Below are 230,686 nucleotides of genomic sequence, written 5' to 3' on the forward strand. Positions count from 1 at the left end.
ACAACTGGATTCATGCTGGAAGCTTGTTATCCCTTGGGGCTGCTGCCTTATGGGGAGGTTCAACCGTTATGGGACGATTGATGCTGGGACAGGCGCGTTACGAAACCGTCACCTCCCTTCGCTTTGTCGTTGCGCTCCCGCTCCTTATTTTTATGACGTGGAACGAAGGTGCGGCATGGACGTTTCCATCCGGAACGGGTGAACAGACTGCTGTTATCCTCAATATTCTTGGTCAGGCATTGTTACCAGGTTTGCTAAGTCTTCTGCTGTATTACAAAGGTCTGTCGTCAACCAAAGCTTCTGTTGCAACACTCGCAGAGCTTAGCTTCCCGATGGCAGGTGTGTTGGTGAACTGGATTGCTTTCCGTACACTGATTACATGGGAGCAGTTGCTTGGTTTCATCTTGATCTGGGTTGCCCTCTTTGCCATTTCCAAACAGCAAGAAAGATCATCCACTGTGGCCGATGCGGCACCAAAGCTGCGAACAGAGTAAGGTAATATCCACATCACATATAGATCAATAATTATCAAATATTAAAAGAAAGCCATTGTACATCGGATTAGATGAGCAATGGCTTTTTCATTTCCACTCCATTGATATGACTAGATCATTTTCTCAATGAGTAATACGAGCTACTAACCCCCTATTTTATTCGATATCGCAACTGATATCGAAACTCCTCCCCTCTTTTCCCTTCAACCTCATATCGAATATGCAAATCATTGCACTACGTCTCTTCTATGTTTTGTCTTTTGTCCAATCCGGTGGTACGATGACATATGGAATAAACAGATGAATTATATTCAGAGAGGAACGATCATCATGTCTTCATTCTCATATACCTCCTACGACGCCGTAGGTTTGGCTGAACTGATCCGATCCCGGGAAGTATCCCCGGTTGAATTGCTGGAAGCGGCGTTTGCACGCCTTGAAGAAGTGAATCCGCAACTCAATGCGGTTATTCGTACATACGAAACTCGCGCACGGGAGGAAGCAAGCTTGGTTCGCCCTGGAGAACAACCTTTTGCCGGTGTGCCCCTACTCCTGAAAGATATCTCGCAATCCTTGGAAGGTGAATTTCTGACTTCAGGCTCCCGTCTGTTCAGCGAGCATCGGGCATTACGCAATTCCAATTTTGTCACTCGACTCCGTGATGCGGGTTTTATCGTCATAGGACATACGAATACGCCCGAGTTTGGCTTGAAAAATATTACAGAGCCCCGCCTCCATGGTCCAAGTCGCAATCCCTGGAATATCAACCACTCGCCAGGTGGATCAAGCGGTGGTGCCGCTGCCGCTGTAGCTTCGGGTATTGTTCCCCTGGCTGGAGCCAGTGACGGAGGCGGTTCGATTCGTATCCCAGCTTCCTTTAGCGGATTGTTTGGATTGAAGCCAACCCGCGGGCGCACACCTGTAGGACCGGGAGTTGGTCGTCAATGGCAAGGCGCATCGATTGATTTTGCCCTCTCTCGCTCGGTTCGGGACAGTGCTGCATTGCTGGATACTTTACAAGTCATGCAGCCTGAAGCTGCGTTTCATGCGCCACTCTTTCCAGGCAGTTACTTGGCAGATATGAGCTATCCACATCAACGCAAACTGAAAATTGCATACACAACGGATTCGCCTGTAGGTACACCTGTCAGTCCAGAAGCCACGGAGTCTGTATTCAAGCTCGTTCGCTGGTTGGAAGACCAAGGTCATCATGTTGAAGAAAAGCTGAGCCCAGTCAACGGCGTCAGATTAATGGAGAACTATTACATGATGAACAGTGGAGAGATGGCCGCAATGATCTCTTCCATGGAACGCTCCATGGGCCGGGCTCTGACCTCCGATGATATGGAGATTGAATCCTGGGTTCTGGCTGAAGCTGGCAAAAAGGTGTCCGCAGCAGAATTTGTACATAGTTTAGCTGAATGGGATGTAGCCGCAGCTCAGATGTCTATCTTGTTTGAGCGTTATGACTTCTACATCACACCTGTTAATGCTTTTTCTGCGCCTAAGATTGGAGAATTAACACCTCACGACGAACAGATCCATAATCTGATGCGAATTAGTGAATTGGACAAGACCCAGCAGCAACAACTCATCTATGAAATGTTTGAGCCCAGTCTAACGTATACACCTTTCACCCAGCTTGCGAATCTGACCGGCCAACCTGCGATAAGTGTACCTCTGCATCTCACACCTGAAGGTTTGCCAATGGGTGTTCAAGTGATGGCAACCAAGGGACGTGAAGATTGGTTATTACATCTGGCTGCACAGCTTGAACAATCAGACCTCTGGATCGGGATGAAAGGTAATCCACTTTTCCCAGCATGAAAACTTCATCTGCTCCGCATACTGAAAACAAAAAGTAGCGGAGGAATGTGACGGATGAATACGAATCAACGCCATAAACAGTCTTATCGTATCCCTGCCAAAACGGGATATGCTCTGAAAGTAAGCAAAGGTTCCTTACTACGCATAACAGATCTGGAGGGACAACAAGTTATTGATTTTGTAGCGTACGATGCTACAGATGCTAATCATCGCTTGGACCCCGGTGTGACCATGGACGTATTGCGTACTTACCGAATTAAACCGGGACAGTATGTGTATTCCAATCAATATCAACCAATACTCAAGATTGTTCGTGACACCGTTGGAGTACATGATTTCTTCAACTCCGCTTGTCGTCCAGAGATGTATGAGGTGTTATACGATAAAAAGGATCACGCCAGTTGTTACCACAATCTGAACACGGCACTGGAACCCTTTGGGATCTTACCACCGGATCAACATTATCCCTTTAATTTGTTTATGAAGTCCGTTGTAGACAGTGAAGGCAAGATTGATGTTGTAGCTCCCGATTCTCGTGCGGGGGATTATATCGAGATGGAGGCGTTAATGGATCTCACGATTGGGCTCTCCGCTTGTCCTTGTGAAGAAAGCTCTTGCAACGGCTACAACTGCACCCCAATCCAATTGGATGTGGAACTTTAACAGAATAAACAATGCCTTGATACAATACGATAAAAAGCAGCTTGTTCTAATTCACTCCTTGCGGGAATACGATGACTTGTACCCATGTTCTGTGACGACTGGTACAATTCATCGAACCCGTTAAGGAGTGAACGTGTTTATGTCTGTACTGTTCAGTTATATTATTCTGGGAATATCATTGTCCGCTCCAATCGGTCCGATTAACGCCGCCCAACTCGACCGTGGAGCCCGACATGGATTCATGCATGCATGGATTTTGGGGCTCGGTGCCATGTTTGCGGATCTGGTGTATATGCTGCTGATTTACTTTGGGGTTGCCCATTTTCTGGACACGCCGTTCATGCGCTCTTTTCTCTGGTCATTTGGTAGTTTTATTCTAATTTACACGGGAGTGGAAACGCTCTCGAAGCTGAAACAGGGGATTCAAGGTACATCTACTGCAGAGGCCACTGTTCAGAAATCTTTTATATCCGGCTTTTTGATGGCCCTGTCCAATCCACTGAATATTTTGTTTTGGCTCGGGATCTACGGCTCCATTCTTGCGACGACTGTGAAGCATACCGACACGGCCCATTTGCTGCTCTACAGTTCAGGCATATTCATCGGTATCCTGGTGTGGGATGTCATTATGGCTGGCATGGCCAGCCGATTCCACAAACATAGTAGTGAGAATGTATTGCGCTGGATCTCCATCATTTCGGGAATCTGCCTGATCGGATTTGGTTTATATTTCGGGTACGAAGCCGTGCGTTCCATTTTTTTCTGACAATAAAATCAGGCTGGACAGTCACCCAACTTCCCCCACATTAATACTGTAACGGTATCATGTGGAATGGAGTTGGGTATTCATGGCGGAGCTGTATAGTGCCGACGAAATAAATAATTTATATGAGCGTCTTCCATCTTGGCAGCAGGACGCTTATTCGCAATTTGCCAAGATGATCGCCGATGAACATAATACGTATCCGTGTGTACCTGGACGAATGGGATTTCTGTCAGGACATTTGAGATACGGCTTTACGTGTGACCCTCGTTCAGAACAGGCTGCTGTAGATATGGCCGATCTGCTCAGACAGTATGGCCCTGTTTCCAGAGATACCGGTCAATACGCTTCGATGGTTGTGATCTGTGAGACGCCAAGTGATCTGAAAGAGCATACAACGGTAGAGCAATATCAGACGTTATTCTGGCAAATGCTTAATCGGGTAAGTTCACACGATACCGAGCCGTGGCCTGAACATATTTCAACTGATCCTCATGATTCATCATGGGAGTTTTGCTTTGGCGGAGAGCCATATTTTTGTTTCTGTGCGACTCCAGCACATGAACTCCGAGCTAGTCGGCACTTTCCTTATCTCATGTTTGCCTTTCAACCACGATGGGTATTCGAATCCATTAACGACAACACGCCTCTAGGCCGTAAAATGAAAACTTTGATTCGCAAACGTCTCGCTGCGTATGATGCTGTACCTGCTCACCCTTCACTGATGTGGTATGGTCAGCAGGATAATCTGGAATGGAAACAGTATTTCTTGCCTGATGATGAGCAGACACCTTCCAAATGTCCTTTCATGCGGATGAAGCAAGCTTTAGGTAAGTTCACGAAATAATCCTAAGGTCTGGATGGTGAAGATTGTGCCGATTTGGAGCCACGTACTTTGTGAACAATATATGTGATGATCCCAAGAAATACGACAAGTCCCACACTTGCCAGCAGACCCGTTCTGCTGGCTTTTTCCATCGCTGTTCCGGCCACAGCAGCCACAATGAATACCATGGCAATCCATACTTTGATGCGATTCCATTTCACAGGCTTCAATTTCTTAATGTATGTGATGCAGATAAGTAGCCATGTATACATCAAGACCAGACTGCCTGCTGTCGTCACATATTCAAAAAGACTCTTGGGCATCCATAATGCCATCAACGTAGACAGAAGCAATCCGGCCGCTGTGCAACACAATGCCTGAAGTGGCATGTCCTTTTTCCCCCAGGTCTTCGTGAACAGCTTAGGTGCATCTCCATCTTCTGCGAGTTTCACCAACATGGACGTAATGGCATATAGCGAAGCCACCATTGTCGAGAATCCGGCAATAATCAGAATTCCGTTGAGAATGTGAACTACTACGGTTAACCCAATGGTTGACATGGCTTTGACCAGAGGACTTTCATCCGGGGTCAATTGAGCAGAAGGCACAATAAATAGGATCAATGCAATGGCAATCACATAGAGTGTACTCACCGATAATAGCATTACTCGGCCTGATTTCACTGCATCTTTTGGTTCTTTCAGGTTGGCTGCCATCAAGCCCATGACCTCGATCCCGGCAAAAGCAAAGAATGCATAGATGAAACCAGTCCATACCCCTTTACCTCCATGAGGGAACCATTCATTCTTTAATTGTTCGGGCGTCACTTTTACAGGTAACCACCCCAGACAAGCTGCTCCTGCTATAGCTATAAATGCAACGGTTGCAGCAATTTTAATTACAGCAAGGATATTCTCCGTTTTGGTTAATCCCTTCGCTCCCAGTGCTGCAATGAACAGACCTATAGCGGCATAGATCGCAACAAATGCCCACAGCGGAATCTTGGGAAACCAGAATTGAGAGAATAGCCCAAGTGCAGTCAATGAGCTGCCCATGATGAGCATTTCAGAAAACCAATACATCCATCCACTACCAAAACCAGCCCAACGTCCGAATGCTTCGCCCGCATAGGTTCGAAAAGCACCTTCCTTTGGATCATCTGCGGTCATCTGTGCCAGCGCACCAAATACAAAGTAAGTCCCTGCCGCCGCCAGCACCAACAATATAAGCACGGATATGCCAGCCCAATGAATCGCGAGACTGGTTCCTAGAAAAAATCCCGTTCCCAGTGTGCAACCCGCGCCAAATAAAGACAGGCTTACCCAACTTAGTTTTTCTTCGTCGTTTTTACGGTGTTGCTGACTTTTCATGAAGCTCCTCCTTCAACCTGTTCCCCTTACGATTTACAGGTCATGGAGGTTTTATGTCCGTATTGCCAAAAGAATTATTATAAGTTTACATAATATTTAATATGTTATTTTAATCTGATGATGAATATAAGCTATATACTTTTAGACAGCATTCTGAAGAATATTTTCAATCCTATTTAAAATTCGCAAAAAATGTTGTTGACTTCTAACGCTTGGTGTGTTTCTCCTTTTAAACATGTTGGAGCGTTAACGAAACTTTATGTGATATGGTAACTAAGGTGAAAAAACGATCTTTCTATTGTGAATTTTTCATATGTTGAAATATTATAATTAAGTTGTTGTTTCATTCGTATCGAACGCAGACTTGATATTTTTCGTTTGATCTCAAAAGCTTTGTCGTTTTTTTAAAAATTTAGTCGTTTATAAAACGAAGGTTCCCATCCTGGGAATGTTCTTTTTCATTATTTTTCATTCTCTTTCATTTTTTTCTCATCCTTTTTCATCGATTTTCGGGCTAGTCTGACGTTTAGACTTGATCCCTAGAGGTTTTCGCAGCCTCTGTTTCGATTCTATTATGAATTTTTCATATGTTGAAAATATTTTATATTAGGTATAAAAAAAGCCGCCAAACTGGCGACTCCCTAAAATATATGCATTTTATTAAGTCCGGCCAGTCCAATCTGCTCCGGCGATTTCTTTCCATCGTGCTCTAATCTCATCATATAATTCCTGTGGTAGTGGCCCTTTGGCCACAAGGTCAGCATTTTGCTGCCAGCGATTGGGCTTGGCTGTTCCTACAATCGCTGTATCTACGCCTTCCGTACTTAGTGTAAAACGCAGTGCAGTTTCTACCGCTGCCCGGGCATCTTCACCCAGAAAACCATATTTAAGCTCGCTTAAACGCTTCCAATATACATAAGGATATGCTTCTTCGGAGAGCGTTTCAAACGTCCAGGCCACATTAGCTATGGGCCTTTTGGCGATTACCCCCATATTTCTCTTTCTCGCCTCGGGCAATGTCAGTTCAATCGCTTCCTGATCTGCTATATTTAATGAAGTCTCCAGGCTATCAAATACTCCGGTCTGAATTGCATATAACGCATCTGTTGTATCGCCACTATATCCGATAAATCGGGTCTTTCCTGCTTCCTTGGCACGTTGCAGTACTTCGATTACTGCTCCTTGTCGAAGAACTTCTTCAGAACAGCTATGCAAATGGATAACATCCACATAGTCTGTTTTCAACCGTTTCAAACTACGGTCAATCGTTTGCGCAAGTACTTGGGCATCCCAATCGGGGCCTTCAATCCCGGCAGCATGTCCACATTTGGTGAACAAATAGTAGTCACCGCGCCGATGTGACAACACCTCACCAATTAACTCCTCGCTATCACCATAACATTCAGCCGTATCAATCACATTTAATCCCGCATCCAAGGCACTATTCAGCAATTTTTCAACATCGCTTCTGGATGAATCCCGGATCTCCGACCCACCGAATCCAAGTGTGCTTACTTTCATACCTGTGTTTCCGTAATTACGCGTTTCCATGGTTATCTTCCTCCAAGTTCAGTGAATTGGGTACAGATAAATAGAAATATAGGTTAACATCCCTTATGTTATTACCCATGTGTTGGTGATGCCACCCACTTTTTCAGACTCTTACCAACTTAACTCATCTAAAATCCGTAGATCGACATCCCACCGTCAACCAACAACGTTTGACCCGTTATATATCCAGCTGCATCTGATGCTAGGAACACAACCGGCCCTACCACTTCTTCCAGTTCACCCACTCGCTGTAGCGGTGTGCGGCTCACAATTTCCTGTAAATACTGTGGATCATCCAGCAGTTTTTCGGTCAGCGGTGTTCGGAAATACCATGGTCCCACTGAATTGACACGGATGCCATATTTCCCCCATTCCAATGCGAGAACTTTGGTCATATGAATCAATGCAGCTTTGGTCGCACCATATACGACACCTGTTCGTAGAGCTGTGTGGCCGCCTACCGAAGAGATATTGATGATCTTCCCGCCCCCGCGCTCCTTCATATGCTGACCCGCCAATTGCGAAGCAAAAAAAGCGGATTTTAAGTTTGTCTGCATGATGGTTTCCCACTGCTCGTCCGTAACTTCAAGTGCTGGTGTCCGTATGTTCATACCTGCGTTATTCACCAGAATGTCAAGACTCCCCATCTCCGAGATCGCCTCTTGAAACGTCTCTTCCATTTGTTCTCTTGAAGTCACGTCTGCAGTTAGAGCGAGCGCTTTACGCCCTGTCTGTTCATAAATGTAAGCGGCTGTCTCCTCAATTTCTTTCATTGTTCGGGATACAAGTACAACGTCACTGCCTGACTGGGCAAGTCCAATCGCAATTGCTTTTCCGATCCCTCTCCCTGCACCTGTCACCAGTGCTGTCTGTCCATCGAGATGGAATGTGGGTACGTTCATGTGACTCACTCCTTCATTAAATTCTTCATTTAAGCAGAATGCTTTATATGTAAGTAAATCCCGATTGGGATCAGGTTACAAAATACTGGCTTGGATTACCCAGTTCCGGATGGAATTTCTCTCGAAAACGGCCTCCCGTATAATCTCCTATAATTTTTCGCCAAAACGCCTGTGCAATGACATTGTTACGAACCTGAGTCACTTTCCACCTTCCTGGAAAACGTTTAAACAACTCATAGGCTGCCCGAGTGCCCACGCCACTGCGCCGATATTTTTGCATCACAAAAAACTCAGTCAAATAGTAGTCATTATCCTTGCTTCCAGGTTCCAATTTCTCCACCAGAGCAAACCCTGCAGGTGCCCCATCACTTGTAATCAAAAAAGGAAATTTGCGGTCTTCTTCTGTCCAGAATGCCTCTAGACCGGGATATTCAGGAAAAATGCCGTTACTGTCCACATCAATATTCAGATATTTGGTAAAATCATAGAGATAAAATTGCATTAAATGCCGAATCACCTGACTGCGTTCACGGGGAACCAGCTCTATTTTCATATTCATCCGGTTCACCTCCTCTGCTCTACGTATACTGATTACTTTAAAGGTTTACGCGCCGAAGGGCAAGGAAGCATCCCATACTTACGCTACTTTGGTGAACAAGCTGTGAGCATGTAAATTATGGTACACTAGAGAATAGAATACGATTAGATTGAATATTAATTTATATGTTTTTTCACATGGAGGTGTCGAACTTGACCAACGTGCAAAAAGAGATTGATCGACGCAAGCTGGATGATAAACTACCTTCCATGCCTTGGTTCGTTCAGCAATTCATGGACTACAAGCTACCTGACCTGTCCCCCTCTACCCTGCTCGAATATCTGAGAGATTATGAAGCTTTCTTCGGTTGGTTGCGAGCAGAAGGGCTGTCCGAGGCAAGCTCTAATAAAGATGTAACGTTGAATGAACTGGAAGTCCTGCGCATGGATTCGGTTACTGCCTATCGGTTATTTCTCACAACCAAACGGGAAGGAACCAATTCTAGAATCACCGTCTCTCGCAAACTCTCTTCCCTTCGCTCTCTTTTTCATTACCTGAGCCAGATTGCGGAGGATGAAGACTTCTACCCTTTGCTGAAGCGGAACATTATGGCCAAAATCGAGATCAAACGAACCCATAAACCCAAAGACACCGCTGCCAAACTCAAAGGTAAAATTCTGGAGGAAGAGGAACTGCTGGAATTTATCGGATATATCCTTGAAGGTTATGCTGTCGATATGGAGAAGAACAAGCAGGCATTATATTCCCATGAGCTCAACAAAGAACGGGATGCCTGCATCGCCAGCCTGATTCTCAATTCAGGTTTACGGGTATCGGAAGTTGTGAACCTGAACGTCGATGACCTCGATCTGAATAACAAACTCCTGTATGTATATCGTAAAGGTAATAATGATGAGACGTACAAAACACCCGTTTATTTCAGGGAACAGGCCAAGGACGAACTCGCGAACTATATGAACTTGCGGCAATCACGTTACCGTACGCCCAAGCGGGAGAAAGGTCTGTTCATTGCTTTGCGTAACGGAGATTCAGAAGGAAGCCGAATGACCAAAAGAGCGATTCAGGCCATGATCATGAAATATGCCAAACGTTTTGGCAAACCCTACTTGACCGTGCACAAATTGCGACACTCATTCGCAACCGACTATTATTTGCAAAATGATATCTACAAAACCAAGGAGCAGCTTGGACATGCTTCTACGGAAACAACCGAGATCTATGCTCACCTTACTGACAAAACGATGTCCGAAGCCATCGAACGTCGTACGGACGACGGGATGTAACATCTTAAACAACATAAAGCAGCAAAGCGCTTCAAGGATGAGGATCCGAGAAAGGCCTGCTGCTTTTTTGATGAATTCTTTTGCTAATATAGATGTATCTTGATTCGAAGTGACCTTATAAACAATTTTAGTTTACATAATAAATATTACGTTATAATATTTCTCCTACCTTACCCACGTAACTACTCATTCGCTCTTGACCCTCTCTAACAACGATTGGGCTATCTCCTGCGTTTCATGAACGGAGTACCAAGTCATATCTCTGCTTACGATGCTCAGCTCCATAAACTTCTCTGAAGATAACCATGAGATTATACCCACTACCCCTTCAAGCTGATCAACCAAGGTCAGATGCTTCTCTTCCCGAACCATCACGAATTTGGGATAAGATGTATCCTTGAATCCTTCGATCACAATCCAATCATACCCGGACAGATGACTTAACATATCCTCCAACCTGGTTGCTTTTCTTTCCATAATTGCAGTACGTTTCTCTGACATGACAACCACAGCCGCGGCCCCTGCCTCCCCAAATTGATATGAATCCGTTCCTTGTTGATCCATCTCAAAATGATCGTGTCCATCATGCTTAATCGCCGCTACCTTAAGTCCCATGGAAGAAAAGTGCCCGATCAATGCGGCTGCCAGGGTTGTTTTGCCCGTATTTTTGTATCCGACAATCTGTATAATATGTGGTTTGGTATTACTTATTGTCGTCATCGATCAACTACCTCACATGACCTGTGGGCAGTTTGAGAATACGTACCTGCTCACCCGCAGGAATACCTTTTTTCTCAGGTGGAACAACAATCAGGCAATCACTGTCCTTAATGGTGATCATCACACTGGACTCATCTACACGGGAAGCAGCCGGTATCGCGTACACCATTCCGTTGCGGATCTCTGTACGTCCACGTACGAACCGTGTAAAATTGTTCACTTTCGTATATTCTTCTTCCAAAATTGCAGTCCATTCTTCCAAATAAGGATGAGCATCCGCCTGCATGGAACGAATGGTTGGGCGAACAAAGAGACCAAAACCCACAAAGCAAGCCCCCGGGTTACCCGAAAGTGCAAAAAGTAATTTATCTTTATATACAGCAGCTGTGGTTACACTTCCTGGTCGCATCGTCACTTTGTTAAACAACATCTCCACATGTTCTTCCAGCACAAGTTCGCCCATAATATCATAGTCCCCGACAGAGACACCACCTGTGGTCACTACGATATCATTATCTTGAATGGCTTCTTCCAGTTTGGCTCTTGCCGTATTCACATCGTCCGCAATTGAACCATACATCACAGGCTCTCCACCGGCTTCAACGACCAGAGAGCGCAGCATGTAACTGTTACTGTTGCGAATCCGACCTGGTTGTAATGGCTCATCCACATCAAGCAACTCCGTACCTGTTGCGAATATAGCCACCTTTGGACGTTGAAAGACGGGAACTTCTGCTATGCCAAAAGTAGCTAACACGGACTGTTCTCCTGCTCTGATGATTGTTCCTGCTTCCAGCAGATGCTGTCCCTCTTGGACTTCCAGTCCGATTGGTGTGATGTTAGCACCCGACAATATGTGCCGTTTCAATGCAATCCACTGTTCCCCGTTCTCAATCTTGCTCTCCGTCATCTCCATCATAACTACCGCATCTGCACCTTCCGGAACCTGTGCACCCGTCATAATGCGAGCGGTCGTACCTGACACAATGGTGTGGTCCGAGGTGTAGCCGCAAGGAATTTCATCAATTACACGAAACCAAACTTGATGATCACTCGATGCTTCTATGGTATCTGTACTTATAATTGCGAATCCATCCATGCCTGATCTCCGGAAGAATGGATACGGATGAGGTGCCTGAATGCTCTCTGCAAGAGTACGTCCATGGGCAGACTCAAGGTGAACTTTCTCTATAGAGCCTGAATTTACGTGTGCTGCTACTTTGGCTTGAGCATCCGGGACCTGTACAGCTGTACGGTTGAACTTGGCAGTTGTCATATCATGTGAATGTGAGTTCAGTTTCAAAAGTATTCTTACCTCCTAGAGACATATCATCTTTTAAGAAAGTGTAGCCCGAATGCTGTAAGATAACAAGCACATCAGTTAATTGAATCCTGTGACAAAATCTTATTTTCATACAGGTGTAACATTCGTCGACCTTATATTTAACATGAAAGGACTCTTGTCTGCCCATAATATAATTTACAAAAGGAGGTAATCATCATGGATGACCAATGTGAATTGTGCGGAAGAGAACCTGTGGACACGACCGTTCATCATCTGACACCCAAAGAAATGGGAGGAACCTTTCTGCCTACGGCCAACTTGTGCATCCCTTGTCACAAACAGATCCATTCGCTATATACCAATCGTGATATTGTAACGCTTGGTCTTACGGATCTGCAGTCCTTGAGACAAGATGAACGAATGGTTCCATTTATCCGCTGGATTCGCAAACAACCTGCTTCAACAATTCCCCGTGTACGTAAATCCAACCATGTTCGCAAATCGTAAACCAAAAAGAACAGCTCCAAGGTAAATGTGCCGGCAGAGATAAATCCGCCTTACCTTTTCACTGTTCTTATGAATTGGACTATTTGAGGGTTGGTTACCACGCTTAGGATTAGATTATTATCTACGCCTCATAATGCGGCCGCCGCCCACTCTAGTTTTCGGTTTTTTGTAGGATTTTTTGGGTGAATCAAACAACCCGCCCAGACCACCACTGCTTTTGTTGCGATCAATGGTTCCCTTGCTCTGATCCTTGTTGCGGTTGAATAATCCTCCGCCAGATCCCACACTTGAATCTTTATCACTTCCGCGCCTTGTAATCGTACCTTTCCGATCGACAGTAATAGGTGGTGCAAGCTTCTTGTCATTACTTGTCGGCGCACGGTAAGATCCTGCACTCGGTTTATACGTATCTTTATTGGTATATCCCCGATAGTTGCCATAACCTCGCCCGCCAAACGAATCAAAAAGATTACCAATTAATGTAGCGGTCAGGTAGCCTTGTAGAAAAGATGAATCGTAGTTCTGTCGAACATATTCTTTGGAGTCCACCTCAACCAAGGTATCCTCCGGCTTGTTCGGGTCTTGTTGCAGGTGATAATACTCGTCCTGATACACGAGGAACATACGCTCTGTGTTCTCTGCCGAGATCTGATCCGGTTGCCTTTGGTCAGACAATTCCTGAGCCACTTCCGGAACGGTGCGGTCCGAAGCCCGGTACACATAAGACGTTGAGTTACCACTGCCGTTAACCGATTCAAGCGGGTATGTGTCCTGAACAGAAGGTGCTCCGCACGCGGACAACAGAGACATCACAAGGCTGAGGACCAGCATTAATTTTAATCCATGTGCCAAGCGTTTTTTCATTGGAACCTCTCCTAGCTCGAACGAATCACTTTGATATCCGCAGGAAGAATGGACTCACCCTCATACAGTGTAAATCTTCTGTCTTGCCACTCCACGCGAAGAAGCATATTATCATCGGACTGATACTGCCATACCAATTGTTCCCCAGCCTGGCCATACGGTGTTCTGCCTGCTGTTGACACCATTCCTCCATACTCTTCCTCCAGATGATATGCGCGTCCATCCAGATCCAACAATGTAGGTACTTCATCAGGTGCATCAAGCCTGCCATCAATGGGTGTATATAGGGCGTAACGTGTGAGTTCCCGTTCTTCGATATGCAAATATCGAAATGCGGTACCATCCTGCAGCGTGAGCACAACTGCATTTCGAGCGCGATTTTGTACCCGACCAACGACTTCATAAGTGACGAGAGAAACCTCACAGATATCACCAGGTGCAAGCTGAAGCATGGTTTTCTCTGCCTGCGGTGGTTCAGGTTTCGTTAGTATTCCTTTAATTCGTTTCCATACACTCATGAGAATTACTCCTGTTCCTTATCTTATAAACAAGCTGCAATAATCAGTGCGCCCACGATATGTAAAGCGCCAGAGAACAACCCATATCCTGTCTTACCTTGCTGAATTCCTGTATCCAAATCGAGATTGGCCCATCTGCGAATCATAAAGTGAACGACACTCTCCAGAATCAACAAAATGATAAAGGATACCACGGACACCAACAACGCTTCTCCAAGATGACCAGCCGTAGAAATGGACGTAGCAAGTACATAGCCTTGTGCAAATAATTTCATCACCATACGAGTGGTAACCGCCATGTTGCCAGCCTTAACTTCAGCAAAATCCTTATATTTCGTGAACAGTGAATCGACGTACATCAAGACAAACAGCAAAACCGAACCAGATACCGTCCAGACCAGCATCGCCAAAATGTTCAAATCCATTTACACAGCCCCCACATCTCAACATGAACCGCATTTAAAAGCGAAGGAGAAACATTCTTCTCCTCCGCTGGTTAACCCTGCTGATGACAACCAAGGTATTAATTCTTATTATCGTACTGTTTCATCAATGCTGCGAGTTCATCTTCAACAGCCTGATCTTTACCCAACTTCTCGAACTCTTCATCAAGCGATTTGCCTTTGGAAGACATCTCGTTGCTTGCTTCTGCCTGTGCTTCCATCTGCATCATTTTCTCTTCCATGCGCTTCATACCGGCACTTGCAGTATCGGAGCCAAATCCATTCAACGCTTTGTTGATTTCCGTTTGGGCTTTTGCTGCATTGTAGCGGGCTACCAGTGTTTCCCGTTTGTTCTTCATTTGAGTCAGTTGCTTACGCATTTCGTCCAGCTTGCCACGCAGGTTATCTGCTGAAGCCTTGTTTTGATCATAACTGGTTTTGTACTCAGTCATCTTCTCTTCGGCTGCTTTTTTCTCTTCCAAAGCCCTGCGGGCCAGATCCAAGTTTTGAGCACGTGCCGCCGTATGCGCCTGCTCTTCACGTTTTTTCACTAAAGCTTCCTGCTCTTCGAATAGCTGCTTGAATTTCTTCTCAATGGCGATCTGTTGCGCTACTGCTTTCTCCGCATCTTCCAGATCCTCTTGCATGTCACGGATATATTGGTCCGTCATCTTGATTGGGTCTTCTGCCTTGTCAATAATAGCGTTGATGTTAGACATGGTTAGATCACGTAAACGTTTGAAAATGGACATTATGTTATTCCTCCTAGTCGATATTACATCGTATATAAACATACATACGTAACAATCTACAACTCGTTTCAATTTTAGCAAATAAAATTAAAACATGCGATTGCTCTTTATATTAGGAAGATCGTTTATCCTTGCTCAGATGATCCTCCATCAGCCTCTCTGCAGTCTGCACGATTTCATCGATCTGCATCCGTGTAATGGAATCAAAATGGATACCCATAATTACCGTAACGGTCATTCTTAATTGTTGGGCAGCCTTTCGGGCAAGCCGCTCACACAGTTCTTGTTCCTTATGTCCCGGAATATGGACCGTCGTGCCGCTGACCCGCTCATCTTCCACATAGAACGTGGCTACAGCGCCAATATGAGCTTTTCCTCCCGTAACGAGAAAAACCTTATCCTCTCCTGCTTCAATCACTTGTAAACGTATCGATTTCAAATCATACGTACTCATGGCTATTCCACCGCTCCTTTTCTATATGTTATATATCGTGGAATTATGGCTGTCATGAGTTAAATCAGCAATGAAACTTCTCACACTGCGCATATTTTCTCAAGCCCACGGGCATACCATAGAGAACGTCATTTTGGAAAAGGAGGCTGTTATTATGCGCGTACGCCTCATTATGCTGATGGTTATCGTTGTTTTTCTCGGAGGATATCAAGCACCACCAGCTTCATCACGGGATGCTTCAGACCCGCCAAGTGAATCGGTATCCAATACTGATTCCGTGGAAGAAGAACAATTAACATTGGGACAGTTACGTCAGAAATATGCCGATACGTTCAAAACTAATGGTCCTTCAACTAAACAGGTTGCGTTAACATTTGATGATGTGCCCGATCCACGGTTTACTCCGCAGGTGTTGGATCTGTTGAAAAAGTATAAAGTCAGAGCTACGTTTTTCATCGTTGGTAGTCGTGCTGAGAAGCACCCCGATTTGGTAAAAAGGATTGTTAAGGAAGGGCACATCGTTGGCAATCACAGCTACAATCATCCGGAGTTCAGTAAGCTGTCGATGAATGCCTTCCGCAAACAAATTTTACATACCGGGGATATCATTCGCCATTTGGCGGGATATACGCCCAAGATGATTCGACCTCCGTATGGAGACATTAATGAAGAACAGCTGCAATGGGCTGCCAGACAACATTATAGTATTGTGAACTGGAACGTTGACTCTCTGGACTGGAAAGGTCTTTCCAAGGAAAAGGTAAAAGATAACATCCTGTCTGCTGTAAAACCTGGCTCCATCGTTCTACAACATGCAGGAGGCGGAGTTGGATCGAATCTGAATGGTACGATTGAGGCTTTGCCTGAAATTATTGAGGAACTGCGTAACCGGGGATATGAACTGGTCACCTTGGACGAAATGCTGGGATTACCGAAGGCGAAAGAATAGAATAACCGTGTTAGGTAATCAAGGAAATATTAAAAGGGTGCTGTTCAATCGCAAGTTAGCGACTGGCAGACACCCTGTTTGAATTCAGTTTAAATGAAATTTACGCTCTACTTCAGAATGTACAACTCGATATCCTGAAAACCAAATGTGCTTACCGACTGTTTGCTACCAGGGATAAAGATATCAATCCGGTGACCCTTGATTGCACCGCCCACATCACGTGCTGTAGCCACAAAAGCCTGTTTTGGCAAGCCTGGATGGCTGTGACCCGTTACCAGTACTTTGGTTCCAAGTGGAATGACACTAGGATCTACTGCAATCGTACCCAGTTCAAGGTCATTTCCGAAATAATCGACGGCACCCCATCCTCCATTTTCAGACGGATCTGCAGAGTATGCTGTTGCTTTCACGTTCACAGTTTTACTGTAATCGAATGTTTTACCCCACGCTTGAACCACTTTGTTATCAGTGTTAACGTCCAAGCTTGCTGTCGTAACCGTTTTGGCTTGGGTCTTGCTCTCCGTCGCCGCGGCAGCTACATTGTTTGCCTTACCGGGAATCGTAATTTTCAAACCACCATAAATGTTGTAAGGCGAAATGTCATTGTTTGCTTTAACTAACGTGTTCATTGATACTCCGTATTGTTTCGATAAGGTGTAGAAGGTATCCCCCTCTTTGGCCACATGAACTGAATCGGCGTGAGCCGGAACGGCTTGAATGAGCATTGCTGTTGTCATTAATGCTACTGCTGTTTTGGCTATACGTTTCTTGTTAATCATGGTCTTCCTCCCTCATTGTGCCTGCGAAGTTAGTTGTCGGATTCGGATGAGGAGCCCACCCTATAGGTCCATCATTACATTTGAAACGATATGTACCCCTAATTCACCCCAAGCAGTGTGCTGTAGATCTTCCCCCTGCACTATCTGCATCGTTACATCCCCCGCACTCCCTGTCCGGAAGTTTCGGCAGAGTTCAATATATCACAATTTTGTAACCTGAACTTGTAGTAATTCTTACCAAACGGATTCAACATGTATAAGCACGTGTAAGAATATTGAATACACTAAAAGTGTTGGGCCAGATATCCGCTATATATTTGGTAACAGAATAGTTACTTTTTGAATCCCATATGTAATTATTTTCAACAAAAAAATAGCGTTACCGACTCGAAGTCAGTAACGCTATTTAATCAATTCATTTAGAGTACTTTCGCAAGGAAGTCACGTGTACGTGAATTTTTCGGTGCTCCAAACACCTCATCAGGTGTTCCCTCTTCCACAATAACCCCGCCATCCATGAACAGGATCCGGTCTCCAACTTCACGTGCAAACCCCATCTCATGCGTGACGATGACCATGGTCATCCCGCCTTCTGCAAGACGTTTCATGACATCCAGTACCTCACCGACCATCTCAGGGTCCAATGCCGATGTAGGCTCGTCAAACAGCATGACATGCGGCTGCATGGCCAGTGCTCTAGCAATGGCGATCCGCTGCTTCTGTCCACCGGACAGCTGATTCGGGAATACATCTTTTTTATCGTACAAGCCCACGGTGTTAAGCAGATCAGCAGCAATTTTTTCCGCTTCCAGCGTGGATTGTTTCTTTACTTTGATCGGAGCAATTGTGATGTTTTGTTCTACCGTTTTGTGTGGGAACAGGTTGAAATGTTGAAACACCATACCCATTTTCTCACGAGTTGCGTTAATGTTGTGCTTGGGGTCTGTGATTGACACGCCTTCAAAATCAATCTCTCCCGAGGTAGGTTGTTCCAGCAGGTTCAGACAACGCAAGAATGTACTTTTCCCCGAACCGGAAGGACCGATGACCACGACAACCTCACCTTTGCCAATCGTCACGTTAATGCCCTTAAGCACATCGTTATTTCCATAAGATTTGTGTAATTGTCTAACGTCTATCACTTGCACTCAACTTCCTTTCCAGTCGTCCCAGCAGCTTGGACAAAATGAACGTCATTACAAAGTAGATGGCTGCTGCAATCAAAAATGGACTCAAGCCTTGGTACGTAATATTTTTGACCACACTTGCCTGATACATAATGTCCACCATACCGATAACGGAGATAATGGAGGATTCTTTGATGATGGTTATGAATTCATTACCGATCGCCGGTAATACAGCTTTGAAGGCTTGCGGTAAAATAATATAACGCATTGCTGCCCCTCTACCCATTCCCAGGGAACGAGCTGCTTCCAACTGACCCCGATCCACACCTTGAATACCTGCACGGAAAATCTCTGCCAGATAAGCACCACTATTAATTGAAAGTGTAATGATACCTGCCTGAAGTGCAGTGAAGTTAATGCCAAAGCTTAGGGAAAAACCATAGTAAATGATCATTAATTGTACCAGCATTGGTGTACCACGGATCACTTCAACGTAAGCAGTACCGATCCACCGCAAAATTGCAGCGTCATGCAAACGGAACAAACAGATGATCAATCCAATAATTACCCCGAAGATAACCCCAAGTGCAGACAACAGAAGTGTGTAGCCTATACCTGTAGCATAGAAACTTTTGTACTGCCAGAATACTTGGAAAATATTTTGTGATTTGTTTGCTTTGTCCGCCATCAAGAGGCTGGCGTCCGTCACCATCTGATTGATTTTATCTTCGCTTTTCAATCGCTCCAGTGTTCCATTTACGGCTGCTAGCAGCTCGGTATTGCCTTTACGAATCCCGATTGCCGCTTCTGCTTGCTCTTCGTCCGGAACAGCAGCAGCAAGTCCAATGATATCGTCCAGATAACCTGCAGCCACGGTATCTTCTACGATTGCCGCGTCAATACGTTTGGTTTGCAGTTGAAGCACGATATCCGAGATTTTATCAAGCGCAGTAAGCTTCGCTCCTGGAATACTCTGTCCGATCGTTTCCTGAATGGAGCCTTTCTGAACGCCAATCTTCGCATTTTCAAGTTCGGTCATGGTTGGATATTTGTCTTTATCCACATTGCGAACCATGATCACTTGTTTTGATTTATAGTAGGTGTCGGAAAAATCGATACTTTTCTTCCGCTCATCCGTCGGCGTCATACCTGAAATCACCAGATCAACACGCCCGCTCTGCAATGAAGGCAGAAGACCGTCGAAGCCCATATCCTCAATCACAAGCTCAGCGCCAAGATCTTTGGCAATCTCTTTGGCGATCTCAATATCAAAACCAACGATTTCATCTTTACCATTAATCACTTTATGGAATTCATATGGTGCAAAATCGGCACTTGTACCGAGCACCAGCTTTTTACTGCTTGAATTATCTGTAGTTCCACTTGCCAATGCCACAGGAACGGCAGTCGTCAGCAGAATAACAAAGGTCAACAGCATTATGGTGTAACGACTTATCAATTTCAACCTTTTTCTCCCCTTACAGTACATTGTATGCTTCTCATGTTGATGACTGAGTCATTATAAAGTACAATGCATGATTATGCAATGCATTTTGAAATTACAAATCTTGACTTGTTTCTGAAAAAATAAAGCAAACATGATATAATCAATGAATTATTTTCATTACGTATAAGGAGTTTACCAATGACATCTAAAAAATCACAAATTCTTACGGTTATTGATCAATATGCTTCCCGTTTTAAAGCCATTTCATCATATATCGGTGCGAATCCCGAACTGGGAAATGAAGAGTATCTCGCTTCTGCCCGTTTGAAAGAAGAACTTCTCTATCATGGTTTCACTGTAGAGGCTCCCATTCTTGGACTGGAGACAGCCTTTATCGGAACGTATTCCGCCGCCAAACCCGGCCCTACCATTGCATTATTGTGCGAATATGACGCGCTGCCGGAGATCGGTCACGCTTGTGGTCACCATCTGATCTGCATGATGAGTCTTGGAGCTGCTGTTGGGCTTAAGGCCATTCTGGATGAAGCAGGTGGAACAATTAAAGTGTTTGGCACACCCGCTGAAGAGACTCGTGGTGCCAAAGTTCCGATGGCGGAAGCAGGCTTGTTCGATGACTGCGATGTTGCCCTTATGGCGCATCCATACTATGCCTACGAAAAGTCAGGCAGCTCGCTGGCGATTGATGCTGTTCAATTTGAATTTCATGGTCGATCTTCACATGCTGCCGCAAGTCCGCATGAAGGCATTAATGCTCTGGATGCCGTCATTCAAACGTTCAACGGAATCAATGCATTCCGGCAACAAGTGAAAAGTACCGTTCGGATTCACGGTGTGATCAATAACGGAGGTCAGGCAGCAAACATCATTCCTGACTACGCTTCTGCACAATTTTATGTGCGTGCTGCAACCCGTAAAGAACTGAATATCCTCACTGAACGTGTGATTCAGATCGCTGAAGGTTCTGCGCTGCAGACAGGTTGCAAGCTCGTGACATCCAACTATGAAACGTCCTATGACGAGATGGTCACCAATGAGGCATTCTCAGCGGCATTTAGTCAAAATCTGATGGAACTCGGTATCCCGCAAGAAGAGATTGTGAGTGGTAACGATCATGGCTCCATGGACATCGGTAACGTTTCCCTGAAATGTCCCGCAATCCACCCCTACATCCGTGTAGTGGATGAAGTTCATACCCTGCACTCCATTGCCTTCCGTGATCTTGCACTTCAGGACCGCGCGCTGGATGGCATGATTCTGGGAGCAAAAGCACTTGCTACAACAGCCTACGACGTACTCAGTCAGCCAGAACTGCTTCAAACCATCCGAACGGAATTCGAGCAAGCTATTCGCTAAGAATCTAATCAACATGTGATATAGGCCCCCTAAACAGACTTGAATTCCAAGCTGTTTCAGGGTGCCTTTTTCTTAATTAGCTGTACGTATATTCAGCAAGAAGCTGGAGATGCTGTGAAAGAAACCTTTGAAAACGATGAAAATAATTCATTTTATTACAGTAAATGTGGTTCATTTGCTGGCTAACTTGGTTATTTATTGATATAAGTACGTGTTCAAAAAGACCGGTTTTCATAACTTATCCTATATTGAGGAGGTGCTGTCATGCTGCTAGAAGCCATGTATCATGTTCCTCGTGACAAGTGGGCTTATGCCTATAATTCGTCAACCATACATCTGCGTGTACGAACCAAACGAAATGATGTGCAATACGTGACTGCACTGACCGGAGATAAGTACAATTGGAACGGAACGTATAAGGAAATACAACTGGAGAAGGCTGCTGCGGATAGCATATTTGATTATTGGGAGGCTGCCATCAAGCCACAATTCAAACGTCTCACCTATATATTTCGAATAACCGCCGGTTCGGAAGATGTTTTTCTTGCCGATAACGGAATTCATTATGAGCTCCCCTATCCAACCGGAGGATATTATGAGTTTTCGTATATACATGAAATCGATGTGTTTAAGGTACCTGAATGGGCCAAAGAAGCCGTCTTTTATCAGATCATGACTGAACGGTTTGCTAATGGTGATCCCAAGCTGAATCCTCCAGAAACGCATGAATGGGGTGGCAAACCGGAATTGGACAATTTTTTTGGTGGAGATCTGCAAGGTGTGCTGGATCATTTGCATGACTTGACCGAACTTGGCGTGAACGCCATTTACTTTACCCCGCTATTCCAAGCCAATTCCTATCACAAATACGACACAATAGACTATAAAAAAGTCGACCCTCATTTTGGTGACAATGCCCTGCTCAAACAATTGACAGAAGAATGCCATCGTCTGGGTATCCGAGTGATGCTTGACGCTGTGTTTAACCATTGCAGTGAAGACTTCCCTCCTTTTCAAGACGTTCTCCAGAATGGAAAAAACTCAAAGTATGCCGGCTGGTTCCACATCAATGAATATCCGGTTCAGATCAAAGACGGTATCCCTACCTACGATACATTTGGTTTCTATGGCAACATGCCCAAGTTCAATACAGCCAACCCAGAGGTTAAAGCATATCTACTTGATGTAGCAGAGTACTGGATTAAGGAAATCAAGCTAGATGGCTGGCGTCTGGATGTAGCCAATGAAGTGGACAACCATTTCTGGCGTGATTTTCGCAAGGTTGTTAAGGCGGCGAATCCGGAAGCCTATATTGTTGGTGAAGTATGGAGCGACTCCTTAACCTGGCTTATGGGTGATCAATTCGATTCCGTCATGAATTACCCATTTGCCGACAAAGTGCTTCAGTTCTTCTGTGGTTCAATGGATGGTTATAACTTTGCCAATGAGATGGGTTCACTGATTATGCGCTATCCACAACAAACCAACGAAGTCATCTTCAATATGCTGTGCAGCCATGATACCCCACGACTGCTGACCCGGTTAGGTGAAGACAAACGCCGTTTAAAGTTGTCGGTTGTATTTCTTTTCACCTATATCGGTACACCCTGTATTTTCTACGGCGATGAGGTGGGAATTAGTGGTGATGCTGATCCAGATTGTCGAAAATGTATGGAATGGGACCCCGCCAAGCAAGACAGAGAACTGTATGATTTCTATCGTCTGATGATTGATTTACGTAAAAGCAATGAAGCCCTACGCAAAGGACGCTTCCGTTTCCTTAAGGCGGATCACCATGATCCCTGTATTGTGTACGAGCGTGTGGATGACAACCTTCACTTTACCGTATGGATGAATAATACACCTCAAGATCGAACGCTTTCTCATCCCATGGAAACGAAAGACTGGAAGGATGCATTAACCGAAGAGCCTGTATTTCCAACCGATGGAATGATGAATATTAAACTTGACCCGTATGGGTACCGCATTTTGTATAGACAGCTTGATCAGACAAACATCCAACACTATTGAAGTTTATATTCAAACAGTCATATAAAAAAAGAGAAAACACTTCCACTGTCTCAGATGTTGACTTTCATTCTGAACTTTGGAAGTGTTTTTGTTTATTAGTTTAAAAAAAGCCACAGCATGATATGCTGCGACTCATTCAGGATTACATCAGTTTACAGGCTCATGTGTGATCCGGCGATATATGTCCATATATTCTTCAGCTGAGACGTTCCAGCTGTATTCCCCGCTCATTGCATTTTTCACAATCTTCTTCCAATGTTCTGGCTGTTTGTAGATTTCCTCGGCACGTCGAATGGTATTCATCATGTCATGTGCATTAAAGCTAGTGAATGAGAATCCATTCCCTTCTCCAGTATACTCATTGTATGCCTGCACAGTATCGTTCAGCCCCCCTGTTTCCCTTACCAGAGGCACACTCCCATACCGCAGAGCCAGTAACTGACTAATACCACATGGTTCGAACCTCGATGGCATCAGGAAGATATCACTCCCTGCATAGAAGCGGCGGGATAACCCATCGTTAAACGTGATCTGGGCAGACATTTTGAGCGGATAACGATTAGCGGCTTCACGGAACCAGTGTTCATACGTTGGCTCTCCTGTTCCCAGTACAGCGAATTGAATGTCATCATAGTACAACAATTCATCCAGGATACGGCAGACCAGATCAAGCCCCTTTGAGTCCACGAGCCTTGTCACCATCACCATGAGAGGTACATCGGGACGAACTGGAAGCCCAAGTTCCTTTTGCAGCTCAATTTTGTTCTCCGTTTTCTTGGCCAGACTCGTTCTGTATTTTACTGGAATTTTAGTATCCGTTGCCGGGTTGTAGCTCTTGGTATCAATCCCGTTCACAATCCCGCTGAAACGATCTCCAAGTGAGTTTAGCAGTCCGTCCAATCCGTATCCATAATAAGAGGTTTGCACCTCCTGAGCATATGTTGGGCTCACAGTTGTCACATGGTCAGCATACACAATTCCTGCTTTCAGGAAATTGACATTACCATAATATTCGGCTCCATCTACGGTGAAATATCGATCGTCCAACTCAAGGATTTCACTGAATAACTCATGCGGGAATACCCCTTGGTACAACAAGTTATGTATGGTGAATACCGTACGAATATCACTGTAGAATGAATCATGTTTGTAATGGGCTTCAAGTACCAAAGGAATCATTCCTGCATGCCAGTCATGACTGTGCAGCACGTCAGGTTTGAACTCAATCTGTGGCAACACTTCGAGAACTGCACGGTTGAAGAAGGCGAAACGCTCGCCGTCATCCATATACCCGTACACTCCATCACGACCAAAATAATACTCATTATCCACAAAATAAACTGGAATTCCATCATAAACCAGCATTTCTATTCCACAATAAGGTCTGCGCCAACCAAGAGGCACATCAGTTGTGATGACTGGTTGCAATGCCTCTTTATATTCATTAGGAATCCCTTTGTATTTAGGCATAATCACCCGCACGTCTGCCCCGTTCTTCTTTAATGCGAAAGGGAGAGCACCGATTACGTCAGCAAGGCCACCTGTTTTGATAAATGGATGTACTTCAGCAGCAGCAAATAGAATATTCATACCTTTGTCCTCCTCTTCGGCTTTAGCGTGTTGTTTTCTTTCTTATTTTTCGTTGTTGAACTGACGGAAGTAATACTCGCAGGCGATTCATCCGTTTTCCGACGCGTGTTCTTTTTTAGAATCACAATGCTCAGCGGAGGCAAAACTAATTCAAGACTATGCGGATGCCCATGAAAAGGAATCTTTTCGGTAGGCAGTTGCATATCATTAGTAATGCCTGAACCGCCGTAGACGGAATGGTCACTGTTCAGAACTTCGGTATACATACCGGGACGCATGACACCAATCCGGTAACGCTCCCGCTTGACCGGCTGAAAGTTTATGAGCACAAGGAGTGTATCCGCAGGTTTTTTTCCTTTGCGTACATATGAAATGACACTCTGGTCCTGATCATCCGGAGTGATCCATTCATAACCGTCCAAGGAATGATCAAGCTCCCACAAAGCTTTTTCGCTCAAGTACAGGTTAGACAGCTCACGCTCAAACTGATGTAAATTGCGGTGACTGTCATAATCCAGCAAGAACCAGTCCAGTTGATCCTCATCTTTCCATTCAATGAACTGGCCGAATTCTCCACCCATAAACAACAGCTTTTTCCCTGGGAAAGTCATAAAATAGCCCAGAAAAGCACGCATGCCAGCAAATTTCTGCTCATAGGTTCCTGGCATCTTGTCGAGGAGCGACTTTTTGCCATGAACAACCTCGTCATGAGACAGAGGAAGCACATAATTTTCAGCAAAGGAGTATACGACCGGGAAAGTCAGCAAATGATGTTTGGAAGGACGTTCATGAAAATCAGATTCCATGTAATCAAGTGTGTCATTCATCCAGCCCATGTTCCATTTGTAGTTAAAGCCCAGACCACCTTCATGTACTGGTAAAGTCACCATTGGCCATGCACTTGATTCTTCAGCCATCATCAATGCATAAGGGAAATACTTAAACACCGTCTCATTTAGCTGCTGTAAGAAAGCTACAGCCTCTTTGTTTTCAAGACCACCTTCATCATTGGTACGATATTGTCCTGGCTGTTTCTCAAAATCAAGCCGAAGCATACTCGTAACTGCATCAACACGGAGTCCGTCAAAATGATACATCTCCATCCAATATAATGCATTGGAGATCAGAAATGAACGAATTTCAGGTTTCGAGTAGTCAAAGCTGAGTGTACCCCAACCCGGCTTCTCCGCTAACATCGGATCTGCATACTCATACAAAGGCGTACCATCAAACATACGCAGCCCATGAGCGTCTTTGGCAAAATGTGCAGGAACCCAATCCAGCAATACGCCAATCCCAGCCTGATGTAATGTATCCACCAGGTACATCAGATCTTTCGGATGCCCATAACGACTGGTTGGCGCGTAAAATCCTGTGTTTTGGTATCCCCACGAAAGGTCGTATGGATGTTCACTGAGGGGCATCATTTCAACATGTGTATATTTCATTTCTAATAAGTAAGGAACAAGTAAATCAGCCATCTCGCGATAATTATAGAGGCTTCCGTCTTCTTTTCGCCTCCAGGTTCCCATATGCATTTCGTAAATATGTAGAGGTTTGTTATACATGGTACGTTGTTTGCGTCTCCAGGCTCCATCATTCCATTTATACCCTTCGATTGAACTGGTGACAGAAGCTGTCTGAGGTCGAACCTCTGCTTGAAACGCGTATGGGTCCGCTTTGAGCAATTCTGTGCCATCTTCCGTTAATATTCGGAACTTGTATAAAGTTCCTTCACTGATTTCCGGAAAAAAACGACTCCAAAATCCTGATTCGGGTATCTTATATAAAGGTTCCTTTTCGCCTTTCCATTCATTGCGGTCCAGAGCCAGTCCTACTTCTGCGGCATTTGGCGCCCATACGGTAAAGCGATACCCCTGAAGGCCATCGCAAGTCTCAGGCTGTGCGCCCAACATTCGATAACTGTGATGAAGGTTTCCTTCATGAAATAAATAAATATGCTCCGGCAATATATCCGGATGTGCTAACGGTTGAATGGCCAAGAGATCACCTTCTTCTCAAGAAAATAGATATAACAGTTACCATTACCCCATTCTAGCCAAGTTGAAAAGAAAAATGCGGTGCTTTAGAAAATGTTGTATTTTTTCTGAATTTTTACAGCAACAATAGTTTCAATTGTTCTACTTTGCGTTAATGATGTACTACAATGCACAATATTTTGGGAGGGAAACGATTATGTTTAATAAAGATTGCATCGCTATGCTGTTGGCGGGAGGAGAAGGGAAGCGATTAGCCCCTTTAACCTCGAGTATCGCAAAACCCGCTGTACCGTTTGGCGGGCACTACCGGATCATCGATTTTCCTCTCAGTAACTGCGTAAACTCAGGGATCGATACTGTAGGAGTATTGACGCAGTACCAAGCGGAATCGTTACATGATCATATTGGTGGAGGAGAACCATGGGGACATGGCAACTCAAATGAGGCAGGAATTTCCTTACTTCCATCTTATCATACAGGAAATGACGAATACTTGGGAACGGCGGATGCTATTTATAAAAATATTGACTATATTGATCAACAAAACCCCGAAAATGTTCTAATTTTGTCGGGTGACCATATTTATCATATGAATTATCGTGATATGTTGGAGGCTCATCAGGCCAATAATGCCGCAGCAACGATTTCAGTTATGGAAGTTCCTTGGGACGAAGCACATCGCTTTGGCATTATGGCTGCCGATGCTGATCTGCGTGTAACAGAATTTGCCGAGAAGCCGGCTGAACCAAAAAGTAATCTGGCTTCAATGGGCATTTACATGTTCAAATGGGAGTACTTGAAGCGCCATCTATTGGAAGATGCTGCTAACCCTGAGTCCAGCCATGACTTCGGTAAAGATGTTATTCCACAGATGTTGAACGAAAACAATCCCCTTTTTGTCTATAACTTTAATGGGTATTGGAAAGATGTTGGTACAGTTAAGAGTCTGTGGGATGCCCATATGGACCTGCTCTACAACGATGAGAACTGGAGTCTGCAAAAAGAAAACTGGCCGATGTTTACTCGCGGCTGGCGTTCCAAGCCAAGTGCTTACAAAGCCAGAAATGCGAAGATCGAACAGTTAGCTTCCATGATTCATGACTCTTGTGCCATCGAAGGTCGTGCAGAACGTTCCGTTATCTTCTGCGGCGCTGAAGTAGGTAAAGGCTCTGAGGTTAAAGACAGTGTCGTTATGCCTAACGCACGTATAGGCCGTGGGGTTCACATCGAACGCGCCATCATCGGTGAAGGTGCAATTATCAAAGACGGTGCAATTGTGAAGGGTACAGCGGATGAAATTGTTGTCGTTGGACCTAACGAGGTCGTCTCTGCCAAACCGGCTGTCCGTACGCAACCCGTTCGTATGTTGAAAGAAGTATATGAAAAAAGTGGGCGCTTGCGCGCTGGTGAACTTTCTTCATAATGAAATAAACGTTATACAAAAAAGGCGAGCCTTGGATGGCTCGCCTTTTTGATATTGATATGAATATTGTGAAGCAGACCTGGTCGGTGATCGCAAATGGATTCAAGCTTAAGACTTTTCCTGATCCAATTTTACATCACTTGCTGTTCGTTCTTCAGGCAATGCATGATCACCAGACTGCGTTACAGATTCTTCTGTACCCGTCTCATCAGCCACAGCCGGTAACGTCACCGTAACGATTGTACCCGATCCAAGTTCACTCTGCATCGTAATTGTTCCCTCATGCAGTTCAACCAGTTCTTGCGTAATCGCAAGTCCCAGTCCCGTTCCCCCATTTTGATGATTGACCTGGAAGAAGCGATCCCGTACTTTAATCAGGTGTTCTTCACTAATTCCGATACCGGTGTCTTGAACCGCTGCAATAATCTGACCATTCTCTTCTTTAACAGACAAGAAAATCCAGGAATTCTCATGTGAAAATTTGATCGCATTATCTACAATGTTTAAAAAGACTTGTTTCAGTCGATTCCCGTCTCCATGGACATTATAAGCTCGAGTCTCGTCTGTTTCCAGCTTCAGATGAACCTGTTTTTGTTCCGCTTTGGCCCAGACATTCAACATCGTTTCCTGCACAATTTCACGTATGTTGACCGTTCCTTTAACCAGCTTCATCTGATTCTGCTGCAATTTGGAGAAATCCAGCATCTCTTCGACCAGTCCAATCAATCGTTCGGTTTCTTTGGAAATGATACCCATGCCGATACGGGTTTCTTCCGGATCATAACCGCCTGAGTCCAGTGTCTCGCTCCAGCCCTTGATACTGGTCAGCGGTGTTCTTAATTCATGGGAGATCGACGAGATAAAATCATCCTTGATCTGATTGCTGCGCACAATCTCATGTGCCATGAAATTAAGTGTTGATGCCAATTCGCCCAGTTCGTGCTTGTAATTCCCCTTTACCCTGACATCCAGCCGTCCTCTGGCCATTTGGGCAGAGACTGCGGTGATGTTGTTGATTGGACGTACAATGGAATTCGCCATCCCAATACTAATGATCAAAACGATAGCAAGCACGCCAATACCGACCGCAATGGCAAGCATTCCCATATTCAGTAGTTTGGAGTTCACATTTTCAAGCGATGTAAGGTATCGAATAACATACGTATTTTCGCCGCCAAGATCAAACTTGTGTGAAACGGCCATGACAGATTCTCCAGTACCTGGTTGTCTTCCAATCCAGCGCCCCATATCCCCGTTCAAAGCCTGCATAATATCACTGGTTTGCAGCACCGCACGGTCGGATTCAAAAGCAGTTGAACTTGCCAATACACGCCCGTTCAGATCCAAAATTTCCAACTCAGTATTGGACAGTGCCAAATTTACAATTAATCTGGACAGATTATTGCCATCTTCCGTGTTATTCTCACGAGCGATCGGCTCGAAAAAGTCCTTTGAATTGGAAATGTGGGTACTAATCGTATTGTAGATACTTTCATAATAATACCTTTGCACTGCCAACATAAATACGAATTCGACCAACAGCAGAGCAAGAAAAACTACAAAGAAATAATGTAGTACGATCTGCCGTGTAATGCCTTTTTTAATCATTGCTCCCGGCCCTTCCATTTGTACCCGTGACCCCATACAGTCTGCAGGTATTCGGGCTCGGAAGGATTGTTCTCAATTTTTTGACGCAAACGACGAATGTTAACATCCACAATTTTGGGATCACCCATGTACTCTTTTCCCCATACATGATCTAACAATACATCGCGGCTGAGCGGTGTATTCTCTTTTTCCAGGAAAAACTGAATCAGGGAAAACTCCGTTGGAGTCAGCTCAATGGCTTCATTCTGTTTCTTAAATTGCTTCGAAATGAGGTCCAACGAAAATGGTCCGGACTGGAACGTAACCTTCGCCGCAGTTTCCCGATGCACGTTCACACGGCGTAATAACGACTGAATACGTGCAATCAACTCTGTTGGGCTGAAAGGCTTGCTTACGTGATCATCTGCACCAACGGAGAGTGCGTACACTTTATCCTGTTCCTGAACTTTCGCGGTCAAAAAGATGATGCCCAGACGTTCATTCGTTTCACGGATCCGTCGACACACCTCGAATCCATCAATACCTGGTACCATGACATCAAGCAGAGCCAGATCAATATCCGGTACTGTTTGCAGTATGCGAAGCGCTTCATGGCCGTCACCCGCTTCAAGCACTTCGAAACCGTTTCTCTTCAAATTAATCACTATAAAACTGCGGATGGATTCTTCATCCTCAAGAATAAGTACTTTACTCATTAAGTTCTCCCTTTCTATTCAGCTGAGAAATATTGCTCAGTGCATCTTTACCCGCCTCTGATTGTGCTACTCGTGAAGCAATAACCCGATCTTTGGTACGCGTAATTTCCTTCCAGCTTTTACCCTTCTCCTGTTCCCACTTGGAAAGGGTGAAATATTTGATCTCTGCCACGGTTTCATCCGTATCAATCATTTTAAATCGAATATATTTTTCCTTTTCCGATTTGGTGTCTATAGTGATCTTACCGTACCACTCTGGCTTGAGATTTAGATGAAATAAATCAGCATCATCCCGGAATTGGAACGAGACAAATTTCTTGCCTTCTTTGCCATCCCATTGATAATAGGTATAGAACCACAACCTGGAGTCAAAAACGTAATGCTCCCAACCTTTTGGAGTCTCTTTAAGTCCAAACTCAATAATACCATCATTATCGACATCACCGCTTAAAATTTTGTCATCTCTATACGTTTGATCCGGTGATTTAAAAGCATTAATTAACTTGTTATCCTTAACATACATGATTTGCGAGAAGGAACTCCGATCATCCAGCTCAATATCCAGTACAATCCCCATTTGTCCTTTGGAGATCTCTCCACCAAGAGCACTATAAACTTCTTTAACCGTATAATCGGTCTGCACCCGATCAACTTCCTTGAAGCTGCCATCTTCATACTGATATAAAGCAGTGGTTGCAAAGCCGCTGTTGTTGAGCGAAATGATAACAAAATCGCTCTTGCCGTCCCCACTCAAATCCAGCGTGTTTCCCTGCGCATCATCAATAATATACTGGTTATATGGTACTCCGCCCAGAACCTGCTCCAGCGCCCCGCCTTTATAAGAGTAGGCTGTCAAAGCTTTCTGCTCCTGTAAACTTACACCAAGAATAATATCCGGATTTCCATCATTCGTAATATCCAATACTTTAAAGGATTGCAGCTCATTTCCCGGCACATCAAATGTAAGCTTTTTAACCCATGCGCCTCCCTGCTCTTCCAAAATCATGCCATGGATTCGCACATTCTCGTTTGGTGTCTCATAAAAGACAATTGCTTCTCGAGTTCCATCCCCATTCAGGTCTTCTACCCGAATCATACTGGTGTTATTCATATCCTTGGGACGGATCAAGGTGCTCTCTGGTGGTAGTTTAAGCTGAACCACGTTGTATAGTTTTTCCTTATCTGTGGACATCATTGGTTTTCTCATCAAACCCTTGGGGTCACTTATGACTGTGCATCCGCTCAGAACAGAACCAAGCATAATTGCCATAGTTCCTGCTGCAATGAAGCGTCCCCACCGTGAATTAAACAATCTCATCACTCTTTTCAATAGTTTAAATCTGGTTTTTTTCTTGCTGCGTCAGTCTCCGTCCACGAATGTCAAAAGCAATCTTGCCTTCTGCCAATCCCCAGATCCGCGTGGCATGTTTCTCAGCAAGCTCAATAGGCAGTACTGCAATGACTGTAGCACGTTCTTCTTCACATAATTTGCGCAATGTTTCCAGCACCGAATCTGCCGTGTGAGGGTCCAGACCAATCACAGGTTCGTCGGCCAGAACCACTTTGGCACCATGAGCAAGTGCTCTTGCAATGGCAACGCGCTGCTTCTCGCCGCCACTAAGCTTTTCTGCGATTTGATGTGCCTTATCGAGTAATCCCAATCCTTCGAGATAATCCATAGCACCCATATAATCATCGGAACGTACCATACCGGTCACCATTCTCCATACGGGAGTCTGACCCGATCGCCCGATTAATACATTTTTAAGAGCTGTACGTCTGGGGAATAACTCAGGATTCTGCTCCAAGTATGCCCATTCCCGTTTGATTTTCCGTTTTCCAGACCAGCCTTCTTTCAAGATCTCGGCACCATCCACCGTGAATCGGCCAGAATCCCATTTTTCCATCATGGCCAAACATTTAAGCAACATGCTCTTACCGCTGCCGCTTGAACCAACGACAGCAATCATCTCACCTTGTTGCATATCAAATCGAATATCCCGCAGAACGGGAACGCGGTCCACGCCAACGGATTTACTCAAGTTCTCTACTCTGATCATCGCGATGTCTCCTCTTGTCCATGTTTTTCCCTACCACTAGTGTACTCGGAAATGGACATCAATTTCCATGCGAACACCAGCTTCTATTTTAACACAGATTCGAACTCAGGTTTACGACGAAATAATATACCTGCCACACCAAAAAGAAGGTACATGATTCCAAGCAGGGTGAACATACTTCCGGGTGAGATCCAGTTGATCATCTGACCACCCAGATTCGGTCCGATAATGCTTCCAATTGTGAAATGAAAGGATGCCACCACGTTGGCTGCGGGCAGCAACACTTTAGGCAAAATGTCTGCGGCATAGGCCAAGCCCAATGAGAAAAAGGAACCGACCAGACCACCTGCGATCGTTAACAATACAAGTGTCCACCAGAAGTGCGTACCTGCAACAGGAACCAGCATGAATACAATCCCCCCACTGATGCCCGCAAACATCAATATCTTCTTACGCCCATATCGGTCACTCAACATTCCGAGGGGCAATTGAAGGAACAAACCTCCAATACCGATAAATGGAAGCAACGATGAAATCTGATTGGTATCGAATCCAATCCGAAGGCCGTACACGGGGAAGTTGCTATTCATACCGGCCTCCATATATCCGTATAAGAGTGCTGGTAAAAGTGCATACCAGGCCCATGCCAGACTGCGACGGAAGCGACGTTCCGGCAGTTGGCCATGCTCTGCTTTTTCCGGTTTCGTATCCGGAAGCTTCATTAATACTAGGATAAGTACTGCTGCAATACAGATGAACAAGACCCAGAAAGGGACAGCATCACCGAAGCCAAGCAGCTTTATTCCGAGAGGACCAATACTGAATCCGAGACCGTAGGACATGCCATATAACGATATGTAACGTCCACGCTTTTCAGGTGCAGTAACAAGCAGCACCCAGAGCTGGGCCGCATAATGTAGTGCGCTATCTCCTATTCCAACGACCAGACGTAAAATGAACCATATTTTAATATCCGGTAAATAAGGAAACAGGATCAAAGGAACCATGACCAATAACAGGCCGCCTACAATCAGCTTTTTGAACCCCAATGCACCCAGTAGTCGCTCCGCAACTAACGTCATGGCAAATGAACCAACGTACAAGGCGGCAGCGTTTAATCCGTTTAAACCTGGTGAAACCCCTTTTTGCTCCAAAAAAATCGAAAGCACAGGAAGCAAAAGCCCCTGACTTATGCCCGCCACCACAATAACCGTAATCAGAATCAGATAACTGGCTGTCGAGTGTGATCGTTTGGGACGAGTAATCGATGACACGAATTCATTCCTCCTGCAAGCACACAAAGAAAAATCGCCATCGCTGACGACTTTCGTATGTTATACATATGGTTTTAAACTGCTATTCATGGACCAGGGCTTTGCCCCGGACTTGAACATTATAGTGGACAACGCCCTGCAAAACAAGCCATAATAGTAGTTAAGTCGCTGCGTACATTTAGATGTGACGGGAGGATTCTGCAACATTATGGCTTATCATGTGAAAATTGATGTTTCACCGATATATGAAATGCTTAACAGCTTTCTGGTTTATGTCACGAAAAAATGGATTCAGCATCTGGATATTGGTCCTGAATGGATTCTGGAAGTGGAAGGCAAACTAAGTTCCAATGTACGAGCTGCGCTCGCACCTGCTGCCACTTGGCCTTTTGATGATTTTGATGTTTTGTTTGCATGGGCAGCATATCAAAATGATACATCAGAGAATCGTGATTTCCTGGACATGCTTGCCGGAATGACTGCGGAAGACCTATATGCACGTGTGTCTCCTCTTCTGCCCGCACTTACAATAGAAGAATCTACACGCATTCGGAACAGTTATGTCCCATTATTGCGACTATGGGATGAACACTACTGCCAGAATATGAGCGAAGATCAGCGTGTATGGCTGGAAGAAGATGCCGAGGAAAAACGCATTTTGCTTGATAAAATGGGCTCTGAACTGCTTATTGAATATGCTACAGCGGGCGTTCTTGTTGAACCGATGCCTGGACTGAACGAAGTTATCCTGTTTCCAACGGTGCACAATCGCCCTATTAATATGTACTGCTTCTATGAGGGAATGATGATTATGCAGTATCCGGTAGATGCACCTGAAGAAAATGAAGATCAGCCGCCAACATGCCTTTTACGATTCACCCATGCACTGGCTGATCCCGAAAGACTTCGCCTGCTTCGTTACGTATCGGATGAACCCAAGTCTCTCGCTGAGATGTGTGAAGAATTGGGCAAAGACGAAGATACGGTCAAAGATCAGGTGATGGCGCTGCGCATCGCAGGTCTGCTGCGAACTCATCTGCTCGGAAGCAACCGTAAAGAGAAATACAGTATTCGCCCAGATGGCGTATCTGAATTGAATATGTTTCTGGAATCTTACATTCGCATATAATTCATTTGACCCAATGTGGAGTTGCTGGCTACAAGGAGTGAGTTAGATCATGAAATTAATGAAACAACATATTTTGTTTGACCTTGATGATACACTCGTATACTGCAATAAATATTTCAACCTGATTTTGGGAGAATTCTTTGAGAATATGCAGGAGTGGTTTGATGGACATTCTTTGACAACGCAAGAGATCCGTGAGAAACAGCTGGAGATTGATGTAACCGGAGTGGACAAGCTTGGCTTTGCAAGTCACCATTTCCCGCAATCCCTGATTGATACCTATCGTTACTTTTCTGGGAAGTTTGCCAGATCAACTTCTCCCAGAGAAGAATCTTATCTGAGCAAGTTGGGTATGAGCGTGTACGAACAGGAAGTTGAACCCTATCCTCATATGGTTGAAACGCTTGAGAACCTCAAAGGCGCAGGACATTCCCTCTACTTATATACCGGCGGCGAAACTGTGATCCAGCAGCGTAAGATTGATCAGATGAAACTCTCGGCGTATTTTGATGATCGGATCTATATCCGACAACACAAAAACATAGAGGCACTGGAAGGCATTCTGTCTAACGGTCCGTTTGATCGTCGTGCGACATGGATGATTGGCAACTCACTGCGGACAGACATTATGCCCGCGGTAAAAGCCGGAATACACAGCATATATATCAAACAACCAAATGAATGGCAATACAACATCGTAGAACTTCAACCCAATCCGGAAACATCGATGTATACCATCACTGCACTGGAAGAGGTACCCAAAGTCATACACGAAAATATACATCAGCAGCAACAAAAAAGGACCCTTGGATAAGGGTCCTTTTACTTTATCATGACTAACATCAAGCATCCTGTTTCTCACCAGATAACTTGCCTGTTACCACGTCTTGCAAAATAATACGTGCCTTCACGGTACTCCCGTCTTTTCGTTTGAACGATAGGACCTGGGTACTCCCCTTCTCAATCAGCGATTTTAACATCGTACTGGTGATTTTCTTGCCCGCATACTCTTTCCATACCACAAACGAACAGCCTTCCTTGAAACGTGAGCATCCATAACCCTTCTTGCCCTCTATAATCTGACCTGTACAGCCGGGAGAAGGACAAGGTGCCAGTAACTCTCTCACTCCGGTTGGGCTCGCAGTGGAAGATGGCGCCTTGTTGGTGGTGCTTTTCGCACTGACGGCTCTCGATGAAGATGCCGAAGTCTGACGGGACGTTTTTACAGTTGAACCGCCACTAGCTGTCTTGGCTGATGTCCTTGTATTACCTGCCTGGGTTCTGGCTCCCTTGCCTTTCCCCCTGCCTGCACGCGAATCTTCTCCAAAAGCATCTGCCGGCGCCGGGGCTTGCACACGCACCTTCTCAATGATGGACAACGTAAATTTCTTAACGTTCTCCATGAACTTGTCCTGCCCCGCCTCACCTTTGGAAATCTGATATAATCTTCTTTCCCATTGGCCTGTCATCTCGGGGGAGGTTAACAGATCTACGCCTGCTCGGCGAATCAATTCGATAGCCGTTCTTCCTTTGAGCGTTAACTGCATTTTTTTCCCCTGCATCGTAATGTAACCTACGTTTTTGAGGCGCTCAATTGTAGCAGCACGTGTAGCCGGAGTACCCAAACCACTGTCTTTCATCGCATCTCGCAGCTCTTCATTCTCGATCTGTTTGCCTGCACTTTCCATCGCTTTCAGCAATGTTCCCTCGGTATAACTTTTGGGAGGCTGGGTCGCCTTCTCCTTGAACTCACTCTTCGTACATTGAACAGGCAATTCAGGTTGTACGCTAAAAGCCTTGTCCGTCCACTCTTCAGCTTCCTCTTCTTCATTGCCGTTTTTCTTGGTCTTCTTCTTGCCTGCCCCACCCTGTTCCTGATCTCCGGAACCGAGAACCACTTTCCATCCGAGGGACAGCAGCTCTTTGACAGATGTCTTAAACTGATGTTTCTCCACTTCGGTGAGCACGGTATGTTGCTTATACTCCGCCGGAGGATAAAAGTGAGACAAGAAACGTCTTACTATCAAATCATAGATGTTCTGCTCATCCTTGGATAAGGTACCTGGTCGCTTCAAAGTAGGTAGGATCGCATGGTGATCTTCAACCCTGCTCGGATTACATACCCCTTTATTATTCTTATGAACAAGCTCTGGTTTAGCCCCTTGCGCAAGCTCACTATAGGTACCATTTTTAAGCAGGTTTAACGTTTTGTGCATACCTTCAATATTCTGTTCCGTAACATAGTTGGAGTTCGTCCGCGGATACGAAATTCCCTTGTGTTTTTCATACAAGGCCTGTGCGATATCCAGTGTTTTTTTGGCACCATATCCGAATTTGGCATTGGCTTCACGCTGTAAAAGGGTCAGGTCATACAAACGATACGGATATTCCTTCGTCTGCTTCGCTTCATATTTGGTAATCTGCCCTGTCTTGCCCTTCACACTGGCTGCAATGGCCTCTGCTGCCTCCGCATCTGTCAACTTATCTCCTTGACGCAGTCCCCGGTACTCGACACCTTCCTGCCGAAACCAGGCGGCCACTTCATAAAAGGTCTGCGACTGGAACGCTTCAATCTCTATTTCCCGATCATAGATTAGCGCGAGTACCGGCGTCTGCACACGGCCTACAGACAACAATGCATTATGACGGGTTGTAAATGCCCGTGAGGCATTCATGCCAATTAGCCAATCGGCTTCACTTCTGGCGCGAGCAGCATGGGTCAAATTTTCAAATTCAGAGGCATCCTTCAGCCCATCAAAACCACGTCTAATGCTCTCTGCTGTCAAATCCGATATCCATAAACGCTTTACAGGCTGACGCAGCTTCAATTGCTGTTGTATAAGAGCGAAGATGTACTGCCCTTCTCTCCCTGCATCGCAAGCATTAACGATCGCTGAAGCCCGTTTAGCCAGTTCTCCAATCGTTTTGAGCTGATCTTTCGTTCTCGGATTGGGTACAATCTTGAACTGATCGGGTATGATCGGCAGATCCGCTATATTCCAACGCTTGTACTTCGTATCATAGGCATCCGGTTCAGCCAGTCCAAGTAAATGCCCTATCGCCCATGTGATGATGTAATGCTCACCCTCCAGATAGGTTCGATTGTTCTTGGCCTTTGGTTCTATGACGGCGGCAATGGTTCGACCCATGTCGGGTTTTTCCGCTATAACCAGTGTCTTCATCCGTCCATCTCTCCTCCTTCACCGTCCGCATGACGGCAAAAAGGGGCCTTCCGCCGACGGAAGCCCCTTGCTTCTGATACATATTATATCAGATTTTGGATTCGGGAGCACCCTCCCAGAATGAATTAAACTGCAGCCTGTTCTTTCAGAACATGTTTTTGTCTGCACTCTTTGCATACACCTTGGAAATCCAGACGATGATCCGTGACAGCAAAGCCATACTGACGCTCTATCTGTTGTTCCAAACGAAGCAGACCATCTTCCATAATCTCTTCTACTTTCCCACATTCGGTACAGATCAAGTGATGGTGATGATGAGAACCATCTGTACTTCGCAGATCGAAGCGCGCAGCACCATCCCCAAAGTTAATCTTTTCAACGACCTGAAGATCACTCAGCAGTTCGAGAGTTCGGTATACCGTAGCCAATCCGATCTCAGGGAACTGCTCTTTAACCAAGAGGAAAACTTCCTCTGCACTAAAATGATCCTTTTCATGTTCAAGCAACACACGTACAGTAACTTCCCGTTGTTGTGTTAACTTATATCCTTTTTCAACTAATTGATTTTTAATGTGAAATATCTGTTCTGAAATGGACTTGTCCCGGTTACTTGCCATAGCAGGTCGCACCTCCGGTTTATATTCATTGAAATTTATTTTTATCGTACGGATTCGTGGTTTCATTCAATCCTTATTTATAATTATTATAATATAATAATAAATCTTTATCACGTAAAAAGCAATGCTATTGCTCACACTTATATGAAATATGTAGTCAAATTGGTTAAAATAACAGCAAACAACCCTCGCTGATCGCGAAGGTTGTCATTAATACTCGTTCTATACTTTTTACACCAGAACCGAAGCACCCATCAAGTATTTGTCCACTTCACGAGCAGCCTCACGGCCTTCATTAATTGCCCATACAACCAAGCTTTGGCCACGACGCATGTCACCTGCTGCGAATACTTTATCCACATTGGTGTTGTATTTGCCGTAACGTGCCTTAACGTTAGTACGACGATCTGTTGCAAGACCCAGTTGTTCTACCAACGTTTGTTCCGGTCCATCAAAACCAATGGCAATCATGGCCATCTGAGCCGGGAATACACGCTCTGTACCAGGAATCGGCTGATAAATCTTACGACCAGTTTCATCCACAATACGCTCGATCTGTACTGTATGCAATTCTTTGAGGTTCCCCTCATCGTCTCCAACAAATTTCGTTGTCATGATGGAGAATTCACGCGGATCTTGACCAAACAATGCTTTGGCTTCCTCTTGTGCATAATCAAGTGTGTATACGTTCGGGAATTGTGGCCAAGGGTTGTTAATGCGATCACGTTCCATAGGTGCTTGGGTATGCGTACCGAATTGAGTGATCGTACGACAACCATGACGCAGCGATGTAGCTACACAGTCAGATCCTGTATCACCGCCACCAATGACGATAATATCTTTGTCCTTGGCGGACAGATATTGACCATCTTCCAGATTGGAGTCGAGATAGCTCTTAATGCTGCCATTCAGGAAATCCATGGCGTAATGAACGCCTTTCAAGTCGCTGCCTTCAATATTGAATTCACGCGGCTTCGTTGCACCACCGCACAATACAACAGCGTCATATTCATCCACCAGTTGTTGTGCTGCAATATCTTTACCGATCTCGGTGTTTGTAATGAATTGGATCCCTTCTGCTTCAAGCAGATCAACACGACGTTGAACGACCTTTTTATCCAATTTCATCGTTGGGATACCGTACATCAGCAATCCGCCGACACGGTCCGAACGCTCATATACGGTTACCAAATGTCCCGCTTTATTCAACTGAGCCGCAGTTGCCAAGCCAGCTGGACCTGAGCCTACCACAGCTACACGTTTACCTGTACGTTTTTCAGGAGGCTCCGGAACGACCCATCCTTCTTCGAAACCTTTTTCAATAATTGCTTCTTCAATCGTTTTGATGGTTACAGGCTGACCGATTAAGCCAACTGTACAAGATCCTTCACAAGGAGCTGGACAGATGCGACCTGTAAATTCCGGGAAATTATTGGTTTTGTGAAGGCGCTCAAGTGCTTCTCTCCACAGTCCGCGATATACAAGATTATTCCATTCCGGAATCAGGTTATGCACGGGGCAACCTGACGTGCCGCCAGTCATATCTATACCTGTATGGCAATACGGGGTACCACAATCCATGCATCGTGCACCTTGTGTTCTGAGTTCTTCTTCAGCCATGTGTTTATGAAACTCTTCCCAATCCTTGATCCGCTCCGCTGGCTCACGATCCGCTGGCAGTTGACGTTTGTATTCCATAAATCCAGTAGGTGTAGACATCTTACGTTTTCCCCCATCCGTTCTTGTCTTAATCCCTTCATGTGCATGGTTCTATATGAAATGGATTACTCATTACTTGAGTTTTTGTCTATTGTATCACAAAATCTTCTCGAAGATATTTCAATTATAGTAGCATTTACTGTGGTGAATATTAAATGGATTATCCGCATAATTATTTGTATTTTATACATCATATCTTTGAAGTCTACCTATGGTCAATACCCTTATTTTGGCGTTAAATGTGGTCTTGAACTCCGAAATCTGGTGTTTGATAAAGAGTTAATAAGTCGAAACGTCATATAAATGTTAGATAATTTGTCATGAAATTCAACATATTCTGCTAGGAATCGTTCGTATTTCCGAATTCCAGACCTGTTTTAGGGCTTCACAACGTTAAATCCCCAAATCTTTTACACTTTTTTACTATTTAATGCTGAATCTTATGTATAATATACATACATTTCAATCATTCATGTTATATTAATGTAATATGGATTCCATTCTAAACAAACGGCTATGTTTTTATAAAGAAAAGACGCTGTTCACGAATATTTCGCAATCAGCGCCTCCCATCATACAACCACGACCGAAGTCAGGATTTTTATATGCCATATTTACTGTTTACGCTCATAAAATTCAAACGTATATGCGTGAACATTTTTTTCATCCTGTTCGCCTTCAATCTGGTCAATCAGTTCCCATTCAGACCAATCCACGTCGGGGAAAAACGTATCTCCCTCAAAATTCTCATGAATTTTGGTCACCACAAGACGATCTGCAAAGGGCAAGAACTCGCGATACACTTGGGAACCTCCAATTACGCACAGTTCCTCACCTTTGGTTACGCTCAACCCTTCTTCAATCGTATGTACGATCTCAGCCTGGTCCACCTTGTAGTTCAGATCTCTTGTCACTACGATATTACGGCGCTGAGGAAGCGGCTTACCGCCAAAAGATTCCCACGTGTTACGTCCCATAATAATCGTTTTGTTTAACGTACGTTGTTTGAAAAAGGCCATATCTTTGGGTAAACGCCATGGAATCGTATTATTCAATCCGATCACACCGTTCTCCCCCATTGCCCATACCAATTCAATACTCAAGGGTAATACACTCCTTCAATCCAAGTCTCTTCTAGAAGTTGTTCAAAAATCCACTTTTGATTACGAATCATGCCTAGCGGCATCATCAGCGTCGAAGTTGAAATTCAACCGAAATGTCCGTTGCTCACGTAGTTTGCCTACGCTCCGCTACTCCATTTCTAGCTTCATTCCATCTTCTTGTTACTGAAAACCAGACTTTTTGAACACGCACTTATCGAGATTGAACACATAATTAGACTGCAATTGGAGCTTTAATGCCCGGATGATGCTGATAGTTCTCAAACTCGAAATCTTCAAACTTATAATCAAAAATCGAATCGGGCTTACGCTTGATTACTAGCTTAGGTAACGCATAAGGTTCACGCTCCAGCTGAGTTTTGACCTGATCAACATGGTTGGAATAGATGTGAACATCCCCACCAGACCAGATGAAATCACCCACCTCAAGGTCACATTGCTGCGCGATCATATGAGTTAAAAGCGCATAACTCGCGATGTTAAAAGGCAGCCCGAGGAAGGTATCCACTGAACGCATTGTTAGCATACATGATAATTTACCCTCTGCAACGTAAAACTGAAACGCAAAGTGACAAGGTGGAAGCTTCATATTATTGATCTCTGCCACATTCCATGCGCTGACAAGATGACGTCGTGAATCTGGATTATTTTTAATTGAATCAATGACTGCAGAGATCTGATCGATCTTCTCCCCATTAGGTGCTTCCCAAGTACGCCATTGTGAACCATACACCGGTCCAAGATCTCCATTTTCGTCCGCCCAGTCGTCCCAGATCTTCACACCATTTTCTTTCAAATAAGATATATTGGTATCGCCACTCAAAAACCACAACAGTTCATGAATAACCGATTTGAGATGAATTCGTTTGGTTGTTACCAGCGGAAATCCTTCGGAGAGATCATAACGGAGTTGTCTGCCGAATACGGATTGTGTTCCTGTTCCCGTACGATCTCCTTTATGAACGCCATTGTTCAGAATATCCTGTAATAAATCGAGATAGTTTTTCAAGTTGATTTCCCCTCGCATCTCTATATATGTTGCCACTCAGTTCCAGATTGGTCTGAGTTACATCATGTCTGATCATCTTAACAGTTTATCACACTGTGCACGATGGAAAAAGAGTTGAAAACACATTCAATCGGACCTATGTTTTACGACACAAAGTACATGATATAACTCTACGGAAGGTTCTACACTCACAAAAAAGAGGTGAATAACGCGTTAGCGCTATTCACCTCTTGATATACGTATAATGCCGGACGGATCCGAAGCTTAGATGATCTTAACGGGAGATGATGTGGATCGGGTGACCCATAACCAATTCCGCAGCTTCCATCACGATTTCGCCCAAAGTTGGGTGAGCGTGAATTGTGAGAGCCAGATCTTCCAAAGTAGCGCCCATTTCAATTGCCAATCCAAGCTCAGCAATCAAGTTAGAAGCTTCCAGACCTACGATTTGGCAACCCAATACAAGGCCGCTTTCCTCGTCAGCTACGATTTTCACGAAGCCTTCAGCGTGGTTCAAAGATACAGCACGACCGTTACCCGCATAAGGGAATTTGCCTGCTTTAACTTTGTAACCTTTCTCTTTAGCTTCTTTCTCCGTGTAACCTACGCTGGAACACTCTGGATCTGTGAACACAACAGCCGGCATACATTTGTAGTCAACTACAGATGGTTGTCCTGCGATTGCTTCAGCAGCCACTTTACCTTCATAAGAAGCTTTGTGTGCCAGAGCCAAACCAGATACGATGTCACCGATAGCGAAGATATGAGGAATGCTAGTACGACCTTGGTGGTCAACTTTAACGAATCCACGCTCGTCAACGTCTACACCGATCAGGTCCAAACCAAGCTCACCATCTGTGTTTGGACGACGTCCAACAGTTACCAGCAGGTAATCTGCAGTTACTTCTTTGGACTCACCATTTACAGAATATTTAACAGTTACATCTTTATCCGTTTGCTCAGCACTTTCAGCTTTTGCACCCGTTACGATTTCGATGCCTGTTTTCTTCATGTTTTTAGCCACAAGGCTAGTCATGTCTTTATCGAAACCTGGCAGTACTGTATCCAATCCTTCGATGATTGTTACTTTCGCACCAAATTTGGAATACATTTGACCAAGCTCAGCACCGATATAACCGCCACCGATAACGATCATGCTTTTTGGTACTTCAGGCAAGTTCAGAGCTTCTGTTGAAGACAGAATGCGTCCGCCAAATGGGAAAGGTTTCAGTTCAATTGGACGGGAACCTGTTGCGATAATTGCATTTTTAAATTTGTAACGTGGAGACTCGTGGTCGTTGAATACACGAGCTTCGTTTTCATTGATGAACATGCACTCACCATTGAAAACTTCAACTTTGTTGCCTTTGAGCAAACCAGCTACGCCGCCAGTCATTTTCTTAACAACGCCGTTTTTGAATTCTTGAGTTTTGCTGAAGTCCACTTTCACGTTCTCAGCAGTGATACCAAAAGCTTCACCGTGAAGTGCAGACTCATATTGGTGTGCAGCAGAGATCAGGGCTTTGGATGGAATACATCCACGGTTCAAACAAACACCGCCCAGTTCGGATTTGTCTACGATCAATACGCTTTGGCCCAGTTGAGCAGCGCGGATGGCAGCTACATAGCCGCCAGGACCCGCACCAATTACTAATGTGTCGATATTGAGAGAAGCGTCGCCTACTACCATATCTTACACCTCCATAACAAGCAGCTCAGGGTTAGCGAGCAGCTGTTTAATGTAATTCATAAAGTTTTGTGCTGTTGCGCCATCGATGATACGGTGGTCAAAGCTCAGGGAAAGAGCCATTACAGGTGCTGCAACTACTTCGCCGTTTTTGATCACTGCTTTTTCGCTGATGCGTCCTGTTCCGAGAATAGCAACTTCAGGGAAGTTAATGATTGGAGTGAAGAACATACCGCCAGCAGAACCGATGTTACTGATGGAGATTGTGCTTCCTCTCATTTCATTCGCGCTCAATTTGCCGTCACGTCCACGAGCTGCCAGATCACGGATTGAATCAGCGATCATCCAGATGGATTTGCGATCAGCATCTTTGATAACAGGAACGATCAAGCCGTTGTCTGTATCTGTTGCGATACCGATGTTGTAGTATTTTTTGTAGACAATTTCGTTAGCTTCTTCATCAATCATAGCGTTCAGAGCAGGGAATTGGCGGGAAGCCGCAACCAGTGCTTTAACGATGAATGGCAGATAAGTAACTTTTGTTCCTTTTTTCTCTGCAATAGGTTTCATACGAGTACGGAAAGCAACCAGTTCAGTTACGTCCACTTCGTCCATGATTGTAACGTGAGGTGCTGTGTAAGCCGATTTAACCATTGCGTTAGAGATCGCTTTACGGATACCTTTGAATGGTACGCGCTCTTCTTCAAGGTATTGTTCACCTGCAGCCGCTGCTGGTGCTGCGGATTTTTTCTCTTCTTGAGCCGGAGCTTCGGAAGATGCCGCTGCGGAAGAACCGCCACCGTTTTTGAAGGATTCAACATCTTCTTTGGTTACTTTACCGTTGTTGCCAGTACCGTTAACCTGAGCGATGTCTACACCTTGTTCGCGAGCAAATTTGCGCACGCTTGGCGTTGCCAGAACGTCTTTGGCAGGTACTGCCGGAACGCTGTTGTTTCCGCCTTCTTTAGCTGAATCCGAGCTGGAAGCTGCTGCAGGAGAACCGCTAGTATCAGCTCCGCCTTGAGCTGCATCTTTCTCTTGCTCGCCTTGATCGCCAGCAGGAGCGTCGTCTTGCTCAGGAATTTCACCTTCTGCATCAATGATGGCAACAACTTCACCAACGTGGCAGACTTGACCGTCTTTAGCGAATACTTCAGTCACTGTTCCGTTAACCGGACAAGGTACTTCAACTACCGCTTTGTCGTTCTGTACTTCCATGATGATATCATCGTCAGTTACTTTGTCCCCGACTTTGATGTGCATCTTGATGATTTCGCCTTCGTGAAGGCCTTCGCCTAGTTCAGGGAATTTATATTCAAATTTAGCCAACTGAAAAACCTCCTTGATTATGTGCTCAATCCTGAAAACAACCCTTAACTCCAAGAACCAACTGTTACTGCTAATGCAAATAACTGTTACTCAAGGGGCTAATGGCTGTTTACAGTGCAGCCTGCGCTGCGGTGTGAATCACCATACTGCGCCTTGCGGCATGTCAGATGATTAGATTAGAAATTCACGACTTTGTTAACCGCAGCAACGATACGTGCCGGGTTAGGCAGCCATGTATCTTCGATTTGTGCAAAAGGATATACAGTATCCGGACCAGCTACACGCAGAACCGGTGCTTCCAAATGCAGGATTGCTTTTTCATTGATTTGGGCAATGACTTCAGCTGCAACACCTGCGCTCTTTTGAGCTTCCTGTACAACAATTGCACGGTTTGTTTTCTTAATAGAAGCAACGATGGTATCGATGTCGATCGGGCTAACCGTACGAAGGTCGATAACTTCAACGTTGATACCTTGTTTTTCGAGTTCCTCTGCTGCTTTCACAGAAGTATGAACCATCATACCGTAAGTGATGATCGTTACATCGGAACCTTCACGAACAACGTTCGCTTTACCCAATTCAACAACGTAATCTTCCTCAGGAACTTCTGCACGGAAAGCATGGTACAGGTTCAAGTGCTCCATGAAGAATACAGGGTCATTATCGCGAATAGAAGCGATCATCAGACCTTTTGCATCGTATGGGTTAGAAGGAACAACTACTTTGATACCTGGTGTTTGCGTGAGCAGACCTTCCAGGGAATCGGTATGCAATTCTGCCGCTTTTACACCGCCACCGAATGGTGTACGGAATACGATTGGAGAATTGTATTTTCCACCGGAGCGGAAACGCATACGAGCAGCTTGCACTACCATTTGGTCAAGGGCTTCGAAGATAAAACCAACGAATTGGATCTCAGCAACCGGACGGAAGCCTTGCACACCCAGACCTACAGCCAAACCGCCAATAGCGGATTCCGCCAGTGGTGTATCAAATACACGCTCTTCGCCAAACTCTTTTTGCAGACCTTCCGTTACACGGAAAACGCCGCCTACATTACCTACGTCTTCACCAAAAAGCAGAACGTTAGGATCACGTTTCAACTCCACGCGAAGCGCATCACGGATTGCTTCTTTCATGTTCATTTGTGCCATTTGCTTCATTTCCTCCTTAAACATTGACAGTTCACATTTGAATTCGTACATGTATACCGGGACATTAAAGTCGCGGATGTTTATGCTTTATCGGAAAAAACTTATTGGAAATCAGCTTTTTGCTCTTCCAAGTGCTTAGGCGTTTGTTCGAACATGCTGTCGATCAAGCCCGAAATCGTCATTTTCTCGGTTTTTTCCGCTTTTTTGATTTCTTCATTTACTTTAGCTTTTGCTTCTTCTTTCACACGTGCTGTATCTTCTTCAGTCCAAAGACCTTTTTTCTCCAGATATTTAGCGAAACGTGCGATCGGATCTTTAGCAGACCATTCAGCCTCTTCTTCTTTTGTACGATACTTGGAAGCATCATCCGAAAGGGAGTGAGGGCGGAAACGGTATGTTACTGCTTCGATCAATGTTGCGCCTTCTCCGTTACGTCCGCGTTCAGCAGCTTCCTGAACAGCTTTGATAACAGCGAAGATGTCCATACCGTCAACTTTAACACCTTTGATTCCTGCTGCTACCGCTTTGTGAGCGATGGACAGAGCTGCTGTTTGTTTAGCAAAAGGAGTTGTGATGGCATAACCATTGTTTTGTACGAAGAAAATCACAGGCAGTTTGTATACACCAGCGTAGTTCAGACCTTCATAGAAGTCACCTTCAGAAGAACCGCCATCACCTGTGTACGTGATAACAACTTGTTTTTGTTTCTTCAATTTGTAACCCATAGCGATACCCATTGCATGCAGAATTTGTGCACCAATGATAATTTGTGGCATCAATACATTAACGCCATCTGGAATTTGTCCACCATGTTGGTGTCCACGGGAGTACAAGAATGCTTGATAAAGAGGAAGTCCATGCCATACGAGTTGCGGAATGTCACGATAGCCAGGACATACAAAGTCTTCTTTTTCAATTGCAAATTCACTACCAACCATTGTAGCTTCTTGACCAGATACTGGAGCATAGAAACCAAGACGACCTTGACGGCCTAGGTTTACTGCACGGTCATCCCAAGTACGGGTAAATACCATGCGGTACATAATTTCTTTTAATTGATCATCGGAAAGTGTAGGCATCATGTCTTTGTTAACAATTTCGCCGTCAGGAGACAGCACGGACAGAGCTTCTACATCCTCTGTATACACTTCATAAGGAACCTTGCTCATTTTTTTCTTCACCTCAACAAAAAATTTGAATATCAAGTTCCGCTGTTATAATATTATTATACACCTGTTTCACTCCATACGTCAAAGAAATCCGTAATTTTTTTATGTTTCCTGTCGGATTGTATGTATAACAGGGGCTTAATATTGGTATAACAGCATAATACATGATTGCGTGTTTGACCTAACCCCGCACAAGGGTAATCTTACCGTATTGCGCGGTCGAATGCAAAAAATTAACCGAGAAAGGTGACGTTTTATGACGGATTCCCGCTATTTGAAACGCACGATTGTGAAGGAAGAGATTGAAAGTCGCTATCTCGGAGAGAAGCGAACGCTCCGTATTTATCTTCCTCCGGGCTATAACGAATTACTTAGCTACCCTGTCGTATATTGTCAGGATGGTGAAGAGTTTTTCAATTTCGGTCGAATTGCCACAACAGCTAACCGAATTATTTTGGACGAAGGAGCTGAACCTTTCATTATTGTAGGTGTTCAGGTCGATGTGTCTGTGAGAACGCAGGAATATGCTCCATTCGGAGATCGGTTCAAGGCATATACCGCTTGCTTCGCTGAAGAGATTATTCCCTATATAGAAGAGAAATATCCTGTGCGCCGTTCTCCGCAGGAACGTATTCTTGCCGGAGACTCACTAGGTGGCAGTGTTTCGCTTCATCTTGCTCTGTTATATCCGGATCTGTTCACACGTGTAATCAGCATGTCTGGTGCCTTCTATTCTGCTTCTCAAGAAATCTATGCTGCAGCCGAAGATCTGTCCTGGCTCTCGATCTGGATGATCGTTGGTTTGCAGGAAACTGCATTCAAGGCAGACACCGGTACATATAATTTCGTTCAATTAAACCGGGATACGCGTGATTTGCTGGAAAAACGTGGCGCTCTCGTCTCCTATCAGGAGAAAGACGGGAACCACCAATGGGGTTTTTGGCAGAATGAATTGCCAGATGCATTGTTATATTTTCTTCAGGAAAGATAAAAATTGGATCACTTCAACAGGCGGCTGAAATGCCGCTTTTGTTTTGCGCCATAATGATACCGCTTACAATTGTAATCTAAAAAAGAAGCAGGATTCCCTGCCTGGTTAAATGCCCACTCCTGCTTCTTTGTCCGATTACAAGTGAAATATCAGTTCACGTTTAGTTACTAGGCTATGGAATGTTCCTTTTTAATCTTACTCAACAGAACGTCGCAGCCTGCGTTAACCAGCTCGTACACCTCTTCAAAATTGCCAGTGTAGTACGGGTCAGGTACTTCCCTGAGTTTTTCCTCCGGAAGCATGTCCATAAACTTGATGATTTCCGCCTCAGCTCCGCCTGGAACGTTGCGTACATTATCTGCATTCGAATTATCCATACACACAATATAATCAAATTGATCAAAGTCTTCGCTGGCGAATTGTCTCGCTGCCATGTTGGCATAAGAAATCTGGTATGAATCCAGCAATTTTCGAGTCCCTTCATGCGGAGGTTTACCAACGTGCCAGTTCCCCGTACCCGCTGAGTCCACACGAATCTGGTGTTCAAGCCCATTCTCCAGGAGTTTGTGGCGAAGAACTGCTTCAGCCATAGGTGATCTACATATATTGCCCAGACATACAAATAAAACGCGAATCATATTAATCCCCCTTGCTTAACGTACCTTGAAGTACCGACGATGTTGGCTGTGTTACAATGCTTTCCGGCTGAGGACCGATGTTTCCCGTCTCGGATGGCACCAGCGAACGGCGTGGCAGTTTCCATTTATAATGTACAGAACACATTCGGAAAAACACAACAGCCGCGAAACATAACAATAATCCGGCATTCGTTGTTAACCAGCCCATACCTATGACAAAACCGGCTGTCATTGCCCATACAGCATAGATTTCATCTCGCAATACAAGCGGCTTGCGTCCTGCAAGCACATCACGAATAACGCCCCCGCCAATCCCTGTCATTACAGCCGCTACAATAACTGCGCTAATAGGATGTCCCATGTTTGCAGCGTACAGTGCCCCTTGGATTGCAAATGCTGCAAGTCCGATTGCATCAAACAACGCCTCTGTTCGCTTCCAGTGACTAATCCACTTAAGAGGTAATATAAACGCAATCGCTACAGATACTAAGGCCAACATAATTAGTGATCCCTGGCTCCAGAGTGTAGTTACAGGTATACCTATAAGTACATTCCGAATAATTCCGCCTCCGAATGCCGTGACAAGTCCCAGCACAAGTACACCCAAAATATCATACTCCTCTTCCATTGCCACGAAAGCACCGGACATTGCAAATGCGATGGTGCCTATAATACTGAATACTTCAAAAATGTGTAAGTCCAACCTGTTCAAACCTCACTTTTCAAGTCATCTCCATATCGCTCTACCCATTGTATCCGCGAGCACTGAAATTGTGCAACCACATTTTGTGGATTATACTGGTTTGGTGAATATATTTGTACAGTTTCCTACAACATATCTGAACAACGAACTATTTTTCTTTGAACTAGGAAGGATGAAATAAAATGACGGTGAAACGGATTGTTATATTTACAGGCGGAAATCTATCTCCGGAATTACTTCAGGAAATATGTGATGATGACATGATCATTGCGGCTGATCGCGGCGCATTATTTTTAATTGAACACGGCGTTCAGCCTCATATTGCAGTTGGTGATTTCGACTCTATCTCCGAAGAGCAACGTATAATTGTTAGTAACAACAGCACAAAGTTCATTACATGCGACCCTGTTCATAAAGATCTTACCGATACGGAAATGGCTTTTGAAACAGCGTTAGATCACGAACCTTCTCACATTCTGATGTTAGGCGCTACAGGTACTCGGATGGATCATACACTCGCTAATGTACATATTATGGTTCGTGCAATGCAGCATCATATCTCATGTGTAATTCAGGACAAGCATAACTATATGACTCTGACAACTTCCAAAGCTGTAGTTGAACACCGTGACTATAAATATGTTTCTTTACTCCCCTTAACTCATGAAGTTACAGGAATAACACTGGAAGGTTTCATGTATCCGCTGAATCAAGCCACTATTCGCATGGGCCAATCCCTTGGCATAAGCAACCAACTCCTAGGCGCTTCAGGTACCGTCACTATCGATAGCGGCCTACTACTAATCATTCAAAGCAAAGATTGAATGTATCCGCATGGCATTTTAATTATTACGTTTTTGTAACCAATGATTTCGATCATAAAATAGATTCATACACAACAAAGACCCTTGAGATTCAAGGGTCTTTTCTATTTCATCTTTATTTATTATTCGTCAATGATTAATTTTTTGACATTTTTAATTATATTTTAATAAACATACCCAAACCATTGTGGCGCAAGGGATTACACTTGCCCATCCAATTTCTAGGCTGTTACAAAGCTGTTATACTCGCTCTAGCAACTTAACGAAAACGAATTTTGGAGGTACTAACTAATATGAAAACAAACATCTTTGTCCAAAAGGCCGTAACCGTCGGGTTGTGCGCTACACTAGGTTTTGGAGCTGTATTAATGACTAACGCCCCTGTCGCACAGGCAGCAACTGCATCTGTGTCCACAGGTCAACAAATTGTTAACTATGGTAAAAAATTCACTGGAACTCCATATGAATTTGGTGCTTCAACAACAACAACCAGAGTTTTTGATTGCTCTTCCTTTATGAAATATATTTTCAAAAAGTATGGTGTAGACTTGCCACGCACTTCCGTTCAACAATCCAAAGAAGGTAAAGCTGTATCCAAAGCCAATCTTCAAGTCGGGGATCTTGTATTCTTCTCTAGCGGTAGCCGTTCTACTGGTTCTAACATTACCCATGTAGGCGTATATGCAGGGGACGGAAAGATTCTGCATACGTACGGATCTCCAGGTGTAACGATCTCGGATCTGAACTCCGGTACTTGGAAGAGAACGTACATTAAAGCTCGTCGTGTACTTTAGAACCGTTTATAGTTATTTAATTTTAACCAGTAAGGGCCGGATGATATGATCCGGTCTTTTCTTTTACCCTTTTTTCACCACACTTTAAACTGGAGATTCATGGAATGGTTGAAATTTCTAAATTTTATCATGAAGCATATAGCCGATCCCACGCACAGTATGAATCAGCTTCACACTTCTTCCCTTATCTACCTTAACCCTCAGATGTTTGATATACACGTCCACAACGTTCGTATCCATGGCATACTCATACCCCCACACTTCCCTTAAAATATCACTCCGGGTACATGCTTCATTCACATGCAACGCCAGAAATTCCAGCAATTCGTACTCTTTTGGCGTTAATGTTAGGTACTCACCCGCACGATTTACCCGCCTTGAACGTAAATTTACTTTAAGATCATGAACTACAATCACTTCTTCACTCTCTTGCGTTGCATTCGCAAAAACACGCAATAGATTTCGTATTCTGGCTAGCATCACGGTCAAGTGGATGGGCTCCTCCATCACGTCATTAGCTCCGTAATCCAGCCATTCCACGATGACCTGAGGAGATGCATTTGAAGTAATAACCAGCAGTGGTATCACCTGTCCGCTCTCTATCCAACGTTTCAACTCTGATTTCTGATCCTGGTTACGGTGTGCATTCCCCTCTTCCCGGTCTACCAGGATGATCAGGTTAATATGCTGCAACGAAGGCTCGACGGATCGGTTTAGTTCAGAACACTCCATTCGTTGCACCTCATACCCTTCAGCACATAAAACGTCGTAAATAAGGCTAACCTGCGCTCCTGTTCCAATCAGCAAAATGGCTGTTTTCACTGTTTTTCACCCGGCCTGTCTCTATCCCCGCTGCGCGTAGCAGTGGTTGGTACAGTTAGCATGCCGTAAAATGAAAAAGTCCATTCCCTCAAGGGAACAGACTTTGTTTCTTTCTTGCTTTAACCAAAGTAACGATGAACGAGCGTACGCGCTTCAGCTGTATCTTTTGTTCCGTGTACGAGAACACGTCCATCCTGAAATACGACCATTCTATGAGCTCCTGTTGTAAAAGAAACCAGAAACGGATTGAATTCCACTTTTCCTTCTTCAAGTCTGTTCAAGCGATCCGCCGTTTGTTGAAGATTCAGATTCATGCGCCGTGCAGGGCGGATCTGAACGGTATCCCTTCCACATAACACATCGGTTTTTTCCAGATTGGACGCAGAAAGATATGGATACGTTGCCGAAGGGCCACATGAAGGACAGTCTTGCTTTTTCGCACCATCCACATTGATGGATATGTATTCGTTCCTCCACACGTCAAATGACAACAACTTGCGTCTCAATGCATTCTCATTGCCACTAAGCAGCTTCATCGCTTCTGCTGTCTGATTCGCCGTTACCATTTGTACCGCTTGTGGAATGATGCCAGACGTATCACAAGTATCTCCACCCAGAGGGACTTCACCCAGCAAACAATTTAAACATGGCGTCTCTCCAGGCATAAATGTGTAAGTGATGCCGTAACTTCCCACACATCCACCATAAATCCAGGGAATACGATGCTTTTGTGCCATATCATTCATGAGTAGTCGGGTATCAAAATTATCCGTTGCATCCATGATCAAGTCTGCATGCTGAATGAGTTCTTCCAGTTCATCTACTCTGACATCCAATACCTTTCCTTCCACATGAACCGTGGAATTAATGGCAGATAAACGTTTTTCCGCAGCCATCGCTTTCGGCATCCGTTCAATTGCGTCCTGCTCTACATATAATTGCTGCCGCTGCAAATTACTCCACTCCACATAATCACGATCCACGATCGTTATTTGCCCGACGCCTGAACGTACTAACGTTTCGGCAATTCCTGTTCCGAGTGCGCCAGCGCCTACAATTAAAACTCTGCTGCCCTTTAATCTGTCCTGGCCTTCCTTGCCAAGTGGCGCATACCTTTCCTGTCTGGAATACCGGTCGGCCTGCTCGGAGGAAATTGATTGTTGTTGATCTATCATGTATGAACCATTCCTTCCACCGGACTACTGGCCGCTGCATAACGCTTCACAGGAATCATGCCTGCCTCATATGCCAGTCTACCTGCCTCTACACCCATTCGCATCGCTCTAGCCATATTCACCGGATTTCCTGATCCGGATACTGCTGTATTCAACAATACACCATCTGCACCAAGTTCCATCGCATAAGCAGCATCTTTTGGAGAGCGCAACCCTGCATCCACAATCACAGGCACAACGGCCTGCTCAATGATGATCTCAAGATTATAGGGATTAATGATGCCTCTACCTGCTCCGATGGGAGAAGCGCCAGGCATTACGGCATGTACGCCAAGCAATTGCAGCCTTTTGGCCAAAATGACATCATCTGAAATATAAGGCAATACGGTGAAGCCCTTTTCAAGCAAAATTTCGCAAGCCTTGTACGTTTCAATCGGATCTGGGAGCAATGTCTTTCCATCTCCGATGACTTCGACTTTTATCATATCACAAAGTCCCGAAGCCCGCGCAAGCTCGGCGATCCGCACTGCCTCTTCCGCAGTGGAAGCCCCGGCCGTATTCGGAAGAAGCGTGTATTGATCCAGATCCAATGTATCCAGGAAATGCTTCTGGTTACGTTGCTCCAGATTCAGACGACGAACAGCAAAGGTTAAAACTTCCGTTCCAGAAGCATCCACAGCCTGACTCTGCACTTCAAAATCCGAAAACTTGCCTGTTCCGAGCAATAATCTGGACTCAAACGTATATTTACCAATGTTCAACATCATCAACCGCCTCCTACAAAATGTACAATCTCGATTCGATCGCCTTCTCTTAATGCCGTTGACTTGTGATACTCACGCGTTAAGATATGCCTGTTCAGCTCAACAACTACAGTCTTGACTTGCAGGTCAAACGATTGGAGCAGTTTATCCACACGATTTAATCTGTCTTCAATCTCCATCCGTTGTCCATTAACAATGATATTCACTGCACCACTCCCTTTCTGTTCAAACGCTCTGGATTCAGCGCTTCAATTCCGAGTTCTTCTGAGCTTTTGCCAGTGATTAACTCCGCGATAAGCCTGCCTGTTATCGCACTTAGCAAAATACCATTACGGTAATGCCCAAAGGCAGCGAACAGTCCAGGTATACTCTTGCATGCACCTATATAAGGCAGCCCATCTGGCGTTGCCGGTCTTACACCTGCCCACGCTCGCTTAAATTGCGCTTCTTTCATCCCGGGTACCCAGTGGGTAGCCGCTGTTAGCAGCTTCTGAACACCCTGTACAGAAACATTCAAATCCGTTCTGCCCGGCAGACTGGTTGCCCCGAGCCAAACTTCGCCATTGGCTTTGGGAACAATATAGACATCCTCTGCATAAACCGTTCTGTCAGGTCTGTACCCTGCATGTTCATCTGAGAACTGAACGGCAGCTATTTCTCCTTTTACCGACCACACAGGTAAGCTCAGATTCACATGTCTCATCAATGCTTCACTCTGTAATCCAGCCGCTATAACGACATGTTTGCACGTTACCTCACCGATCGATGTGGTGATCCCCTGCACGCCGTGTTCGTTTGCTTGTACACGTATACCCTGTATGTCCTCTATAAACCGAGCTCCCATGGCTTGAGCAGATTCCGCATATGCCCTAGTTAGATGGACAGGAAGGATTTCACTCTCGTATGGTCTGTAGTAGGCTCCGTAAGTATCTCTGTTAAGCCACGATGCCTCCTGTTGCACAACCGAACGATCCAACCACACCTCATCAGCAGACAAACCGGAATTTCGATTGTTCTTATAGCGGTTTAATTCACTGTATGATCGAAAAGGGGTCAAGAATCCATGGCGTTGCAGCCCAACCTCTACCCCACTAAGGGTATCCATTAGCACTTGTTGCTCAATAAGTAACTGTCTACTCTGCCTGCCAAGCTTAGCCATCAAAGGATGAGCAAAATCCTCACTATCTGGCGCCAGCATTCCAGCCGCTGCGCAAGAAGTGCCTCCCGCAATTGCGGAACGCTCCAGCAACAAAACATCCTGTCCCCGGGAAGCAAGCTCATACGCAATGGCACAACCAACAACACCTCCGCCTACAATAATGGTTTCTGCATGAATCTTATCCGGATTATCAGTTACACTTTTGCTTCTTGATTCCGTTTCAGAGTTCAGTTGATGACTGAAATGATTCCTGTTCTGACCCGTTACGATCTCATTCATCCTCTCATCTCCTTTCACCGGCTTAGACTTCCTGTAGCAACGATAGCGTGCCTTAGTGATGCAGCTGCCCGATCCGGGGAATCGCTCGACCATACATTTGAGATCACGGCAACTCCCTGTGCCCCTGTAGCGCGAATCGCTTGAATATTTCCCGGCTCTATGCCTCCGATCGCGATGACAGGAATGGAGACACCTCTGCATACTTCATCAAGAGCATATAATCCTCTTGGTTCTAGATCTGGCTTGCTGTTGGTCGCGAAGACATGCCCAAAGAAAAGGTAATCAGCTCCCTGTTCTTCAGCGATTTTTGCCTCATCGATGGAATGAACAGATACACCCAGACGAAGTCGCTGCATTTTGCTTATGACAGCAGGGTTGTATTTACGTATCGCATCTTGCCCCCAATGAACACCGCCATAAAGATCAATCTGTGAAGGCAGTTCTGAACCATTGATAACGATGCGACAAGATGGAATATTAACATTACGCAGACTTTCAGCCCAGCCGATCTTGCCTTGCCATGTAAGTTGTTTCTCTCGTATGTGAATATAGTCCACCCATGGCCAAACGTCCTTGGCTGCTTTTACAAAAGATGCTCGATCTCCTGCACCCGCAGATACAACATGCAATTCAAATGATTCGTGAACATGCTCATGGAAAATTGCGGTACCCTCCCTCTCCTTCCAGGCGTGAATGCTATGAAAACACAAAAAAAGCCACTCCCGTAGGGGAGTGGCTGCGTATGAATTATAGGATCAGATCACTGACTGATGCATACAGTTCATTTCGTGCAGTACAGCTAAAGGCCTATAGCCTTAACGTTATACACGCAACTGCATGTTTCAATTCGCTTAGCAGACGGTTGAAATCTTTTCGAGTTGCCGTTTGCTCACGTCATTCACTGAAACGCGCTCGCCACTTCCCTACGCTGGTATGATCCAGATCAGGTGCAAAGGGTCCGGAATCGCATTCTTCCATCTCAGCCGCATCGTGCGGCCCCCCTAGTGTTCATATGAAGTTGTAGCCTATGTTACCATAGACGGATTTTTTTGTCACCGTCATTTCTGTTAAACATGGTCTCAAATCATCTAGTTTTTCTCAGACCATTCTTCGACATTCCATGTTTTGGTGACCCAACCCTCGTAAAAATCAGGTTCATGAGATACCAGTAACACCGTTCCCTTAAATTCTTGCAAGGCACGCTGCAACTCCGCTTTGGCAGTGACATCCAAATGGTTTGTCGGCTCATCGAATAAAATCCAGTTGCTTTCGCGCATCAGGAGTTTGCATAAACGAACCTTGGCTTGTTCTCCACCACTCAGCATGTTGAGTGGACGAGTAATGTGCTCATTCTTTAATCCGCAGCGAGCGAGATGACCCCGGACCTCATTCTGAGTCAAATGTGAGAACTCATTCCAGACATCCTCGATCGGCGTGATATTTCCAGCACGAACCTCCTGTTCAAAATAGGCCGTTTCGAGATAATCTCCCAAAAAGGTCTTTCCACTCAGTGGAGATATTTTCCCGAGGATGGTTTTCAGCAGTGTCGATTTACCCACACCATTACAGCCTACAATGGCAATTTTCTCACCACGTTCAATCGTCATCGTCATTTTGGGCAGCAAAGGATAGGTATATCCAATTTCAAAATCAATGCCCTCAAAGACCGTTTTGCTACTCGCGCGGGCATCCTTGAATTTGAACGTTGGTTTAGCCGCTTCATCCGGGCGATCAATACGTTCAATCTTGTCCAGCTGTTTCTCGCGGCTCTTCGCACGACCTGAAGTTGAAGCCCGCGCCTTATTACGCTGAATGAAATCTTCCTGTTTCTTGATGTACTCTTGCTGTTTCTCGTATGCATCAATATGCTGGGCTTTATTCATATCAGCCATCTCCAGGAACTTGTTATAGTTCGCTGCATATCTCGTTAATTTGGCAAATTCCAAATGATAAATGACATTTACGACTTCATTCATGAATTCCGTGTCATGGGAAATTAAGAGGAATGCATGCGGGTAGTCCTTTAGGTAACGTGACAGCCATTCAATGTGCTCTACATCCAGATAGTTGGTTGGCTCATCCAGTAACAGAGCTGTAGGTTTTTCGAGTAGAAGCTTGGCAAGCAGCACCTTGGTGCGCTGTCCACCACTTAGAGCTGCGACATCTCGATCAAGACCAATTGCAGACAAACCAAGACCATTGGCCATCTCTTCAACTTTTACGTCAATCAGATAAAAGTCGCCCTGTTCCAGTTGTTCCTGAATATCGCCCATATCTTCCAGCAACTGCTCCAGCTTATCTGGATCTGCATCTGCCATCTGGTCCGTAATATTCATCATTTCTTTTTCCAATTCAAGCAACGGAAGGAAAGCATCCTTAAGCACATCACGAATCGTTTTGCCTGGCGTAAGCTTTGTGTGCTGATCCAGATATCCATAACGGACCTTAGGTGTCCATTCCACTTTTCCACTGTCTTTAAGCAATTTACCGGTAAGGATGTTCATTAATGTGGATTTACCAACACCATTGGCACCAACAAGTCCTACACGCTCTCCGGCGAGTAAACGAAACGATACATTTTTAAATAACGTGCGATCTCCAAAATTGTGACTCACGTTCTCTACTGACAATAAACTCATAAGATGAGGTTGCTCCTATCTATTAGACATTACTTTTATTATGGTTCCGAACCCCTATTCTAGCACAGGTCTCGTCTTTTCTGAAAGTAATGTAAACAGTTCAGGAACTCCTTCCAAGATTTTGTCATGTACGCAAGCTAACGATTAGAGCAGTTATATTCGAAATAGCCTTGTGCAGCTGCTTGTCTTCCGTCTGTGAACACCTCTTCGGCACGGTAACCATTACCACATGTGGAGGGATAGTAGTACTTGATACCCGTTAAAGGATCTACTCCACCTACGATGGCCGTTTTCTTCACAAGTCTGCCTCCACCAATCGCATAATTGTTGATCTTCTGGTCACCAACACCTATACCTTGGATAAAGGCCATAATTCCTGTATCGTTGATGGAGTTGTACCAATCTTCCTGTGCTATCAGGGGCATCGTAAATGTATAGGATACACCGTTCTTTCTGGCAAACTCATTATGGCGATTAATCACATCAGCAAGATCATCCTGCACAGAAGTCACAATCCGGCTTCGTCGAACTTGTTCAAATACGCTGCTATCTTGAAGTAAAGGAATCTGTGTGGTTGAAACCAGTTCTTTTTGAAAGCCCTCCACCCATCTCCCTGCGCTTGCGTCGTAGGCATAGACATAGTCGTCCAATGTAAAGTTAATACTGTTACCGTATGAATCTGAATATGTATAAGGTTTCTTGGGACTCCATACTTGCCTGAAAGAATCTTCCCGGTTACCTGTCAACTCTGTTTCTGTGGACATCATATAATAGCCATCGTAATCCAGAATAACCACGGCAGGAATGTAATTAAACATGTTTCGAATAGCTGCGGCATCATCCTGAATCCCCATATTCAAAGCCATCGTCTGAGTAAACGTCAACAAGGCAAGCTCCTTATCCGCTTTAACAAACTTGGTTGAATCATAACCTGCTTCATCACTTTGTTTCTCATTTTGATGCATAACTGCACCTGCATCCATCACTGCGGTTTGAAGTGCAGATCTGTATCGATGTCCAAGAAAGTTAGCCTCTTCGGCATCTTGGGTATGGAGTGAGATGATCCAGAAGAGCGGGAAGAAGATCAGCACGAATACTATGGATAGCTCAGTAATCTTCATTGAGGACCATACCTCCGTAGGTTACAAATACCGCTGAGGCCTGAGCCGTACCACTAAGCCATTCACGAATGAGCATGGAAGGTGTACGGTTTGTATTTTGGAGCGTCACGGTAAAAAAATCTCCTGTTGTCAACTTGTATCTTCGACCAGGATCATCAGCCGGAATCACACTTGAGGTAGGGAATAGTCTCTCTCGAATCTGAGCTGCATAATATCCATCCTGTACAACCTCGTACGTCCCAGTAAAACTATTAATGTTCAACGGGTCCGTATAATGAGGTACATATTTCTTATGTAAATGTTCCATCGACACCTCATACACATTGCCCGTCTGAGCCAGTTGCTCCTCAAACTCAGCCAACATTCGAGGTGAAATATACCCTTTCGTGCGGACTGCATCGACAAAACGTGTTACATTCTGTATAGCCGTCATACGTGCTATATCATCCTGCCGATCGGCTGTTTCAGCAGCTGGATACACATAGAGCAGAAGAACTGCGAGCAATACGGCAAGCAACTTGGATGCAGCATTAATCAATTCACACTGGCCTCCTTCCAAAAAACAATCTTGAGCAGTTCTCCAGTTTCATCTCGTATCAACTCTGGTCTGTAGGTAGCATCGAGCTGGACAGGAATAGTCGCTGTTTTGCTGACTAGTGTATCAATCACATATGAAGTCCCGTCTACCTCTACAGGTATGCCTGTGCCTGTCATCTGTCTCACGGTATGTAACACTTCCGCACCACTATACTGAGATGGTTTGGTGGTATGCAATGTTGTTGTCAGACGACCTTCCATGCCTGCTGTTGTTCGTACTCTGTCGTTCAATGAAGCTGATAAAATCTTAACATTCTGTTGCCCGTACAGGCAGGCTGTCATAAACAGGACAACCGCCGTACAAAACAACATAAGATGCTGGGTATTCTGGGACATGTTAAACCAACTCCTGTCAGGATTGCTGGAAGATTAGCCCTCTTACCACGTTGGAGCGGTCTTTTACAATAATGGCTTTGAATTTACCACTTGGATTGACATATTGATTGTCCTTTTCACTCATGGTCTGGTTAATAATCCCCACTTTATCGTCAGGAGCAATAACCGAGCCGTAGTCCGCGTTATTGAGATCCTGTGAAATGTTCAATTGGTTGCCATACCATTGACCCGCTTTATTTTTACCTGTAATGACTTGAATACCGAACTGATCCTTGTCCGCGTATTTACGCAGCGCATTAGTTACCTGTGATCCACTGATCGTTGTTCCGTCATACACCGTGAATGCAGCCTGAGACAGCTCGGTCTGAATATCAGCAAAATTGTTCTGCGCCGTCTTGGTTGCTTCCTGAGCCGAAATAAATAACAGAACTACAATTGTGATCAGAGCGATTGTCAAAAATATCCCTGCTGCTACCTTTAAAGCGCTTGATGCATTGTTCATGATAAATCCTCCCAAGTTATAAATTATTAATATATTTCAGACTGTCACACAGAAGAATTGCGCTACAGTTTCTGAATTTGTTCATAATAGATGTTCATCTGCAGGAAGCTCATACCGACCAATGGTATGACCAGGTACAAAAAGATTAGGGCATACATGGGAGCAAATCCGATGGTTCTCCCCCAGGATGCTTTAACATCAATCATTTTGCTGTACTCCTGCTTGCGTTGTTCAAAATAAAATGCCATCATGCTCTCAAGATCATCAAAGGCTTCACGTATTGAGATTTTGCCAAGGGCAAGCTGCAATTTATCAATCAGTCGCTGGAATTCGGGCAAGCCCGCCTCTTCCTTTAATTGATCAAGTGCAAGCTCTGGCCCATGTTCAAAATGCAACAAACACTTTTGCAGCGGACGCTTGAAAATGACGGCAAATCTATTAAGCCATTCCAATATCTCCTCGACTGACATCCGATCCATCTCACGCAGAATGGATATCACTGTCTGAAATTGATAGATTTCATGCCGCATATCCAACTTTCGCATTTTCCGCTGAAATAACATGAGCCATATGGGCATGTAATACCCTGCTACACCGATGAGAATTGCTATAATCATTTCCCACCAGCGTACATATTGCTTGTTATACACCTCAAGTTTCTGCATGATGCGCATGATGGTCTCACTCTGGGTATCATGGTCCAACTGAACGGGAGATAACTGCTGTAACGCGTTGGAGACTTCTTCGTATGTAGCTCCTCGGTTCATCTCTACACTTTCCAGCACGGATTGATCCAATGCTGTTTTTTCCTCGGCTTTCCTGAGATCCGCTTCAGCCATTGCACCAAACATTCGATCATCCCGGATTGGATCATGCAAGATGTGGTTACGTTCAACCTGGTGCAACAGCAAGATGCAACCCAGTGTAAGGACCAAACAACCTGCGAATAACATCACTCGGCGAATGGCGAGCCATTCGTATTTCAACTCCGAGCTACTCTCCCTCATAAGCCGTATCGTTTGGCTGTACTGTACACTGCCAGGTTTCGCCGCAAACAACATCGCCAATTTCCGGATGAAGGTCTGCCTGTATAGAAACTGATCCAACCATGAATGCTTATGTCCTGAGCGGTAACGAGTTTCATCGTATTGCTGGAGCCTCTGCAGAAGCAAATAAGCAAGAATGATGATGACATAAATTGATATTTTGGTAACAAAACCAATCTTGCTGCGATAAAATTCATCCATCGTTGGAAAACTGACTCTGGCCCAGCGTTCAATTGGAGCGGTGAATAATACCGGGGCAAGCGCGATGATATTAAGTCCTTTAAGCAGGTAATCCAATTTGTCACGCCGCAAAATCTCCAGATGAATCTCCTGTGTCAGGTTCCCCAGTCCCTTAAGATAGATAGACCCTTGTTCTCGGTCCTTATCCCCGAACTCCATGACCATATAGGAAACGCCGGCGAAGCCTTTGAGAAAACGGTTGGGTGCCACTTCATAGTAACGCTCAAGTGCTTCATTCGGATCTGGAGAAGTTAGAGCTTCATAGATCAGTCTTACCTGTTCTGCTGCTTCTCCTGTACCGGCTTCAGCCGCTTCATAAAGTGCTTCCTCAACCATGCCATGCTGGTGATACCGATGTCTTACATCTGCAAAGAGATCCAGCATCTGAACCAGCAACCGTTTCTCCATACGACTGAGGCACATATCCAGCACCAAGCTGTTTAGCACCACAGCACAGAGCACGGACAATATTACAAAAGCGATACCCGGCTGCAGAAGGAACAGAATGACACTTATGCAGCCATAACCTCCGAAAATAATGAGAACCACTGTCATTGTCAGTCTCCGAAGTGAAGGCTCATCTCCCACATGCCGAAATGAAATACGCTTCTGCACTTGTAGAATATAGGCAGATAACAGTGGGACTTTCATTCCCAGGCGGTAGAACTGCAACAAGAGTGACCCCAGTCCCTTGAAACCCTTCGTTCCGGGAGTTAGAATAACCCCGGATGGACTTGTTGGACCACCTCCTCTGCGACGTAATACATTTAAAACCAGAAGTGTGATCAGCAACCCGCCCGCACAAATACCTAAGACGAGGAGCAGAATCCATTTAATTGTCATGCGGATCACCCCAGTGTTGCTTCATAAAATGTCCAAATTTCTCGGCATCCTGCAATGTCATCTGTTCTCGCATATCCAACATGCATTCCGAGGAGATTGGAGCTGTTGCTACATACTCTCCATCTCTGTACTCCACTACATTACGAAATGTAAAACCTGCCCTCTCTTCCACGCTGTCACCTTGATTCGCGCGAGGAAGACATTCCGTAATACGTTCGATATATCTTCGTCCCTCAGCATCTTTCTTCATATGAACATCGAAATTGATGACACTCACAACCTGCTCCTCAGCAATATGCTCATGTTGAAACATGCCTGTCTTGAGTAAGGAATTACGAAGAGAGAAGACCAGATCACGAAACGTTTTGGCATGGTGGGTAAACAGGGTGAACAGACTGGCAACCTGAGACATTTGAATCATCCATGCGGCCACTTCATCACTCGCAACCTCACCAAGAATATTGACGGTACCATCCGTTTTTTTCTGCAAATCTAGCCCTTGTTGACCTGAAATGTGCTCAGTTTCTCGGAAACTCAAAATATTACGTCGGCTATAGATCCGTCTTAATTGAAGTTCGAACGCCATCTCCTGCACCCGAAGGGTGTACGATGCATAGATGTGTTTGACCATAGCCATAAGTAATGTCGTTTTACCAGAACCCTGTGCTCCGGTTACCGCTGTGATCCGGCTTCCTTTCATCAAATATTGAAGCAATGTAATTGGTAGATCTGCGTTGTTACCCGTAATTAATTGCTCAAGTGAAGCATTCGGAATGTCGAACTTCCGGACGAAGAACGCCCACGATTCTGCAAAAGGAGGTCTGACAACAACCACACGGGAACCGTCTTTCATCTCATTCACTTTGTATCCACTTGCTTCTGACAACTGTCCCGGATAATTGTATTTGTATATATTCTGGCATACCCTTTTCAGTTCACGGATGCTGCCGAAGGACAGAAAAGGTAGATGAATGGATTTCCCTTTATAAAAAATCCAGACACTCTCCATGCCGCTGAGCGGTTCTTCATGTGTATCATTCTCCAGTCCTTGCTCCAACAGATCATTCCATGATGCCGGTTTCTGAAATCCAATATCATGAACAGTATCCAACATACCGCTGACACCACCACTAACGCCGTCAATACGTTGGTCCCTTATCTCATCAACAACGGAGAACCCTTTGTAGTGTTGGTAGATACGCTGCACGATGATATCTGTCTTTTCTCTGAACCCAAGCACTCGATATTCGCACTCAAAAACATAGTGAATGTCTTCCTCGGAAATATAATAACTCCCTCCGTCCTCCGTTCCTTCCTCCGTTCTCAGCCTTCCCAGATCGTAGGTATCAATCATTCGGGAGAGTGCATCCACACCGAATTGCTGTCGGTACAGATAAAACACAATTTCGAATCGGTCCTGGATCGTCAATAAATCCGGTTCTGCAAACAAAATGACTTCATCTACATTTGATTTGTTCAGTCCTATGCTTCGGATCAGAAGATCCCCTATCAGATTTTTGACATACGTTTTGTCACTGATACTGCCTGAGACACAGCCCTTCAGCGCTTTTCTCATCTCTGCACGTTGATTGATTCTTCGACGATATTCTTCTTCATGCAGACCTGCATCCGCGAGCTGACTATGACTAAGCTCATGAAGCGAGTTCTTCACCTTCTCAATCAACATGTCAATCGTGAAGGATTCCTGTTCAGGAACACGAGCATTCTTCTCATGAAGAAACGCTCTATACTTGAACCAGACATAAGTCAGGCACAGAATCAAAATTAAACTTATCCATATGGTATTCCAGAGCATTGGAGGTTCAGGCTCCCCTTTCCAGCCTCTTCAGAACTGTGCGCATACCTGCACCGTCCATAATCAGGCGAGCGAGTTCGCTCATGCTTGCAGCAAAGCTCCCTTTACGAATATCCTTATCCTCAGACAAACTTTCCAACTGCAAGTACCTGGCGACATCTCGCCGATTCATTGCATCCAGGTAACCAGTTGTGTACGGTATCGCAGATATCGTACCTTTGTATCTAAACTGGCGCCGAATATTGGAAAGCGTTGCACGGGAGTGAGAATCGTATTTGTTAATGACAACATGCATATTCTTATTGTTCATTCGTGTTGGCAGAATCTCTTCAAAGAACAACTCCAGATTTCGCATATTTTGATCGAGATTAATGACAACATAGTCCGCTTGTTGCAGCTTGAGCTGCAAATCGACACCAGCATGATCCGCATCCAGAAGAACTAGATCATAATACTCGTTAGCTACTTTCAGCAGCTTTTTCACAGTCTCACCATGTTCCTGCGGGGAACGTTCCATCTCATCAATTCTCCCGGTCAGTAAATCAAGTCTTTCTTTCAAAAGTGGCTTGGTATAATCCCTGAGATTGTGCTTATTCAGACTTCCGCTCGAATGCAGCCGTTCAATCGCATCCCAGCCCCCCTCTTCGAAGGAGAACATAAAATCCGCTGAATCCGAATCTTTGGATGGTAGAGCAGCTTCTGTGCCAGTTCCAGCAAGGCCTGCGTTAACAAGTAACACTCTTGTCCTGTAGTGAAGTGCCATCGCATAGGCACTAATTAATGTGCTTGAAGTGCAGCCTGTTCCTGCAAAAGGGCTCCAAAAGGTAATCGTGCTCATGCTCTCATCCTCTCTGCTTCTTTCATCGCACGGCGACTACGAACACTTTCCCAACCTGTTAGCTGCTCGACCACGCGGCACAACGATTTTTTGTAATTTCGTGATAAAGGTCCAAGATGAACTCGGCGATGATGCTCATTCTCAAGCTTAACCGCCGCTGTTAACTCATCCCACGGAAGCACTAAGGATTCTCCTGTCCACACAAATGGACTGCCCTCCAGATATGCCCACAGATAACGAGCTTCAAGTTTGCAATCAACCCCGTTAATTAAGAGCCGCTGAAATGACAGCTCACCAGGCAATGACTGTTCTTCAAGCAACCGCTTCAACCAACCCTTGCCACGTTCCAGATTATAACGCTCATAATCACTCACCCAGACTCTTACATCAGCGCTTAGCCAGAGATTACGTGAAGCAAAATGTGAGGTCTCCATGTCATATAACACATAGTCATAACTGTCCAATCGTTCTCCATTTACTTCTAGATGATTCTCTACAGCTGCTGATGTAACAAAATGACAAGCGATATCAAATCCTTCAAATTCCGTAATTCGCAAAGACTGCTGACTGTCACCTACACCGTACCCATACTTTTGTAGTAAGGTTCCATCTACGAGTAAGACCTTGTTACCTGTCGAAGCCAATATCTTGCAAAGATATAACATCAGATCATTCTTCTCACACAAACCTGCAAAGATCCATGATCGCATAGATGTTATCACTCCCTCCAATTTCTCAAAAACCTTGTTATCTGAATTTCATTCAACTGAACACGTGAACATTGCTATCGGCCTCTACTCTCCGCCTGTTAACAAACTCTGCTGTTCTGTCTGTAAAACTTCAACGGGATCATTAACACTTCCAGTATTAGTTTCTGCTCCTTTACCTGAACCATCATTCCACATCACTGCATCCGATGTTGCAGGATTATTTGCTGATGGACGACTGTTATAGGTAACTGAGGATTGTGCCACATCCTGTTCAACTCCTTTTGATGGGGCTGTCACGGAGGCGGCCAGTGAACTTTCAAGCGAACTTCGCACCTGTCTGGATAACTCCTGTTCCGCTCGTCGAACAATATTCGGATCACTCTCCAGCAGTTTTAATACTTCTGAATTGGCAGGATACGTGGCGATTGCAGGTGTCTGAAACTGTGGTTCTACATAGGTTAAGGCATAGATTGAAGCTTTATGTAAATAAGCATCTACAATTGCACTGGAGAGTGACAGAATCTCTTCCTCCGTCATAGTAATCCATAAGGTAGCTGAATTGAGTCGTTCCACTTTTTTCTTCGATAAGAGAACATAATCCTGCCCTGTCGGGAACTGAATACGAACATCAATAATATCTCCCTTAACGAGTGAGGATGGCAATAATACAACTTGCAGCTCTCGATTTCTTAAATCAGGCGGAGCCGGTGTATCCTCATACACCATCTCGGTAGTAATGGCTGTTCCTTTTTTCAACTCTATTTTGGCCACTTGGCCTTCCATTTGCTTGGTACTGGACCAGAGATTTCGTGGAGCTTGTGCATCTGGAACAGCAATGAGCTTCAGATCCTCCGGTAATATCGGTTCACCTGCTTCAATATCCCGAACCGTGACCCATCCTTGTGCTCCCGAATCCCATTGTTGCTTTAATTCAGCTTCCTTTTCCTCATATGCCGATAAATAACGGGCTTCTACAGCTGACCTGACATCACCCATCGTTTTGACATTATAAATAACATATCCTCCGAACACCAACCCTACAGCGCCTGCTCCGATAAGCCCGGCATAGATCAGTTTACGGCTTTGTTTTCTTAATTTAGACAAAAGAGGCTCTCCTTTCGTAATCTCGTCTAATCATGAACTTTCCTTCTTGAAAAGAACGAACGTTTCTTGGGTTGCTGTCCCATCATATGCGTTAAAATATGAGAAAACACTTTATCCATCTGTGCGTCCTTGTCAAAAGGGTCAATATGTAACGGCAGACCATATACACTCGATGTATCCAGCGTTTTACGAATGCGCTGAACAGCTTCAGTTGCTGCGAGGGGCAGACAATATATCCATTTCTCTCGTGGATACCGATGATGTGATCGAACAAAGGCGCCAATTTCCGCCTGTCTCCATTCGGCACCTGAGCCAATAACAATCGGCAGATCTGCACGCAGAAATTCCTCCAGCCGGTTCTGGTCCTGACCACTACCGAGGTCCATCACGATGAACTGATAGCTCCCCCCAAGCAAAGACAAAATATCTGCTCGCCCGGATTGTTTCCAATAATGCACACCATCCACTGCAAATTGTCTGCCTGCCGGCACCGGTTTACCGGCTTGAGCGATTTGTTGGATTCTTGCAAAGGATTGAGAGCGAGGTGACATTTCAATCACAGCGACTTTAAAGTTTTGCCTTTCGAGATAATGACTGATAGCTATAGCGGTGTGGGTAACCCCTACACCAGATGAAGCACCAGTTAAAGCAATAACTCTTGTTCCGCCATTCAGGGTCATGGTCGCATCTCCACCAGGCGTTATTCCACCAGGTATGCGGAGCAGTTCCTTCCTCACCTCATCCGCAGATTGGAATCGCTCCTCGGCATTATACCTTAACAGTCTTCTCGCCACAGGGATGTACGTCCGTGGAACATCACTCCGAATAGAGCTTTCTACACCTTGAATCCATTCCGTATACGCCCCACCAGTCATAAGATATAGCAGCAATGCTCCGAGTCCATATAGATCTGAACGGGCATCGGTCTGACCCGAGCCATATTGTTCTGGAGCGGCGAAACCAGCTGTTCCCAACTTGACGGTATCTTCTGCACTTTGCGGCTTGTAACTTCTGGCGATGCCAAAATCGATTAATCTTACTTCATGTTCCGGGGTGATCATGATATTGGATGGTTTCAGATCCCTATAGATGACAGGTGGATTCAGACTATGCAGATAACTCAACACATCCAGCAATTGAAGCACCAGCTCCGTTAACTGCTCCATCGGAATTTTCCCGCGGCACTGCTTGAAATACTCACTGAGCGTTAACCCTTCGATGTATTCCATCACCAAGTACGTGTACCCATCTTCATCCGGGACAAAAAAATCAACAATTTGCGGTAATCTTGGATGGCGGAGTGATGTCAGGAGAGCGGCCTCTGTCTCCATGCTGCCTTCATACGGCATAGCCGTTACGCTTTCTTTAATTGCCCATATCTTGCCCGGCAGCTTCAGATCCTCCGCCTCGTATACATGGCTCATTCCGCCTGTTCCCAGAATGGATACGATACGATATCTACCTCCCAGCAGGCTTCCGCGTTCCAGCCTGGCCGGATGTCTCATACCAATTCCTCCTTCAATACACAACAAAAAAGGGAAAACTTCACCGAAGAAGAACAGACCGGATATCCGGTTTCGTTCGCTTCGGGATGCTTTCCCTTAGGTTTGTTATGGTTAATATTGGTATCATTATAGTACAGGCCGGAATAGATTGTAAAGCACAAAATTTAATGTGCTTAATCGAATCAATTTCATAATACATTTAGCTGCTTTAATCAAAGCTAGATCTATTAATATTTGACCATATAGAGTGTAATCTCTTCCCGGTTATGGAACAACTGCTTGGAACGTTGAATCTGCATTCGCGAACGCTCAAACGTATCGATAACATCCTTAATGAGTGCGAGCGGTTTTTTATGCAATAACTTCACGGTAACAATCGCTGTTCCCCCAGGTTGAAGACTATATAGAAGGTCTGATACAAGTCGGCTCATCAGCTTGGGACTCCAACTCATATCACATACGAGCAGATCAAATTCTCCTTCGCGAAAGCGTACATCGCCTGCATTTTTCTTTAAGAAAGTCAGTTTTGGTGATGCCAACAGCGTTGCATCCATCTTCGCGGGATCTACCGCAGTAACTTCAAGCCCGCGTTCAAGCAGGAACGAGGTCCATCCACCAGGCGCTGCACCGATATCAAGTGCTTTACGAAATGAAGTAAAGTCAATGCCAAACGTTTGCTCGGCTTCAAGCAATTTGAACTTGGCACGCGAGATCTGTCCATCTTCTTTTTGAAAACGTACGGCGCCCCCGTTCCAGTCTGACAGGTTCTGTTCAGGTCTGGATACGCCTGCATACAACATGTCATTCGCAGCAAATACGGAAATGACATATTCAGCATCACGTACGACCCATTCACAGCCAAGCTCATCCAGTTTTTCTGTCAGTAATTGTTTCAATGAAGCTGCATTTTCTTGCCAAAAGGCCCCGTCTGTCTTCCGTACCTGTAGTACGACAGGGGTACCCGTCAGTTCCTTATGATTCATTACAAATGCAATCAATTTCTCAATAGACTGCTCCGAATCTTCTGTATTCTCCTGAAACTGAACAGGCTGGATATGACGTAAAAACGTTGGATAATCTTCCAGCAGTTTACCTGCAACTTCTTCCTCCGCTACAGGCAGACCCGCAAGCAAAATTTCTCCCGGTACGAGTACTGTGCTCTTCACCGCACCAAACGTACGGCGTAATTCTTCCTGTGCATAAGGGGCAAAGCCATGATTGGCTGTGCAGATAAAACGGGAGAAGTTGCCTTCTTCCCAAGACGATTGTGTACTCAAATTGTGTTACCCTCCAGAACGTACGCGTATCCACGGACGACCGTCATCCCACTGGATATCGACCGGAACATCGTACGTATGCTTAATTGTATCTTGTGTCAAAACTTCATGCTTGGGGCCAGCCGCCGCAATGCGTCCATCGCGGATCAAGGCCACGTGCGTAAATAAAGGTACGATCTCTTCAACATGGTGTGTTACATACACCACTGTAATGTTACGCTGGCGCAAACGATCAATCTCAGCCAGCATTTTCTCACGTTCATATAAGTCCAGCCCGGCACAAGGCTCGTCCATAATCAGCAGTTTTGGCTCAGCCATTAATGAACGAGCAAGCATGACTTTTTTGCGCTCCCCTTGGGATAACGTTCCAAGCGGGTTGTTGGCGAGGTTGGCAAAGCCCATGTCATCTAATAAACTCATTGCCTTTGCTTTTACTTCATCAGGAATGGTCTGATAAAAACGCAAAAAAGCATAAGCTCCTGTAGCGACAACCTCCCATACCGGATCTCTCGGTGTGAGTTTCTCAATCAACGTTTGGCTAATATAACCGATTTCCTTACGCACTTCCCTGACGTCACATTGTCCATACAGATTGCCGAGTACTTCAATGCGTCCCTGGCTTGGAAACAAATATCCGTTCATCATTTCCAGCAACGTTGTTTTGCCAGAACCATTCCGACCCAGAATAACCCAATGCTCGCCTTGTTCAATGCGTAGATGCACGTTATCCAGAATCTGATTCTCTTCTCGTCTGAGTGAGACATGTTCCATTGAGATTATACTCATTTCAGCACCGCCTTCCGGATCTCCGAGAGTAAATGCTCCACAGAGCTCATCCGATAAACCATTTTTGGAACATCTTGCTGGCCGTCAAACAGCATCACGGCTGGTACGCTTGAAATTTGAAATTGTTGTACAAGTTCAGGAATGTCATGGATGTTCATTTCGGATAAAATACCTTCTGGCAGCATGTGCTCAACAACCTCTAACATACGCCGTGCAGCCGCACATGTCCCACATAAAGGGGTGTATATAAACACAGCCTGTGGCATGCCTTCCCATACGCCGCGCATTAGCATTTTGGATGTAATTGGCTTCATGAACTTTCTTCTCCCGCAGCAACACGCAGCATAACCTCACCCGTCATAGGACCATTATGAATGGTAACCGTATCGGGTTTATTGCTATATAACATCTCGTACATCTGGCGTTTCCCAAACATACTGGACGTATGCAAATAGATTTCACGCGGAAATAAACCTTCTCGTACAATGGATGCCGCAACCTCACCGCCATTCGGCGAATCCGGCCCAAGCTCATAATCCAGAGACAAAATGTCCACGTCACCTTCTCTTAGCAGCATCAGGCACTCTTCTGCATTCGTTGCCAGAACAAATCCTTTTGGACATGCCCGATAGTCGTCCAAAAAAACATGCATACAATCGCTCCTCTCCCCATTATAACCAGGAACGCATGAGCGCTATATCATCACGGTGCGTTCCATCTTCGCCCGTTTCTGTCTCGAGCACAACAACCGCCTTTTGGAACTCAGGCGCATTGATCAATGTTTTCAGTGATTCATTTCCGATATATCCCTGTCCGATCCTCGCATGTCTATCCTTACACGAACCAGACGCATATTTGGAATCATTAAAATGTACAGCAGCAACATCATCCCAGTATCCGAGCACCCTGCCTTGATCAAGCATCTCTGATTCGTTGCCTGACGACCACATACCAGAAGCAAAAGCATGGCATGTGTCAAAACAAAATGCAATATGCTCTGGATATCGAGACAATTTGCGAATCTGTATCATTTCTTCCATTGTCGTGCCCATGGGGCCATGATCACCTGCCTGATTCTCAAGCAGCACCTTCGAATGACCATTCCAATTCTCCAAGGCGGTATCCAGACAATGAATGAGGTTCTGATAACCTTCCAGCGGATCATTTGTTTTGATATGTCCAAAATGGACCACCGTCCCAACGGAACCGCAAGCATTCGAAATTTCAAGATCATTGCGAATAGAAGCTATTGTAGCATGAAACCCCGCCTCTCCACGGGTCATGCCCAACGCCGGATTCGTAGGATAGGGTGAATGGGCAATTGAAGCCAGTCCATGCTGTTCACACCAATCCCTGCACTGCTCAGCATCCTTGAGATCCAGACTTTTCAGACCAAGACTACGCGGGTTCTTCGGAAAATACTGAAACGCCGTTGCTCCCATCGCATGTGCCCTCTTGGCTGCCTGTAGAAATCCACCTCTCGTGCTGACATGTGCCCCGATTCCGTTGTTAGGCTTCATGCTGGCATTTCGGACAGAAGAATGCCTTCTTGCCCGTAATTTCCACTCGTTCAATCGTTCCCCCGCAGCGCGGACAAGTCTCGCCTTCCCGATCGTACACCCGACATCGCTCGTCAAAGCTTCCTGTCTTCGTATCCCCTTGCATCAGTGGCATTTCCATATACCCACCTTCAGATGCTGCTTCGCGCAACACGGACTGCATCGAATGGAACAAACGCTCCGTCAGTTCAGGTGAAGTTGCGATGTTCTGCGTTTTGGAGCTTGGTCTCAGACCTGCAGCGAAAGCAATTTCATCCGAATAACAGTTGCCAATCCCTGCAATGATATGCTGGTTCACCAACGTTGTCTTGAGTGTCCCCCGACGACCTTTCAACAGAGAAGCAAAACGTTCCACGTTCATCCGTCGATCCAAAGGTTCCGGTCCAAGATCGGACATTGCCGCTTCTGTCTCTTTTGAAGTAAGTAGATGTAAATACCCCAAGCGCAGGCCAATAAAGAATAAAATGTGATCTCCAAACTGGATTTCCACTTGTGTAGAACGATCAGGGCGTTCCTCTTCCGTGCCCCAGAAAATCATACCGCCCAACATGAGGTGCAGCACCAGACGTTTGCCATTAGCCAGGTGGAAAATCAAATGCTTCGCTCGGCGCTCAACAAATATGATGCGATTGCCTGTAAGTTCATTGATGAACAGATCAGGCTCCGTATTTATCGTTTTATCCCGGTTAATTACAACACCTGTAATCGGTAGATCAAGTATTTTCTCGGACAACAAGGTCCGGTAATTTTCCATTTCCGGCAGTTCCGGCATCGTACATTACCCCTTTTTGGAAGTTTGGTCTGTCTCTTGCGACAGCCACTCCATCAATTTATGCAAATCTTCAAACACATGATCAGGTCGAGCCTTGGCTGCTTGAATGTGTCCATCCATATTTTCCCGTGTTGTCACACCGGTAAGTACCAGCATCGTCTCACATCCTGCTGCGACTCCAGCTGCGATATCGGTTCGCATATTGTCTCCGATCACTGCCACTTCATGAGATGCCAGGTTCAGCCGGCTAATGGCTGACTTCATTATAACACTGGATGGCTTGCCTATGACTGTAGGACGAACTCCGGTTGCGGCTTCAATTGCTGCTCCAATCGTTCCAGCACCAGGCGTCAGTCCATCATCGGAAGGAAGCTGCAGATCCGGGTTGGTCATGATGAACTTTGATCCCGCATTAATCCACCTTAGCGCCTTGGTCAGTTTAGAATAGGAAAATTCACGATCAATCCCCTGTATCACGTAATCAGGTGCAACTTCTGTCAACTGTAGTCCTGCTTCTTCTATGGCTTGCAGCAGTCCTGCTTCACCAATACATGCCACTTTTGCACCCGGGGACTCTTCGGCAACATATTCAGCAGCAGCCACAGCAGAAGTACACACTTGAGACGCATCGGCAGGTATGCCCATCCCGTTCAGATGATCTGCCACACCTTGTGGTGTGCGAGAAGAATTATTGGTTACGAATAAATACGGCTTGCCTAGCTCTTGCAGTGTTCGAATAAGCTGATCGGCTCCTTCGATACGATGTCTGCCATGATAGAGCGTACCATCCAAGTCAATCAGATAGGCCTTAATCACACACAGCACTTCCTTTCTTTATTCCATTAACGTTTCATGTCCTTAATCATTTAACTTGAACTTGACCGCGAACCTATGTATTCAGGCAAAAATAATGGCTTGCTGACATGTGCACGCAACAAGTCGAACCAAATCGAACACCGACGGTTTAACTCGCGCGTCTTCTGTACAAGCTTGTCATTTCCTGCGCTTTCCCGGAAAATAATTTGAATCATTTCCCTCTTCATATTGCCCATCCTACACGCTTTCTGACCAGATTGCAAAAGGGACCGCGGGAGTTCCTCTCCCTCAGTCCCGTGCAATTACCCGGTTCATTATATGACGTGTTTAGCCGTGCAATGGATCGCAATCATGGTTAAGATTCTTGCTTGCGATGCACGACAGGAATAAGCTGGTGTTCGTTTGCGAGTCTCGTATTCGGAAATACGGACTGTGCTTCTTCCAAAAGTGGCTGCAGTTGATCCTCGTCCTTATAACGTGAGCTAAAGTGAGTCATGATCAATTGGCCTACATTGGCTGCTCTAGCCGCTTCCGCCGCTTGTTTTGAAGTACTATGATAGTACTCATGCGCTGTATCGGCCAGATCATGCATAAATGTAGCTTCATGGACAAGCACATCTGCATTTACGGATAGAGGCAATACATTGTCGCATGGACGTGTATCACCCAATATGGTGATTACCATGCCGCGTTTTGGCGCGCCCAATACATCTTCTGGACGAAGCGAATCACCGTTATCCAGCGTAATGGTTTCTCCACGTTTCAGCCGGCCGAACAATGGGCCTGGTTTCAAACCGTATTCCGCCAGTTTGGCCGGGTCAAGGCTTCCTGGACGATCTTTTTCCGTGATTCGGTATCCGTAGCTATCAATCCGATGCTCAAGCAAAGCGGCTTCCACGATAAAACTGTCATCCTCGAACAGGACGCCGCCCGTATGTTCCACGATATTCAAATCGTAGTTGACCCGTGATTGGCTAAGCTCCATGGTTGTACTGATCATTCGTTCCGTACCTGGCGGACCATATACCGTTAATGGTGTGGTGCCACCTTGATAGGCTCTGCTCGAAAGCAGTCCTGGAAGTCCAAATACATGATCACCATGCAGGTGAGTAATGAATATTTTCTCCAATTTGCTTAGTTTAAGCGGAGAACTTAAAATCTGATGCTGCGTTCCTTCCCCGCAGTCAAACAACCACAAAGCTCTGCGCTCATCCAACATGCGTAGCCCAATGGAAGTTACATTCCGTTGAAGCGTAGGTACACCAGCATTAGTTCCCAGGAAATATAGTTCCATTCTGGATCGCACCTCTTTCTGTTGCCAGCAAAAAACCTCCGACAATGCGGAGGGCTTTGCCTGACACTCAACTGATTTATGCCTTTTCTACGTTAAAATACTTGGCTTGCGGATGGCTGAATACCATCGCTGATACGGATGCTTCAGGTTCCATCATGAAACCTTCCGTCAATTCCACACCGATATCCTCAGGCTGTAACAACTTGAACAGCGGTCCTTGGTCTTCCAAATCCGGACAAGCCGGATATCCAAAGGATACCCTGATCCCCTGATAACGCGCACCGTGTCGTTGCTTCATCGTCATCTGCGCAGAATCTGGGAATCCCCAGATATCTCTCATCATATGATGCACACGCTCAGCTAATCCCTCTGCTACTTCGAGCGCTACGGATTGAAGAGCATGCGAGCGAAGATAATCCCCTTGATCTTTCCACGCCGTGGATAGTTCACGCACACCGTGTCCGGCAGTAACAACCATAAAGCCAACGTAATCCATTTGACCGGATTCAACAGGTTTCAGGAAGTCGGACAGGCACAGGAACGGCTCGACTTTTTGACGTGGGAACGTAAATGTATGCAAAATATTGCTCGTGTCCTTTGGATCATAGATAATGATGCTGTTACCACTGGACTGAGCCGGGAAGAAACGATACATGGCATGCGCCTGTATAATCCCGTCACGAACAGCCTCTTGCATGATATCATCCACCACTGCTTTCAGGTCGGTAGCCTTTTTGTCACCTGAAGCAAGCAGTTGTTCAACTGAACCGCGCAACCCTAAATGGTGTCCAAGCAGCATCTGCATGTTCACGTATGGCAGAATATGTGATAACGGATAGTTGCGCATCGTATGTCGCTCCAGATCCGGCGGTACAAGAACCGGATGATCTACAGCAATATCCGAACGCTCCACTCGTGTAAGCTCTGGAAGGGCCTGAACAGCTACAGCACCTGAAGCATCCGCTTCTTTCTCCGCATCCATCTCCAATTGCATGGCTTCACGTGTAACGGGATTCATCAATTTGTTCGCCAGATCCAGACCATCCATCGCGTCTTTGGCATATACAACCATTCCATCATACTCAGGTCGGATACGGTTTTTGGTGAATTTACGAGTTAGCGCCGCTCCGCCAACCATAATAGGTACATCAATCCCTGCTGTTCGCAAATCCTGAGCGGTAAGAATCATCTGCTGGGCTGATTTTACCAATAACCCCGAGAGGCCGATTGCATCGACTTTCTCTTCTCGGTAAGCCTCGATAATACGTTCTGGTGGTACTTTTATACCCAAATTAATGATCTGGTAACCGTTGTTGGACAGGATGATCTCTACCAGGTTCTTCCCGATGTCATGCACATCACCCTTAACCGTGGCCAGAATGATCTTGCCTTTAACCGAAGTCTCGTTCTTCTCCATGAATTGCTCCAGATATGCTACAGAAGCCTTCATAACCTCCGCACTCTGCAACACCTCGGCTACAATCAACTCATTGTTGTTAAAGAGACGACCTACTTCCTCCATCCCCCGCATAAGTGGACCATTAATCACTTGAAGTGCTGTGTATTTGGCAAGTGCCTGTTCGAGATCTGGCAGTAATCCTTCTTTGCTTCCTTCGACAACGTATGAAGCGAGACGCTCTTCTAATGAAAGGTTCGAGATTTTTTCCTTCTTCTCCACCTTCTTGTTACGGAATGCCGCTACGAATGCCGCCAGTGTATCATCATTCGTGTTATATAAAAGCTCTTCCGAGAGCCTGCGTTCTTCTTCAGGAATGGATGCATAACGCTCCAGTTTCTCTGTGTTCACGATGGCATAATCGAGCCCTGCTTTGGTACATTCATACAAAAATACAGAGTTCAGCACTTCACGGCCTGCCTCAGGCAGTCCGAATGAAATGTTACTGATCCCAAGTATCGTATGACATTCAGGCATCGCTTCTTTGATCACTCTTATACCTTCAATGGTTTCTTTGGCTGAACCGATGTACTGTTCATCTCCCGTACCTACCGGGAACACCAATGTATCGAAAATAAGGTCTTCTGGTTTGAGTCCATATTTGTTCACCAGCAGATCATAAGAACGCTTGGCTACGTCGAGCTTGTCTTCCCGACTAATCGCCTGACCCCGCTCATCAATCGTTCCGACAACAACCGCACCACCATATTTATGAAGCAACGGCGTGATCAGCTCAAATTTCTCTTCGCCATCCTCAAGGTTAATGGAGTTAATTATCGCTTTACCTTGCGAGTACTGAAGAGCCAAATCAATGACTGAAGCATCTGTCGTATCGATCATGAGAGGAACCTTTACTTTTTTCACAACCAATTCAAGGAACTTCACCATGTCTTCTGACTCTTCACGGTCTGGATCTTGTACACACACATCGACAATGTGCGCTCCATTTTTCACTTGAGCACGGGCAATTTCCGAAGCTTCTTCATATTTTCCTTCGACAATGAGTCGTTTGAATTTCCGTGATCCCAGCACATTCGTACGTTCACCGACCATGTAGGGACGATTGTCCTGTTCGATATAGATTGGTTCTATACCAGACAATGCCGGTGGATGTGTTCCGTTCATTTCTCTTGGGGGGTACTGGGCAAGCGTATCACGCATAGCCCGAATATGTGCAGGGGTTGTCCCGCAACATCCACCAGCGATATTCAACCAGCCCTGTTCCGCAAATGCACCTATCTTCTGAGCGAGTGAGTCTGGTGACTCATGATAATTACCGTTCTCATCCGGGAGACCCGCGTTCGGGTAACAACTAACCGCAACCGATGCCATTCCGGAAAGCGAACGAATGTGATCACGCATGAATTCCGGACCCGTAGCGCAGTTTAGTCCTACCGAAATTGGGTTAAGGTGTTCTAAGGATATATAAAAGGATTCGATGTTCTGGCCCGCAAGGGTCGTTCCCATCGGTTCTATCGTTCCTGAGATCATCAGGGGCAGTGTAACACCGCTCTGTTCGAAGGCCTGCTGAATTCCGATGCTACCTGCTTTTACATTGAGGGTATCCTGTGAGGTTTCAAGCAGTAGCGCATCAACGCCTCCCTCTATTAAAGCAAGCGCTTGCTCCAAATAACTGTCGATAAGTTCTTGGAACGTTACTCCCCCGGTTACAGACAGTGTTTTGGTTGTTGGTCCCATCGCACCTACCACATAACGTGGAGATTCCGGTGTAGAGAAACGATCAACCGCAGCTTTCGCAATTCTGGCTGCTTCCAGGTTGATTTCGCGTGCCCGATCCTGAATATCGTATTCAGCAAGCACGACCGATGTCGCACCAAATGTATTGGTTTCAATTAGATCGGCGCCAGCCTCCAGATATTCTTCATGAATGCGCTGGATCAGCTCTGGACGAGTAAGCACTAACATTTCATTACATCCATCCAGATCTTCGCCGCCAAAATCTTCGCCAGTCAGATCAACTTGTTGAATCATGGTCCCCATCGCACCGTCGAGGATTAATATTCGTTGTTTTAATGCATCGTGTAGACTAATCTTATCCAATATCTTCACCCCCGCAAAACGTTAAATCTTAGTTTAACAGAAACTAACTTAATGTGAAAGATCGGGTTTTCTCGCGAAAGATGGCGGGTTTACACGAATTATGAACGGAATTTGAGAATCGACAAAAACAGAGGTATCCGATATAATTCAATTAAACCAAGTGGAAAAGAGGGAAAGAACATGGCTGAAATTGTTATCCGAAATACGAACGAACGCATCACTGGTGACGAAAATGTTCGAAATTTCTTGAACAAATACGAAGTATTATATGAGAAGTGGGACGCATCCAAACTGAACACTGATCTGCAAAATAACTTTGGATTAACGGATGAACAGAAAACCGAAGTTTTGGAAACTTACGACTATGAGATCAGAGATTTGGCTGCACGTCGCGGGTACCAAATCTGGGATGTGATCACACTGTCCGAGCAAACACCAGATATCGAAGAAAAGCTGGCCAAGTTCGAAGAGATCCACACCCACGCTGAAGATGAGATCCGTGCGATTGTCGCTGGTAAAGGAATCTTTGTTATCAAAGCTACTGATGATGTAGGTTACTTTAATGTAGAACTGTCTCCTGGAGACGTCATTTCTGTACCCGAGAATACACCGCACTTCTTCACCTTAATGGAGAACAAACAAATTATCGCTGTACGTCTGTTCATCGAAAAAGATGGCTGGATTGCAGATCCATACCCTGATCCTACATTTATCAAGAACGCCTGACACTCTCGTGTTATAACTTGCTTAACCAAAACCCCTGTTCAATTGAACAGGGGTTTTCGCATATGCATATGGAGAGTATTATACATCATCCGTGCATTATATAAAATAATGCGGGTATTTCGCTTTTATCGATTCCTGTTCAATCACAACCAGTCTGAGATGAGCTTCCATCACCTGAACAGCCTGTTCTGTTTTACGCTCTGTGATAAGTCGATATATATCTTTGTGTTGGGAGATAATGACCTCCAGGTTGGAGTCCTCCGCTAGACGTAACAAACGCAACCGATTAAACGGAATATTCAGTTGTTGCAACATTTTCCATGTTCTTAGCTTACCCGTGCCCTGGAACAAAATCTGATGAAACTCTTCATCCAGCTCAAAAAGACGATAGAAATTGTTTTTTCCTATACAAACTTCCTGCATCGCAATGTTGGTTTCAAGTCGAAATCGGAATTCTTCAGGAAAAGAAACACATGCCAAAGTCACGATTTCCTTCTCCATCTTTTCCCTCGTAAACCTGCCTTCTTCCACATGCTCTAGATTAATATGAGAGACGATCGTTCCACTCTGGGGAATAATGTCCAGCAGTTCTTCTTCTGCAAGCTTCATGAATGCTTCTCGCACGGGGGTTCTGCTCACTTGCAATTCATCTGCAATCTCTTTCTCTGAAATTTTAGTACCAGGCTTAAGTTCCAGATGCAGAATTCGTTCCTTTAACAAATTATATGAATATGCCCGGGTCGAGCCTCTAATTTTTTGATTAATTGACATGCCTTGACCTCTTTCTCTCAGCCGTATTCATTCATATTAGCACAAATTACCGTTCCACTTAAATATCGGTGTGAAACGGTAATTTGGCCAACATCAACTATGTTATTGCTTATTTTCTTTGTAGGCTTTGTACGTGTCATTTGCCAGCTTCAGATAATTGGATAGACCCTGACTGTCAAGTTCTTTAACAAAAGTGTCGAATTCAGACAAGTTTCGCTCACCCAAGATAAATTTAAGTGTATTTTGGTCTGAGTAATCTTTCAGTGGAGTACTCAGAAGTGTCACCCGTTCACGGTCCTCAGAAGAGTATGGAATCGGTGGTTCAGCCGGGATCACTTCTTTGGTATCCTTCATGTCTTGCTGGAATTTCAACTCTTCTTCACTAAACATCGATTGCAGCAGATCTGTTGTACCTCCGTAGGCAAATACACCACCCGAGAAGCCAAAGTCAATACGCAGATCCTTCGTTCCTTTTGGATTCAAACCATTATAGTTAACGTCTTCAACCAATTTACGTGTTCCGCCCTCTTTGGTAAATGTTTCGCCTTCAACACCCCATTTGGCAAACTCTTGACCCTCATCACTGTAGTATAACCAATCAATAAATTGCATAATGGCTTTGAAATTTTCGCTTTTTTGAATTTTCCCAGAGATCATGATACCGTTTTCAAGTCTGGAGCCTGACATTAATTGGCCTTTTGGTCCACCAGGAACTGTAATCTTCTCAACTGAGAATTTGCCCTCTCCCAGCGTTTTGTTCATATCATTTCGGTGCAGCACCAGCGTTTGGGAATTGCCGTTAATCATAAAAGATTTGCCGGATACAAATTTCTGTATTGCCTGATCGTCATCCTGTGTAAAACTTTCTTTGTCCAGCAATCCTTCAGATACCAACTTGTTAAAGTAGGTCAACAGCTCTTTGTATTCTGGTGTTGTAGCCGTGTATACGAATTCATCCTGATCTTCTTTATATGTCAATCCATTACCAAAACCCCATCCAGCCTTGGTACCAAAACCGGTAGCAGCGATGTTCAATGTACTATTGAATTTAAATCCATCCGAAAATGGAATGGAATCCGGGTAGATTTCTTTCAGCTTTTTGGCTGCATCATACAATTCGTCCCATGTCGTCGGGATGGCGATGTTATTTTCTTCAAAAACATCTGTTCTTACCAGTAATGTATAATCCGGCCATACTTCTTCATGCAGACCCGGGAGCACATAGTACTTTCCATCTTCTTGCCGAAGTCCTTCCAGTTCATCCTCCAAACCCCATTTTTCCACTTTATCCTTGAAGTTCGGCATCAAATCAATGTAATCACTAATGGGCAAGACCGCACCGGAAGATACAAATGCAGATTCTTCACCAGGATAGGTTTTGGGAATAATCAGCGGTGCATCGCCTGAACTAATTAGAAGGGATCTCTTCTGAGAGTAGTCACTCATGGGAACAATCGTTGGCTCAAGCGTAACACCCGTCAGTTCGGTAATTTTATCGAAAAGTAACCAGTCTTTTTTATAAGGATAAATAGGATGATCACTGTATAGTATGGATAGATTAAATGGCTCGGTCGCCTTGAATGTATCCCCAACATTGTACGTTTCCATCGCTGCCTTGGTTTGAACTTCCGTGACGTCGCCTCCAGCTCCAGTATCGCTGCTACATGCTGCCAGAACGAAGGTCATCATTGTTGCCAACACCATTTTACCAACAAACTTACGTGGCTTTTGATTCATTTAGGTTATCCCCCTGAATTTGGTTTAGGTTGACTTTGCCTTTACTTTAAACAACATCTAAAAATTAATCATGTGAATTACTCTAGCTGCTGCTTTTTACTGTTTGACAGACCCTAACATGATTCCGGTTACAAAGTATCTTTGGACAAATGGATAGATGGTGAGTATCGGCAAAATGGTTAATACCATCGTTACTGATTTAATATTGGCAGCAATCTGTGTCAGGTTATCCGCTGAGGTTGCACCGGCAGACGCCCCACTTGTCGCTCCTGCAATCATATTGCGCAGATAAATGGTGACCGGGAACAGTTCTTTTTTGTCCAAATACAGAAAGGCTGGGAACCAGGAATTCCAATGGCCCACTGCGTAGAACAGCACCATGGTTGCCATAACTGCTTTACTTAGTGGCAAAATAATGCGTAACAAGATTCCGTAAGTGTTCAAACCGTCAATCGAGGCAGCTTCCTCCAGTTCTTCAGGCATATTTTCAAAAAATGACTTCATGATCAGCATGTTGTATATGCTAATTGCACCCGGAACAACAAGTGCCCACATGGTGTTATTGAACCCAAGGGAATTAATCAACACATAGTTTGGAATCAATCCACCACTGAAGAACATGGTGAATACGGCGAACATGGTCAGAAATTTGCGACCCATTAATCTTTTTTTGGACAGGGCATATGCGAAAATAGTCGTCATGAACATGGAGATTAGCGTACCTACCACGGTGTAGATAATCGTATTTTTATAATTCGTCCAGAACATACTGTCACGCGAGATGGTCTTATACGTCTCCACATTGAATCCTCTTGGGAACAGACTAACCTTGCCCGAATTAATATAGGACTCACTACTGAAGGATTGTGCCACGACATTTAAGAATGGATAGAGCGTTATAAATACTACGAACAGCAGAAAGATAACATTGAATACTTTAAATACCTTGTAAGATCTGGATTCCTGCATGATGCTCCTCCTTTACCATAAGCTTCTTTGTGTCAGTCTGCGTGAGATCGCATTTACGGAGAACACCAGAATCAGACCGATCAGCGATTCGAACAAGCCAATTGCGGTAGCATAACTGAAGTTACTGGATTCCAGTCCGACCCGATACAGGTAAGTCGAGATGACATCAGATGTCTCGTAGATTAGCGGATTGTACAAGAGTAAGATTTTTTCGAATCCAACAGCAAGGAAATTACCCATGTTCAAAATCAATAATGTCACAATCGTTGGCAAGATCCCTGGTATCGTTACATGAATCGTTTGCTTCCACCGATTGGCACCATCGATACGTGCAGCTTCATACAGAGAATCATCTATGGTTGTCAGTGCAGCCAGATACAGAATCGCTCCCCAACCCATACCCTGCCATACCTCAGAAGTGATATAGATTGTTCGGAACCACTCCGCCCGCTGCATAAAAGGAATATTGTCTCCGGTGAAGAATGCCACCAATCCATTAATGGAACCATTCACTGCTGTCAGTTGCAGGATCATACCCGCCACGATAACGATGGACAGAAAATGAGGCAGATAAGACGCGGTTTGAACAAACTTTTTGAATCGTTTACTCTTCACTTCGTTAAGCATCAAGGCAAAGATGATTGGAACCGGGAATGTAAAGAGCAACGCGAGTCCGCCCAACATCAGCGTGTTACCAAATACTCTCCAGAAGGTAGGGTCCTCAATGAACATTTTGAAGTATCTTAACCCAACCCACGTTTCTCCAAATATACTTCCTCCGGGAACAAAGCGTCTGAACGCAATTACATTTCCGATCATCGGCCCATATTTAAAAATAAGGAGATAGATGATGGGAAGGATTAATAGTGAATACAACTGCCAGTCTTTGCGGAACAAAGTTGCTGCCGTTCGTAATCTGCTTTCTTTACGTAAAGATGTCATGGTTAACGTTGTTTTAGCGGTTTCCGACTCCATGTGTTTTCACTCCAATCCAGGACTTGATAGATATAAACTATTTCATGAGCAATTCCCATCGCTTCTTTGGTAGAAAACAACCAATCCTTCAATTTCACCCCCACCACGAAATAGAGTACAGTCCAATGTAAGCGATATCATTTTGATGTTTTATGTAAAATCACTCAATCCAAGGTGCTTCACATCATGCATTAGCACTTAATAATTGGTGTGATCTCCAAATCGAAAGAAGGTCTTCGAAGTGTATAAAGCGCTTACAACAAATAAGAAATAATTAGCAACAACCCTCGCTTCCATTCAAATGATTTCAAATGAATTAAGTCAAAAGAAATTGCTCAGAATAATCTAAATACTAGTCATACTAGTATGTTAGTTATATTTTAATCCAGCTCCCCCCTAATTTCAATAACTTTTAGCAAAATAAATGGAAATCTCATTTAACAAGGCAACTTAGTTAATTTACTCAAATTAAAAAAACATTGGTAACTTCAAGAACGATATCATCGTTCATTGAAGCTTCCAATGTTTCATAGTGCTGAGGAAAGATGTTATGGCTGATTTGCTCAGAACTTAGCAATAAGTTGATCTAATTCGGATAAATGCGTAATTTCATGGTCAGGCGCATACGTTTCATTGTTGTTCTTATGCTCACGGTTAATCCATACGGCTTGGATGCCTGCTGATAGAGCACCACGAATATCCGTCGTCAACTTGTCCCCAACCATCATGCTCTCTTCGGGTTTAACACCCAGTTTACTCAAAGCATGCTCGAATATGGACGGATCTGGTTTTCCTTTTCCAAAGTTACCCGAGATAACAATCTCATCAAAGAAAGGAGTCAATTCAGGTACACCATCCAACTTCTCTTGTTGCAAAGCAGGACAACCGTTCGTTAACAGCAACAGTTTGTATTTCCCTTGTAATTGACGCAAAGTATCCATCGTTTCTTCGTACACATGAGGTCTGGATCTACGTTCTACTCCAAACTGCACGGCCAGTTGTTCAGCAAGATCTTCCCGATCTATACCGAACTTCAACAAGCCACGACGCCAGGATTCTTTACGGTAAGCTGGAGCAAGTTGTTCCAACTGACGGAACTCAGCTTGATCCCCACCAGTAAAGTTGGCCCAAAGGCCTTCAAACGGATTGATTCCAATCATTTTGGTAAAAGGAAAGGTCTCATAAGATTCATACAGTGCACGTGCCTCGTTACGAACAGCTTCTTCAAGTTCCTCCGGTTTGACCCCAGTCTCTTGTGCTGCAATTAGACAAGTCTCACGAAATGCTTCTCGAACACTGCGCTCATCCCACAATAAAGTATCATCCAGGTCGAACAAAATCGCTTTTAACGCCATTCCGATCATCTACCCCTTTATACAATAATTACTTATCGATCGTTTCCACGGTGATCTGGTGTGCTTTTGCAAACTTCAGCAAACGTTCTGCAATCGCATCTGTATCGTAACGGTTCAATAACTTGGTGAACACCCATCTTTTCCCGCGACTTTTATGTTCGATAACAACTGTGCCTGGTTCAATTCTGAATTTGACAATATCTTCAACCCCGATTGAACGTTCACGATTACCCTTTGTTGTTATAATCCGATTACTGCTGATCTTGATGTATGGACGACGAAGCATGAAGATGACTGCCAAAAATACGTAAAGCAGCATCGTCACCCAGTCCCAGGTTGTCATCGGAGCTTGCACAAGGAACGTGCTCATAAACAGATACAAAAAGGCGAGACCGATCAAAAATATAGGGAACAAAAGGCTACGTCCCTTAAAGACTTCTTCACCTGGTGTACCTGTGATTGGCTGACCACTTTTTTTGCGTTGCTGATTTAACTGCTTGGAATTTTTCTTAACCGTTCTCTCGAACGAACGCGACATGAGAATCCCCCTTATGTGTCTTTGTATCGGCTTACATAACTGTAAACCAACATTTCCCCCTATAAATTGCATACTCAGAATAACAGGAAGAAACCTAAATATCATAATGATATCATTAGGTTTCGTTAGTGTTTGAGTTTGCCTTGGTGGCCTTTGTCATTCTCATCATCAACAATCTCAATGGTATCCAGTTGTTGTCTGAAATTGCTGCGAATATTACTCAAATAAATCTCTCTTAGCTCGGCACGTTCAGCAAGTTCTTCCTCCGACAATCCAGTGGACTTTTGCTTACGAGCCAATTCGTTAATACGTGCTACCAGACTATCTATATCCAAGCTTGTCCCCTCCAAAAATACAAAGTCATATTAACTTTGCCATGATAAAGGCTGCTTGTCAAGCTGACACGCGTTAACTCTCATTGATGTGCTTTTATTCTGCGAATTGCGGTAGAGTTAGTACTTGTCCCACTTGGATCGAAGTCGCTTGAAGTTGATTCACTTTCTTAATTGCTTCTATATATATACGTGTATCCATATTAGTCGGTTTATGTTCCAAAGAAATACTCCATAATGTTTCCCCTTGTGAAACGGCTATCTTTCCTCCAGGCAGAACATCATTCTCATTGCCAGCAAATACCGTTAATACAGTGCTACATCCAATAAATATAATCAAAGAAGTGATGGCTACCTTTAATATCCATGAAGAAATCTTGAAACGCGCTAAAACCTTCTTGTAGTTCCCTATGTTAGACTTCACCAGTTCCGAATTCATCGGTTCATAAATACTTTGATAAGTTGAATATCTCATTAAATACCGCCTCCAAACGTTTGTTCCTATCTGTTGAAATCAATATAACACGAACACTTGTTTTGTTCAATAGATTTTTAGAACAATTGTTCGCTTGTTTTTTGAAGGAGAAATATCTTAATTCAAACCCTTCTGCGAAGCATTTGCAGTATTTTGTTCTGACTTTTGGATAAATTCGGTTCTATAAGTTAAAAAACACTGATTATATGCCATTTTATTTAGAACTTATGTTTGTACGAACGGAGGTTCTATGTTATAATTTTCCCAAACGTTACTAAAATGGGGTTGATACGGTATGTCGAAGATATCCAGCAGGCAGCAGGCAATTCTGGAATTTATACGAAATGAAGTCCGGTTGAAGGGGTATCCTCCTTCCGTACGGGAAATTGGTGAAGCTGTTGGATTGGCTTCCAGCTCAACAGTACATGGACATTTGGATCGCCTGGAGAAAAAAGGTTTGATCCGACGCGACCCTACCAAGCCAAGAGCCATTGAGCTTTTGAGCCAGGAAGAATCTGAGCATTCTCATCAATTTGCTCATAGCGTTGCACGTATTCCTGTCGTTGGTAAGGTTACAGCCGGGGTTCCAATTACTGCAACCGAGAACATTGAAGACTACTTCCCTCTTCCTACACATTATGTAGGTGAACAGAAAGTGTTTATGCTTTCGGTAGTCGGAGATAGTATGGTGGAAGCAGGAATCGTTAACGGAGATTACGTTATTGTCCGTCAACAGCAAACTGCTGATAACGGTGATATCGTAGTGGCAATGACTGAAGACGATGAAGCTACAGTGAAAACGTTCTATAAAGAGAAAGATCATATTCGCCTTCAACCGGAGAATGCGACTTTCGAGCCTTTACGTTTGAAACACGTTAGTATTCTGGGTAAAGTCATTGGCCTTTTCCGAGATATTCATTAATATCTAACCTGAGTAACAAAACTAGATGCAATACACTGAAATACAAAAAGAGGTTGCCCTGATGAACAGGACAACCTCTTTTTATGTTTATATTGTTTTATCGGATAATTATTCGCTGCGTTTCAGAACACTCTTGTGATGCGAGAACACATCAAAGCTCTGTTGTCCGTGATATGAGCCCATACCACTCTCTCCTACACCACCAAACGGAAGATAATGCGAAGTCATATGAGAAAGCGTGTCATTAATACATCCCCCACCGAAGGAAACTTGATTCAGCACCTGATCCTGCAGTTGCTCATCCTGTGTGAAGAGATAAAGTGCCAATGGTTTTGGTCGGCGAACAATCTCATCCAGCATGGGGTTCAAGTCACTGTACGTAAATACAGGAAGAATCGGACCAAAGATCTCTTCTTGCATGACAGGTGAATCCCAGTTCACATCTCCAAGTACAGTCGGCTCAATCAGCAACTGCTCACGCACAGACCGTCCACCTATCAGCGTTTTGCCATCTGTAAGAAATTTCGACAACCGATCAAAGTTACGCGCGTTGACAATATGTGGGAAATCAGCATTCTGTAACACATCATCCCCAAATTTATCTTTGACCTCTGCGCCAATCAGATTAATTAATTCGTCATGAACTTGTTCATGCACAAGCAAGTAATCCGGAGCAACACATGTTTGCCCTGCATTCAGGAACTTACCACGAACAATACGTTGAGCTACCAGCTTCAGATCTGCGTCACTATGGACAATAGCAGGACTCTTACCACCTAATTCAAGAGTTACAGGAGTCAGGTGCTCCGCAGCCGCCTTCATAACAATGCGACCAACACCCGTACTACCTGTGAAGAAAATATAATCAAACTTCTCTTTCAACAATGCTGTGCTGGCTTCGACTTCCCCTTCCATAACGGCAATATACTCCTGAGGGAAGATCTCCTGAATAAGATCATACGTCAGACGAGATACGGCTGGTGTTAATTCAGAAGGCTTGATAACTGCACAGTTACCGGCTGCAATTGCTCCAATCAGTGGACCAAACGCCAGTTGGAAAGGATAGTTCCAAGGTGCAATAATAAGAGCCACTCCGTATGGTTCAGGGTAAATGGTGCTCACCCCATCCGGCATAGCCGAATTAGTTGGGACTTGTTTTGGCGCAGCCCATTCCTCCAGATGTTCTAATGCAAAATCCAATTCACCCAGAACAATGCGAATCTCGGAACTGTAAGCTTCCGCCTCGGATTTGTTCAGATCCACCCGAAGTGCATCTTGAATCCGTTGCTGATACTTTTCGATTCCTTTTCTAAGCTGTTGAAGTGCATTAATCCGATACTCGATATTTTTAGTTTGTCCTGTATAAAAAAATGTACGTTGTTCTGTCACCAATTGTTTTGCCTGATCCATATTAACATCTCCAATTAATTATTTAAAATTAAATTGCTCAAAATTCAATTAAAGTATACCTCTTCTATATGAAACTATCAACATAATATTGAAACATTAATTTGAAACTTTCTGAAATTTGGCAGGAATTTAATAGAACAGAGTTAAAAGTCACTGTTGTTTCATGACTATCAGTATTTACAGGAAGCTTGATTTAAACTTTTGCTGCCCACAATTTAATGCACTTTAGAAAGAATCCTAATTTCAGTTTCTTTTTCATAGGTTACTAGATAAATAATAATGTTTTTTTAGCTACAACAATTATGAAGTAATACAATTCATTAAATTGAGAGGTTTATTAACCATATATAGAAAAACTCCCCTTTCATTAATGATAAGAGAGTTTTTAGGATTATCTATCGGTGAAAGTATGTATTTTGTTAGTTATATGTAAGCCTTGGTTACAGACAAACACAGAAATACTATGAGGATGACCAAGAATGCTTTAGGGGACAATTGGGGGCATTTTGTGGGCACTTTAATTTTTCTTTAAATATATAGGTACTTGCCCACAAAAAGAAAAACCCCTCAGCGCTAGAGCGCCAAGGGATTGAGCTATTAGTACAAAGTAATATATTGATCGCGTTCCCATTGGTGGACTTGTGTTCTATTTATGTTCAATGCTTTCAAAGTGGATCACCCACCATAATAAATCGGCTTAAAACAAGTATTATCAGTGATCAGCTTATCAGAACTAATCATAATTATTCAGACTTTTGTGGGCATTTTGTGGGCGCTTTTGTGGGCGCCCTTTTTTTATTCTTGTAATGAAGAAACTCGTTTCAAATACTCACTTTGATTGCAATACTACTCTGACATTAAAGCAATAAGTCTAGTCTATATAACGCTGGTTAAATCGAAAATTTCCTAATTAAATAATATGCTTATATAGATAATATAAAGTATAAGCTCTCAATTCCAAAGCGATACAATCTCATTAATTAACAGAGACAACTTCGGCTAAAGAAACCCAGCGGAACTCTTCCTCTAACATCAACTTTATTTCACACCTTGTAGAGTTTAATCCCACAACTACTCCTGATATCGGCTCTTCGAAGAAAGGGTTAAATAATATTAAATCAACCGTACTACTTCTATTATAAGAGTCAACAAGCACTTCACTGATTCGTTGCAGTTCCTGATCGTTCCGTTCCGGCTTACCACGTCTCCTCTGTTGTTCACACTAAGCCAACCATGTCTCTCTGTGTTCGGGCAATTCTGGAGGACTCAAACAATCCGTTTCCCGTCAACTTGATGCTCATGATAATCCCTCCTTAGTAATCAGTCCAATAACGTACATCGTTTGTCCGTTCAGGCGCCTTAGGTATCTGCGGCTTTTCGCCTTCGCGCTCCCAGCCCTCCAGGATGACAATATTAGCTGTGTTCGACTTATCCTCCCAATGTATGTAACGCTCAGCTATGAGCACGTCCAGAGCCGCCATAACGTCCGGCTGTTCCTTACCTGTCTTGTTCATAATTTCATGTATGGTAGGGAATACACGCCGTACACCTTTGTAGTTATATAAGATCCGGAGGACCTTTCTTTGATAATCCGTTAACATGTGAATCACCTCATAAATATTATATGCGAACATACGTTCTTTTATCAACAACAAAAATACCCAGTCATTTGGACTAGGTACATTTATAGTAGCACTCATGGGAGAGAGTAATAATAGCTTACACCATTTCATGTAATTTTATTCTTAGTCGGTACACATATCACGTACTCATCCTAATAACTTTCACGGAGTTCTGGACCTTCTTTAAACAATGTGTTGGTTGAACTCCGAATCTGTTTGATTAATATGTTTAAAGGCGTGTTATAATTACCAGATCATAGCCAGAAGCTGGTCAATGTACGTGTTATTGAATACATAAGTCCATCAGACAATCGTGGAGCTGGTAGCTGGGTTGGAAATCAGTTAGAGTAATATCCAGACGGTGCGTTAGTAGAGTTTATATTTGAATGAGGGGTTAACTGTTCTATGAGTAAAAAGATTAACGAAATTAGTGACTACTTTGGCGTGTTTTGTTTAGGAGCTTTAACGTTATCATTATTTGTATTATCAATTATTTTTATTATTAAGGGCTTTATCAATATCTTTAGAAGATTAAAAGGTGTGAAAATAGACCGAATGACGCAATGTACAGCATGTAGACGTTCAATTTCGAACACTGCTATTATTTGCCCGTACTGTGGTGAACATTACGGTAAAATGAACGGATTAGGTGATTCAATACTTATCTGTTTTCTTTTTGGAGTAGGATTATTCGTAGTAGGAATTGTGAGCCTAACAGAGTCCGTTGAATGGTTTGAACAAACGTATATGAACTAATCAACACCTATCGTATTCTCCATAACTTACCGCCTCAATCCTTTGTAGCAAACCGCTATAATTGGGTTGAGGTGTTTTTTTATGTTTATCAGTCCTATGTTATTAGCAACAGCACCGGGCCCCTTCTCACATTCAGAATTCATTTTTGAACCTAAAGTTGACGGTCACCGGTTGATATATTCTCAACAAGCCGGAGAAGTCCGGCTATTCACTCGCCACAACAACGACTGTACCCGTCAGTACCCGGAATTACTTCTGCCGTTTGACTCTGATATTATCTTGGACGGTGAGGTCGCTTGCACTGATCCAGAGACAGGGCTTAACGACTTTGAAGCAGTCATGAGTAGATTCAGCACCAAGCAGGCCAGCAAGATAACGCAGCTCACTCATAAACTGCCTGCCACATTCGCTATATTTGATATTCTTTCCTTCCAAGGACGGGATCTACGTAAGCTACCTCTTATGGAACGTAAGATGATCCTACACAACCTATCTCTTCCTTCCTCTAACTTTGGAGCTGTGCCTCATATAGAAGGCGCTGGAGAGGAGTTATACACTCAGATAGAGGCTATGGGAATGGAAGGTGTAGTTGGCAAGCGCAAAGACAGCCAGTATGTCAGCAGACGGTCCAAGGATTGGTTGAAGGTTATTAACTGGTCCTATACAGATGTGTTCATCACAGGATACAAAAAGGCCGAATTTGGGTGGCTTGCTGCCGTTCCAGATCCAACTGGCAGGATGCGTCCGGTAGGGATTATTGAGCATGGCCCGAGTCCAAAACATAAGCAAGCTTTCCGCGGAGTGTGCCAGCAGCTTGTGACTGGAGAGGACAAGAATCACGTTTACCTGGAACCACGTATACAAGCCAGGGTCAAAATGCGGAACTGGACCAAATCGGGCTTACTGCGTATACCTGTATTTGATCAATTTATTGTCTGAGATAATGCAAAAAAGGCTTCGCAACTTAATGCGGAGCCTTTTGTATTGACTGTTTAATATTCGCTCACTTCAAACGTTAGAACTCGATCAAACAGGATGTAGTCTTTACGACTCTTAAACGGTCCTTTGTTATTATCATGCTTGTCGATTGCATAAGATGCCTTCCCACTCCCAGTTTGTTTGGCTTCATACCAATCAATGAAGTTATTTACCTCCAGCATGCTTAGGTCAAACTCTTTCTCCAAGCCAGTAGTCATTGTAATTACTAGCATCGCGCGGGTACCTGATGGTTCTTGTGGATCTGAGCCAGGCTCTGGTTGTGGCTCGGGCTCTTGCTTAGGAACTCCATAGACATTAAATTCACTAACTTTAATCCCGATATTAACGTTAGGATTTGTCAACGCAACATAACGAACACCTTCTATTGTCTCGGATTCATGAACCATACCATCAATGGCAGTGTCCCAAACAATTGGTATATATTTTCCCTCAGAATCAAAAAACGTAATACTTGCACGATTATCTGCTTTTAATATGAATGAGTAAACTTTAACCTCAGTATCAAACTTGTAAACTACCATCGCTTGGTTGTATGTAGTCTTTGAAGGGTTATTCATGGCTAATGTATTGGAGGTAGCTTCATTGTTATCAGTAATTAACTTCGCATAATCAGTAGAAGTATCATAATCACTTAAATTGGTACTAAAGTTTGTTGGTTTTAAGAATTTAAAAACTTTGTTGTCCAATAATCCTCCTGTATAATCTGTAGCAGCTTTTACTTCTGTTTGGAAAAGAGCTCCTGTAGAAATTAAAAATGCAACAAGTAAAATTCCTACCTTTCTAATAAACAACTTTCTCATAATCATTCCTCCACATCTTTTGTTTCAATCTCGTAACAAGATACACTGATCTTATAAGTGTGTCTAAACATAAACTTGCTGATCTATAAATATCATCTAATTTATTGCATTTTTATTTTATTTTGGATACGCATCTCCACAAATTACCCGTTTCTATTCTTAAATATTTGAGTAAAATTACATATTATAGAGTCTCAAAGGAGGCATTATCATGTGCGGAAGATTTACAATCACTGATCCCTTAGACGCGATAATGGACAGGTACTATGCTTCTATAGCTGATGGGTTTGAGTACAAACCTAATTACAATGCAGCACCCATGCAAAACATTCCCACGATCATCGGGAGCAAAGACGGCAATCGATTGGGTGCACTCCGATGGGGATTGGTTCCCGTTTGGGCTAAGGATGACAAGATTGGTAATAAGATGATTAACGCTCGGGCCGAGACACTAGCAGAAAAGCCAGCCTTTAAACGTCTGATCAGCTCTAAGAGGTGTATTATACCGACGAATGGATTTTATGAGTGGCGTAAGGAAGGAACGGAAAAGCAACCAATGCGTATTCTGATGAAGGATGACAGTCTATTCTCGCTGGCTGGCCTGTACGATACCTGGACAGATCCGGATGGAAACAAATTGAGTACGTGCACCATCATTACAACGGAACCAAATAGCCTTATGGAGGATATCCATAATCGTATGCCGGTCATCTTGCGACCTGAGGATGAGGATGAGTGGCTTGGGAGAGATAATGATAATTTTCAGTCACTACTTGGTCTGCTTAAGCCATATCAAGCTTCTGAGATGAGAGCTTATGAGGTGTCGAAGGAAGTTGGTAATGTGCGGAATAACAATGAGGATTTGATTAAAGAAGTAGGTTGAACAAAAAGAGCAGTAAGGTTATTCCTCCTGCTCTATTTTGCACGCTAAATTAGTAAGGAATACTTTCCCTTGACTCTTCTTTTTTATTTAACATTATTTATAAGATAATTTCTTTTTCATCAATAAGCACATCAATTGGCAATCCTATACGATTGAAATTCCGTGCATATGCCTGTGCTAAATGTTCTCTATATGGAGGTAACAAGCGTAATCTTTCTTCTTTCTTCTTTTTTTCCAGTGTACTTGCAACCTGAACAGGTATATAAAATGTCTCCCGTAATAAAACAACACTGTACTCTAACCCAACATTACTGTCCTGAAATGAATTTAGAAGATAATAATCAAGGTAAGTACCTTGCCTTATTTCATTTATGAGCTTTTGTTTTTTTTCTTTTTGTTTCGAAGTTAGTTTTGCTAAGTCAACCCCAGGTATTTCCTTTTCCATTAATTTCTTTAGTGTGACACTTAAAGGTTCTATAGGACAGATAGCTAAATTAGAAACCTTAGAGTTTTCTAAATCACATGCTTGTGTAACCACTATAGACTTACTAATTTTCCCACGTGCAATTTTATAGAATGGATCTTCTTCAGAGTATTGCATCATCGGAACAGGTAAATCCAGAAGAATATCTCCTTGAGATAAATCTGTCTCATAGTTTGTTTTTAAATACCATTCGTATCCACTGGTTGTGCTCACAATCTTCACCCTCGCTCCAAGAAAACTATATCTTTTATACTCGAACTAGAAACAGGAGACTCCTTCAATTTGTTACTACTGTCTGTCACTCCAAATGTAAGATATCCTAAGTCCTCTGTGTCATCAAAAACTTCAATTATCTCTGGTTCGTAAGTATGGTAAGCTAGTTTTTCGACATTAGGAGCGCTCTGACTTTTCAACTGGCGTTCCACTTCGACCGCCTCCATTTTAGAATCCGAATTGAAAAAAGTACTTGAATTTCTTATATCACCTAAACCATACTCATTAGCATTAGTTATTTTAACCTTGAGATCGGTCTGTTCTGAAATAGTTGGAACGGATCCAATTGCTATGGACAATCCAAGCGCAACCAACTTGTTCCAGTACTTTCTTTTATCTTGTGGTTTTTCAATAGTGTACGTGTTAGTAAAAGTATTTGTAGTATTTGTAGTACTTATAGTATTCACTGTCAAATTAGATGTGCTATTTGTTAATGTTAAATCCAATTATTCAAACCTCCCCTGAAGTTCACCTGATATTGAGGTCAAAAACCAACGATCAATAACACGGTGTGCCCCATCAACCCAAACTTTAAAATCTTTTTCAACATCCATTTCGTCAACATTTGATCTAAATGTTAATTCCCACATTAGCTTCGATTCCCCATTAACCTCTCCGCTCGCAAAACTGATTAATAGTTCGCCTATAGGATCTGAAGACTTAAATGCGACCAAATAACTCATACCAGGTATGGATTTGGATAAATTAGTTGCATCAAAAAGACTTTGATCATAATTAATATTTATTTTTAATTTACCAAGTAATTCATGAATGTCTTCCTTCTCGAAATCAAAATCAATCGCATTGATGTACCTAAGTTGAAGTTGAGTTATGATTAAATCTTCTTTTTTGGGATGTAGTTTATAAAGATTGTCTACTAATTGAATTGAACGAGTGTGGAAATTATCCCATTCGTAATTAAGGGCTTCATTTAGAGTAAGTATTCCTGGACCTATTTGCACCATAGGCCACGAGTGGTTGTCTTGTGTAAACCTATGTTGCACTTGGTGAGTTGCAAATTCTTCTGGTATACCTGCATGAGGTAGTTCATGATATTCTGGATATCCTGTGTTTAAAAGATGATCGTACATTTTTGCGAAGAAAATTTTGTGAAATTCATCAGTTTTAAATGGTTGTAGGTTACCACCGCCTAAATTAATATTCTTAGGATAATCTTTTTTAGTTGTCCACTTAATCTCCAGCACCGTCTCTAATAGCGGCTTGTTCTTTAAATTTTTCATACAACCTCCGAGTAATACACCGATTTAGATATAAATATGTCCTGTATACAGTCATTTTAATCTTAATTAACCTAACTCACAAGCAGGAATAAAGCTATTAACCCAAATTTAACAGTGTATTACTCATCAGCTCTATTCAATTGTACTGTAACTTCAATGAAATGATGATGTTTTTACGTATGATTTTGGGATGATTTTGGAATAACTAAAGTAGCTCTATAACTTTTTTTTATATAGCATTATTTCTGCACAACCTTAGCAACCTCCGACTCCAGAGCTTTCACAAGTGATTCGCTGTCGTCCCGATCGCTATTAACTGTGATATTTGGCGTGATAAAAGCTTGTGATTGCGGTTTCGGAATCTTGTCTAACTTCCCCCCCCGCTTTGTGAATTTTAGCACAGCAATTACATCTCATTTTATTATTGGGATTGTGATTTAAATCCAACTTCTTTGCGGTAGTTGATGACCAATTGCCGCCAGAAGTCGTAACTTCCTTTGCTGTCAGCGATATAAGGCTTGTAAAACTCATAAGCCGATTCTGCCCATTTAGGACATTCCATGTTCTCCTTAGCCTTCTGAACTGCGATCCACTTAGCCTGAGATTCAACAGTAGCCTTCAGTTCCTCCATTTGTTTCTTTTCTTCTGATGTCATTGGATCTCCATCCCCTTCTTTAATTCTCTTGAGTTCAGTTTTGATAGCTGGAATGAATCCTCGTTCAGCAGCAGATCGTGTATTCCCATCACCGAAAAATTTGGTTCCGGGACAAGTCTTGCTGGACTTGCCTTTTTGATAATCACCTAACCACGCTCCAGAATCCGTGTACCAGGCGTGATACACAATATGGGATGTATCAATAGGTATGTTTAGTTTGAATGCGAGACAAGCATATAGGTGGACTACGGCTTGTTTCTGAGCCGCTGTCATCGTGTCTCCACCTTGATCAAAGTTACCTATGATCTCAATACACAAAGCACCTGTATTTGCTCCCTTGATTCCCGCAGGCGTTTTATTGAGATTCCGATCTAAACTGATAGCGATACGTCCATCCTCAAGTACAGTTATGTTCTGACCTGTACCGGACCATCCCTGTGACAGATGGTACGACCTCATTCCCTCAAGACATTTCCAGACATCCTGTTTAGCTATTCCGTTAACCATCTGACGGGTAGAATAATTGGGCGCAGCCGTATGATGGACTTGGAGCTTGTATATGCTTCTTGTTATCTTCTGTTTGTCGAGCCACCGTTTAAATTCGGATGGCTCCAGAAGCAAGAAATTCCCCTTTGAGATCATGACTGTTCAGTTCCTTTCTTCGCTTGCTTAATCACCTGGTTACCAAACACCGCAAACGCTCCAACCAATATTCCTTGGATAAGCGATTCAGGAGACCAGCCAAGCGTCCAACTTGTAATAACAATAGCGAATGCAGTCACGATAAAAACAATGGTCCAGTCCGGAATCTTCGGGATACGTTTTATGCCAATACCAAGTACCCAGCATGCAGCCAATACAATAAATAACTTAGGATCAATAAGTGAAAATACAGTACTCCAATCCATGTGCTATACGCCTCCCGTTTTCAAAATTAAAACAATGGCTCCAATAGCGATACCAATTAATGTTGTAGCAATAGTCCTCCACAACCAGGTCTGAGCATTCTCGATCTTATCGAGCCTGTGATGGGCCGATTTAGTGGATTGCATAGCTTCCTTTGCCAGATCTCGTGTAGCTTCCAACGTGGCAGCCATTGCCGGTACTCCTTCAAGTGTCTTTTCCATTCGGGCCAATTGAACTTGGATACCCATAAGAACTTTTGTAGTCTCTTCCACAACACTGTTCACCTCACTTATAGTTGTGTCAGTCAAATGAATCCCCCATCTCTCTGTTCAGGAAACATTTCCTGACCTATTCAATAGCTTCCGCGTTCTCTTTTTGTTCTTGAATCTCAACCGCTGCCAGTGCATTACCGATCTCCAAATCTAAGGCTGTCAGAATTTCTTTTTGATTAAGTGGATGTGAACTAAGAACTGCAGAGATTACCTGGGTCAATTCTTCAACCGGTTTATTCAAATCCAGTTCAACTTGGAGTGTATGTGTCATCTTTGCCAAGACCTTTCCTCCTCTCTATACGAAAATAAGCCCTTTCCAATTAAGGAATAGGGCTTCATGAATTTATTATCTTTTATCTTTGCTACGTAATGGCTACGGATTTTTAAGTTGAAAATAAAAAAAGAGCCCGCATATAACGGACCCATTTAATTACCTATGAACTTTTTGAAATCTAATTCGTATACTGCGTAGTCGTCTTTCCCATTGTAAAGAAAAAGCACTTCCGCAGATTTATCGAAGTCAATTTCTTCTCCGACAGAGAACACAGCATAACCCTCTTCTCTGGTGTATCGTTTACTTGTAGGAGATAGATCATCGTCATATGACACATTCGATTTAATTGAACTGGATTTATATCCATTTGATGCAGGTTGAATTACAGTTTCGCCTTGCCTTAAAACAACGTGAAATTGTTTGCTTGTATCATAAATGTCTTTATAAGCAGTTGTCTTGAAAGAGATAACATTTTCAATTACATCTGATTTTGCTTCTTCAGCAGTATAAGTGTTCATCTTTTGCGATGCATCATAGGCTTTCTGTACAATAATTGATTGTGGACTGTAAAGTGAGACAAATGGTGGGTACTCTTTTGCTTTTACAAGAGCATTCTCTTTCAATGGAAGTCTAAGACTCTTCAAATAATTGTAATAGTCGTACCCTTCAAATCCTTCAGCCTTTCGAATGAGCGAGTCTATAACAAAGGCGCTAGGATGGTAAAACCGATCAAAGGTAGTGATATCTTTCGTCTCAGTCACACTTGCATTAACATCGTCCTGTTTATTCAACGACTTGTCAATAATTGCAATTCCAATAACCAAAACTACTGACGCTATTATAGACCAGAATATAATGTTTCCTTTTTTAGTATCCATAAATTACTGGTCAGCCAACTTCAACGCTTCATCAATTAGTACTAATTCCTTCTCATATTTTTCAATGTCCTCTTTATACTGCGCAAGTTGTTTTTCTTTTGCAGCAACTGCATCATCCGCACCGAAAGTTTTTAACTCTTCGATATCAGCTTGGATTTTATTTTTACCTTCAATTGTTGGATATAATATGTTGGCTAAAATACTTGCTTTAAGTTGTTCTAAACTACTTTTTGTATCTCCAATGTACTTGTTATTGACATTCACTTTTGTATCGATCACTACATTTTGATCAGTCTTAGAAACTGATGTTATATTAATTGTCTTCCCTTCCACTGATACATCAGCCCCCAATGCTTCAGACAAGGCGCGAGCCGGAACGTTAGCTTTAGAATCAATTACAGCTCCCTTGTCAGATAATTTTTTCCCATCAACTACAATTGTATATTCTCCTGTAACCTTTTTCCCAACAAGCGATTTGACCTGATCCGCAAACGCCCCTGCGGTTGTCGAAAAAACTATTCCTATAATGATACCACCAGCGATATATGCGACTTTATGAGCGAACTTCTTCATCATTCTACCTCCGTAATGGTGCAATTTACCTATTATGATACATTACGGTGTTGATGTTGGGAAGGTCCCTCCCCAATTTGTAGCATTAGAAAGTCCGTGGTTATGAGTTGGCAAGGTTACACTGTGACTATGATTGTTGAACAAGCGAGTGAGATTATCTATATCTGATTGTAAATTTGTTAATCTCTGTCTCAATCCGCTTACATCATCTATAGTTAGTGTCAATCCACTAGTCTGTCCACTAAAAATCACACGACCATATAGCCTTATGGGATTGCCCGTATTATTTGATCCAAGAAACAGGTTGTTACTGAAAATAGTCAATTGTCCGCTTGAGTCATAAGAATTAATTTCCCCTACTGACGACCCGTTAGCGTCTCTCCAAATTATTGCTGCTGATGTTGCATCCTCTGTAGTAGCAATTTGAATACGTACTCTATTACCAGCATCATATGAACGGAATCCCACAGAGTCTTGCTCAATTCGTCTACCACTTGCTGCTGTCCGAATTAAGGCCCCTGTAATTGTACCCCCATTAATATTTGTTCCTGTAATAGTGGAAGCTGTAATTGATCCAGAGAAGCTCGCACCTACTGCGGACATAATCCCGCCCGAAGTAACTGTAAACATCCCATTGCCTACGTTTATGGAAGAACCCACGATTGCCCCGTTTTTAAAGTTGGAATATTCAATGGTGGCATAGTTGGCGGTTAAGCTATTCGCAATCAGATCGCCCTTCATGTTTAGTCTGAAAGGTGCGCTATTAAATGACGATGCTCCTGCTGCAATACCGTTTGTATTGATCTGTACAATGTCCTCACCATTACCAATCAGCATAGAGACAAAGTTACCGAGTTGACCTATAACTTGCTCCGCCACAACTCCCCGCGCTGTGATTGCTGCTCGTATCGACTTCCAACCATCAGTAGATATCCCAAGTCCTTTAGAAGTGAACCTGACTTGCTCCAAGGGATTCGTTTTCTCCTGCGCTAATATACCGCCTTCTGGTGGATAGATCAGCTCGGTTTTACTGTTGTTGATGTCAATGACTGCTTGCTTGGCGAATGATTCAAAGACATCCGTCCGGATCTTCCCGTTTGAAAACAGGTTGTTGGTGATGTTCTTATTTCGTTCCAGGTCACTGATAATATCATCGTAATCTCTTAAATTGATATTGGAGATCGTCGGTTCAGCATGCTTGTCCATACTGTATGGATACTCAGTGAGTTCAGTGATGCGAGCTTTCATCCGGTTCATACCCATATCTGGATCGATACACATGACATCATCACCTAAATGAGGTTTCGGTTCTGTGTGGTCGATTTTAAATAAGTCTGCCGTGGATATGGTTGCCTCCAGAGAAACAACCTCCTGCTCAAGTAGAGCCTTACGTGTAGCCTTCAGCAAGTCCTCTGCTTCTTCGATATCTTGTTCAATAATTTCTCCATCGTAAAATGGAACCGATTCACTCGCCCAATATTGAGCAAAAGGAGATATGAGATAGTTGACTGCGAGTTTACCATTCACAATCGTTCCTGGTATGCTCGACAATAGACTTCTTTCCAGATCCGTCAGTAAAGACGCATCCATACCGATGAATGTCCGACCATCCTTCATTTGAGCAAACATCCGGGTAACAAGGGATTCGCCTTTATCCTTGAAGGAACTGGATACGATATTCTTTTTCAGCCGATACTGCAAGCCATGGTCTGATCCTATTCTCTTCTTGAGATTAATCACAAAATTGTCGGGTTCTACCTCGCATTCATACATATCGACGATCTTATTCAGAGCTTCAAGACAAGTTCCTCGTCCGAAATCCTTAACGTCATGTAGATCAAACGTATCGTGGATAACGAATGTAAATCTCCCACCTGTAGCTTTTGTAATCAATTCAGTCAGCTCGTTGAGATGTACGCCATAAGCCTCGTCGATGTATGAAGTATAGGGAAATTTGAAGTCATTCAGCTTAAACATAATGTGGTTGCAATAGATTGAAGCAATTAGCTTTCGACCTTCACGGGACCGGCTCCGGGACTGAATGACATAAAATTGGCCACGTTCGTCTTGAACGTGGCCTTTGATTGCTATTTTTTCGCGGTAGTCATCTGAGGTCATTGGGACCATAAATGTTACCTCGTAATCACTGTTAATACGTCTTCTTCGTTGTATATCTGAACTATCAACCAACGTTCCTACACGCCGGAGGTTCTTATCGAATACTTTCATTGTTGGATTAGGCATGATTCACCCCGATCAATACAGGAATTTGTCTCTATGTGTAACACGGATCAGAACGTTTCTTCCTGTTTCAGGATCTGTCCATGTAAGATTGTTTTCTCCAAGGTTTAAGTCAAAGAAATCACCTTCGAGCAAGTGCGAAGCATTCACTCCGTTTTGCGTTATCTTATACGTATTAGCATCAATAATAACTTGATCACCTGGTTTAAATGGTCCTGTGAATTCAAGGAATTCCACATGGTACCTACTCCCTTTGGCAACTGCTCCAAAACCGACATTCATGATAGCCCGTTTGGTAATCTCTCGAATGAAATCCGCCTTGGTGCCAGCAGCTACATCCATAACCGCCGCAAATGATAGTTCGCGTACAAAATCCCCTGCCGCTCCCGCATTGACATCCATAACCGCCGAACCCGTCATTTCCATCGTTGCAGCAGCTACAGCAGATCCTGAGATGTCAACAACTGCTCGGCCAAAGACGAATACGGATATTTGGCGGTTAAAGGCCATGCGGTTAAAAGCCCCTCTGTTAAACATGGCCTCCACCCCATTTGGACAAAATAAAAACACGCTCCGTTATTGGGCGTGCCGGTTACTTCTCAATCAGAAATTCAACTCCACTTTCGGTCAGAATAGCGTCAACTTGTGCACGGAGAGAAGTAGGAACTGTTTTGTACTCTGTAGTGCCGAAAATAATGCGTTGTGCAAAGAACATAGCTACCATGGTATCACCTCCTTCCAAGCGCATAAGCAGCCAAAATAGTGCACGCTAGATCATCCGTATACCTCTATGGCTATTTCAGCGATAACATCGTCAGTGAATGCAGCTCGTTCAGCAAGTGCCTTGCTCTGCGCCTTCAAAAGTGTGTTGTCCTGCATAAGCGCATCCACTTGTTCACTAAGTGCCGGACGCGGCTCTTGCGGCGTTTCTGGATCAGCAGGGTCTGGATATTCAAAATGCGGTTCCATTGTCTCCAGATTAATATTCGTAATTACACCGCCTGCATCATAATCAGATTCATAATCCCCATAATCAAATTGGAGTAACCCGACTGACTCAGGAACACGATCTCGTAAAGTTTTGTACGCCCTAAAGTCATCTTCTCTTGTGAGGATTGTCATCCCATCTCCACCCAATTGTTGCTGTATATACTGAAGCACTGCCCCGTTCAGAACATCATAATAAACTTTTGCACCCACATACGTTGGCATCATTCTCACTCCTTATCCTGAAGTCAATATGCCTCTGAAATAGATAGGCATTGATGAATCTGCGGTAGTCCCTGACCTAGAACCTCTTGCTACAAAACTCATTCTTCTAGTTGTATCCAGATTTTTCGTAGAACCATATGGTCCATTTTGACTATTCGTTGAAGTTGTGTCCCAATGATATACGATCTGTTTGTTTACAAAATCCACACGCCATGATCTGTAATAGTCGTACCCAATTGAAGGTTCAAAAAGTGTTAGATACTCACCATTGGAATCAAGAATCCCAAAAGATAATTTGTACATGCTATTAACTTTGCTCGAATAAGATCCCTGGTAATTAGACGTATAGAAATCGATGCCTGTAGCCCCGGCTGGGATATTAGCTATCAAAAAATCACTCAGATTTGCATCGCCAAGTTTCGGTGCCCAGTTTATCCCGAAATTTAATGTTTGTCTGTAATAACTTGATGTCTGTATCTGCCCAATCTTTGTAGCCAATTGCGGAAATGTATCGCTGCCTGATGCTGCTACTCCCTTGCCAGTGATAGCGGCTGCGATAGCATTTTTCCCATCACTGACAGAGGTAAAAAGGTCGACACTCCAAGGGTACCAGGTACCGTTATTGTAATTACGTTGATAAAATGTTTGAGTTGGCAACCCTGCACGGATGGCCCTTTGCATTAAAAATACTGGGACACCCGCGGCATTTTTCTGTGTTATAATTTCTACAAAAAATGTAGATGATGATGGTCCGTTTACAGCCGCTGGCACATAATAAAATCCCGTATCAACCAAGCTGTTCAGATCTGATCCAGACGGGAGTTGAATAGCTCCTCCATTTGCCTCAGTTAACGGGCGCTTCTGCCATGACAACTCATCCACATATAACTTTGAAGCTGATATTGCAGACAACCTTGCATCGTTAACCGCCTTCTCTGTAGGAGCTATATTCTCACGAGCACCGTCAATAGCGTTAGACAGTTGGACGATACCCTTATCTGTTAAAGATGCGTCCTGTGGCGCAGGGATGTTGTTCAGTCGTTCGTCCAAGTCTGCTATGTTGTCCCTGAATGTGTCGTGATCGTAAGCCGTAAAGTATCGGGCTAATTTTATTCCAGCTGCCCATGTTTTGGCGGTGCTCTCAAACCCTCTCGTTACACCTGTAACCTCGTTTTCAGATAATCCTGTATAAAGTACAGTTTCCGCTGATTCATCGGTGCCCAGCGTAAGTAGGTTAGGTGCAGGAGGTAATACCGAACCATCCAGTACCGTGAAGCTCGTCTGAGTATCGTCAATAGCCTGTGCCAGCTCCGTCTGCCTGCTGTTGACCGCTGCCGGATACATTGTTTCAAGCATCGTTCATACCTCCTTAGTTCAACCGGATCTCAACTTGACCCGTTAGGAATTTGAAAATGTCATTGTTCAAAATACTACGCGGTGTTTCGAGAGTCCCGAAATAATAAAGGTTCCCACCTGAAGCAGCGTCCCGCAGCCCAAAGTGTGTAACTGTGCCCCAATTGGCTGTCGCTACCGCAAAAGCTACATCTGCCGCAGATTTGACGGACATCTTTTGTATGTTATTCATCAATACACCCGTGATCGGGTTAAACTCTTGAACTGTAATTTGAGCAGGGTCGGCAAAGGTTATCACTTGCCTGCCATAACCTCCACCGGACACCTCTTGTCCCGTATCATTCCAGGTCGGATCGGAATTATAAAGAGCGACATATAGCCTATCTGGGAAAGTGAATTTTTCCCCTCTTGCTGATACATTCAATTGTTTGGTCGCTAAATACTTACTGATGTTCATTAGATCACCCCTCTAACAAGTATTCATTCTGAATCTTGAACTTTTGAATTGTTATGGAACCTGTGTTGGTTAAAACAATCACTGGACTTGCGCGTTCATCACCCAAAGAAATTACTTTGATCTTTTCCGGAGAATGAATAATAGTTTCTTCCAGCATGTTTTCATCGCTTTCCGGAAAGGGATGTTCGCCCATTTTGATTGGAATAGTCAGTTCCCCGTCGAATAGAATCTTTTCGATATCAAGAGTACCGGCATATCTTCCGATGTATCTTCTTCCTGGTAAATCGTCGAATGTGAATACGATATCCCCTTTTTTAGCATTAAAAAGAGCCGCCACTTGGGCGACTCTTCTATGGTAGTCAAAGGTGGGATCATCAGCCATGACGATACACTCCAAATTAATTACTCTCGGACTGTAGGTGCTTCCAAAGTCGATTTCTCCGTCACGCCCTGCAATCTCAACACTGTAGTCCCTCGTTGGTGGCAACACTGGTATGTTGTGTTTCTTCAAACCAAGCCCGATTGATCGGAAAGACTTTCCATCCGCTGTTGCATCAATCATCAGCCTTTACCTCCCCTTGCCTGCATCCTCCGCATCAAATTATCGCGCTCACTCCAAAAGACCTTCGCAGCCGATTCGTCCGCGATATAAGTATCTCCTGATTTAATTACGAATTGATTACCGGTTCTCTCCGGATTTACTCCATTTGAAGCATGAGGAACTGAGAATTCAGGCATTGTAAAGTCTAGTCTGTGCATTCGTAGGTTTAAGAGATTAAACAACGAATCCTGTTGTCGGTCATTAAGGATAGCTTCTCCAGCGTGCGCAATAACTGGAACAGCCGCACCGCGTGGGCCTTTGACCACTCCACCTTCACTAAAATGCTGAAGCTTGCCTGTATCTTTACCGATTCCATATTTCTTACGAATGGCATCGTTTTGTTCTTGAAGGAGTCGCATGGTTTCAGCATCGCCACGAGCTTTAGCTGCATCCCAAGCATCCTTGTTAGCATTATAGGTGTACAGATCAATTTCCTTTTGATATGCAGAATCCTTCGAAGCGGTTCCTGGAGCCAAAGCTCCCCCAGAGATATCAGTCACTCCAAGTGAAGCACTTGCCGCAGCAATCTGATCAAGACGGCTCTGATATTCCAAAACAAATGCATCAAGCATTCCGAGGATCGTTTCGTTCTTCTCGCTCTCCTTCAGTATCTGAATGTTTTTTAGGTTTTCAGCAGACAGCTCAGTATTTGAAGAAAATTCATCAAAAGCGGAAGAGAGATTATCATAATGAGATTTAGCATCTTGAATTTTATCGTCAAAATCTTTTTCGCGAGTTGTTTTTTCCTCTTGCAACGCCGTTTTCTGATCTTCGAGCGCCTGTTTCGCAAGTTTACGACCATGTACTCGATCCAAATCCTCGATATCCTTTTGGACTTGCTTCCGCTCAGCAATACCCTCTGGACCAACAGCAGACTGAAGCAACTCAAGACGGTCAACCTTCTCAGCACGTTGTCTTTCGTAGTCATCCTCATCAATACTCCGCTCCATAGCCTGAATCAAATCATCAATGGCTTTGATTTTGGCTTCTTGTGCTAAGGTAAACGCGTCCTTCTCTGCTTGGATACGTTTAATTTCCTCATCTCTCGCGCTGTCCAATAGCTTTTTCTGCTTGGTTACCGATTCAGATACTGCCTTGGTCATTTCGTCCATAAGTTTTTTCTTTAGATCGTAGACCTTCTCATCCGCATCCATTCGTTGATCGCTTCCTACCAGATAAGCTGCCTGAAGCTTCATATACTCAGCGAGTTCCTGCTGGGTAGTCATTTCACCGATGGCCTTCAAGTGGTTAATTCGTTTCTCAGCAGCGGAATAGTATTCTTTGTCCAGATCATTTCGTTGCTTATATATTTTCTGTTCAAGATCCCATTGCTGTTCAGCAGATAAGGTTTTATCAGCCTGCATTTTTAGGTACTCTTGCAGCTCCCATTTCATGATGTCTACTTTTTGAGCACCGGACATTTCCATTTTCAAAGCTTCTTTAGTCATCCACTTCTCTGAGAACTCATAACGAGACGAAATCAGTTTCTTGGAAGTGTCTTGATACATTTTCTCTGCTTCAGCTCGTTGTTCTGCTTTTAGCGTAGTATCATTTCGCATCCGATTGTAAGCCTCAGCCTGCATTTGATAAATCTCAACCTCAGACTTACCTTGACGTTCCATCTGATCCGTTTGTTTATCAATCCAATTCGTTGAATTTTTAAATTTCAGATCCGTAACCTTGTTCGTCAAGTCATACACTTGTTTAGCTGATTCAACACGTTGTTCCTCAGTGAGAGCTGTATTCTTGAGTTGTCCCTGATAAAACTGAAGTTGCGTCTTGGTCATTTCCATCTCGGAACGACCTTGTTGACGCATGCGTTCAACACGAGTTTCCATATTGGCCTGTGCGGTATCAAATTGGTCGCTGGCGTACTGATCCTTCATGTCTTCTTTTTCAGACTGCACATCCCCAATTTTCTCAGTAAGACTCCGGCGCTTATTAATCAACTCATCTGATTTCAGCCCTGATTGTTCAATCATCTGACGCTGCTCCTGCATCAGTTTCTGGATTTCTGTTTTGAGTTTCAATTGAAACTCATATTCGGTTTTGTACTCTTGGGAGTCTTTCTTCAAATTCTTCTGCCGCGCTTCAGATTGTTTTAAAGCTAACTCTTTGTCAGAGATTTTCATATCTTTGATACCGATTTTACTCTCAAGTTCTGAAACATCAATGTTATAAAGTTCATCACTAATCCGAAGCAGTTCGCTATCAGCAGTGTTTTTTGCATCCTTCAATTGCTTCTGTGTAGGTTGTGAAGTTGTACCGGCTTTTTGTGGAGAATAATCAGCCAAGACTTTATCTACATATCCTACATCTCCGTAAACCTTGCTGTTATATACTTTCTTGTATTTCTCTGAATACGCGGCCATATCAGCTTTATTGTATCCACCAGACTTTTTGAACCAATCAATAATTCCCGAACCCATGTTGTATCCGCCCAGAGCCATGGCGACATCTCCACCAGATTTCTTCAGTAACTCGGAGAGCATCTTAGTCCCTGCATCAATACTCTGTTTTACTGTCGCATTGTTCATGCCATTGACTTGCATGACATTGGTTACGCCCTTAGCTCCAAAAGTTGATTCGCGTTGGATCACAGCAGCCACAAGGTATGGGTCAACATTAAATTGATTGGCAGCAGCGTTAATTTCAGAAGCGTATTTACCGGCATATGCCACTCCGCCAGAGGTTGTTTGGGAACTAGTGGATGTCGGGTAGGCAGCATCTGTCGAAAGCCCAGGAATACGAGTTGCTCCGTTGTATTTCGGTGCCCAGTAGCTGCTATTCAAATCCGAAACCTTTAATCCGGATTCCCCCATTTGAATAAACTTGCTATCCCCCATATAAATACCAACATGTGAGTTGTCTTTGCCATTCGTATTGAAGAACACAAGATCTCCAACTTGAAGATTTTTCTTTGATACCGCAGTTCCCGCTTTAGCTTGTTGAGCTGCGGTACGTGGTACATGTACTCCGATTGTTTCAAACATCTCCTGCACAAACTGCGAACAATCCGAATAGGCTCGTTGTTTGAACTCATCAAACGAACCATTAAAGTTACCCGGTATTTGTTTGTACTTCATCACGCCAGAGTTCGCCAAATCAACAGCATTGGATAGCATTTTAGTGATATCTGTAGATGGTGTCCCGCTTGTTGTTATTTCTGCTTGCGATGATACGAGTTGTGATGGATCGTTGTATCCTTGTTCGTAGAGTTTTTGTTCCTCCAGCAACGCTTTACGCTTCTCAGCCAGTATATCAAGGTATTCTTTGGATGACTTCGCAACACGTTTCTGCTGGGAGTCCAATTTTTCAAGTGATTTGTTATACCCTTCGATCGCTTTCTGCAGCTCTGTCATGATTTCTACGGTTTCTTTGCGAGCCTTGTTGTTGTCTTCTACCCCGTAAGTGTCATCTTCGAGAAGTTCAGTCATAGCTTTAATTTGATCATTGCTCAACTGTAATTGCCCAGCATATTGCTTGATGATATCGTTCAGCTCTTGCACTCGTTGTTTTTTTCCGGCTAACTGATCATTTGACATCTTATTTAGCATCTCGCTTTGACTTTTCAATGCATCGGCAAGTCCGGCTGGTAGGCTTGATGTCAAATTAGAGAACGGTGGATTCGCAGCATTCTTTTTTTGCTGTTCTGCAATATCAGATTCAATATCTGCAATCTTTTGTTTCGCTTCGGCAAAGGTTGTAATAGCCTCAAATTCTTTTCCGTAGAATTGAATGCGTTTTAAACTCTCCAAAGCTACAAAACGAGTTGCATCTCTTTCTGCTCTCAGATCATCTAGAGCCTTCTTTATTTTTGCTTGCCGCAACTTCTCTAAGACTTGTCCTTCAAATATCCATCCATCTGTAGTTTTTCTTATCTGAGAAGCGAGTTCAGGGTACTTGAGAATTAAATCCGCCACAGCAGAAGCGCTTAAAGATTGTCCATCAGCAAGCGTCTCAGCCACTTGGTTTAATTCAGAAACTGAAGAAATACTCGTTTGAACAGATTCACGTAAGGCTTCTGTTTGTTTAATTAAATTTTCAGTCAGTTCTTCAATGGTCTCAGAAACTTTCCCATTTAAGCCCGCTAAAGAATCCATCTCTTTTTGTGCGTCTAAGGCTTCCAATGTCATTTGACCCATTTGAACGTCAACATCGCATAAAGATGCCTGCAATTCACGGTTCTTCGCTTCTAAAGAAGCCAAATCATTTTCAAAAGATTTAAGCTGCTCCGTTCTGTTTACACTTGAACCAAAAGACTCAATACTTTTATTGACTGCACTTATCTTAGACATAGCATCTTCAATAGCAGCAACGTTTGCAGAGAGTTGATCATTCATTGCCGTTTTTTGGCCCTCCAGCACGTTTAGACGGGACTCTCTCTGCTTCTCGATTAACAAATTAAGGTTTTGTATTTGTTGCTTGGTAGCTTCATCTGTAAATCCAGCTGCTTCAAGTTGAGCCATTCCTTCTTTACCAATCGTCATTGTAAGGGCTTTGGATACTTCTTCAAGTTGTCTCTTTGCCTGTTCTTGTTTACTAGAAGATAACGTTCCACTATCAATCATTTGTTTAAGCGAGTTATGTGCATTGACCATTTTAGGTAACAAATCAATTTGCCGTTGATACTGGCTGATCATCTGCTGACTGGCTGAGTCGTTATCCTTAAGACTCTGAATCCTTTCACGCTCGGCCTTATCTGCTTCGCCACTCTTAAATGCAAATATTGCAATTGCCCCTACGAGTAAGGATAATCCAGCAGTTGCTGCGGCCATCGTTATTGTTGCTGTCGCTTGCGCTTTACTAAGGGCACTAGTAGCCACGGTAGCTGCTCCTGTAGCGACTACTTGCGCCTCCCTTGCAGCAGTCTGTTGCACAGTAGAAACGATGACTCCTTCACTTGAAACGATATTGACTGTATTCGCAGCACTATTTGCAGCCGTAGCCGCTGTACCAGCAACCGTTGTAGCAGCTTCTTTCGCTTTAGCCACATTTAGCACTTCAATTGCAGCAACTACCGCCATAACAGGACCACGCAACGCTTTATACGCAAGTAATAGACCAGTCAAACCCGCAGTTGCAGCATAAACACCTGTTGGTATTTTAGTTAATCCGATCAGGAGTTGATCTATACCGTCCAGCACATCTTTGATCATCTGGCGAAGGCCGTCTTCTCCAGCTGTGTTAAATATCTCAAGGAGAGAGGTTTTGGTCTGTGCAGCCTTCCGCTGAATTGTATCCATCTGAACGGTTAGGTACTGCATTGTTGAACCAGTGGAACCTACAGATGCAGCCGTACCAAGCAAGATATCCCCCACATTAAGAGAAGCCGCCAGTTTCGCATACTGATAGACACCCCGAGAGATATCCGCATAGGATTGTGTGAGGTCATAGTTTTTATCCGTTACCTGGATAGAAAGATCCAGTAGAATATCTTCCGCTTTGCGCCATTGTTCAACGCCATCGACAACCTCTTTGGTTTTGACACCAAGACGCTTAATCTCATCCACGGCTTTGTCTGTCCGGATTGTACCCAGAACCGTTTTCCACATGTTACCTAAATTCTCCCCGGATAAGGCTGTATTCCGCACACCGGAGGAGATCAGTCCGTTCATTACGTCGAATGATACTCCTGTTTCCGCGGCTATCTTACCAGTACGTTGGAAGGCAGCTCCCAGGTCACGGGCTGGAGCCATAGTATCATGGGCAACCTTAGACCAGGAATCAAGTACTCGGTTACCAATTACCATGGCATCATTTGCATCGCTGATGTGCACGCCATATTGAGACATTACGGACTCCATAGACTTGGTTGCTTCCTCAAGCTCAACCATGTCTACAGTAGATAGCTTCGTGGATTGCCGAACGAGTTCTTGTACAACATTTACATCCTTGTACATCCGCCCCCACAGACGAGCTGACTCCGTTACATCTAAGATATTGGAACCAAGTTCATGAGCCGTATGAATGAACTGTTGGGTTTCCTTATTCAGTTTCTGAGTATCCATAACCATCTTGTTCGTTCCATCTTCGAAATGCACAAAATAGTGTTCGTTGGTCTGGACGTACCCCGCCATGTTGGATTCAATATCCACCAAGCCCTCTTTCATGGCTTGAGTGACTTCGTGCATCGCCTTGTACATCGTGTGGAACACGACCGCGTGTGTAGCCATGTCTCCTAATCTGCCAATCCAACTTTTAGAGACAGCGTCCATTGTGGACCCCATCCGTTTGGTTTGCTGTTCAGTTTGAGACAAGGCTTGCCTGATTCGTTGTTCCTCTTGCAATATTTTTTCCCTAAGAGCTTCTTCTTTCCGTTGCCGGTCAGTGATAGCCAAACGGATTTTTTGTTCCTCTTGGAGGACACGTTCCCTTGTACGATCGTCTGTACCCGTACCTGTTGCCTTTGCAGCCTCCTGCCCGGATTTTACAGATCGGTTTTGAAGAATCTGCATCTTTTGTTGATGTTCACGTTCGGATTGCTCAATCTGCTGGTTACGCCGTTTGATCAATGCTTGCTGCGCCTGCATCTTAGCATCAATCAAGCGATTAGTTTGTTCCAACTGTTGAGCCTTTGCACCAAGTAAGGCCGTTTGAGCGAGTTTCTGCTTATGTTGAGCTTCAACTTCAGCGAGTATCTTTTGTCGGCGTTGGTCCGCAGTTAAGGCCATCTTATCCATTGCTGATGATATATTCTTGTATGACTTCTCAGCGGTTGATAACTCAGCATTCAACGCCTTGAACGCATCCGCATTACCCTTAGCACCTGTATCAATGTTTTTAAATGATTGTAACACTGTACCAGTCTCTAATTTTATCCGTGCAGCAACTACATCTCTATTCGTGCCCTCTGCCATATTGCCTCCTTCCTACCTTGGCTGGAAGAAACCAAGATCGGATAAGTATTTTGCTTTCTTCGGCTTTTTGTTTTCAACCGAACCACCATGAAGAGTGATTTCGAATTCACGAGAGCGCTGTTTTTCATGCATCAGTGCCCGTATTTTAGGTATGGTCATATTTGGCCACTCTGTATCAGATATACCGTTGCTGATACAGAGTGCCCATAGACCCATCCAGTCCGTTCCTGGTTGATCTACTTCACCATCCTCCGATTCCTCATCATCGTCATCGGAATCAGGATCTGGAGTAAAAGACTCCTTATAGAAATCGATCCAAAACGTTATCCAAAGCCTGGATGCCCTCCATGTCCACGTGTTCATACTCTTCATCCGTTAAACCCTCAACAAAAATCAGGTCGAAGGCTTTTTTATACGCCTGCTCAATAGATGGACAGTCAATAGCTGGGATATCCTGATCACCAACTTGCGTTGCTTCAATAGGATCACGTCCAATTACATAGCTGAAGCGAATACCACCGAGGTTTTTCGAATGCTGCCGTACTTCCCGGATCAACTTAATCGTTCCGACCTTAATTGTCTTCTGTAGACCCTCAGCCAAACGTACGGTGCTGCCAATGTTCAAGGTCTGGTCCAACGTTTTTTCTTCTTGGGTTTCAACTGCTTGTTCCAACTCACTCATGTTCATTCTCCTTTGATTTGAAAATATAGTTTTTACCAAAAAAAGAACCCCACCGATTACCGGCAGGGTTGCATTTGTTGGTTTAGATTCCGAATTTGATTGTCATAGCGTGTCCTTCTGGATTATCTGCAGATCGTCCAGGCTCCATTACTTGAAGATCAATTGTAGTTGTGCTAGGTTTTTTGCGTTCTTGTGATACGTCCAATGTACCACCGCCGAGAGCTTTGAAAATCGTTACTTGCACTGGAATAGGATTTCCACTCTTATCATCAATAAGTTCAAATCGGTGAGTGAGTTTGAACGGTGCCGGACGTCTGTTTCCGTCAAACGCTGTCTCCGTACCCTCTTTGGACCATTTATAAGTGACCAGAATCTCTCTTCCTTTATTCGCATCTGAAGATGCGATTTTTCCAATAGCGCTAATCGTGTACTGCTGATCAGTTGGTGTAGAGGCTACGCGAGTCAGGAGTGTACGTTCATCGGTATCAACATCCACAATGTATACTTGATCACTTTCTTCGTTAAATGTCCCGGTGTATTTCGTAGGAGCTTTAATTGTATAACCATCAGCACCTAATAAACCTTGCTCAGTTTCGTCAAATTCCATATCTGTGATACGTTTTGTCGTAGCCCCCTGAGACATGTCAGCAATGATTGGTGAATACCTCGGCACTTCAATACTCACCTTATCCTGCAAATCCCCAGCCGTATAATGGAATGCATACCCACTGTCTCCGCCCATAACGGCTTGCCAGTCAAATTGAAGCTGCAAAGTAAGTTTCGTCACTTTATCCTCGACATACTTCACTTTGCCTGCTAAATCAAACGCCACAACCGTCCCTACGCCGTCAAAAACTAATGGTCTCATGTATTATCCTCCTTGGATATAGAGTTGATTAAACAAGCTCCCAGAGCCGTGCATCAATCTCTTCAATTCGTTTGTAATCTTTAGTATCTTTGTATCCTTCGACAGGTTGCTGACCGTCAATCAATCCAAGTTTTTTGGCAAGACGAATCTTTTCTTGAGCCAACTTCTTCAGCTCAGGAAATTCTTCCTTAGCTTCCTCGTGCCCCTTTACTGACTCGTTCTGATTCTGAGACATATTTCTCACCTCAATTCATACGGAGATAGTCAACGTCAAAAATGGCCTTATATCCCTTAACCCCTTGTATTCCAGTTGCAAAATCAGCATCATAAGTCAGTACACAAAGGTATGTCGCCCAACCTGGCATCGTAATCCTTTTATCGTGCAAAATGCGAAAAGATCTTTCAAAGAGCAGCTTCGCCGCATAACCAGTTCCAGCATAAAAATCTAAGCAAAACTTTCCTTCGAACACTAATTGATTTGGAGAAAAGCGCCCCGGCATGACATATTGACAGATATGAGGAACCGTCTCGTTACTTACTGTGACTTCGGGTTCCATTCCCTTTGTCAATCTCTTCACTACCTTTGCGGAAGGTGAAGATGAGTCAAGCTCAAGTAACTCCATGAGTTCGGCATCACCTTTAAGCGCTTGCTGAACTGCATCCAACAATTGAAGACTCAATCTCTCACCTCCGTGAAGTAACGATGATATGGAAACTCGGTAATGACACGACTAATCCCGTTTAATATCCGATCACGATTGGATTCAAGAGCAATACGCATAAAATAAGTAGGAGGAGTGGCTTTGAACGAGGGATCAAGATCACCCCGCTCTGCCAACTCCTCCAGATCTACACCTGCGTATCCGCCTTTGGACTTTTTAATTGTTCCATCAATGGATCGATAGGTACCTCTACCCCGGCCTACAACAACTCGACTTCCCTTTGACCTCAACTTGTTCCAAGCCTCACTGTTCATGTAGCTAATCAAACCCAGGTTTTGACTCGGCCCTGCCATAAGCGAACCTTTACCAAACTGCTCAAGCCAAGCTTGCCAGTAATCAGCTGTGATGTCTCCTGATATCATCTGGTTCGCCAGCACAGTCATGTGCATTGCGAGGCTTTCTCTGACAGCCGGATAATACCTGATTCCAGTCTTTGCAGTAAGCATAATGATTTTCGTTAGACCTGTAATTTCAACCGCCAGCTTATTTTCCAAGTCCTTCGCTGCACGTTCAGCATCGTACCCGGTAATCATCGCCTGTCCTCGCACAACTGAATATGTAGAAGATTCGGATACTTGATCCGATCCACCACATCCACTTGATATTTCTTCCCAGCAATCACGATACGATCTGGACTTACCAATGCCGGATCAATGGGTTCCCTGACATCCACACTAGTCTGCAAAAGAAGAACCAGCGAAGTTGTCGATAAAAGGCCAGGTTCTTCTTGTTTGAGTTGAGCAGAGACATGTTGAGCAAACCCAATGATATCCCCGGCTACGAGTGTAAACTCAGGTTTTCCCTTTGGATTGTCATTCGCATCGTACTCCTGCATGTACCTTTGGACTTCGATGGTAACGTTCGTTTTGATTAAAGAACAGTATTTGTCAGTATCAACCGTATTTCGAAGTGTCTGGACTAAGAATGAATCATCTGTCCGAACCAAAGAACCCCTTTCAACCAGTGAATCAGGTGAAAAGAGTCCATTGTACACGTATTCTTTGCCCATTACAGTCGTTGCCTTTGTTTCACGAGACAGAATTAACGATTCCTCATTTTCGTCCACTGTACAGGCAGTGTGACGGTGAGAGAACTCATAGAACAATTATCTTCACCTACCTAAATGACCGAAGCTCGAACTCCGATAACAAATCGGCAATCTCCGGTGTGATCATGTTGTTTCCGAAGTACTCAATGCTGTAATCGAAATCCTTCTTCGACTTCACATTAGAATTAGGATTGGTAGCCATCTGACCAATGAGCAATCCGCAAGCTACCTTCACTTTATCAGGTATGACCACCCAACCACTCGTGTAGCTCACTTCCAACTCTTCGTAGGCTGATCCGAAAGGTGAATGTCCACACCAGACAGTTCCGATCTCCTTGTCCACGTCTATGATACTTAGATCATCAAGGGTTTCGAAGTTAGGCGGACCGAAGAAATTCCCAAGAATCCCCTGTGTAGGCCTTCCTTTTGCGCTAAGCACATCAACAACAGGGTAATAGGACAAGTGGCCTCGCTGCGCATCAGTGAGCCGTATACGCTCGGTGTATGTCTTTACCCCAATCTCACGCTTACACTTGCCGTCAATAATGGCAGATGCACGAATGATCAAAGGTTCTGTTAGTTTGACACCGGCAGGAACATAGTCGATATCGGTAACTTCGAGGTAACGGCTCATTTCGCATAACCAGCTTTGATGAGCGTATTTCCTAGTGCGCTTGGAACAAGTGTCTTTCCTTCCTGGAATGTCACAATCCCTCCGTTGAAATGGATAGAATGCGAGCCTTTACACTGGCTTGGCGTGCCGATCAAAGTCAATTCAACAACATCCGGTTTATCTTCTTTTGGCGGTTCAACAACCTTGCTGGAGATAAAAGCTTCTCGTGCCTCATTCAGCACGTTATTTCCAACTTCGAATTGATTTGGTTCAGCACCATCGGTTGCTACCAATGATTCAGCTTCATTGACAGCACTCTGAAAAGCTTCAACAGCAGCGATTGGATATTGCCCCGGATCATCCCCTGCTTTCGTTTGAGATAGCAGTTCAATAGCAGCAGAAATAGTATCCTTAAATTTGTCCAAATTCGATTTTGCCACGATGTCACTCTCCTTTCTGTAAGACGGCCCTTCTGGGCCGCCTTGAACTTAATTAACCTACCGCAGCAATTGTAGGACGCTCGATAGTTCCGTACGCGTGAGCGTAACTTGGACCTTTAGCAACCGGTGCTCCATATTTCACACCAACGTATTGTTCCAGCAGGTTGCTTGTTGTTCCAAGTTCGAACAGGAACATACCCTTTTCGCCAACATAGTGATACTCAATCATGGATTCGGTAACAATGGCGATACCGTAATCCGTATTACCTGTGTTAGTTTCGTTTGCTTTAGAAGGCATAAACGGCTCAGGGATGATTGGTAACAAGCCAGCCGCTGTCATGATAGTTGGAACCTCAAGCCCAGCCACAACTGTTTTGCCAAAAGGATCAGACATTTTTCCGCTTTCTACAGCCAAACGCACTTCTTCAGTCATGTGATAATGACCGATTGGGTGAATGTAGATCGCTGTAGGTAGTACTTCATATTTCTCGCTTCCCACCATAGCCGCAACTTTTGCGCGAATAGCAGCAACAATTGAAGCTCCAACTCCTACTGTGAACGTATTTGTGATTTGACTCGGAATGCCCATGTATTGTCGAGTAGTAGGAACGGCCAATGCAGTGTCATTTCCTCGCCATAGTGCTTTACCATGTGTCAATGCGATTCCATTCAGCATATCATCGAGATCCTTGGCCTTCAGTTCAGGGAAATTATTTTGCTGTTGTCCGAGAGTAACATCGTAATGCCCGAAGTTGACCTGATTAGTCAAAGCCTTGATCTTCACACCATGTGGCGTGCGCTCATTGCTTGTTGGTGTAGCCGAAGGATTACGAGGGTCGATGAAATCCCCACCGTTTACAGTGTTTTGTTCATAGTAAGTTGAGATATCACCTGTAGCTGGTACATAATTGATCCGACCATCCAACACAGATTTCCGGCGAAGAATGTCCGTGATTTCTTTTTGATAGTCATCGGTGATCAGTGCACCTGGTGCTTGAAACTGAGTTGCTGCTGCGATATCAACGAATTGAGCTTGTCCTACGCGGCTGTTCATATATTACACGCTCTCTTTCTGGGCAAATTGTGCTTTTGCCTGCATTTTTAATTTGAATGATTCAGAGGACGAAAGGTTCAGGGCATCAACTGAAGCACAGAAGGTTTTATAATCAGTCCCATCTTCGCTTCCAGATAGATTAGCACCATATTTCGAGAGCAATGAAGTAGCGCTAATTGTTTTTCGTTCTGGCTCACCAGGAGGTGTAGCCGCAGCCTTCAACTCTTTTAGTTCTTTCTCCAATGCAGTTGCTTTGTCTTGAGCTGCTTTCAGATCAGCAGCAGCTTGTTCCTCTGCCGTCTTTTGCTCATCCTCTTCCTTCGATGCCTTCATACTTGTAACTTCGGTTTTAATAGAACCGACCTCTGTCACAACACTTTGCACACTGGCTGTAATAACCGTCATGCTTTCTTGTAATGTCTTCATAGCATCTTCCATAGCTTTCGCTTGTTCCGGTGTCATATCGACATCCCCCTGTTCTTTTGTTGTATTTCGAGCTGCAAAGCTCGTTGTTTTATAAGCTGCGGCATCAGCAAATAAGATTGCTGCGCCTGTTCCACAAAACTCCATCACATCAAGCACGTTCTCGTCATCGGATGCATTTTGTACAGATGCTTCCATTTCAAGAGAAGCACCGAATTGATATTCACTCCAGTTGTGTTCTTTAGCCAACCCGTTGTAATAACGGATGGTTGCAACCACGTCTGGAAAGTCTTTGCCATAGATAAAACCCTCTATCCACGCATATCCATCCATACTCCGTAATGCTTTTTCGATGTATGCCACCTTAAACCGAGGATCGTGGTCTGCCATTCCGTTTACATAATCAATGTTGAGCGCCATACCTACAAACGTTTGTAAGTATTGATCGCATACACTTGATGAAATTCTGATCTTCTTTCCTCCAGCACCATGCGGTGACCCGTCGCTAGGCTGATCAACAGCAAATAATGCACACTTGAAAGGGACTTTGTTTGGATGACCACTTTCTTCAGACAATTTAAAATCCTGTACACGCATCCGTTGATTACTCATTTTCAATGTTTTGAGCATTTAACTTCTCACCCCCTCCCACGGAATTGGAGTTCCCGTCTTTCCCACCGATTTCTCGGAGTAGGAACAGACCGCTGATAAGTCATCCTCACCAGCTTAGAAACTATCTTTGAAAACATTTCCCCACCATCTCTCTGTGAAAATAAAAAAACACCGACTCATTTAAGCGGTGTTAAGGTTCATCCTCTTCAGTTGTATTTGGTGGATGATCACTGGTGATTTCTTTGGATTGCGGTTGTCCTCCAGCAGGGTCCTTCAGGTTCACTACAGTTGTTTTGCCTAGAACAAGCAATACTTCTCCGTGACCATTAGGCAATGCCTTTTTAGCTTGTTCATCACGAACCTCATCCGGCGTTATGACTCGACGATCCAAATAGATTGCATCAATATCTGCCTTAAGCTTTCGATCTTTTAAGGAAGTTTCATAATGGAATTTGAATTCAAGAACGCCACCCATACCAAAAATACCGTCAATAATATGATTGTTTATATGTTCGACAATATTCTCTGATATAGATTGGACGGTATCCTCAGTGTCTTCATCCTCGCTATCGGCTGTACTTCTATTAACATCTTTGGTCTGCCCAAGCTTTTTAGGCGAGATGTCAAAGGAGATCGCGACGATTTCAATTAAAAAACGCTGCCAATCAAGAAACAAGGCTTTGTCATCAGTGGCCCCAAGATCAAGAACTCCTGGATTCTCACCACCAATGATTGGGTCAATCCCCCTACCCATGACCTCGTTTTCCCAGTAAGATCTGAATGCTTTTACTGCTACGGCATCTGCATTCTTGCCCAAGTTAATCAATTTACGCCTGCCTGCATTTGAAGTCTGCCTGCCTGCTGAACGGTGAGCTGAGATGAAACTTTCAACCGACTCCCATACTACCTCAAGTGGAGAAAGTCCAAATGGTGTATTACTCCTTGGATTCATTCGTATATACATCAGCTCAGAAGATTTCAAATGAATATGTTGACCATTTACCCTCTGAGCATACCTGTACGAAGTCGATTTACCATCCCATTCGGGATACAAATCTACAGAAAACGAATCAACAGGAAACATCCTAAACGGCCTGAGTGGATCTCCTGCCCGAAGAATCTCAGAAGAACCCGCACTACATACAAGCATGTCCTCCACAAGCTGCTCAATCCATGAACGGAATGAGTCTCCTGGGTTAGGCTTCAATAGAGAACGTTCAATAATCTTGCATAATTCGCGATACTTCTCGCTCTCATTCTCATCAATAGTAGTCACGGACCAATTCAGCTTTGTGATTCCGTTCTTGATGACGTTGATCGCCCTTCTCGGGACCGGTGACTCCGAAAGCTTCCTCAAATTCGTTGGAGTCCGTTTAGGTGCTGGCTGGTTATTACCTTTACGCATCATAACTCCGTACGGAAAAGGATAACTCTCTGTCATTCGGTCAGGCTCTTTTTTTGTCCTTCCTGCTTCAAGCCAGCCTATAAACCACGATCTTACACCCAATTAATTCTCTCCTCTCTTAAAGAATAAGTATGAAAAAATGCAGATTGGTAATAATTATAATTTAGACTGAGTGGAGGTGAAGAAAATGACTGACAACGAACTTATGCACTTGTTCCTAACTGACTATCCAGCTTTCTTAGAATATATTGAAGAATATTTTAAGGATCTTGAGATAGCTGAATGGTTGAACTTGTAATAGAACAAAGAGAGAAGGTCAGGATAAATTTCCTGCCTTCTCTCTTTTGTTATACTTCTATGGATTTATAATATCATTGAGTTTATTCGGATTTACTACGGATCTATACAACATTATTTTCATTCGGATAATAAATCTTTTCAAGGACAGCAAATGATGATAAGAGTCTTTTAAATCCGATTGGATGAGGAAACTCAATATGCAATTCTTGATCATCACCTCCACCTATCACCTTTTTAATAATCCCAAGTCCCCATTTATAATGTAGTACTTGATCATTAACGTTATATTTACCTTTTTCTTCAGTATGCTTGGTTTGTTCCAATTCCCTTGCATCATTATAAAGTTCCAGAAACTTTTCCATAACATCGAAATTAGAATCCAATGAATCATTAGATTTTTTTAAATTTTGTGCTTCTGCTATAGCATCTCTGTCAACTTGTTGATTTAAGTATTTTTGAGCATACTCTATAAATCTATATGATTCATACATATAAAAGTTTTGTTTTGTGGAATACATGAACTCATCTGTGAGTTCCACCCTAGAACCTACTATCCTACCAGATTCTTTTTGCCACCAGTCTTCTTTTCCGTCATCAGTAATTAGAATAACTGATTTATTTCTTTCTTTCGCCATATCTAAAATCTGTTTCCAAACAATTAAGTCCCCATATTGACTTTCTATAGTTAAACCTTTATGGAATCTTCGCTGATCTTTTTTCTCATTTAAATCTTTGAATCCAGGAGGCTGTTTTAGCTTATATCGTTTCTCTCCTTCTCTGTATATCTCGTCCAACCGATCCTGACTATATGGCGGCCCAACTTTTCCATAGAAAGATATGTCAATTACTTCTCTAATTTTGTCCTGCTCATTGTGATTAGGATGATTCTTTTCTTGTTCTTCAAGTTTATCTATCACTTCTGTTTTTAATTTTTCGACATTAGTTGTTATACTACCTACTTCTATAATCGGATGTCTTTTATTATACTTGTTCAAATCTGTAGCCAAGCGGTTTAACAATTCTTCAAACGATTTATTAATTATACTTTTGACTTGTGTATAGGCTGCTTTTTGCTCATATATTACTTTATGTCTATTAGCCTGATACTCTAATGCTACTTGATAGGGAATCCAAATTCTGTCTGAGAGTTGATTCATAATAAGCAAAATGAGATCAGATGTTTTTATAGAATACCTGTACAAGTTCAATAGAACGTTAGCGTCAAACACAAAAATACAATTATCCCATAATTGTTTAAACTCTTCTTCGTCTGGAGAATAATACATTGGAAAAATATCGTTCAATTTCAGCTCTCCTTAGAGCTAAAGAAAATCAAAGTGGAAGCGGTTGTTTTAGGAAATTTCCTCTCCAAATCTTTCTTCTAAAGCTTTTTTTGTCCATCTATATAGAAATGGATCTACAAATTCAGTGCCTTCTTTCTTTTGTTATAATCTTATGGATTTATAATATTATTACTGATGTGCGTTATTACTACCATTTCACTTGCTTAATTTATTTTTGACATAGATTGCTCCTGCCGCTTGCTTCATTTCAGACCAAAGATTAAATTTAGTATTAGCTGCTACATACTCATCCAACTCGCGTTCATTGATATTCTCAAGATCTTCCTTAGTTTTCATTTCGAATGGGCTACTCTCGAAAAAATCGTTAATATTACTAAAATCAGTGTTTTCAATCATGAATGTTGTGTTAAACAACTCATCAAATCTAACAGGACCTTCAACCTGCTTCTTAACATTCTCACTAATTTTTTTGAGCTGTTGTTCAAGATTATTAAGTCCGGTAATTTTCATCATTATCAGCCTCCTAATTAATAAATAAAAAAAGTAATAAAATCTATTGACTGATGAAACAGAAATTACGCGTCTCGACGTGCTATAGCTTCCCTTGAACTCTCAGGTAGTTCAGAGAAAAATGAATCTATTTGTGCAGGTTGTGTAATCATAGCATCTACAATGAAATTTAAAAGTCCGAACAGTCTTGCGGCTATGTCACTATTATCAACCATATCTAATTCACCTGGATGGACAGCGTTGTTTCCTGTGACCCTAACAATATCTAGCGCCTTTTGAACTCTTAAATCCAGACCTTTGTTCACTAATTGCTTGATATCTTCGTTTATATTTTTACCTTCCTCTCCTAGATGAATACAAAGATGCTGAAGAGCTAAACGCAATAAAGCTGCTGAAGAACGTGGCGATTTATTAAAAACCTCCCTAGCTTCATCATACAAATTCATTACATCTCCAGGCATATCTTGATTTGGAGTAGGTATTCTCGAAGAATCAGGTTTTATCATTACATCGTCTAACCAAATATGATGTTGATAACAAGCTTGGCATGTTGAGGAACTTAATCTAGAAATACTAACATACCCAGAATCTGCTGTGAACTTACTATCGTCATCATATCTTCCCCATTTTACTAAATTAATCCTTTCCCACTTCTGTTGAGCTAACGTGCCGCACAATGGACAAGTAAAACTATGTAGTTCTACAGACGGTATAATATAATTCATATGTTCACTCACCCCAAATGTTTTGTTGTTTAACAATTTCCGTAAAGATTAAATCATATATTCTCAAGAAATCTCTTTTGTACCAACACATCATGTGAAATTTGACGAATGTAAGTTATAACCGATAGGTCGTTTACTAAGTTGATTGGCAAAGTTGCAAAAGTTACTCTGCCAAAGTTACTACTCACAATTCTTTTACAGTTTTCCATATCTCTTTCTGAGTCATCAGTGTTTATCGTAATACTTAAAAGATGATCCGACGGTTTATTTGGATACATATAACTCGGGACAAATTTTTGAGCCATTTCTATATAATTATCTCTTCCAATTTTTTTGTAAATGAAGCTTACGTGAATTTGAATCACTACAATTTTATTCACTTCTACAAACAGAGGTATATTTGAGAGAAAATCAACATCTGTTATTTTAAATTCTATAGTGTCTTCTTCTTTTTGCTCAGAACGAAAATTGTTAATTTCATTTCTAATCTGATCCACGACTGCTGAAATCACCATAACATCACTTCCTAATTTTACTATTATTATATCACTTCAAATAACAACAGCCAACTAACCAAAAGCGAATCCTGATTCCACTTGAATGCAGGCAAATGCTAATACAAATCCATCCGCTCTATCAGGAGATTGAAGCCCTCTCTTCTTCATATCCTCCTTCTTCTCCAAATAAATCCTACCGTTACTACCCATTCTCCATTTACGGGATGTCAGTTGTGTTACCAATTTCTCGTCGTCTGGAAGTTCCAATACACCAGATACCCCCAACATATAATTACTCATGTTTTCTTCGAGCAAAGATTTGATGTGACCCCACATTTCTGAACCGAGATTCCCATAATGTGAATCCTCTGCCGATGAGCCGTTGTTTACTCCAATAATTTCGTATCCAAGGCCCTTCTCATCGTTAATTTCATTAAGCCGATCCGTCACTGCTCCACCTATACCGCTATCATCGACTCTGATCTCCACTTCATCCACTTCTGCATGTTCAGACTTGATATCATCTATGATCCTTAAAACCCAGCCAGTTGTTGTCATCGTATCCTGCTTATGATGGAAATGACTCTTCACTACCTTTCCACCAATCTGTCCGTATATGGTTGTTTCATCATCACCAAAGCGAGCAACGTCCACTCCTACAGTAAGTTTGTGCCCGTTTGATTCAATTCGAACTTCGTTCTTTGCAAACTCAGCAGCTTCCAATGCAATGAAGGTGTCCGACTCTCCCCGGGGGAATTCCCCTTCAACCCGGACGCGCCATACATCAGACCCCTTACCGTATTTACGTTCAAGCATCGCTATGTTCTCTTTGCTTGTCCGAGGGCTGTTCAGACAGGAAACTTTGTGTGTGTTGTAATCTGCCCGGTCCCTGTTGTGAGAATCATAAAAGACACCACTGGTCCGAGTAGGGTTTCCACACATGAGCAGCTTATTGAACTCACCCGAAAGAGTACCCAAGATAGCTTCCATGATACGATCTTCAACCCCTGAAGCTTCGTCCACAATGAACAACATATAGTCTTCATGGAAACCCTGCATGTTCTCAGGCTTGGTAGCTGTCCGGGCTGTAGCAAACCATCGTTCCTCATAATTTCGCATGTAAATCTTCGTTTTGGTCCATTTGAGTATTCGCTTGAGCAGAGGACTCTTCTCTTGCCATTTACTTATCTCAGCCCAAAGTACATCATGTAGCTGCTGACGTGTAGGAGCTGTACAGATAACCTTAGGAAACGGGAAACATGATAGAAACCATAATGCCACCGCTGCCTCAAGACCAGTCTTACCAACACCTTGTCCAGATCGCACCGACACCCGTGGACTTCCCGCTATATCCATCAATACTTCTGCTTGCCACTCATCAGGATTGAATTTCAGCAATTCCACGCAAAAAAGAACCGGATTCTTCCGGTACTCAGGAATACGTTTCTTAAATGCAGCGAAGCGGCGTTTCGTTTGAGGCGATTCTTTACTCACCAGATTCCACCGCCTTCACCCAGTCTTCAATTAAATCATCTTCTGTGTCTCCATCACCGTTTTTAAGTTTCTCAATTTCAAGGCGAGTTTTCTCAACTTTGGCCTGCATCTGATCCAGTTTCAACCTGCGCTCATCTTCCTGTGGTGCAATATCGAGGAATTGTTTGATGGCTCCCCTGATCTCACGCATGACTGTAGCCTCTGCCTTGATGAAACTAGCATACTTATCCCAAGCAAACTGTATCTCCCATTCGTATTCATCTCCATACTCACCTGGTTTCTCCCGTTTCAACTCTTTCGTCATATCCTCTTTGTCTTTGATGAAGAAGATTCGCTGCGCCCAAATGATTTTACGGAATCCCTGGGTGATGTTATGCCAGATCATGTCTATAGGTTCCATTTGCTGCACAATATCAATAAGTTCTAGGTACTCAGGATCTTGCGGCTCGAACTTACGGAACAATCCATGAGTTACAGCTTTCTGATTGCCCAGCGGACCACCTTTTCCACCTCGATTACCTTTAGCGTTCTGATTGCCACGAGGAGCACCGGGTTTAGAGTTCGCCATCTTCTCTTCCCATTGATCTAGCGACTTCCATTTTCGAACTGATTCAGGCGTGATGCCCAGCTTTTCTGCAATCTCTTTTGGCTTCATCGTCCCGCCGCTATCTTTCCAGATTTTGAACGCTTTCTTCCGATTCGGATTCTGTTTTCTGCTCACAAAATTATCACCACTTTCATGTAATTGAGTTGGAATTCCTATTTAAGGTCAGTAATAGTCAAACGTTACGAATGAGTTTGAGCAGTTGTACGCCACAAACCTTGGCACAACCAGCCTTAACCAGCTATAAAATGTCAATCAAATTCTCCTTAATACGTATTGTGTGTAATTCCTTAATTGCTCAGATTCCTTTTCACTACCAGTTTTCTACCGTTTCCCACATTTTGAATTCATCATTACCTGTTTGAAGTGAATTCGTTACAGCTCAAAGTCCTCTAATGCATCGTCCAAGGTGTCCTGAAGGATGCCGATGTATCTTAAAGTCACCTTTTCTTCTGTGTGATTGAACAGATCCATTAGTAACGCTATGTCCTTCTTTTCGTTGTAGAATTTGTGCCCAAACGTTTTCCTCATTGAATGTGTTCCTATTTCAGTTAATCCAACTTCAACAGCCGCATCTCGGATGATTTTGTATGCCATACTCCTGGTGATCGGTTTCTGATCAGAAGTTGATGTTCTATTCCGACTAGGGAATAAGTACTCCCAGTCCATTTTTCCTGCAATGTATGCATCCAGATCCCTGCGCAATGATTTACGTATCAAAACCTTCTTTTCTTTTCCTGTTTTACTTTCATAGACAAGGATATGACTCCCCTTAACGTCTCTGACTCTCAACGGCAATATGTCCGATATCCGGAACCCGGTATTAGTACCGACTTGAAAAAGGATATAGTTCCTCTCATTCTTTTCTTTCAAATTAATTTTTATCGTCTTCAACTTAACCGGGTCACGGATGGGTTGTACGAATTTCATTACATTTCACCCCTTTCAGTTTAGATTTTTGAGGAGATGGTAGCATGCACAATTGATTCACTCCTGTCCACGTACCCCATCCACACCCACGACACTATTCCGGCTGCTTGTCCGATACCCTTGGAATAGCCGGTTCATTTCTGCTGAAATAGTTACCCTCCACGTTCTTCCCTCCAATACAAAAAGGCCGCTCACATGAGCGACCTTCTGATTTACGTTATTATATGGATTTAAGATAACATGATTTTTATTCGGAATTACTTCGTTTTTGTGACTACCATGCCAAGGTTTAATTTTTTTTGTTGAGTATGCCATTCTCAATCAACATCAACTTTATGTGTGAAGGATATAAAACACGTATCGAACAACAATCCCGCCTAGCATATCTGGAAGTACAATCAGCTGGATTGAAATAAATTTGCAACGCTGTCCGCGAAGCGTTAATATTATGTTATAGGATGTTCCAACCTTTGGTCTATTCTAAATAGTAGCATATCTCGTATATGTGGGGTTTTCACTTACTAGTGGGAATCCCTTTCGTGTACAGAGATGTATCTATATTTAGATGCTTGGTGAGAAGCATACATACTATATATAGATTATGGAAAATTTTTCTTTCAAAACGAGTGTCTCGTGGTTATAATCTTTTTAAACTTAGCTAGGGTGGTGTACATATATGGAAGAAGAGAACATCAAAATTCAATATATTGATAAAGAGAGTAAAGATTACATTAAGACCTACTCTAACTCAATCCATCCAACTGTTAACATGCAAGAGGATATTGTTATTAATTTCTATGAAGAATCCGTACAACCAAGATTAATTATCGAAAGACCTCTTGAGTTCGAAAATGATGATGAAGTAAGCTTCACACGTTCAAAAAATGATCTTTTAATTGATAGAGAATTGAAAGCATCCATTACTCTGAACAGAGAAAAGGCTTTGGATCTAGCGGAGTGGATTACAGAGAAATTCTCAGAAGAAGAGAACGAAGAGGAAGGTGAGGATGATGACAACAATTAAGACTCATGGTCAAAGGGATGTAGGGCGTGAGAATCCCAACGGAGTCATTATGCTACTGCAAGGCAATGATGATATGAGTGATATTTGGACAAGAGAGCAGGCAACGCCTCATTGGGCCCACTTGATTAAGAATAATCATATACAGATATTTAGTCACCAACCGAATAATGAATACTTAAAATTGCGCACCTTAGATGAACAGTTTAGACTAAGAAGTGTAGCATTTGCTAATACTGACTCGCATAAGATAGAAGCGGGCGGTGAAGAAATGGATATGATTGGTTATGATGACCTTAAATATGAGGTCGCTCTCATGTTTTCAGACCATCCTTTAGTTGATGTTGTGCATTATTACGAACACCGTGATGAGGTCAAGTATGTAGTTGTTCTCAAACAAGATTTCCCTGATGTGGGTAAGTTTTTAGCTTCTGTGGAGATGGAAGTGTTTGATGATATTGATGAAGATTTCGAGTTTGAAGTTCGATATGTACTAAAGGGGTCATTTGATCATCGTTCAATCCCAGAACATAAAACTGTTAAAAGAGGGGATTGAAATTATATGCCTCTAGATACAGAACATCGAAAAGAACATGATAAAAATATCCAGTTAATTGGGGGATTAGCCGGAATGAATCCTGCACCTAATAACTGGATAGTAACTCTTTATTTTTACTCAGCACTCCACTTGGTAGAAGAGAACAGATGGAGAAGGTTTAAAGAAGATTCAGAAAATCATTCCGATCGGAAAAGATATGTTAAAAGGAAACTTAGGTGCATATCCGACAATTACTTATCCCTCTACAATGATAGTGTTGCAGCACGCTATGATTGTGTGGATATGACCGATGAAAAAGTTCAGAGCGTCAAGACGGAGTACAGTAATTTAGTTGCTGAGCTTGATAAGAGATTTCCTAGACCTAGACGTTTTAGGACTGCTCCAATGAAACCTGTGGCAAAGCCTATTCCCCAAAATGTTCCAAAGTCTATTCCCAAACCTGATAATGTATTAGAAAAGACAGAATAGCATTTAATCACCTAGTTTCTAATACATACGTGTGTAGCTACATGAATAGTAAAAGAAAAGGACACTTAGTGTAAAAACTAGGCGTCCTTTTCTTTTACAGAATCGCAAACTCGTGTGTATATTAATATAAAAGTAGAAATAATAGAGAAGAGAACCCCTCAGATTTAAAAAGACATTTTTTATTAAGTTAAAGCCCTATCAACACAGTGCTGGTAGGACTTTCTCTCGTTTCATCTTGGAATAAGTAAACCTATTTCCCCTTCATTATTCCGGCCTCTCCCATAATCAATCGTTACAAAATCTAGCGTTCGATTAAATTTGAGGCTGTTAGCTATGTTAGCTATGGCTTTACGACGTTTGTCTGCAAATGTAGTCGCTGCGATGCCATGAACGTCCTTGCGATATCCTTTTTCCATGTATTCTTGAGCTTTCAAATATTTCTTACCTTCTAGGAACAGTAGTCTTGCTACTACGCCTTCATGCAGATCTTTTAAATTGTTTATAGCAAACCTAACGTTGTTGGATATGAATACGTATAGCTCGTAGTTAGCATGCCGCTTGTCCTTCATAATTACCGAATTTGCTGTGACATCTGCAGTCAGTTCATGGCCTGATTCGCGTTTAGCTACCGATCCCTCCGCAGACAGTAACTCATATGCCGACATTCCATTTTCAATCTGCTTCAGTGAGTATTCATAGTTTTGGATTATGTCGATCATGTCTACATATTTTCCGAGCAGCCACTTGGTTTTACGGATATCCACTTCATCTACATCCGAGAAAAAGTTTAGTTGAATAATTTTGCTCGTATCTTCTGTATCATATTCAGTTGAATTCAATACAATAATTTTTTCAGACATTTTATTATCTCCTTGTCGAAATATAATCTTGAACATATAGAAGAACTGTAATAACTTAAAACTAAATAAAGGAGGAATTAATTTGTCCAATAATTCTGCTGTGGAATTTTTCATTTTAACAAAAGAACTAGAAAGGAAGTTTATACAAGAGCTATCAGTTTTCAAGATAATGGTCACCCATAACAAAGGAGCTAAACTTACTTATATAGGGGCATTCGTATCAATTATACTAGCAATGCTTGCTCCTCTTTATTCATTGATAGTAGGCACACATGCTAATGAATATTGGTCTCTTATTGTTTGCTTAAGCCTTAGTGCGCTTGCCATGATTCTTCTTTATTTATCAATTTGGCTATCACAATCATTCATTAAATATAAATATCCAGAGTATAATCTCCTTTTTAAGAAAAGGTTATTCCTATTCAGTTATGACTATGAATTTATATTTGCTTATAGGTGTAAACAAATTTTGGAAGTTTTTAAAGAGGGAGATTTTAAAAAATTAGATATTGACGAGTTAATTAGCTTATTCTCTGATAAAAGTACAAGTATAAAATCAAGAAGATGGACACCAATAACGATTATTAGTTTAATTATGTTTCCTCTTTGGAGTGAATTTGTTGGTGCAAGGATCGGGCAGGGATGGGAGATGTTTGGTGTCTTATTTGCACTGGCAATCTTCGCTTCATATGTTTCAATTTTACTCAATAATATCTTGAGAATGAATCTACTCTCTAAAGCTAAGAGGTATGATGATTTGGTTAGTGTATTGAAAATAGTTAAAACATTATTAAAGAACAATACATAATTGTTGAAGTTGAGAGAAAGGAGCGGTTACACCGTCATTCTGTATCCGTTCCTTCCCCACCCAAAAGTTCAGGGTTTTCGTAGACGTTTCCGATCACTTCTCCGTCTGCTATATATCCCAAATACAAGCCCATCAAAGGCTCTCTACCTCTAAATAACTGGAACATGCCGCCGTATAACCTCACGACCAGATTTTCAGGCAACGGGCCGCTGCTCTCAAAAGTTAGCTTGCTCACTTTAACGATGTCTCCATCGTAGTAGTCGTTTCTTTTGCTATCTTTAACACCAGATTTAAGCATCAACACTACATCAGGTGATTGGATACACACCTGTAACCAACCATACTCTAAGAAGTGATATGACATCTCTTTGGTTTCAGTGGCCCACGCCCTCGCTCCAAACTCATACAGGCTCATGCTTATCCGCTCCTTCCTTGGGAGCCAACAGCTCAGGATTATCCCAACGGTTACCGATAATGGTCCATTCATCTGCGTAATCTTCCAACATTTCGCCTGAGTAGACTCCTTTTTTCAATGCCTCGAAATCAAATCCAGCCTTTTCTTGATCCCAAATCACTATGTCATGAGTAGGAGCGTGATAGCATCCGTATTCAGTGTCACATTCACATTCTTGTGAAATGATATCTCCCGTATAAATCTCATGTTTATTCCCGTCCTTTATGCCGATATATTGACCAACCGTTTCTGGGTCAACCTCGGCTGAATACAAGGCAGAAGCTCGTTCGGGAATAATGAACGTCGTACCTTTGTCGATCCCGTTGTTTAATTTGTGAACGTACCCTTGAACCCACTCGCCATTGTCCTTGCGTTTACCTCTGAATTTAATCTCATGCATCTTGTATATCCTCCTATTTGGGGAGACCAGACCTGATCCGGCCTCCACTTCGTTAAGTTTATTCAGTCGATTGGTCGCCTTCGGCCAATGATTTACTTTGCTCATCATCCAAACTGTCGATAATCACTTCTGGACCCTCAAACATCCAATACTGGTGTTCACCAAGCATTTCATCCAAGACCGCTTGTATCTTAGCCAAACCTTCTTTGGTGACATTGCGCGCAATATCTATGCTCAAATCTTCTGGCAACTCATTTGACGATTCGTGGTCAATGTAATTTTCGATCATATACTCAGCATCAGGATTCCATGTTTTAGGTGTGCACACTGCCCAATCTTGAAGCGCCCAATCCCCGTCACCACCGATCATTTCTCTTACATGACGAACGCTATATGTGCAGCTCGCTCCCTCATAGCTTAATTGAGTATCCTCCGGCAATTGAGACAATTTAACTTTCGCTGTTTGTGTCATCTATATATCCTCCCTACTCTTCAAATAATTTCAGTTCGTGGAATTGACCAGTCTCTTCAATAGCCATTTTCAAGTCATCTAATGCTTCTTTGTACACTGCCGGATCTCCGTCATATGGATATTCAATCATTAATTGTCCGTGTAGAAAAATTCCGATTAGCATGTTATATCCTCCTTAGTAGGGAGAGGCCCAAAGGCCCCGACCTTAAAATTGATTGGCTAGATTCCACAATCCCTGTTGCCCTTTAGCTGCTAGTGGTTTCATAAGCAACTTTACATCCGACATTTCCCACGCATACCTCCCAGGTGTGAAGTCTCCAAATTCGTATTCTGGAGAGTAAATCAATCTGTTTCCCTCCAGCTCGTACCCATCCGTCCATGTGTCCACCGATTTATAGCAGTTGGTTAATCTAGCTGTTGCCACAACCGCGCCTGTCGGGAGATTATCCGGCGTATATCCGTACTCTTCCAACGCTTTACGGATTTCAGGTTCCTTGCAGGCTTCCTTGTCAATCTTCTTCCCGGCATGGATGGCAATATCACCACGATGCTTAGTTGACCAACTGCGTGTTTCATATTGTTTTGCTCCAATGGCGATCAGAGTCGCCCACGGTTGAATTATTGTTATAGCCTTCATGACAGTGCTTCCTTCCCTTCTATAAACTGAATGCCATCTGCCCAGCTTCCTGCTCTGAATACCGCTCCAGAGTAAGGTCATTTCCCGATCCTGTGCATATTTCCGGCAGATTAGCCCGGACCAAAGCTTGAGCAAACGGTGGAGGTACCGCATTTCCACACCGAGCTACTTGGGCGCTCTTGGAATACTTCTGACCGTTCGCATCAACTGCGATAGTGTAGTTGTTCGGGAATCCCTGAGCGGCAAACAACTCGTGCGGCTCCAGCATCCGCATTCCTATATCGATAATTTGGTAATCCACGCCTTTAATTGTCACTAGCCCGAACCGGTCTTTGGTTGTTATCGTGTGCAACGGCTTGTCTATGGTCTGGCCGTTTTCAGCGCTACCGTAATACTTGAGAAGGAAGGCCCTAACCTCTCCAAAGTGCAGCCCACCTGCCGTAATCGTTTGAAGCGGGTCTGTAACCGGCTGACCTGTGTTGGTCCCGCGCATCTTGACCAGATGACTTGTGACGAGGGCGCTTTTCCCGACTCCTCCTGCCGTTACAGTTCCTATCGGTTCATCGACTGAGCTACCAACTGATTCTCCGAAGTGACGGGCAATGAATGCTGAAGCTATGGCGAATTTGTTCCCTCCTGCTGTCACCGTTCCAAGCGGTTTATTCAGATCCAGCACCCTTCGACCTTCTGGGTCTCCATAACCCATCTGTATCAGCGCGGGACTAATTAACATGTGCTGATTACCTGTCGTCACAGTCCTAAGTGGTTCGTCCGGAGGGCTACCAGGATGCCCCGTTGTATTAACTCCAAGAACCGGAGTCACAAGTAAATGTTCTGCCTTGGTTGTAATAGTCGTGAGCGGGTCCGTAGCTTTGTATTGCAACCGATCCCCGGCATATCCCGTCTGTCCAATTCGTGCGATGTATGGCGTTACCAAGCCCCAACCATTCTTGGCTGTGATAGTCTTCAATGGTTCTTGGATAGAATCGCAGTATTGATGATTGCTACCGGAGAAGTTGACGCGCATGACGAATGGCTCCGGGTTGTCGATAACAAACTTTTGCATGCCGCGTGCTATGCGGCGCATCGTGTTTTCTGCAAGAGGTTTCTTCCGTTCAAATATGCTCGGGCAGGGGATGGTCCAATCAATGATTTCAGCCGCCGTCCTCCATGGAAGCCGCTTCCCCGACTTAACTTCTGCACTATCCGGCGCTCCGTGCGTTGACTCAGGCCAGACAATTGGTTTACCGTCTCTACGAGCTACCATAAACAGCCGCTTGCGAATTGTAGGCGCTCCGTAATCACAAGCCCTTAACTCTTTCCATTCAACCTTGTATCCCTGCCGTCGAAATGCATTCACGAATGTTCGGAAGGTCCGGCCCTTCTGATCCTTGTCGGGATACCCATCAGCAGTTAAAGGTCCCCATGTCGTGAATTCCTCCACATTCTCCAACATGATAACTCTTGGCTTAACGGTTGCCGCCCACCTTACTGCAACCCACGCAAGACCACGTATTTCCTTCGCAACTGGCTTACCACCTTTAGCCTTAGAGAAGTGTTTGCAATCCGGGCTAAACCATGCCAGCCCCACCGGACGACCCTTTACCGCTTCATCCGGATTAACTTCCCACACAGATTCACAGTAGTGCTCTGTATCTGGGTGATTGACCTCATGCATGGCAATTGCTGCCGGATCGTGATTGATTGCTATATCTACGCTGCGACCAGTTGCCAACTCAATCCCTGTACTGGCACCGCCACCGCCTGCGAAATTATCGACTATGATTTCCTTCATGTGTGTCTTGTCTCCCTTCCTTTGTTATCCGGGGAACCACAACCCTAAATAACGTTATAAATTCGTTGTTATATGAATTAATCGCATATTAATCATCGAAGTGTCCGTATCCAAACGGGATTTGATGCTTCTCTTCAATTCTTACGATATCGCTTATTAAAGACTCAAAAATAGCTATCTGTTTATCATCCATCATTTCAATAAGCCGAACCTCTTTTGCTTTCAATGAACGTCCTGCTGCTGACGAGATAAGTTCTTTAACCGGGTTCAGGGACTGCTGTCGATTTTGCTTCTCTTGATCCGCTTTCTGCTGAGCCTCTTGCTTTCGGTTGTATTCATCCCAATCCTGTTCATCAAACCAGAACCTATCACCGTATTTATCACGGAAAGCTGAAATCCAGAACTGTAGTAATTCTTCGTTTGTTTGAATCCGATCATGACAGGGCCAACAAAGTCGGAGACCGTTCGTCTTAACTCCACGCCCTTTCCTACCTCGGGGATAAACATGGTGAGTTGTTGTTGCCTCAACTATCTTGCAGCACTCGCAAATCCCATTTGATTCTTCAATCAACTCAGCAATAACTTCCTTCGGGAAATCTCCGCGTTCCTTCGAACCTGGTCGGGATTGGTGATGAGATAAAATGTCCTTCTTCCACTCTGGAACAGGTTTCTTTTCTTTCTTGCTCCGTTCGAAGCTGCTCAACTTCTTTTCCTTCGCTTTTTTCTCTGGTTTCCAGAATGTTTGATGGGCCATTTCTTCATCACCTTTCCTTCGTTTCTCCTGTGCTTATGCTTATATTTTGAACCTGATTCACTACATACCCACTACGGATTTGATAGGCTCTAACAACCCAACACGCTCTAAAACAGCGTAATGAGCCTGTCTTTCCTGAGCAGTAGCCTCTACTCCCCTTACTGTGTATCCAACATAAAAAGCAATAGCCTGCTGCACTTCAGTAGGTTGCTGATCGAAGTTGTTCAAATCTACAGTACTCACATCCAAACCTCCTTTAAAAAACCGAAACTAGACTCTGTTTTTCTTCAAACTTTGATTTTATATCGATAGGCAAGTCACTAATTACTGCATCTCAAGAGTTTATCAATTCTTTGTTAGATGCACTTAATTGTTTAACCTGCGTATACCTTTCAGATAAAGCTGTGGAGAATTCATCTTTCTCAGCTTCAGTCACAGAGTACACCTCCCAATTTACTATTATATTCAAGTAGAATTTTCCGTAGATGAGGTAAGGAAATTTTTCCTTTGCCCTTGGGTTAAGGCCTTGGTCCACTCATGCCTCCAGCTCAGTTTCTGGAAGCTCCATCGTATCTCCCTCTTGCCTAAACTCGACTTGATTTGGATCGTATGTTGGTTCCCAATGACCGTTTTCTTGTAAGATGCTTACAACGTCTTCAGCGTAAGTTTCGTCCGTATTTACGACCAGGTACATGTTGAACCCAACCTTCCCCTCCGCAACTCGACCATACTGAATTTTGTGAAACAAGCGCAGCAAGTCCTCTTTCTCTTGTTGGTCAAGGTGCTTATTAACGTCCTCGTTTTTGATTACGGTATGTTTGATTTTCATTTTGCTTTCTCCCTTCATCTACTCGTTTTTTAAGTGCATTCGCCACTCGTTTACGCGCTGATTTTTCCTTCTTGTATTGTGCGAGAGGAATGAATTCTCCGCGCTTTTTAACAAGTATATCTATTGGTAAAGTCGGATATTTAGCTTGGAATAGTTTCAGTTTGACGCGGAACGTGGAGGTCTCTACTCCTTTAATATCCACCACCCGTTGACTGTCATCTAATTCTGTTACCAGGAAGTCAGCAATGTAAGTGACCTTCGGTTTCTCTTGAAGAACAAATTTAGGATGACATTTGAAGTCTTTAATCTCCCCGAACATCTTCTGCTGGAGCAGGAGCTGATAATACTTTCCCTCAGCCATGCTATCGAATCGTATACCGGTTATATCAAGGTTGTGCTTTTTGACGATCCATTCCGAGAACAATGTCCCGTCTTCTGTAACAATCACCTTGGTTGCATTGTATTTGTTCATTACACTTCTTCCGTCCTATAAGGAAGTACAATGTGAACCGATTTTTCATCACTCTCATCCAGAATATAGATAGGTTTGACTTTACCTGAGCACACCAAAGTTACTTGATCTCCATCCAATGCTTTGATGGCATCCATGAAGTATTTTGAGTTTAAGGCAACAGCGAAATCTTCACCGCTAAACGACAGAGGAACAATACTTTCACTTGCCCTGCCAGTCTCTTTCCCTTGTCCTCGAATACTCATTTCATCTTCCGAGATATTGAGGATTATTTTGTTGTGCTTGTCTTCCTTTGCAAGTGTGTAAACCATTTCAAGACAATTCATTAACTCTTTTTTATCTACTGTTATTTTGGTGACAGCCTCTGGCACAACTGACATTCGGCTCACATCTGGGAAGGCACCTTCAAGTACCCTAGAGTAAAAAGTGAATCGATCCGTTCTCGCAAATACGTGGACCACTTCTCCTCCAGCAGATTTCGAGAAACCAAATTCGATATTGTCTTTATCCAATATTATCTTTTGGAGATCCCCGAGTGCCTTGGCCTCTATAACAGCTCCACCTAATTTAGAAACATCTGTGGCATACTCCGTTTTCGCAAGTCGATGTCTATCTGTCGCTTCAATACCAATCAAACCGTCATCGATATAGATGTGTGCTCCTGCGAGTATTGCTGCATTTTTACCCGTGGGATCGGCTGCATAAGTCGCCTTTTTGAATAATCTCCTGAGTTCCTTGCCAGTAGTTTCGAACAGCTCACTATCGTCAATAGTCGGCGCTTGCGGGAATTCCTCCGGATCGAAAATACCCATGTCGATTTCTTTTTTTCGGGACCTAATAATCACAGTAGTTCCCTTTGTCTCAATACTGACATCGCCAGTAAGTTTCTTCATCATTTCCAACGATAGTTTCGGGATCGCTATCACTCCATCCGAATCTACCTGGACATCCTTGCTGAAGATGTACGACTGAATTGTTGTCCGAGTATCCGTCCCTGTAACTTTAAGCCCTTCGCTGTTTGCTTCGATCAGGAAGCAATCAAGAATCGGCATGAGGCTCTTACTCGCAAAAGCCTTACTTGCATCTTCGAGAGCTTCAACTAGCAGCTCACTATCCACGACTATTTTCATAAGGTCGGATTCCCTCCTTCACATCTTTTTCAGCTTTTGGATTACATACTGGACACGGCCCCAGCATCATCATCGCGCCCTTAAACTGATACGTTACCTTTGCACCATTACATGTTTTGCACATTCGGTTATCCCCTCCGTCTATTTCTTCCGCCTACCGGCAGCAACTTTACAAATGGTTCGATCCGCTCAATGATCCGAGCTGCCTTCTTTTCATCCTGAGATCCCTTGGCGTTAGCAAAATGTTTGAACAACTCTTGTATCGTTAGATTGGATGTGTAGATGGTCGGCAACCGCTCCATACGTCTCTGGAGAATCGGACCAATAACTTCATCCCTTACCCAACCACTCATCGACTCGGCGCCGATATCATCCAGGATAAGCACAGGAACTGTTCTGAGAGCATCCAGTTTCTTCGCTACGCTTTCTTTGGAACCTATGGCATCTTTGACCTCTTCAATGAAATCAGGAACGTACACCATCAAAACATCAACCTCACATTTAGCAAGCTCTCTGGCAATAGCTCCGGCAAACCGGCTCTTGCCCACTCCCAATGGGCCGTACAAATACAATCCTTGTACCGTTTCTTTGGGCACAAATTCACTACAAAACTTCACTGCTCCCGCAATAGCTGCCATCCTCGGAGGATCAGGTTCAATGTCGTCAAAGGTTGCGTTCAAAATATGCTCAGGAATGAAGTGACTCTTAATTCGTTCTCCTATGCCCTGTTGCCGCTCGTAAGACTTCAACAGTTCGCATTTTTTAAGCCTGAACACCAACTCGTCCTGTTTATCTGGGCTTGGTTCTTCAACACTCCTATGACCCTTCTGGACGTTCTGACAGCCTGTTAAACCCGGACAAGCCTCGCATGCATCACATTGAGCAAGATGCTCTGATACATCTCTGTATCTTCTTGGGCTTATCAGGTCGCCTGAACGATCAGGATAAGCCTGTCTGAGCCGCTGAATCTCAGGGTGCGTATCAATCTTCTGGATAGCTGCCTGTCGTCTTTCTGCAAAATCAGGAGGGATCAGCGCCTTTAATTCTTCTTCGAAGCTCCCCATTCATTCACACTCCTTGTTTTGACCGTAAAGCAGCCAACATATCTTTTAAATCATCCCTTGTAACACTAGCTTCGAATGATTCTTCTTCTGGCCGAGTATCCGGTACAGAAAGCACAACCTCATTTGATTTTTGTCGTTTGGCATGTAGCGAATAAACAACCGTGGCGCAATAGCTCAGGTTTCGAATCTGATCCCATTTGCTTTTGGGTCTGAAATTATTAAACGCTTGATCAATTCCGTCTAAGACTGTTTGGAGCGGAATCCTTTCAGCCTCAAACTGATTGACTGTCTCTTCATCGTTGAAAGATATCTCTAATCCTTTACCTCTCCTCTGGAGATAACGTGCCGCTACTTGATTGCGATAATTGATTTGGGAAACCTCCTGATCAGAGCCAGTATCTGCTTCAGGTTTAGGAACAGAATCCGGGTTCCCCATGTATGGTTCAAATATCGAATTGGGATCACTTAAACAACAACTAACTTTAATACTGTCTTTAAACATGTCTTTAGACGTGCCATTCGCCCTACTCTCGCAAGGGTTTGAGCCTTCTTCGACTTCCACTTTTCGTAACTCTTCATTTACACTTTTCGTAACTTCCGAGTTACACTTTTCGTAACTTTCGTCATGTTTCTGTTCTTTTTGAGTTACACTTTTCGTAACTTTTTTAGCACCTAAATTTATAGAAATGAGTTCTGAAAACTTGTCTTTGTCCCACTCTTTCACAAGATTAACTCGCCACTCATCATAGTTTTTATTAAGCGAATAAACTTGATTTCCATCCCACATAATTACTTTGCATTGTTGCAAGTACACAATTTCTTTCTTTGCGTCTTGTATACGCACTCCACATAGTTCAAAGTGCTTCAAGAGGGGTATAACTGCCTCTTTCTTTTGACAGCCATAGGACAGCCGTAGAACAAGTTTGAGAATCTTCTGTTGGCGTTCTGTGAACTTCCTGCTGATGATCTCATCCCATATTTCATTAGCAATACCTATATATCCGTTTCCTAGCTGGGGACTTGCCACTCACCTCACCCCGGAATTTCTAATTTCAATCTTCATACTGTTACTGCGGATATTTGCAAAATAATAAATTTATGATAAAGTCATGTTTAGTTGAATTGTTAATTGATCGTGTTGGTAGCACGATTAACCTAAGGACTCATTTGATACTGTTGTTGCGGTAGACTCTTCTGCAATAGTAGTTACAAAAGAGTCCTTCTTCTTTTGGATCAGGAAACTTCTGGCCTGAGAACACCTCTCTATCACAGTGCTTACACAAACCAATCACTGTCCCTTCAACCTTATAGCCCGATGGCTCTTTCCAGATCAGACCTTCATACTCTGCGTTCTTATCAATTGACCGTTCCAATTTTTCAAGATCGTTACGAAGCACTTTTATTTTCTTTTTGATGAGTTTAATATTAAGTTCCATTGAAAGTGCATCGATCGCATCATCACACAAATCCCTGATCTGTCTTCGCAACACTCTAGTTTGCAACAGCATCTGAGCATGGATTTTCATTTCTTTTTAGCAATGTTTCTTTGAATAATTTCATGTTGCAATGGCTTGTGTGACCAGATACGTGCTAAATCATCCAGAGTCATAAATTTGTATCCCATGGTTTCAACTCCTATCAGATTAGATGTAGTCTTCCGGACGAAATTCCTTAATGAAATCAACTGCATCATCAAAGTCGATACGCCGCACATGGCTGTATTTCGCGACTTCAAATCGTTCTTTCAACTTACTCCAGATCATCCGCCGATAACGACCAACCATGTCCTTAAACTTCTCATCTGACTCTTTATACCGATCCTTGGTTAACGTGTTCGACTTCTTGCGAACAAGAGACTGGAGTTGGTAGCACTCCGAATCCGTCAGCGTTACGCTGTCTCGAACCTCCTGCACCATCATTTGGACCTCTCCGACCTTTTCAGCAACGTCATCCTGCATTTGTTTCATGCCATCCCATAATCCTCGGATAGCAACTCCCTGCGCCTCTGTAAGCTGCAACTGCCTTTCAACGATCGTCAGATAGTCAGGCTGATTAGGAATCAATGTCATGTCTGTCTACCACCTTTCTTGAATTAATTGCCGGACGAAGTTGGACTATGAAGGATTGGAGCATATCAAGACCTTCTGACAGCCGTTTCTTCTCACTCGTGCTTGCGCCAGATACTGCACCGAGCATGAACGATGTAATTCCGACCTTCTGAAGAAACTGTTTCACATGGATGCTAATTTGTATGGTGTTGCTATCAGCTTCGAAGCGAAGTTTCTTCATTTGAGTTGTCGCCTGTTGTTCATCGAAGTCATCTGGCTGCTGAAGCTTCATAGTCTCCAATTCTTCTTTCGTCCGCTGATAACCGGCTTTCAGTTCTTCTATCTTCAGACGCTCAGCTTCCACATCGTCATGAAGCTTGTCCTTCCAGTATTGATCACGCTCTTTTATCTTCTTAGCAGCTTCCTGAGCTTTCTGTTCGAGAAGAACTTCTGTCTCTTCATCTCGGCGTTCTACTGCCGCTGCTACTGCTTCGTCCACCTGATCGGCTGGAATCGCATCCTTGTAACGGCGCTGAAGTTCTTCCTTATCTTGTTCTGCTTGATTAGCCCGAGCCTCGGCCTCTTGCAAAGCAGCTTCAAGTCGATCTTTTGTCTCCACATATGCTTTATGTGTGGAAATGATCCCTGCGTCAAGCTGCTGAATGATTTCCGGTGTGGCGTTTTCCATAATGAACTTCGCTTTGTCATAGGTTCTACCTGATCCAAAGCCTGCTTGATCAGCTACAATATCGCGAACCTGTCCGGCAGGCTGCTCAGGAACATTTTCCTTGCCTCCTGCCATCCGTTCCTTGGCCTTTATCCGTTCGACTTCTTCCAGCCGTTTAGCCCATTCAACTCTTTCAGAGAAGGTAAATTCTTTCCTGTGCTCGTTCTCAGATATTTCAAGCCGAAGCTGATGTTCATAGTCACTGATTTCCATAACCCGGACTACAACCTCTTTACGTCCCAGGAACTGATGAGCACGCAAGCGGCGTTCTCCTGCAATTAACTGATAATCTGGTGTTACTACTATAGGATTGATAAGTCCGTTTTGATCAATGTCTAGTGCCAACTCTTCAATGCCGCCAAAGTCTTTGCGAATTCTATCTGCAACCTTGATTTCATTTATCTTAATTAACAATTACATTTCTCCTTTCTTTAAATGTTCAAAAAGCCATTGCCTTAGAAACTCTCTGGTTTCTTGAACGGGAAAATACCACTTTCCACCAAGCTTCGCTTTTATAAATCGTGGATCAAAGAAAAAATTATTCTGTATGGTGTTCCAACTCATACAGGTTCTCTTCATTAATTCCTCCGAATCCCAGTATACGTATTCCAAATCCACTTCTTTTACTAATTCGGCAATGCGCTCTCGGGCAAGCTTCAATACTTCTGTTTCATTGATGTTAATAGTCATCATTTTTTCCAAATCGTCACCTCCAGATCATAATTAAAGGTATTTAAAATACCCTTGTGGATATAAAAAAATGCCGTCCTCAAACAATGGGTATTGACAATACCCATTAACAAAAGTATACTTCATATAGGTATTCTGACTACCTACTGAACTAAAATAATTCGTCTGGTTTTCCTTTTAGAACTTCACAAATTTTTAGCATTAATTTAAAACTTGGATTGACTCGACCGTATTCTAAGCTCTTGATATGTTCAGTAGAAACGCCAACTGCATTGCCTAGCATAGATTGGGTCAGCCCTTGTTGAAGTCGCTTGTTTCTAAGATTACCGCGTTTTTCAATCAGCTTCTCTGGCAATGTTTCTTCACCCCCTTTTTATAACTTGTATCCTGATTATAAAGGGTATTTTAAATACCGTCAAGTATTTAAAATACCCTTTATAAAAAAATGTTTTGGAGGCTAGAGAATGTCTTTAGGCGAGCGTATTCGTAACCGTAGAAAAGAAATAGGTTTAACTCAAATAATAATAGCAGAACATCTAGGTATGGGTAGATCCAACTTTGGTCATATAGAAAACGATAGGGTTATCCCTTCAAGTACAGACCTAGAAAAAATAGCCACCATCTTAAAAACGACTCCGAATTATTTACTTGGAAACAGCGATCAAAAAGAAACCATCACTGACAATGCTGATGTACCTGACTGGGCAACGAATAAGGATATTGCAGATTTCAGAAAGATGCTTGAGAATGATCAACCTGTCCTCTTTGATGGGGTTCCAATTGAAGGTGAAAAGCGTCAACGTGTGTTGGACATATTGTCTGGTCTATTCTGGGAAGCAAAGGAATTAAACAAAGAAACATATGGCAAGAAACGAGATACCAAGAAACCAAACGACCAAGACTCCAAAGAGTAGGTGAAATGGATTGGATGATATCATTCACAAGCTTGTTCGTAAATATAAAACAACCGACCCTTTTGCAATTGCACAGGCAAGGAACATATTGGTTAGGTTTGTTAGTTTCGATGAGGGAACGCGGGGTCTATACTACCGAAAACTCAGGCGTAGATTCATTGTGATAGACAACGGCTTGACTGAGGAATGGCAGAGGGTCGTATGTGCACATGAACTAGCCCACGACTGCATGCATCCAGGTATAAGTCAGTTTTGGATGGATAAACATACCTTCTTTAACATTGGCAAATTTGAACGTCAAGCAAATACTTTTGCATTGAAACTTCTTACCTATGGCAAACCATCGGAACAATGTGAATCCATGGAACATTATCTAATTAGTTGTGGTATCCCTCAGGAATTACACCATCTATATGAACTATAAACGTAACTTGCGCTTACGCCGCTGCATGGCGGCTTCACATATATAAAAATAGAACATATGTTCTTTATGGGAGGTTTTTGTTTGGCTAGCTATAAAAAACATGGGACTGGATGGGAGTATCGACTAAGGTACAAGGACCCTTTCACACAGAAATTTCGAGAGAAGGCACAAAGAGGATTCGATTCAAAAAAAGAAGCGCAGTTGGCAGTTAGAGAATTTGAAAGAAAACTTGCTGCTGGCTATGAACAATCTGATTTATCGCTACAAGATTATCTGGATTTTTGGATCAACGAATATAAGAAAGGAAGTGTTCGTAAGAATACACTATTACTTCATCAGAACAACATTAAAAATCATATTATCCCATTTTTTAAAAACATGCTTATACGAGACGTGAAGCCAATTATGTACCAAAATTTTATAAACCATATTAGTGAGAAAGGATATAGCCGACGTACGGTTGAATTGATTCATTCCACAATGCATAACGCCTTACAAAAAGCTGTTATAATCGGAAAATTAGAAAAAAATCCATGTCTTGGTGTCGAAATAAAAATTAAGCGCAAAAAGAAGGAAGTCCACTTTATTGATTCCGATGATATCCCATTGTTTATGCAAAACTCTCGTCATTATGGTTATGTATACTGGATATTTTTCCGAGTGTTAATTGAAACTGGTATGCGAAAAGGCGAAGCAGCTGCTCTAAAATGGATCGATATTGATTTGGATAATCATTTCATTACAATTGATGAAACTCTAGATTTTACAGCGAAAAACAAAGAAGAATTATTCGGTGACACCAAGACAGATAAATCACAAAGAAAAATAAAAATTACTACAAATCTAGTAAATGACATCAAATTTCACAGAGAGTGGCAGGAACATAACAAAGGGATACTTGGGAATAGATACCACCATGACCTTGATCTGGTTCTATGTAGGGAAGATGGGAACTTCATGCCTAAATCATCATTGTTCAATGCCTTCTCCCGCATCTTACAACGTTGTGATCTCCCATCCCTCCCCATTCACTCTCTCCGACATACCTGCGCGGTTCTTTTACTTGAGTCCGGGGCAGATATGAAATTCGTTCAAGAACAATTAGGTCACGGAAGTATTCAGATCACATCAGATGTATATGCCCACATCTCAGGCAAGATCCAGAAAAGCAATATAGATAGATTTGAGAAATTCACTGAAGAAATTTTTGAATAAAAAAATATTTTGTGGGCATTTTGTGGGCACTTTGATTTTTCTTTAAATATATAGGTACTTGCCCACAAAAAGAAAAACCCCTCAGCGCTAGAGCGCCAAGGGATTGAGCTATTAGTACAAAGTAATATATTGATCGCGTTCCCATTGGTGGACTTGTGTTCTATACATATCCCACTCAATTTCTTTCAGCTCATAGAAGTGAGCCAAGGCGTGGTCGCCGAGAGCATCACAGATGACTTCGCTGCGGATCAATTCGTTCAATGCTTCTTTCAGGTCAGCTGGCAAGCTTGGAATGCCTTCTTCCACACGCTCTTCTTCTGACATGATGTAGATGTTACGGTCAATTGGAGCTGGTAAGGAAAGCTCACGTTTGATTCCGTCCAGCCCTGCTTTCAACAGTACAGCCAAAGCCAGATAAGGGTTAGCAGCCGGATCCGGGTTACGAACCTCAACACGTGTGCTCAAACCACGGGAAGCTGGGATACGGATCATTGGGCTACGGTTACTCGCAGACCATGCTACATAACAAGGAGCTTCATAGCCTGGTACAAGACGTTTGTATGAGTTCACAGTTGGGTTAGTAATTGCTGCAAACGCACGTGCATGCTTCAGAGTTCCGGCCATGAAGTGACGTGCAGTTTTGCTTAAACCAAGCTCGTCCGACTCGTCAACGAATGCGTTCTCATTGCCTTTGAACAAGGATTGGTTGCAGTGCATACCGGAACCGTTCATACCAAACAGCGGTTTAGGCATGAATGTAGCATGTAAACCATGCTGACGTGCAATCGTTTTAACAACGAGTTTGAACGTTTGGATCTGGTCAGCCGCTTTCAGCGCATCAGCATATTTAAAGTCGATCTCATGCTGACCTGGAGCTACCTCATGGTGGGAAGCTTCGATCTCAAAGCCCATTTCTTCAAGTGTGATAACGATGTCCCGGCGACAGTTTTCACCAAGATCCGTAGGTGCCAAGTCGAAATATCCACCTTGGTCATTCAGCTCGTTGGTCGGGTTTCCTTTTTCGTCTGTTTTGAACAAGAAGAACTCCGGTTCAGGACCGACGTTGAAGGAAGTGAATCCCATATCTTGGGCTTCCTTCAGGTTTCGTTTCAAGATACCACGTGGGTCTCCTGGGAACGGGTTACCATCTGGAAGGTATACGTCACAGATCAGGCGTGCAACACGGTTCTCTGCTACCCATGGGAAAATAAGCCAAGAATCTAGATCTGGATAGAGGTACATGTCGGACTCTTCAATACGTACATAACCTTCAATGGAAGATCCATCGAACATCATTTTGTTATCCAGAGCCTTAGTCAACTGGCTCACAGGAATCTCAACGTTTTTGATAGCTCCAAGCAAATCGGTAAATTGCAATCGAATGAATCGTACGTTTTCTTCTTTCGAAATGCGGAGAATGTCTTCTTTTGTATAGCTCACTATAACCTCTCCCTTTCTTATCTGCGTATTTGGCTTGCCTGTTATATTTGTACATTAGAAAGTTCCACGGGTCAAGGATTCTTACACCATAAGTGCATGATTTCCTCTCACTCGCCAAGTTATGCGAACTTACTTTTTATTAAAGAATCGGGAAAGCTCTCCCTGAATGAGAGATACTTGTCCAGGTCTCTTACCTGACACAAGTTGCTGCTTCAGCAAACGATGCAACTGCGTATCGGACAGTTCTCTGCGTTTAACTTCTGTATCTGGCGTGATCACTGTAGCTTCCTCGGATTCTTTCGAAACAGGATTCATCACTTGTTTGATCCCTGCGATGTTAACTCCTTTTTCAATCAAAGCCTTGATCTCTAGCAATCTCTCTACGTCATTAAAAGAGAATAACCGCTGATTACCTGACGTTCTCGCAGGAACGATCAAGCTGTGCTGCTCATAATAACGAATCTGACGTGCAGACAGATCCGTAAGTTTCATTACAATACCAATTGGGAATAAGGCCATATTTCTGCGAATTTCATCACCCATGTTCATCAACCTTCCAGTCATCTATTCTTCACCCTATTGTACATTTAGTTGTTACCAAGTGTCAATGACGTGTTAGATAAACTCACAATAATTTACGATCTTTCATGGTCTGTAATGCCATCAAAACGCCATATTTGACATGAGAGTACGTTAATCCGCCCTGCATATACCCAATATACGGCTCCCGAATAGGCGCGTCGGCTGATAATTCCAGACTTCCGCCCTGAATGAACGTACCTGCCGCCATAATGACAGGATGTTCATAACCAGGCATATCCCACGGTTCAGGAACCACATGACTATCTACAGCTGCTGCACGCTGAATTCCCTGCACAAAGGCAATTAAATGCTCAGCAGAACTGAACTGAACAGCCTGAATCAGATCTGTACGAGCTTCATTCCAAGCGGGCTTGGTTACAAATCCCGATTCAGCAAACATCGCAGCAGCAAACGTACTACCTTTAATAGCTTGTCCTACGATTGTCGGTGCCATGTAAAGTCCTTGGTAGATGCCACGTGTTGTTCCCAGCATTGCTCCAACCTCTCCCCCAATTCCCGGGGCTGTCAGGCGATAAGCTGCCAACTGTACGTACTGTTCCTTCCCACATATGTATCCACCGGTTTCCGCAATACCTCCACCAGGATTCTTAATAAGTGATCCGGCCATCAGATCAACTCCAACTTCTGTCGGTTCACGTTCCTCCGTGAATTCACCGTAACAATTATCCACGAATACGATGACATCCTCCTTAAGCCCTTTAACACGTGTAACCATCTCGGCAATCTCAGCAACACAGAAGGATGAGCGCCAATCATAACCACGTGAACGTTGAATCCCAATGACTTTTGTAGCCGGTGTAATGCTTTTCTCAACTGCTGCCCAGTCCACGCCACCTTCAGCAGTTAAAGCCGTCTCACGGTAGCCGATACCAAAATCGCGTAACGAACCTGTACCATCACCGGGTTTGCCAATCACTTTATGCAATGTGTCATAAGGCTTACCCGTGATGTACAATAATTCGTCACCTGGGCGCAATACGCCAAAGAGAGCTGTACTAATCGTATGTGTACCTGAAGCAAAATGAGGACGTACCAACGCGGCTTCCGCGCCGAACACATCAGCATATACTTCATCAAGTACTTCACGACCACGGTCGTTATACGCATAACCTGTTGAACCTGCAAAATGAAAATCACTTACTTTTCGCTGTTGGAAAGCATTAATCACTTTCCATTGATTGTGATCTGTGATCCGATCAATCTGTTGAAGTTGTCCTTCAATCTGACGCTCCACTTGTTGCTGAAGTTCAGATATTTCTGAATCAAAGCTTACCATCTTACTTCATTCCCCTTCATAGCACGAATCTGACGTTGAATAGTCATTATCATGTAACTTATCACATCAATATGTCATGAGTATTACGATTCAATAAAATTTTCGAGCATATAACCAAATTTCTCATATTCACCTTTTTGCAATTCCACTTCATAAATAACATCATTCTCTTCAAAGCTGGTATCCACTACATCACCAATTTTGTAGAGTACCGATGTAAGATCCCCACGTTCTGCCGGAATACGGAAGCGTTTCGTGTCATCTGTCAGTTCGTTCTGAATCAATTCACGGATTTTAAGCAGATCCTCTGAATCTAATGCGCTTACTTTAATATGATCTTTATCCAGTGGAAGCATCTCAAGCTGCTCTGGTGTGCACGCATCTTTTTTGTTATACAGGACTAACTGCGGCTTATCCCCTGCACCAAGTTCTTGCAGAATCGTGTTAACCGTTCTCATCTGATCTTCACGCATAGCTGATGAGGCATCCACAACATGCAGGATGAGATCTGCTTCATTCACTTCTTCCAGTGTTGCCCGGAAAGCCGCAATCAGATCATGCGGGAGATTTTGAATAAATCCAACGGTGTCGGTAAGTACGATTTCTTTACCACTTGGAAGTTCCATCGTGCGTGAAGTTGGGTCCAGAGTAGCAAATAGCTGATCTTGAATATACACATCTGCCGCAGTCAACTGCTTGAGCAAGGTTGATTTGCCAGCGTTGGTATAACCAACAAGGGCCACTTGAACAATACCTGTCTTCTTCCGGCGTTCACGGTGCAACTTGCGATGACGTGTCAATTCTTCCAGATGACGCTTCAGATCGTCAATGCGGCCACGGATGTGACGACGGTCTGTCTCTAGTTTGCTTTCCCCCGGCCCTCTTGTTCCGATGCCTCCACCGAGTCTGGACAGATTCTTGCCATGACCCGACAAACGTGGCAACAAGTAGCTATGTTGAGCCAACTCCACTTGAATGATACCTTCTCTCGTGTTGGCACGCTGTGCAAAAATGTCCAAAATCAACTGGGTACGATCAATAATTTTGAGATCCAGAGTCTCTTCCAGATTGCGAACCTGTGCTCCTGACAATTCCTGATCAAAAATAGCTGTAGTTGCTCCGAGTTCCTCTGCAATTGCACGAAGCTCTTCTACCTTACCTTTACCAATGAACCATTTGGTATCCCGTTTTTCCCTGTTCTGAGAAAGTACACTCAGCACTTCCACTCCAGCTGTCTCGGCAAGCTTTACCAATTCCTCTAAAGAGTACTCAGGATTGATGCCTGTGCGTTTTACATCATCCGTAACAAGACTCACCAAGACGGCGCGATCTTTTTTGACCATATCTGTATCATGCGTGCCATTTGTCATGTATATGTTCACTCCCTCTAATTACTTATTCGTTGATATTCATTACCACAAATATGCCATGGCATGCCTTAAGCCGAACCGGTTGGCCCGGCCGGCTAGTGTAAAAACTATATTATCGCTTACTTTCGCTCAAAGTTCAAATCCTCTGTACGGATTGTCATCAGCTCCAGTTTCCCTGGACTGCCTTCCGAGTATTGTTCCAACAAACGAACCGCCTGATGCCTGATCGAACGCTCAATGGCATTACGAACGTATCTGGCGTTACTGAACGCATGTAGCGAATCATTTTTTTCCTGAAGCAAATGCTGCTTAAGTTTGAGTATGGTCTGAGGCATTAGAATATAATCACGCTCTTTGGCCATAATCTCAGAGATTTGAATCAACTGATCAATGCTATAGTCTGGAAATTCCACTTGAATGGGGAAGCGGGAAGGCAATCCGGGATTCGTTTGAAGAAAAAAATCAATCTCTTCCGAGTACCCTGCAAGAATCAGTATAAACTGATTTTTGTTATCTTCCATGGACTTAACAAGCGTATCAATGGCTTCCTTGCCAAAATCCTTCTCTCCGCCGCGGGCCAAACTGTAGGCTTCATCAATGAACAATATCCCACCGAGTGCCTTCTTGACCAGATCTCTTGTTTTCTGCGCCGTGTGACCAATATATTCTCCAACCAGATCCGCACGCTCAACTTCAATAAGATGACCTTTACTCAACACACCCATCTTCTGAAAAAGTTTGGCAACAATCCTCGCCACGGTTGTTTTACCAGTCCCCGGATTACCTTTGAAGATCATATGATACACGTGCGCACCACTAAGTAAGCCTGCTTCGGTACGCATCTGAGCAATCTGTAAGAAAGCATAGATCTCAAATACCAGGTCTTTGATATTTTCAAGTCCAACCAATTGCTCCAATTCACCCTGTATCTCCTGGAAGTGCGCATGTTTGGTTATGCTCTTGGCCGCCTGTACTGCCGCTGCCTCATCTTTGACCAACATCTGAGGTTCCTGGTTACGCAACACAATATTAATTTGTCTGGATGGTCTGCCTCCTGGTTGCTCTCCTGCAGCCATGACCCGTCCGTTCATTCGCCATCACCTCTATTTTATCGGGCTGAACTCTCCTGATTATTAATGTATTCTATCAGGCGCTTCAATATTAGAAGGATCATGAAGAATTCTACGGTTAGGTACATGTCTTAGATCTGAATGTTTTTTCGAAACTCTCCGTTCTCAAACAAACTCTGCCTATGCTTCAGTGATAACTGAAAGTATGGGAATACATGCGCATCAATGGCATGCAGCAATTCTTTTGCCGTTTTGTTAGCCAAGTCATAATCACCTGTCGTAATATGCTTCCGCGACAATGCATCTTCAAGCTCATCTTCATCCAGCAAAAAGACCTCTCCATCTTTCAGCACAACGACATCCAGATACAGGTCATCAAACCAAGGTACCCCCTGATCGGTTATCCCCTGACTGCGACATGTATCAATATACCATTCCACAATCCGCTCCTGATCATCAAACATCGCTGTAACAACGAAATGCTCTCCCTTCGGGTAGTATTGCAGCCAAGAATACCCTTTATCTGCAATACAGAAGGTACTGCCTCCATATGTTTTCCACAGAGGTTCTTTCAAATCCTGTATGGTGTACAACGTAATATAACCTGTAAAAATTTTGGATTGAACGAACCGGCATGTGAATTGTCGGTTCGTAATCCGGCGCCAGTTCGCGCGGTCCCCGAATTTCCGTTTCATACGAACCCCTCTTTGCCGACTACAGGTCCGTGACCTGCTCTGATGTTATTGGTGAACAATGTAATAACGTCCGCATGATAAATTCCAGCGCTCTGGGCCCACCTTGCACAACGTATTACGAATAGTTACAGCTTACCATATTTAAGGTATACACTCAAAATCAAGCTTTGTCCCACCTATTCATTAAATGATCTTCTATTAAAGAAGGTTCGTATAACCAAAAAAAACTGCTTCACCGAAATTCCGGGAAGCAGTTTAATTCATGCAGCTATTTAGTTATTCACTGGTTTAGCCGCCAGTTCCAGCTTGAGAATCTGTAGGTTCGTCTGTTCCTCCAGTATCACCACTCGTTCCGCTGTCTGGAGTTACAACCTCGCCCGGTGTTGTTACGGCCCCATCATCAGAGCCTTCACCTGTACCGCCTGGCTCTGTTGTCCCCTGACCAGGTGGGGTCGTGTTTCCTCCACCAGGTTGACCGTTACCTTGGCCGGCTCCGCTGTTATTACCATTGTTTCCATTATTGCCGTTATTACCATTCCCATTTCCGTTGTTGCCATTTTCATTCCCATTTCCGTTATTACCGTTCGAGTTGCCATTATCCGGTGAACCATTGTCCGGATTCTCCGTACCTGGCTGCTCAGGATTTGTTTCTGTACCAGGGTCTATACCAGGATCAGGTTCCTCTGGTGGCATTTCCTGCGCTTCAATCATCAGGGAAATGGTGTTCGAAGGATCCGTCTCCTGTCCTGATGCCAAGTCGTAAGCTGTCACATAGTACTCATAGGTCAGGCCAGGCAATGCACTTAAATCTTGTGCACTGGTCGATCCCACTGAATCAATGAGATGCGTGAACTGGCCTTCGGAGGTTTCTTTACGATACACCCGATATTGCGTGCTCGTGTCACCTGTTCCAGTCCAACTCAGTGAGACGGTTTGAGCATTTGGATCGTATGATCCACTCAGACCACTAACGGATAGTGCTGGTTGTTCTGGTTCCTCCACTGGCGGAGGTGTCTGCCCTCCAGCCGGTGTTTTGAATTGCTTCACTGGAACGCCTTTTAACGCATCCCCCATGACTTTGGCAAAGAAAGCTGCTGACAGCTTACTGCTGTTCTTAAGCATATGATTGGCATCCGGATTGTCATAGCCCATCCAGACTGCGGCAGTCCATTCCGGTGTGTATCCAACGAACCATACATCACGGTTGGCACTGTTGCCAGAGATACCACTTTGAACCGTTCCTGTTTTACCCGCTACCGGACGATCCAGACGTGCCGAACGTCCCGTACCGTCATTAACGACATTCTGCAGCATCTGTGTAAGCTGATACGCATTTTGTTCGCTCATGACACGCGTGGTGTCCGAATTATCGTGTTTATACGTGGTTTTGCCTGCGCTATCCTTTATTTCCTTGATCGAATAGGCTTGTCGGTATTCTCCGAGGTTGGCAAATGCACTATAGGCTTGCGCCATTTCCAGTGTATTTGTCCCTTTACTCAGACCACCGAGGGCAATTGCCAAGTTTTTGTCTTCATCTGTCAGCTGTATACCTACACTCTTGGCAAAATTAATACCTGTGTTAACGCCGATTTTATCAAGTAACCAAACCGCAGGAATATTTTCAGACTTCGTAATGGCATCTGTCATACTGATCGTCGAAGAATATCCATGCAAGTTACCCGGACAGTAGTTACCAAAACATTGCTTCGCATTGCTCAGCGCCGAGTTGGCACTGTAGTTTCCTGTTTCAAGCGCCGGTGCATAAGACACAATTGGTTTAAAAGCAGAACCCGGCTGTCTTCGACTCTGCGTAACACGGCTATAACCTTTGGTCTGATAATCACGTCCACCCAGGAGGGCAACGAGACTGCCATTCTCGTGGTTCATGATGACCATGGAGCCTTGAACCTGCTGATCGTCTTTACTTGCCTCGAACAGACTATCATCTGTGAAGGCAGTTTCCATGGCTGTTTGAGCCTGAGCATCCATGGTGGTATAGATTTTGTATCCGCCGATATTCAGATCATCTTCCGTTTTACCTGTTACGCGTTCAGCTTCACGGAGCACATAATCAATAAAGGCTTGATACTTCATGTCTTTCTCTGGTCGTTTGTAGTTATAGTTAATCTCTTTTGCTTCATCCATCTCCGCCTTGGTAATGTAGCCTTGTTCATACATCAGCTGCAATACCACACCACGGCGTGCTTTGGAGTCGTTTGGATTGCTTACCGGGTTATAGGCAGAAGGGCCTTTCGGCATCGCTGCCAATGTAGCAATTTGCCACAACTTCAACTTTTTGAGATCGGTAACTCCAAAATAAAATTCAGATGCCGCTTTAATCCCGTAACGCTGATGACCGAAGAAAATCCGGTTCAGATACATCGTCAGGATTTCGTCTTTGGTGTACTTGCGCTCCAATGCCATGGCAATGGATACTTCCGTTGCTTTACGGAAGAACGTTTTGTCACGGGACAAGAACATGTTCTTGGCAAGCTGCTGGGTTAGTGTACTACCACCTTCCACCATGGAACGAGCCATGACGTCCTTAACCGCCGCACGCCCGATGGACCAGATATCCACGCCCTGATGATCGTAGAATCGCTTATCCTCTGTTGCAACAAAGGCTTGCTTCACCAGCTCAGGAATATCATCTTCTTTGACGGGTTCCAGCTTTTGAATGGATAGCTCCCCCATTAATTGGCCATTGCGATCATATACTTTTGAAGTTTCATTAATTGTAGTTTTGTCCTTGTTGGCTTTGAGCAGATTTTCACCACTCACCATAATAAATAAATATCCGCCTAGTGCACAGAATATGGCGATTGCCATTGTGAAAAACAGTGTCCATCCAACGCGTTTACCCGTAATTTTTTTCTTTTTAGAGGTCTTTGGCTTCGCTTTTTTGGGTGACTTGTTATTGTTGTTGCGATTGTTAGACCTCGACAACGGATCGTTTGGCATGTTACCTCCTGACTCCCTTTCAGTTGCATAATTTCTATTCGTCTGTCGGCTCAAGCATATATTAAACATATTTTGCCCGGAATGAAAAGAACAACCCTTTATTCAGGTTGCTCTGTTTCAATACCTATACTTGTAGACGAAATGGTTGGTGAAAAGGTTTCGTAATTTTTTTAAGCTTCGCCGCTATTATCTTGCTGCATCAGCGATACGCTGCGTTGCGGCGTGAACGTGGAGATGGCATGCTTGTAGACCATTTGCTGGCGTCCGTCGCTGTCGATGACGATCGTAAAATTGTCAAATGCCTTGATCGTCCCGCGGATTTGGAAGCCGTTGGTCAGATAGACCGTAGCAGGAATATTTTCTTTCCGCAGTTGGTTCAAGAACGTATCTTGGATGTTGATGGACTTGTTCATTAGCCGTACCCCCATTGGTTCATTTGAATTCGTGTTCAAGTAATATTCAATATCGCTGAGTAGCTTTCGTGCTATTATATCATGAACAGTTTCATATAATCCACAAAAACCCCTTGTCTGCTATTTTACACCCATTCTTGGCAAGGCAAACAAATAGAAGACTTATCCATTATACACCGCTTGCCAGTTTTGCAAAAGAGGGACAAACTCTTCATTTTAAAGCTCATTTATTCATTGTTTGGCGAATCGTCAATCTCTTACACCTATTCTAGTGACACATAAAAACCTCTATCCTTTTGATGACCAAAAGGTAGAGGTTTACATATCTTGATCTATTTGATACCTGTCAGAAGAATACTAATCATCGCTCAAATCAATCAAATTTTTGTGTAATCAATTCACTTATTTGCTTGTATTTCCCTTCAAAATCCTGGGTATCCGTCATGTCTACCCATTCAATATCCTTCATATGGCGGAACCAGGACAGCTGTCTTTTGGCAAACCGGCGCGTATCCCTCTTTAACCACTCAACCGCAGCTTCCCAACTCACTTCCCCTTGCAAGAACGCTGCAATTTCCTTATATCCCAGCCCTTGCATGGAAATATGACCTCTCGCCACGCCCCGTTCCAACAAGGACTTTACCTCATCTACTAGACCTTGTTCGATCATCAGATCAATCCGCTCTTCTACCCGGGCGTATAACTTCTGCCGATCCATTGTCAAACCAACAATAAGAAGGTCATAAGGCGACTCTTTCTTCTGTACTGCCAGCTGATCAGACCACTTCTCGCCTGTGAGGTGATGAATCTCAAGCGCACGCACAATTCGCCTTTGGTCATTCGGATGCAGACGATCTGCACTGACCGGATCAACTCCCCTTAGACGATCATGAAGGGCCTGTGCGCCATATTGCTCCGCATAGCTGAATTGTTGCTCCCTGAACGCTTCATCCGAACCACTATCGGAAAATTGGAAGCCGTAACATACCGATTCCACATACAGACCGGTGCCACCTACAATAAAAGGCATTTTACCACGTTCATGGATTTCACTAATCAATCGGGTGCAGCTCTCTTGGAACTCGGCCACGGAGTAAGGGTACTCCGGTTCATGAATATCAATGAGATAATGAGGTACACCCTTCATTTCTTCAGAGGTAATTTTGGCAGTTCCGATATCCATTTCACGATATACCTGCATCGAATCCCCTGAGATAATCTCACAATCGAAAGCTTGGGCAAGCTCGATGCTCATTCTTGTTTTGCCTACTGCTGTTGGTCCAACCAGCACAAGCAGTTTGGGTTTTGGTTTAACTTCCACGTTCAACATTAATCACTCCGTACAGGGTTTTTGCATTCGCTCGATCAAGTATTTCAAATCCGAGCCTGTCAAACTCCGCGCTGCCGCGCTTTTCTTTCATCACTACCCTTTTACGGGCGACCCGTCTCGCTTCCATAATGCTCTCTTCATCCAGCGCATGAGCATTCGCATAATCTCGCAAGGGCTGTATCGCACTAGAATCCATCATCGGTTCACGGAACATGGGGTCAAAATATACAGTGTCACAGCTTCGATCTGGCATGGAACGCAGTAAATCAAGATGATCCACATGCCGCAGATCTATGCGCCGAAAAGCCTCATCCACCAAGGGTTGATTGCTCTTATAATGCGACATGCCCTCCAGCACCAGTGTATAGAGTGGTTGAGAACTTTCGCAGGCGATGACCCGTCCACTCAACCCAGCCGCAACCGAAAATACCAGCGCATCAGAACCAAGTCCAGCGGTACAATCAACAATGGTGTCTCCTTCAAGTACCGCACCAGCTTCCAGCATGGGATCAACTTCGCCTCTTAGAACACGTTTAGCGCGAACAAATCCCATACTGGGGTGAAATTCAAGCTCTGTTGCATCTTTGCGAAACAGACGGGCTCTGCCATTGAGTACCACTAGTATTTCATTTATACCATAATGTTCAATCAGTCTGGGTAAAGACGTTCTATTGCGCGGTACGTAGGTACCTCCTGTCGTTTCGGCAAGCTTACGCGCACGCTCCACCTGAGAGGCAATCTCCTTGTCACCGGTTGTAATGTACATAATGTCCCCCTAAATAGCTACATCACTCGTTTAAATAATTTTTCCAGATCATACGTTGAAAATGAAACCACAATCGGCCGCCCATGTGGACAGGTGTAGGGCTGACGACATGAACCCAGACGCTGAATCAGCACTTCTGCTTCCTGATCCGTCAGCTTCTGGTTGGCTTTGATAGACGCTTTGCAGGAACACATGATGGATGCAGCTTCTCGCATCTTGGCCACATCTATGCTTCGTTCGCTTAGAACCCATTCGGACATCTCTTCGATAATGTCTTTCTCATCCCCTTTGGGGAACCAGAATGGATGGGAACGAACACGGAACGTCTGTCCACCAAAATGCTCCAAATATACACCGGCCTGCTCGAACCAGGCCAGCCTTGTTTTCAGTTTTTCCGTCTCCGAAGGTGTGAATTCCAAAGTAATCGGCAGCAGTAACTCTTGTGAGGCTTGAGCAGGGTTGCCGAATTTCTCGTAATAATATTCATAATTCACACGTTCATGAGCGGCGTGCTGGTCAATCAAATATAAACCTTGGTCATTTTGCGCGATTAAATACGTACCATGATGCTGTCCAATGAGGCTCAGCTCCGGAAATGCCGGCATGGATGCATCCGATTTAATGGCAGCAGCAAGTTTAGTGGCATCAGGCAAACCTGAAGTTTTCCACGTCCGTTCAGTTCTCGCACTCGAAGACGGATTGTAGGGTGAACGAGCTTCCCTAACCGGCAAAGTTACGGAATCGGACTGGTAGGTAGTCGGTTTGCCATCAGTCAGCGGTTTCTCTGCTGCTACACGATCTTGAGAAGACAGGTCAGACTTTGGAGAAGCTTCGGAAGAACTTGCACTTACCTCTTTAGTAGCTTCCTGCACGTTAGCATTTGTCTGCCCTCCATCATGACTCGACCCCTTCTGCAAAATATGCCCGTTCCAACTTTCTAACTGCTCAGGGGGGTGTGTAACCTCAGGTGGAGCTTCGGGCAGCGGCACGGTTTGTCCCTGTTCAGATAACGGCTGTACAGCGGACAGATCCGCCGGAGCATCCAAATCCAGATCATCATCTTCCGTAGTCAACTTTAACAATGCATTAGAAGGTTTCCCAAGTGGACCTTGTTGCCCATACCCTTCTGCATCAGACTGGTCTTTCTGCGGACCACGCGGAAAGAGGAATTGTTCCTGAATAAAGGAACTATCATCTCCGCGTCGAATCTGCTGCTTTTTGACCTGCGGAATCAATACTTCCTGCCGGAGGATTCCCCTCAACGTCGTCTCCACAAATTCATAGAGTTCTGGTTCCTTGCTAAAACGTACCTCCAACTTGGCCGGATGCACGTTCACATCCACAAGAGAGGGATGCATCTCCAACTGCACCACGACAAGCGGGAAGCGATTGATGGGCAGCAAGGTATGGTAGGCTTTGAGAATCGCCTGATTGAGACCGTAATTGCGAACAAATCGTCCATTAACGATCGTCGACATACCACCACGATTCGCTCGTGTCCATTCTGGCAGGCTGATCAGCCCGCTCACCCGGTAATCCAGACTTTCACCCTGAATAGGAAGCATCGCTTTGGCAGCACTTGTCCCATAGATCGCTGCAACCACTTGCAGCAGATCGCCGTTACCCAGCGTCTGAAGCAACACATTTTCATTATGGCGCAATCTGAACGAAATGTTAGGATGCGACATCGCCATTCGGTATAGAACATCAGATATATGTCCGAGTTCCGTCTGGATCGTTTTCATATATTTGAGTCTGGCTGGTGTATTGTAAAAAAGTTCTTTCACTACAAAATCTGTACCTTGGGGCGAAGTTGCATCTTCATGAGAGACAAGGTTCCCGCCTTCAATTACAATGCGGCGCCCCCGCCCGTCATTGTTACTTGCCGATAACACCTCTACCTTGGAGACTGCGGCAATACTCGCCAGGGCTTCCCCGCGAAATCCAAGACTTGTGATCTGGAACAGATCTCGTCCATGGGCTATTTTGCTAGTTGCATGACGATAAAAGGCCGTTTCCATATCCTCTGGCTCAATACCTGACCCATTGTCTTTGACACGAATACTGAGGAGTCCGCCCTCTTCCACAGTCACCTCAATCTTGGTGGCGCCTGCATCCACCGAGTTTTCAAGCAACTCCTTGACGACTGAAGCAGGTCGTTCGACCACCTCACCAGCCGCAATCTGGTTGGCAATATGTTCATCTAGCACATGTATTTTCGCCACAGGTTTTCCCCTCCCTTATATTCAGGATAATTGCTGTGCCTTCAATTTGAGATCATTTAATATCTGCATCGCCTGAAGAGGCGTCATGTTCATGACATCGATATCTTTCATCGTCCGTATGAATTCTCGTGCTGGCTTATCTTCCACCACAACTACATCCGTTTTCGTTGCCACGTTCGGCTCATCATCCCCAAAGATGGACAGTTGAACCACATCCGAATGGCTTGCGCTGGACTGTGCTTTGCTGTTTGATTTCTTGGTATGCTGTTTCCCAGCCCCGGTTGAATCTTCAATAGGAAATGTGTAATCTGCACTTTCCGCAGTATCATGCTCCCGGAGTATAGACGCTGAATCCGTGTGTTGGAGCTCTCCATCTTTTAATCTCAAGCCTGCTTCCTGCTTCTCGTTTCCGATGTATTCACTACCCACCGCTACTTGCGCAGCCGCATGTTCGAATCCATGCAACAGTCCATTCGCCCGCTCAATAATGCTATCAGGCAGACCTGCAAGGCGTGCACAATAGATACCATAACTGCTGCTGGCTGCTCCGGCAATCAGTTTGCGCAGGAAATTAACCTTGTCACCGCTCTCCTGTACCGCCATTGAGTAGTTTGCCAGCTTGTCCAGACTCTCCTCCAGATGAGCAAGCTCATGGAAATGTGTGGATACGAGGGCTTTACAGCCGATGATATCATGTACATATTCAATAACAGACTGAGCAATAGCCATGCCTTCACTGGTTGATGTTCCCCGTCCCAATTCATCGATTATAATCAGACTGCGTGGTGTTGCTTTGTCCGTCATGACCTGAATGTCAGCCATCTCCACCATGAATGTGCTTTGACCACCAATGAGATCATCCGCTGCACCAATTCGTGTGAAAATGCGATCCATGATCGGCACCTCCGCTTGACCCGCAGGCACAAAACAACCCACTTGCGCCAAAATGGAAATTAAAGCGACTTGTCGCATATATGTGCTCTTACCAGCCATATTCGGTCCAGTAATCAGCAGAATACGGGCCTCTTCCTTGGTCATTGCCGTGTGATTGGCAATAAATGCACCATCTCGCATGACCGCCTCGACCACCGGATGGCGTCCTTCTTCCACAACCAGATCATAACCGTCGGTCAATGTAGGCCGTACAAAGTTTCGCTCAGCACTAATCACCGCAAAAGATTGATACACATCAATTTCGGCTACCTGTTCAGCCAGCTTTTGCAATCTTGCAATCTCTTTGTTCAGCCGCTCGCGCAGTTCTGCGAACAGTCCATACTCAATATCAACCATTTTGTCCTGAGCTTCGAGAATAAGCGTCTCTTTTTCCTTCAACTCCGGCGTAATGTAACGTTCTGCATTGGCAAGTGTCTGTTTACGTTCATAACGTCCCTCCGGCAGTGCGGACAGATTGGACTTGGTGATCTCGATATAATAACCAAACACTTTGTTATATCCAATCTTCAGCGATCGAATGCCTGTCGCCTCGCGTTCTCGCGCTTCCAGCTCTGCAATCCACTGTTTCCCGTTAACCGAAGCCTCACGCAATTCATCCAGACGTTCATGGTACCCTTCACGAATCAGGCCTCCGTCCCTTACGGATACAGGCGGCTCGTCCACAATGGCTTGCCCGATCGCTTCACGCAGATCATTGCAATCATCCATCGTTTCGGCAATATGCTGAAGTGTTGCGGAAGATGATCCTGCGCAATGCTGACGAAGTCCTGGAATTTTCTCCAGTGATGATTTGAGCGCATTCAGGTCACGACCATTGGCATTACCAAACGCAATCCGGCCAACCAGGCGCTCCAGATCATAGATATCTTTGAGTTCTGCCCGCAGGTCCTCACGCAATATAAACTGGTTGTACAACGTATCCACTGCTTCAAGACGCTCATTAATCTTCCCTTTTTGCAATAATGGCTTATCGACCCAGCGACGCAGCATTCTTGCACCCATGGACGTCTCGGTCCGATCAAGCAACCAGAGTAATGAACCTTTTTTGGAGCGTTCACGCACGGTTTCAACCAATTCCAGGTTCCGGCGGGTAAACGGGTCCAAGATCATATAATGATCTGGCTCATACGTTGAGATTTGGGTTAATTGTCCCAGAGAGCGTTTCTGTGTCTCACTCAGATAGGAGAAAAGACGTGCAATGCACGCTTGACGTTCAGGTTCTAATCTTGCCCACACAGCCTCACCAAACTGCTGACGAACCAGATCTTCCTTATTCTTTGTCCACGCCGTGTAGACCACAGGGCGACCGATTGGAGATGCCTCGGCTTCTACCGTTTCAAGCAGCGCTGCATCCCCCACCAGCTCCGATGGTTCGTAGATGCCGATTTCATCTTTAAGCCATTCCTTGGAATAGGGTACGGATGTCACATACAACTCACCCGTTGACAGATCACAGGCTGCGAGCGCGAGCGTGTTTTGATTACCAGTAAGACACACCATGTAGTTGTTGGATTTGTCCCCTAGTGTTTTGCCTTCCATTACCGTTCCGGGTGTAACCACACGAACAATTTCACGTCGCACCATGCCTTTGGTTACACTCGCATCTTCCATCTGTTCACATATCGCAACTTTATAGCCTTTTTCAATCAGACGCTGTATGTAATTGTCAGCCGAATGATAAGGTACGCCGCACATCGGAATTTTGTCATCCGTGCCTCCGTTACGTGCAGTCAGCGTGATCTCAAGTTCACGGGCAGCATTAATCGCATCCTCGAAGAACATTTCATAGAAGTCGCCCAGTCTAAAAAATAGAAAAGCATCTTGTGCTTCGGCCTTCACTTGCAAATATTGTTGAATCATTGGCGTATACTGAGCCATGATGAATATCCTCCATCCCGTTCCTATAATGTCAGGAAGAAACGCGTCCTGGAAGGACAATAAGACGGTCAGGCACCGTGTTTGCGCCTCCGCCTTATGTTTTGGCTATTCGCCACTTCCTTCAAAGGTTGCTGCTCCATATCTTCCGTAATTACTACTTATAAAAGACTTGTTTCTTATTATATCAAAAAAACGTCCGTTCTTCATGAACCTGCCCGAATATTCCAGAGTTTACGGATATCCCGGCTCTCATCCCAAGTTCTTCCCAATTTTAATTGAAGGAGTAATGGGGACGCATACCGTTCATAACGTGCATATCCTTCCAATCTCTTCAGATCATCTGCCAGAGCTGGAATGTGTTCCTTGATCACTTCACGCTTTCCTTCATAAAAAGCGGTATGAACCTCCGCTTTCTCCAACGGACGCCGCAGTAATTGAGTATACCCGCTCGCGATTAAACCTGCCAATGCCACAACGCCCTTTGCAACAAGGGGTGACACAAGAAAGCTGGGTAACGTACGATACTCAAACCCACCGTAGGATTTCAGGCGAAAATCACCAAGCGCTCCATAACGTGGACGTCTTCCCGATCCACGCGGGTCCTGAAGAAACGCCAGTGGCAATGCCAGATAATTGTCCAGTGTGCGGAGCAGTTCCCCGGTAAGGTTCACGCCGCTAAAATGAATATGACCACCAAGAGGTAACCCCCGCTGTGGCATCCCCCCTGCCTGCCAGATGAGCGAGTGATCGCTAATGCTGCGGGAAGCTGCTGCAAATGCCCTCATCAGATGAGCCAATAGCTCTCTTGGTTCGGAGCTGGGAGCGGGCCGTAATTCGGCAACCGGGTAGATGCGCCGCCCACCCATTGTAACGGAATCACAGCCTGCCATTCCGGTACGTTCCAGAAATCTGGAGGCGGGGACGATTTTGGATTCTGGCATCTGTACCAGAAGAAACTCAGGGTCCATGCCAAGTATGGGAATAGGTCTGCGACGCTGCTCCTCATCCAGCAGTTCCTGATGCTGCTTCCAGCTTTCTCTGTAGGTAGCCGCGAGGTTCGTCACCCCTTTCCACGGACTCGGAACGATCGAAATGACTGCACAACCACCATTCCCTGAGGATTCCATTCGAACGGCTCCATGATCCAGTCCCAGTGTGTACAGCGTTTTGATCGCAAGTCGTTCTATGCGCTTAAACAAGGTTGAACTCGTTTCACGCTCCAACAGCGTTTCCTGCGCCCCTCCCATGCCACTCGTATCCTTGCGTTTGATCCGGATCGCCTGCAGACAACTTATCTCTACATCATAGCGTACACGCAAGCCTGGTTCTCGTTTGCGCCGATCGCGCAGTGACAATACTTCAATTCCTGCCTGTTTCAACCGTTCTGTACGTTCTCCGGAGGTCATCCTTTCATATCGGCGTAATGCCTCCTCCGCTTGTTCCATCACATTCATGACGTCTCCCCCTACCCGATCATGCAACAAAATAAAAATAACCCCGCAATGCGGAGCCTTCCCGTGAAAGGTATTCCATGCGCATTGCGAGGCTCGTTACCACCCATTTTTCAATATTTAAGAAGAAAGAGGGCTTACGCCCTCTTCACCGCGCCTTCTGGCGCATATGATACCTTAGGTTATCAAATACTTGAGTCAATCTCACAGCTCATCGTCGAGCAGGTCGGGATCGAGATCGTCATAATCTCCATCACCACTGCCAAATTCATAATCCTTGTCTTCGTAATCACCGCAACCATCTGTGCAGACCTTCACACAAACTTTGGTTTCGGCAACGAGTTCTACAGCGAATTCCCGTTCTACCCGGATAATTACACTGCTTCCACCCGCCGATACTGTGGCTTCCACACAGCTAGGTTCCTGCGTTGCATCCGCAGATACCTCCACTGTGGAAGTCCGGTGTTTCGGGTCCAGATAGGACAAAGGCACATGTTCTACATACGACACCGTTTCTTTGGCTACATCCGTCTGCGAATTCTTGTCATAGGAATACCAAATGTTGATATCGTAAGTACCAATAACTTCAATTCCGTCACCCGCTGATACGGCTTCATATTGGTGGTTGATAATCCAAGCCCCCAAAATACTTGTCGGACCATTTGGCGGAGTCACGGTATGTGTTACGGTAGAGAACTTACGACCTTTGCCGCAGATCGCCTTCGTGATAATCTCTCTACATTGATGTTTATGACTCAATGACATCTTTAAACCTCCTCCATACAATCATTCACTACAAGTGTATGCAGGGCATTCGTCTAGGGTGACAACTATTTTCTATTATTCGTTTGTAGATTGGGACCGGTCCGATATTGGGGACGGTGCTTTGTCCTTCTTCGCGACTTTCAGATACAGCGCGAGTTCACGGCACAACTGGAGAATTGCGGAACGAATCTCGAATTCTTCCCTTGTATCCGGCAGCTCCATACGTTTGAATTCTTCTTGCACATTCGCAAGAAGTTTTTCAGTTCGTCCGGTGTAGGATTCAGTAAGTACATCCTGACTGAGCTGATCGAACAGTTCCGAGACCATTTCCGCGTGTGGCATCTTCTGATAGATCTGGGACACCAGATGCATCATGTGCTGGATGGAGTCGAGCTGCGTTTTGCGCATATAGAAGTAGACACTCCATTCCTCATTCGGATGAATCACCTGATTCTCCAGAGAACGCTTGGCTGCATCAATACCACCCAGAATCGCTTTATCTGCTTCAATCAGTTCTCTACCCGCCCATGCTTCATTGGGATTACGCAGCGTCGCCGCGAATTCTTTGAAAATCTTCGAAAAGAGTTCATCGATCCGTTTACGAATGCGCAGCATCTGTGGATCTGCTGCTGGCATATAGGCCAGGTTAACCGCCATTGCGGAACCAAGACCAATCAGTAACAAAGCAATTTGTACGAGGACAACATTCACGTCCATCTCTCCGCCACTGAACACGCGAAACACAACGACTGAACCTGTTACAATACCTTCCTTGAAGCCCACCCGGACAATAACCGGGAATGCGATCAATATGTATACGGCCAGTACCCAGTAATGGAATCCTAGAAAGTGAAAAAGTACACTTGCAAATAGAAGTCCAACGACTGAAGCAAAGAACCTCGCCGATATGGTGCGAATACTTCGTTTTCTCGTTACATCCACCCCAAGAATGGCAAGCAATCCTGCTGAGGTTGGTCCTGGCAAGCCGCACCAGTCCGCAATCAACACAGCCATTAATGCGGCGATTGCGGTTTTTATTACCCTAAAACCCATTTAACATTCCATCTCCTCTAAGCTGTAAAAAAATTGTTAGCCAGCTCGTCGCCTCATTCATTTATCATGACTAGTATGTCTCGTCCAAGTGTAAACTAGACGACATCAACCGACATGCGCATGCATGCCGGTCACAGCAATACGCCCCGAATGAGGGACGCTGGCAAGTTAAATCGTTGCGACAGAACCTCAAGGCCCTCTTCTCCAATCATCGCATTCATTCCGGATCAGCGCGGAATATTCATACTAAATATGGTACTTGATTTTACGGTATCGGGCAACGTGACACCCCTTGTGAAATTGTATACATATATAAACGTTCATCAAACGAACAAAACATAGCCACATTATCTGCGCCCAGCCAGCAATTTGCGCTCTGCATAGACAACAAGTTGATACATGGCCGTTGCAACTGCTGCAATAATTAACAGACTTGATAACACAAGCGTGAAGTTGAATACTTGGAATCCATAGATAATGAGATAACCAAGCCCTTGTTTGGCGACCAAAAACTCCCCTACAATTACACCCACCCAGGCCATGCCTACATTCACTTTCAAGGTGGATACAATCGCCGGAAAAGAAGCTGGCAATACAACTTTCGTAAAAATCTCGGAACGGTCTCCACCAAACGTACGAATCACTTTAATATAATTGGGATCCACTTCATTAAAGCTGTTATACACCACCAGTGTTGTAATAATGACGGTGATGGACAACGTGGTCATGACAATGGCTGTAAAACCTGCGCCGAACATAACGATAAAGATTGGGCCGAGTGCTACCTTTGGCATACTATTGAACACAACCATATAGGGGTCCAGCACTTTGGACAAAAAAGGAGACCACCAAATTAAAACCGCAAGCAAAGTTCCAACGAGTGTCCCCAGTAAAAAACCAACGGCCGTTTCCCCTACGGTTACCCCAACATGCGCCCATAATTCGCCACTAGCGATATCCTTGCCAATCTGTGCAAATATCTTGCTTGGATAACTGAATAACAGTACATCGATCCAACGGAGCCTGCCCGCCACTTCCCATAACAAGAACATACATAGGAGCATAGATAACTGTACGGCAAGAACTTGATGTCGCCATCTGGCCACCTGCTGAATATGATTCCGATGCAGCTGTCCCATCCATTCGTCACGCTTTTCCTGCTTCGGATTCGTTTGATTCACGCGTCTTTCTCACCTCCCCCGGGCTGATCCAGTTCACTCCATAATGCCTGAAACAATGCATTGAACCCTTCTTGCTCCCTGGCATGGAATGGCTGAGCCTTCCGAATTTCATCGGGAATGATAAATTCACGACGAATGCGCCCAGGATTGCGATCAAGTACAATGACGCGATCACTGACTGCAATGGCTTCAGACAAATCATGGGTGACGAGTACAGAGGTTTTGCCAAACTGTTTCAACGTGTCCGAGACCAGATCTTCCAATTGCAGCTTGGTTTGATAATCGAGTGCCGAGAATGGTTCATCCAACAATAAAATTCCCGGGTCGGTTGCCAGCGTGCGCACCAGAGCCACCCGCTGTCTCATGCCCCCTGAAAGCTCTGAAGGGTACTGATTCTCTGTTCCGGCCAAGCCCATACTTATCAGCAGTTCCCGTACACGCTCACGACTCCGTACATCCAATCTGCCTGTCAGTTCAAGACCAATCAATGCATTATCGAGAATGGTCCGCCATGGAAACAGATAGTCCTGTTGAAGCATATAACCAATCTGTGCGGAGGGACCGCCAACGAGTTTCCCCTTAACCTTAACCTCTCCTCGGGTGGGTGTGAGCAGCCCGGCGATGATCGACAACAATGTCGTTTTCCCGCATCCGCTCGGTCCAACGAGGCTGACGAACTCTCCTTTTTGGATCTCCAGACTCAAGTCTTCAATCACCAATGAAGCTTCCCGCTCGCTGACGTATACTTGAGAGATCCCCTCCAGTCGGATCACACTTTCGGATTCAGGCATTCTGCTCACTTCCTTTCCTGAATACCCATTACTTTGAATTTGCAGCTTCTTTCGCATAGACATTATCCACAATTGCATTCATATCCACGCGTTCTTTCAGCTCTCCGGCAGCACTCATAACATCAAGCAGATTGTTCCACTCTTCCTCATCAATGATCGGGTCCGTAGCGTAGCTACCCTGTTCTTTATAACGGTTTACACTGCTGACCAGAATGGCTGGATCAATGTCTTTGAAGAAAGGAGTAATGACTTCTGCAACCTCTTCAGCCGTATGTGAATCTACCCAAGCTTGCGCTTTGTGCAGACCGTACGTAAACTTTTGCACGATATCCTTGTTGTCGTTAATATAGCTCTGTTTCGTCATGAAAACCGTGTAGGGCAGATCACCACTTTCTGCTCCAAACGATGCTACAACCTTACCTCGACCTTCTTGTTCAAAGATCGATGCCTGGGGTTCAAATAGTTGAACATAATCTCCCGTGCCTGAGGCGAAAGCAGATGCAATGTTGGCAAAGTCCACATTCTGAATCAGCTCCAGATCACTCTGCGGATTAATGCCATGTTTGTTCAATGCGAACTCCCCTGCCATTTGCGGCATGCCGCCTTTGCGCTGTCCTAAAAATGTGGAATTCCTCAGTTGCTCCCAATCGAAGCTGCCTTCGGGGTTACGTGCGAACAGAAAAGTACCATCCGTCTGGGTGAGTTGAGCAAAGTTAATGACCGGATCTTCCGCTCCCTGCTGATAGACGTATATGGACGTTTCCGCTCCTACCAAGGCGATATCCACCGAACCTGCGAGTAATGCCGCCATTGTTTTGTCACCGCCAGCAGTCGTCTGAATATCCACCTCAAGTCCCTGCTCCTCAAAAAAGCCTTGAGCCACAGCCACATACTCCGGTGCGTAAAATACCGAACGAGTCACTTCGCCAATCGTAATTTTGGCTTCATTCTCTTCCTTATTACAGCTGGTAAGCGCCACAATGATAATCAGCAGAATAACGATGCCCCGGACGAACCATGGCGTGTATTTCATGTTGTTTCCCTCCTTCACTGGTTTCAGCAGTTTCTCTCTATTATGGATATGCTGCTGCCCAACAAAAGGTTAAGAACTTGAATGCAAAAAAAGAGCCGGGCAATGATGCCCGACTCTTCCGCTATTCATAATGCTATTCAATACGTTATATATGTGGTACCTACAGCTTGTAGATCTCGGCGTATTTAGCTTCCAGGTAATCAGCAAGATAATCCGGGTTCAATTCTTCACCCGTTACGGCAACAATCAATTCGGAAGGTGTCCGACTTTTCCCATGCCGGTAGATCTTGTCTGTAAGCCATTCCTTAATCGGAATCAGATTACCTTCGGCAATGAGGGTATCAAACTCCGGCATTTCCTTACGCAATGTATGTAGAATTTGTGCTGCATACATATTGCCCAGAGAATACGAAGCAAAGTATCCAAAGTCGCCACCAGACCAGTGAACATCCTGCAGAACGCCCTCTCCATCATTCGTTGGCATAATACCAAGGTATTCCTTGTATTTCGCATTCCAGGTCTCTGGCAGATCCTTCACTTCCAAGCCATCGTTGAATAACATTTTTTCAATCTCATATCGGATAATAATGTGCAGATTATAGGTCAGTTCATCCGCTTCAATCCGAATGAGTGAACTCTCCACCCGGTTGATTGCACGATAGAAATCTTCCAGTTCAACTTCGCTCAGTTGCGGGAAATGCTGCTGCAAATCTTTGTAATAGCGTTCCCAGAATGGCAGGCTGCGACCAATCATGTTCTCCCAAAGACGGGACTGAGACTCATGAATTCCCATGGACGTTCCTTCAGCCAGAAGGGTACCCGCCAGACTGTCATCAATATTTTGCTCATACAGGGCATGTCCGCCCTCATGCAGTGAACTGAAGACTGCGCTTGCTACATCATCCTGCAGGTAATGTGTTGTGATCCGCACATCACCCGGGTTAAGCCCCGTTGCAAAAGGATGCACACTCTCGTCCAAACGTCCAGCTTCAAAGTCATAGCCCATTTGTTCCAAGATGAACAGACTGAACTTCTCCTGCTGTTTGGTGTCAAACAACTGATTCAGGAACTCTGTATTGGGCTGGTTGTCCGAAGCATTAATTTTCTCTTGCAAAGGCACTAAACGTGCTTTGAGCCGAGCAAATACAGCATCCACTTTTTCAACGGTCAGATCCGGTTCGTACATATCAAGCAGCGTATCGTAACGCGTATCCTTTACACCCCAATAATCAATAAACTCTTGTTTGAGCTTAACGATATCTGTCAGATATGGGGAGAACCCTGCAAAATCACTGTTATGCTTGGCATCTTCCCAAGCAGTTTCGGATTTGGCCGTGAGCACGGTATAGGCTTGCACTTTCTCAGGTGGTACGGATTGACTGCGATCATACTCTTTCTTGCAATCTTCAACCAGACGACGATCTATATCTTCGAGTTGTTCCAATACTGCTGGAGTAGTCAATGCATCCAGGTAGGTTTTCATGTCAGCCGAGGTTTGCAGCTTGAATGCTTCGGTGGACAACATACCTAGCGTCTCCGAACGAGTCGGAACGCCTTTTTTGGGCGCACCTGTGCGCAGATCCCAGTGAAGCAAACCAATGGCTTCATGATAGCTCTTGATTTTACGAGCCAGATTACGGAAGGATTCCAAATGTTCCTGTGTTTGTTTATCCATTGTTATCGTTCACCTCTTCAAAAAAAGTTTATTCACCTATTGATGATACTTTTCCTATTGCGTATAATCAACTTTTAACAGAGGCAAATCGCATTATCCTCCTCAAGATACGTGTTCCAAAAGTCTGGTTTTCATTACCGAGAAGATAGAAATGAATTTCAACTTCGATGCTGATGATGCCCTTCGGGCATGATTTGTAATCAAAAGTGGACTTTTTGAACAACCTCTATAAGGTTGGAGTAATGCCATTTGCTGACCGTGATACATTATTAAAGCAAAAAGGCGCGTAGGACAAGCTGCATCAATTGCAAGTGGCCGTGCTCGTCGTATTGGATAACAGGAGGCAATGGACATGAATAACATTCAAGAGATTTTGGCTTACAACAAATCATTTGTCGAGACTAAAGAATACGAGAAGTATACGGCTAGCAAGTTTCCAACCAAAAAGATGGTCATCATCACTTGTATGGATACCCGTCTTGTAGAGCTGCTGCCGAAAGCGATGAATCTGAAAAATGGCGATGTAAAAATCATCAAAAACGCAGGTGCCATTATCTCTCAACCTTTTGGTAGTGTTATGCGTTCTGTATTGGTTGCTATCTATGAATTGGGCGCTGATGAGGTATTGGTGGTAGGTCATACAGAATGTGGTATGGCTTCCCTGCATGCTGAAACGATGATTGGTCACATGACAGAACGTGGAGTTTCAGAAGAGGTCATGTCTACGCTTGAAAATTCCGGCATTCGTCTGCAAAAGTGGCTGCGTGGGTTTGACAGTGTTGAAGAAGGGGTAAAAGGAACTGTAGAAGTGATCAAGAAGCATCCATTACTTCCTCCCAATGTACCCGTTCACGGCATGGTTATCGATTCTGCCACAGGTGAGCTTGATGTTGTCGCTGAAGGGTATGGACAACAGGCATCTCTCTAAATGGTTTGGAGTGCGGACCTTATGGTTCGCACTTTTTTTGTCTAAATTAAGGCGGTTGCTCGATCAGGTTGTCAAACCATACAGTTTCAGTGTACACTTTTATGAAAGCGGTCAAAGAAAGCAAAATCAATTGTTTTCTCTGACCCAGCCCTAATATTAAGGAGACATGTGCATGAACATACTTTCCTACGGATTACTCGGGCTGCTTACCCGCGAGGAGTCATCGGGCTATGATCTAATGCTGAAAATCCAGCCGCATTGGCAGGCAAAACACAGCCAGATCTACCCACTCCTGTCCAAGATGGAAAACGATGAGTTATTGGCCTCCCGCTGGGTACAACAGTCTGACAAACCGGATAAGAAAATGTACGCGGTTACGGAAAAAGGCATTGAAAAGCTATTGGAATGGATGATCACTCCGGTTACCGCACCGGTTACACGCGATGAATTTAATTTGCGTATTTTGTGTGTTGGCATAGCGGAAGACGGAAGCATGAGACGCATTCTGAATGAGCGTAAAAGCTGGTTTATGGAACGTATACGGTACTTCGAGGATCTGAAGTCACGTATACCTCTGGATAATCTTCGTGTAGGCAATCGAGATTTTGGAAGCTACATCCTGGTACAAAAAGGGTTAATGCATGCGCAAACAGGTCTGGAATGGTGTCATTGGGTTACCCAATTGCTTGATGGTCAAGCTGCAATTCAAGACCCCAGTCCAAGCGTTTCTGAAATTTAATAAAAATTTGAAACGTTCCTGTAGGTTAACCGTATTACTTGAGTAAGGTCCAATTATGGGCGAATCAAACAAATTAATCGGGGGGTTACGATCTTTACAATGAAGAAAAAATTCGGAGTTAAACATCTAATGATGGTATTTATGGCCTTTACATTATTATTCGCAACAGTGGGAGTAACGAATCCGGATTCTGCGGATGCAAGACGTGGTGGCGGATTCAAATCCGGTACAAAAAGTTATACCAACACACCTAAGAAATCCGACTCCAACAGCAACGTGAATCAATCCAATTCCGGTAATAACTCCGGTACTGGTGCAGCTGCAACTCGTGGTGGTGGATTCTTCGGCGGTGGCGGCGGATTCATGAAAGGCATGATGCTAGGTGGTCTTGCGGGTATGATGTTCGGCGGATTGTTCGGTGGCATGGGCGCTCTGGGTAACATCCTTGGATTGCTCGTGAACGTTGCAGCAATCATGTTGATTGTTATGCTGGCTATGGCACTCTTCAGAGCCATTACAAATCGTCGTAAACCTGCAGCGGATGGCCGTTATGACCGCCGCAATGATCGTGATGATGACCGTAACAGAAACGGACGGTACTAATCTCTATGGTTCTGAGCATGGATGAAATTGTGAATGCAATCTGTATTCATATGGCAGAACGTAAGGGTGTACGTCCAACCGATGTGAATGTAGAACTGAGCTGGGAAGAAGATACAGGTTATTCCGCTGAAGTTTGGATTCAAGGCCGTAGTCAATATCTGGTAGAGTCCAATATGATTGAAGCGATTCTTCGTTACCTGCACAGCGAATACAACATTCGGGCGTACCGTGAGAACGTACGACTTGATCTGGATGAAGAAATCACGGCGATTGTTAATCAATAAAATAGGTCAAGCAATGACTTGTTATACAAAAGACCGTTCTCCGCTCTGTCGCTGACAGAGATGGAAGACGGTCTTTTTGTTTCTGTAGTTGTACTAGGATTGAAGTTTAACCAGACTGTAGTTCTTTTTACCTTTACGGATAATGATGAATTTACCGCCAATGGCATGCTCTGCAGACACCGTGAATTCAAGTTCGGTGATTTTCTCACCATTCATGGAAATCGCACCTTTGGTGACATCCTCACGCGCCTGGCGCTTGGATGGCTCCAGACCCAGATCCACGAGCCAGTCCACAATATTTTTGGCTTCGCCGTCCGTTTCAAAGGTAGGCATTTCCTTGAAGCCCTGCTCGATTTCGTCTGCCGTCAGGGAACGGATATCACCACTGAACAGCGCCGCTGTAATACGTTTAGCCTGTTCAAGCATTTCTTCGCCGTGAACGAATTTTGTCATTTCTTCCGCAAGTGCTTTCTGTGCTTCACGTCTGTGTGGCTCTGTCTCTACCTTTTCAGCCAAAGCTTCAATTTCTTCTTTGCTCAGGAAGGTAAAGTATTTCAAGTATTTGATCACATCACGGTCTTCTGTATTCGCCCAGAACTGGTAGAATTCGAATGGTGTCGTTTTGTTCGGATCAAGCCAGACTGAGCCGCCAGCTGTTTTACCAAACTTGGTTCCATCGGATTTGAGCATGAGTGGAATGGTCAGACCGTACGCCTTCGCTTCAGATCCTTCTTTTTTACGAATCAGATCAAGACCACTCGTGATATTCCCCCATTGGTCGGAACCGCCGATTTGAAGCTGTACATCTTCGTTCTGGAACAGGTGCAGGTAGTCGAGTGACTGAAGGATCTGGTAGGAAAACTCAGTGAACGAGATGCCGCCTTCCAGTCTGCTCGCGACGACATCCTTAGCCAGCATTGTATTAAGGTTAAAGTTTTTGCCGTAGTCACGCAAAAATTCAATAACATTGATTTTGTGTGTCCAATCGTAGTTGTTCACCATGCGAACCTGATTATCCCCGTCTGTTACAAACAACTTCTTCATCTGCGCTGTCAGTGCATCCACATTCTCCTGCACTTGCTCCATCGTTTGCAATGACCGCTCTGCCTGACGACCACTCGGATCACCAATCGTACCTGTAGCTCCACCAATCAAAATAACCGGACGGTGTCCTGCCAGTTGAAAACGTTTCAGCATCATGAACGGAATCAGATGTCCGATGTGCATGCTATCCCCTGTAGGGTCAACTCCACAGTATAATGAGATTGATTTGCTTTCGGTCAACTCACGCAGTCCCTCTGCATCCGTCTGCTGGTTAATGGCGTCACGCCACTGTAGTTCATCAATAATATTCATTCGTATAACCCCTTTTCTATCCTCAAAATTCAGTCATGATCTACGTTAATTTACGAAATAACACGCTGGAACGGCTTTTTTGGACACAAAAAAATCGCCTCCTTGTCTTCATTAGACACAGGGACGATTATCATAACCGTGGTACCACCCAAATTGCATGGATAACACATAACCTTAACACGCTATCCATACCACTTTTGGCAATATATCGTTTGCCCATCCGCTTGGCATTACCCAAGTACTCCAGAGTGTAATTCGCAGCCCTTGTATGTATCAGGTTCCATCAACCCCTGACTTTCTGTAACAGGGACAAAGCCGCTACTGCGCTCTATCAACGTGATTCATGTATTCAATTTATAGCAAGTATAGCCGAACGTTTCGGTCATTGCAAGACCAAGTATGCAAACCTTAAACAGAACAACGGATGCTTAGTTGAAACCAGATGATATAATCATCATGTTCAATTTTCCGTGATAATAACCATAGGCTTTCTCTGCGATCTGATCCTCATTGTTCCAAAATTGCTGATCCAGCGCATCTAACTGGTGCTCTTGTTCCTTTGTCAGTAATTTAGGAATGTCCCATAGTCCAGTAAGCCTTTCATCCTCTTTCAGATGCTCAATGCAGCCGTATGCCGAGGTTATAATCTCCACTACTTGAGTCGCACCAATGTTATGTAATGCCCGTAACGCGTAACGGTATACTTCTTCCCCCCAGTTGCAGAAAAACTGTATAAAACCGCCATTAAAGACATCCGCCTCTAACAGCCATAAAGCAGCAATGTCCTGCTCGTTCGAATTCAACGAAGCCCAGCCCTGTTCAGATTCATTCTTTTTTTCGACAAATAATACAGCATACTCATACCAAATATCATGGATATCTTGCTCGCTCACGTAACACACCTCACTTTTCTTTATTCCAAACGCTCTAATTCCTGACGTTTACCCGTCTGATACCAATGTAAATACGGATCACCGATCTGCTGGAAAGCTTCCTGAACACCCCTGTTCAGTTCCTTCATCACTTCATCTGTATAGTTCAAATGCGTCTGTTTATTATCGACACCATGTTTTTCCAACAACCCTACATGCGTCGCGGTGAAAATAATATCCTCCAGCAGCCAATAGATGACTTCCTCCGGCTGTTTTACTCGTTTCTCTAACGAGACGAGACCACGTTCGTATATTCGAACGATATACGTATCTTTTCCACACTCCACATAGGGTACACCGTCCCATTTAAAGGTCTCATACAGGCGGTTAACATAGTTCTGCATCTGTTCCCTGCGGAAAGAAGTTCGCTCTAAAAGCTGTATAAGGATGTCTGCCAATTGTTGTTTTTTTAACATGTTGGACATGAATGCACCTCCCTATTTTAATAAAAAAATGAAAAAGCTGCCAAAGGCAGCCTCTTCTTCCTTACTGTTCAATCAGGTCCCACAAAAAGTCTGGTACGAAGTATCGCATTGTGCAGGTAGTTCAGCATACTCAGCCTGTTCAGGTGAATGTGCGAACGGATCTGAAAGGACAGCCAAAAGCTTCTCCATCACGCTAAGATCCCCATGATTCTCCGCTCGCTCAAGGGCTTCCTCGACCCGATGATTACGGGGAATGACCGCTGGATTGCTCGTTCTCATCAACTGCGTAGAGACTTCCTTCCCACCTTGCTGTCTGTCCAATCTGGCTTGCCAACGCTCATGCCATTCAGCAAATTCTGACGTGCCAAACCAGGCTGTTCCTTCCAAAGTATCAAAAGTCAAAGCCAGGAACGTATTCGTGTAATCTGCACTATGCTTCTCCATGAGTTCAAGAAGATCCTTGACCAAGGCTTCATCTTCTGCCTCTTCATCCAACAAGCCCAGTTTGGAACGCATCCCTTTGAGCCAATGATGATGATACAATTCTGAAAATTGTGCGATGGCATCTTGCGCGAGTTGCACCGCCTGCTCTTCATCTTCGTGCAACAGCGGCAGAAGCGTCTCGGCAAATCGAGCCAAATTCCACCCGGCAATATACGGTTGATTGCCATAAGCATAGCGACCTTGTCTGTCAATGGAGCTAAATACGGTTGAAGGATTGTAAGCATCCATAAAAGCACATGGACCATAATCAATGGTCTCACCACTAATAGCCATGTTATCCGTATTCATCACGCCATGAATAAAACCAACTCGCTGCCACTGGGCAATGAGAGCCGCCTGCCGCTTAATCACTTCCTGAAGGAGCAGAAGATAACGATTTTCGGCTTGAGCAACCTCAGGAAAATGTCGATGCAACGTGTAATCAGCCAATGCCCGAAGATCTTCAATAGAACCCCATCTGGCTGCGTACTGGAAGGTTGCTACTCGGATGTGACTGGAAGCCACACGAGTCAAAATAGCCCCAGGCCGCTCTGTTTCGCGAATAATGTTTTCTCCTGTTGCCACCACGGCCAAACTGCGAGTCGTTGGAATACCCAGTGCATGCATCGCTTCGCTAATGATATATTCACGCAACATGGGTCCAACAGCAGCTCGTCCATCCCCTCCACGGGAGTAGGGTGTTCTTCCTGAACCTTTCAGCTGGATATCCACTCGCTCGCCCTGTGGCGTAATCTGTTCTCCCAGCAGCAAAGCCCTTCCATCACCAAGCATGTTAAAATTGCCGAATTGATGTCCTGCGTACGCCTGCGCTAAAGGTTCAGCTCCTTCCGGAACCAGGTTACCTGCAAAAATTTGCGCTCCTTCATCACTGTCTAGTGACTCCACATCCAGTCCCAAACTGGAGGCAAGCAGTCTATTGAATATGATCAGCTTTGGTGATTCAACAGGCACTGCGCTCTGACTTGTAAAAAAAGGTTGTGGTAACTGCGCATAACTGTTGTCCAAATTCCATCCTTTGTTCAACGTTTCTTCTTGCATGGTGATCACAACTCCTTTTCTGTACCAAGGGATCATCCCCAGGTTATATTCTTGCCTTGTGAACCAATGCTCATTTATGTAGTCGCATGGAAATTCAATTCAAGAGGATGTTGACTTAAACGAACATATAAAATGTTCTTGATGAAACTTTAGCATATTTGCATTCCTTTTGCATTCCTCATGAATAGTCACTTTGAAAAGGGAACCACCATATCGTTGGTTTCGCACAAAAAAATCCAAGAAGTTCCTTGGGTAAGTGGAATCTTTCCCTTTCAATCCACTTCCCAGAAGATCCTTCTTGGATCTAGTACGTATACCCGATGACAAGTCTGTTATGGCAAGGATTACGTGTGTGCTTCCTGAGCCTGTACGGGTTGTACAGGCAAGCTTTCTTTTTTGAAACCGAGGTTAAAGAAGACATTGAGCAGGATCGCTGACAGGCTTCCCGTGATAATACCATCACTAACAATAATCCGAATACTTTGAGGAAGCTCGGCGAATAGATCGGGTACAGCAGTAACACCAAGCCCAAGTGAGACGGAGCAAGCCACGATCAATAGATTGGATTGTTTGCTGAAGTCGACGTTTTGCAGCATTTTGATCCCGGATGAGACGACCATTCCGAACAGAACCACCGTCGCTCCTCCGAGGACAGCACTTGGAATAATGGTTGCAAAAGCAGCTACCTTCGGAATCAGTCCCAGAAAGACCAGAATACCTCCGGCTGCAATCACGACATTGGTCGTTTTCACCTTCGAGAGCTGAACCAAACCAACATTCTGTGCAAAGGTATTGTAAGGAAAAGCATTAAATATGCCGCCCAGGACAAACGCGAAACCTTCTGCGCGATATCCCCGTGCCAGATCTTTCTCGTTAATAGGTTGATCACAGATTTTGCTCAAAGCCATAAAAACACCTGTTGATTCAATGATGACAACCGTACCTACAATAATCATTGTAATAATGGGACCAATTTCGAAGGTAGGCCATCCGAAGTAAAAGGGTTGAGGTAAATGGAACCAGGAGGCTTCCTGTACAGCGGCAAAATTCACTTTTCCCATGAAAGCTGCAATGAGGGTCCCCGCGATAATACCAAGGAGAACAGCCAGGGATTTAACAAAACCGCGAGCATATCGATTCAGAATCAGAATGAAAAGTAAAACACCAAATGAAAGAGCCAAATTGTCCAAACTTCCAAAATTCTCGCTGTTTGCTCCACCCGCCATGTTTTTAATACCGGTTGGGATTAACGCAAGACCGATGATGGTTACCACTGTACCGATCACCACTGGTGGAAACAATTTGGCGATTTTGCTGAAGAACACGGCGAAGATGACGATAAATAAACCCGCTGCAATGATCGACCCATATATGGCAGGAATGCCGTATTGCGATCCAATCGCAATCATCGGTGTCACCGCGACAAAGGAACTTCCGAGCACCGCTGGCAAACCAATCCCCAAGTACTTGCCTTTCCGAGCCTGAAGCCATGTTGCAATCCCACACGTTAACAGGTCAATGGATACCAGATACGCCAACTGCTCTGCTGTCAGATTTAGCGCTCTGCCCACAAGCAAAGGTACCAGAATTGCTCCCGCATACATTGCGAGTACGTGCTGAATCCCCAGTGAAAAAACTCTCATCTTTTTGGTTTCTTTCATCCCACGTTGCCCCCCTGAAATTAGAATCAACCGAACCGCTGCAAAAATCATGTTATGTTGATTCACATTATATAAACTATTCAGGGAAGTTCCGTGATTCGTAACATAGAATTGTGATCAGAGATAAAGAGCCCAACTAAAATTGGGCGTGTTATACAAAAGGTACTCTCATACCGATTATGTCGCGTTATATTAGTTGACACATAAGGTTGGATAGCCCTCTTTGACACTCGAAAAAAAGAGACATAAATGTGGAATTTAACTTCAGTGTTGCATGTTAATGCGTATTTCTCAACATCACTTGTTTCATATTCTCAACTTGTCAGTTGAGAAGCTTGATGTTAAAACGTTGCTCCATTATCTCACCGTTTTGGTGAACCCTCTCTGTAAAAAACACTTCTTCTCTGTTCATCAGAACAACGGATGATGCCCTCGTCCCATAGTCAAATTTCTCACTTCTGACGAAGATGGGTGATAACAAACGTTCCCACTCCAATGGAACGCCTGTATGAGGCAGAAGTTCGTCCACAGAAGGATCTGCAATTTGTAGCAGATTTAATATTTGTTCAGTGAGAGTATCCTCGTCCAGGTTCTCCCCTTGAATGATTCTCTCCAGCCCTTCTTTCCCACGTTTCACCTTGGGCCAATCTGTATTGATCAAGTGATTACTAATCCCGTATATTCCCGGTTTCAATTTCATCACGACATTGCCTACATTCGAATAATAATAGAGGCCATCGCGATCCCCCACTAACAGGTTGTAGCCAGGATAATCATTGCGACTGTGCTCTGCTTGTTGTATATATTGCTCAGGTGTGGACGTTCCCTTTAAAAAGTCAGCAACCAGATCTCCTCTTGAGCCCTTGGCATGTACCTCTTCATTCGGATCACGATAATTCGTAACAGCAGCCAGACGTCCAGCTGTTGTTACGCCCATCCAGGTTCCCATTTTGGACAAATCCCGGCCAGCCAATATATGAGGATGGTCTTCCCAATAGTGTGCCTGAGCAGTAGGTCTGTGATAGAATTCATCTCTATTTGATCCCAGTATAAGTGAATACTTTGGATGCATGTTGTAAGCAAATAAAATTAAACACATGGGAATCTTCAACTCCTATATTCGTTAAACCTCTAATTTCGCGCCTTTATATCGCATAATCAACTACAATGACATCTTCTACCCAACCATCGAGAGAGGCTACAAATGCCTGATGAGCAGGATGTGGACCATAGGCACGCAGTGCGTCCTGATCTTCAAACGTCACTCTCAACCCAATCGTATAACCTTGAATACGGTCCGTTTCTTCCGTTGCATTAATTCCTGCGGTCAGCGCGGCAATTCCCGGGATTAGTTCCTGTAATGCGAGCAATTGAGCCACCCATTCCTGCTGTTTGGCTAGCGTGGTTTTATCGTTAAATTTGAAAACAACCAAATGTTCAATCATCTTGTCACTTCTCCTTCGTCCATTCGAATAGTAAAGCGATTTCGTTAAATGAAGTTAATTCATGAAGTTAATTCAACAATTCCAATCCGCCCATCATATAAGGGACAACTCGCTGGGCCAAGTCAGTGGGAGATTCCTCTCTTCCATCCATATTCCATCGATACGTCATTCCATAGATCGACCAGCTTAGCATCGTTGCAGTTATTTTCAGCGTTTTGGGATCTACATCCTTCGCCGCTCTGCTCATTAATTCAAGCAAGAATAGCTCCAGCTGTGTCTTAATGTTTTCTTCAATTATCGGTGCAACCGTCTCATATTTCTTGATGCAGTCATTGCTTGAGACGTGATAATCACATAATGAAAATATAAGTTGCTCTATGGTTTCCGCTGATAACCGGGCATCCGGGTTCACCCTTTTCGTTACATATTCCATAAAAGCATCCGATAACAAGGCTTCAAGCAATGCATATTTATCCTGAAAATGAGCGTAAAAAGTGGCTCTGTTAATTGTGGCTTGTTCCGTAATATTCTGAATCGTAATGCTGTTGAAATTTTTAAGATTCAACTGGTGCAGAAACGCATCAAGAATTAATTGCCGAGTGCGAACTACACGCGGATCGTTCGAGTTTGGAGACAATACACCAGACAAGTCCCAGTCCTCCTTTGTGCATAACATATTTGGCGAGACTCCTTTATTATAGATAAGTGCTATTGGTTCAACAAGTGAAAGCAAGTGCAAAGACGCCATACAATAATCCGTGTCTTTCGCTTAAGCAACAAAACAATCAAACTGTTGGTTGAGTAAGCTTGTAGGGATTGCTAACATTGCACTCGTACCCACTGAGAGGTACAACATTATGGAGGTGCATATGTTGAGTAATCCACAATATAACATTATTTCTACAGAGCGTTTGTTTCAACCATACACCGTTGCCAAGCTAACCTTGTCCTCGCGCATCGTCATGTCTCCCATGGCTCGAGCCTTCTCCCCGGATGGTGTCCCGGGCCCCGATGTAGCCGCATATTATCGTCGCCGTGCCGAGCATGGTGTTGGACTCATTATTACCGAAGGTGCGACCATTGATCATCCGTCTGCATCAAGTGAGCCTAGAATCCCTCATATGTACGGAGCAGCAGCTCTTCAAGGCTGGTCTGAAGTGGTCAAACAAGTTCATGATGCTGGCGGCAAAATCTTCCCTCAGATTTTACACATGGGAATCGTTCGTCCTTCAGGATCTGACCCACACCCGGAAGCTGCATCACTTAGTCCATCGGGAATGGATATGGAGGGTAATCAAGTAGGTGCGCCCATGACGGAGGCAGAGATTGCAATGGTGATTCAAGCTTATGCTGATGCAGCAGTTAATGCTCAACGCATCGGTTTTGACGGAATTGAGCTTCACGGTGCACACGGTTTTCTGATCGATCAGTTTTTCTGGAAAACGACGAATAGAAGGACCGACCGCTACGGTGGTGACCTTCGGAAACGAACTCAATTTGCGATTGAACTTGTAATGGCAGTTCGTGCTGCGGTAGGTCCTGATTTTCCTATTGCAATGCGGATTTCCCAATGGAAAATGAATGATTATCAAGCCAGACTGTTCGACACACCGGAACAACTGGAACAATTCCTTGGTTTGCTGGTTGACGCAGGTGTAGATATCTTCCACTGCTCCACACGACGCTTCTGGGAACCCGAGTTTGAAGGATCTGATCTTGGATTTGCAGGGTGGGTGCGGAAGCTAAGTGGCCAAACCACGATAACGGTCGGTTCTGTAGGGATGCCGGATGAGTCTGACACAGGAGGAACTAAAGTTGAGCATCCAGATATGGGCGAACTTATGAAGCGATTCGATCAACAAGAATTTGATCTGGTGGCTGTTGGACGTGCGTTGCTGGGTGACCCAGCATGGGCCGCCAAAGTACGCGAAGGCCGCATATCAGAGATTCAAGGTTTTACACCTGAAGTGCTGGCGACTTTACAGTAAGAAAAGAACCCTTTTTCTTTCCCTGTTTTTCCTCATATCTATAGGTTTGATCTCATGTATCCACTATAATATGCAAAGGGCTCGCTTTCCCTCCGGGATTGCGGGTATTTTGTTTTTGGAGATAACTGTACAATCAAACACTTGGAGCACATAGCAATATCGTTCAAGAAAATTCCTTCTTTGCAACCTATAATGACCTTAACATACAGAAAGAAGGTGCATCATGACTCGGGAAGTCCGGACTGTGGTATTTGATACCGACTTACAGCTAGAAGCCTATCAGTTTGAAGGCATTATGCAGAAGTTTCCCAATCACTTTCATGACTATTACGTCATTGGTTTTATTGAGCAAGGCAAGCGTCACCTCGTCTGCAACAGTGAAGAATACATTTTGAATAGCGGAGACATGATTGTCTTTAATCCACATGATCCTCATGCCTGCGAACAGGTCGATGGCAGAACACTCGATTATCGCTGTATCAACGTCCAGCCTGAGGTGATGCGAGAGTATGCGAGAGAGATTACCGGACAAGCTTACTTGCCACGGTTTACAACCCCCGTTCTCTACCAAAGTGAACTTGTGGGTTCCCTGCACGAGCTGCATCAGATGATTTTGGAGGAGCAATCGGATTTCTGCAAAGAAGAATTGTTACTCTTTCTGCTGGATCAATTGATGCGAGAATATTCAGATGCTGAACCGCCTGTTTCCACTCAGGATGTTACTATGGAGATCAGACGTATATGTGAGTACATCGAATCTCATTACATGGAGAGCATCTCATTAAACGAGTTAGCCGACTTGACGGAGATGAGCAAATATCACCTGCTGCGTTTGTTCACTCGTCAGAAAGGGATATCCCCTTACCGCTATCTGGAAACCATTCGTATTAATCATGCTAAACGGTTCCTGGAACAGGGCCAGCTTCCGATTGAAGTTGCTGCACAGACAGGATTTAGCGACCAGAGCCACTTCACGAATTTTTTCAAAAAACTGATTGGCCTGACGCCCAAGCAATACCGACGTATCTTCAATCATGATACCGAGCCGAAACGAACTACCCAGCACATCGTATGACGAGTCATCAGAACACCACGGTCTCTACTGGGCATTTACTCGCTTTGTTTACCATATTGATCTGGGGCACTACCTTTGTCTCGACGAAGGTTCTGCTGATTGACTTCACTCCAGTGGAAATTTTGTTTTTTCGCTTCCTGTTCGGGTATGTGGTACTCGTACTGATCTATCCGCGTTCACTGCGGACCGCCTCATTCAGAGAAGAATGCTTGTTTATCGGAGCAGGAATATGTGGAGTGACTCTATATTTTCTCATTGAAAATATTGCGCTGCTGTACACAACCGCTTCCAACGTGGGAGTTATTGTCTCCATTGCCCCGTTCTTCACTGCCGTACTCGCACATTTCTTCCTGGATGGTGAGAAGTTAACACGCCGCTTTCTTATCGGATTTGGGATTGCCTTGAGCGGCATCCTACTCATCGCACTGAATGGCAGTTTCGCACTGCAACTGAATCCGGCAGGTGATCTGCTTGCTTTCATAGCACCTGCGGTATGGGCGATTTATTCTGTATTAATGCGTAAAATTGGCCAGCTTCGCTTTCACACGATTGGTGCGACTCGCAAAGTATTTTTCTATGGCATGATCTTCATGCTGCCAGCTCTTTTCCTGTTTGAATTCCATCTGGAACTCGGGCGCTTCACGAGTATGACCAATCTTTCTAATTTACTTTACCTCGGTCTGGGTGCCTCCGCGCTGTGTTTCGTGACCTGGAACCAGGCTGTGAATCTTCTCGGAGCTATGAAAACAAGTGTATATATCTATCTGGTACCTGTCATTACTGTCGTGTCATCTGCACTCATTCTTCGGGAACAGATCACCTGGGTGATTGTAATTGGGGCGTTCTTAACCCTATTCGGCTCTTACATTTCAGAGCGCAAAGGACACAAGCTTAACAACAAAAACACTAATCCGCGTAGCGGTTAGTGTTTGCTTCATTTTTTACGGATATAACTGGAACTCCTGGTTGACCACCGTTGACATACAGCAAAGTTCATTCATTTGATCTCATTCAATTGAGACAGCAGAATCTCAAGTTCCTCTTGCTCCAGATGACGCCATTGCCCCCGCTCCAGTTGATCCAGCGTAATATTCATAATTCGGATGCGCTCCAGCTTCAATACTCGGTACCCCAAAGCTTTGCACATTCTGCGGATCTGCAGATTGAGCCCCTGTGTCAGAATAATACGAAACACATGTTCACTTTGCCTATTCACTTCGCAAGGTTTGGTCACCACGTTCAGTATTTCAACACCTTCAGACATGGACTTTACAAATTCATCTGTTATAGGTTTGTCTACAGTCACTACATATTCCTTATCATGATTATGCTCCGAACGCATCATCTTGTTCACAATGCCTCCATCATTCGTAAGCAAAATCAACCCCTCAGATGCCTTATCCAGCCTGCCTATTGCAAATATGCGAGAAGGATAATTCATATATTGAATGATGTTGCCCTCCACATGTTCTGCTGCTGTGCAGACAATACCGATCGGTTTATTCAGAGCAATGTAGACAGGTTCGCTGTCATTACGAGGAATCTCCTTGCCATCAATGAGTACCACATCGTCAGGTTCAACATTCGCCCCTTTTTCACATACCCTGCCATTGATCGTTATGCGTCCGGCTGCAATTAATCGGTTCGTTTCCCTGCGGGAGCAGAATCCCGTTTCACTTATGTATTTGTTAATTAACATGTGTCACCGCTTCTCATCTGTAATAGATCTGATGGTTCATTGAATTAAATGGTCCGTTCTTTCTTCATGCAAGAGTTAGTACCTTGTACTGATTCTCATTCCCCATCATCTCATTTATACTGATACGAAGCAATGAATGGTTGTATGAGAACACATACAACGGTTCATAGAAAAGTCAAAATACACTCTGGAAGGAGAGTATCCATGAACAAAGTTACTCGACTTACAATTGTTCCCGATGATCTAAACCTAGACTCTGGCATATGGATTGGTGGAGAAATCGCATACGTTGCAGACTGGCCGGTCAACCCTGAGGGGCAGCCTTTAATGCATCTGTTCTCCATCCATTGCCATACACTTTCACAGCAGATCCATATCCCTTCTTTACCACAAGATAAATATATCTCGGTCTTCTCCACCTATTCCGCCTCCGAATACTTTCTGGACCAGGTAACCTATGCGGGAGATGAGCTGGAATGGAACGAAAATATTCTCGCAGGATACACTTATGTCTCGGTGTCTTCGCATCCGCTAACTTCCGTATGTCCTGTTCCACCCATTCCGTTAAGCGGCGTACGTTTGATTGAAATGGAGTTGGACGATCAGGAGTTCCCTGCATTTTCGTTTTTCTCTCCGACTTTACCAAACGGTGTGAAGGGAATTGAGCATCTGGTAGAGGAGTATCAACTCGTGTGCCAAATATATTCCGGAGATTTTCCTGATCCTTATCAGGATATATTGGGTCTTTCGGATGCTAACGGTTATTTATTTTTGCGAAAGGGTCTCGCGTCTGCTCACGCACCATTCGATGCAATTTTCTTTGTACAGACTGCTTAATGGCGATATGTTGAGGTCAAATACCATCATATAGAACGGCTAATCAGAACGTTTCCCGTCTACTCAGACAGGGAACGTTTTTTGATATATGCCCAGTTTACAATCCTCGTTCAATTCAAATGCCAACACTGTTAAAAGTTCATATTGATTGGATCGTATCTATCCTTTCGACACGAAATCGTTTTAGAAAAAAATGTAACACGAATGTTCAAAACTTAACATTATTTTACAATAAAAAGCATGTACATTTGGGCAATTATGGTATAAGTTATATATGAAATAAACATTAATTACATAATATAAAATTTTCATCCAATTAGGAGGCGGGCTTTTGAAAAGAATATTCGCTCTAAGCTGCGGTTTTTATCTGTTAATCGGCATAACCAGCGTTGTGCTCGGTGCACTTCTCCCTGTTTTATTGTCATATTATGAGCGCGGTTACAGTGATGGCGGATTTTTGTTATTTCTGCAGTTTCTTGGATTTCTTGTCGGTGTACTTGTAGCTCCTGCCCTGACAGCCCGGATTGGAAGAAAAGCGATGCTTACCCTTGCCTTGATCTGTATTGTAGCCGCCTATACATTACTCGGTTTTTTGCCATCCTGGGCTGTAGTTCTCCTTCTCACAATGATCGTAGGTTTCGGTTCAGGTATCATCGAACCCTCTGTAGGTGCATTCACGATCGAATTCACTGAGAATCAGAAGGCAGTCGCCATGTCCAAGCTGGATGTCTTTTTTGCTCTTGGAGCACTTCTCATCCCCGCTGTCGCTGCTTTATTTATCTGGATAGACATGTGGCATCTCACTTTTTATGCGGTGGCCGTGTTGTCAATGGTTCTCATGTTGCTGTGGATCACCATGCCCCGGCCAGCCGCACTATATCTGGAACAAGCTGGTGAGAATACAGTGGCGCATGCCGCAGGTAAAGCCAGATATTCAAAAAAACATCTCGGTCTGCTGACGATCTTCGTCATCTTCTTTTTCATCTACATGGGACTGGAACTGGGACTGATGAACTTCCTGCCCTCCATTCTCGTAGAACGATTGCAGCTTCAGGAATCTGTCGCATCACTGAGTGTCTCCATCCTGTGGATTGCGATGATCATCGGCCGTCTTTTCTCGGGAAAAATAGCGGAAGCGGTCAACTATATGCCTTTCCTGATCTGGAGTACGATCGGCACGCTTATGTTCGCAGTGGCTATGGTATTTGTAACTGGACAGTGGGCAACGTACGTGCTGATCTTCGGGACCGGTTTGTTCATGTCAGGGCTGTTCTGTATCGCACTCGTCTATGCTAATGTTCTGATTCCCGGCATGACCGAACGCACAACCAGTATCCTGATCGCATCGGGTGGTATTGGAGGTGCAGTCTTGCAGTATGTGACTGGATGGAGTATGAGTGCCTGGCCTATTGTGAATACCATCTGGATTTTGGCCGGATTCTGTCTGATCCTTCTTCTCACATTGATGGTCTCTCATCTATGGACTGTTAAGAATAATACCGTAAGTGCAGCTCTCGCACAACATAGTAAGGAAATGTAAACTTCATTTCTTAAGGGAGGTGATGCCCGCATCATCCGGGATTGTTGAGCTTCGTTCGAGCTAGTACACCATAATATTGGAGGAAATCGTATGCAAACTTTGACCAACAACCGCTTCGTAGCCGGAAAAGGGATTAAGTTGATTGACGATTCAGGTGTTGAATACCTCGATGGCGTATCAGGTACGTTCAATCTGTCACTGGGCTATAATCACCCACATGTAGTCAGCAAAATTCAGGAACAAGTCGGCAATCTGACGCATATGTCTTCCTCCTTCACTGAACCATACGTAAATGAAGTACTTGATCACTTAATCGAATATGCTCCAAACGACATTAATGCCGGATGGATGCGGGATATTACCGGTTCAACTGCAAACGAATGTGCAACAAAAATTGCACAGAAGTATACCGAATCGACAGACATCATCAGCCTGTATCTATCCCATCATGGACAGACCCAATTTGCCACCGGAATCTCGGGAAATGCCTTTAGACGGAAACGGTTCCCCAATTCAGCAGCGGCTAACGCTGTTCATGTACCTGCCCCATACTGTTATCGCTGCCCATTCAAATCCTCAAACGGAGACTGCGCCTATCAATGCGTTGAAGCTATCTCTGATGCGATTGAATATGCAAGTTCCGGCTCAGTCGCCTGCATGATCATTGAACCCATTCTGGGGAATGGTGGCAATATCATTCCTCCTGCCGGATATTTCAAACGACTGCGTAAACTGTGTGATGAGTACAACATGCTTCTCATTGCGGACGAAGTACAGACCGGCATCGGTCGTACGGGAACCATGTTTGCCAGCGAGCTGTTTGATATCCAGCCTGACATGATTACCCTTGCCAAAGGTCTTGGCGGAATCGGCGTACCTGTTGCTGCTGTATTAATGCAATCCCGATTAAATGTGCTCGAAAAGCACGAACACTCCTTCACCTCTGGAAGCAATCTGATTTCCGTAACCGCTGCCAAATCCACCCTGGAGGTGGTATCTGAACCCGGATTTCTCGATGCCGTGAAACGGAAAGGTGAAATTTTGGGTGAATTGCTGCATGAATTGGCTATGAAATACCCAAGTATCGGGGAAGCTCGTGGTGTCGGGTTAATGTGGGGGCTGGAGATCGTGGGTGACGGTAATGAACCGGATACACTTAAAACCAATGCCATTGTTGATCGCGCTTTTACAGATGAGCATCTGATCTTGAGAAGTTCAAGATATGGCTTCGGTAACGTGGTTAAGGTCCGGCCTTCTCTTACCACAACCGAAGACGAACTGGTAGAGATTGTGGAGCGGCTGGATTCGGTGCTTGCCAGCGTTCATTAAAACATTTCAATGCAACTGTTCGAAGTGGTCGTTTCGGTTACGAATCGTTCTTATGATCGCTGTTATCCACGGATTTTCTTGATTTTCCTTTCCCAAGGGAAAAATCCGGTGATAAAGGCGAACGCTTCGCTTCTCCAGAATCGATTTCGTCCCCTTCACTACTTTCGTATCTTGTCAGAAACTGCTTTAAGATCAAACGCTATATTTATATTTTATATAATTACAAGGAGGTTATATCATGCTTGCATTGGTATATAAATCAGCCTGGGATGTTGCACTTGAGGAACGGCCCGTCCCGGAAATTACAAGAGATAATCAGGTGTTGGTTCGTATTCGGGCGACAGGCGTGTGCGGTACCGATCTCGGTATTGTCAGCGGCAAATATCAAGCGGTCCCTTCCGTCATTCTCGGTCATGAGTCTGCCGGGGAAGTCATCGATGTTGGCTCTGCGGTAACGACATTACAACCGGGCGACCGTGTTGTGATCGACCCTACCTACTATTGCGGACAATGTGACATGTGCAGAACAGGCAGACAAAATCATTGTACACATAAGTCTGTTACGGAGACAGGTGTAAGTGCTGACGGGACATTTACGGATTATTATGTGACCGAAGATCGCTTTTTGTACAAATTAAAGGATCATGTGAGCTATGAGGAAGCGACGTTGACGGAACCGCTCAGTTGTATGCTAACGGGGATTAATCAGATCCATCTACTGCCGAATTTCAGAACGATCATCCTCGGCGCAGGCCCGATTGGCATTCTGTACAGCTACGCGCTCGCTTCCAAAGGTGTTACTGGCTGTCTGGTCGACATCTCGGAGGAACGCTTGGCGATTGCCGGTTCCATTGCACCAGATCGCTGGCAGGTTCATTCATCCTTCGAAAATGCAATAGAATCGCTGTCACCTGTAACCCATCAGGTTGATATGATTGTGGATACTACAGGTGTCGTAGGTACACAAGTACTCTCCCAGCTCGCCAGTGGCGGTTATCTGATGCTGGTAGGTCTGAGAGATGGAAATACGTCCTTTAATCCAAAAGAAGTCGTGGACCGCAGTCTGAAAATTATTGGCTCCATCGATTCTCTGGGCACATTCGCAACAGCACATTACATGATCGAACAAGAGATCATTCCGGCTAAAAAAATCATTACCCACTCCTTCCCGTTGGAGGATTACGAAGAAGCATTCCGCACACTTGGCTGCGATATCCAGGGGCGCACACTTCAAGCCTCTTCACATGCAATCAAAGTTGTACTGCAATCCAGCGGTTCCCGTTTCTAAAACGCTAAGTTAACCATGATAAAATAGAGTAGATTAGAGATATATGTTTACACAATCCTGGAGGAGGAATACAACATGGTAGCAAACCAAGAGTTTGGCGGACTGGGAGCGGCCGATGATAACATCATTCAAGCAGTCATCTTTGATATGGATGGTGTACTGATTGACAGCGAACCGATATATTTCGAGATTGAGCGCAGCTCTTTTGCCCATTTTGGCGCAGTGATGACCGAAGAAGAACACCATACTTATGTTGGAGTTACGCTGGAGTCCATGTGGCAGCAAGTATTGGACAAACATCAACTGACAGCTACGTTAGATGAAGTATTGGCTTATCATCAGCATAATGTGATGCAAACCATGCTGGCTCATTCCAACTTGACGGCAATGCCTTCCGTGGAACGTTGGTTAAGCTGGCTGCACGAGCAACACATTCCCATAGCCGTTGCTTCTTCCTCTCCACGTGCACTGATTGATTTGATCATGAACAAGACCGGACTTGGGCGGTACTTTGAGGTACGAATGACCGGAGAGGAAGTCAAGAACGGCAAGCCGGCACCGGATATTTTCCTAACCACAGCTGAAATGATTGGCGCATCGCCGTCCAATTGTCTGGTGATTGAGGACTCTCGTAATGGTGTTCAGGCAGCCAAAAGTGCAGGCATGCGCTGCATCGGTTATCACAATCCGGGATCAGGCAACCAGGACTTATCCAAAGCCGATCTTCAGATTTCCAGTTACGATGAGTTATGGACGTTGAAGGATGCACTGCCCTTTGAAGGCAGATTGCCAAGCCTGGCGAAGCTACGCTGAGCAGAAGTAAGTCTGGAAGTAAACGCGTAAACATATCTATAAAAAAACAACCCGACCCGCTTCCATTCTTTCGAATTGGAGCGGGTCGGGTTTTGCTTGCTGCAATGAGTGTTACATTAAAACACATGCTGTAATATCAATTAAACCGAAAGATCGAGACTTCCACCCAGATTGGGATGAGGAGCAGGCACAGACTTCAACATCTCCGTCATCTGCTGGCCTTGCTGCTGTGCCATGTCTTTTGTAATTGACATCACTTGCAAGCTTGCCGACTGTACGACTGAAGCTTGGCTCATTGCCATTGATAATGCTGCAATATCCATGATCTTCACTCCTTTCTCTATCTTATATATGGGCGTACTTACTTTATATCGGTCAGTAGGATTCAAATGTTGAGTAAGCCACACCACTCTACTTATATGTAAGCAGACTTCATTCGTTTTAGTTGATATGTTAAACTCATTCGGGAGCAATGATCATGTTGCCTGTCTCATTTCAATTTACATACATAACAAGTCTACTTACCCCTCAATCAATCCATACTTCACAAAACTATGATACAATCCATCTTCCTCAACTGTGCCAGTAATATCGTCTGCAATGGCTTTCAGACCTGGCTTAGCATTGCCCATGGCAATGCCGACGTTACAAAACTCCAGCATCTCGGCATCATTCATGCCATCACCGATGGCGAATGTATCCTCCTGCGACATGTCCAGATGCTTCAGCAGATCGGCGATTGCAATAGCTTTGTGAATGCCAGGGATCATCAGCTCACCACTTCCTTCACCAAAGATCGGCACCGTGCACTGAATGACTTCAAATTTGCCTTCGAACTCCTACTTGATTCGCTCAAACGGGATCACTGCGCTCTCCAGGAAACATACTTTGTTCACGTCATCCTTGTACAGGTCGCTCTCTCCATACGTCAATCCGGCAATAAACGGGTGTGGCTTCAATTCCTTCTTCTCTCTGGCTACAGGATCATTCTCCACATCACCATAGATACGGCGTTCTAAGTGAGGTTGCAGATTACTACTCGCATACAATGCCGAATTAGATTCAAGGTAGAAGTCAATGCCGTGTTCATTGAAGAAATCGACCATATGACGAACATCTTCCGCTGTAACCCTTTTGTGATACAACACATCTTTGCCAAACTCCACATAACCTCCACCTGCACCAATCAGGCCATCGAACCCTACATCCCAGATGGAATCATAGATTTCCGCCTTGGACCGGCCTGTACATAAATAGAGCAGATGTCCATTTTCTCTGGCCTGTTTGCAAGCCTTCTGCGCTGACAACGGAATGTTTCCGTCATCATCTACCAATGTGCCATCAATATCAATAAATACAATTTTCCGCTTCATTTCTTGCATCTGCTTATGCCCCTGTCATGTAATGTTGTCTATGTCTAACCTAGCGAGTGCCGACAGGCATTTTCCTGATATAAAATTACCTATTTCGTGGTGTTCGCTGATCGATCAACTTCTCCAAAAATCCGGCAAAAGAATCCGCGTATACCTCCGGTTCCCCATTAAAGTAATCCAAACGCATCACTTTATACTCCCCAAGGTGATCAGCCGTCTGCGTATCAAAGTAGTAATATTCATCCTCGTCCGGTACAAACAGCTCCAGCTTCCCTTCCTTCTTTGCGTCTTCATCGGCAAGTCGGTATCTATACAAAATGTCAGCATCGGTATACTCTCGGTGTTCCGAAGACGTAATCGTCAGAATTTCTGTTCCGCTTAACAGCGCTTGACCATAATTCAGAAGCCACCAGCGATAGGATGGGGGTAACGAAAAGCCCAACTCTTGTTCAACTTCAACAATCCAGCTCTCTTGAACTTGATGGTTCGGGAACCAGCGTATAGCCTCGGTATGTTCCAATTTCTCAATCAGACTTGAATACATGGATAGATCTCCTCCAATACCATTGTAATGTCATTGAGTTATGATTACCTTCATCCCGACTTGTCCATATGTACAGTTTGCCAGTCATCATTTTCCTCAGCAATAACCGTAAACCCTTGACGTTTCCAGAAATCTACGGCTCCTGGCAAGAAGCGATGTGTATGCAAGTAGAGTGTAGTATAGTGCATATCCTTCACCACATTCTCCAGTTCTTTTACCAGCATGGACCCAATGCCATATCTGCGATACGCAGGATCTACATAACATTTCACAATTTCGGCTGCAGATTGGGCTGCATATCGACCGTCTACGGCCTGAATACGTCCATCATATGGTAATATTCCAATCGTTCCGACGATGCCCGCATCCCCCATCATTGCAACAAGAAAAATCGATTCATTGGATACCAGATAATGTTCAGTGAACTGCTCGAAATCCACAGGTAACCTCGTGTGATCCATCATGGGAAACACTTCTCTACGTACACGCATGGCAAAATCAATGGCATCATGAATCTGGTGTGCCTGAACTGGTGTTACTGTCGGTATACTCTGAAGTTGTGTCAAAAGATCCACATTCCTTCTCCTCTATATTGGGAGCGATCTCTAGGCATTTCCTTGATCCTTCTTCATGCCATGTCAGATCGACTCTCTTCATCTCATCTTACCGAATTTGTCCCTCCCTATCAATCTATCTACACTACTAACCAAATTAAAAACATGCCCTCACAGTCTGATAGAGTTCGCATACGATAAGGCGTGTCACAATCCATGTTGGAGGGAGAAACGCTCATGTGGTTATGGTTAGGTGTTTTTGGTTTCATTTCGCTAGCAATAATCGTGTTCGTGTTTCGTTTTCTGGACCAACGTGCCGAGAGCAAGTTTCACCCCCATGCTCCCAAGCAGCTCTTAGTCAAATTCAAGGAAGGTACAACACCAGATGAGATGCACACCCTCCACAAAAAAGGGAGATGTAAAGTCGCGGAAACATACGAGGATTTGGGTTGGTACCGTGTGGAATCCCGCAAAAAAATGCACCGGATCCTGAAACATTACAAAGATCATGAGTTGATTGAACATGCAGAGCCAAATTACCTTGTTGAGGCTTCCTTCACCCCTAACGACCCTTTCTTCCCTTACCAGTATAATCTGTCCAAAATCAATGCACCCGCTGCATGGGATATCACTCAAAGTAACAGCTCTGTTAAAATCGCCATTATCGACACTGGTGTACAGCTAAACCACCCAGAATTGGCTTCCAAGCTCATCCCCGGTTACGATTATGTTGATTATGATAATATCCCTGAAGACGGGAACGGACATGGTACCCATGTAGCAGGGATCGCTGCTTCTGTTACCAACAATGGTGTGGGAATCGCAGGCGCTGCACCACTTGCATCCATCGTTCCCCTCAGGGTCCTGGATAACAACGGGCAAGGAACGGTCGGTAATGTCGGTAACGGTCTTGTCTATGCTGCCAATAACGGTGTACAGGTGGTTAACCTGAGCCTTGGTGGTCCGATGGGAGACGCATTCCTCCAAGCTGCTGTGCAGTATGCCTGGGATCGTGGAGCCGTAATTATTGCTGCAGCCGGCAACGACAACACTACATTCCCGATCGTACCCGCATCGTATCCCAACGTCATTGCTGTCGCTTCAACCAATCCTTCCGATCTCAAATCCAATTTCTCCAACTATGGTTCGTGGGTCGATATGGCTGCACCAGGAGATACCATCCTATCCACCTATCTGGGTGGTTCCTATGCCTACCTGAGCGGGACATCCATGGCAGCCCCACATGTGGCCGGAGTAGCTGCACTTCTTGCTGCACGCGGGAAAACCAATGCCCAGATTCGGGATGCGCTGTGTTTCGCTTCTGATCCAGTATCGGGCTCTGGAATCTACTGGACGTATGGACGCCTCAATGCCTACCAGAGCTTACAGGTGCCATAATAATGACTATCGCTCAAGATTGCACAAAGGGCATATCATCTATTTTCATGTATAAAAAAAGAAGGGGCATCTGTATATAAGATGCTCCTTCTTTTACTTAAAAAGTATTCGTTGTTAAACTTTTGCCGCCCAAAGCTCTATTTCAATTTTAATCTCTGGCAGACCTAACTCCGTAATATATCCAATCGTCATTGCAGGATAATTCGTATTAAATAATTGTCCCCATTCGGCATATAAATAATTCCAATCGATTTTCTCGGTTGCCCATACGTTCACTTTGATAATATGTTCAGCCTCTAAACACTCCGATTCGAGCACTGTTTTGATATTATTAAATGTATTAGTAACTTGCTCATTTAGACTGTCCGGAAAAAGTCCGCTTGCATCTGCTCCAATTTGACCCGAAGTTACGAATAGCTCTGCGTTCCTCGGAATTCTTGTAATATGCGTGTATTGTCCTACAGGAGCTGGCATATTCGCTGGATTTTTTCTGGTGATTTTGTCGATTTTCATTTGGATTACCTCGTCATTCTTAAGATTTTTCTGCGTTATTTTCTAGTTTTCTTCCGATTTTGGGCAGACCTCTCCCTTGGATTAGATTCTAGAAAAAGACAGCAGTAGAGTAACCATATCCCGAAGATATAAACGCAAGTGATTTTTTCTTCATGATTGGATACTCCCCCTTCTGAAATGACAAGATTTTTTTCACTCAATGATTATATCCAATATCTACACATCGAGTCAAATTCATCCCCTTATAAACAAAGAGCAATCCCGTTATAACGAGACTGCTCTTTGTTTATTCTATAGCGTCGAACACCTATCAGAAGTATTGTGCGCCATTACTCGCAATGACATCTTTGTACCAGTGAAAACTTTTCTTTTTCACTCTGCGAAGTGTGCCCGTGCCATCATTATTTCTGTCTACATAGATATAACCATACCGTTTCTTCATTTCTCCGGTACCCGCACTGACCAGGTCAATCGGTCCCCAGCTTGTGTAACCTATGAGCTCTACACCGTCTTGGATCGCTTCAGCCATCTCGGCAAAATGACTATTCAAATATTCGATGCGATAGTCATCTTCAACGGAGTCATTGTCTAGCAATACATCGGTTGCCCCAAGTCCATTTTCTACGATAAATAAAGGTTTGCCATAGCGGTCGTACAGCTGATTACACGTAATTCGAAGCCCCTTAGGATCAATCGTCCATCCCCATTCGGATGCTTTCAGATACGGATTCTTCACAGAACCAAATACATTACCTTCCGTCGAGTCTTTCAAAATTTCAGGGTCCGTACTTGTACAGCGGCTTGCATAGTAGCTAAAACCGATATAATCAACCGTGTTCTGCATCAAAATATCCGCATCTTCCGGTTGCATGTCAATCCGAATGTCATTTTCCCTGAAAAATCTTTTCGTATAACCCGGGTATGCTCCTTTCGACTGCACGTCGATGAAGAAGAACGACTCGCGGTCTTTCTCCATAGCCTTCCATACGTCATCCGGGTTGGAGCTATATGGATAGACCATGCCCGCCGCTAGCATACACCCAATCTGTGCACCCGGAATAATCTCATGACAAGCCTTCACAGCAAGTGCACTGGCTACCAATTCATGATGTGCTGCCTGATACAGAACCTGATCTTTGTCTTCACCCTCCTGCAGAACAATACCCGCTCCAATGTAAGGGAGATGCAGCAACATATTGATTTCATTAAACGTCATCCAATACTTCACTTTATGCTTGTATCGATTGAACAACGTCGTCGCATATTTCTCAAAGAAACCGATCATTTTGCGATTCTTCCACCCGCCGTAAGTCTCGACCAGATGCACAGGTACATCGAAGTGACAGATCGTCACAACAGGTTCAATGTTGTTTTTTAATAACTCATCAAAGACATCATCATAAAATTGCAAACCGGCTTCATTTGGCTCCGTTTCATCCCCATTAGGGAAAATCCGTGCCCAGGCTACGGAGAGCCTCAGGCACTTGAATCCCATTTCTGCAAATAACGCAATATCTTCCTTATATCGATGATAGAAATCAATGGCTTCATGTGAAGGATAGAATTCCCCTGCTTTTGGCTCATATGAATCCAGGTTGCCCAGAGCAATATTCCATCGATTGGCACCAATCGGAATCAGATCTACCGTTGTTAAACCTTTGCCACCTTCCAGATAGGCACCTTCCAATTGATTCGCTGCGGTTGCTCCTCCCCAGAGAAAATTCTCCGGGAAGGCTGTAAGTTTATCATTCATTGAAGACTTCCTCCTAAAACATCTGTAATTTCAATTAGCTTAATACCGTGATCAATTTATCTTTCTCATGAACGGATGCATCTTTTGTTCCTACAACGTCCAGATAATTGGAAGTATTCGTGACAATAATAGGTGTAACCGTCTCATATCCTGCATCCTTAATCGCTTGCAGGTCAAACTCAACAATTAGATCACCTGCGTTAACACGGTCTCCATCTTTCACATGGGTTGTAAAATGTTCACCTTTCAGCTTGACCGTATCCTGTCCGATATGGATCAGCATCTCTACCCCATCATCGCTTACAAGACCAATCGCATGTTTGGTACGATATACGGTTTGAACGACACCTGTGATCGGAGATACCACTCTGCCGCTGGTTGGACGAATTGCAATCCCTTTACCCATGTGCTCTCCTGCAAATGTTATGTCATTAATATCTTTCAGTGCAACGACTTCACCAGCCATTGGGCTTACGATTTCGTATCTGCTGTTCGGATTTGGATCAAGTACAGGTGCTGCAGCTGGTTTAGCTTCTACTTTGTCTTGGAATCCAACCACGTACGTCAGAATGAAACCAAGGATAAACGCGATACCACATGCAACCAGAGCCATATAGAATCCGGAATCAACGCCTGTTGCTTTGTTAATGAAACTTGGGAACCCGAATACTCCCAGTCCACCAAAGATGTATAATTTCGAACCAGCTAATCCCAAAATACCGCCACCGATACCACCTGCAATACAGCTCATGATAAACGGTTTTTTCAGTGGAAGTGTCAGACCGTAGATGGCTGGCTCAGTTACACCGAAGATACCCGATATGAATGCAGGAATACCTAAAGATTTCAATTTCTTATTCTTTGTTTTAAACATCACTGCAAGTACAGCACCAATCTGTGCAAAGGAAGCTGCGAATGACATGGCAATTATTGGGTCAGCACCAGATGTACTCAAGTTAAGAAGCATGACAGGAACAAGTCCCCAGTGAAGACCAAACAATACAAACACTTGCCACAATCCACCAATAACCAAACCTGTAATAACTGGGCTTAATTCGTAGATACCTGTTGCTCCCGCACCAATCAACTGACCTGCCCATGTGGATACTGGACCAATAAGAATGAACGTTGCTGGAACGATAACAAGTAAAGTAAAGAATGGAACAAGGAACGTGCTTACGACTTTAGGAATAATATTTTTGAAGAATCTTTCAATCTTAACAGCGAAGAACGTAGCAATAATGATTGGAATAACCGATGTGGAATAGCTCATCAGAATAACCGGAATACCCAGGAACGTAATGTGAATCGGCGATTCGATTAACGTACCTGTAAACAGGGTGTACAATGGATCTCCAGCAGTCAAACCGGATAGCGTAGGATAGACTAACGAAGCACCTATCGCCATACCCAGGAACGGTGAACCGCCAAATTTCTTGATTGCCGTATAACCAAGGAAGATCGGGAAGAAGTAGAACAGACAGTCACCCGTTGCATTCAACAGCTGGTACGTACCTGACGTGTCTGTGATCCACCCAAATGATAGAAACATGGCTGTAAAACCTTTGATCATACCTGTTGCCGCCAGCAGACCGAGTAGTGGTGTAAACACTCCAGAGATCATATCGATAAATCGACTGAACAATCCAACTTTCTTGCCTGAGTTATCAGCTTCCTCTTCAAACTGACCTTCGGTTGGGAAATTCCCCGCTTTAACAACGGCTTTATATACATCCGGCACTTCGTTGCCGATAACAACTTGATACTGTCCACCACTCTGCATGACGGTAATAACACCTGGCAGATTTTTAAGTTCTTCCGTTTTGGCTACGCTTTCATTTTTCAACTTAAACCGCAGTCTTGTTACGCAATGGAATACACTGTTTACATTCTCGCGACCACCTACACCTGATAGAATGTCCTTAGCTAATTGATCGTAGTTGCTCATTGTAATTCTCCCTCTCTAAGTAGACTCCCATGACTTTTGAAACAAATAAAACCTGAACCACTGAACATACACAACATACCGGATCGTCCGGAAATCAGTCGTGTTATTCAGCAATTCAGGTTTTGCCCTTAACGGTTGCAACCCTGTAAGGCTGTACACATTGGTATTTAATTAATTTAACAACGAAAGTAAGTTACACCCTATACCCTCTTAATGGAGGATGATCGGAATTGCCTGATTGAACAGTTACAACCCGATTAATGTATGCGCTTACTTCATGAACCCATCATAGTACATCTGAACTACATTTGCAACACTTATTTTAATAATTTATTTAATAATAATCGATAGCTTGTCGCTTATAACAACATGAACAATTCATAACGTTCTCATGCATATTTTCTGATTGGAGCAACTATAGAAAAGACCCGCAAGAGTTCACTTTTTTCAAATTATACAGCTTGCAGGTCTTACTAAAATACGGCACAGAATTAACCAATAACCGTAATCAATTTATCCTTCTCTTGCACTTCACGATTTGTTGTAGCGACCACGTCCAAATAATCAACCGTATTGGTTACAATAATCGGTGTTACCGTCTCATATCCCGCCTCAATGATAGCTTGAAGATCGAATTCAACGATCAGATCGCCAACAGTTACACGATCTCCGTCTTTCACATGCGCAGTGAAATGTTGACCTTTGAGCTGTACCGTATCCTGTCCGATGTGGATTAGAATCTCTACACCTTGATCATCTACAAGTCCAATCGCATGTTTGGTACGGTAAATCGTCTGTACCACACCATTAATCGGGGATACAACTCTTCCACTGGTTGGAAGAATGGCAATCCCTTTACCCATATGTTCACCAGCAAATGTAGCATCGTTTATTTCTTGCAAAGGAACCACCTCACCCGTCATCGGGCTGGCAATTTCATAACGATTGTTTGGATTAGGTTCAAGTGCAGCCTTCTCTTCTTTTACTGGCTCAGGAGCCTGTTTTGCAGCCTCTGGATTAGCAGGATCTTTGAATCCTACAAAATAAACGAGAACAAAGCCTAATACAAAAGCAATAATCGTAGCCATCATGGCCATCCAGAATTCATAGTTGATCCCTTCTGTGGGACTAATGAGCGCTGGAACACCGAAGATGCCTGAAGCAAATACAAACATTTTGGAACCAGCGAATCCAATAATACCTCCAGCCGTTGCAGAAGCAATGCAGCTCATAATAAATGGTTTCTTCAACGGCAAAGTTAGGCCATAAATTGCAGGTTCCGTTACACCAAAGATACCAGATACAAAGGCAGGAACACCCAGTGATTTCAGTTTGGTATTTTTCGTTTTAAGCATAACGCCAAGAACGGCACCAATCTGAGCAAAGGAAGCAGCAAACATCATGGCCAGAATCGGATCTGCTTTCAGTGTAGACAGATTCAGCAACATGATTGGTACAATTCCCCAGTGTAGCCCAAAGATGACCAATACTTGCCACAATCCGCCAACAACAATACCGGTTACCAATGGACTCAATCCATAGATGCCTGATACTCCAGCACCAATCAGTTGACTAGCCCATGTCGCAATTGGACCAATCAAGAGGAATGTTACAGGTACAACAATCAGAATGGTAAAGAATGGCGTGAGGAACGTTCTCACAACAGAGGGAATAATCTTTTTGAAGAACGTTTCTACTTTTGCTCCAAAATAGGCAGCTATAATAATCGGAATTACGGATGAGGAATAACTCATCAGGATAACAGGAATACCCAGGAACGTGATATGAATCGGTGATTCAAACAATGTGCCTGCAAACAACGTATATAACGGTTCCCCGCCACTTAGACCGGTTAAGGCCGGATATACAAGTGATGCTCCGATGGCCATCCCGAGGAATGGAGATCCACCGAATTTTTTCATTGCCGTGTAACCCAAGAAGATAGGGAAGAAATAGAATAGGCAGTCTCCTGCAGCATTCAACAATTGATATGTTCCCGAAGCCGGGTCCAGCCACTCGAGAGAAGTAAACATGGACAAGAAACCTTTGATCATCCCTGTTGCAGCAAGCAAACCGAGAATCGGTGTAAATACACCTGAGATCAAGTCGATAAACCGACCCAGAAGACTTTCTTTTTTGCCGGAAGATTCAGACGCATCATTACTAGAGACTGGTCCATCAGTACTCATATTGCCAACCTGTAGCAAGGCTTTATACACATCAGACACTTCGTTACCCACAACAACCTGATATTGCCCACCGCTTTGCATGACTGTTATGACTCCGGGCAGATTTTTGAGTTCATCTGTTTTGGCATTATTGTCATTTTTTAATTTGAAACGAAGTCTGGTTGCGCAGTGCACCACGCTGTTAATGTTCTGTTTACCACCAACGCCAGACAGAATGTCTTTGGCTAATTGCTCATGTTTCATGAAGTTACTTTCTTCCTTTCTGGTTAGAGACGGATTCGAAACCTATTGGAGAGAATAAAAAAACCTGAACATCTGAATGTACGGAACATCCGGTTAACGGTATGTTCTATCATTCAATCGTTCAGGTTTTGCCCTAGTGGTTGCAACCCTGCAAGCTGATCTATGGGATTATTCAGAAGTTGCATTCACAACTCTCTCAATATGAATCGTTAAGTACATGATTTCTTCGTCAGTTAGTTGATAGGTGTAGTTGCTTTCAATGAACTTCTTGATTTTCTCCGAGCACTTGTGCGCTGCTGGATACTTTTTCTGAATCATCAGGAACAGTTCATCGTCGTTGTTGCTCTTGTAATGTTTTCCCTTCACCAAACGTTGAGCGAAAAACTTCAAATGCGTCACAAAGCGATAGAATGTCAGTGAGTTCTCATCAAAATCAATCTTGAAATGATACTTGATGATCGTCAAGATTTCCTGCATGACCTGCGTCATACTCTTGATGTTGGGCATTTCCTCGTTCAAAGCTGCATTGACAAAGTGAAGTGCCATAAAACCGGCTTCGTCCTCGGGCAGAATTACGCCAAACTGATCACAGATCATGTTGAGCGCTTCCATTCCTACTTCGTATTCCTCTTTGTATAACTGCTTCGTCTCCCAGATCAACCCGTTGCGTATAGGCAGATTCTTGCGATACCGCTCAATGGCAAAGTGAATATGGTCTGTGAGGTGCAAGTAAATGCTCTCATTCAGTTTCTTGCCAAGTTTTAATTTGGCATAAGCGATGATTTCCTCGGACACTTTCATGTATTCCAAAGGAATGCTTGAGATTAATGCCTTGAAGTTTTCCTGAATATCTTCATTCTGTAAAGTAAATATCTTATCGATATGCTGCTCGGAAACCATATCACCCGCCCGCTTCTGATAAGCAATCCCCCGGCCAATGATAATAACTTCCTGTTGTTCGTCATTCATGGCAACTACAGCATTATTGTTCAGCACCTTCTCGATTTTCACTTTATCACTCCAATATACAGAAAAAGACAAACCAGTCCCTTTTCTCAAGGTAAACGGCTTTGCCTGATTCAACAGTTACAACCCGATATGTTGTACGCGCTTCCCTCATAATATTACAAAGTTCTACACAGTGCAACAAAAAGATATTATCTTATTAAAATGACTCCCGATCTAGGTAAATATACTCACAAGCGTAAGCAAAACAAGAATCATTTTACAATAATTTACGATTTATTGTTTTTGCTTTCTTTCTCCAGTTCCGCTTCAATTCTTCGATTAATGATATCCATCTGTTCTGAATCCAAACGATCGACTTGCTTGTATTCTTTATTCATCTCGTACTCCTGCGCCTCGCCTTTGTTCATTAACCCCAGATGATTCTTGATGTCTCGGATATCATCACGCATATGCATCGTCTGGCGATATTGGTCCACAACAAGTGCAAAAATAATACCACCTGCCACTATTGGACCAAATGGGAACAAGTAACATAAAACAAGTCCTATGAGCAAAAATATAACAAAATACATGTGTAATGCCCCTCTCTATAAACTATCTTTTCTGCTAAGGTAGCTGGGTCTCAGCTTACAAATTGAATCGTGTCTAAATAAACTTTGCCACTTTTCACTTGGATATTAGCTTTATCATTTCATCCAAAATAAGCTTTTCTTCATACAGGCCATCTAATATCTGATCTCTGATCCTAAATAAAACATCCCGGTCCTTGGTTATGTTATATCTTAAAGATAAGTTTTTTATAATTTCGAATCTTCTTAGGATGTCTTTGTAACTTTCTGAGACATGTTCATATTTTAGTTCGTTTACATGGATTAAGTAATTAATTCGACTCAACATTAGTTTCTTGTGCTCCAAGAATAAATGAAACGCTCTTTTGTCTAGTAGTTTGTTTTCATCCTTTATCATTTTATCTACTGAAAATAATATTGCATTTTGACCAAACAGAGTTTTTTCTTTGAAAGAAACATCCAGTGTAATAACTGAATTGAGATAATTTTCAATGGATAATATAATTTGGGGAAGATTTAAAGTATATTCCTCCTCCTCTTTCTTACTTAATAAGTGAATGTTGAGAAAAAAATGATTACTTACTTCGATTGCGTTATGTCCCTGTGCAATTTCTTCAAATGTACATTCAGTCTGTACATATTTCCCATCAGATAAATTGTCGGCTATCAAAAACCTCTTACTTTCTGAATTGAACCCATAAATAAAGATCTCATGTACATGAGACCATTTTAGATAGGCCTTAGAAGCAGATATGAAATATCGATCAACATACAAGTAAACATAATGACCCAATTTTATTGAGTCCACTATGAAATCTACTATTGAATCCCACTTACTTTCGATAACGAAACGAGGAACTATATGATGATTTAACCAAGGACAATTATCCAATAATAAATGATGGTTATCAAAAAAAAACGTATCCCAATCATACACATATCGAATTTGAATAAAATTATTATAAAACCAGGGGAAGCACTTTTTATTGTTAGATATAATAGATGAAATACTACCATAAACATTAAATGTGTTGATAATAGTATCTTGAATGGGTAATTCAATTTTCACCATCATAACGTCTCTCCCTAGACATTGTTGTTAAACCTTAAGCATTCTTTTAAGCCAGATTATAAAGCAAAAGTTCACATGTTAATATATAAGAACGGGTAAACACTCCCGATCATTTGCATTGAATTTAGTGTGCCTTTCCACGCAACCCTCTCCGGCAAAAATAGCCAGAATACTAATTTTCATTTCCAAAAAAAGTAGAAATCTAATGAAATATCGCTATTTTTACAATTTTCAATCACCTTTGATCATTTAAATATTTGAATTTTTAACAAATATATACTAAAATACAAATAAACAAGCAATAATCTCCCATAATTAAGGTATATGAGTAAAAAATTTATCTAGTGAAGGGAGCACCATTGATGAAAACTTTGCCTCTTTGTGATCCTCTCATTTCAAACTATCCTCAACATGCCTTTTATCTTTCCATTATTTCTGACCATCAGGAGTGCCAACCTTGGATTTACTCGAATTATACGAATCTATTTCTATCCGATTGGAAAAATGACGAGATTTTCCTGGACTTCTACGTACAGACACCGGAACATCACTTTAATCCCTGGCTCAAAGACTCACAGCGACTGCACCGCGATCTAATCCTGGGGTCTATTCCCGATTTCATCTCGTTTATTAAGGATCAGATCGATTCCGGGTATTACGTATGGACTCACGTGGATGAATATTATATTCCTGATACGCCTTCGTTTCGCAATTATCGTTTTGCACATGCGGTTATGATCTATGGATATGATGACACCGCACGGGAGTTCCAGCTTGCTGGATTCTTCAAGTATCGGATTTATTCTCGAACAACCGTCTCTTATGATGATTTGAAGACGGCGTTCGAGCACTGTGATATCTATGATGATTATCTTAACTTCACCCATCTGTTAAAGATTAACCCGGAGTACCACAATGGAAAAATTTATGAGTTTTCTCTCTCCTACTTTGCCGAGTGTATGGAAAACTACTATACCTCTCGTAATGAAACGGAAAACTTCAAGAGCTTTTATACGCCAGCGCTTTATTCGGATCGCACCTTCGGTCTGGATATCTATCATAAACTAATCATGTTTTTTGAAATGATGCTTTCCAAGCAGCGAACCATTGATACACGTTTGTTGTATACGTTGAAAGAACACAAAAAATTTATGAATCTCAAAATTAAATATATAGAACAGGAAGGCCACTATGTTTTTCCCGTAAAGTTTAAAGATAACTATATTCGAGTTGAACAAGAAGCAACGATTATCCTGAACCAGTTTTTAAAATACGGCATGACCCAACGTGAGGATCATATCATCAGCTTGATGGGCAGATTAGGTGCTCTGTACCAACTGGAGAAAGAATCACTTGAGCTGTTATTAAATGATTTCAACAGTCGGGGTATTCGCAGTGGCAAACCGATATTAAGCCAAAGCTGACGGCCCGCTTTGGTTCAAACTCTGGAGAAGGTCCGTTTGTTGTCCTTCTCCATTCAAGTCCTGTAGACTGACCATATCCCGGTACAATCCCTCTCGATTCAACAGTTGATCATGCGTCCCTGATTCAACCATCTCCCCTTTATGCATGACAAAAATCAGATCCGCATTTTGAATCGTTGATAGACGATGAGCAATAACGATGGTTGTTTTTCCTTTACGGTAACGGTCAATAGCTTGCTGCAGGCGTCTTTCTGTTGTCAAGTCCAGCGCCGAGGTTGCTTCATCCAATATCAGAATGTCTCTGTTTTGAATTAAGGCTCTGGCGATGGCAAGACGCTGACGCTGGCCTCCAGACAAGGTGATCCCCCGATCACCAATAAAAGTATCGTATCCCTCCGGCAGACTCACGATATAATCATTGATTTGTGCTGCCTCGCAAGCGGATCTCATCAAATTGGCAGACTGCTCATCTTCTGTTCCCATTAAAAGATTGTTTTGAATGGTATCCGGAAAAAGATAAGGTTCCTGAAATACAATGCCTATACGCTCTGTCCAGTCTGAACGGTACAATTGGTTGAGCGGCTTACCATTCACCAGTATACAACCTGCATCCGGATCGAAATAACGGATGAGGAGTTGGGCAATGGTTGACTTTCCGGAACCGCTGGTACCAACAATGGCAATTTTAAGTCCCATAGGCATGTCGAAGGTCAGATTATTCAATATCACATTTCGCCCTGGCTCGTAGCTAAAGTCAACATGGTTAAAAGATATGCTTTGCAACGGCAAAGGTACAGGAGAGTTGCCTTCCTCCATTTGCTCCCCTTCCATCACGTTGAGCAGTCTTTCCACGCTGGCACCGCCTGCGGACCAGTCCATGAATGAATTGAACAAATCCTGTAAGTATTGGATAAACTGGAATCCAAGCTGGAAAAGCACAACGAACATGCCAATGGATAGTTCGCCTTGTAGGACGAGCAAACCTCCATATCCAAGAATGAGCACTCTTACTCCCCAATTCAGGGGTTCGCTAGTGATCATTTTGAGATTCACTTGTTTGCCTTCCTGCATTACTTTCTCATAATACGTATTGTACAGCTTGTCATATCTCTCTTTCTCCCAGTCCAGTCTGTGATAAGCCAGCACTTCTCGGGTGGACGAGATCCCTTGCTCAATATGAACGAGCACATCGGATTTCGCCTTCTGAACATGGCCGGCTGCCTTCTTCAGTTTAACTGCGAAGAATCTGCCAAGAATCACGTATGCCGTACCCAGTACAAAACAGGCAATCAGCATGACTGGACTGACCATGCCAATCATGACAGCTACAAACAGAACAACAAATAGCTGCTGAATACCGCGAGGAATCTGATTTCCGATCATATCGGCAACCTTGTCCAGATCCTGGGTAATGTAATGCACATATGTGGCTATGCGTTCTTTTTGCAATTGACGTATTGGAATTCTGTATACATAGGACATAAAATCATCGGCCATATGGGATTGAATAACGGATTGATTTCGATGCATCATGTGCGGAGCATAGGTAAACAGCACGGCATAAAGAAGGAAAGCCAGCACAAAAAGACAGACGATCTCTGGCACAAGCTCATATTGGCCTTGTAATAAAATATTGTCAATGAGACGCTGCTGGAGGCCGATGATACTCAGGAAAGACAATGACTCCAGGGACATCAGAATGATGGAGATGAGCAGCAATGAGGGACGCGACATGATATATTTTTTCAGAAAGTGAATATGCTGTTTCAGCGACATGCTCACCCCTCCTCTCCCGAATTCAGCTGATAATACGCTCCCTGTCTTCTCATCAATTCCTCGTGGCTTCCCATTTCCCGAATTTGTCCATGTTCAAGTACAACAATTACATCATAATCCTTAATGGTAGATAACCGATGAGCAACGGCAATGGTCGTCCGGCCTAGCAGGAGACGTTCCAGGGCTTGCTGTACTTCTTGTTCACTCGCTGTATCAAGCGCGGACGTTGCCTCATCAAGCAATAGAATAGAAGGTTTCTTGATAAACATACGTGCAATGGATATACGCTGCTTTTGACCTCCGGACAAGTTAACGCCTCTTTCCCCAAGCAGCGTGTCATATCCATCCGGCTGAGCAGAGATGAAATCATGAGCATATGCGGCCTTGGCCGCCTGGATCATGTCTTCCTCTGTCGCATCCGGATGACCAAAAAGAATATTATTGCGAATGGTATCGCCAAAAAGATACGTTTCCTGAGACACATATCCTATACTTTCTCGTAATTGTGCAAATGAAATTTTTCGTATAGGTACTCCGTCCAACAGAATTTCGCCCTGCTGTGGATCATAAAAACGAACCAGAAGCTGAAGCAGGGTAGATTTTCCGTGTCCACTCGGACCTACGATGGCCACTCGTTGACCGGTCTTAATCACCAGATTAAAATCCGCGAGCACTTCCGGACCCTTGTTGTATCGATATGTGACGTGTTCGAACCGAATCTCTCCTCTGATTTCCTTTAAGCAGATAGGTGCGGCCTCTTCGACAACCTGAGGTTCTGTTTGCATGAAGCGATGGATTCTGGAAGCTTGATGCATCAGAACTTTCTGCTCCGTAATAACCGTAATGACCAGAGTTACCGTTTGCATGACCTGAAAATAGTAAAGCAAATATGCAGACATCTCTCCTACGCTCAACGCCTGTTCCTTGACCAAGTGAATGCCGTACAGGATGACTGCCACCCCACCGACGTAATAGGATAATCGGCGTATCGTTCCCCTCCAAAAAGCCATCCATAACATGCGAACCCTTCCATCCAAAAAAGGCTGCATGTGTCCCTTGAACCGTTTCCAATCCCAGTCCTCGGCTCCGTGAGCACGCATTTCGGTCAGAGCTGACACACTCTCGTATACTTTTTGATTATAGGCTATGCGCTGTTCCGTATTCTGCTTGGCCAAGATGGTAGCCTTTCTTTCGATGGATGGTCCGAACAGATAATAGAGAAGCAGGCACGGCACCATGATCAGTGTTAAAGGAATGCTAATGGCACACATCACTGTGACAGATACAATAGAGACTACAATGTTTTGAATCGTATGCGGAAGAAGAAACCGATAGAAGTCCTGCAGAATACTCACTTCCGTGTTCATAAACGACAAGCTTTCACCAACAGGGCGTTGTTGAAAATAAGAATACCCCAGCTTCCTCATATGACTAAAAATATCGTATTGCAGATCTCGTGCCGCCTTCTCCTGAATGGACCTCTGCAACAGATTTTGCCATGCCATCAGACCAAACATCAGAAACATGCCGGCAACCAACAGTATAATGAGCCATCGGAATCGGATCATGTCTGCGGATGGAACGATGATATCGATGAAGTACTGAACACCCTTGGGAATGGAAACCTGAATGAACGTGACTCCAATACCGCAACACACCAGCAGCCAAAACATGCCATAATATTTTTGCACATAAGAAAGGACCCATCGATAAGTTTTAAATAGTGAGTCTTGGGGAGGTACCGATTGTTTAGATTGTATTGCTGCTGAGACATTATCCTTCATATGTCACCCTCAAACTTTGCGCCCTTTCAAGGCAGCAACCTGTGATCTATTAAATTCAGCTTTCCGTTCGCCAGTAACAGCCGATCATTGTGATACATCAGACTTGCAGAACGCAAATCCCGGAAAGCCCTTTCCAAGGGAAGCTGGTCATTAGCGGTATATCCGTAGGATAGTCCTGCAATGTCTATCATTTGATCCGTTGCCTGAAAAAGAGTCTCTGATGCCAAAATTTTAAGATTATTGATGTGAATATTGAACCGCGGCGCTTCAAGCAGCTTCAAATTCCCCTGATTGGAATGATCTTCATACTGTTTGATCATCTCGTTCAGGTATATGTTAACTGTGTCCAACTGCAGTCGAATCCTTGCAAGCCTTGCATAGAGCAACTCGGACTGCAAATTGAAGCGGGAACGATTTTGCGGATTACGGATGAGTTGTATTAACCCTTCGTATACTCCCTTAGCGGCTCCAAGCCAACAGGCAGACCATAAAATATGTCCCATGGGAATCATCGTCTGTACAGCTAACGGTTTGAAGTCTATCGCTGCACCGATCAGCTGTTCTTCTTCAATTGAGCCACGAATGTGCATGCCCACACTGCCGGTCCCTCTCATCCCCATGGCATGCCAATCGGAGACACTTTCCAGTTCCAGTTGATGTCGTTCGGCAAAAACCAGTTGAACGTCATTCTCGGGACTTTCATCAGAAGGTTTCATTGTGATGAGAAACCAATCAGCGTACTCACCTCCGGTTACGACTGGAGCATCTCGGTCAATATAGAGCGAGCTTCCATTGGTAACCATCGGACTTTGGGACGAGAGCAAGTGCCCCCCTTTTTCTTTTTCAGTTGTGACTGAGGCGATTAAGGGCTGTTCCTCCTGCAGTCTGGACAGAAGATGATCTGAAAAATCATTCTGTTCTTGACGGATTAATACCTCCACCTGCTGTATGTGCATGGCCCATATCATTCCCGTGGATAAGCACCCGCTTGCCAAAAGTTCTGCCATAGAGGACAAGGAACGGAGTGAAGGACGTTCACCGCCTGACCGGCTAGGGATTGATGCTGACATCAGGCTTGCAGACTTCAAGTCAGCTATATTTTCTTTGGGGAAGGACCCATCCCGGTCGAGGTCACCGGCCCTTTCAGCAAATCGCTTTGCCGCCATTCTTACCTCGGACAATGTGTCCGTGACTTCGGATACTTCATACGAATATCGCATATCAAAATCCCTTTCACTCAAATGGATTTGGTCAGAAATGCTTCATCTTTTCCCTGGAACGATTGGATTGCTCTTCTGAAGTTTGAACGGTCGATTCGTATCAAATAAACGTTCCTCAAAGGAATTCTGCCAACGGATAGCAATATCTTCACTGTTGTACCGATACACCTGATCGAGGAATTCCCGATCTTCAATATTCAGCTTGTCCAGGAATCCTTCCGGTCCGGCCTCGCTATAAAGGATCTGCGTATAATGCAGGGCATAGAATACTTCCTTTTGGAAATTCAAATCCTGAGCCCGCTGCAGTACCTTATCCCAATCCACATTCACTTGAGGGCTGTCCAGGAATCGGTGAATGTCCATGAATTTATAGAGCAGGATATCCTTGTAGGCCATAACATCCAATTCACTTGTTGCTTCGCGGGTAAGATGGATAAGCATGAATAACAGCAGATCTTCCCATTCCAAAGTGCGAACAGGATGTCCTGCAACATCAATAATCTGGCTTCTCTCCAGCATTTGCTGCACTGCCGTATCTGTTCGGCGGCTGGTCATGAGATCAAGCGAAAATTGCAAATCTAGCGCATGATATTCGAGAAACGGACTATTTTCGATATATTTGATCAAAGGGATGACTTCATGGGACACCATCGATCGGATCATAATTTCCCTGCGAGGTAGCGGGGTAACCGAATTCGTTTTATAGTTAATCATCCCCTGCACGTATCCCATTTCCTTCATAATCGCTATCGCTTCATCAATTTGGCTTGAATGTATAAGCATATCATTATCTTTGAAATCCCGGCTTCCTAGATCCCCATAGGCGACTTGGGAAAGTACGATCCCTTTCAGCAAACTGTATTGAATACTTCGCTTGTCCAGCTCATGGCAAATATCAAGGGTGAATCTGCACTGTTGTTCGCCTCGCATTTTTTGCATATGATACATTTGCTTGACCGAACTAACGAATTTGCCGTAGACTGCCTTCTCCGTGCCTTTCACCAAAAAGTAACGCTCGATATTCTGCCATGCGGTTCCCATCACACCATGGGTATGCAGCATGCCGAATACTCGGCTCCAGTCCATGTGAGCAGCCATTAATTGACGAAAATCTTCAACCTCCGCATTCCGAAGAGCAGGTTTTGAACACAATAAAACCAATCTTTCTTCATCGGTTAGGGTAGAATCTGATGACATGGCAAACAGCTCCTTTCGCCTTGGAAGAGAATTACTTCTGCCCGACAATAAAAATATTGTTTCCACGCGATACAAGTTCTTCTACGTCAAGATACTGGGATTCAATCTCCAAAATGCTCTCGAACACAGCCGGATCAGACAAAATCTCGCTTAGGGTTTGGGTGTTACCCTCAATCTGTGTCTCTAGAAATCCAGGATAAATGAAGGCAGGGAAGCCTTTAAGATTTAATACCTTCAGCCCGCATTCAAGGTAATATTCTTGAAGCTGCTTGGGAGTAAACATATAAATATCGGGCATTTCTAGCGTGAAGCGCCCTTTGCCGCCCGTTAACTTCCGTGCCTCTTCAATTCTGCCCAGGGAAATATTAAAGTACAGGGCATGGTACAGATTAGGTGTAAACGATACCAAGTATCCCTTGGGTTTAAGCAACTTTACGACTTCATGCAGCATTTTAAGCGGCTCTTCCACAAATCCCAATACGTTATGAAAGTTAAAGCAGACATCCACGGATGCCGGCTGTACGCCTTCAATAGCATGAAGGTCACCTTGCCGGATCGTCCATCTGTCCTGAAGATCATTCGCTTCGCGTTTGGTCATCGCTTGTCTCAACATGTCTTCCGACAGATCATACGTATATCCGGTGCTCTCCGGATATTCTTGAAGGACTTTAAGCGACCAGCGACCAGTCCCTCCACCCGCGTCAAAAAACGTGAATCCAGCGGGTAATCGATCCAAGACCTCTTTTTTGAAAACGTTCCATAACAGCTGGTCGGAGAGCTGCCAATATGCCTGTTCCTCTACCAAGTCGTACTTGTCCGCTTTATTTTTGAAATAAGCAATGGTGTCGTGTGTTGTTTTGCTCATCTTAAATCCCCCTTCTCCAATGGTTGAAATGGTTTATTCTCTTCCGATTGCAGATACAACTGGATACCCACGGAATCAATCCAGCTGAAGGCTTCCAAATCCTGCTCTGCCATTTGCCTTAATTCTTTGACAGGTATCCAACGTCCGTCACGAGCCTGATCGCCAGACTGCAAGGCTATGCCTTCAGCTTCGCAGCGAAAATACACGCCCATTGAATCGATAGGTCCCTCCAGTGTCTGGTAGACAGCAAAAGGTTGAATGCCCTCCATTAAACCTGTGCCTGTCCTTACCTGCAAATACGTATCCTTACCTGCAATGCAAGTCAGTTCAAGGCCTGTTTCTTCCCTGACCTCCCGTTTCAGTCCATCGATCATGGACTCGTACTCTTCGAGTTGCCCTCCAGGCAATTCCCATGCTTTGGGTTGATTGGGCTTGTCCCGAATCTGTAAATAAAGTTGAAGCTCACCGCTCACCACTCTTTCGATCATAGCGCGTACGTTAACGTACATGTTGCCCCTCCCCAGATAGGAATTCGCCCATCACGTCATCCAGCTTCAACTGCAGATTGAATTGGAGATGATAAGCCTTGTACTGCCTCGTAATTTTACGTGTATACCCCAGCAATCGTTTGGCAATGTCGCCACCTAGTCCGCCGCTGGAGAATGAGAAGATATGAGTGAGATACTGTGTCTCAAAAATTCGTTCCTGCAGAGATTGTACGAACGGTTGTCTGCTGGCCGGTATGACAGTATTAACAGCATCCTTCCCCAACAGAACAAACGCACCGACCGTCCAGAATCCAGGCTGTCCAATAAGACCAGATCGGGAAATATACGGCGTGGCATATACTCTCAATTCATCCTCGACAAACATCAGCAACGCCGTGTCATCAGTAATGACGGAGTACCCTGAATCGATTGCTTTCTGGGCAATCGTCGATTTACCGGCTCCGCTTGTTCCTAGGAAAATAATCGCTTTTCCGTCTTGACCTACAACACATACCGAGTGCAAGAGAAATGCGTTCATGTCCATCAATTTGGGAAAAAGAGAAATCCGTTGAGAGAATTCCCATGACCGATCTTCATATTCGTCATACCCCGTCCGCTGAACGAAATGCAATCTGCTGTTCCAAGCAGAATCCCAGTCGATGTTATAATTGAACTGAAGGCTGGAACGAATTTCTACCCGGTCTTCGCCCCAAATTACTTCGTCTCGTTCCGGGTTGTTAATCCAAGGGCTTGTGTCCCAAGCTTCAATCCTGCAGTGATGATCCATCTTTTCCGGCTGATCATCTATCAAGACGTGTGAGTACCATTGTCTGGTCCGTTCCTCAAGCGCATGAAGACGAGATGCAAAATCTACTTGTACATGAAAGGGACCGTAACGATAAATATACAGAAGAGTTCCTCCTTCCTTAATCTCTTCGGATCTTTCCGGTAGCGGTTCTCGGAAGGGTTTGCACAATTTCCACCCTTTTAGGTACCTTGTAAGCGGATAACTTGGAACGGCAAAAACGCAAAATGTCCGTAGTTTCAACAAGTGTATCCGACTTGCGAGGAATGATGTAAGCCACCAGTGCTTCGCCGAGCCAGGGGTCGGCCTCTCCTTTGACAATGGCTTGCTCCAGTGGAAAGTGCTCCATGATCAGTCGCTCAATTTCCTCAGGATGCACTTGTTTTCCTCCTGTTTTGATCAACAGTTTGGTTCTTCCCAGTAGCCACAGATTATTTTGTTCGTCCAAGTAACCTCGATCTCCTGTACGAAGCCATCCGTTTTGCAGAACTTTATCCGTCTCTGCTGCATTGAGGTAATATCCCTTCATGATGCTGGGACTGTGAATCCATATATCACCAGGTTCATGAACGCCTAAGCGATTCCCTTCTTCATCTCTTATAGAGATTTCAACCCCGCGTATGGCTTGCCCTACATTAGATGGTTCGTATACTCCCGAAATGATCCTGGTTGTAATACGCGGACCAGCCTCCGTTTGGCCGTACGTTTGCACCATTTTCACATGGGAAGGCAGTTTCTTGCGAACAGATTCCAGTATGTTAGGCGTGACTTGTCCTCCCCCAAAGCAGATATAACGCAGATGGGGCAGCGCTTTATAATCGGATTTCAGCATGCTCAACGCTTGCAGCATGGTTGGTACTGCAGTAACTACGGTAATGTCTTGCTCTTGCATCGTTTTCATGAATGAAGACGGTAGAAATAGACCAGTCATAATGACCAATTCTCCACCCAGGTACAGGTGGCTCAAGAACTGGGAGGTATTGCAATAGCCAAAAGGCATAGGCAGGGTAATCAACACGGTATCTTTCTCCGTCAGTGACAAAGATTCGCAATGAGCCTTCACATTGGTAATTAGGCTATAGTGAGTGTGCTGCACGATTTTGGGATTCCCGGTCGTTCCCGACGTTTGCAGCATTAAGGCAACCTCGTCTGCAAGACGAGGCCTGTATATGGGCTTGGTCTCCTCATCCGGTGCCTGCCAATCTTCCTGGCTCAGGACGGACAAGTTCTGAATACGTAGCTTGGATTTCATCTCGTGAGTAGTGATACAGAGAGCAGCGTCTACCGCGCGGCACGCCAGCCTGATTTCTGCCTCGGAACTGCCGGAATAGAGCGGCATGATTACCGCTCCCAGTAAGGTAACCGCGAAGTAAGCATGGATATAGGCAGGAGAGTTGGGCAAGCAGATCACCACCACTTCGCCTTCCCTAACACGGTCCTCAATCTTTAACTGCAAGGCCGCGGTTGTGGACAAAAGTTGCTTATACGTGCACTTCTCCTCGCCGAATGTTACGGCAATCCGATCCGGACTCCGCTCTGCCTGATGTAACAGTATTTCACCGATACACCGAGGTTCCATATCCTTCATCCACTCGCCTCCTTCGCGTATATTTTGTCTAGCCCCTGCTGTCCATTTGAAAGATTTGCCCGCTGACGTTGGCAACGTGTTCGGACAACAGGTAGAGAATGAAATTCGCTGTCTCCTCCGGTGTGGAAATGCGGGACAAAAGACTCTCATCGAGAGCCTTTTGATATTTTCCAGCATGATGGCGGTTCAGATTGGTTCGCATAAATCCGGGACAGATTGCATTAACGGCAATGCCGAATGAACCCAACTCACGTGCCATTGATTTGGTCAGAGCATTAAGTCCGGCCTTGGAAGCTGCATAATTACTTTGCTGTGCGCTTCCTACAATACCGCGGTAAGAGGACACGTGAATGATTTTCCCCCTGCCTCGTTCCTTCATCACCTTGCTGACCTTCTGAGAGACGAGAAATGCGCCATCCAGGTTAACCTGCATAACATCGCGCCATTGAGCATAACTCATCTCGTCTAAAGACGCATCGTTGATAATTCCGGCATTATATATCAGCCCATCCACCCATTCCAGTCGATCCATCAGTACTTGCAATGATTCATCCAGTAGTTCCGTATTCGTGACATCCAGATGACCGACATGCAGACGATCCTGTATACCCATATGATAATCATTACTATGAATAGGGGTTTGGTTATAGGTGGCAGCAACAATCGCCCCTTCTTGCAGCATTTTTTCAAGAAGACACCCTCCAAGCGTTCCCGAACCCCCAACAAGAAGCAATCGAAGTCCTTGAAGAGAAATGTGCACGAATATTCATCCTTTACGCTGTCTTGGTATCAACGAAGGCCGTTAACACTTCAACATTCTCAAATAGTTGCGGTGTAAGTTCATCATCCTCAATCGTGATTTGAAACTCATCCTCCATCTTGATGATCAACTGAAGAATCATGATGGAGTCCAGTTGCAGATCAGAAACCAGATTTTCTTTTCCCGAAAAGACATAATTCTCTTCAATTCGATCCTCAAGCTCTTCTTTTACGAGCCTGCACACCGTTTCATAATGCGACATATGCTCACCCTCAGATATAGAATGATTTGGTAATATTGCTGACATCATGTATTCGCCTGGCGATAAGGAATAAAATAATCGAACTTGGGACCATCCATACTCAGTCTGTCCTGATGAACAATCGTCAGGTTAACATCGTCAGGCAGTTTGTGCAGCAATTCTTGCTGCAATAGAAACTCGGATGCTTCCTGAAATCCCTTGCCAGGCACAAGGTAAAACATAAATTGCTTTTCCTGCACCTGCATTACACGAAATTGTCGAACGGCATCCGGGAAATTCCGGTTGACCTTGGTTACAGCATAATGAAACAGAATCGGATTGGCGATCCAATCACCTGATCGAATATATTGGGTTGCCCGCCCACCGGTCACTTCGATAACGGGATATCGCGATCCGCAATCACATTTCTGTTCAGACAGCCTGCCAATATCTCCCGTGTCATACCGGATCAAAGGCCAGATTCGATTGGTCAAGTCAGTAATCACTACGTTTCCATAGCCATCTTTGTCCGAATTCGCAATTTCCACATACAATTGATCACTAGATAAGTGCAGATTACCGCTTCTGCAGCTCATGCCAATACACCAAAATTCGCGGGAACCATAATGGTTATAAACAATGGGACCAAAGGCCTCTTCAATCGTCTTACGCTGATAGTCAAATAACATCTCTCCGTTAATTTCGATATATTTAAACGGAAGTTTGCTCCGATCCAGCTTTTGCTCCAGCAGATGATTCGCGAATAGATAGAGTGCGGTAGATACGGACAGCATCCACTGCGGACGATACTTCAGCAACGCTTCATAATAGTCATCCAGTCGTTCCGGGGACAGATCAAGCATGGAGAGATACATGACCTCATGGTAGATGGATATGGGATCCGTTGACAGATCATCTTCATTGAAGGCATAAAACATGGCATACGGATCTTTAGGTCCAATACCTCCATTAGTGTTTCGAAGGCCCCATAAGAGGCGTGCTTTTTTCCATTTTTCTTCAACTGATTTATAACATTTGAGCGGTTGTCCCGTGGAACCACTGGTATATTCGACATAGAGTTTGGCTTCATTGTCCGTCAGCAGCGATTCTTCTCTGCCGGTCAGTTCAGATTTCTCCAATATGGGTATCTGCTCAAAACGGGCTTGGCTCCAGCCGGCATCGGTAACGCCTTGTAACCTTTGTTTGTAGAATGAAGACTTTGCTGTTGCGTGTTCGATTAAACCTAGTAGCTTGTCCTGAACATGGTCCCACTTGGTTATCATCGTTGGTTTCCCACCTTATGGTTTCAAAGTCACATTGGTTCTTGGGAACTGAACGGCACTCCATATATATGGCATCTCCAGCAAACCATGGATCAATCGCTCCCATCCGACGCCAAAACCCGATGTCTCCCTGTAGTTATCGAGCGTTCTGGACTGGAGATAACATGCGTAATCTTCTTCAGGCAGGTTAAACACTTCTGCTTTTTCTTTCAATTGTTCAAGGGTACCCACACGCTGACCGCTCCCGATCGTTTCCCGATACCCTGGCCAGATATAATCCGTGTTGTTTGCAACGCGTCTGTCCCGGCCCTTCATTTCGGCGTGGTAGAACGGTACTTCAAGCAAAGGAAACTCACTAATTGCCAGGAATCCGCCATAAATCTCGGTGAGTCGGACTTCTTCCCAAGAACCAAAGTGTTCAAGTGTGAATTTGTTGTAGATTTCATCTTTTGTATCTTCGTAAAGTGCGGCTAAAGCTTCTTCAAAAGTTAATTCCGTTATTTTTTGACTGCGACTGACTTCGTCAAGTTGATTCAGACGATCCTGGGAAAGGAACACACTCAGATCCGCTTCATTATGTTTGAGCAAATCCTGAATGACTCTAAACAACAATTGACGGATTATCTCCTTATTTGCTACTTGATCAACCGCGCCTTCATATTCGATATGGTGAAACTCGGACAGATGGGATGCATCCACATTTTCCTTGCGGAATGAGTTATACACGGAGTATACATGATCTACCTGGTGCTGGAGCACCGACAATTCCAGATAAATTTGTGAGGACTCTGATAAAAATGCCTTGTTCGGCAGATCAAACCACTCCAATGAAATAGGGCATACATCCGTTGTATAACTGATGGCCTCGCGACCGTATACGGCCCCTGGGGAAGAAATCATTCGAGTAGTCAAGGGCAGCAGTGTAAACAGGGCATTCATTTCTCCAAAAAACAGATTGCTTGACATATTGATCTGATGATTAATTCTGGCGATAGCGCCCCAATACTTCTGTTCGCTGAAGCTCTTGACCCGATTTTCAGCTTCTGCCAGCGTATATTGCCCTGCAAGTACGTTATCCAAGGCATCGTATATGTTGTTCCCACGATATCCCAATTTCTTGTCTTTTTTTGTATAATAAGGTCCTAACATAAGCTCATCTCTCCTCATATGGATATTATTTTGAGTTAAAATCAAACCTGGCCGGCGATATACTTTTCCCGTTCGTGCTTGCTTCTTACCTTGCGTAACAACTCCGATGGAGACAGGGGGTGAGATTCATCCCATAGGACAGAATTAATCATCAGTTGCTGAACCGTGGGGTGCATCTGATCCATATATGCCTTTTCCTTCATCTCCGGATAGGAAGTATGTCCTCCATACGCTTCCTCTTTACCTTGAACGCTGTAATGCAACGTTCTCCTGTAGTCATGAGACGTACATGCTCCGCGATGAAGTGTATGCGCATTCATAAATAGAACGTCTCCGGGTTGACATGTGATTCGAACCTCGTTAGGTAACGGATTAGCCCCGTTATTGTTCACTTCCCATCTCTCCTGATCAGAAAGTGCACGTCGGTGCGAACCAGGAATCGCGATAAAACAAGAGTCTGGGTACAAGGGAATATTGAACTGCACATGGTTGGGAATACCTTCTGGGTGATATAACTCGTTATCCCCGTAATCCCGGTGCCAACGCAATCGATAATTGATCTTCTCCGGCGACCACAGCGCATGAGCTCCCCAAAATCGCAATTCTTCGCCCAATATCTCTTGAAGTACTTCCATCAGACGTTCGTTCCCAAAAACGTCTCCGAAGGCGGGCTCGTACAAGTCCAATTTGAAAATATTATTTACACCCCAAGTGTCGTAATCAGGCTCCTGTTTCAAGGTGTAACGCGTCGTATACCGGAGTGGTTCCTGCTTCACCTTGGTGATCAATTTTTCCATCGCAATCTTTAGCTGATTCACCTCATCCGATACAAAAATTCCTGTAACGACAGCATAACCATCATCTAGAAAACGCGATTTCAGACCCATGATCAAGCAACTCCTTTCTTGCTATTGGTGTTATGGAACCGCGAACCATTCCTTGTCCATCCGTTCCTTCCAGCGCTCTCGAATGGCCTTATATTGTTCCTCAGCAAGGTTCCCTTTGCTTGCCAATGCATAATTGTCCCGCCAACGATCTGGTTTCGTCGTGCCAATCATGACTGTGTGCACACCGGGAATCGACAGCGCAAACCTCAGTGCCAGTTCTGTCGTAAGCAAAGGATCCTCTTGAAAGGAATATCCCAGCTTGAGCAAACGCTCCTCATAGGTTACTTTTGCTGGCTTGACCATAGATTCCGGCGTCTTGCCCATTCTTTTCCACATAGCAAGCTGGCGTTCATAACGTTTCTTATGCTCCCCTGAATTAACCCAAGCGGCGTTGGCAAGCGGACGCTTTACAATGACCCCAAGCTGCTGCTGCTGTGCTAAGGGAATGATTTCGTCTAAGGCGATTTGATCAGCAATATTAACGGTCACCTGCAGCGTATCAAAACATTGCATCTTGATCGCATATTTCGCTTGTTCCCCGTCCCCGCTGTAACCCAAATATCTCGCTTTTCCCGCTGCCTGAATCTTTTTTAGCGTCTGAATGACTTCACCACGTTGTAAAATCTCTTCAGAGCAGCCATGCAGTTGCAAAACATCAATATAATCTGTGCCCAATCGCTTCAGGCTCCGGTCTACACTCAGTTCCAGCCAGTCAGGGTCCCAATCGTGATACTTGTCCTCGTCCGAGTGGCCGCATTTGGTGAATAGATAGAATTCTGCACGCCTTCCCGAAACGGCCTGACCAATTCGTTCCTCGCTATTCGGGTAACACTCAGCAGTATCAATAGCATTAAGTCCATGATCCAGTGCAAGATTCAGTAGGTGGTTCACTGTTTCCTGGCTGGTTTGTTCATAACCGATCTGGGAGCTGCCGAACCCCATGACGCCTACATGCATATCTGTCTTTCCCAGCGTTCTCTTTTCCATGTCCAACCTCCCTCCCCTTGTGGGTTCAGTAATTTTCACTCAAATACGCTCGAGAGTTCTTCACGACATTCCGAATGTTATCGATGTGCATACTCGCTGAGGAAACTGGCCAATCCCCTCGAATGAGACCAAGACTTGCCAGCCTGATGCACGTTGTGCCCATTAACAGCGGAAGTACCGTAATTTCTTCGGCCAGCAGGGAATGATGTTCTTGATAGCCTTCAAGAAACTGTCGGAACGGCTGAGGTTCCAATTCATGAACGGCTTCAAAACGCGAGCTGCCGTACCGGTAAGTTATGCCGGAAAAAGTAAGCAATCCTTCAGCCAGATCCACAAGGGAATCGGATAAGCATGCATTGTCAAAATCAATCAGCGCCGACACCGAACCGTCGGATGAGAAAATGAAATTCATCGGATTCAAGTCTCCGTGCGCAATCGATGTCACCGCTTCTGCTCTGTCAGCATGCTGAACAGACCACTCGTCTACCAGTTTCTTGCAAACCTGGACAAAACGTTGCACATGCTCCTGATCCTCTTTGCTCATTTCATTGCGTTTCTGCATGTACTTTTTAAGCAAAAGAACAAGTACATCCTTTGTAGAAACATAAGGAGATTGCTCAGGCAACTTCAGGGTCTGAAATGAATTAGCGGACGCAGCCTTTACACGAAATTCACCCAATAAAGCGCCGGCAGCACGTATCTGTTGAGGCTGCGCATTGTATATTGAGCCGTTTGGTATGTACGATTGAAGGTATAATGTACTTTGGTTACCTGCATGTACAATCAGCTCCCTGGATGTAGTTAACTGAACGGCAGGGACACGAACCGCTTTCTGAGCCAGCTCATGCTGGAGCTGAATTATGCTCACGGCGTGCTCAATGGATCGGATATACCAAGGAATTTCTTTCAAAAAGTAGAGGTTTCCCTCCCGGTCTTCAACAAGGGCTTTTCTGGATGTCTCCGAAACCCGGTTGATCGGAACGACAGTACCATTCATATTGAGATACGGGTACGTTGTGTATTCCATGATGCCGTACTGCTCTAACGCTTGCGATAGCATATCCTCCGGGATAAGTCCTCTGCTCAGCTCTAACGGTTTTAGCAACGGCATCCTCCCCTTTACCAAAGTAAGACCCTTAATGTACACTCCATGTGTTGAACTTTTGTGTGAGTAAAATAACTAGTTGACGTCCAAGTCCGGCCATTCGCACACTAACAGGATGTTCTGGATTCGCAAGTACAAATGGAATGCCAGCGTTCCCCTTTGCACTAAGTTCAGGTATTATAGGAAACGTGTCGAGCACTTGCAGACCGTTCGGAACAGCTAACATGCCTTGGGTATCCCCCGAAAAGATTGCAGTGGAATGCCCGCAGCATTCGCATTGGAATTGAGACATATTTTCGACGATACCAAGCAGCGGAACCTCCATCCGTCGCATCAAGTCGATCCCTTTCTGAGTATCTGCAAAACTTACCGTCTGAGGCGTTGTAATCAGAAGACATCGCCCTTTCAACAGACGAAGCAGCTGATGGTGAATCTCGGAAGTCCCTGGAGGCATATCGACGATTAATACATCTACATCCCAGCGGGCTTTTATGAGTAACTGATCCAGTGCACCTTCCAAATATTTGCCTGAAAGAGATCTGCTGAGGCCGTTGTTTTCAATCAGTCCAGAGGAAGAGATGCGGATGCCTGCGTAGGTTCCCGGGTGGATTCCCAGTCCTTCTGCTACCATAGACTCTTCTTCAACTCCGGATACCATGGTAGGTATACTCGGCCCTTCAAAATCTGCATCAAACAATCCTACTCTTAACCCTGGTAATGAATAGGCCAAATTTACAGCGAAAGTGGATTTTCCGACTCCGCCCTTTCCGCTATAGATGAAAAGTACGTCCATGGCATCCTCCCTCGCCCCTAATAGAAAAGCTAAGCATTTTGCTTCAACGTATGGATCATGTTCACAATGTTGCTCATGGAAGCAAACGTATCATTAATCATGTACTCGTCGGGAATAGTCATTTCAAACTTCTCTTCCAGTTCTAGCAGCAAATCGATCGCTTTCATAGAATCGAGACCTGCACTTTTCAGATCGTCCGTCATCTCCAGATCCCGATGAATTTTCTGCTTTACCAGCGCCGTGACTTCATGTTCAATGTATTCCATGCTCATGAATAGTCCTCCCTTCATGCATTTCATTCAAATGCGTTCTTCGTGTTAGAGCAAGCTGTGAAACATGCTTCACGTTACCGTCATCCACGACCAATTCAACGGGAATTTCCCTGCTCAAAAATCCCAATAAACTGGCCGTAATCCCATAAGCCCCAACATTCGGAATGTAGACCTGCTCTTCCAATTGTAAGGAAGGTATAGCTGCTTTTTTGTTAAAAAAATCAAGAGGGGTGCACAGCGGTCCTACAATGTGGGTCGACTCCGGATGAGGGTCGGTCTTCTCTGTGACGGGCTTGATGTCATACTGAACACGTGGAATGCGTCCGAGCCCCGCCATCCCGCCCAGATGGTGAATGCCGCTGTCCAGAACGATAAAGCGGCTGCCCTTACTTTCCTTGATATCCACAACCGAGCTAACGAGAACACCGCATGCGGCCGAAAGATATCGTCCGGACTCATATGCTATAACAGGCTCTCCCATTCTCCATCCCGGCATATGCTCATCGAGAGCAGTCTCCAATTGGACCTTGATTTCACTAAAATCCGGAGGGGGGCCTGACACAGCATAAGGATGTCCAAATCCTCCTCCTAAATCCACGAATTGGAGTGGGATTCCAGTCTCCTTGGATATTCTCGCAATCACCTGAATGGAAGAGAGAAAAGATTCCGCAAGTCTCTCTGCATTCGCAGTATTGGTGCCATTGAAAATATGAAAACCGGCAATACGAATTTCGTCGCATTCCTGCATTTCCTTCAGCTCTCGCAAAAGCTTCTGCTCATCCGTTCCAAACTGAGAGGGTGTGCCCGTCATGGCCAATCCAGCATCAGCCAAGCCCTGATCGGGATTGATTCGCATAATGACTTGAATTGGAGGTGTACCAGAAGACACTACAGACCTTAATTTTTCCAGCTCCTTCATTGATTCGACCGAGAACCATTGTACTCCCTGTGCAACAGCCACCTTCAATTCCGATTCGCTCTTTCCAGGACCCGTGTACAATACATCCCGGGGCAATCCTCCAGCTTCTAACACGGAATTCAGCTCACCTAGCGATGAAACTTCAGCCCTGCACCCCAAATCTAACAACTGCTTAACGATTGCCGGGTGAGGATTGGCCTTCAGAGAGTAATACAACATCGAAGGCTCGGGTAATGCATCTCTCAACCTGTGGCAGGATTGGCGAAGAATATTCAAGTCGTATATATATAACGGACTGCCGTATTTCGACCGCAACTCTCCATAGTCCAAACGCTTCACTCCTTTTCCAGGTCTGTTTTCAGCTTGTTTTTATCAATTTTACCGTTCGAAGTTAAAGGTAACTGGTCTGTAACATAGATGTGTGCTGGCATCTTGTAATCTTCCAGCCGCATTCGTAATTCGTCGAGAAGGCTATCCGCAGTCCGTGTAGAACTCACCGCAAGAATAGGCACAGCAGTGTCCCCGGTCAGTATCAGCGCGGCTTGTTCGACGCCATCGATGTCGACTGCTGCCAGTTCGATCTCCGTAGGACTTACACGAAAGCCGTTTTGCTTGTACATATCATCCTTGCGAGCGTAGAAATACAAGAAACCTTCATCGTCCATCCAGAAGTAGTCCCCTGTGTGCAAGCTCCGCTCAGGAGAAGCCATATTTCGAAAAACGTGCTGTGTTCGTTGCGGATCATTCCAGTAACCCATCATGACATGAGGACCATGCACAACCAATTCGCCAACCTTATTTGGTGGCAGTTGCAATCCTCTCTCATCGATTATGGTGCAACTTGTACCCGGAAGAGATGTTCCAACAGAACCCGGTTTATCAGCGAGAAATTCCGGCTGAAGGATAGAGACCCGTTTACACTCCGTCAGTCCGTACATCAGATGTAGCCGGGCATTCGGGAAAAATGTTTTGAATTCGTTTACATAAGTTTGAGGAAGTGCAGCTCCTGTATTGGTAATGAAACGAATCTCCGGTAATTGCGTCATCTGTCTGCGCATAAGTTTGATCAGCGCTTCTCCCATGCTAGGTACAATTGGTAACCCGGTAATACCCCATTCCCTTATTTTATGAATGAGCGCCGGGCCCACATCAGATCGCTGACCCAAGGCTATCGTTGCATTTTGATTAAACGCCAGAAAAATCTGGTACATCCCGTAATCAAAAGACAATGGAAGAAAATTGCCGATTACGTCGTCTGCTTCTATTTTCAGGCAAGACTGAATGCTCTCCAGTACAAATAGCATGCTGGAGTGGTGTGACACCACAGCCTTCGGCCGGCCTGTACTTCCCGATGTATACAACAGGCAGGCAACTTCATTACCTGAGCGATCTTCGTAATCGGGGTCATCTAATCTGCTATGCTCCACTGCATGTGTGGTCACGTCATTTTCTGATATGACCTTAATCCCTATATAGGATGACATCGCCAACTTTTCAACAAAAGCATCGGTCGTCAGCAGATAGGAAGCTTGCGAATCTTTAACAATGTAGTCCAACTGATACCTTGTTGTACTCTCATGCAAGAGGATATAAGTTGCTCCAAGCCTGGAGGCAGCAAAAATGGATGAGACGAGAAATTTGCCATGAGGCAAAAGCAGTATGATTCGCTCGCCAGTTTTTACACCGCAGGTTTGCAAATAAGTGGATATACGATCCCTCTCCTGAGTTAGTTGACTATAAGTAAAATGGCCTTCGTCTGTGATCAAAGCTGCTTTATGCGGATATCGTTGTTCTGACTGATCTAACAACTCACATAATCGTTTCAATTCAGACCCTCATTCCATGAATGCGCAGTGTTTATCTTGCACGATTTCAGTGATACGTTCATCGCATAAATTGTCGTTAACATGTTGTTTGATGAATATAATTCAATTATAGAGCCTTGAACATAAGTCGCTGTCCATATTTTCCCCAGCTATTTCTTACGCAGAAGATACCATACCTGAGATTCTCCACTCTATCTGCTCGACTGTAGCAAAACATTCATACAACAGGTCCTCGTCGCGGAAAATAATCTCAAACTCCTCTTCTAGTGAAACAATTAGTGAAATATATTTTATTGAGTTAAACCCGAGATTCTCTAATCGCTCATCCAGAGGAATGTCCAAGTGATATCCAAGTATATTGTGAATAATCTGAATGATTTTTCCTTCAATCATCGAGTTAGATACTTGTTCCATCACTGATTCCCTCCCCTGTCTTATTGCACAGATGTTTACGATATTCACTTGGAGAGCGCCCGTAATATTTTTTATAGTACCCGGAGAACTGTGAACTAGAGATATAACCGACAGACTTCGTAATTTCATTGATCGTCAGATCGGTATGCTTAAGCAGTTCGCGTCCTTTTTGTACTCTAATTTTCTGAAGAGATTTAATGGGTGAACAACCGAACACTTTCTTGTATGTGTTACTTAAATAGACCGGATTACAGCTGATTCGTGCGGCCATGTCTTCAAGGGTAAGCGGCTCCGAATATTGACTTCGTATCATGCGATGAACGATAATTAATCGGTTGTCAATCTTACCTTTCAAATTATCGGTGCTCTGGTTCATCACCCGGTACATATTGAAAAATCCTGTGAATTCAAGGGATAGTTGTTTGCTGTACTCAGGTTTGAAAGTGCTCTGTCCGAACATCTCTAAAACGCGTTTTACAAACAACTTGACTCCGTCGTCTTGTCTGGATAATACCATTGGAAAACCAAAGCGCATTTTAGTCATGTTTTCCAAGGTCAGAACGCTGATTACGACAGGTACTGACAATCGGTTTAACAGGATGAGATCGTTGCCCACCAACAAGTCCCTGGAGGAAATATAGTACGAGGTGTCACGATACCTCGTTTCAAAAGACTGTTCGGTAAACGCTACCAAAATTCTATTTGGCTCCGTACATACTGTTTCAGAATAGCCGGGAGCCATGATCATTTTGGGCATCATACTGTACAAATTCCATGTCATCAAAAGTCGCCCCCATTTGAAGAAATTGGAATGTTTTATTAAATTTTAGTTGATTCCTAGACTGAAATCAACAATATTATACATAAATGTGAAATTGATCATAATCTGTAGAAATAAATAAGTGAGGTTGTCGAGGTAGGTTTACTACTAAAATATGCAAAAAAATTATGTAGGTAGACTCTAACTTTTGGACGTAAAGGTGACTGGCTAGAATTCTTTGGTCAAAATCTTCTTAAGGACGTTCCCATGGAATTCATACATATTACCACAAACAGCAACAGTGGATCCAATACGAACCAATTCATTCATTCCATCTGATTAGAACGCTTCCAATTAGTATGAGTCTGATTCCATAGAATTGTTCTAAATAAAGGTACCCATACACTAAACACTGCTTTTATACGTGTTCAGTGTATGGGTACCCGATTACAATGCTTGATGGCTTGAAAACTCTTTTCTTAGATGACATAGATTTATTTTAACTTAACGTCCTATCAGGACCCATCCCCACTTCATCCGGCGCAATCCCATCGCGCAGATCCATGAGATCAGGAGCGCCACAACATAAGATAGGATGATACCCACGCTGAAGTGCCGAGCCAGGTCATCTGAGAATTCACGTCTCCAGAAGAGCAGTACGAGGGGATGCATTAAAAACACACCGAACGCAACTGTACCCAAGGAATCCAGAACATGCGTAGCTTTACGAACTTCAGTATGTTTTCCTGCGCCCAACCGTTCACTAAAGATCAGCAGGAGCAAGCAGGCTGACAACGTAAACAGATTGCGGAACAGGAACAACACGGTATAGGTTACCACCGGGTATGCAGGAAAAGCGGTTTTGATATAAGCATTACCATATATAAAAATGGCACCTCCGCTCAATAACGCAACTATAAGTGCATAACGGTGAGTATACAGTTTCTTCAATGCCCACTCAAAGTTGAGCCCAACCCAAGCGCCAAAACCAATTACAATCAAATAACTGGGTAACAAACTTCCTGTTCGCTCGAAGTGAAACTGCAAATGCAGTGCATAGAAGATTGCTTGGCCCATAATAAAGAATAATGGCAAATACCGAGTAAAAAGAAGATGGCGTGTGAGCGACAGAAGCAATGGAAAAACGATATAGAATTGAAGAATAATCAGAAAAAAGTACAGATGGGTATGAGCGGTTCCCATCACTAATTGTTTGGCAAATTGCACACCATGGGTCAAAGGTTCTTTACCCGCAAGCAACTGTTTAACGGTAAAATAGATAAAGGACCATACCACATAGGGTACACATACATAGAATAAACGCTTTTTGTAAAAGGCGAGCATCCAACCCTTCTCATTCACCTTGGAGCTGTAGTTGTAGAACAGAACCAGGGAGGACAAGAACAGGAACGCTGGAACGGCAAATTGCAGGAACGTGTTCCAGAAGTAATACACATCATGATCTAACGTGTGCTTGGGGTAATGCGCAACTGCTGTTGAAGTCGCATGGATGGCTACCACTGCCATGATGGCCAATGCACGATAGAGATCCAGATACTCAATACGCCGGGGCCGATTAACCGGTTGATTCATAAAATAACCTCACTTGTGCCTGATATGGGATGATAGTTTCCGGCCGCAATCCAGATTCTATGCTTCATTTTAATCAGCACGCGAGGGTATTACAATCATAATCTATATTATTTTCGTTAAATTTCACCACCATTCTTCATTATTCGACATTCTCTATCCAGAATCGTTCAACAACATTGCCATTGGACTCCACATAGTTTTCATCCTGAATGCCACCATTTCGAAGAATAACTCTTCTGGATGGCTCATTATTTGCATCACATACGACCAATACTTTGGTGATTCCAAGCTCTCTCGTTTTCTCCAAAGAGAGCCTGAGAATTTCGGAACCATAGCCACTTTGCCGCTCTCCAGGACGAATGCCATATCCAATATGTCCTCCACTGTTGAACAATTTGTCGTTAAGCTCATGCCTTATATTTACAGCACCCACGATTTGTTGACTCTCGGTGAGTAGCCAGTATGTACTGTCTTTGACCCAACCTTCGGAAATATCGATACCTTGTTCATTGCGCTGCAAAAACGCCAACATCTCATCAAAAGCAGAAGGATCTTTGGAAATGACCCACGGTACCATCAACTCTCCACTTCTCACCCAGTCTTCATAAAATTCCAAATATGCATCCTTATACGCTCGCGATGGTTTAATTAATCTAACATGTTCTTTCCCCACAGTCATTACACCCTCCCAACAGATATTGAAACTACCATGCTGCCGCTTCCAGGACACAACATTCTTGCTCTTCCATCAGACAAGTTCGAAAAAGGACCTGCGTGTGAGCAGATCCTATTCAAAAGTACATCTTACCGTTTATTCTATTATTATACGGACTCTGTCAATGTAACATCCTGAACATCTCGGTCCTTCTTCATATCCGTGTCCTTGTACTTGAATTGGTAACTTCCTGATCCAAGTGTAACTTCAATATCGTCTCCAATACTTCGAATATCCTGAACTTCATTTACCTGATCCAACGGTTTCCCTTGCTCCAGAACGATCTGTGCACCTGCTCCAGGAAGACGTACCGTACCTCTCGTATTGACAGGAATGTGCACGCGTATCTCCATTTCTCCCTCCGCCAGCCGATGCCAACTTGAAGCAACTTGACCATACATCGTCTCCAAGCTCGCTTCCACCCAATCCAGTCCAGGTCCGGGTTGCGGCTCAATATGCACCATTCGGAATCCTGGCTGATGTTCATCGGACTTGATTCCGGCAACATAACGATACAACCATTCCCCAATCGCACCATACGCATAGTGGTTAAATGAGTTCATATCAGCACTCCAGAGACTGCCATCCTCTTTGATCCCATCCCAATGTTCCCAGACTGTCGTTGCGCCTTGAGTCACCTGATATAACCAGGACGGATAATCCTCTTGAAAAAGTAATGTATAAGCCAGATCGTGAAGACCTGCATCACTCAGTACCGGATTCAGATAAGGTGTACCCACAAAGCCTGTAGTAAGATGATTGCCCGCCTCTTTCACGAGTTTTGCCAATTGATCGACAGCGCGAGTTCGTGCAGTCGCGTCCAGCAGGTCAAATTGCAGCGCGAGAACATGCGCTGTTTGCGTTGGAACAGCAATTTTGCCGGCTGGAGTGACGAATTCTTTGTTAAACGCAAGAACAATGTTGGTATGCAACGTTCTATAATATTCAGCATCATCTGTCTTACCAAGTACCTCTGCCGCTTTTTGAGTTAACGAAACCGAATAGGAATAGAATGCAGTTGCTACATAGTCCGTGTCCGTTGCGCCAACATAACTATCCGGCTTGGAATCCAGTCCCAGCCAATCGCCAAAGTGGAATCCCGTGTTCCACAGATATGGGTTATCGCCCTGCCCGTGAATGTACTCGATCCACCGCTTCATACTCTCATATTGTTCTGCCAGTAATCTGGCATCCCCATACATCTCATAGATAGTCCAAGGACAGATGACTGCTGCATCACCCCAAGCGGCGGACGAATGACTGGTGTCACCCCATCCTTCCGACGTGGAACTTCTCAGATCTGGAACGAAGAATGGAATACCTCCATCTGCTCCCTGGTCCGCTTCCAGATCCCGCAACCACTTGGTGAAGAAAGGCGCTGTATTCATGAGGTAGGAAGACGTGCGGACAAACATCTGTGCATCACCGGTCCACCCGAGCCGTTCATCCCTCTGTGGGCAGTCTGTCGGCACATCAAGGAAATTCCCTTTTTGCCCCCACAATATATTGTGATGCAGCTGGTTCACCAAGGGACTGGAGCACGAGAACTGACCTGTTTGCTCCATATTCGAGTGCAGCACTACGCCAGTGAAATTATCCAGATGAACGTGTTCAGAAAAGCCAATCAGCTTCACATATCGAAACCCTTGGAACGTAAAATGCGGTTCGAATGTTTCCACTCCATCCCCCTTGCACGTATAGCGAATACACTGCTTGGCGGAGCGAAGATTATTGGTGTAGAAGTTGCCCTCTAGATCCAATATCTCAGCATGGTGCAGCTCAACCGTCTGACCGACCTCACCTTGAATGCTAAATCTCACCCATCCCACCATATTCTGCCCCATGTCTATTACACGATCTCCCTGTGGAGTTGTTAAGAAGGCGATTGGCTGTATTTGTTCGACTTGGGTAACGGGTACATTCTCCTGCGCAACGATGATATCTTTGGGATGTTCCAATATGTTCACAGGTGACCAATTCACTTCAGATGTATCCGACCAATCAGACTCCAATCGCGCATCATACGTCTCCCCCATATAGATGTCCGACATGC

General features: G+C 44.1%; 228 protein-coding genes, 2 pseudogenes, 2 riboswitches and 1 other annotated feature (2 of these 233 only partly in view). Of the genes and pseudogenes, 43 read left to right on the forward strand and 187 right to left on the reverse strand.

The features are described from left to right. The 5 genes from MKY85_RS16980 to MKY85_RS17000 all read left to right on the forward strand — a co-directional run. A protein-coding gene (locus MKY85_RS16980; protein WP_339307844.1) for a DMT family transporter crosses the window boundary here: on the forward strand, positions 1 to 494 show its 3' portion. The gene continues 487 nt to the left of window position 1, outside the view; 494 of the gene's 981 nt are visible here — the last part of the coding sequence; its start codon lies off the left edge, out of view; it ends in the stop codon at positions 492 to 494. 330 nt (positions 495 to 824) lie between these two features. After that, the gene (locus MKY85_RS16985; RefSeq protein WP_342570255.1) at positions 825 to 2,321 is read left to right on the forward strand and encodes an amidase; all 1,497 of its coding nucleotides are present in this window, start codon (positions 825 to 827) and stop codon (positions 2,319 to 2,321) included. A 54-nt stretch (positions 2,322 to 2,375) separates the two neighbouring features. Continuing rightward, entirely contained in the window at positions 2,376 to 2,984 is a 609-nt protein-coding gene (locus MKY85_RS16990; RefSeq protein ID WP_339255802.1) for an urea carboxylase-associated family protein, read from the forward strand. A 139-nt stretch (positions 2,985 to 3,123) separates the two neighbouring features. Further along, complete coding sequence (locus tag MKY85_RS16995) at positions 3,124 to 3,750, forward strand: LysE family transporter (protein ID WP_339255804.1); 627 nt, start codon at positions 3,124 to 3,126, stop codon at positions 3,748 to 3,750. 82 nt (positions 3,751 to 3,832) lie between these two features. Further along, positions 3,833 to 4,594 carry a YqcI/YcgG family protein gene (locus MKY85_RS17000; protein WP_342570256.1) on the forward strand — a complete coding sequence of 254 codons (762 nt, stop codon included), beginning with the start codon at positions 3,833 to 3,835 and terminating at the stop codon, positions 4,592 to 4,594. A 2-nt stretch (positions 4,595 to 4,596) separates the two neighbouring features. Here the strand turns inward: MKY85_RS17000 and MKY85_RS17005 are convergent, their stop codons facing one another. The 4 genes from MKY85_RS17005 to MKY85_RS17020 form a co-directional block, all read right to left on the reverse strand. After that, positions 4,597 to 5,943, reverse strand: a complete 1,347-nt coding sequence (locus tag MKY85_RS17005; RefSeq protein ID WP_342570257.1) for an amino acid permease — start codon at positions 5,941 to 5,943, stop codon at positions 4,597 to 4,599. 660 nt (positions 5,944 to 6,603) lie between these two features. Further along, positions 6,604 to 7,494 (reverse strand): aldo/keto reductase, encoded by an 891-nt coding sequence (locus tag MKY85_RS17010; RefSeq protein WP_342570258.1) that lies wholly within the window; start codon positions 7,492 to 7,494, stop codon positions 6,604 to 6,606. A gap of 128 nt (positions 7,495 to 7,622) precedes the next feature. Continuing rightward, the gene (locus tag MKY85_RS17015; protein ID WP_342570259.1) at positions 7,623 to 8,396 is read right to left on the reverse strand and encodes a glucose 1-dehydrogenase; all 774 of its coding nucleotides are present in this window, start codon (positions 8,394 to 8,396) and stop codon (positions 7,623 to 7,625) included. A 70-nt stretch (positions 8,397 to 8,466) separates the two neighbouring features. Continuing rightward, a complete protein-coding gene (locus tag MKY85_RS17020; RefSeq protein WP_017688107.1) occupies positions 8,467 to 8,955 on the reverse strand; it encodes a GNAT family N-acetyltransferase in 489 nt (162 codons plus the stop codon). Between the two features lie 176 nt (positions 8,956 to 9,131). Here MKY85_RS17020 and xerS point away from each other — a divergent pair, with 176 nt between their 5' ends. After that, positions 9,132 to 10,238, forward strand: coding sequence for a tyrosine recombinase XerS (gene xerS / locus MKY85_RS17025; protein WP_339234415.1), 1,107 nt, complete (start codon positions 9,132 to 9,134; stop codon positions 10,236 to 10,238). 186 nt (positions 10,239 to 10,424) lie between these two features. On the opposite strand, the gene mobB is transcribed toward xerS, so the two are convergent. Further along, positions 10,425 to 10,958, reverse strand: coding sequence for a molybdopterin-guanine dinucleotide biosynthesis protein B (mobB, locus tag MKY85_RS17030; RefSeq protein ID WP_339255814.1), 534 nt, complete (start codon positions 10,956 to 10,958; stop codon positions 10,425 to 10,427). Positions 10,959 to 10,965: 7 nt separating this feature from the next. Further along, positions 10,966 to 12,234 (reverse strand): gephyrin-like molybdotransferase Glp, encoded by a 1,269-nt coding sequence (gene glp, locus MKY85_RS17035; RefSeq protein WP_339243112.1) that lies wholly within the window; start codon positions 12,232 to 12,234, stop codon positions 10,966 to 10,968. A 225-nt stretch (positions 12,235 to 12,459) separates the two neighbouring features. On the opposite strand from glp, the gene MKY85_RS17040 reads away from it, so the two are divergent. Further along, a complete protein-coding gene (locus MKY85_RS17040; RefSeq protein WP_339234420.1) occupies positions 12,460 to 12,750 on the forward strand; it encodes an HNH endonuclease in 291 nt (96 codons plus the stop codon). Positions 12,751 to 12,867: 117 nt separating this feature from the next. Here MKY85_RS17040 and MKY85_RS17045 read toward each other — a convergent pair whose 3' ends face one another. From MKY85_RS17045 to MKY85_RS17065, 5 genes are all read right to left on the reverse strand, one after another. Continuing rightward, positions 12,868 to 13,614: a DUF4247 domain-containing protein gene (locus MKY85_RS17045; RefSeq protein ID WP_253437105.1), complete on the reverse strand. Its 747-nt coding sequence runs from the start codon at positions 13,612 to 13,614 to the stop codon at positions 12,868 to 12,870. A gap of 11 nt (positions 13,615 to 13,625) precedes the next feature. Further along, complete coding sequence (locus MKY85_RS17050) at positions 13,626 to 14,132, reverse strand: DUF4178 domain-containing protein (RefSeq protein WP_076317633.1); 507 nt, start codon at positions 14,130 to 14,132, stop codon at positions 13,626 to 13,628. A gap of 23 nt (positions 14,133 to 14,155) precedes the next feature. Beyond that, entirely contained in the window at positions 14,156 to 14,557 is a 402-nt protein-coding gene (locus tag MKY85_RS17055; protein WP_017688100.1) for a DUF350 domain-containing protein, read from the reverse strand. A gap of 98 nt (positions 14,558 to 14,655) precedes the next feature. After that, a complete protein-coding gene (locus tag MKY85_RS17060) occupies positions 14,656 to 15,327 on the reverse strand; it encodes a PspA/IM30 family protein (protein WP_124115240.1) in 672 nt (223 codons plus the stop codon). Positions 15,328 to 15,439: 112 nt separating this feature from the next. Then, positions 15,440 to 15,781 carry a hypothetical protein gene (locus MKY85_RS17065; protein ID WP_342570260.1) on the reverse strand — a complete coding sequence of 114 codons (342 nt, stop codon included), beginning with the start codon at positions 15,779 to 15,781 and terminating at the stop codon, positions 15,440 to 15,442. Positions 15,782 to 15,935: 154 nt separating this feature from the next. On the opposite strand from MKY85_RS17065, the gene MKY85_RS17070 reads away from it, so the two are divergent. After that, entirely contained in the window at positions 15,936 to 16,730 is a 795-nt protein-coding gene (locus tag MKY85_RS17070) for a polysaccharide deacetylase family protein (protein WP_339234428.1), read from the forward strand. A gap of 107 nt (positions 16,731 to 16,837) precedes the next feature. Here MKY85_RS17070 and MKY85_RS17075 read toward each other — a convergent pair whose 3' ends face one another. From MKY85_RS17075 to MKY85_RS17085, 3 genes are all read right to left on the reverse strand, one after another. Further along, on the reverse strand, positions 16,838 to 17,509 hold the full coding sequence (locus MKY85_RS17075) for a 3D domain-containing protein (RefSeq protein WP_339234429.1): 672 nt from the start codon (positions 17,507 to 17,509) through the stop codon (positions 16,838 to 16,840). Positions 17,510 to 17,511: 2 nt separating this feature from the next. Continuing rightward, positions 17,512 to 17,708: riboswitch (cyclic di-AMP (ydaO/yuaA leader) on the reverse strand. Positions 17,709 to 17,928: 220 nt separating this feature from the next. Continuing rightward, on the reverse strand, positions 17,929 to 18,651 hold the full coding sequence (locus tag MKY85_RS17080; RefSeq protein ID WP_339234430.1) for an amino acid ABC transporter ATP-binding protein: 723 nt from the start codon (positions 18,649 to 18,651) through the stop codon (positions 17,929 to 17,931). After that, positions 18,638 to 20,101, reverse strand: a complete 1,464-nt coding sequence (locus MKY85_RS17085; protein WP_342570263.1) for an ABC transporter substrate-binding protein/permease — start codon at positions 20,099 to 20,101, stop codon at positions 18,638 to 18,640. The genes MKY85_RS17080 and MKY85_RS17085 overlap by 14 nt, the downstream gene beginning before the upstream one ends. Before the next feature lie 180 nt (positions 20,102 to 20,281). Between MKY85_RS17085 and MKY85_RS17090 the strand changes: the two genes are divergently transcribed. Next, the gene (locus tag MKY85_RS17090; protein WP_342570264.1) at positions 20,282 to 21,457 is read left to right on the forward strand and encodes a M20 family metallopeptidase; all 1,176 of its coding nucleotides are present in this window, start codon (positions 20,282 to 20,284) and stop codon (positions 21,455 to 21,457) included. 264 nt (positions 21,458 to 21,721) lie between these two features. Next, positions 21,722 to 23,488: an alpha-glycosidase gene (locus tag MKY85_RS17095; protein WP_342570265.1), complete on the forward strand. Its 1,767-nt coding sequence runs from the start codon at positions 21,722 to 21,724 to the stop codon at positions 23,486 to 23,488. 147 nt (positions 23,489 to 23,635) lie between these two features. Here MKY85_RS17095 and glgA read toward each other — a convergent pair whose 3' ends face one another. Further along, entirely contained in the window at positions 23,636 to 25,078 is a 1,443-nt protein-coding gene (glgA, locus tag MKY85_RS17100; RefSeq protein ID WP_342570266.1) for a glycogen synthase GlgA, read from the reverse strand. Further along, positions 25,075 to 27,081 (reverse strand): 1,4-alpha-glucan branching protein GlgB, encoded by a 2,007-nt coding sequence (gene glgB, locus MKY85_RS17105; protein ID WP_342570267.1) that lies wholly within the window; start codon positions 27,079 to 27,081, stop codon positions 25,075 to 25,077. Before glgB ends, glgA begins: the two co-directional genes overlap by 4 nt. A gap of 193 nt (positions 27,082 to 27,274) precedes the next feature. Here glgB and MKY85_RS17110 point away from each other — a divergent pair, with 193 nt between their 5' ends. After that, entirely contained in the window at positions 27,275 to 28,501 is a 1,227-nt protein-coding gene (locus MKY85_RS17110) for a glucose-1-phosphate adenylyltransferase (protein WP_339234441.1), read from the forward strand. A gap of 108 nt (positions 28,502 to 28,609) precedes the next feature. Here the strand turns inward: MKY85_RS17110 and MKY85_RS17115 are convergent, their stop codons facing one another. From MKY85_RS17115 to MKY85_RS17135, 5 genes are all read right to left on the reverse strand, one after another. Then, on the reverse strand, positions 28,610 to 30,109 hold the full coding sequence (locus MKY85_RS17115) for a HAMP domain-containing sensor histidine kinase (protein WP_342570268.1): 1,500 nt from the start codon (positions 30,107 to 30,109) through the stop codon (positions 28,610 to 28,612). Next, entirely contained in the window at positions 30,106 to 30,804 is a 699-nt protein-coding gene (locus MKY85_RS17120; protein WP_017688086.1) for a response regulator transcription factor, read from the reverse strand. The genes MKY85_RS17115 and MKY85_RS17120 overlap by 4 nt, the downstream gene beginning before the upstream one ends. Next, a complete protein-coding gene (locus tag MKY85_RS17125; RefSeq protein WP_339234445.1) occupies positions 30,797 to 31,999 on the reverse strand; it encodes a hypothetical protein in 1,203 nt (400 codons plus the stop codon). The genes MKY85_RS17120 and MKY85_RS17125 overlap by 8 nt, the downstream gene beginning before the upstream one ends. A gap of 139 nt (positions 32,000 to 32,138) precedes the next feature. Then, a complete protein-coding gene (locus MKY85_RS17130) occupies positions 32,139 to 32,864 on the reverse strand; it encodes an ATP-binding cassette domain-containing protein (protein WP_036613671.1) in 726 nt (241 codons plus the stop codon). A gap of 83 nt (positions 32,865 to 32,947) precedes the next feature. Further along, positions 32,948 to 34,138 (reverse strand): MFS transporter, encoded by a 1,191-nt coding sequence (locus MKY85_RS17135; RefSeq protein WP_342570270.1) that lies wholly within the window; start codon positions 34,136 to 34,138, stop codon positions 32,948 to 32,950. A gap of 208 nt (positions 34,139 to 34,346) precedes the next feature. On the opposite strand from MKY85_RS17135, the gene MKY85_RS17140 reads away from it, so the two are divergent. Together MKY85_RS17140 and MKY85_RS17145 are read left to right on the forward strand one after the other, a co-directional pair. Continuing rightward, positions 34,347 to 35,267, forward strand: a complete 921-nt coding sequence (locus MKY85_RS17140; protein ID WP_315935822.1) for a helix-turn-helix domain-containing protein — start codon at positions 34,347 to 34,349, stop codon at positions 35,265 to 35,267. 49 nt (positions 35,268 to 35,316) lie between these two features. Beyond that, on the forward strand, positions 35,317 to 36,081 hold the full coding sequence (locus MKY85_RS17145; RefSeq protein ID WP_342570276.1) for an HAD family hydrolase: 765 nt from the start codon (positions 35,317 to 35,319) through the stop codon (positions 36,079 to 36,081). A 28-nt stretch (positions 36,082 to 36,109) separates the two neighbouring features. On the opposite strand, the gene MKY85_RS17150 is transcribed toward MKY85_RS17145, so the two are convergent. The 9 genes from MKY85_RS17150 to pdhA form a co-directional block, all read right to left on the reverse strand. Next, on the reverse strand, positions 36,110 to 38,449 hold the full coding sequence (locus MKY85_RS17150; protein ID WP_342570278.1) for a DNA topoisomerase 3: 2,340 nt from the start codon (positions 38,447 to 38,449) through the stop codon (positions 36,110 to 36,112). Positions 38,450 to 38,574: 125 nt separating this feature from the next. Further along, a complete protein-coding gene (locus MKY85_RS17155) occupies positions 38,575 to 39,066 on the reverse strand; it encodes a Fur family transcriptional regulator (RefSeq protein WP_339255825.1) in 492 nt (163 codons plus the stop codon). A 231-nt stretch (positions 39,067 to 39,297) separates the two neighbouring features. Continuing rightward, the gene (locus MKY85_RS17160) at positions 39,298 to 40,785 is read right to left on the reverse strand and encodes a glutamate synthase subunit beta (protein ID WP_339255827.1); all 1,488 of its coding nucleotides are present in this window, start codon (positions 40,783 to 40,785) and stop codon (positions 39,298 to 39,300) included. A 614-nt stretch (positions 40,786 to 41,399) separates the two neighbouring features. Further along, positions 41,400 to 41,888 (reverse strand): dihydrofolate reductase, encoded by a 489-nt coding sequence (locus tag MKY85_RS17165; RefSeq protein ID WP_339234462.1) that lies wholly within the window; start codon positions 41,886 to 41,888, stop codon positions 41,400 to 41,402. Positions 41,889 to 42,120: 232 nt separating this feature from the next. Beyond that, the gene (gene thyA / locus MKY85_RS17170) at positions 42,121 to 42,915 is read right to left on the reverse strand and encodes a thymidylate synthase (RefSeq protein ID WP_076328531.1); all 795 of its coding nucleotides are present in this window, start codon (positions 42,913 to 42,915) and stop codon (positions 42,121 to 42,123) included. 274 nt (positions 42,916 to 43,189) lie between these two features. After that, positions 43,190 to 44,605 (reverse strand): dihydrolipoyl dehydrogenase, encoded by a 1,416-nt coding sequence (gene lpdA / locus MKY85_RS17175; RefSeq protein ID WP_342570280.1) that lies wholly within the window; start codon positions 44,603 to 44,605, stop codon positions 43,190 to 43,192. A 3-nt stretch (positions 44,606 to 44,608) separates the two neighbouring features. After that, positions 44,609 to 45,931 carry a dihydrolipoamide acetyltransferase family protein gene (locus MKY85_RS17180; RefSeq protein ID WP_342570281.1) on the reverse strand — a complete coding sequence of 441 codons (1,323 nt, stop codon included), beginning with the start codon at positions 45,929 to 45,931 and terminating at the stop codon, positions 44,609 to 44,611. Positions 45,932 to 46,107: 176 nt separating this feature from the next. Further along, the gene (locus tag MKY85_RS17185) at positions 46,108 to 47,085 is read right to left on the reverse strand and encodes an alpha-ketoacid dehydrogenase subunit beta (RefSeq protein ID WP_339234470.1); all 978 of its coding nucleotides are present in this window, start codon (positions 47,083 to 47,085) and stop codon (positions 46,108 to 46,110) included. Positions 47,086 to 47,186: 101 nt separating this feature from the next. Further along, positions 47,187 to 48,254, reverse strand: a complete 1,068-nt coding sequence (gene pdhA, locus MKY85_RS17190) for a pyruvate dehydrogenase (acetyl-transferring) E1 component subunit alpha (protein WP_017688072.1) — start codon at positions 48,252 to 48,254, stop codon at positions 47,187 to 47,189. Between the two features lie 256 nt (positions 48,255 to 48,510). Between pdhA and MKY85_RS17195 the strand changes: the two genes are divergently transcribed. Beyond that, positions 48,511 to 49,245 (forward strand): alpha/beta hydrolase-fold protein, encoded by a 735-nt coding sequence (locus MKY85_RS17195; RefSeq protein ID WP_253437164.1) that lies wholly within the window; start codon positions 48,511 to 48,513, stop codon positions 49,243 to 49,245. Between the two features lie 167 nt (positions 49,246 to 49,412). On the opposite strand, the gene MKY85_RS17200 is transcribed toward MKY85_RS17195, so the two are convergent. Together MKY85_RS17200 and MKY85_RS17205 are read right to left on the reverse strand one after the other, a co-directional pair. Next, positions 49,413 to 49,883, reverse strand: coding sequence for a low molecular weight protein-tyrosine-phosphatase (locus MKY85_RS17200; protein ID WP_342570282.1), 471 nt, complete (start codon positions 49,881 to 49,883; stop codon positions 49,413 to 49,415). A gap of 1 nt (position 49,884) precedes the next feature. Continuing rightward, positions 49,885 to 50,586: a trimeric intracellular cation channel family protein gene (locus MKY85_RS17205; RefSeq protein WP_339255833.1), complete on the reverse strand. Its 702-nt coding sequence runs from the start codon at positions 50,584 to 50,586 to the stop codon at positions 49,885 to 49,887. A 182-nt stretch (positions 50,587 to 50,768) separates the two neighbouring features. Between MKY85_RS17205 and MKY85_RS17210 the strand changes: the two genes are divergently transcribed. Both MKY85_RS17210 and MKY85_RS17215 read left to right on the forward strand, forming a co-directional pair. Continuing rightward, on the forward strand, positions 50,769 to 51,410 hold the full coding sequence (locus MKY85_RS17210) for a thiamine diphosphokinase (RefSeq protein ID WP_342570283.1): 642 nt from the start codon (positions 50,769 to 50,771) through the stop codon (positions 51,408 to 51,410). 293 nt (positions 51,411 to 51,703) lie between these two features. Continuing rightward, positions 51,704 to 52,204: a C40 family peptidase gene (locus MKY85_RS17215; protein ID WP_342570284.1), complete on the forward strand. Its 501-nt coding sequence runs from the start codon at positions 51,704 to 51,706 to the stop codon at positions 52,202 to 52,204. 117 nt (positions 52,205 to 52,321) lie between these two features. On the opposite strand, the gene MKY85_RS17220 is transcribed toward MKY85_RS17215, so the two are convergent. The 26 genes from MKY85_RS17220 to metH form a co-directional block, all read right to left on the reverse strand. Continuing rightward, complete coding sequence (locus MKY85_RS17220) at positions 52,322 to 53,026, reverse strand: response regulator transcription factor (protein ID WP_342570286.1); 705 nt, start codon at positions 53,024 to 53,026, stop codon at positions 52,322 to 52,324. 119 nt (positions 53,027 to 53,145) lie between these two features. Beyond that, positions 53,146 to 54,201: a ThiF family adenylyltransferase gene (locus MKY85_RS17225; RefSeq protein ID WP_342570288.1), complete on the reverse strand. Its 1,056-nt coding sequence runs from the start codon at positions 54,199 to 54,201 to the stop codon at positions 53,146 to 53,148. Beyond that, a complete protein-coding gene (locus MKY85_RS17230) occupies positions 54,198 to 54,965 on the reverse strand; it encodes a thiazole synthase (RefSeq protein WP_342573410.1) in 768 nt (255 codons plus the stop codon). The genes MKY85_RS17225 and MKY85_RS17230 overlap by 4 nt, the downstream gene beginning before the upstream one ends. A 2-nt stretch (positions 54,966 to 54,967) precedes the next feature. After that, complete coding sequence (thiS, locus tag MKY85_RS17235) at positions 54,968 to 55,171, reverse strand: sulfur carrier protein ThiS (protein ID WP_342570290.1); 204 nt, start codon at positions 55,169 to 55,171, stop codon at positions 54,968 to 54,970. Then, positions 55,168 to 56,403 (reverse strand): glycine oxidase ThiO, encoded by a 1,236-nt coding sequence (thiO, locus tag MKY85_RS17240; RefSeq protein ID WP_342570292.1) that lies wholly within the window; start codon positions 56,401 to 56,403, stop codon positions 55,168 to 55,170. Before thiO ends, thiS begins: the two co-directional genes overlap by 4 nt. Before the next feature lie 14 nt (positions 56,404 to 56,417). After that, on the reverse strand, positions 56,418 to 57,113 hold the full coding sequence (locus tag MKY85_RS17245) for a thiamine phosphate synthase (protein WP_342570293.1): 696 nt from the start codon (positions 57,111 to 57,113) through the stop codon (positions 56,418 to 56,420). A gap of 193 nt (positions 57,114 to 57,306) precedes the next feature. Further along, a riboswitch (TPP riboswitch) is annotated at positions 57,307 to 57,416 on the reverse strand. Between the two features lie 75 nt (positions 57,417 to 57,491). Further along, positions 57,492 to 59,042, reverse strand: coding sequence for an ABC-F family ATP-binding cassette domain-containing protein (locus MKY85_RS17250; RefSeq protein ID WP_342570294.1), 1,551 nt, complete (start codon positions 59,040 to 59,042; stop codon positions 57,492 to 57,494). 137 nt (positions 59,043 to 59,179) lie between these two features. Continuing rightward, on the reverse strand, positions 59,180 to 60,163 hold the full coding sequence (locus tag MKY85_RS17255; protein WP_342570295.1) for a hypothetical protein: 984 nt from the start codon (positions 60,161 to 60,163) through the stop codon (positions 59,180 to 59,182). Next, positions 60,150 to 60,701, reverse strand: a complete 552-nt coding sequence (locus MKY85_RS17260) for a hypothetical protein (protein ID WP_342570296.1) — start codon at positions 60,699 to 60,701, stop codon at positions 60,150 to 60,152. The genes MKY85_RS17255 and MKY85_RS17260 overlap by 14 nt, the downstream gene beginning before the upstream one ends. Next, complete coding sequence (locus MKY85_RS17265) at positions 60,698 to 61,096, reverse strand: hypothetical protein (RefSeq protein WP_342570297.1); 399 nt, start codon at positions 61,094 to 61,096, stop codon at positions 60,698 to 60,700. Before MKY85_RS17265 ends, MKY85_RS17260 begins: the two co-directional genes overlap by 4 nt. Positions 61,097 to 61,112: 16 nt before the next feature. Next, positions 61,113 to 61,598 carry a hypothetical protein gene (locus MKY85_RS17270; protein ID WP_062834890.1) on the reverse strand — a complete coding sequence of 162 codons (486 nt, stop codon included), beginning with the start codon at positions 61,596 to 61,598 and terminating at the stop codon, positions 61,113 to 61,115. Between the two features lie 62 nt (positions 61,599 to 61,660). Then, complete coding sequence (locus MKY85_RS17275; protein ID WP_339234502.1) at positions 61,661 to 63,727, reverse strand: hypothetical protein; 2,067 nt, start codon at positions 63,725 to 63,727, stop codon at positions 61,661 to 61,663. After that, the gene (locus tag MKY85_RS17280; RefSeq protein ID WP_342570298.1) at positions 63,717 to 65,543 is read right to left on the reverse strand and encodes an ATPase, T2SS/T4P/T4SS family; all 1,827 of its coding nucleotides are present in this window, start codon (positions 65,541 to 65,543) and stop codon (positions 63,717 to 63,719) included. Before MKY85_RS17280 ends, MKY85_RS17275 begins: the two co-directional genes overlap by 11 nt. Positions 65,544 to 65,550: 7 nt before the next feature. Continuing rightward, on the reverse strand, positions 65,551 to 66,381 hold the full coding sequence (locus tag MKY85_RS17285; protein WP_342570299.1) for a hypothetical protein: 831 nt from the start codon (positions 66,379 to 66,381) through the stop codon (positions 65,551 to 65,553). Then, positions 66,378 to 67,091, reverse strand: a complete 714-nt coding sequence (locus tag MKY85_RS17290) for a hypothetical protein (RefSeq protein ID WP_339234509.1) — start codon at positions 67,089 to 67,091, stop codon at positions 66,378 to 66,380. The genes MKY85_RS17285 and MKY85_RS17290 overlap by 4 nt, the downstream gene beginning before the upstream one ends. An 84-nt stretch (positions 67,092 to 67,175) precedes the next feature. Further along, positions 67,176 to 68,195, reverse strand: coding sequence for an SAF domain-containing protein (locus MKY85_RS17295; protein ID WP_342570300.1), 1,020 nt, complete (start codon positions 68,193 to 68,195; stop codon positions 67,176 to 67,178). A gap of 26 nt (positions 68,196 to 68,221) precedes the next feature. Further along, entirely contained in the window at positions 68,222 to 69,700 is a 1,479-nt protein-coding gene (locus MKY85_RS17300; RefSeq protein WP_342570301.1) for a serine/threonine protein kinase, read from the reverse strand. Positions 69,701 to 69,927: 227 nt separating this feature from the next. Then, the gene (locus tag MKY85_RS17305; RefSeq protein ID WP_339234513.1) at positions 69,928 to 70,977 is read right to left on the reverse strand and encodes an SAM-dependent methyltransferase; all 1,050 of its coding nucleotides are present in this window, start codon (positions 70,975 to 70,977) and stop codon (positions 69,928 to 69,930) included. Positions 70,978 to 70,983: 6 nt separating this feature from the next. Further along, positions 70,984 to 71,757: an ATP-binding cassette domain-containing protein gene (locus MKY85_RS17310; RefSeq protein ID WP_342573411.1), complete on the reverse strand. Its 774-nt coding sequence runs from the start codon at positions 71,755 to 71,757 to the stop codon at positions 70,984 to 70,986. 2 nt (positions 71,758 to 71,759) lie between these two features. Then, a complete protein-coding gene (locus MKY85_RS17315; protein WP_062834898.1) occupies positions 71,760 to 72,077 on the reverse strand; it encodes a thioredoxin family protein in 318 nt (105 codons plus the stop codon). Beyond that, entirely contained in the window at positions 72,074 to 72,415 is a 342-nt protein-coding gene (locus MKY85_RS17320; RefSeq protein ID WP_339234516.1) for a cyclic-phosphate processing receiver domain-containing protein, read from the reverse strand. The genes MKY85_RS17315 and MKY85_RS17320 overlap by 4 nt, the downstream gene beginning before the upstream one ends. 19 nt (positions 72,416 to 72,434) lie before the next feature. Continuing rightward, a complete protein-coding gene (locus MKY85_RS17325; protein WP_342573413.1) occupies positions 72,435 to 73,283 on the reverse strand; it encodes a deoxyribonuclease IV in 849 nt (282 codons plus the stop codon). Continuing rightward, a complete protein-coding gene (locus MKY85_RS17330; RefSeq protein ID WP_342570305.1) occupies positions 73,273 to 74,094 on the reverse strand; it encodes a DNA-formamidopyrimidine glycosylase family protein in 822 nt (273 codons plus the stop codon). Before MKY85_RS17330 ends, MKY85_RS17325 begins: the two co-directional genes overlap by 11 nt. Positions 74,095 to 74,100: 6 nt before the next feature. Continuing rightward, positions 74,101 to 74,910, reverse strand: a complete 810-nt coding sequence (locus MKY85_RS17335) for a TIGR01457 family HAD-type hydrolase (RefSeq protein ID WP_342570307.1) — start codon at positions 74,908 to 74,910, stop codon at positions 74,101 to 74,103. A gap of 355 nt (positions 74,911 to 75,265) precedes the next feature. After that, positions 75,266 to 76,204, reverse strand: a complete 939-nt coding sequence (rnz, locus tag MKY85_RS17340; RefSeq protein WP_342570309.1) for a ribonuclease Z — start codon at positions 76,202 to 76,204, stop codon at positions 75,266 to 75,268. Between the two features lie 76 nt (positions 76,205 to 76,280). Then, positions 76,281 to 79,721: a methionine synthase gene (gene metH / locus MKY85_RS17345; protein WP_342570311.1), complete on the reverse strand. Its 3,441-nt coding sequence runs from the start codon at positions 79,719 to 79,721 to the stop codon at positions 76,281 to 76,283. Positions 79,722 to 79,901: 180 nt separating this feature from the next. On the opposite strand from metH, the gene MKY85_RS17350 reads away from it, so the two are divergent. Then, the gene (locus MKY85_RS17350; RefSeq protein WP_036613600.1) at positions 79,902 to 80,447 is read left to right on the forward strand and encodes a cupin domain-containing protein; all 546 of its coding nucleotides are present in this window, start codon (positions 79,902 to 79,904) and stop codon (positions 80,445 to 80,447) included. A 96-nt stretch (positions 80,448 to 80,543) separates the two neighbouring features. On the opposite strand, the gene MKY85_RS17355 is transcribed toward MKY85_RS17350, so the two are convergent. The 8 genes from MKY85_RS17355 to MKY85_RS17390 form a co-directional block, all read right to left on the reverse strand. Beyond that, positions 80,544 to 81,218, reverse strand: a complete 675-nt coding sequence (locus MKY85_RS17355) for a GntR family transcriptional regulator (protein ID WP_339234531.1) — start codon at positions 81,216 to 81,218, stop codon at positions 80,544 to 80,546. A gap of 102 nt (positions 81,219 to 81,320) precedes the next feature. After that, on the reverse strand, positions 81,321 to 82,955 hold the full coding sequence (locus tag MKY85_RS17360) for an extracellular solute-binding protein (RefSeq protein WP_342570316.1): 1,635 nt from the start codon (positions 82,953 to 82,955) through the stop codon (positions 81,321 to 81,323). A gap of 96 nt (positions 82,956 to 83,051) precedes the next feature. Then, the gene (locus MKY85_RS17365) at positions 83,052 to 83,924 is read right to left on the reverse strand and encodes a carbohydrate ABC transporter permease (protein WP_036613592.1); all 873 of its coding nucleotides are present in this window, start codon (positions 83,922 to 83,924) and stop codon (positions 83,052 to 83,054) included. Positions 83,925 to 83,936: 12 nt separating this feature from the next. Further along, entirely contained in the window at positions 83,937 to 84,899 is a 963-nt protein-coding gene (locus MKY85_RS17370) for an ABC transporter permease subunit (RefSeq protein ID WP_091029317.1), read from the reverse strand. A 563-nt stretch (positions 84,900 to 85,462) separates the two neighbouring features. Further along, positions 85,463 to 86,254, reverse strand: coding sequence for an HAD family hydrolase (locus MKY85_RS17375; RefSeq protein WP_342570322.1), 792 nt, complete (start codon positions 86,252 to 86,254; stop codon positions 85,463 to 85,465). 28 nt (positions 86,255 to 86,282) lie between these two features. Beyond that, the gene (locus tag MKY85_RS17380; RefSeq protein ID WP_339234540.1) at positions 86,283 to 86,792 is read right to left on the reverse strand and encodes a hypothetical protein; all 510 of its coding nucleotides are present in this window, start codon (positions 86,790 to 86,792) and stop codon (positions 86,283 to 86,285) included. Between the two features lie 125 nt (positions 86,793 to 86,917). Further along, positions 86,918 to 87,127, reverse strand: a complete 210-nt coding sequence (locus MKY85_RS17385) for a DUF896 domain-containing protein (RefSeq protein ID WP_017688036.1) — start codon at positions 87,125 to 87,127, stop codon at positions 86,918 to 86,920. A 94-nt stretch (positions 87,128 to 87,221) separates the two neighbouring features. Beyond that, positions 87,222 to 87,599, reverse strand: coding sequence for a LysM peptidoglycan-binding domain-containing protein (locus tag MKY85_RS17390; RefSeq protein ID WP_339234545.1), 378 nt, complete (start codon positions 87,597 to 87,599; stop codon positions 87,222 to 87,224). 295 nt (positions 87,600 to 87,894) lie between these two features. On the opposite strand from MKY85_RS17390, the gene lexA reads away from it, so the two are divergent. Further along, entirely contained in the window at positions 87,895 to 88,521 is a 627-nt protein-coding gene (gene lexA, locus MKY85_RS17395; protein ID WP_017688034.1) for a transcriptional repressor LexA, read from the forward strand. Positions 88,522 to 88,629: 108 nt separating this feature from the next. On the opposite strand, the gene MKY85_RS17400 is transcribed toward lexA, so the two are convergent. Both MKY85_RS17400 and MKY85_RS17405 read right to left on the reverse strand, forming a co-directional pair. Further along, the gene (locus tag MKY85_RS17400; RefSeq protein WP_342570323.1) at positions 88,630 to 89,931 is read right to left on the reverse strand and encodes an aldehyde dehydrogenase; all 1,302 of its coding nucleotides are present in this window, start codon (positions 89,929 to 89,931) and stop codon (positions 88,630 to 88,632) included. 1,313 nt (positions 89,932 to 91,244) lie between these two features. Beyond that, positions 91,245 to 91,532, reverse strand: coding sequence for a hypothetical protein (locus MKY85_RS17405; protein WP_342570324.1), 288 nt, complete (start codon positions 91,530 to 91,532; stop codon positions 91,245 to 91,247). A 306-nt stretch (positions 91,533 to 91,838) separates the two neighbouring features. On the opposite strand from MKY85_RS17405, the pseudogene MKY85_RS17410 reads away from it, so the two are divergent. From MKY85_RS17410 to MKY85_RS17420, 3 genes and pseudogenes are all read left to right on the forward strand, one after another. Beyond that, positions 91,839 to 91,904 (forward strand): annotated as a pseudogene (locus MKY85_RS17410) (DNA-entry nuclease); the annotation flags it as partial. A gap of 54 nt (positions 91,905 to 91,958) precedes the next feature. Next, complete coding sequence (locus tag MKY85_RS17415) at positions 91,959 to 92,309, forward strand: hypothetical protein (protein ID WP_342570325.1); 351 nt, start codon at positions 91,959 to 91,961, stop codon at positions 92,307 to 92,309. A gap of 81 nt (positions 92,310 to 92,390) precedes the next feature. Next, the gene (locus MKY85_RS17420) at positions 92,391 to 93,248 is read left to right on the forward strand and encodes an ATP-dependent DNA ligase (RefSeq protein WP_342570327.1); all 858 of its coding nucleotides are present in this window, start codon (positions 92,391 to 92,393) and stop codon (positions 93,246 to 93,248) included. Positions 93,249 to 93,301: 53 nt separating this feature from the next. Here the strand turns inward: MKY85_RS17420 and MKY85_RS17425 are convergent, their stop codons facing one another. Further along, positions 93,302 to 94,108 (reverse strand): hypothetical protein, encoded by an 807-nt coding sequence (locus tag MKY85_RS17425; protein WP_342570328.1) that lies wholly within the window; start codon positions 94,106 to 94,108, stop codon positions 93,302 to 93,304. Between the two features lie 211 nt (positions 94,109 to 94,319). Here MKY85_RS17425 and MKY85_RS17430 point away from each other — a divergent pair, with 211 nt between their 5' ends. After that, on the forward strand, positions 94,320 to 94,991 hold the full coding sequence (locus MKY85_RS17430) for an SOS response-associated peptidase (RefSeq protein WP_342570329.1): 672 nt from the start codon (positions 94,320 to 94,322) through the stop codon (positions 94,989 to 94,991). Positions 94,992 to 95,088: 97 nt separating this feature from the next. On the opposite strand, the gene MKY85_RS17435 is transcribed toward MKY85_RS17430, so the two are convergent. From MKY85_RS17435 to MKY85_RS17610, 36 genes are all read right to left on the reverse strand, one after another. Further along, positions 95,089 to 95,688: a hypothetical protein gene (locus MKY85_RS17435; RefSeq protein ID WP_342570331.1), complete on the reverse strand. Its 600-nt coding sequence runs from the start codon at positions 95,686 to 95,688 to the stop codon at positions 95,089 to 95,091. Between the two features lie 5 nt (positions 95,689 to 95,693). After that, positions 95,694 to 96,194 carry a hypothetical protein gene (locus tag MKY85_RS17440; protein ID WP_342570332.1) on the reverse strand — a complete coding sequence of 167 codons (501 nt, stop codon included), beginning with the start codon at positions 96,192 to 96,194 and terminating at the stop codon, positions 95,694 to 95,696. Beyond that, on the reverse strand, positions 96,195 to 96,989 hold the full coding sequence (locus tag MKY85_RS17445; RefSeq protein ID WP_342570334.1) for a TIGR04255 family protein: 795 nt from the start codon (positions 96,987 to 96,989) through the stop codon (positions 96,195 to 96,197). It lies immediately after the preceding gene. A 421-nt stretch (positions 96,990 to 97,410) separates the two neighbouring features. After that, a complete protein-coding gene (locus MKY85_RS17450; protein ID WP_342570335.1) occupies positions 97,411 to 98,286 on the reverse strand; it encodes a peptidoglycan recognition family protein in 876 nt (291 codons plus the stop codon). Beyond that, entirely contained in the window at positions 98,283 to 98,552 is a 270-nt protein-coding gene (locus MKY85_RS17455; protein ID WP_017688007.1) for a phage holin family protein, read from the reverse strand. The genes MKY85_RS17450 and MKY85_RS17455 overlap by 4 nt, the downstream gene beginning before the upstream one ends. Positions 98,553 to 98,555: 3 nt before the next feature. Next, complete coding sequence (locus MKY85_RS17460) at positions 98,556 to 98,858, reverse strand: hemolysin XhlA family protein (RefSeq protein WP_017688006.1); 303 nt, start codon at positions 98,856 to 98,858, stop codon at positions 98,556 to 98,558. A 40-nt stretch (positions 98,859 to 98,898) separates the two neighbouring features. After that, positions 98,899 to 99,093 carry a hypothetical protein gene (locus MKY85_RS17465; RefSeq protein WP_342573414.1) on the reverse strand — a complete coding sequence of 65 codons (195 nt, stop codon included), beginning with the start codon at positions 99,091 to 99,093 and terminating at the stop codon, positions 98,899 to 98,901. A 155-nt stretch (positions 99,094 to 99,248) separates the two neighbouring features. Continuing rightward, positions 99,249 to 99,974, reverse strand: coding sequence for a hypothetical protein (locus MKY85_RS17470; RefSeq protein ID WP_342570338.1), 726 nt, complete (start codon positions 99,972 to 99,974; stop codon positions 99,249 to 99,251). A gap of 3 nt (positions 99,975 to 99,977) precedes the next feature. Continuing rightward, positions 99,978 to 100,550 (reverse strand): copper amine oxidase, encoded by a 573-nt coding sequence (locus tag MKY85_RS17475; protein ID WP_342570339.1) that lies wholly within the window; start codon positions 100,548 to 100,550, stop codon positions 99,978 to 99,980. Positions 100,551 to 100,589: 39 nt separating this feature from the next. Next, complete coding sequence (locus MKY85_RS17480) at positions 100,590 to 102,791, reverse strand: phage tail spike protein (protein ID WP_342570342.1); 2,202 nt, start codon at positions 102,789 to 102,791, stop codon at positions 100,590 to 100,592. Positions 102,792 to 102,803: 12 nt separating this feature from the next. After that, positions 102,804 to 103,325: a hypothetical protein gene (locus tag MKY85_RS17485; RefSeq protein WP_342570344.1), complete on the reverse strand. Its 522-nt coding sequence runs from the start codon at positions 103,323 to 103,325 to the stop codon at positions 102,804 to 102,806. A 55-nt stretch (positions 103,326 to 103,380) separates the two neighbouring features. Continuing rightward, entirely contained in the window at positions 103,381 to 103,512 is a 132-nt protein-coding gene (locus tag MKY85_RS17490; protein ID WP_268745236.1) for a hypothetical protein, read from the reverse strand. A gap of 50 nt (positions 103,513 to 103,562) precedes the next feature. Then, positions 103,563 to 104,003, reverse strand: coding sequence for a hypothetical protein (locus MKY85_RS17495; protein WP_342570346.1), 441 nt, complete (start codon positions 104,001 to 104,003; stop codon positions 103,563 to 103,565). Between the two features lie 9 nt (positions 104,004 to 104,012). Beyond that, positions 104,013 to 105,356, reverse strand: coding sequence for a pyocin knob domain-containing protein (locus tag MKY85_RS17500; protein WP_342570348.1), 1,344 nt, complete (start codon positions 105,354 to 105,356; stop codon positions 104,013 to 104,015). A gap of 13 nt (positions 105,357 to 105,369) precedes the next feature. After that, positions 105,370 to 105,810 carry a hypothetical protein gene (locus MKY85_RS17505; RefSeq protein WP_342570350.1) on the reverse strand — a complete coding sequence of 147 codons (441 nt, stop codon included), beginning with the start codon at positions 105,808 to 105,810 and terminating at the stop codon, positions 105,370 to 105,372. A 4-nt stretch (positions 105,811 to 105,814) separates the two neighbouring features. Next, positions 105,815 to 106,372 (reverse strand): phage tail domain-containing protein, encoded by a 558-nt coding sequence (locus MKY85_RS17510; RefSeq protein WP_342570351.1) that lies wholly within the window; start codon positions 106,370 to 106,372, stop codon positions 105,815 to 105,817. Next, positions 106,372 to 113,271: an NlpC/P60 family protein gene (locus tag MKY85_RS17515; RefSeq protein ID WP_342570353.1), complete on the reverse strand. Its 6,900-nt coding sequence runs from the start codon at positions 113,269 to 113,271 to the stop codon at positions 106,372 to 106,374. The genes MKY85_RS17510 and MKY85_RS17515 overlap by 1 nt, the downstream gene beginning before the upstream one ends. A gap of 12 nt (positions 113,272 to 113,283) precedes the next feature. Next, positions 113,284 to 113,634 carry a hypothetical protein gene (locus tag MKY85_RS17520; RefSeq protein WP_342573513.1) on the reverse strand — a complete coding sequence of 117 codons (351 nt, stop codon included), beginning with the start codon at positions 113,632 to 113,634 and terminating at the stop codon, positions 113,284 to 113,286. Then, complete coding sequence (locus MKY85_RS17525; protein WP_342570354.1) at positions 113,573 to 113,953, reverse strand: hypothetical protein; 381 nt, start codon at positions 113,951 to 113,953, stop codon at positions 113,573 to 113,575. The genes MKY85_RS17520 and MKY85_RS17525 overlap by 62 nt, the downstream gene beginning before the upstream one ends. An 82-nt stretch (positions 113,954 to 114,035) precedes the next feature. Continuing rightward, entirely contained in the window at positions 114,036 to 114,821 is a 786-nt protein-coding gene (locus MKY85_RS17530; RefSeq protein WP_342570355.1) for a hypothetical protein, read from the reverse strand. A 28-nt stretch (positions 114,822 to 114,849) separates the two neighbouring features. Then, positions 114,850 to 115,056, reverse strand: coding sequence for a hypothetical protein (locus MKY85_RS17535; protein WP_342570356.1), 207 nt, complete (start codon positions 115,054 to 115,056; stop codon positions 114,850 to 114,852). Between the two features lie 10 nt (positions 115,057 to 115,066). Further along, a complete protein-coding gene (locus MKY85_RS17540) occupies positions 115,067 to 115,501 on the reverse strand; it encodes a hypothetical protein (RefSeq protein ID WP_342570357.1) in 435 nt (144 codons plus the stop codon). Beyond that, complete coding sequence (locus MKY85_RS17545; RefSeq protein ID WP_342570358.1) at positions 115,498 to 116,076, reverse strand: hypothetical protein; 579 nt, start codon at positions 116,074 to 116,076, stop codon at positions 115,498 to 115,500. The genes MKY85_RS17540 and MKY85_RS17545 overlap by 4 nt, the downstream gene beginning before the upstream one ends. After that, a complete protein-coding gene (locus MKY85_RS17550) occupies positions 116,073 to 116,648 on the reverse strand; it encodes a hypothetical protein (protein ID WP_342570359.1) in 576 nt (191 codons plus the stop codon). Before MKY85_RS17550 ends, MKY85_RS17545 begins: the two co-directional genes overlap by 4 nt. Positions 116,649 to 116,658: 10 nt before the next feature. Further along, positions 116,659 to 117,225: a hypothetical protein gene (locus MKY85_RS17555; protein ID WP_342570360.1), complete on the reverse strand. Its 567-nt coding sequence runs from the start codon at positions 117,223 to 117,225 to the stop codon at positions 116,659 to 116,661. After that, complete coding sequence (locus MKY85_RS17560; RefSeq protein ID WP_342570361.1) at positions 117,222 to 117,644, reverse strand: hypothetical protein; 423 nt, start codon at positions 117,642 to 117,644, stop codon at positions 117,222 to 117,224. Before MKY85_RS17560 ends, MKY85_RS17555 begins: the two co-directional genes overlap by 4 nt. A 52-nt stretch (positions 117,645 to 117,696) precedes the next feature. Further along, a complete protein-coding gene (locus MKY85_RS17565; protein ID WP_342570362.1) occupies positions 117,697 to 118,698 on the reverse strand; it encodes a hypothetical protein in 1,002 nt (333 codons plus the stop codon). Between the two features lie 3 nt (positions 118,699 to 118,701). Beyond that, entirely contained in the window at positions 118,702 to 119,751 is a 1,050-nt protein-coding gene (locus MKY85_RS17570) for a 3-oxoacyl-ACP reductase (RefSeq protein ID WP_342570363.1), read from the reverse strand. Positions 119,752 to 119,923: 172 nt separating this feature from the next. Then, a complete protein-coding gene (locus MKY85_RS17575) occupies positions 119,924 to 121,240 on the reverse strand; it encodes a phage portal protein (RefSeq protein WP_342570364.1) in 1,317 nt (438 codons plus the stop codon). A 299-nt stretch (positions 121,241 to 121,539) separates the two neighbouring features. Beyond that, positions 121,540 to 122,742 (reverse strand): PIN domain-containing protein, encoded by a 1,203-nt coding sequence (locus MKY85_RS17580; protein ID WP_342570365.1) that lies wholly within the window; start codon positions 122,740 to 122,742, stop codon positions 121,540 to 121,542. Between the two features lie 195 nt (positions 122,743 to 122,937). Beyond that, positions 122,938 to 123,255, reverse strand: coding sequence for a hypothetical protein (locus MKY85_RS17585; RefSeq protein ID WP_342570366.1), 318 nt, complete (start codon positions 123,253 to 123,255; stop codon positions 122,938 to 122,940). A 62-nt stretch (positions 123,256 to 123,317) separates the two neighbouring features. Continuing rightward, positions 123,318 to 123,977 carry a DUF4145 domain-containing protein gene (locus tag MKY85_RS17590; protein ID WP_342570367.1) on the reverse strand — a complete coding sequence of 220 codons (660 nt, stop codon included), beginning with the start codon at positions 123,975 to 123,977 and terminating at the stop codon, positions 123,318 to 123,320. Between the two features lie 53 nt (positions 123,978 to 124,030). Then, the gene (locus MKY85_RS17595) at positions 124,031 to 124,492 is read right to left on the reverse strand and encodes a hypothetical protein (protein WP_342570368.1); all 462 of its coding nucleotides are present in this window, start codon (positions 124,490 to 124,492) and stop codon (positions 124,031 to 124,033) included. Positions 124,493 to 124,546: 54 nt separating this feature from the next. Continuing rightward, positions 124,547 to 125,914 (reverse strand): DEAD/DEAH box helicase family protein, encoded by a 1,368-nt coding sequence (locus MKY85_RS17600; protein WP_342573416.1) that lies wholly within the window; start codon positions 125,912 to 125,914, stop codon positions 124,547 to 124,549. A gap of 46 nt (positions 125,915 to 125,960) precedes the next feature. Next, positions 125,961 to 126,689, reverse strand: coding sequence for a phage terminase small subunit (gene terS, locus MKY85_RS17605; protein WP_342570369.1), 729 nt, complete (start codon positions 126,687 to 126,689; stop codon positions 125,961 to 125,963). Positions 126,690 to 126,947: 258 nt separating this feature from the next. Then, positions 126,948 to 127,502, reverse strand: coding sequence for a tyrosine-type recombinase/integrase (locus MKY85_RS17610; protein ID WP_342570372.1), 555 nt, complete (start codon positions 127,500 to 127,502; stop codon positions 126,948 to 126,950). A gap of 676 nt (positions 127,503 to 128,178) precedes the next feature. On the opposite strand from MKY85_RS17610, the gene MKY85_RS17615 reads away from it, so the two are divergent. Genes MKY85_RS17615 through MKY85_RS17625 form a run of 3 tightly spaced genes read left to right on the forward strand, consistent with a single transcriptional unit; the run spans position 128,179 to position 129,550 of the window. After that, positions 128,179 to 128,526, forward strand: coding sequence for a hypothetical protein (locus MKY85_RS17615; RefSeq protein ID WP_342570374.1), 348 nt, complete (start codon positions 128,179 to 128,181; stop codon positions 128,524 to 128,526). Beyond that, positions 128,510 to 129,079, forward strand: a complete 570-nt coding sequence (locus tag MKY85_RS17620; protein ID WP_342570376.1) for a hypothetical protein — start codon at positions 128,510 to 128,512, stop codon at positions 129,077 to 129,079. Before MKY85_RS17615 ends, MKY85_RS17620 begins: the two co-directional genes overlap by 17 nt. Positions 129,080 to 129,085: 6 nt before the next feature. Further along, entirely contained in the window at positions 129,086 to 129,550 is a 465-nt protein-coding gene (locus tag MKY85_RS17625; protein ID WP_342570378.1) for a hypothetical protein, read from the forward strand. Between the two features lie 230 nt (positions 129,551 to 129,780). Here MKY85_RS17625 and MKY85_RS17630 read toward each other — a convergent pair whose 3' ends face one another. Continuing rightward, complete coding sequence (locus MKY85_RS17630; RefSeq protein WP_342570379.1) at positions 129,781 to 130,410, reverse strand: hypothetical protein; 630 nt, start codon at positions 130,408 to 130,410, stop codon at positions 129,781 to 129,783. 82 nt (positions 130,411 to 130,492) lie between these two features. On the opposite strand from MKY85_RS17630, the gene MKY85_RS17635 reads away from it, so the two are divergent. Next, positions 130,493 to 131,218 carry a hypothetical protein gene (locus MKY85_RS17635; protein ID WP_342570381.1) on the forward strand — a complete coding sequence of 242 codons (726 nt, stop codon included), beginning with the start codon at positions 130,493 to 130,495 and terminating at the stop codon, positions 131,216 to 131,218. Positions 131,219 to 131,252: 34 nt separating this feature from the next. Here MKY85_RS17635 and MKY85_RS17640 read toward each other — a convergent pair whose 3' ends face one another. The 18 genes from MKY85_RS17640 to MKY85_RS17725 all read right to left on the reverse strand — a co-directional run bounded on the left by MKY85_RS17640 (position 131,253) and on the right by MKY85_RS17725 (position 143,045). Then, entirely contained in the window at positions 131,253 to 131,633 is a 381-nt protein-coding gene (locus MKY85_RS17640; protein WP_342570383.1) for a YopX family protein, read from the reverse strand. Continuing rightward, entirely contained in the window at positions 131,620 to 132,072 is a 453-nt protein-coding gene (locus MKY85_RS17645) for a YopX family protein (protein WP_342570384.1), read from the reverse strand. Before MKY85_RS17645 ends, MKY85_RS17640 begins: the two co-directional genes overlap by 14 nt. Positions 132,073 to 132,130: 58 nt before the next feature. Further along, positions 132,131 to 132,544, reverse strand: coding sequence for a hypothetical protein (locus MKY85_RS17650; RefSeq protein WP_342570386.1), 414 nt, complete (start codon positions 132,542 to 132,544; stop codon positions 132,131 to 132,133). Positions 132,545 to 132,557: 13 nt separating this feature from the next. Continuing rightward, a complete protein-coding gene (locus MKY85_RS17655; RefSeq protein ID WP_342570388.1) occupies positions 132,558 to 132,707 on the reverse strand; it encodes a hypothetical protein in 150 nt (49 codons plus the stop codon). Positions 132,708 to 132,749: 42 nt separating this feature from the next. After that, positions 132,750 to 133,181: an ASCH domain-containing protein gene (locus tag MKY85_RS17660; RefSeq protein ID WP_342570389.1), complete on the reverse strand. Its 432-nt coding sequence runs from the start codon at positions 133,179 to 133,181 to the stop codon at positions 132,750 to 132,752. Positions 133,182 to 133,200: 19 nt separating this feature from the next. Further along, positions 133,201 to 134,976 (reverse strand): DNA cytosine methyltransferase, encoded by a 1,776-nt coding sequence (locus MKY85_RS17665; protein ID WP_342570390.1) that lies wholly within the window; start codon positions 134,974 to 134,976, stop codon positions 133,201 to 133,203. An 88-nt stretch (positions 134,977 to 135,064) separates the two neighbouring features. Continuing rightward, a complete protein-coding gene (locus MKY85_RS17670; protein ID WP_342570393.1) occupies positions 135,065 to 135,730 on the reverse strand; it encodes an HNH endonuclease signature motif containing protein in 666 nt (221 codons plus the stop codon). A gap of 60 nt (positions 135,731 to 135,790) precedes the next feature. Beyond that, on the reverse strand, positions 135,791 to 135,973 hold the full coding sequence (locus MKY85_RS17675) for a hypothetical protein (protein WP_342570395.1): 183 nt from the start codon (positions 135,971 to 135,973) through the stop codon (positions 135,791 to 135,793). 292 nt (positions 135,974 to 136,265) lie between these two features. After that, entirely contained in the window at positions 136,266 to 136,559 is a 294-nt protein-coding gene (locus MKY85_RS17680) for a hypothetical protein (RefSeq protein WP_342570397.1), read from the reverse strand. Beyond that, positions 136,519 to 137,031 carry a DUF1064 domain-containing protein gene (locus MKY85_RS17685; protein WP_342570398.1) on the reverse strand — a complete coding sequence of 171 codons (513 nt, stop codon included), beginning with the start codon at positions 137,029 to 137,031 and terminating at the stop codon, positions 136,519 to 136,521. The genes MKY85_RS17680 and MKY85_RS17685 overlap by 41 nt, the downstream gene beginning before the upstream one ends. After that, positions 137,031 to 138,161, reverse strand: coding sequence for a DNA polymerase III subunit beta (gene dnaN / locus MKY85_RS17690; RefSeq protein ID WP_342570399.1), 1,131 nt, complete (start codon positions 138,159 to 138,161; stop codon positions 137,031 to 137,033). Before dnaN ends, MKY85_RS17685 begins: the two co-directional genes overlap by 1 nt. Positions 138,162 to 138,289: 128 nt before the next feature. Further along, positions 138,290 to 139,225: a primosomal protein DnaI gene (gene dnaI, locus MKY85_RS17695; protein ID WP_342570400.1), complete on the reverse strand. Its 936-nt coding sequence runs from the start codon at positions 139,223 to 139,225 to the stop codon at positions 138,290 to 138,292. Between the two features lie 4 nt (positions 139,226 to 139,229). Further along, positions 139,230 to 140,252, reverse strand: coding sequence for a replication protein (locus MKY85_RS17700; protein ID WP_342570401.1), 1,023 nt, complete (start codon positions 140,250 to 140,252; stop codon positions 139,230 to 139,232). A gap of 136 nt (positions 140,253 to 140,388) precedes the next feature. Next, a complete protein-coding gene (locus MKY85_RS17705) occupies positions 140,389 to 140,661 on the reverse strand; it encodes a hypothetical protein (RefSeq protein ID WP_342570402.1) in 273 nt (90 codons plus the stop codon). A 207-nt stretch (positions 140,662 to 140,868) separates the two neighbouring features. Continuing rightward, entirely contained in the window at positions 140,869 to 141,294 is a 426-nt protein-coding gene (locus tag MKY85_RS17710; RefSeq protein ID WP_342570403.1) for an ORF6C domain-containing protein, read from the reverse strand. Continuing rightward, positions 141,278 to 142,414, reverse strand: coding sequence for a ParB N-terminal domain-containing protein (locus MKY85_RS17715; protein WP_342570404.1), 1,137 nt, complete (start codon positions 142,412 to 142,414; stop codon positions 141,278 to 141,280). Before MKY85_RS17715 ends, MKY85_RS17710 begins: the two co-directional genes overlap by 17 nt. After that, complete coding sequence (locus MKY85_RS17720; protein ID WP_342573417.1) at positions 142,415 to 142,693, reverse strand: DUF771 domain-containing protein; 279 nt, start codon at positions 142,691 to 142,693, stop codon at positions 142,415 to 142,417. A 148-nt stretch (positions 142,694 to 142,841) separates the two neighbouring features. Beyond that, the gene (locus MKY85_RS17725) at positions 142,842 to 143,045 is read right to left on the reverse strand and encodes a helix-turn-helix transcriptional regulator (protein ID WP_062834992.1); all 204 of its coding nucleotides are present in this window, start codon (positions 143,043 to 143,045) and stop codon (positions 142,842 to 142,844) included. Positions 143,046 to 143,154: 109 nt separating this feature from the next. On the opposite strand from MKY85_RS17725, the gene MKY85_RS17730 reads away from it, so the two are divergent. The 3 genes from MKY85_RS17730 to MKY85_RS17740 all read left to right on the forward strand — a co-directional run bounded on the left by MKY85_RS17730 (position 143,155) and on the right by MKY85_RS17740 (position 145,243). Beyond that, positions 143,155 to 143,604 carry a helix-turn-helix transcriptional regulator gene (locus MKY85_RS17730; protein WP_342570405.1) on the forward strand — a complete coding sequence of 150 codons (450 nt, stop codon included), beginning with the start codon at positions 143,155 to 143,157 and terminating at the stop codon, positions 143,602 to 143,604. 10 nt (positions 143,605 to 143,614) lie between these two features. Further along, positions 143,615 to 144,028 (forward strand): ImmA/IrrE family metallo-endopeptidase, encoded by a 414-nt coding sequence (locus MKY85_RS17735; protein WP_062834994.1) that lies wholly within the window; start codon positions 143,615 to 143,617, stop codon positions 144,026 to 144,028. A gap of 81 nt (positions 144,029 to 144,109) precedes the next feature. Next, positions 144,110 to 145,243 (forward strand): site-specific integrase, encoded by a 1,134-nt coding sequence (locus tag MKY85_RS17740; RefSeq protein ID WP_342570406.1) that lies wholly within the window; start codon positions 144,110 to 144,112, stop codon positions 145,241 to 145,243. Between the two features lie 111 nt (positions 145,244 to 145,354). On the opposite strand, the gene glnA is transcribed toward MKY85_RS17740, so the two are convergent. The 19 genes from glnA to MKY85_RS17835 all read right to left on the reverse strand — a co-directional run bounded on the left by glnA (position 145,355) and on the right by MKY85_RS17835 (position 170,173). After that, entirely contained in the window at positions 145,355 to 146,683 is a 1,329-nt protein-coding gene (gene glnA, locus MKY85_RS17745) for a type I glutamate--ammonia ligase (RefSeq protein WP_091029299.1), read from the reverse strand. 129 nt (positions 146,684 to 146,812) lie between these two features. Further along, positions 146,813 to 147,226: a MerR family transcriptional regulator gene (locus MKY85_RS17750; RefSeq protein ID WP_056689944.1), complete on the reverse strand. Its 414-nt coding sequence runs from the start codon at positions 147,224 to 147,226 to the stop codon at positions 146,813 to 146,815. 82 nt (positions 147,227 to 147,308) lie between these two features. After that, positions 147,309 to 148,562 (reverse strand): methionine gamma-lyase family protein, encoded by a 1,254-nt coding sequence (locus MKY85_RS17755; RefSeq protein WP_339234678.1) that lies wholly within the window; start codon positions 148,560 to 148,562, stop codon positions 147,309 to 147,311. 83 nt (positions 148,563 to 148,645) lie between these two features. Beyond that, the gene (hflX, locus tag MKY85_RS17760; RefSeq protein ID WP_342570407.1) at positions 148,646 to 149,932 is read right to left on the reverse strand and encodes a GTPase HflX; all 1,287 of its coding nucleotides are present in this window, start codon (positions 149,930 to 149,932) and stop codon (positions 148,646 to 148,648) included. 119 nt (positions 149,933 to 150,051) lie between these two features. Next, entirely contained in the window at positions 150,052 to 151,023 is a 972-nt protein-coding gene (locus tag MKY85_RS17765) for an AAA family ATPase (RefSeq protein ID WP_062834999.1), read from the reverse strand. Positions 151,024 to 151,133: 110 nt separating this feature from the next. Then, a complete protein-coding gene (locus tag MKY85_RS17770) occupies positions 151,134 to 151,697 on the reverse strand; it encodes a DUF402 domain-containing protein (protein WP_062835000.1) in 564 nt (187 codons plus the stop codon). A 288-nt stretch (positions 151,698 to 151,985) separates the two neighbouring features. Further along, on the reverse strand, positions 151,986 to 154,658 hold the full coding sequence (locus tag MKY85_RS17775; RefSeq protein WP_342570408.1) for a PBP1A family penicillin-binding protein: 2,673 nt from the start codon (positions 154,656 to 154,658) through the stop codon (positions 151,986 to 151,988). 170 nt (positions 154,659 to 154,828) lie between these two features. After that, a complete protein-coding gene (gene hfq / locus MKY85_RS17780; protein ID WP_017687918.1) occupies positions 154,829 to 155,071 on the reverse strand; it encodes an RNA chaperone Hfq in 243 nt (80 codons plus the stop codon). 373 nt (positions 155,072 to 155,444) lie between these two features. Continuing rightward, positions 155,445 to 156,401: a tRNA (adenosine(37)-N6)-dimethylallyltransferase MiaA gene (gene miaA, locus MKY85_RS17785; protein WP_342570409.1), complete on the reverse strand. Its 957-nt coding sequence runs from the start codon at positions 156,399 to 156,401 to the stop codon at positions 155,445 to 155,447. Beyond that, entirely contained in the window at positions 156,382 to 157,167 is a 786-nt protein-coding gene (locus MKY85_RS17790) for a class I SAM-dependent methyltransferase (protein ID WP_342570410.1), read from the reverse strand. The genes miaA and MKY85_RS17790 overlap by 20 nt, the downstream gene beginning before the upstream one ends. Before the next feature lie 17 nt (positions 157,168 to 157,184). Beyond that, positions 157,185 to 159,392, reverse strand: a complete 2,208-nt coding sequence (gene mutL, locus MKY85_RS17795; protein WP_342570411.1) for a DNA mismatch repair endonuclease MutL — start codon at positions 159,390 to 159,392, stop codon at positions 157,185 to 157,187. A gap of 21 nt (positions 159,393 to 159,413) precedes the next feature. Continuing rightward, a complete protein-coding gene (gene mutS, locus MKY85_RS17800; protein WP_342570412.1) occupies positions 159,414 to 162,224 on the reverse strand; it encodes a DNA mismatch repair protein MutS in 2,811 nt (936 codons plus the stop codon). 203 nt (positions 162,225 to 162,427) lie between these two features. Then, positions 162,428 to 163,678: a hypothetical protein gene (locus tag MKY85_RS17805; RefSeq protein ID WP_342570413.1), complete on the reverse strand. Its 1,251-nt coding sequence runs from the start codon at positions 163,676 to 163,678 to the stop codon at positions 162,428 to 162,430. 201 nt (positions 163,679 to 163,879) lie between these two features. Beyond that, positions 163,880 to 164,440 (reverse strand): outer spore coat protein CotE, encoded by a 561-nt coding sequence (locus tag MKY85_RS17810; protein WP_339234691.1) that lies wholly within the window; start codon positions 164,438 to 164,440, stop codon positions 163,880 to 163,882. A gap of 75 nt (positions 164,441 to 164,515) precedes the next feature. Next, a complete protein-coding gene (locus MKY85_RS17815) occupies positions 164,516 to 165,493 on the reverse strand; it encodes an aromatic acid exporter family protein (protein ID WP_124116373.1) in 978 nt (325 codons plus the stop codon). 347 nt (positions 165,494 to 165,840) lie between these two features. Continuing rightward, positions 165,841 to 166,632, reverse strand: a complete 792-nt coding sequence (locus tag MKY85_RS17820) for an ABC transporter permease (RefSeq protein ID WP_342573418.1) — start codon at positions 166,630 to 166,632, stop codon at positions 165,841 to 165,843. A gap of 38 nt (positions 166,633 to 166,670) precedes the next feature. After that, positions 166,671 to 167,465 carry an ABC transporter ATP-binding protein gene (locus tag MKY85_RS17825; protein WP_339234693.1) on the reverse strand — a complete coding sequence of 265 codons (795 nt, stop codon included), beginning with the start codon at positions 167,463 to 167,465 and terminating at the stop codon, positions 166,671 to 166,673. 28 nt (positions 167,466 to 167,493) lie between these two features. After that, a complete protein-coding gene (locus tag MKY85_RS17830; protein ID WP_339255888.1) occupies positions 167,494 to 168,498 on the reverse strand; it encodes an ABC transporter substrate-binding protein in 1,005 nt (334 codons plus the stop codon). A 160-nt stretch (positions 168,499 to 168,658) separates the two neighbouring features. Next, on the reverse strand, positions 168,659 to 170,173 hold the full coding sequence (locus tag MKY85_RS17835) for a carboxypeptidase M32 (RefSeq protein WP_339234696.1): 1,515 nt from the start codon (positions 170,171 to 170,173) through the stop codon (positions 168,659 to 168,661). Between the two features lie 352 nt (positions 170,174 to 170,525). On the opposite strand from MKY85_RS17835, the gene MKY85_RS17840 reads away from it, so the two are divergent. The 4 genes from MKY85_RS17840 to MKY85_RS17855 all read left to right on the forward strand — a co-directional run bounded on the left by MKY85_RS17840 (position 170,526) and on the right by MKY85_RS17855 (position 172,727). Further along, the gene (locus MKY85_RS17840) at positions 170,526 to 171,101 is read left to right on the forward strand and encodes a carbonic anhydrase (protein WP_339234698.1); all 576 of its coding nucleotides are present in this window, start codon (positions 170,526 to 170,528) and stop codon (positions 171,099 to 171,101) included. A 172-nt stretch (positions 171,102 to 171,273) separates the two neighbouring features. Then, positions 171,274 to 171,840, forward strand: coding sequence for a PadR family transcriptional regulator (locus MKY85_RS17845; RefSeq protein WP_253437997.1), 567 nt, complete (start codon positions 171,274 to 171,276; stop codon positions 171,838 to 171,840). A 99-nt stretch (positions 171,841 to 171,939) separates the two neighbouring features. Beyond that, complete coding sequence (locus MKY85_RS17850) at positions 171,940 to 172,443, forward strand: hypothetical protein (protein ID WP_339234702.1); 504 nt, start codon at positions 171,940 to 171,942, stop codon at positions 172,441 to 172,443. Between the two features lie 5 nt (positions 172,444 to 172,448). Beyond that, the gene (locus MKY85_RS17855) at positions 172,449 to 172,727 is read left to right on the forward strand and encodes a YxcD family protein (RefSeq protein WP_017687903.1); all 279 of its coding nucleotides are present in this window, start codon (positions 172,449 to 172,451) and stop codon (positions 172,725 to 172,727) included. 93 nt (positions 172,728 to 172,820) lie between these two features. Here the strand turns inward: MKY85_RS17855 and tyrS are convergent, their stop codons facing one another. The 8 genes from tyrS to MKY85_RS17895 all read right to left on the reverse strand — a co-directional run bounded on the left by tyrS (position 172,821) and on the right by MKY85_RS17895 (position 180,764). Beyond that, the gene (gene tyrS, locus MKY85_RS17860; protein WP_342570414.1) at positions 172,821 to 174,083 is read right to left on the reverse strand and encodes a tyrosine--tRNA ligase; all 1,263 of its coding nucleotides are present in this window, start codon (positions 174,081 to 174,083) and stop codon (positions 172,821 to 172,823) included. Positions 174,084 to 174,199: 116 nt separating this feature from the next. Further along, positions 174,200 to 174,427, reverse strand: a binding site (T-box leader). Positions 174,428 to 174,511: 84 nt separating this feature from the next. Further along, positions 174,512 to 174,976, reverse strand: a complete 465-nt coding sequence (locus MKY85_RS17865) for a DUF4375 domain-containing protein (RefSeq protein ID WP_342570415.1) — start codon at positions 174,974 to 174,976, stop codon at positions 174,512 to 174,514. A gap of 20 nt (positions 174,977 to 174,996) precedes the next feature. Then, entirely contained in the window at positions 174,997 to 175,440 is a 444-nt protein-coding gene (locus MKY85_RS17870; protein WP_342570416.1) for an Imm63 family immunity protein, read from the reverse strand. A 72-nt stretch (positions 175,441 to 175,512) separates the two neighbouring features. Continuing rightward, complete coding sequence (locus MKY85_RS17875; protein WP_342570417.1) at positions 175,513 to 176,982, reverse strand: YdiU family protein; 1,470 nt, start codon at positions 176,980 to 176,982, stop codon at positions 175,513 to 175,515. Positions 176,983 to 177,326: 344 nt separating this feature from the next. After that, a complete protein-coding gene (locus MKY85_RS17880) occupies positions 177,327 to 178,643 on the reverse strand; it encodes a nucleobase:cation symporter-2 family protein (protein ID WP_342570418.1) in 1,317 nt (438 codons plus the stop codon). 322 nt (positions 178,644 to 178,965) lie between these two features. Then, positions 178,966 to 179,742, reverse strand: coding sequence for an NRDE family protein (locus tag MKY85_RS17885; protein WP_342570419.1), 777 nt, complete (start codon positions 179,740 to 179,742; stop codon positions 178,966 to 178,968). Between the two features lie 46 nt (positions 179,743 to 179,788). Then, a complete protein-coding gene (locus MKY85_RS17890) occupies positions 179,789 to 180,088 on the reverse strand; it encodes a Dabb family protein (protein ID WP_339234718.1) in 300 nt (99 codons plus the stop codon). Positions 180,089 to 180,155: 67 nt separating this feature from the next. Beyond that, the gene (locus tag MKY85_RS17895; RefSeq protein ID WP_342570420.1) at positions 180,156 to 180,764 is read right to left on the reverse strand and encodes a TetR/AcrR family transcriptional regulator; all 609 of its coding nucleotides are present in this window, start codon (positions 180,762 to 180,764) and stop codon (positions 180,156 to 180,158) included. Positions 180,765 to 180,957: 193 nt separating this feature from the next. Here MKY85_RS17895 and MKY85_RS17900 point away from each other — a divergent pair, with 193 nt between their 5' ends. The 3 genes from MKY85_RS17900 to MKY85_RS17910 all read left to right on the forward strand — a co-directional run bounded on the left by MKY85_RS17900 (position 180,958) and on the right by MKY85_RS17910 (position 184,077). Continuing rightward, a complete protein-coding gene (locus MKY85_RS17900) occupies positions 180,958 to 182,076 on the forward strand; it encodes an NADH:flavin oxidoreductase (RefSeq protein ID WP_342570421.1) in 1,119 nt (372 codons plus the stop codon). A gap of 223 nt (positions 182,077 to 182,299) precedes the next feature. Then, a complete protein-coding gene (locus tag MKY85_RS17905) occupies positions 182,300 to 183,151 on the forward strand; it encodes an AraC family transcriptional regulator (RefSeq protein WP_342570422.1) in 852 nt (283 codons plus the stop codon). Then, positions 183,148 to 184,077, forward strand: a complete 930-nt coding sequence (locus tag MKY85_RS17910; RefSeq protein ID WP_342570423.1) for a DMT family transporter — start codon at positions 183,148 to 183,150, stop codon at positions 184,075 to 184,077. Before MKY85_RS17905 ends, MKY85_RS17910 begins: the two co-directional genes overlap by 4 nt. Positions 184,078 to 184,148: 71 nt before the next feature. On the opposite strand, the gene MKY85_RS17915 is transcribed toward MKY85_RS17910, so the two are convergent. Next, complete coding sequence (locus MKY85_RS17915; protein WP_339234728.1) at positions 184,149 to 184,850, reverse strand: pseudouridine synthase; 702 nt, start codon at positions 184,848 to 184,850, stop codon at positions 184,149 to 184,151. Positions 184,851 to 185,054: 204 nt separating this feature from the next. Here MKY85_RS17915 and MKY85_RS17920 point away from each other — a divergent pair, with 204 nt between their 5' ends. The 5 genes from MKY85_RS17920 to MKY85_RS17940 all read left to right on the forward strand — a co-directional run bounded on the left by MKY85_RS17920 (position 185,055) and on the right by MKY85_RS17940 (position 190,657). After that, complete coding sequence (locus MKY85_RS17920; protein WP_342570424.1) at positions 185,055 to 185,687, forward strand: DUF1963 domain-containing protein; 633 nt, start codon at positions 185,055 to 185,057, stop codon at positions 185,685 to 185,687. A gap of 331 nt (positions 185,688 to 186,018) precedes the next feature. After that, the gene (locus tag MKY85_RS17925) at positions 186,019 to 187,227 is read left to right on the forward strand and encodes an MFS transporter (protein ID WP_342570425.1); all 1,209 of its coding nucleotides are present in this window, start codon (positions 186,019 to 186,021) and stop codon (positions 187,225 to 187,227) included. Positions 187,228 to 187,317: 90 nt separating this feature from the next. Then, positions 187,318 to 188,556, forward strand: coding sequence for an aspartate aminotransferase family protein (locus MKY85_RS17930; RefSeq protein ID WP_342570426.1), 1,239 nt, complete (start codon positions 187,318 to 187,320; stop codon positions 188,554 to 188,556). A 238-nt stretch (positions 188,557 to 188,794) separates the two neighbouring features. Continuing rightward, positions 188,795 to 189,844 carry an alcohol dehydrogenase catalytic domain-containing protein gene (locus MKY85_RS17935; RefSeq protein ID WP_342570427.1) on the forward strand — a complete coding sequence of 350 codons (1,050 nt, stop codon included), beginning with the start codon at positions 188,795 to 188,797 and terminating at the stop codon, positions 189,842 to 189,844. Positions 189,845 to 189,919: 75 nt separating this feature from the next. Further along, positions 189,920 to 190,657 carry an HAD family hydrolase gene (locus MKY85_RS17940; protein ID WP_342570428.1) on the forward strand — a complete coding sequence of 246 codons (738 nt, stop codon included), beginning with the start codon at positions 189,920 to 189,922 and terminating at the stop codon, positions 190,655 to 190,657. A gap of 140 nt (positions 190,658 to 190,797) precedes the next feature. Here MKY85_RS17940 and MKY85_RS17945 read toward each other — a convergent pair whose 3' ends face one another. The 4 genes and pseudogenes from MKY85_RS17945 to MKY85_RS17960 form a co-directional block, all read right to left on the reverse strand. Beyond that, positions 190,798 to 190,980: a YjfB family protein gene (locus MKY85_RS17945; RefSeq protein ID WP_105599263.1), complete on the reverse strand. Its 183-nt coding sequence runs from the start codon at positions 190,978 to 190,980 to the stop codon at positions 190,798 to 190,800. Positions 190,981 to 191,178: 198 nt separating this feature from the next. Continuing rightward, positions 191,179 to 192,039: pseudogene (locus tag MKY85_RS17950) on the reverse strand (Cof-type HAD-IIB family hydrolase). A gap of 76 nt (positions 192,040 to 192,115) precedes the next feature. After that, positions 192,116 to 192,574 carry an SMI1/KNR4 family protein gene (locus MKY85_RS17955; protein WP_249912364.1) on the reverse strand — a complete coding sequence of 153 codons (459 nt, stop codon included), beginning with the start codon at positions 192,572 to 192,574 and terminating at the stop codon, positions 192,116 to 192,118. Positions 192,575 to 192,624: 50 nt separating this feature from the next. Further along, positions 192,625 to 193,149 carry a GNAT family N-acetyltransferase gene (locus tag MKY85_RS17960; RefSeq protein ID WP_342570429.1) on the reverse strand — a complete coding sequence of 175 codons (525 nt, stop codon included), beginning with the start codon at positions 193,147 to 193,149 and terminating at the stop codon, positions 192,625 to 192,627. 216 nt (positions 193,150 to 193,365) lie between these two features. On the opposite strand from MKY85_RS17960, the gene MKY85_RS17965 reads away from it, so the two are divergent. Next, positions 193,366 to 194,526 (forward strand): S8 family peptidase, encoded by a 1,161-nt coding sequence (locus MKY85_RS17965; protein WP_342570430.1) that lies wholly within the window; start codon positions 193,366 to 193,368, stop codon positions 194,524 to 194,526. Positions 194,527 to 194,640: 114 nt separating this feature from the next. Here MKY85_RS17965 and MKY85_RS17970 read toward each other — a convergent pair whose 3' ends face one another. The 7 genes from MKY85_RS17970 to MKY85_RS18000 form a co-directional block, all read right to left on the reverse strand. Continuing rightward, positions 194,641 to 195,039 (reverse strand): RidA family protein, encoded by a 399-nt coding sequence (locus tag MKY85_RS17970; RefSeq protein WP_342570431.1) that lies wholly within the window; start codon positions 195,037 to 195,039, stop codon positions 194,641 to 194,643. A 310-nt stretch (positions 195,040 to 195,349) separates the two neighbouring features. Beyond that, positions 195,350 to 196,792 (reverse strand): 6-phospho-beta-glucosidase, encoded by a 1,443-nt coding sequence (locus MKY85_RS17975; RefSeq protein ID WP_342570432.1) that lies wholly within the window; start codon positions 196,790 to 196,792, stop codon positions 195,350 to 195,352. Positions 196,793 to 196,826: 34 nt separating this feature from the next. Next, the gene (locus MKY85_RS17980) at positions 196,827 to 198,740 is read right to left on the reverse strand and encodes a beta-glucoside-specific PTS transporter subunit IIABC (RefSeq protein WP_342570433.1); all 1,914 of its coding nucleotides are present in this window, start codon (positions 198,738 to 198,740) and stop codon (positions 196,827 to 196,829) included. 491 nt (positions 198,741 to 199,231) lie between these two features. Next, complete coding sequence (locus MKY85_RS17985) at positions 199,232 to 201,172, reverse strand: beta-glucoside-specific PTS transporter subunit IIABC (protein ID WP_342570434.1); 1,941 nt, start codon at positions 201,170 to 201,172, stop codon at positions 199,232 to 199,234. A 168-nt stretch (positions 201,173 to 201,340) separates the two neighbouring features. After that, positions 201,341 to 202,183 carry a PRD domain-containing protein gene (locus tag MKY85_RS17990; RefSeq protein ID WP_253438078.1) on the reverse strand — a complete coding sequence of 281 codons (843 nt, stop codon included), beginning with the start codon at positions 202,181 to 202,183 and terminating at the stop codon, positions 201,341 to 201,343. Between the two features lie 224 nt (positions 202,184 to 202,407). Beyond that, positions 202,408 to 202,713, reverse strand: coding sequence for a hypothetical protein (locus MKY85_RS17995; protein WP_339255928.1), 306 nt, complete (start codon positions 202,711 to 202,713; stop codon positions 202,408 to 202,410). A gap of 94 nt (positions 202,714 to 202,807) precedes the next feature. Further along, positions 202,808 to 203,785, reverse strand: coding sequence for a hypothetical protein (locus tag MKY85_RS18000; protein WP_342570435.1), 978 nt, complete (start codon positions 203,783 to 203,785; stop codon positions 202,808 to 202,810). A 359-nt stretch (positions 203,786 to 204,144) separates the two neighbouring features. Here MKY85_RS18000 and MKY85_RS18005 point away from each other — a divergent pair, with 359 nt between their 5' ends. Further along, the gene (locus MKY85_RS18005) at positions 204,145 to 205,206 is read left to right on the forward strand and encodes a hypothetical protein (RefSeq protein WP_342570436.1); all 1,062 of its coding nucleotides are present in this window, start codon (positions 204,145 to 204,147) and stop codon (positions 205,204 to 205,206) included. Here the strand turns inward: MKY85_RS18005 and MKY85_RS18010 are convergent. From MKY85_RS18010 to MKY85_RS18125, 24 genes are all read right to left on the reverse strand, one after another. After that, positions 205,192 to 206,982, reverse strand: coding sequence for an ABC transporter ATP-binding protein (locus MKY85_RS18010; protein ID WP_342570437.1), 1,791 nt, complete (start codon positions 206,980 to 206,982; stop codon positions 205,192 to 205,194). The two genes, MKY85_RS18005 and MKY85_RS18010, sit on opposite strands and share 15 nt — an antisense overlap. Before the next feature lie 2 nt (positions 206,983 to 206,984). After that, positions 206,985 to 208,673: an ABC transporter ATP-binding protein gene (locus tag MKY85_RS18015; protein WP_342570438.1), complete on the reverse strand. Its 1,689-nt coding sequence runs from the start codon at positions 208,671 to 208,673 to the stop codon at positions 206,985 to 206,987. Between the two features lie 119 nt (positions 208,674 to 208,792). Continuing rightward, entirely contained in the window at positions 208,793 to 209,986 is a 1,194-nt protein-coding gene (locus MKY85_RS18020; protein ID WP_342570439.1) for an acyl-CoA dehydrogenase family protein, read from the reverse strand. Between the two features lie 42 nt (positions 209,987 to 210,028). Continuing rightward, the gene (locus tag MKY85_RS18025; protein WP_342570440.1) at positions 210,029 to 211,183 is read right to left on the reverse strand and encodes a nucleotidyltransferase family protein; all 1,155 of its coding nucleotides are present in this window, start codon (positions 211,181 to 211,183) and stop codon (positions 210,029 to 210,031) included. A 31-nt stretch (positions 211,184 to 211,214) separates the two neighbouring features. Beyond that, complete coding sequence (locus MKY85_RS18030; protein ID WP_342570441.1) at positions 211,215 to 212,048, reverse strand: methyltransferase domain-containing protein; 834 nt, start codon at positions 212,046 to 212,048, stop codon at positions 211,215 to 211,217. Then, positions 212,045 to 212,557: an NUDIX domain-containing protein gene (locus MKY85_RS18035; protein WP_342570442.1), complete on the reverse strand. Its 513-nt coding sequence runs from the start codon at positions 212,555 to 212,557 to the stop codon at positions 212,045 to 212,047. Before MKY85_RS18035 ends, MKY85_RS18030 begins: the two co-directional genes overlap by 4 nt. Beyond that, complete coding sequence (locus MKY85_RS18040) at positions 212,547 to 213,512, reverse strand: hypothetical protein (RefSeq protein ID WP_342570443.1); 966 nt, start codon at positions 213,510 to 213,512, stop codon at positions 212,547 to 212,549. Before MKY85_RS18040 ends, MKY85_RS18035 begins: the two co-directional genes overlap by 11 nt. Then, positions 213,463 to 214,929 (reverse strand): class I adenylate-forming enzyme family protein, encoded by a 1,467-nt coding sequence (locus MKY85_RS18045; RefSeq protein WP_342570444.1) that lies wholly within the window; start codon positions 214,927 to 214,929, stop codon positions 213,463 to 213,465. The genes MKY85_RS18040 and MKY85_RS18045 overlap by 50 nt, the downstream gene beginning before the upstream one ends. 28 nt (positions 214,930 to 214,957) lie before the next feature. Continuing rightward, entirely contained in the window at positions 214,958 to 215,689 is a 732-nt protein-coding gene (locus MKY85_RS18050) for an SDR family NAD(P)-dependent oxidoreductase (protein ID WP_342570445.1), read from the reverse strand. Positions 215,690 to 215,702: 13 nt separating this feature from the next. Continuing rightward, positions 215,703 to 215,951, reverse strand: a complete 249-nt coding sequence (locus tag MKY85_RS18055) for a phosphopantetheine-binding protein (RefSeq protein WP_253438113.1) — start codon at positions 215,949 to 215,951, stop codon at positions 215,703 to 215,705. A 44-nt stretch (positions 215,952 to 215,995) separates the two neighbouring features. After that, positions 215,996 to 217,213: a hypothetical protein gene (locus MKY85_RS18060; RefSeq protein WP_342570446.1), complete on the reverse strand. Its 1,218-nt coding sequence runs from the start codon at positions 217,211 to 217,213 to the stop codon at positions 215,996 to 215,998. Positions 217,214 to 217,228: 15 nt separating this feature from the next. Further along, positions 217,229 to 218,362 (reverse strand): amino acid--tRNA ligase-related protein, encoded by a 1,134-nt coding sequence (locus tag MKY85_RS18065; RefSeq protein WP_342570447.1) that lies wholly within the window; start codon positions 218,360 to 218,362, stop codon positions 217,229 to 217,231. A 41-nt stretch (positions 218,363 to 218,403) separates the two neighbouring features. Continuing rightward, a complete protein-coding gene (locus tag MKY85_RS18070) occupies positions 218,404 to 219,249 on the reverse strand; it encodes a phytanoyl-CoA dioxygenase family protein (protein ID WP_342570448.1) in 846 nt (281 codons plus the stop codon). Positions 219,250 to 219,279: 30 nt separating this feature from the next. Beyond that, complete coding sequence (locus MKY85_RS18075; RefSeq protein WP_342570449.1) at positions 219,280 to 220,236, reverse strand: aldo/keto reductase; 957 nt, start codon at positions 220,234 to 220,236, stop codon at positions 219,280 to 219,282. A gap of 25 nt (positions 220,237 to 220,261) precedes the next feature. Further along, positions 220,262 to 221,341: a phosphotransferase gene (locus MKY85_RS18080; protein ID WP_342570450.1), complete on the reverse strand. Its 1,080-nt coding sequence runs from the start codon at positions 221,339 to 221,341 to the stop codon at positions 220,262 to 220,264. A 31-nt stretch (positions 221,342 to 221,372) separates the two neighbouring features. Continuing rightward, on the reverse strand, positions 221,373 to 222,134 hold the full coding sequence (locus MKY85_RS18085; RefSeq protein WP_339234806.1) for a P-loop NTPase: 762 nt from the start codon (positions 222,132 to 222,134) through the stop codon (positions 221,373 to 221,375). A 29-nt stretch (positions 222,135 to 222,163) separates the two neighbouring features. Further along, entirely contained in the window at positions 222,164 to 222,406 is a 243-nt protein-coding gene (locus tag MKY85_RS18090; RefSeq protein WP_339234808.1) for a phosphopantetheine-binding protein, read from the reverse strand. Then, the gene (locus tag MKY85_RS18095; protein ID WP_342570451.1) at positions 222,387 to 223,655 is read right to left on the reverse strand and encodes a decarboxylase; all 1,269 of its coding nucleotides are present in this window, start codon (positions 223,653 to 223,655) and stop codon (positions 222,387 to 222,389) included. The genes MKY85_RS18090 and MKY85_RS18095 overlap by 20 nt, the downstream gene beginning before the upstream one ends. 5 nt (positions 223,656 to 223,660) lie before the next feature. Further along, entirely contained in the window at positions 223,661 to 225,151 is a 1,491-nt protein-coding gene (locus MKY85_RS18100) for an AMP-binding protein (RefSeq protein ID WP_342570452.1), read from the reverse strand. Between the two features lie 156 nt (positions 225,152 to 225,307). Then, positions 225,308 to 225,565: an acyl carrier protein gene (locus tag MKY85_RS18105; RefSeq protein WP_339255960.1), complete on the reverse strand. Its 258-nt coding sequence runs from the start codon at positions 225,563 to 225,565 to the stop codon at positions 225,308 to 225,310. After that, positions 225,549 to 226,346 (reverse strand): AraC family transcriptional regulator, encoded by a 798-nt coding sequence (locus MKY85_RS18110; protein ID WP_342570453.1) that lies wholly within the window; start codon positions 226,344 to 226,346, stop codon positions 225,549 to 225,551. Before MKY85_RS18110 ends, MKY85_RS18105 begins: the two co-directional genes overlap by 17 nt. Before the next feature lie 483 nt (positions 226,347 to 226,829). Continuing rightward, positions 226,830 to 227,918 (reverse strand): acyltransferase, encoded by a 1,089-nt coding sequence (locus tag MKY85_RS18115; RefSeq protein ID WP_342570454.1) that lies wholly within the window; start codon positions 227,916 to 227,918, stop codon positions 226,830 to 226,832. Between the two features lie 139 nt (positions 227,919 to 228,057). Further along, positions 228,058 to 228,597 carry a GNAT family N-acetyltransferase gene (locus MKY85_RS18120; RefSeq protein WP_342570455.1) on the reverse strand — a complete coding sequence of 180 codons (540 nt, stop codon included), beginning with the start codon at positions 228,595 to 228,597 and terminating at the stop codon, positions 228,058 to 228,060. A 143-nt stretch (positions 228,598 to 228,740) separates the two neighbouring features. Then, positions 228,741 to 230,686: the 3' portion of a family 78 glycoside hydrolase catalytic domain gene (locus MKY85_RS18125; protein ID WP_342570456.1), read on the reverse strand. 775 nt of this gene lie beyond the right edge of the window; 1,946 of the gene's 2,721 nt are visible here — the last part of the coding sequence; its start codon lies beyond the right edge, outside the window; the stop codon is at positions 228,741 to 228,743.

The organism is Paenibacillus sp. FSL R5-0749, from assembly GCF_038595085.1.
Lineage (GTDB): Bacteria > Bacillota > Bacilli > Paenibacillales > Paenibacillaceae > Paenibacillus.

Excerpts from the sequence above, each read along its gene's own strand:
- MKY85_RS17815 (WP_124116373.1), bottom strand. The coding sequence starts at position 165,493 with ATGGGTTTTAGGGTAATAAAAACCGCAATCGCCGCATTAATGGCTGTG.
- MKY85_RS17585 (WP_342570366.1), bottom strand. The coding sequence starts at position 123,255 with ATGATGAAAATTACCGGACTTAATAATCTTGAACAACAGCTCAAAAAA.
- MKY85_RS17840 (WP_339234698.1), top strand. The coding sequence starts at position 170,526 with ATGAATAACATTCAAGAGATTTTGGCTTACAACAAATCATTTGTCGAG.
- MKY85_RS17835 (WP_339234696.1), bottom strand. The coding sequence starts at position 170,173 with ATGGATAAACAAACACAGGAACATTTGGAATCCTTCCGTAATCTGGCT.
- MKY85_RS17985 (WP_342570434.1), bottom strand. The coding sequence starts at position 201,172 with ATGAAACATGAGCAATTAGCCAAAGACATTCTGTCTGGCGTTGGTGGT.
- MKY85_RS17890 (WP_339234718.1), bottom strand. The coding sequence starts at position 180,088 with ATGATTGAACATTTGGTTGTTTTCAAATTTAACGATAAAACCACGCTA.
- MKY85_RS17275 (WP_339234502.1), bottom strand. The coding sequence starts at position 63,727 with ATGACAATTAAATGGATTCTGCTCCTCGTCTTAGGTATTTGTGCGGGC.
- MKY85_RS17325 (WP_342573413.1), bottom strand. The coding sequence starts at position 73,283 with ATGAAGCCTAACAACGGAATCGGGGCACATGTCAGCACGAGAGGTGGA.
- MKY85_RS17885 (WP_342570419.1), bottom strand. The coding sequence starts at position 179,742 with ATGTGTTTAATTTTATTTGCTTACAACATGCATCCAAAGTATTCACTT.
- MKY85_RS17285 (WP_342570299.1), bottom strand. The coding sequence starts at position 66,381 with ATGAGCACGATTACCTTTTGGAGCCCTTTTGCAGGAACAGGCTGCACT.
- MKY85_RS17790 (WP_342570410.1), bottom strand. The coding sequence starts at position 157,167 with ATGTACATTACAACCGGTGACAAGGAGATTGCCTCTCAGGTGGAGCGT.
- MKY85_RS17820 (WP_342573418.1), bottom strand. The coding sequence starts at position 166,632 with ATGGGACAGCTGCATCGGAATCATATTCAGCAGGTGGCCAGATGGCGA.
- MKY85_RS17430 (WP_342570329.1), top strand. The coding sequence starts at position 94,320 with ATGTGCGGAAGATTTACAATCACTGATCCCTTAGACGCGATAATGGAC.
- MKY85_RS17655 (WP_342570388.1), bottom strand. The coding sequence starts at position 132,707 with ATGCTAATCGGAATTTTTCTACACGGACAATTAATGATTGAATATCCA.
- MKY85_RS17225 (WP_342570288.1), bottom strand. The coding sequence starts at position 54,201 with ATGATAGATCAACAACAATCAATTTCCTCCGAGCAGGCCGACCGGTAT.
- MKY85_RS17055 (WP_017688100.1), bottom strand. The coding sequence starts at position 14,557 with ATGGATTTGAACATTTTGGCGATGCTGGTCTGGACGGTATCTGGTTCG.
- mobB (WP_339255814.1), bottom strand. The coding sequence starts at position 10,958 with ATGACGACAATAAGTAATACCAAACCACATATTATACAGATTGTCGGA.
- miaA (WP_342570409.1), bottom strand. The coding sequence starts at position 156,401 with ATGTTGAACGTGGAAGTTAAACCAAAACCCAAACTGCTTGTGCTGGTT.
- MKY85_RS17320 (WP_339234516.1), bottom strand. The coding sequence starts at position 72,415 with ATGCATGTTTTTTTGGACGACTATCGGGCATGTCCAAAAGGATTTGTT.
- MKY85_RS17485 (WP_342570344.1), bottom strand. The coding sequence starts at position 103,325 with ATGTTTAACAGAGGGGCTTTTAACCGCATGGCCTTTAACCGCCAAATA.
- MKY85_RS18120 (WP_342570455.1), bottom strand. The coding sequence starts at position 228,597 with ATGACTGTGGGGAAAGAACATGTTAGATTAATTAAACCATCGCGAGCG.
- MKY85_RS17495 (WP_342570346.1), bottom strand. The coding sequence starts at position 104,003 with ATGATGCCAACGTATGTGGGTGCAAAAGTTTATTATGATGTTCTGAAC.
- MKY85_RS17515 (WP_342570353.1), bottom strand. The coding sequence starts at position 113,271 with ATGGCAGAGGGCACGAATAGAGATGTAGTTGCTGCACGGATAAAATTA.
- MKY85_RS17565 (WP_342570362.1), bottom strand. The coding sequence starts at position 118,698 with ATGAACAGCCGCGTAGGACAAGCTCAATTCGTTGATATCGCAGCAGCA.
- MKY85_RS17125 (WP_339234445.1), bottom strand. The coding sequence starts at position 31,999 with ATGATGTCCACAGATAAGGAAAAACTATACAACGTGGTTCAGCTTAAA.
- MKY85_RS17570 (WP_342570363.1), bottom strand. The coding sequence starts at position 119,751 with ATGCTCAAAACATTGAAAATGAGTAATCAACGGATGCGTGTACAGGAT.
- MKY85_RS18020 (WP_342570439.1), bottom strand. The coding sequence starts at position 209,986 with ATGCGATATTCGTATGAAGTATCCGAAGTCACGGACACATTGTCCGAG.
- MKY85_RS17470 (WP_342570338.1), bottom strand. The coding sequence starts at position 99,974 with ATGGATACTAAAAAAGGAAACATTATATTCTGGTCTATAATAGCGTCA.
- MKY85_RS17505 (WP_342570350.1), bottom strand. The coding sequence starts at position 105,810 with ATGAACATCAGTAAGTATTTAGCGACCAAACAATTGAATGTATCAGCA.
- MKY85_RS17425 (WP_342570328.1), bottom strand. The coding sequence starts at position 94,108 with ATGAGAAAGTTGTTTATTAGAAAGGTAGGAATTTTACTTGTTGCATTT.
- MKY85_RS17250 (WP_342570294.1), bottom strand. The coding sequence starts at position 59,042 with ATGAGTTTATTGTCAGTAGAGAACGTGAGTCACAATTTTGGAGATCGC.
- MKY85_RS18000 (WP_342570435.1), bottom strand. The coding sequence starts at position 203,785 with ATGATGGTGAAAATTGAATTACCCATTCAAGATACTATTATCAACACA.
- MKY85_RS17555 (WP_342570360.1), bottom strand. The coding sequence starts at position 117,225 with ATGAGCCGTTACCTCGAAGTTACCGATATCGACTATGTTCCTGCCGGT.
- MKY85_RS17765 (WP_062834999.1), bottom strand. The coding sequence starts at position 151,023 with ATGAACGGACGGGTCATGGCTGCAGGAGAGCAACCAGGAGGCAGACCA.
- MKY85_RS17110 (WP_339234441.1), top strand. The coding sequence starts at position 27,275 with ATGTTTAATAAAGATTGCATCGCTATGCTGTTGGCGGGAGGAGAAGGG.
- MKY85_RS16985 (WP_342570255.1), top strand. The coding sequence starts at position 825 with ATGTCTTCATTCTCATATACCTCCTACGACGCCGTAGGTTTGGCTGAA.
- MKY85_RS18045 (WP_342570444.1), bottom strand. The coding sequence starts at position 214,929 with ATGAAGGATATGGAACCTCGGTGTATCGGTGAAATACTGTTACATCAG.
- MKY85_RS17945 (WP_105599263.1), bottom strand. The coding sequence starts at position 190,980 with ATGGATATTGCAGCATTATCAATGGCAATGAGCCAAGCTTCAGTCGTA.
- lpdA (WP_342570280.1), bottom strand. The coding sequence starts at position 44,605 with ATGGTAGTAGGCGACGCTTCTCTCAATATCGACACATTAGTAATTGGT.
- MKY85_RS17955 (WP_249912364.1), bottom strand. The coding sequence starts at position 192,574 with ATGTATTCAAGTCTGATTGAGAAATTGGAACATACCGAGGCTATACGC.
- MKY85_RS17895 (WP_342570420.1), bottom strand. The coding sequence starts at position 180,764 with ATGTTATGCACAAAGGAGGACTGGGACTTGTCTGGTGTATTGTCTCCA.
- MKY85_RS17905 (WP_342570422.1), top strand. The coding sequence starts at position 182,300 with ATGACTCGGGAAGTCCGGACTGTGGTATTTGATACCGACTTACAGCTA.
- MKY85_RS17705 (WP_342570402.1), bottom strand. The coding sequence starts at position 140,661 with ATGGAACTTAATATTAAACTCATCAAAAAGAAAATAAAAGTGCTTCGT.
- MKY85_RS17530 (WP_342570355.1), bottom strand. The coding sequence starts at position 114,821 with ATGAGACCATTAGTTTTTGACGGCGTAGGGACGGTTGTGGCGTTTGAT.
- MKY85_RS17215 (WP_342570284.1), top strand. The coding sequence starts at position 51,704 with ATGAAAACAAACATCTTTGTCCAAAAGGCCGTAACCGTCGGGTTGTGC.
- pdhA (WP_017688072.1), bottom strand. The coding sequence starts at position 48,254 with ATGAGCAAGGTTCCTTATGAAGTGTATACAGAGGATGTAGAAGCTCTG.
- MKY85_RS17010 (WP_342570258.1), bottom strand. The coding sequence starts at position 7,494 with ATGGAAACGCGTAATTACGGAAACACAGGTATGAAAGTAAGCACACTT.
- MKY85_RS17130 (WP_036613671.1), bottom strand. The coding sequence starts at position 32,864 with ATGATCAGAGTAGAGAACTTGAGTAAATCCGTTGGCGTGGACCGCGTT.
- MKY85_RS17200 (WP_342570282.1), bottom strand. The coding sequence starts at position 49,883 with ATGATTCGCGTTTTATTTGTATGTCTGGGCAATATATGTAGATCACCT.
- MKY85_RS17535 (WP_342570356.1), bottom strand. The coding sequence starts at position 115,056 with ATGTCTCAGAATCAGAACGAGTCAGTAAAGGGGCACGAGGAAGCTAAG.
- MKY85_RS17500 (WP_342570348.1), bottom strand. The coding sequence starts at position 105,356 with ATGCTTGAAACAATGTATCCGGCAGCGGTCAACAGCAGGCAGACGGAG.
- dnaN (WP_342570399.1), bottom strand. The coding sequence starts at position 138,161 with ATGAAAATAGTCGTGGATAGTGAGCTGCTAGTTGAAGCTCTCGAAGAT.
- MKY85_RS17375 (WP_342570322.1), bottom strand. The coding sequence starts at position 86,254 with ATGGCGTTAAAAGCGATTTTGTTCGACCTGGATGATACTTTATTGTGG.
- MKY85_RS17965 (WP_342570430.1), top strand. The coding sequence starts at position 193,366 with ATGTGGTTATGGTTAGGTGTTTTTGGTTTCATTTCGCTAGCAATAATC.
- MKY85_RS17595 (WP_342570368.1), bottom strand. The coding sequence starts at position 124,492 with ATGGTGATTTCAGCAGTCGTGGATCAGATTAGAAATGAAATTAACAAT.
- MKY85_RS17625 (WP_342570378.1), top strand. The coding sequence starts at position 129,086 with ATGCCTCTAGATACAGAACATCGAAAAGAACATGATAAAAATATCCAG.
- MKY85_RS17070 (WP_339234428.1), top strand. The coding sequence starts at position 15,936 with ATGCGCGTACGCCTCATTATGCTGATGGTTATCGTTGTTTTTCTCGGA.
- MKY85_RS17290 (WP_339234509.1), bottom strand. The coding sequence starts at position 67,091 with ATGCGATCATGGATCTTTGCAGGTTTGTGTGAGAAGAATGATCTGATG.
- MKY85_RS17380 (WP_339234540.1), bottom strand. The coding sequence starts at position 86,792 with ATGTCGCGTTCGTTCGAGAGAACGGTTAAGAAAAATTCCAAGCAGTTA.
- MKY85_RS17210 (WP_342570283.1), top strand. The coding sequence starts at position 50,769 with ATGACGGTGAAACGGATTGTTATATTTACAGGCGGAAATCTATCTCCG.
- MKY85_RS17255 (WP_342570295.1), bottom strand. The coding sequence starts at position 60,163 with ATGAAGATTACTGAGCTATCCATAGTATTCGTGCTGATCTTCTTCCCG.
- MKY85_RS17870 (WP_342570416.1), bottom strand. The coding sequence starts at position 175,440 with ATGTCCAACATGTTAAAAAAACAACAATTGGCAGACATCCTTATACAG.
- MKY85_RS17770 (WP_062835000.1), bottom strand. The coding sequence starts at position 151,697 with ATGAAACGGAAATTCGGGGACCGCGCGAACTGGCGCCGGATTACGAAC.
- MKY85_RS17935 (WP_342570427.1), top strand. The coding sequence starts at position 188,795 with ATGCTTGCATTGGTATATAAATCAGCCTGGGATGTTGCACTTGAGGAA.
- MKY85_RS17510 (WP_342570351.1), bottom strand. The coding sequence starts at position 106,372 with ATGATTGATGCAACAGCGGATGGAAAGTCTTTCCGATCAATCGGGCTT.
- MKY85_RS17680 (WP_342570397.1), bottom strand. The coding sequence starts at position 136,559 with ATGAAAATCAAACATACCGTAATCAAAAACGAGGACGTTAATAAGCAC.
- MKY85_RS18010 (WP_342570437.1), bottom strand. The coding sequence starts at position 206,982 with ATGTCGCTGAAACAGCATATTCACTTTCTGAAAAAATATATCATGTCG.
- MKY85_RS17350 (WP_036613600.1), top strand. The coding sequence starts at position 79,902 with ATGGCTGAAATTGTTATCCGAAATACGAACGAACGCATCACTGGTGAC.
- MKY85_RS17265 (WP_342570297.1), bottom strand. The coding sequence starts at position 61,096 with ATGTCCCAGAATACCCAGCATCTTATGTTGTTTTGTACGGCGGTTGTC.
- MKY85_RS17160 (WP_339255827.1), bottom strand. The coding sequence starts at position 40,785 with ATGTCTACACCTACTGGATTTATGGAATACAAACGTCAACTGCCAGCG.
- MKY85_RS17115 (WP_342570268.1), bottom strand. The coding sequence starts at position 30,109 with ATGATTAAAAAAGGCATTACACGGCAGATCGTACTACATTATTTCTTT.
- MKY85_RS17620 (WP_342570376.1), top strand. The coding sequence starts at position 128,510 with ATGATGACAACAATTAAGACTCATGGTCAAAGGGATGTAGGGCGTGAG.
- dnaI (WP_342570400.1), bottom strand. The coding sequence starts at position 139,225 with ATGGGGAGCTTCGAAGAAGAATTAAAGGCGCTGATCCCTCCTGATTTT.
- MKY85_RS17365 (WP_036613592.1), bottom strand. The coding sequence starts at position 83,924 with ATGCAGGAATCCAGATCTTACAAGGTATTTAAAGTATTCAATGTTATC.
- MKY85_RS17590 (WP_342570367.1), bottom strand. The coding sequence starts at position 123,977 with ATGAATTATATTATACCGTCTGTAGAACTACATAGTTTTACTTGTCCA.
- MKY85_RS17480 (WP_342570342.1), bottom strand. The coding sequence starts at position 102,791 with ATGCCTAATCCAACAATGAAAGTATTCGATAAGAACCTCCGGCGTGTA.
- MKY85_RS17315 (WP_062834898.1), bottom strand. The coding sequence starts at position 72,077 with ATGAAGCCAATTACATCCAAAATGCTAATGCGCGGCGTATGGGAAGGC.
- MKY85_RS17185 (WP_339234470.1), bottom strand. The coding sequence starts at position 47,085 with ATGGCACAAATGAACATGAAAGAAGCAATCCGTGATGCGCTTCGCGTG.
- MKY85_RS17095 (WP_342570265.1), top strand. The coding sequence starts at position 21,722 with ATGCTGCTAGAAGCCATGTATCATGTTCCTCGTGACAAGTGGGCTTAT.
- MKY85_RS18065 (WP_342570447.1), bottom strand. The coding sequence starts at position 218,362 with ATGTTAGGACCTTATTATACAAAAAAAGACAAGAAATTGGGATATCGT.
- MKY85_RS17000 (WP_342570256.1), top strand. The coding sequence starts at position 3,833 with ATGGCGGAGCTGTATAGTGCCGACGAAATAAATAATTTATATGAGCGT.
- glgA (WP_342570266.1), bottom strand. The coding sequence starts at position 25,078 with ATGAATATTCTATTTGCTGCTGCTGAAGTACATCCATTTATCAAAACA.
- MKY85_RS18085 (WP_339234806.1), bottom strand. The coding sequence starts at position 222,134 with ATGGACGTACTTTTCATCTATAGCGGAAAGGGCGGAGTCGGAAAATCC.
- MKY85_RS17145 (WP_342570276.1), top strand. The coding sequence starts at position 35,317 with ATGAAATTAATGAAACAACATATTTTGTTTGACCTTGATGATACACTC.
- MKY85_RS17845 (WP_253437997.1), top strand. The coding sequence starts at position 171,274 with ATGAACATACTTTCCTACGGATTACTCGGGCTGCTTACCCGCGAGGAG.
- MKY85_RS17520 (WP_342573513.1), bottom strand. The coding sequence starts at position 113,634 with ATGAACACGTGGACATGGAGGGCATCCAGGCTTTGGATAACGTTTTGG.
- MKY85_RS17155 (WP_339255825.1), bottom strand. The coding sequence starts at position 39,066 with ATGGCAAGTAACCGGGACAAGTCCATTTCAGAACAGATATTTCACATT.
- MKY85_RS17355 (WP_339234531.1), bottom strand. The coding sequence starts at position 81,218 with ATGTCAATTAATCAAAAAATTAGAGGCTCGACCCGGGCATATTCATAT.
- MKY85_RS17975 (WP_342570432.1), bottom strand. The coding sequence starts at position 196,792 with ATGAATGATAAACTTACAGCCTTCCCGGAGAATTTTCTCTGGGGAGGA.
- MKY85_RS17230 (WP_342573410.1), bottom strand. The coding sequence starts at position 54,965 with ATGTTGAACATTGGTAAATATACGTTTGAGTCCAGATTATTGCTCGGA.
- MKY85_RS17300 (WP_342570301.1), bottom strand. The coding sequence starts at position 69,700 with ATGAGACATCCGGCCAGGCTGGAACGCGGAAGCCTGCTGGGAGGTAGA.
- MKY85_RS17660 (WP_342570389.1), bottom strand. The coding sequence starts at position 133,181 with ATGAAGGCTATAACAATAATTCAACCGTGGGCGACTCTGATCGCCATT.
- MKY85_RS17720 (WP_342573417.1), bottom strand. The coding sequence starts at position 142,693 with ATGATGACTATTAACATCAATGAAACAGAAGTATTGAAGCTTGCCCGA.
- MKY85_RS17465 (WP_342573414.1), bottom strand. The coding sequence starts at position 99,093 with ATGACACATACACTCCAAGTTGAACTGGATTTGAATAAACCGGTTGAA.
- MKY85_RS17405 (WP_342570324.1), bottom strand. The coding sequence starts at position 91,532 with ATGTTAACGGATTATCAAAGAAAGGTCCTCCGGATCTTATATAACTAC.
- MKY85_RS17970 (WP_342570431.1), bottom strand. The coding sequence starts at position 195,039 with ATGAAAATCGACAAAATCACCAGAAAAAATCCAGCGAATATGCCAGCT.
- hfq (WP_017687918.1), bottom strand. The coding sequence starts at position 155,071 with ATGAACAAGTCCATCAACATCCAAGATACGTTCTTGAACCAACTGCGG.
- MKY85_RS17150 (WP_342570278.1), bottom strand. The coding sequence starts at position 38,449 with ATGAAGACACTGGTTATAGCGGAAAAACCCGACATGGGTCGAACCATT.
- MKY85_RS17525 (WP_342570354.1), bottom strand. The coding sequence starts at position 113,953 with ATGAGTGAGTTGGAACAAGCAGTTGAAACCCAAGAAGAAAAAACGTTG.
- MKY85_RS18035 (WP_342570442.1), bottom strand. The coding sequence starts at position 212,557 with ATGTACGTTAACGTACGCGCTATGATCGAAAGAGTGGTGAGCGGTGAG.
- MKY85_RS17640 (WP_342570383.1), bottom strand. The coding sequence starts at position 131,633 with ATGAGCCTGTATGAGTTTGGAGCGAGGGCGTGGGCCACTGAAACCAAA.
- MKY85_RS18025 (WP_342570440.1), bottom strand. The coding sequence starts at position 211,183 with ATGTCATCAGATTCTACCCTAACCGATGAAGAAAGATTGGTTTTATTG.
- hflX (WP_342570407.1), bottom strand. The coding sequence starts at position 149,932 with ATGACAAATGGCACGCATGATACAGATATGGTCAAAAAAGATCGCGCC.
- MKY85_RS18110 (WP_342570453.1), bottom strand. The coding sequence starts at position 226,346 with ATGACATGGAATTTGTACAGTATGATGCCCAAAATGATCATGGCTCCC.
- MKY85_RS17065 (WP_342570260.1), bottom strand. The coding sequence starts at position 15,781 with ATGAGTACGTATGATTTGAAATCGATACGTTTACAAGTGATTGAAGCA.
- MKY85_RS18070 (WP_342570448.1), bottom strand. The coding sequence starts at position 219,249 with ATGGGTCTGAAATCGCGTTTTCTAGATGATGGTTATGCTGTCGTTACA.
- MKY85_RS17615 (WP_342570374.1), top strand. The coding sequence starts at position 128,179 with ATGGAAGAAGAGAACATCAAAATTCAATATATTGATAAAGAGAGTAAA.
- MKY85_RS18055 (WP_253438113.1), bottom strand. The coding sequence starts at position 215,951 with ATGTCGCATTATGAAACGGTGTGCAGGCTCGTAAAAGAAGAGCTTGAG.
- MKY85_RS17910 (WP_342570423.1), top strand. The coding sequence starts at position 183,148 with ATGACGAGTCATCAGAACACCACGGTCTCTACTGGGCATTTACTCGCT.
- MKY85_RS17685 (WP_342570398.1), bottom strand. The coding sequence starts at position 137,031 with ATGAACAAATACAATGCAACCAAGGTGATTGTTACAGAAGACGGGACA.
- MKY85_RS17670 (WP_342570393.1), bottom strand. The coding sequence starts at position 135,730 with ATGGCCCATCAAACATTCTGGAAACCAGAGAAAAAAGCGAAGGAAAAG.
- MKY85_RS17650 (WP_342570386.1), bottom strand. The coding sequence starts at position 132,544 with ATGACACAAACAGCGAAAGTTAAATTGTCTCAATTGCCGGAGGATACT.
- tyrS (WP_342570414.1), bottom strand. The coding sequence starts at position 174,083 with ATGAATATTATTGATGAACTACAGTGGCGTGACGCCATTAACCAGCAG.
- MKY85_RS17400 (WP_342570323.1), bottom strand. The coding sequence starts at position 89,931 with ATGGATCAGGCAAAACAATTGGTGACAGAACAACGTACATTTTTTTAT.
- MKY85_RS18075 (WP_342570449.1), bottom strand. The coding sequence starts at position 220,236 with ATGGAAAAGAGAACGCTGGGAAAGACAGATATGCATGTAGGCGTCATG.
- MKY85_RS17940 (WP_342570428.1), top strand. The coding sequence starts at position 189,920 with ATGGTAGCAAACCAAGAGTTTGGCGGACTGGGAGCGGCCGATGATAAC.
- MKY85_RS17775 (WP_342570408.1), bottom strand. The coding sequence starts at position 154,658 with ATGCCAAACGATCCGTTGTCGAGGTCTAACAATCGCAACAACAATAAC.
- MKY85_RS17710 (WP_342570403.1), bottom strand. The coding sequence starts at position 141,294 with ATGACATTGATTCCTAATCAGCCTGACTATCTGACGATCGTTGAAAGG.
- MKY85_RS17330 (WP_342570305.1), bottom strand. The coding sequence starts at position 74,094 with ATGCCGGAACTGCCGGAAATGGAAAATTACCGGACCTTGTTGTCCGAG.
- MKY85_RS17390 (WP_339234545.1), bottom strand. The coding sequence starts at position 87,599 with ATGAGATATTCAACTTATCAAAGTATTTATGAACCGATGAATTCGGAA.
- MKY85_RS17930 (WP_342570426.1), top strand. The coding sequence starts at position 187,318 with ATGCAAACTTTGACCAACAACCGCTTCGTAGCCGGAAAAGGGATTAAG.
- MKY85_RS17120 (WP_017688086.1), bottom strand. The coding sequence starts at position 30,804 with ATGAGTAAAGTACTTATTCTTGAGGATGAAGAATCCATCCGCAGTTTT.
- MKY85_RS17370 (WP_091029317.1), bottom strand. The coding sequence starts at position 84,899 with ATGGAGTCGGAAACCGCTAAAACAACGTTAACCATGACATCTTTACGT.
- MKY85_RS17980 (WP_342570433.1), bottom strand. The coding sequence starts at position 198,740 with ATGAGCAACTACGATCAATTAGCTAAGGACATTCTATCAGGTGTAGGT.
- MKY85_RS17855 (WP_017687903.1), top strand. The coding sequence starts at position 172,449 with ATGGTTCTGAGCATGGATGAAATTGTGAATGCAATCTGTATTCATATG.
- MKY85_RS17420 (WP_342570327.1), top strand. The coding sequence starts at position 92,391 with ATGTTTATCAGTCCTATGTTATTAGCAACAGCACCGGGCCCCTTCTCA.
- MKY85_RS17280 (WP_342570298.1), bottom strand. The coding sequence starts at position 65,543 with ATGCTCTGGAATACCATATGGATAAGTTTAATTTTGATTCTGTGCCTG.
- MKY85_RS17060 (WP_124115240.1), bottom strand. The coding sequence starts at position 15,327 with ATGTCCATTTTCAAACGTTTACGTGATCTAACCATGTCTAACATCAAC.
- MKY85_RS17040 (WP_339234420.1), top strand. The coding sequence starts at position 12,460 with ATGGATGACCAATGTGAATTGTGCGGAAGAGAACCTGTGGACACGACC.
- MKY85_RS17610 (WP_342570372.1), bottom strand. The coding sequence starts at position 127,502 with ATGAAATTCGTACAACCCATCCGTGACCCGGTTAAGTTGAAGACGATA.
- MKY85_RS17015 (WP_342570259.1), bottom strand. The coding sequence starts at position 8,396 with ATGAACGTACCCACATTCCATCTCGATGGACAGACAGCACTGGTGACA.
- MKY85_RS17195 (WP_253437164.1), top strand. The coding sequence starts at position 48,511 with ATGACGGATTCCCGCTATTTGAAACGCACGATTGTGAAGGAAGAGATT.
- MKY85_RS18060 (WP_342570446.1), bottom strand. The coding sequence starts at position 217,213 with ATGATAACCAAGTGGGACCATGTTCAGGACAAGCTACTAGGTTTAATC.
- MKY85_RS18090 (WP_339234808.1), bottom strand. The coding sequence starts at position 222,406 with ATGAGCATGGAATACATTGAACATGAAGTCACGGCGCTGGTAAAGCAG.
- MKY85_RS17415 (WP_342570325.1), top strand. The coding sequence starts at position 91,959 with ATGAGTAAAAAGATTAACGAAATTAGTGACTACTTTGGCGTGTTTTGT.
- MKY85_RS17450 (WP_342570335.1), bottom strand. The coding sequence starts at position 98,286 with ATGATCTCAAAGGGGAATTTCTTGCTTCTGGAGCCATCCGAATTTAAA.
- MKY85_RS17875 (WP_342570417.1), bottom strand. The coding sequence starts at position 176,982 with ATGCAAGAAGAAACGTTGAACAAAGGATGGAATTTGGACAACAGTTAT.
- MKY85_RS17825 (WP_339234693.1), bottom strand. The coding sequence starts at position 167,465 with ATGCCTGAATCCGAAAGTGTGATCCGACTGGAGGGGATCTCTCAAGTA.
- MKY85_RS17645 (WP_342570384.1), bottom strand. The coding sequence starts at position 132,072 with ATGCATGAGATTAAATTCAGAGGTAAACGCAAGGACAATGGCGAGTGG.
- rnz (WP_342570309.1), bottom strand. The coding sequence starts at position 76,204 with ATGGAACTATATTTCCTGGGAACTAATGCTGGTGTACCTACGCTTCAA.
- MKY85_RS17850 (WP_339234702.1), top strand. The coding sequence starts at position 171,940 with ATGAAGAAAAAATTCGGAGTTAAACATCTAATGATGGTATTTATGGCC.
- MKY85_RS17455 (WP_017688007.1), bottom strand. The coding sequence starts at position 98,552 with ATGGATTGGAGTACTGTATTTTCACTTATTGATCCTAAGTTATTTATT.
- MKY85_RS17900 (WP_342570421.1), top strand. The coding sequence starts at position 180,958 with ATGTTGAGTAATCCACAATATAACATTATTTCTACAGAGCGTTTGTTT.
- MKY85_RS17090 (WP_342570264.1), top strand. The coding sequence starts at position 20,282 with ATGACATCTAAAAAATCACAAATTCTTACGGTTATTGATCAATATGCT.
- MKY85_RS17920 (WP_342570424.1), top strand. The coding sequence starts at position 185,055 with ATGAACAAAGTTACTCGACTTACAATTGTTCCCGATGATCTAAACCTA.
- MKY85_RS17830 (WP_339255888.1), bottom strand. The coding sequence starts at position 168,498 with ATGAAATACACGCCATGGTTCGTCCGGGGCATCGTTATTCTGCTGATT.
- MKY85_RS17810 (WP_339234691.1), bottom strand. The coding sequence starts at position 164,440 with ATGTCATTGAGTCATAAACATCAATGTAGAGAGATTATCACGAAGGCG.
- thiO (WP_342570292.1), bottom strand. The coding sequence starts at position 56,403 with ATGAATGAGATCGTAACGGGTCAGAACAGGAATCATTTCAGTCATCAA.
- mutS (WP_342570412.1), bottom strand. The coding sequence starts at position 162,224 with ATGGCTCAGTATACGCCAATGATTCAACAATATTTGCAAGTGAAGGCC.
- MKY85_RS17050 (WP_076317633.1), bottom strand. The coding sequence starts at position 14,132 with ATGAGTGTATGGAAACGAATTAAAGGAATACTAACGAAACCTGAACCA.
- MKY85_RS17045 (WP_253437105.1), bottom strand. The coding sequence starts at position 13,614 with ATGAAAAAACGCTTGGCACATGGATTAAAATTAATGCTGGTCCTCAGC.
- glp (WP_339243112.1), bottom strand. The coding sequence starts at position 12,234 with ATGACAACTGCCAAGTTCAACCGTACAGCTGTACAGGTCCCGGATGCT.
- MKY85_RS17005 (WP_342570257.1), bottom strand. The coding sequence starts at position 5,943 with ATGAAAAGTCAGCAACACCGTAAAAACGACGAAGAAAAACTAAGTTGG.
- MKY85_RS18115 (WP_342570454.1), bottom strand. The coding sequence starts at position 227,918 with ATGAATCAACCGGTTAATCGGCCCCGGCGTATTGAGTATCTGGATCTC.
- MKY85_RS17075 (WP_339234429.1), bottom strand. The coding sequence starts at position 17,509 with ATGATTAACAAGAAACGTATAGCCAAAACAGCAGTAGCATTAATGACA.
- MKY85_RS17915 (WP_339234728.1), bottom strand. The coding sequence starts at position 184,850 with ATGTTAATTAACAAATACATAAGTGAAACGGGATTCTGCTCCCGCAGG.
- MKY85_RS18030 (WP_342570441.1), bottom strand. The coding sequence starts at position 212,048 with ATGAGCAAAACAACACACGACACCATTGCTTATTTCAAAAATAAAGCG.
- MKY85_RS17445 (WP_342570334.1), bottom strand. The coding sequence starts at position 96,989 with ATGAAAAATTTAAAGAACAAGCCGCTATTAGAGACGGTGCTGGAGATT.
- MKY85_RS17995 (WP_339255928.1), bottom strand. The coding sequence starts at position 202,713 with ATGTATTTTGTTATATTTTTGCTCATAGGACTTGTTTTATGTTACTTG.
- MKY85_RS17665 (WP_342570390.1), bottom strand. The coding sequence starts at position 134,976 with ATGAAGGAAATCATAGTCGATAATTTCGCAGGCGGTGGCGGTGCCAGT.
- MKY85_RS18005 (WP_342570436.1), top strand. The coding sequence starts at position 204,145 with ATGAAAACTTTGCCTCTTTGTGATCCTCTCATTTCAAACTATCCTCAA.
- MKY85_RS18105 (WP_339255960.1), bottom strand. The coding sequence starts at position 225,565 with ATGGAACAAGTATCTAACTCGATGATTGAAGGAAAAATCATTCAGATT.
- MKY85_RS17360 (WP_342570316.1), bottom strand. The coding sequence starts at position 82,955 with ATGAATCAAAAGCCACGTAAGTTTGTTGGTAAAATGGTGTTGGCAACA.
- MKY85_RS16995 (WP_339255804.1), top strand. The coding sequence starts at position 3,124 with ATGTCTGTACTGTTCAGTTATATTATTCTGGGAATATCATTGTCCGCT.
- MKY85_RS17270 (WP_062834890.1), bottom strand. The coding sequence starts at position 61,598 with ATGAACAATGCATCAAGCGCTTTAAAGGTAGCAGCAGGGATATTTTTG.
- MKY85_RS17490 (WP_268745236.1), bottom strand. The coding sequence starts at position 103,512 with ATGGTAGCTATGTTCTTTGCACAACGCATTATTTTCGGCACTACAGAG.
- MKY85_RS17880 (WP_342570418.1), bottom strand. The coding sequence starts at position 178,643 with ATGAAAGAAACCAAAAAGATGAGAGTTTTTTCACTGGGGATTCAGCAC.
- MKY85_RS17020 (WP_017688107.1), bottom strand. The coding sequence starts at position 8,955 with ATGAATATGAAAATAGAGCTGGTTCCCCGTGAACGCAGTCAGGTGATT.
- MKY85_RS17805 (WP_342570413.1), bottom strand. The coding sequence starts at position 163,678 with ATGAATGTGATGGAACAAGCGGAGGAGGCATTACGCCGATATGAAAGG.
- MKY85_RS17730 (WP_342570405.1), top strand. The coding sequence starts at position 143,155 with ATGTCTTTAGGCGAGCGTATTCGTAACCGTAGAAAAGAAATAGGTTTA.
- MKY85_RS17545 (WP_342570358.1), bottom strand. The coding sequence starts at position 116,076 with ATGATTACCGGGTACGATGCTGAACGTGCAGCGAAGGACTTGGAAAAT.
- MKY85_RS17750 (WP_056689944.1), bottom strand. The coding sequence starts at position 147,226 with ATGGGTGATGAAATTCGCAGAAATATGGCCTTATTCCCAATTGGTATT.
- xerS (WP_339234415.1), top strand. The coding sequence starts at position 9,132 with ATGGAGGTGTCGAACTTGACCAACGTGCAAAAAGAGATTGATCGACGC.
- lexA (WP_017688034.1), top strand. The coding sequence starts at position 87,895 with ATGTCGAAGATATCCAGCAGGCAGCAGGCAATTCTGGAATTTATACGA.
- MKY85_RS17755 (WP_339234678.1), bottom strand. The coding sequence starts at position 148,562 with ATGGTAAGCTTTGATTCAGAAATATCTGAACTTCAGCAACAAGTGGAG.
- MKY85_RS16990 (WP_339255802.1), top strand. The coding sequence starts at position 2,376 with ATGAATACGAATCAACGCCATAAACAGTCTTATCGTATCCCTGCCAAA.
- MKY85_RS17475 (WP_342570339.1), bottom strand. The coding sequence starts at position 100,550 with ATGATGAAGAAGTTCGCTCATAAAGTCGCATATATCGCTGGTGGTATC.
- MKY85_RS17140 (WP_315935822.1), top strand. The coding sequence starts at position 34,347 with ATGGCTTATCATGTGAAAATTGATGTTTCACCGATATATGAAATGCTT.
- MKY85_RS17630 (WP_342570379.1), bottom strand. The coding sequence starts at position 130,410 with ATGTCTGAAAAAATTATTGTATTGAATTCAACTGAATATGATACAGAA.